Below are 227526 nucleotides of genomic sequence, written 5' to 3'. Positions count from 1 at the left end.
TCGGGCCCCTTCTGTAATAAAATACCTTCTCGCTGCCCGACACGTGAGCAGCAATTGTGTCGACAGCCTGTCGTGCCCGCTTTTTGATCAGGCGTGACCACGTTTTGAGCGCGACGTAATAGCGCACTGCAGCGCAGCACGCGTCAAACGCGAAAACACCCGTTTTCATAGTCCGTTAGGCAACGCGCCCGATCTGGCACGGCATTTGATTCTAAGGGTGCTGGCTGTGCCCGCGTAGTGAACTTCTCCCTCGTGGCGAACCAGTCGAGAAACGCCCGGCCACGTCCGGACCGGGCCAAGCGGGGATAGGACCCATGAAAATTGTTATGGCGATTATCAAGCCATTCAAGCTGGAAGAAGTCCGTGACGCCCTGACCGCCATCGGCGTTCACGGTCTCACGGTGACGGAAGTCAAGGGATATGGCCGCCAGAAAGGCCATACGGAAATCTATCGCGGCGCCGAATACGCCGTGAGCTTCCTGCCCAAGATCAAGATCGAGGTCGCTGTCGCCTCCGACCAGGTCGACAAGACCATCGACGCCATCACGTCCGCCGCGAAAACCGGGCAGATCGGCGACGGCAAGATCTTCGTCATCAACCTCGACCATGCGGTTCGCATCCGCACCGGCGAGGCCGATGCCGCGGCCCTTTGATTTCGCGCTCAACCTTTACCAATCAGGAGTGAATAAAATGACGTTTAAGCGTCCCTATGGCGCGGGATTGGCGGCTCTCGCAGTCGGCATGTTCGCTGCGACCGCGGCCTATGCCGAGCCAACGGTCAACAAGGGAGACAACGCCTGGATGCTGACATCGACAGTTCTCGTGCTGTTGATGACGATCCCCGGCCTCGCGCTGTTCTACGGCGGTCTCGTCCGTTCCAAGAACATGCTCTCCGTGCTGATGCAGGTGTTCTACACCGTCTGCGTCGTCACCGTAATCTGGGCCGTGTACGGCTACAGCCTCACCTTCACCGGCGGTTCCGACTTCATCGGCGGCTTCTCCAAGGCCTTCATGATGGGCGTCACCACCGACTCGAAGGCCGCGACCTTCTCGGTCGACGCCAACATCTCGGAGCTCATCTATATGTGCTTCCAGATGACCTTCGCGGCGATCACGCCGGCCCTCATCGTCGGCGCCTTCGCCGAGCGCATGAAGTTCGCGGCAATCGCGCTCTTCATCCCGCTCTGGGTCACGCTGATCTACTTCCCGATCGCGCACATGGTCTGGTACTGGCCCGGCCCGGACATGATCCAGGACGCTGCCAAGGCACTCGCTGCTGCCACTGATGCGGCTGCGAAGACCGCGGCGCAGGCCAAGCTCGACGAGATCAACGCCGACGCCGGCTGGATCTTCAAGAAGGGCGCGATCGACTTCGCTGGCGGCACCGTGGTGCACATCAACGCCGGCATCGCAGGTCTCGTCGGCGCTCTGCTGATCGGCAAGCGCGTCGGCTACGGCAAGGAGCTGATGGCTCCGCACTCGCTGACCATGTCGATGATCGGCGCCTCGCTGCTCTGGGTCGGCTGGTTCGGCTTCAACGCCGGCTCCAACCTCGAAGCCAACGGCGGCGCAGCCCTCGCCATGACCAACTCCTTCGTCGCCACAGCGGCCGCCGCGCTGTCGTGGATGTTCGCGGAGTGGATCGTGAAGGGTCACCCGTCGGTGCTCGGCGTCATCTCCGGCGCTGTCGCGGGCCTCGTGGCCGTCACGCCTGCCGCCGGCTTCGCCGGCGTGATGGGTGCGATCGTCCTCGGTCTCGTGGTCGGCGTGGTCTGCCTGTTCTTCTGCACCGTCGTGAAGAACGCGCTCGGCTACGATGACAGCCTCGATGTGTTCGGCGTGCACTGCGTCGGCGGCATCGTCGGCGCCCTCGGCACCGGCATCCTCGTCAATCCGGCGCTGGGTGGTGCGGGCATCATCGACTACACCGCGATCCCGCCGAAGGTTGCCGATTACGACTTCGCGGCGCAGATGATCTCCCAGCTCTGGGGCGTCTGCACCACGCTGGTGTGGTCGGGCATCGGTTCGGCGATCCTCTACAAGGTCGTCGATGTGATCGTTGGCCTCCGCGCCAATGTCGAGACCGAGCGTGAAGGCCTCGACATCACCGAGCACACCGAGCGCGCCTACAACATGTAACTCTTCTCCCGGGCGCGGCCTCCGCGGGGGCCGTGCCCACAACTACGGTTTGGGGCACATACCCGGCAATGTCCCGACCGTTGAGGGGCTCCAGCGCAAGCTGGAGCCCCTTTCTTTTTGGCGCGCCGCATCGTCGCAGCGGCCACGCCTGCACCAAGCCCAAATTGCATTGTCCCGAAACTGGTGAATATCATGCTCCCGTCCGGAGCACGGTCTCATGAGCCTGTTGCGTTTCGTGGCTTTGTGTTTGCTGTCGCTTGCCCTGTCTGCCCTCGACGCCAAGGCCGACAAGCGCGTTGCGCTGGTGATTGGCAACGGCGCCTACCGGAACGTTCCCACGCTCGCCAATCCGACCAATGATGCGGCCGACATCGGCGCGGCGCTGAAGCGATCGGGAGTCGAGCCCCTGGTCGCGACTGATCTCGATCAGGCCGCCATGCAGGACACCGTTCTTCGCTTTGCGCGCGAGGCCCGCGGCGCCGACGTCGCCCTGTTCTATTACAGCGGACACGCGCTGCAATTCGCAGGCGTCAACTATCTGGTGCCCGTCGATGCCGTCGTGCGCGACGAGGTCGATCTGCGGCGCCTGGTGCGCGCCGACGAGATCCTGGCGGATTTGCAGCAGGCCAAGAACCTGCGCATCCTCGTGCTCGACGCCTGCCGCGACAATCCCTTCGCGGACGAGCTCCGGCGAAACATCGGGCAGGGGCGCGGCGTAACCGTCAGCCGCGGGCTGGCCAAGATGGAGAGCCCGGAGGGCACCATCATCTCCTATGCGACCCAGGCCGGTCGCACGGCCGACGACGGCAACGGCCGCAACAGTCCCTATACCAGCTCGTTCCTGGAGCACATCAGCGACAGGGACAACATCAATACAGTGTTCCAGACCATCGGCGCCGGCGTCTACAAGCGCACCAAGGGATCACAGGTCCCGGAGCTGTCGTTGTCGTTCTTCGGCGAGTTTTACCTCAATGGCAAAGCCGAATCCGCGGCGCTGACACCATCTTCACCTCGGACTGACCCTTGCGCAGAGGCCGCCGACCATTGGCGCGGTGCGGACGCGCTCGGGACCATCACGGCCTTCAAGGATCATCTGCTTCGCTTCCCGTCCTGCGCCTTTGCAGACCTGGCGAAATACCGCATCGAGCTGCTGTCGAAATCCATCGACAGCGCAAAGCGCCCGACGACTTTCGACGGAACCTGGATCGCCAACGAAAGCTGCGAGAGCAAACCGCCTTTTCCGGAAGCCCATCGCCAATATGTCTTTCGCATCAAGGAAGGAGTGCTGCACACGGTGCTCGGGGACGAGGGCAAGCCCGGCTCTGTGAGCTATGACGGCAAGATCGAAGCGGACGGCAACAGCACTATCTCCGTCAACGGTATCATTGGCGACAAGGATCCGCTGAATCGCGCCGCGGGCTCGTCCTATCGATACAAGATCGTGCTCGAACTGAAGGCTTCCAAAGGGGCTGGGGTCCGCACGGAAACCTATTGGCCGTGTCGCTACGACTTTTCAAAGGTATCAGCGCCAAGCGGAGAATCCGAGCGGAGGCAGCCCGACCCGAAGCGCGCCGCAAAGCGCAATGACAATGCGGCTGCTGCGCCTTCCGATCGGCGCGACGGCGGACAGGCCGCGCCGGGCGGCAACGGGATGAGCTGCTCCACGATGCGCAGAAATTGCGCGGTGGCTTGCGTCAGTTTTGGCGGCCAGCCCAATTGTGGCTCAACCTTCTGCGTGCGGCAGGAAGCGGAATGCATGAGCAGCGGATGCTGGAGAAGTCGAGCTTTCAACGGCTGCGGCATCGCCAAGCGATAGGCGCAAGGCATTCTCCGCAGCCTTCCCATCGAGAACGCCATGTTCTTTTTGACCGTTGCGCAAAAGAAATAGATTGCCATTTCAGATTGCCGGCGCAGAAATATCGACCACAACGAAAAACAAATCGGGAGGTCGTCATGCGTTTGGAAGGCGGATGCTATTGCGGCGAAGTGCGCTACGTGGCCGAAGGCGATCCGATGATGCAGGCCCAGTGTCATTGCCGCGAGTGCCAGTACATCTCGGGCGGCGCGCCCAACACCTTCATCGCAATGCCGGTGGCCGGCTTCAGCTACATCACCGGGCAGCCCAAGCAGTTCACGCGCAAGGATCTCGAACGCGCCGTCACGCGCGAATTCTGCGCCGAATGCGGCACCCATCTGGTGACCAAGGTTCCGGGACTGCCAGCGGCGATCCTGAAGGTCGGCACCCTGGACGAGCCAAAGCAGTTCCATCCGCAGATGGCGATCTACACCTGCGACAAGCAGGAGTTCCATGCGATCCCCGCGGGGATGGCGACGTTCGAGAAATTGCCGGGGCACTAGGCGCGCCCATATCCGGAAACTCGTCATGCCCGGGCTTGTCCCGCCTGCGCGGCCGAAGCCCGCTTCGGCGAGGCGAAGGCCCGGGCATGAACGTTCTTGGGTACGGTAGAATGCGCCGGGGATGGCCGGGACAGGCCCGGCCATGACGGGACCCAGGCCCGCCATGCGTCCGCTGTATCCGGCCTCATTATTCCCGCTCCGGACGGGCCGGACCTCAAATCCAGGTCACGGAAATGACTCTTGATGGCGCGGAAAGCCGATGGTTAATCGCGTCTTAACCTCGCCCTATCTATGGTGAAGTGAACCGCTTCCCGCCGGCGCCTTGGTGCGACCGGCTGTTCCAAGAGTGCTGGCGTCCAGAATGGCTATAACCGCTTCATCCCGTGCGCCGCAGGACAGTGGAAGCTCCGATAGCGAACGCTCGCCCTTCGTCCGGCTGAACGAGCTGCTGGCACCCCATCAGCCGGGTAAGCCCTTGATTACGCTTGCCGTCGGCGAGCCCCAGCATCCCGTGCCTGACTTCGTCGGCCCGGTGCTGGCCAAGCACATCGCCGATTTCGGCCGTTACCCCGCGAACAAGGGCACCGACCCGTTTCGCACAGCAGCGGGTGCCTGGCTGTCGTCGCGCTTCAAGCTGCCGCGGCCGCTCGACCCCGAGAACGAGATTCTCGTCCTCAATGGCAGCCGCGAGGGGCTGTTCCTCGCCGCGATCGCGGCCGCGCGCTATGTCGGCCCGCGCCCCGGGAAGCCCGCCATCCTGATGCCGAACCCGTTCTATCCGGTCTATGGCGCCGGCGCCCGCGCCGCGGCCTGCGAGCCGGTCTACCTGCCGACCACCGTGGAAAACGGCTTCCTGCCCGATCTCGATGCCATCGACGAAGCGACGCTGGCGCGCACGGTGGCGTTCTATCTGGCCTCGCCCGCCAATCCGCAGGGCTCGGTCGCCAAGCCCGACTATTTCAGACGGTTGAAGCAGCTCGCCGACCGCTACGGCTTCGTGATCCTCAGCGACGAGTGCTATTCCGAGATCTACACCCGCGAGGCCCCAGGGAGCGCGCTCGAATGCGCCGGCCCTGATTTCACCCGCGTGGTTGCGTTCCAGTCGCTGTCGAAACGCTCCAACCTGCCGGGCCTACGCGTCGGTTTCGCTGCCGGCGACAAGCGATTCATCGGTATGTTCCTCGAGCTGCGCAACATCGCGGCGCCGCAGGTGCCGGTGCCGCTCCAGCATGTCGCGACCGTTGCTTACGGCGACGAGGCGCATGTCGAGGAGAACCGCAGGCTCTACCGGATCAAGTTCGATCTCGCCGACCAGATCATCGGCGATCGTTACGGCTATCGCCGGCCTGACGCGGGCTTCTGCGTCTGGCTCAACACGTCCGCGCTCGGCGACGACGTGTCGATCACACTCAGGCTCTTCAAGGAAGCAGGCGTACGCGTGGTGCCCGGCAGCTATCTGGCGCGGCTCCAGCCCGACGGCTTCAATCCGGGCGCAGGTTTCATTCGCCTCGCGCTGGTGCAGGATGGCGAGACCACGGCGCAGGCGCTGCACCGCCTGGTCGAGACTCTGGGTTAGGCGGGGCCCATGAGCATGTCGGCAATCGAACGTGTCATTCCACTGGTCGGCCATCTGCCACCTTCGATCCGCGAGGGGCTGGCGCGGCGTATGCGCGAGCTCACCGGTTTCGGCCTGATTGCATTGTCCGGCGTCGCCTCGGCCGCGCTGATGACCTGGTCGGTCCAGGATCCAAGCCTCAGCCACGCGACCTCACGGCCGATCCGCAACATTCTCGGCTATGCCGGCGCGATTGGCGCCGACCTTGCGATGCAGATCCTAGGGCTCGGCGCGATCATGCTGGTCCTGACGGTCGCGGTCTGGGGCTGGCGCATGATGACCCATCGCCCGTTCGACCGCGAGGCGCTGCGGCTCGGTTCCTGGATTCTCTGCACCGTGATCGCTGCGGGCTTTGCCAGCTGCTGGCCGCATGGCGGCGCCTGGCCGCTGCCGACCGGCCTCGGCGGCGTGGTCGGCGATGCGCTCGTACGCGCGCCCGCGGTGATTTTCGGACCGGCGGGCACGATCTATCGCATGGTGCTGGGCACGATCCTGTTCGCCGCGATGGGCGCGACCTTCCTGATCGCCTGCGGCCTCGGCGCGCGCGCGCACGACGACGAGTTCGCGGAGATCGAGGACGACGACAAGCCGCTCGACGAAGACGAGGAGAGCGATCGCGGCTCGGTGTCGCTGGGGTGGCTGTTCCACGCATTGATGAGCACGAAGGCGCGGCTGATCTGGCTGCTCGGCACCGCTTACCGCTCGCTGGTCTCGAGCGGACCGAAGACCAAAGCCGTTGCGTTCAGCCGCCAGGAGCCGAATCTCGGCGCCGGCCGCGCCGCGCCGTCGATCTCGCCGCAGTCCGAAGACGAGATTGACGAGGACGAGCACGAAGAAGAGGAAGACGAGGAGGAGGAGGAAGAGCAGGAGCCCGCCGCGCGCGCCCCGCGCAAGAAGGCTGCACCGAAGGCCGCTTCCAAGAAATCCTCCGACAAGTTCGAGCTTCCGTCCGTGTCCGTGCTGGCCGCGCCCAAGGCGGGCGATCGCCAGCCGCTCAGCAAGGCTGAGCTGGAAGCCAATTCGCGTTCGCTCGAAGGCGTGCTGCAGGATTTCGGCGTGCGCGGCGAGATCGTGAAAGCCAATCCGGGTCCCGTGGTCACACTGTACGAGCTGGAGCCGGCGCCCGGCATCAAGTCATCGCGCGTGATCGGTCTCGCCGACGATATCGCCCGTTCGATGAGCGCGCTGTCGGCACGCGTCGCCGTCGTACCCGGCCGTAACGCCATCGGCATCGAGCTACCGAATGCGCATCGCGAAAAGGTCTATCTGCGCGAGCTGCTGGTCGCCAAGGAGACTGTCGATTCGGTTGCGAAGCTGCCGCTCTGCCTCGGCAAGACCATCGGTGGCGACCCCGTGATCATCGACCTCGCGCGCACGCCGCACATGCTGATCGCCGGCACCACCGGGTCCGGCAAGTCGGTCGCCATCAACACCATGATCCTCAGCCTGGTCTACCGGCTGCGCCCGGACCAGTGCCGCCTGATCATGGTCGATCCGAAGATGCTCGAACTCTCCGTCTATGACGGCATTCCCCATCTGCTCACGCCTGTTGTGACCGACCCGAAGAAGGCGGTGGTCGCGCTGAAATGGGCCGTGCGCGAGATGGAAGAGCGCTACAAGAACATGGCCAAGCTCGGTGTGCGCAACATCGACGGCTACAATACGCGCCTGCTCGAATTGAAAGCCAAGGGCGAGGAACCGACGCGCACGGTGCACACCGGCTTCGACAAGGAAACCGGCAAGGCGATCTACGAGGAAGAGAAGCTCTCGCTCGACCCGCTGCCCTACATCGTCATCATCGTCGACGAAATGGCCGACCTGATGATGGTCGCCGGCAAGGACATCGAAGGCGCGGTGCAGCGTCTCGCGCAGATGGCGCGCGCCGCCGGCCTGCATGTGATCCTCGCGACGCAACGCCCGTCGGTCGACGTCATCACCGGCACCATCAAGGCGAACTTCCCGACCCGCATCGCCTTCCAGGTGACGTCCAAGATCGACAGCCGCACCATCCTGGGCGAGATGGGCGCCGAGCAGCTGCTCGGGCAGGGTGACATGCTCTACATGGCGGGCGGCGGCCGCATCAGCCGCGTGCACGGACCTTTCGCATCGGACGAGGAAGTCGAGAAGGTGGTGCGGCACCTCAAGACGCAGGGCCAGCCCGAATACCTCGAGGCCGTCACGGCCGAAGAGCCGACCGAGGACGAGGACGGTGGCGCCGTGTTCGACGCCAGCGGCATGGGCGCGGATGGCGGCGGCGATCTCTTCCAACAGGCCGTGGCCATCGTCAAACGCGACCGCAAGGCCTCGACCAGCTACATCCAGCGCCGGCTCCAGATCGGCTATAACCGTGCCGCGTCCTTGATGGAGCGCATGGAACTCGAGGGCATCGTCGGACCCGCCAACCACGCCGGAAAGCGCGAGATTCTGGTCGAGGAAGAAGACAGCCATATGTGAGGCGAGCCGCCTCTGAACATAATTTCACGCAAAATCGATATCTGCAGTAGCGAAATCACGCTAAAAGGGCGCCCAGCCACACAGGACGACGCGTTGATCAGACATCCGGACATTCGATTCGCTGCCACCATCGCTGCGCGAAGCGCGCGCATGGCCGGTGTGCTTCTCGTCACCGCCGCGATGGTGACCGCGGCGTCGTTCGCGCAGACCGTGCCTGTGCCGAAGCCCGCGCCGAAGGGCCGCGATGGCGGTTCGGCCGGTGGGCCCGCCGTCACCGGCGCGACCCAGACGCCGCCGAACCCGGTCATCCCGGATCCGCGCCGCAACGTGCCGACCAGCATCTTCCAGACCTTCGACGCCAACCAGAAGGCGCAGGCGGCCAAGGTCAGCGCCTATCTGTCCTCGCTGTCGACGCTGGTAGGAAATTTCGTCCAGGTCGGCCCCGACGGCAGCAAGACGCAGGGCGATTTCTACATCCAGAAGCCCGGCAAGGTGCGCTTCGAATATGACGCGCCAAGCCCGATCGACATCGTCGCCGACGGATCGTCGCTGGTGGTGCGCGACCGCAAGCTGGCGACCCAGGACGTCTATCCGCTGTCGCAGACGCCGCTGCGCTTCCTGCTGTCCGATCGCATCGACCTGATGAAGGACACCAACGTCGTCAACGTCTCGGCTGATGACGTCTTCGTCAGCGTCACCATCGAGGAGAAGCAGGCGCTGGTCGGCACCAGCCGCCTCCTGCTGATGTTCGGCGCCAAGGACGGCCAGTTGAAGCAGTGGACCGTCACCGACCCGCAGGGCTACGACACCACGATCGCGGTCTACAATCTCGATGCGGGCAAGAAGCTCGATCCTGCCATGTTCAAGATCGATTTCACCAATTACGGCCCATCGCCGGGTTGAAAGCTCTACTGCCGTAGGGTGGGCAAAGGCGCATTAGCGCCGTGCCCACCATCTCTCCTTGCGGCAGGCATGGTGGCACGCTTCGCTTTGCCCACCCTACGAGGGCTTGCTACGAACCTTGCACCCACCCGCTAAAAGACGTGGGCACGGCGCTTTGCGCCTTTGCCCACCCTACGAGAGCTTGCTAAGACGCGTTCCTCATGCGTCTTTCCCTGACAACCTGGAACATCAACTCGGTGCGGCTTCGCATCGACCTGGTCGCGAAGTTTCTCAAGAGCGCGCGGCCGGACGTGCTGTGCCTCCAGGAGACCAAGTGCATCGACGATGCCTTTCCGCTGAAGCGTTTCAAGCGGCTCGGCTATGAGCATGTCGCGCTGAACGGGCAGAAGGGCTATCACGGCGTCGCCATCGTCTCGAAGATCCCGTTCGAATCGAAAGACATCCGCACCTTCTGCGACAAGGTGGATTCGCGCCACATCTCGGTCTCGTTCGGCGAGAAGGCCAGCATCGCAAAGCCGCTGGTGCTGCATAATTTCTACGTGCCCGCCGGCGGCGACATTCCCGATCCCGCGCTGAACGAGAAATTCGACCACAAGCTTCGCTTCCTCGACGAGATGAAGGCCTGCGAGCCGCTGCATCCGCGCGGGGAGGATCGCCACATCCTGGTCGGCGATCTCAACGTCGCGCCGCACGAGAACGACGTCTGGTCGCACAAGCAGCTTCTGAAAGTGGTTTCGCATACACCTGTGGAGACCGAGAAGCTGCAAGCCGCGCTGGCAGCCGGTGAGTGGGTCGACGTCGCGCGCGAGCGTTTTCCGATGTCGGAGAAGGTCTATACGTGGTGGAGTTATCGCTCCGCCGACTGGACCGTCGGTGATCGCGGCCGCAGGCTCGACCACATCTGGGTCTCGCGCGCATTGAAGGACGCGGTCAGCGATTTCAAGATCCTGCGCGACGCGCGGAGCTGGGAGCGCCCGTCGGACCACGTGCCGGTGACGGTGACACTGGAGGTTTGACGGCGCCGCCCGGGCTACGACGACGTCAGCTTCGCGCCCGCCATCAGGATATCGCTCGCGATCTGGCTGGAGCGCACCGCGAATTCGTCACGCAGGCGCACCGCAGCCGCGGGGTCACTCTCGAGCACGCGTTGAAACAGACTGCGGGCGACGCGGATGACGGAGGCGTGCTCCAGCGCGACCGCGCTCGACGGCCGCTTCATCGGCACCACCAGCGCGAGCTCGCCGATCAGCGCGCCGGGACCTGCGATCATCTCCGCGCCGGCGCCGTCGTCGACCCGAAAGGCGCCGCGTTGAACCACGTATCCGGCATCGGCTTCGTCGCCGAGATTGAACAGGACGTCGCCGCGGACGAAATTACGCTGCTCGGAGCCGATCGCCAGCATGCGCAACGACGCGTCTCCCAACAAGCGCAGTGTCGGGACACGCTCGAGAAGCGCTACGTCGTCGTCGATTGACATTTAGGTCCGGGGCTCAAAGGGCATGCGATCTAAAACGATTCGCACGCCCCTAAAGCGTATCACGGCACCAGCTTGTAGCCACCGGCTTCCGTGACCAGGATCTCCGGATTGGCGGCGTCCTTCTCGATCTTCTGGCGGAGGCGGTAGATGTGGGTTTCCAGCGTGTGGGTGGTGACGCCGGAATTATAGCCCCAGACCTCCTGGAGCAGGGTCTCGCGCGAGACCGGCATCTGGCCGGCCCGGTAGAGGAAGCGGAGGATGGCGGTTTCCTTCTCGGTGAGCCGGACCTTGCGGGCATTGGCCGCGGTCAGCATCTTCGAGCCCGGGCGGAAGGAGTAGGGGCCGACCGAGAACACCGCGTCCTCGCTCGCCTCGTGCTGGCGGAGCTGGGCGCGGATGCGGGCCAGCAGTACGGCGAAACGGAAGGGTTTTGCGACGTAGTCGTTGGCGCCGGATTCCAGCCCCAAAATCGTGTCGGAATCGGTGTCATGCCCGGTGAGCATGATGATCGGCGCCTTGAAGCCGCCCTTGCGCAAGGAACGAACCACCTCGCGGCCATCTGTGTCGGGCAGGCCGACATCCATCAGGACGAGATCGGGGGCATTGGCCTTCGCGGCGCTCGCGCCCTTGGCCCCGGTATCGACGGCGGAGGCCTCAAATTCTTCGTGCAGCGATAATTGCTCCACCAACGTATCGCGCAGATCGGTATCGTCATCCACGATGAGGATCTTGCGGGCATTGGCCATAGGGGGTCATCCTTTTGGAGTCCGGCTCGGCGCGCATGCATGCTGCACCCAGCCGCGAGGGAAAGTTAGGGGGGTCGCCGTTATTATTGTTGTTCGTGTTGAAGTAGTGGGCTGTTACCGATTCACAAGCCAGAAGCACTCTAACTCAAAATCTCAGGCCGTTTTGATGAATGTCCTGTAATGAATTCGACATCGCACGTTCACATGAAAAACAAAGCGAATTCAGCTAGTTACCCAAGGAATCGAAGCTCCGGACCGCTTCGAGCGATCCGCGTTAAACCTGCTGCCGGGAATCCGCGCCGGGGCTGGCTGACGGCCGGCGCGCTGACGATCCCGGTGGCGCTGGGGCGGGGCGGAATCCTGGCAAACAAGCGCGAGGGCGATGGCGGCACCCCGCGGGGCAGCTTCCGTCCCAGGCAATTGTGGTGGCGGGGCGACCGCCACAGCCGTCCGCGGACCTTTCTTCCGGCCCGGACCATCGGCAACACGGACGCTTGGTGCGAGGACGCCGGAGATCGCCACTACAATCAGGCGATCCGGCTCGGACCGGAGCAGGGCGGTGACCGTCTCAAGCGGACCGACCATCTCTATGACTTCATCATCGAAATCGACCACAACACCAGACCGCGCATCGCCGGCCGCGGCAGTGCGGTGTTTTTGCATCTGGCGCGCGACAATTTCGGGCCGACCGCAGGCTGCGTCTCGATGACCAAAGCGGCGATGCTGCAATTGCTGCGGCGACTGGGACCAAGAACAAGAATCATCATCGGGTGAGGGCACATGCTCGACAAGGATCAGATCGCCGCCGCATCGCAGGTCCTGGTCAAACATTGGCGCGACGGCACCAAGTTTGACGCGCTGGAGCCGCGGTTGCGGCCGCAGAGCCGCGCTGATGGCTATGCCATCCAGGCCGTCCTCGAAAACCAATCGCTTGGAAAGCTGTTCGGTTGGAAGATCGCGGCGACAAGCGAGGCCGGACAGAAGCACATCAACGTCGCGGGACCGCTGGCCGGCCGCATCATGAGCGACACCGTGATCGCCGACGGCGGCACGGCGTCGATGAAGGGCAACGAGATGCGCGTCGGCGAACCGGAATTCGCCTTCGTCATGGGCCGCGATCTGTCGCCGCGCGCGACGCCGTACAGTGTCGACGACGTGCTCGCCACCGTCGACACCTTGCATCCCGCGATCGAGATTCCCGACTCGCGCTTTGGCGATTTCGCCAGCGCCGGCGAGGCGCAGCTCATCGCCGACAATGCCTGCGCACATCTGTTCGTGCTGGGCGCAGCGACGACTGCGAACTGGCGCGCCATGGATCTCGTCGAGGAGCGGCCGCAGATCACGCTGCGCGGCCAGCGCTATCTCGGCCACGGCAAGAACGTGCTCGGCGATCCCCGTGTTGCCTTGGCCTGGCTTGCCAACGAGCTGCGCGGGCTCGGCATCACCTTGCGGGCAGGGGAGGTGGTGACGACAGGCACGTGCCATCCGCCGCTGCCGATCCAGGCCGGCGATCATTTCACGGTGGATTTCGGCGTACTGGGGCAGGTGTCGGTGGGGTTTGCGTAACCACCGCCGTCGTTGCGAGTGCTGCCGGCTTCACCGGTGCCCGAAGATCGCGCTCCCGACGCGCACATGGGTGGCGCCGAGCATGATCGCGGTGGCGAAATCCGCGCTCATGCCCATCGAGAGATTCTTCAATCCATTGCGCGCCGCGATCTTGGCGGTCAGCGCGAAATGCGCCGCCGGCGGCTCGTCGACCGGCGGGATGCACATCAGCCCGGAGATCGTCAGCCCATAGCTGTCGCGGCAGCTCGCTATGAAGGCATCGGCCTCGCCGGGAGCGATGCCGGCCTTCTGCGGCTCCTCGCCGATGTTGATCTGGACGAACAGTTCGGGGTGCCTGTTCTGGGATTCGATTTCCTTGGCTAACGCCTGGCAAATGCTCGGGCGGTCGACCGAATGGATGGCATCGAACAGCGCCACCGCCTCCTTCGCCTTGTTGGACTGCAGCGGCCCGATCAGATGCAGCGCGATGCCGGAATAGGCGGACGTTAACGCCGGCCACTTGCCTTTGGCCTCCTGCACCCGATTTTCGCCGAATACGCGCTGTCCGGCGTCGATGACCGGGATAATTGCATCCGCGGCGAACGTCTTGGACACCGCGATCAGCGTCACGGAGGCGCGATCGCGCCGCGCTTCCTTGCAGGCGCGGACAATTTCGGCTTCGACCGCAGCGAGCGCGTTTGGTGAATGGCCGGTTACCGGCGTGGCGTTGGTTTCGGTCATGACGTCGGTTCGGACTGGATTGTTGCGGAGCTAGTTCTAATTTTACCGAGTTCAAGAAAGAGTTTTTGAACCCTTCGCTTTACCTTGGCCGATGGGGTGGGCAGCGAAGATGGCAAACGTCAGTTTCAACCGCAAACGAGTGAAACTCAAGCAGGTTCTCGGAATCCGGGCACGGCTTGCGTTGCTCGCGGTGATTCTGGTGACGCCCTTGATGTTCGAGCGCATCCGTTCGCTCGAGGACACGCGCGCGCGGCAGATCGCGCAGGCCGCGACCGAATTCACCACCATTGCAAGACACAGCGCCGATGCGCAGCGCGAAGTGATCTCGTCGGTCGAAACCATCCTGAAATCTGAAGCCTTCATCCGCGCCTCCGCCGGCGGCATCAGCAAGAGCTGCGACGTGCTGCGCGCGAGCCTGCCGTCGAACCTTCCCTGGATCCGCACGCTGTTGATCGCCGGCCAGGACGGACGCATCCAGTGCGCCACCAACAACATGTATGTCGGCCTCGACCTCAGCGACCGGCCTTACTTCCAGCAGGCGCAGGAAACCGGCCGCTTCGTGCTGAGCGACTTCATCCTGTCGCGGCCCGTGCCGTCGCCGACCGTCATGGCGGTTTATCCGGTGTCGGCCTTCAGCGGTGTGGCGGATGCCGTCGTGCTCGCCACCGTGAACCTCGACTGGATGTCGAAGGTCATGAGCAATCTCGGCGGCCGTGCCGGCATCACTGCCGTGCTGGTCGACAGCGCCGGCACCGTGCTCGCCGCGCCGGCTGACCAGCACAGCGCAATCGGCCGTCCGCTCGACAACATGCCGCTGATGTCGGCGATCGCCGACAGGGCGCTGCGTTCGGACCAGGACGAGGGCTCACTCTCCTTCCTCGCCGCCGACGGCTCCCGCCGCGCGGTGAGCTATATCCGCATCGCCGGCACTAACGCCCGCCTGATTGCCAGCATCGACGAGGACAAGGTGTCCGCGGCGGTCAGCCGCGACATCCGCACCGCCTATCTCCAGCTCGCGTTCGTCGTCCTGTTCGTCCTGCTCGGCGCGCTGATCGCCGCCGAGAAGCTCGTGATCAAGCCGATCGAGATGCTGGCCGACATGGCCAAACGCCTCGGCGAGGGCGACCTCTCGGCCCGCGCCGCACGCAACCGTCTGCCGGCCGAGTTCGTGCCGCTGGCCCGCGCCTTCAACGCGATGGCCGCGCAGCTCAGCCAGCGCGAGCGCGAGCTGATCGCGAGCAACGACCGCCTCACCGTGATGGCCTCGATCGACATGCTGTCGGGGCTGGCCAATCGCCGCGGCTTCCAGAGCCGGCTCGACTTCGAATGGATGCGCGCGCAGCAATATGACAGCGAGCTTGCGCTGCTGATGATCGACGTCGACCACTTCAAGCTGTTCAACGACACCTATGGCCATCTCGAAGGCGATTCCTGCCTGACCCGGCTCGGCGAATCGTTGTCCGGCATCGCCGCCGACACGATGGGCTTTGCGGCCCGCTATGGCGGCGAGGAGTTCTGCCTGCTGCTGCCGAACACCGACGTGAACCGCGCCGTCGAGATCGGCGAACAGGTGCGCGCGGCGGTGCTGAAGCTGTGCCTGCCGCACATCACCTCCGCCCACATGATCGTCACCGTCTCGATCGGCGTTGCCGCAACGAAGCCGAACGAGACGCTGCACCCCGGCGATCTCATCGAAGCTGCCGACGCCGCGCTCTACGCCGCAAAACACCGCGGCCGCAACAATGTCATGGAGCACGGCATCCAGGTGATCGAGAACGGCGCGGCCGCCATGATGCTGGCGGCGAGCGCCTAGCCTGCAGCCGCGGCGCGATCGAGCTCGACCTCCGTCACCACGCGATTGCGGCCGCCGCCCTTGGCGAGATAGAGCGCGCGGTCGCAGCGCTCGATGAGATCGGTGATCGTCTCGCCCGCACGATACTGCGCTACGCCGATCGACACGCTGATGCCGGGCAGCGTCTCCCCGGTCGAGCGGCGCGTGATCGTGCATTCGGCGATCGCGCGCCTGATGCTCTCGGCGATCTCGGCGCAAGTGGCGAGATCGGCATCCGGCAGCACGGCGATCAGCTCCTCGCCGCCATAGCGGGCCGACAGATCCTGCTCGCGAACTTTTTCGCGCAGCACTTTCGCAATCAGGCGCAGCACCTGGTCGCCGACACCATGGCCGAAATTGTCGTTGAAGGTCTTGAAGTGGTCGATGTCGAGCATCAGCACGCCGAGCGGCTCGCCCCAATCCGCGGTCGTCTGTGCCTTGCGCAGGAATTCATCGAGCGCCCGCCGGTTCGCCAGCCCCGTCAGCGTATCGGTCCGGGCGCGCTCCTCGGACTTGGAGAGCGAGTCGCGGATCACGTCGAGCTCGCGGGTCTTTTCCGCAAAGCCGGCCTCCAGCCGGGTCGCCCTCGTGGCGGCCCGCGCCAGCTCATTCATGAGCTGGGCGACCAGCGCCTTCGGATCGACACCAGCCCTGCCCTGATCGGCGACCTCGCTGATCGCCTGCATCTGGGAACGATTGTCGGCCATGGCCGTCGCCAGAAACTCCTTCGCCGCCCCCATGAGGGCATGCAGCCGATCGGACGTCTCGGAGGCGACGGCGCCCGCCCGGGGCGCGACATAGGTCTCGAACAGATCCTGGTTGGTCCTGGCGTCGAAGGGACGGTTGTGGTCGATCAGGAGATCGATGGCATTGCGCAGGTCGTCATGGCTGCCTGCGAAATAGTGGAACCAGACGGCAAAATTGGTCGGCGTCGGCGGAATCCGCTGCTCGGCCATGCTCCGCACCGCCCGTCCGGCGAGGGACGCGGCATAGTCGTAATCGAGATCGTCGAAGCCTGATTCCATCGCCTGGCGGGGTGCTGTTGGCGGCCAACCTCGCACCGACCCCTTAATCCGATCCCAATGGGCCGTCCGTACTTTAGCGGAGCAGCCTTGCGGGGGGCCGCCGCCAGCGGCAACCCATTGACCCCCTAAGGACTTCTATGGCCTAGTCCGCCGTCTTTAGACGGCCGAATCCACGAAAACCCAACGATTCCATGACCTCCGAACGCTACAACGCCCGCGACGCCGAACCGCGCTGGCAAGCCGCCTGGGACCAGCAGGCGATCTTCGTCTCCAAGAACGACGACTCGCGGCCGAAATACTACGTGCTGGAGATGTTCCCCTACCCGTCCGGGCGCATCCATATCGGCCATGTCCGCAACTACACGCTCGGCGACGTGCTGGCCCGCTTCATGCGCGCCAAGGGGTTCAACGTGCTGCACCCGATGGGCTGGGACGCCTTCGGCCTGCCGGCCGAGAACGCCGCCATCGAGCGCAAGGTCGCGCCGAAGGCCTGGACCTACGACAACATCGCCGCGATGAAGAAACAGCTCCGCTCGATCGGGCTGTCGCTGGACTGGTCGCGCGAATTCGCGACCTGCGACCCCAGCTACTACAAGCATCAGCAGAAGATGTTTTTGGACATGCTCGCCGCCGGCCTCGCCGAGCGCGAGAAGCGCAAGCTCAACTGGGATCCGGTCGACATGACCGTGCTCGCCAACGAGCAGGTGATCGATGGCCGCGGCTGGCGCTCGGGTGCCGTTGTCGAACAACGGGAAATGAGCCAGTGGGTCTTCAAGATCACGAAGTACTCGCAGGAACTGCTGTCCGCGCTGGATGGGCTCGACCGCTGGCCCGACAAGGTGCGGCTGATGCAGCGCAACTGGATCGGCCGCTCCGAGGGCCTGCTGGTCCGCTTCGCACTGGATCAGGCGACGACGCCCGCCGGCGAGAGCGAGCTGAAGATCTTTACGACACGCCCGGACACCCTGTTCGGCGCCAAATTCATGGCGATCTCGTCGGATCATCCGCTGGCGCAGGCAGCCGCCGCGAAGAACCCGAAGCTTGCCCAGTTCATCGCCGACATCAAGAAGATCGGCACCGCGCAAGAGATCATCGACACCGCGGAAAAGCAGGGTTTTGACACCGGGATCCGCGCGGTGCACCCGTTCGATCCGAGCTGGAAGCTGCCGGTCTATGTCGCGAACTTCGTGCTGATGGAATACGGCACCGGCGCGATCTTCGGCTGCCCCGCGCACGACCAGCGCGACCTCGACTTCGTCAACAAGTACAATCTCGGCAACATTCCGGTGGTGTGCCCCGAGGGCCAGGATCCGAAGACGTTCGTCATCACCGATACCGCCTATGACGGTGACGGCCGCATGATCAATTCTCGCTTCCTCGACGGCATGACCATCGAGCAGGCCAAGGACGAGGTCGCAAAGCGGCTGGAAGGCGAACTGCGCGGCAACGCGCCGGTTGGCGAGCGTCAGATCAATTTCCGCCTGCGCGACTGGGGTATTTCACGGCAGCGTTATTGGGGCTGCCCGATTCCGGTCATCCATTGTCCAAAGTGCGATGTGGTGCCGGTGCCGGACGCCGACCTGCCGGTGACGCTGCCTGATGACGCGACCTTTGACAGACCGGGCAACGCGCTCGATCATCACCCGACCTGGAAGCACGTCACCTGCCCCAAATGCGGCGGCAAGGCCCAGCGCGAAACCGACACCATGGACACCTTCGTGGATTCGTCCTGGTATTTTGCGCGCTTCACCGATCCCTGGAACGAGAACGCACCGACGACGCCAGCCGTCGCCAACCGGATGCTGCCGGTCGACCAGTATATCGGCGGCGTCGAGCACGCGATCCTGCATCTGCTCTACAGCCGCTTCTTCACCCGCGCGATGAAGGCGACCGGGCACATTGCGCTGGACGAGCCGTTCGCCGGCATGTTCACGCAGGGCATGGTGGTGCACGAGACCTACCAGAAGGCCGACGGCACCTATGTGCAGCCGGCCGAGGTGAAGATCGAGGTCGGCGGCAACGGCCGGCGCGCGACGCTGCTGACGTCAGGCGAAGACATCCAGATCGGTCCGATCGAGAAGATGTCGAAGTCGAAGAAGAACACGGTCGACCCCGACGACATCATCGAGACCTACGGTGCCGACGTCGCCCGCTGGTTCATGCTGTCGGACTCCCCGCCCGACCGCGACGTGATCTGGAGCGACGAGCGCGTCCAGGGTGCCTCGCGCTTCGTGCAGCGGCTGTGGCGGCTGGTGAACGATGCAGTGGAGCTCGGCCAGGCCGCGCCGGCAGATCGTCCGGGCTCGTTCGGCCCGGATGCGACCGCCTTGCGCAAGGCCGCCCATGGTGCGCTGGACAAGGTCACCACCGGCATCGAGCGGCTGCACTTCAATGTCTGCCTCGCCCATATCCGCGAATTCGCCAATGCGTTTTCGGAGGTGCTCCAGCGCCCCGGCCAGCCCACAGCTGACCTCGCCTGGGCGGTCCGGGAGGCCAGCCAGATCCTGGTTCAGCTGTTCTCCCCGATGATGCCGCATCTGGCCGAGGAGTGTTGGCAGGTTCTGGGCCATAGCGGGCTGGTTTCCGAGGCCGATTGGCCCCAAATCGAACGCGATTTGCTGGTTGAAGACGCCGTGACCCTGGTGGTCCAGGTCAATGGCAAGAAGCGGGGTGAGGTCACAGTTGCAACAGTGGCCCAGAATCCGGAAATCGAGGCTGCCGTTTTGGCCCTCGATGCGGTAAAACTGGCCCTGGACGGCAAGCCCGTCCGCAAGGTGATCATCGTCCCCAAGAGGATCGTGAATGTTGTCGGCTAGGATCCGGATCGCTGCCCGCTTGCTGGCGGTCGCCGCATTGGCGGCGCTGACGGCTGGCTGCTTCCAGCCGATGTATGCCGAGCGTGGTGACGGCACCCCCGGCCTGCGCGAGAAGCTGATGGGGGTCGACCTTCCGCCGATCAACAAGGCCAATGCCTCCCGCGAGGCCCGTGTCGGCGTCGAGGTCCGCAACGCCCTGGCCTTCAAGCTCTACGGCACGGCCACGGGCATGCCGCCGACCCATCGCCTGGAGATTCGCTTCGCGAGCAGCAAAACGTCGCTGATCGTCGATCCCAATACCGGCCTGCCGAACAGTGAAAACTACGGCATCGACGCCCAGTACAATTTGATCGAGGTCGTCAGCGGCAAGTCGGTCATGACCGGCACGACGTTCGCGCGCGTGTCCTATGACATGCCCGGCTCCTACCAGCGCTTTGCCCGCAACCGGGCCCTTCGCGATGCCGAGGATCGTGCCGCCAACGAGATCGCCGAGAACATCAACACTCGCCTCGCCTCGTTCTTCATCGCCGGCACTTAAGTCATCCCCGTCATTCCGGAGCGCCCGCAGGGCGGATCCGGAATCCAGAGATTATTGATCGAGATTCTCAGGTGCGCAATTGCGCGCCGTAGTTCGCGCTTCGTGCGCCCTGGAATGACAGTTGGGCCCAATGGTCGCGCTGCGCGGAAAAGAGATCGACGCCTTCCTCGCCCGTCCTGACGGGGGCCGACCGATCATCCTGCTCTACGGTCCCGATGCGGGCCTCGTGCGCGAGCGCGCCGATGCGCTGATTGCCTCGGCCGTCGACGACCCCAACGATCCCTTCTCGCTCGTCAAGCTCGACGGCGACGAACTCTCCGCCGAGCCGTCGCGGCTCGTCGATGAAGCCATGACGGTGCCGTTGTTCGGCGGCCGCCGCGCCATCCGCGTCCGCGCCGGCTCGCGCAGCTTTGCCAGCGGTATCGATACGCTGGCGGAGATGGGCGTGAAGGATTGCCGTATCGTGATCGAAGCCGGCGAGCTGCGCCCGGAATCGCCACTGCGCAAAGCCTGCGAGCGCGCCAAGACGGCCGTGGCGATCGGCTGCTATCCCGACACCGAGCGCGACCTTGCCAAGCTGATGGACGACGAGCTCCGCATCGCCAATCTGCGCATCGCGCAGGATGCCCGCGCGGCGCTGATGTCATTCCTCGGCGGCGACCGCCAGGCCTCGCGCAATGAGCTGCGCAAGCTGACGCTCTATGCGCATGGCAAAGGCGAGATCACGCTGGACGACGTGATGTCCGTCGTTGCCGATGCGTCCGAGCTGAAACTCGACCCCATCGTCGACGGTGCCTTCGCCGGCCGGCCCGACATCGTCGAGACGGAATTTGCAAAGGCCATGATCGCCGGCACCTATCCCGGCGTGATCATCTCCGCCGCGCAGCGCCAGGCCGCGTGGCTGCACAAATCTGCGCTCGCGATCGCCGACGGCCAGCCTGCCTCCGCGGTGCTCGAGGGCGGCTATCCGCGCCTGCATTTTTCGCGAAAGCCCGCGGTGGAAACGGCGCTGCGCAATTTCAGCGTGGCGCGGCTCGCCGCAATCATCGAGCAGCTCGCGACCGCCGCGCTCGACACCCGCAAGCAATCCACTCTCGCCGCCGCCATCGCCCAGCGCACGCTGATGGCCATCGCCGCAAACGCGAAGCGCCGGGGCTGAGGCACCGCTCTCTCGACGTCATTGCGAGGAGCGCAAGCGACGAAGCAATCCAGAGTCCCTCCGCGGAAAGATTCTGGATTGCTTCGCTTCGCTCGCAATGACGATGTGGAAACAGATGCGCCCGCAATGACGGAACGAAGCGCCGACTCCTCGTCCTGAGAAGGCCCGCGCCCGCGCCCTTCGAGACGCCGCTTCGCGGCTCCTCAGGGTGAGGGAGACAGACTGTGAATGACGTCTACAGCGCGCCCTTCGCGAGCCGCCTCATCACCTCGTCGAGCTGATCGAGGTTACGATAGTTGATCTGGACGGAGCCGCCGGGGTCGCGGTGATTGACCGTGACCTTGAGGCCAAGCGCATCGCTGACGCGCTTTTCGAGATCGATCGTGTCGGGGTCTTTTTCCTTGCCCCCGGTGCTGCGCGCCTTCTGCGGCTTGCGCTCCGGCACACCCTCTTCGTGCGCGAGGGCTTCGGCCTGGCGGACGTTGAGGCCTTCCGCGACGATGCGCCTGGCTGATGCGAGCGGATCGGGCACGCCGATCAGCGCGCGGGCGTGGCCGGCGGTCAGCTCGCCGCTCGTGATCAAGGCCTGCACTTCGGCCGGCAGTTTCGTCAGCCGCATCATGTTGGCGATGTGGCTGCGGCTCTTGCCGACGACCTTTGCGATGTCGTCCTGGCTGCGTTTGAACTCGTTTGCGAGCGCGTGATAGCCGAGCGCCTCTTCCATCGGGTTGAGGTCTTCGCGCTGCACGTTCTCGACGATCGCGAACTCCAGCGCATCGCTGTCGCTGATGTCGACCGGCACGATCGGCACTTCGTGCAGGCCGGCCATCTGCGATGCGCGCCAGCGCCGTTCGCCGGCGATGATCTCGAAGCGATCCTGCGCGCCCTTCACCGGACGCACGACGATCGGTTGGATCACGCCGTGCTGCTTGATCGAATCAGAGAGCTCCTTGAGCTCCGTTTCCGAAAAGGCGCGGCGCGGGTTGCGCGGATTGGGCTTGATGAATTCGATCGGCACCTTGCGCTGCGCGCGCGGACGATCGACATGCTGAGCCTCGCCGCCGACATCACCGATCAGACTCGCGAGACCCCGGCCCAGTCGCGAACGCGCTTCGTCGGCCATCGCCAGCTCCCTTGGATTCACGGTGCAACACTCCAGAACTGAATTATCGTAGGGTGGGCAAAGCGAAGCGTGCCCACCAGTTGTGTGCAGAAGATGGTGGGCACGGCGAAGACGCCTTTGCCCACCCTACGGCAGCGTCAATGCGTGGTGCGCAGCTCGCGCTCGCGCTGGATCACTTCGGTGGCGAGCCGCAGATACGCTTCGCTGCCGACGCATTTGAGATCGTAGACCAGGACCGGCTTGCCGTAGGACGGCGCTTCCGAGATGCGCACGTTGCGCGGGATCATGGTCTTGTAGACCTTCTCGCCCATGAACTGACGGACGTCGGCGACGACCTGGTTCGAGAGGTTGTTGCGCGAGTCGAACATGGTCAGCACGATGCCGTGGATCGACAGGTTCGGATTGAGCGTCGAGCGCACCTGCTCCACCGTCTGGAGCAATTGCGACAGACCTTCGAGCGCGAAGAACTCGCACTGGAGCGGCACCAGGATCGCATCGGAGGCCGCCATCGCATTCACCGTGAGCAGGTTAAGCGAGGGCGGGCAGTCGATCAGCACATAGGTGTAATCGGCGTCCGGCGAGACGTTGTTGTTGAGCGCGCCGATGGCGTCACGCAGCTTGAACGCGCGGCCGGGCGTGGTGCCGAGCTCGAGCTCGAGGCCGGAGAGATCCATGGTCGAGGGCGCGATGTGCAGCCGCGGCACCGCGGTCGAGACCACCGCCTCGCGCAGAGCGGCTTCGCCGATCAGCACGTCATAGGTCGAGCAGGAGCGGTTGCGGCGATCGATGCCGAGGCCGGTCGAGGCGTTGCCCTGCGGATCGAGATCGACGATCAGGACGCGCTCGCCGATCGCAGCGAGTGCCGTGCCAAGATTGATCGCCGTGGTTGTTTTTCCCACGCCGCCCTTCTGATTCGCCAGCGCCAGGATGCGCGGGTGGCCTTGCGGCACTTCGCCGGTCTGTTGCTGCTGCGGTTCGTCAATCACGCTCATCGCAAATTCCCCACTCGACCCCTGAACGCGTCAGCCGCGCTGCTCGACGGACGTCAGCTCGACGATCCAACCGTCGCCGGTACGGCTTTGGTGAAGCTGCGGCTGAATATTCCAATATTTAGCGGCTTCGGTCAATTCAGCCTCTACATCTTGACCCTTCGGAAACAGCGCTTTTGCACCTTGGCGCATCAGCGGCTCCGCAAAGCCGATGAGTTGATGTAGCGGAGCCAGCGCACGCGCGGTGACGCAATCCACGGGGCCGGTGATTCTATCCACATTATCCCCGATCTCCGCGAGATGTACGAGCCCCGGCGATGCGGTGACGCGAACTGCTTCGCGCAGAAAGGCCGCCTTCTTGGCGATTCGCTCGACGAGATGGACGCTGGCGCCAGGCGTCCCGGCCATGGCACAGGCGAGGACGATTCCGGGAAAGCCGCCGCCGCTGCCGAGGTCGGCCCAGCGTTTCGCGGAAGGGGCGAGATCGACGAGCTGGAGCGAGTCGGCGATGTGCCGGGTCCAGAGCTGCGGCAGGGTCGAGGGCGCGACCAGATTGGTCTTGGCCTGCCACTCCCGGAGCAGCGCGATGTAGCGGTCGAGTCGCTCCTCGGTTTCACGTGAAACGGGGGCGAGCCTGAGGGCCGCGAGCTTGTCCGCGGCGATGATGGAGTCCAGCGACCGATCGTTGGCGCTGGCCTTGTCGATCTTCGGTTTGATCGGCGTCGGCTCGGATCGACGGCTCGCGCCCTCACCTGCCGCTGGTCTCCCTGATGACGATCTGCCGCCCGGCCCGCGCTGTTTCACGTGAAACGCCTATGCGATCGCCTTTGAGGTCTTCCGTGCCTCGCGCCGGAGGTAGGCCGCGAGGATGCCGAGCGCCGCCGGCGTCATTCCATCGATCCGGCCAGCCTGGCCGACGGTGAACGGCCGCGCCTTCTCAAGCTTGGCCCGCACTTCATTGGAAAGACCGGGGACCTGCTGGTAATCGACGTCCGACAGCACCATCCCCTCGTCTCGCCTGAAAGCTTCGACGTCGGCGCTCTGGCGCTCGAGATAGACGTCGTACTTCGCGTCGATCTCCAGATGGGTGGCAATGACCGGGTCGATCGCCGACAGCTCCGGCCAGATGGTCCGGACCTGGCTCCAGCCGATGTCCGGATAGGCCATCAACTCGAACGCCGAACGACGCTGGCCGTCCCGGTTCAGGGACAGGCCGTGCTTGATCGCCTCGTTCGGGGTGATGGTCAGGGACTTCGACAGCGCCCTGGCCGCATTCAGGGCGTCCATCTTGGCGCGGTGATGCTGCGTCCGGGCGCTCCCGACGCATCCGAGCGCAATCCCCTTCTCGGTGAGGCGCTGATCGGCATTGTCGGCGCGCAGGGTCAGCCGGTACTCGGCGCGCGAGGTGAACATCCGATAGGGTTCGCTGATCCCGCGGGTGACGAGGTCGTCGATCATCACGCCAAGATAGCCATCCGCACGGTCGAACACGGTTAGCGCGGCGCCGCTCGCGGCCAAAGCCGCGTTCAGGCCGGCCACGATACCCTGCCCGGCAGCTTCTTCGTATCCGGTGGTGCCGTTGATTTGCCCAGCCAGGAAGAGACCACGCAGACGCTTAGTCTGGAGGGTCGGATCGAGCTCGCGGGGATCGATGTGGTCGTATTCGATGGCGTAGCCCGGACGGACCATCTTCACTTGCTCCAGGCCAGGAATGCTGGCGAGGATCGCGAGCTGGACCTCCTCGGGCAGCGAGGTCGAGATGCCGTTGGGATAGACGGTGCTATCGTCGAGCCCCTCGGGCTCCAGGAAGACCTGATGGCCGTCGCGGTCGCCAAAGCGGACGATCTTGTCCTCGATCGAGGGACAGTAGCGCGGTCCGGAGCTCTTGATCTGGCCGGAGTACATCGGCGAGCGATGGACGTTCGCGCGGATCACCTCATGGGTCGCGGAGGTCGTCCGGGTGATCCCGCACTGGATCTGCGGGGTCGTGATCCGCTCCGTCATCACCGAGAACGGCTCAGGAGGCTCGTCACCGGGCTGCATCTCGACCCCTGACCAGTCGATCGTGGTGCCATCCAGACGCGGCGGAGTGCCGGTCTTGAGCCGTCCAAGGGTGAAGCCTGCCCGCTCAAAGGAGCTCGAAAGACCCATCGCCGGGGCTTCGCCGACCCGTCCGGCGGGCCAGTTCTTCTCGCCGAGATGGATCAGACCGCGGAGGAAGGTGCCGGTGGTGACGACGACGGCCCCTGCCCGAAGCTCGCGGCCGTCCGCCAGGCGTAGTCCGGTGACCCGGCCCTCGACCACGATCAACTCGTCCGCCTCGCCCTCGATGACGGAAAGACCTTCGGTGTCCCGGATCGCGGCCTGCATGGCTGCAGCATAGAGCTTCCGGTCGGCCTGAGCCCGGGGGCCCCGGACAGCCGGTCCCTTGCGGCGATTGAGGACGCGGAACTGGATGCCGCCGGCATCGCCGACCCGGCCCATCAGGCCATCGAGCGCATCGACCTCGCGGACCAGATGGCCCTTGCCGAGACCACCAATGGCGGGATTGCAGGACATCGCGCCGACCGTGGAGAAACGGTGCGTCACCAGAGCGGTCGTCGCACCCATCCTGGCGGAAGCAGCCGCGGCTTCACAGCCGGCGTGGCCGCCGCCAATGACGATGACGTCGAAACTCTCTCGCTCTGTTCGCATGGGCCGACTTCTATCTCAGAGGTGGAGAAGCCGGAAGTAGAAACTGGGTGAGGCGGTTGTTTCACGTGAAACGGGGCGGCAGGAGGCGATGCGCATTTTCGCGAAAACAACCCCATGCACAGTAGAACCGGAACTGAGCGGACTGCTGTTTCACGTGAAACAGGATGGGTCTAACCGGGCGAGAACTCCTGGCGAGATCTCGCACGGCTCTGGACGGGGGAAGAGAGGGCACAAGCGATCGGCCTACTCCGTCATTGCGAGCGGAGCGAAGCAATCCAGAATCCCTCCGTGGAGGCCGTCTGGATTGCTTCGCCGCAAGGGCTCCTCGCAATGACGAGCTTGGGGGACGGCCACCGGCCACGACCTTCACTGCCCTTCAGGCGATCAGACCGTGCGCACGAAGACTGAGACCGAGGCGGGCCACTCGCCCCGCTGTTTCACGTGAAACAGGCCGGAGCCTGCAAGCACGCGCTCCGCGTGAAACGGACCGGAACCCATCCCGCTGCTGCTTCACGTGAAACGCTAGGAGCGGGACAGGCTTGTAGCCCGGATGGAGCGCAGCGAAATCCGGGAAAGGTGTTCCGGCTGCGGAGCCGTCCCGGATTGCGCTTCGCTTCATCCGGGCTACGAAACTGCAAGCACCTCCATGTGAAACGGCCCGGAACCCATCCCATTGCCGCTTCACGTGAAACGCAAGGACTGGAACAAGCGCTAGTTCTACAATGAAGAACTAGTCCTACTTTCCGATGCAGAATTTCTGGAAGATGGCCCCGAGGACGTCCTCGACGTCGACCCGGCCCAACAGGCGACCCAAGGCATAGGCCGCTGCACGCAGCTCTTCGGCGGCAAGCTCTTCGCCGTCTTCTACAAGCTCCAGGCTCCGGCGCAAGCTGTCTGATGCCCGGCGCAACAGATCTCGCTGGCGGGCGCGGGTCACCAATGCGCCCTCGGTGGTCCCGAAAAACTCGGCGGCGAATTTCACGAGCGCGTCGATCAGGTCGGGAACGCCGTCCCCCCGGCTCGCCGAGATCCCGAACTCGCCGCGCGGCCCGACCTCCCCCGCCTCGCCCAGATCGATCTTGTTGCGGACGATCCAGACCGAGCCGCTCGATTGATCACGCCCGGGGCCGGACTTCACCAGCGATTGCATCCCGCCCGGATCGACGGCGCGGCCATCCTCCACCAGCCACAGCACGAGGTCGGCGGCGTCGGCTCGCGCTCGCGCTCGGCGCACGCCTTCCTGCTCCACGGGATCGTCGGTCTCCCGGATGCCAGCCGTGTCGATCACCGTGACCGGATAGCCGTCGAGATCGAGCTGCACCTCGATTACGTCGCGGGTGGTGCCGGCATAGGGCGAGACAATCGCGACCTCGCGGCGCGCGAGCTGATTGATCAGCGTCGACTTTCCGACATTCGGCTCGCCGGCGATCGCGACCACCAGGCCGTCGCGCAGGCGTTCAGAATGTCCCTGTGCTGCAATCACTTTTGTGATTTCGTCATGCAGCGCTTTGATCGCTTTCATCGCCGGCGCCCTCAGCTCGGCCGGCACATCGCCCTCGTCGGAAAAATCGATGCCCGCCTCGATCAGCGCCGACGCCTCGATGATGCGCTCGCGCCAGTCGCGCGCGCGATCGCCGAGCAGGCCCTGCAACTGGCGCAGTGCCTGGCGGCGCTGACGATCGGTATCGGCATGGATGAGATCGTCGAGACCTTCGGCTTCGGTGAGATCGAGCTTGCCGTTCTCGAAGGCGCGCCGCGTGAATTCGCCGGGCTCGGCCGCGCGCGTATTCGGAATAAAAGAAATCGCGGAGAGGAGTGCCGCGAGCACCGCGCGGCCGCCATGGACGTGAAATTCGGCGACGTCCTCGCCGGTCGCGCTGGCCGGCCCGGGAAACCAGAGCACGACCGCGTCGTCGATCGCCTGGCCCGCGCCATCGCGGAGCAGCCGGCGGCTGGCCTGTCTCGGCGCCGGCTGCCTCCCCGCCAGCGTCGTGAGCGCGAGCCCCGCTTGCGATCCGGAGACCCGCACCACGGCGATCGCGCTCGGCGCACGGCCGGACGACAGCGCAAAGATGGTCTGGTCTCGCGGATGCATGGCCTATTTGTCCGGCTGGCGGGGAAAAGGCAAACGGCCCGTTCTCGCGATGCTGACGCCCCCTTTTGCTGCGCTCTGGCCCGCAGCAACGGTTCTATTGCGATGCAACATAAGGCGCAGCATTTTGCTGCAGAGGCAGCCTCGCCCAAGCACCAAATGGTCAGCCAGCGTCAAGCATTACGTAAAGATATCAACAACTTCCGGAACAGCCGGATTTTCCTTTCGTCCCATCGCCATGCTGCATTTCTTCCGCAGCAAAGCCGCACAAAAGAAAAAGGGCGCCCGAAGGCGCCCTCTGATCTCATGCTGCATCGCACTCAGGTGTTCATCGAGTCGAAGAACTCTGAATTGCTCTTGGTCGAGCGCAGCTTGTCGAGCAGGAAGTCGATCCCATCCATGGTGCCCATCGGGTTCAGGATGCGGCGGAGCACGTACATTTTCTTGAGCACCTGCGGATCGGTGATGAGCTCCTCCTTGCGGGTGCCGGAGCGCGAGATGTCGATCGCCGGGAAGGTGCGCTTGTCCGAGACCTTGCGGTCCAGGATCAGTTCGGAGTTACCGGTGCCCTTGAACTCTTCGAAGATGACTTCGTCCATGCGGCTGCCAGTATCGACCAGCGCGGTTGCAATGATCGTCAGCGAGCCGCCCTCCTCGATATTGCGGGCGGCACCAAAGAAGCGCTTCGGGCGCTGGAGCGCGTTGGCGTCGACACCACCGGTCAAGACCTTGCCGGATGACGGCACCACGGTGTTGTAGGCGCGGCCCAGGCGCGTGATCGAATCGAGCAGGATGACGACGTCGCGGCCATGCTCGACCAGACGTTTTGCTTTTTCGATCACCATCTCGGCGACCTGGACGTGACGAACCGCCGGCTCGTCGAAGGTCGACGAAACGACCTCGCCCTTCACCGAGCGCTGCATGTCCGTGACTTCTTCCGGACGTTCGTCGATCAGCAGCACGATCAGATAGCATTCGGGGTGATTGTGCGCGATCGAATGCGCGATGTTCTGCATCAGCACGGTTTTACCCGTGCGCGGCGGCGCGACGATCAGCGCGCGCTGGCCCTTGCCGATCGGCGCGACGATGTCGATCACCCTTGCAGAAAGGTCTTTCCGCGTCGGATCGTCGATTTCCATGCGGAAGCGCTGATTCGGAAACAGCGGCGTGAGGTTGTCGAAATTGACCTTGTGCTTGGCCTTTTCCGGGTCCTCGAAATTGAGTGTGTTGACCTTCAGAAGCGCGAAATAGCGCTCGCCCTCTTTCGGGCTGCGAATGTGGCCTTCGATGGTGTCGCCGGTGCGCAGACCGAAGCGGCGGATCTGCGAGGGCGAAACGTAGATGTCGTCCGGTCCCGGCAGATAATTGGCGTCCGGCGAGCGGAGGAATCCGAAGCCGTCGGAGAGCACCTCGACGACGCCCTCGCCAACGATGTCGGTTTCAGCAATCGCGAGCTGCTTGAGGATGGCGAACAGCAGCTCCTGCTTGCGCATGGTGCTGGCATTCTCGACCCCATTCTCTTCCGCGAACGAGACAAGCTCGGCCGGCGTCTTCGACTTGAGGTCCTGGAGTTTAATTTCCCGCATTGGGGTGGTCCTGTGGGGTAACCTTGGGAGGGGGTGCGAGGAGGCTCTGAAATGCGGACGCGAGAAGGTAAGGTCCGCAGGTCTGGCAAGGAGAGCGCCGGTGAGGCTTCAAACCTGATGCGGTGTCCGGCCTCTGGAAAGCTCAGACAAAACCACATCCGCCTGCGTTGGGTGGGATATCGCCAATATAGAAAATCGCTTTCCACTCCGCAAGCCGAAGCGCTGAGCGATTCATCGCAAGCCTTGCCTAGAACGGCTTCACGATCACCATGATGACGATCAAAATCATCAGAGCAGTCGGCACCTCATTGATAATTCGATAGAATTTCTGGCTACGCGGACGCCGATCGGCGGCGAAATCCTTGCACCAGCGTGAAAAAAAGCCGTGGACCCCAGACATCGCCAGGACCAGTGCCAGTTTTACGTGCAGCCAGCCGAAAGAGAACCAGTGGCCGGACCAGGCGAGATAGAGCCCGGCAAGCCATGTGACGATCATGGCGGGGTTGATGATCGCCTTGAGCAGCCGGCGTTCCATCACTTTGAAGGTTTCCGACTGCTTCGATCCGATCTCGGCCTCGGAGTGATAAACGAACAGCCGCGGCAGGTAGAGCATGCCCGCCATCCAGGAGATGACGGCGATCACGTGCAGCGCCTTGATCCAGAGATAGACGTCTTCGAACATTTTCTGCGCCCGGCTTTCTGTCCAGCGCAGGGAACGCTGGGGATAGTAAGAACTCGTTAAGGTCTCACCCTACACACTTATCCGTCCGTAGCGCCTTCCTCTAATCTAGAATCTTAGATTCTTAAGGTTTGAGTCTATGTGACCGTGAATAGGACTCACACAATTCCGTCCGCACGTTCACGTGCGCTTGTTCACATCCATCAACATATCCCTGATGCTTCCGGCGGCCTTCGATAAGTCGGCCAGCTTCAAAGGCTTGCGCGTTTCTGTCGGCAGCTTATCAAGGGGGTTGTCCGCGCAATCCCGTTTTCCTCTCAACAGGTCGCCGGACTTATTCCGATGGGCAGTGGTGTGAAGAAAATTGGCACTTGTCCCGCCCCTGGTGTCGCGCAACCCTTTCCGAGGGGTTAAGGTCCACAGAAATCCACAAACCACACCGCCTCCATACAAAGGGCTTTTGTGCCGACCTCGAACAATTATTTCCATCTCCACCTGGTCTCCGACTCCACCGGAGAGACGCTGATCACCGTCGCGCGCGCCGTCGCGGCGCAGTACGCCAACGTCACCCCGGTCGAGCATGTCTATCCCCTGGTGCGCAGCCAGAAGCAGCTCGATCGCGTGCTCGACGAGATCGAGGAGGCGCCGGGGATCGTGCTGTTCACGCTGCTGGAGAAGGATCTGGTCTCCCGGCTCGAGGACAAGTGCAAGCAGATCAACGTTCCGAGCCTGTCGATCATCGGGCCGGTGATGCAGTTGTTCGAAGCCTATCTCGGCGCCGCGACCACGGGCCGCGTCGGCGCCCAGCACGTCCTCAATGCGGAATATTTCAAGCGCATCGACGCGCTGAACTACACGATGATCCACGACGACGGCCAGCATGTCGAAGGCCTCGACGATGCCGACGTGGTGCTCGTCGGCGTCTCACGCACCTCCAAGACACCGACGTCGATCTATCTGGCCAATCGCGGCATCCGCACCGCCAACGTGCCATTGGTTCCGGGCATTCCGGTGCCGGCACAATTGGAGACCCTGACGCGGCCGCTGGTGGTGAGCCTGCATGCGACGCCGGAACGCCTGATCCAGGTGCGCCAGAACCGCCTGCTCTCGATGGGTGCCGATACCAGCGGCGACACCTATACCGACAGGCAGGCGGTCGCCGACGAGGTCGCGTTCGCGCGCAAGCTGAGCGCTAAACACGACTGGCCGCTGCTCGACGTCACGCGGCGATCGATCGAGGAAACCGCCGCGGCGATCATGAAGCTTTACAGTGATCGCCAGCGCAACCGGCCCACGGGATAGTTTCGGCGATGTCTCTCTGGCGCGGCGAAACTCCGTTGATACTGGCCTCGCAGAGCAGCGCGCGAAAGATGCTGCTGGCCAGTGCCGGACTGGAGTTCAAGGCGATTACGGCCGATATCGACGAGCGCGGCATTCAGGCCGCCTCGAAGCTTTCAGGCCCGCATGACATCGCCCTGCTGCTGGCGCGTGAGAAGGCCAAGGCGGTCTCGGCCGGTCATCCGGGGAGCTATGTGATCGGTGCCGACCAGACCCTGGCTCTCGGCGAGCGTCTCTTCAACAAGCCCGCAGGCCGCGCACAGGCGATGACGCAACTGCTCGACCTCGCCGGCAAAAGCCACGCGCTGAATTCCGCAGTGGCCGTGGCGCGAGATGGCAAGATCGTTTTCGAGGATGTTTCGGTGGCCCGCATGACCATGCGGCCGATGACCGAGACGGAGCTTTCCGCCTATCTCGACGCCGCCGGCGATGCGGTGACGACCAGCGTCGGCGCCTATCAGCTCGAAGGTCTCGGCTGCCATCTGTTCGAGCGCATCGAAGGTGACCATTTCACCATTCTCGGCCTGCCGCTGCTGCCGTTGCTTGCGTTCCTGCGGCGCGAACGGCTAGTTGCGGTGTGAACGACAGAAACGGCTGCCTGCTGATGCGGATCCTTGGACTGACCGGCTCGATCGGGATGGGAAAATCCACCACCGCGAAATTGTTCGCGGAGGCCGGCGTTCCCGTCTACGACGCCGATGCCGCTGTCCATCAGCTCTATGAGGGCGAGGCCGCGCCGGCGATCGAGGCCGCCTTTCCCGGCACCACCGCGAACGGCAAGGTCGACCGTCCAAAATTGTCCGCGCGCGTCGTGCATGATCCGGCCGCGATCAAGCAGCTCGAGCAGATCGTTCATCCGATGCTCGGCGCCTCCCGGCAAAAATTCTTCGCCGATGCGGAAGCAGCCAAGGCGCCCGTCGTGGTCCTGGATATCCCGTTGCTGTTCGAAACCGGCGGCGAGAAGCGGGTCGATGCCGTCGTCGTGGTATCGACCTCGCCGGAACTCCAGCGCAAGCGTGTGCTGGAGCGCGGCACGATGGACGAGGCCAAGCTCGACGCGATCATCGCCAAGCAGACGCCGGATGCCGAGAAGCGCAAGCGGGCCGATTTCGTAGTGGATACGTCACACGGACTTGAACCCGTGCGCGCCCAAATCACGCACATTCTGGCCGAGGTCGTTAAGATGCCGCAGCGGCGAGCCTGATTCGCTGCCTCACACGGCCTCCTAGATCATGCGTGAAATCGTTCTCGACACCGAAACCACCGGCCTCGATCCGCTCCGCGGCGATCGTCTGGTCGAAATCGGCTGCGTCGAGATTTTCAACCGCATGCCGACGGGCCAGACGTATCACGTCTACATCAATCCCGAACGGGACATGCCGGCGGAAGCCTTTGCGGTGCACGGGCTGTCGGCCGAGTTCCTGTCGACCAAGCCGCTGTTCCACGAGGTCGTCGACCCGTTTCTGGAGTTCATCGGCGATGCGCCGCTGGTGATCCACAACGCTTCGTTCGACATCGGCTTCATCAACGCCGAGCTCGACAAGGTCAAACGTGTCGCGATCCCGCGCGAGCGGCTTGTCGATACGCTGCTGTTGGCGCGGCGCAAGCATCCGGGCGTGTCGAACCGGCTCGACGATCTCTGCTCGCGCTATTCGATCGACAATTCACACCGCACCAAGCACGGCGCGCTGCTCGACGCCGAACTCTTGGCCGAAGTTTATGTCGATCTGGTCGGGGCGCGGCAATCGCAATTGCTCCTCGCTTCGGAAGGCGAGGACATTCGCGCCAATGCGGCTGGCGATGTGCCGCGGCGGCAGCGGACCGTGCCGCTCGCGCCGCGGATTTCCGATGCCGAGCGCGAGGCCCATCGGGCCTTCATCGCAACGCTCGGCGACAAGGCGATCTGGAACGAGTTCCTGCCCGCTCCAGCCGCCCCTCCGGCTGTTTAGGCCTGCCCGCTCGTCTGCTGAGCGGCCATTTGCCGCTCCATGTTCTGACGATAGAGACCGACGAAGTCGACCGGATCCAGCATCAGGGGCGGGAACCCGCCGTCGCGCACGGCGGTCGCGATGATCTCGCGGGCGAACGGGAACAGCAGGCGCGGGCACTCGATCATGACCAGCGGATGCAAATTCTCCTTCGGCACGTTGGTGATGCGGAACACGCCGGCATAGGCGAGCTCGAACGAGAACATGATCTTACCGGCGGTCTCGGCCTTGCCCTCGACCGACAGCGTCACCTCGAACTCGGTTTCGCTGAGATTGATGGCGCTGACATTGATCTGGATGTTGATCTGGGGCGGCTGGCCCTGCTGCTGGAGCGAGGTCGGTGCGTTCGGATTCTCGAACGAAAGGTCCTTGATATACTGCGCCAGAACGTTGAGCTGGGCAGCCTGGGCCGCCTCGGGAGGGGTGCCGTTGCCGTTGGTCATGAGAGTCTCTCCTTACCCGATTTGGGCTGAATTTCGCGGCGGTTGGCTAACATAGGGCCGCCTCACTCCACAAGGACGAACGGCCCCGGATCGGGTATCCGCGCCGCCCCCGCAATTGTGACGTTCACCCGGCCCTCCTGACGAAATCGCGCGTTAAACGATTGAAGATGCGCGATTTCCGGGCAGGATCGGGTTTCCCCTTAAGCATAAAACGCGCTACACTCGGCGCTGTGCCAAAAGGCGCCATTGGCCGGGCAAGATTTCGTGCCTACATCCCGAGGACCAGACGCGCGGACCTAAAATGGTGATGTAGACTTGCCGTTCCCGTATGGAACGGTCTACTGGCCGGATTGATTTTCCCGGCGACGACCCGAGACGGCCCCTTTCAGCGAAGACCAGAAAGCGAATACGACGTGGACATCTACACCATCATCTTCCTGGCGCTGGCGGTCTTCATCTTTCTGAGGCTGCGCAGCGTGCTGGGACAGCGGACGGGTAACGAGCGGCCGCCGTTCGACCGCACCGCCGCCCGCAATGCGCTGGGGGGTGCCCAGGACAAGAACGTCGTGACCATGCCGGGCAAGGTGATCGACCAGGCCCCGCTGGCGCCGACCGCCGAGCCGGCCCCGCCCTCCGATCGCTGGAAGGGCCTGACCGAGCCGGGCACCGTGCTCGCCCAGGGTCTCGACGCCATCGTCGACAAGGATTCCACCTTCGATCCGCGCCATTTCATCTCGGGCGCCCGCGGCGCTTATGAGATGATCGTGCTGGCCTTTGCCAATGGCGACCGCCGCGCGTTGCGCGACCTGCTGTCGTCGGAGGTCTATGACAGCTTCGACGCCGCCATCAAGGAACGCGAGAAGTATGAGCAGAAGACCGAGACGCGTTTCGTCTCGATCGACAAGGCCGAGCTCGTCGGCGCCGAGCTGCGCGACCGCACGGCTCAGCTCACCATACGATTCGTCTCGCAGATGATCTCGGCCACCCGCGACAAGAGTGGCAATATCGTCGACGGTAGTGCGGACACGGTCGCCGACATCACCGACATCTGGACCTTCGCCCGCGATATCACCTCTCGCGATCCAAACTGGAAGCTGGTTGGCACCGGAAGCGCGAATTAAGAATTTCCTGAAGAACAGCGCGACGGCGCTTTGCGCAGGTGCCGTCGTGCTGTCGTCGTTTTCGCTCGGCGCCGAGGCGGCGCGGCGTCACTATCGCAGCCATCACCATCATCTCCCGGCACTTGCCGCCGCCCCGCCGCGGGCCTTGCCCTATCCGCAGCTCCCTTTGCCGTTCGAAATCCCCGGTGCGCAATATCTGCCGCTGACCTGGACGGACGTGAAAGGCTGGAGCGACGACGACCATCTGGCCGCCTACAAGACGTTCCGCGCGAGCTGCCGGACGATCAACGCGCAGACCGGTGCGGCCGAACCGAAGGCGCTTGGCGGCTCGCTGAGCGAGCCCTGCCGGGCCGCCAAGTCGCTCGAGCTCACCGACGACGGCAAAGCCAGGACCTTCTTCGAGGAGAATTTCGCGCCGCTGCGGATCTCGCGCCTCGGCGAGCCCGACGGTTTCGTCACCGGCTATTACGAACCGGTGCTGGAGGGATCGCGGACGCAGACCGACGCCTTCAACGTGCCGGTCTATCGTCGCCCGTCGAACCTGTTCGTGCGCGGCTACAAGCAGGACTCGGTCAGCTTGCCCAACAAGGGCCCGGTCTATCGCAAGATCGGCCGCCGCAAGCTGGTGCCCTATTACGATCGTGGCGAGATCGAGGACGGCAAGATCGCCGGCCGCGGGCTGGAGATCGCCTGGCTGAAGGACCCGACCGATCTGCTGTTCGCCCAGATCCAGGGCTCGGCGCGGATCAAGTTCGACGACGGCGGCACGGTCCGGCTGAATTACGACGCCTATAACGGCTATCCCTACACGGCCGTCGGCCGTGTCCTGATCGAGCGCGGCATCATTCCGAAGGAGGAGATGTCGATGCAGAAGATCAGGGAGTGGATGGCGCAGAACCCCGATGGCGCCAAGGAACTGCGCCGCCAGAACCGCTCCTACATCTTCTTCCGCGAGGTCAATCTCTCCGACAAGGAAGAAGCAGTGGGTGCGCAGGGCATTCCGCTGACTGCCGGCCGCTCGATCGCGGTCGACAAGGCGCTGCACGTCTACGGCACGCCGTTCTTCATCGAGGGCGAGCTGCCGATCGATTCCGAACGCTCCAAGACGCCGTTCCACCGGCTGATGATCGCGCAGGACACCGGCTCGGCCATCATCGGCCCCGCGCGCGCCGATCTCTATTTCGGCGCCGGCGCGGACGCCGGCCGTGTCTCGGGACGGCTGCGCCATCCCATGCACTTCGTCATGTTGGTACCGAAGGGCCTCGATCCCACGGTGCGCGCCGCGAAATTGCCGGTGCCGGACCCGCGTCCCTCGGAGAAGATCGCAAGGCTGTTTCCGCAGACCGATTCGCCCAAGGATCAGACCAAGCCGGCGGCTCCGGCCGCAGCCGTGGCACAAGGTAAAGGTGAGAACGTCGCCGTTGCCAATCCGGTCCCGTTGCCGGTGCCGCGTCCCGTGATAGAGCCCGTTCAGGAGCCGCGGCGGCCGGTCAAGAATCGTCCCCATCGACAGCAATGAAGCGATCGTCCCGTCCGCCCGTGCTGGAGCCTCGTCCCTCGCCGCGCCGCCGTGCGCTGAGCGAGGAGGAGCGCGCGCTGTGGGATGCGGTCGCAAAACAGGTCAAGCCGCTGCGGAAGCATCGCGCGGCAAAGACACACGCCCCGCCGCGCACCGAGCCTTCACTGGCAGCGCCGGCTACGCGATCTGCGCCATCACCACGGCCGATCGCTGCCGCGCCGGCTGTGCGCGTGGCAAAGCCGGCCATGCCGCCGCTGGCACCGCTGGGCAAGCGCGAGCGCATAAAATTGTCGCGCGGCCGCAGCGAGATCGAGGCGCGGCTCGATCTGCACGGCATGACCCAGATACGCGCCCACCGGGCCCTGACCGGCTTCCTGCACCGCGCCCATCACGACGGCCTGACCTTCGTGCTCGTCATCACCGGCAAGGGACGGAGCGGCGGCGAAAGCGGCGTGCTCCGCCGCCAGGTGCCGGAATGGCTGAGCCTGCCGGAATTCCGCGGCTTCGTCGTCGGCTTCGAGGAGGCGCATATCGGCCATGGCGGCGAGGGCGCGCTCTATGTGCGGATACGCCGGGCGAGGTATTAGAACGGCCGGACGATTCCGACGCGCGGGATCAGCGTGAGGATCAGGCCGAAGATATTTGTCCTCTGATCCTCCGACGCGATCAGCGGTGCATTGTATTTGGCCGGCAGCATCTTCACCGCGTGCAGGATCAGGAACATGCAGACCGCCCAGTTCGAGATCCAGCGCGAATAGTCGAACACCATCGCGAACATCACGAGATAGGCGAGGCTGATGCCGATCAGCGCCGCGATGACGAGGTGCCGGTGCAGGTCGTTCGCGAGCGCGCCGATCAGGCCGGCAAAACAGCGCCAGAGTGGCGTGTGCAGCCAGATCAGCAGGGCAAACACCGGCACGCCGAGGATGTTGTGCGGCAGGCGGCCCCAGGTATCCGAAACCTCCTTCGCCAGCGGCTGGTACCAGATGTAGGCGAATTGCAGCAGGTCGGTCCGCGCCGGATCAGCCATCCGGGTCTTCAGGTAGGCAACGAAATCCGCTTCCGGGATCGGCATCGTTCCCAGGAATTGCGCCGCGAAGAACAGCGCGCTCACGCCAAGCAATGCGACCAAACCGAACGCGACATTCGCTCTGGTGACGCCATGCGCGAGGTAGTGCCTGATCACGACGATGGTGATGATCGTCGGTACATACATCAGCAGATGAATGTGGTGGATCAGCACGAGGACGATCGCGAACAGCGCGGCTGTTGCGACGAACAGCAAGGAGCCTGCCGGCATCAGCAGCAGGATGATCGCCAGTGCGCAGCCATAGATGTCGAAATGGCCGAGCGTGTGCATGAAGTTCTTGAGAAAGAATGGCGAGCCCGCGATGAAGACGAACAGCGGCAGCGTCTTCGCGGTGAAGCCGATCGTTTTCTGAAATAATCTGGCGTACAGCCCCAGCGTCACCAGCCACATCGCTCCGCCGAGCGCGAACACCAGCCAAACCGGCACCTTGTCCGTGAACAGCGCGACGATGGCGCCGATCAGTGCGCGCTTGATGAAGCCGAAATGATAGTCGACGAGGAGGTGTATGTAGGGGACGTAAGGCGGCAGCTGGATCTTGTGGACGAACACGCCGACGATGACCGCCGCGTTGATCGCGAGCAGGAGACGCCAGGGATTTTGCAGGATGCGTGCGGTCACGCCGCACCTGAAGTGGTGCGAGCAGCCCCCGCTGTCGTCCCGGGCAAGCCACCGGGTCCGCGCAAAGCGCGGCCCGATGACAGGCTCCGCGCGACCCGGGACCCATAACCACAGGATGTCGTTTGAGCCAAGGCTGGAGCCGCTATCTTTTCCAACAAGAACCGCCGGGGAGTATGGGTCCCCGCTTTCGCGGGGACGACGGCGGGATAGATAGCTGACCGCAGCCGAATTACAAAATGAACCGGCTCAGATCGGCGTTCTTGGCGAGGTCGCCGACGTGCTTCTGCACGAAATCCGCATCGACCTTGACGGTCTCGCCGCTGCGGTCGGGGGCGGTGAAGGAGATTTCGTCCAGCACCCGTTCCATCACGGTCTGGAGCCGCCGCGCGCCGATGTTCTCGACGGTGGAATTGACGGCGACCGCGACGTCGGCCAGCGCGTCGATGGCGTCGGCGGTGATGTCGAGCGTCACGCCCTCGGTCTGCAGCAACGCGACATATTGCTTGATCAGCGAGGCCTCGGGCTCGGTCAGGATGCGCCGCATGTCGTCGCGGGTCAGTGCCTGCAGTTCGACGCGGATCGGCAGGCGGCCCTGCAATTCGGGCAACAGGTCGGACGGCTTCGCGACGTGGAAGGCGCCGGACGCGATGAACAGGATGTGATCGGTCTTCACCGCGCCGTGCTTGGTCGAGACCGTGGTGCCTTCGATCAGCGGCAACAGGTCACGCTGCACGCCCTCGCGCGAGACGTCGCCGCCGACCCGGCCGTCGCGTGCGCAGATCTTGTCGATCTCGTCCAGGAACACGATGCCGTTGTTCTCGACCGCGCTGATCGCCTCCAGCGTGAGCTGGTCGGTATCCAGCAGCTTGTCGGATTCCTCATTGACGAGGATCTCGTGCGAGTTCTCCACCGTCAGTCGCCGCGTCTTGCTGCGCCCGCCCAGCTTGCCGAAGATGTCGCCGAGCGACACCGCGCCCATCTGCGCGCCAGGCATGCCCGGGATTTCGAACATCGGCATGCCGCCGCCCGAGGACTGCGTCTCGATCTCGATTTCCTTGTCGTTGAGCTCGCCGGCGCGCAGCTTCTTGCGGAACGATTCGCGCGTTGCCTGGCTGGAACTGGCGCCGACCAGCGCGTCGAGCACGCGCTCCTCGGCGGCGAGCTGCGCGCGTGCCTGCACGTCCTTGCGCTTGCGCTCACGCACCTGGGCGATCGCGACCTCGACGAGATCGCGCACGATCTGCTCGACGTCGCGGCCGACATAGCCGACCTCGGTGAATTTCGTCGCTTCCACCTTCAGGAACGGCGCATTCGCGAGCTTGGCGAGCCGTCGCGCGATCTCCGTCTTGCCGACGCCGGTGGGGCCGATCATCAAGATATTCTTCGGGAGTACCTCTTCGCGCAAGGAGCCGGAGAGCTGCTGCCGCCGCCAGCGGTTGCGCAGCGCGATCGAGACCGCGCGCTTGGCATCGGCCTGGCCGACGATGAAACGGTCGAGTTCGGAGACGATTTCGCGGGGAGAGAAGTCTGTCATGGGACCTTAGCTAGGATCAGATGCGGGTCGGGACAAGCCGCATTTTACGTCAGATGATGGGCGGACCCGATTGCCATTGCTTCACGGCGTCGATCGGATGGATCAGCATCAGGATATTGAGCGTCAGATTGTCGCGAATGTGAAGCGCCAGCATGATTTCGAAGGCGAGCCCGAGCAGGACGGTCACGGGTACAGGCAGCACGCGCGCGGCGAGGAACCCCAGCATCATGGCCAGATTGTCAGAAACCGAATTGACGATGCTGTCGCCGTAATAATCCAGCGAGATCGTGCCGGCACGGTAGCGTTCGATGATGAAGGGTGAGTTCTCGACGATCTCCCAGGCGCCTTCGATCAGCATGGCGACGATCAGCCGTGCCGGCCAGGACAGTTGTAGGAAGGGCAGGCGCGCGAACAGCAGCCAGGTCAAGCCGTAGAACAGGAAGCCATGCAGGATGTGAGAGAAGGTGTACCAGTCGGTGATGTGCTGCGAATTTTCGGAGCTGTTCACCACGCCATGCCAGAGCTTTACATAGCCGCAGGTGCAAATCGGCACCCGCCCCATCGCGAACAGGATCGAAGCCTGCAGCGCCAGCAGCAGCAGTGCGATGCCGACCCAGGCCAATGGCGGTACGGCGACCTTGCTCTCGTGCGTGCTCGTCAGCGTCACGGCTCGCGCACCATCAGCAGCGCCGTCCCGTCCAGCGTCTCGACCATGCGGTCGCGGACGAAGCCGGCCTTCTCATAAGCGCGCACGGCGCGTGCGTTGAGCGGATCGGGATCGGTGACAATGCGTGGCAGGCCCTGCCGCAACTGGCCGTCGACGAACTGGCGGATGAACGCGGAGCCGTGGCCGCGCGCGATCATGTCGCTTTCGCCGATGAACTGGTCGATCCCACGGGTGCCCTCCGGTTGCGGCCCAAAGCCGGTATTCCAGGCTGTCAGGCGATAGCATTGAAGATAGCCGAACGGGTGGGTGCCGGCCAACACGATGAACTGGTCCATCGCCGGCTCATCGAGATCGCCGCCCACGAGCGCAAACTGCTCGTCCGGATCGCCCCACCATTCCCGCACATGCGCCTCACCCAGCCACCGCCGGATCAGCGGCAAATCGGCCGTGCTCATCGGGCGGAAGGTGTAGGCGGGCGCCATGTCCTGTTCGGTCTTGCCTAGCCGGTCGCCAGGCTTTCGATGGTCAGATTGCGGTTGGTGTAGACGCAGATGTCGGCGGCGATATCGAGGGAGCGGCGGACGATGGTCTCGGCATCCTTGTCGGTGTCGATCAAGGCCCGCGCGGCGGCCAGGGCGTAATTGCCGCCGGAGCCGATCGCCATGACCCCGGCCTCGGGCTCCAGCACGTCGCCGGTGCCGGTCAGGACCAGGGAGACGTCCTTGTCGGCCACGATCATCATGGCCTCCAGGCGGCGCAGATAGCGGTCGGTCCGCCAGTCCTTGGCGAGCTCCACCGCGGCCCGGGTCAGCTGCCCCGGATACTGCTCGAGCTTGGATTCGAGCCGCTCAAAGAGCGTGAAGGCGTCAGCCGTGGCGCCGGCAAAGCCGCCGATGACGTCGCCCTTGCCGAGTTTTCGCACCTTCTTGGCGTTGGACTTGATCACGGTCTGGCCGATCGAGACCTGGCCGTCGCCGCCGATCACCACCTTGCCGCCCTTGCGGACCGTCAAAATCGTGGTGCCGTGCCAGCCCGGCGCGCTGTTCTGGGAGTCCTGCATCAAATACCTCGTTGTCGGACCTGATTTAGGCGGTCGGGACCGACCGTACAACGGGCCGCTCCGGGCCCATTTCGCTCACCATAGGCAGAAGTAGAGGCCCGGCCAGCCGTTCCCGCAGTAGCGAAGGCGTCATTTGGCTGTTAAAAGACCGCCGTTTTCGGTCCAAAACCAGAATGGAAACCGCTTTTCAATGCGCACCGCGACGATCAAGCGCAAGACCAAGGAAACCGACATCGAGGTCACCGTGAACCTCGATGGCACCGGCGTGTCCAATATCGCGACCGGCATCGGCTTTTTCGACCATATGCTCGATCTCCTCGCCCGCCATTCCCGCATCGACCTCACGGTCAAGGCGGTTGGCGATTTGCACATTGATCATCACCATACCACCGAAGACACCGGCATCGCGCTCGGCCAGGCGGTCAAGCAGGCGCTCGGCAACATGGCGGGCATCACCCGCTATGCCGGCGTGCACATGCCCATGGACGAGACGCTGTCGCGCGTGGTCATCGACATCTCGGGCCGTCCGTTCCTGGTGTTCAAGGCCGACTTCCCCCGCGACAAGATCGGCGAGTTCGATACCGAGCTGGTGCGCGAGTGGTTCCAGGCCTTCGCCATGAACGCCGGCGTGACTCTCCACGTCGAGACCCTATATGGCGATAACAGCCACCATATCGCCGAGTCCTGCTTCAAGGGCCTGGCGCGGGCGCTGCGCACTGCCGTCGCGATCGATCCGAAGGCCGTGGGCGAAATCCCGTCCACCAAGGGTTCGCTCGGCGGCTGACGTCTTTCGGCCCGCGGCACGCGCCGCTTGCGGTATCACTGAATTCCTAGGAACGGGGCATCACCATGCCTGTCTACACAGTTCATGCTCCCTCCCCTGCCGGAGCCGATCTGCGCGCGACCGACAAGTTCGTCTTCGTGCGCGACGGTTTTCATTTCTGGGCGATGGTTTTGGGTCCGTTCTGGCTGCTCTGGAACAGGCTCTGGCTGGCGCTGATCGGCTGGGTGATTTTCCTGGCTGCATTCGATGCAGGGCTGCATAGCCTCGGCGTTGGCCGCAGCTCGATCTTCCTGGCCAATATGATCATCGCGGTGCTGATGGGTTTCGAGGCCTCGAGCCTGCGCCGCTGGACACTGTCGCGCGGCAAGTGGCGCCAGCTTGACGTCGTCATCTCCGACGACGAGGACACCGCCGAGCGGCGTTTCTTCGAGCGCTGGAGCCTGAAGCAGCGCGGCATAGTCAACGATCAATGGGCCGTCGATCGCGGCGGCCCGCCGCCAACCCGCAACGTGCCGGGTCAGCAATTCTCAAATCCGCCACCGCTGCCGTCGGGCGGCATCATTGGATTGTTTCCGGAACCGGGAGGGTCAAGATGAGCGTCGCGATCATCGATTACGGTTCAGGTAATCTGCATTCCGCCGCCAAGGCGTTCGAGCGCGCCGCGCGCAGCCTGGAGATTCCGCAAAAGGTCTTCGTCACCAGCGATCCGGATCAGGCCTACGGCGCCGACCGTCTGGTGCTGCCGGGCGTCGGCGCCTTCGCCGATTGCCGGCGCGGGCTCGATGCCGTCAACGGCATGGTCGAGGCGATCACCGAAGCGGTCCGCGTCAAGGCGCGGCCCTTCTTTGGTATTTGCGTCGGCATGCAGCTGATGGCGAGCCGCGGCAAGGAACACGTCATCACCGAGGGCCTGAACTGGGTCGGCGGCGACGTCGAGAAGATCACGCCGCGCGACGAGAGCCTGAAGATCCCGCACATGGGATGGAACACGCTCGACATGCTGCGCGAGCATCCGGTGCTGGACAGGCTGCCGCTTGGCCCCAAGGGCCAGCACGCCTATTTCGTGCACTCCTACCACCTCAACGCCGCCAACGAGGCGGACGTGCTCGCGCGCGCCGATTACGGTGGACCCGTCACCGCGATCGTCGCGAAGGACACCGCCATCGGCACCCAATTCCACCCCGAGAAGAGCCAGCGTTTCGGCTTGGCCCTGATCTCGAACTTTTTGCGATGGAAACCGTGATTCTCTTTCCCGCGATCGACCTCAAGAACGGTCAGTGCGTGCGCCTCGAGCAAGGCGACATGGCGCGCGCGACCGTGTTCAACCTCAATCCCGCAGCGCAGGCGCAGAGCTTTGTCGAACAGGGCTTCGAGTATCTCCACGTCGTCGATCTCGACGGCGCCTTCGCCGGCAAGCCGGTGAATGCGCAGGCGGTCGAGGCGATGCTCAAGACGATCAAGATCCCGGTGCAGCTCGGCGGCGGCATTCGTGATCTCGCGACCGTCGAAGCCTGGCTCGACAAGGGCATCACCCGTGTCATCATCGGCACCGCCGCGGTACGCGACCCCGAACTGGTGAAGGCGGCTGCAAGGAAATACCCCGGCCGCGTCGCGGTCGGGCTCGATGCCCGCGACGGCAAGGTCGCCGTCGAAGGCTGGGCCGAGACCTCGCAGGTGACGGTTCTGGAAATCGCGCAGCGTTTCGAGGATGCAGGCGTCGCTGCCATCATCTTCACCGACATCGCGCGCGATGGCCTGCTCAAGGGCCTGAATCTCGATGCGACCATCGCGCTGGCGGATGCGATCTCCATCCCCGTGATCGCCTCCGGCGGCCTCGCCTCGATCGAGGACGTCAAGGCGATGCTGACGCCGCGCGCCAGGAAGCTCGCAGGCGCGATCGCCGGCCGCGCGCTTTACGACGGCCGGCTCGATCCCGCCGCCGCCCTCACCCTGATCCGCAACGCGCGCACCGCCTAGGAGCTGACACATGTTCAAGGTGCGCGTGATCCCCTGCCTCGACGTCAAGGACGGCCGGGTCGTCAAGGGCGTCAACTTCGTCGACCTGCGCGATGCCGGCGATCCGGTCGAAGCCGCGATCGCCTATGACGCCGCCGGTGCCGACGAGCTCACCTTTCTCGACATCACCGCGACCCACGAGAACCGCGGCATCATGCTGGACGTGGTCCGGCGTACGGCGGAGGCCTGCTTCATGCCCGTGACCGTCGGTGGCGGCGTGCGCAAGGTTGACGACATCAAGACGCTGCTGCGCGCCGGCGCCGACAAGGTCTCGATCAACAGCGCCGCGGTGTCGCGGCGCGAGTTCGTCAAGGAAGCTGCCGAGAAATTCGGCGAACAGTGCGTGGTGGTCGCGATCGACGCCAAGCGGGTCAAGCGTCCGGGCGGCGACCGCTGGGAGATCTTCACCCATGGTGGGCGCAACTCGACCGGCATCGATGCCATCGAATATGCCCAGGAAGTGGTCTCGCTCGGTGCTGGTGAAATCCTGCTCACCTCCATGGACCGCGACGGCACCCGGCAGGGCTTCGACATCCCGCTGACCCGGGCGATCGCCGACAGCGTTCCCGTTCCCGTGATCGCCTCGGGCGGCGTCGGTAATCTCGATCATCTCGTCGACGGGATCCGCGACGGCCACGCCACGGCTGTGCTGGCCGCCTCGATCTTCCATTTCGGGGAATTCACCATTCGCGAAGCCAAGGAGCACATGGCCCGGCGCGGACTGGCCATGCGCCTCGATGCCTGACGACTCCCGATCATAAAAATGCTACATAGGCCTGCGGGGAATGGCCTCCGTGGCCTTGTGTGTTGTTCGAGTAATTCCGATGTCGCGATTCACGATCCACGATCTGGCCGACACCATCGACGCCCGCGCGGCGGCCGGCGGCGAGGCGTCCTATACCCGCAAGCTCCTGGACAAGGGCGCCGAGCATTGCGCCAAGAAGTTCGGCGAGGAGGCAGTCGAAACCGTAATCGCAGCAGTCGAAAACGATCGCGCGCATCTGATCGCTGAAAGTGCCGACCTGCTCTATCACTTCCTTGTGCTGCTCAAGGCCCGCGGCGTAAAGCTGGAGGAGGTCGAGGCCGCGCTGGACAAGCGGACGAATATGTCCGGATTGGAAGAAAAGGCGTCCCGCAAGGGTTAGTAGATCCCAACGGAAAGGTCGCGTCATGGATATCCGCGCACCCGAGCAGCAGTATAATCCGTACCGCGTCTATACGCGCGAGCAGTGGTCGCGATTGCGCGACGACACGCCGATGACGCTGGAGCCCGGCGAGTTCGACCGGCTGCGCTCGCTGCACGATCGCCTGGACTTGCAGGAGGTCGAGGACATCTACCTGCCGCTGTCGCGCCTCCTGTCGATCTATGTCGATGCGATGCAGCGCCTGTATTACGCGGAGCGCCAGTTCCTCAACATCCGCGACCGCAAGATGCCCTACATCATCGGCGTCGCCGGTTCGGTCGCGGTCGGAAAATCCACCACGGCCCGCGTGCTTCAGGCACTGCTGGCGCGCTGGTCGCCGCGTCCGAAGGTCGAACTGATCACCACCGACGGATTTCTGTATCCCAACGCCGTGCTGGAGCGGCAGGGCATCATGCAGAAGAAGGGCTTTCCGGAGAGCTACGACCTGCCGCTGCTGCTCAGCTTCCTCTCCGACATCAAGGCCGGCCGCCGCCACGTGCGCGCGCCGGTCTATTCGCATCTGACCTACGACATCGTGCCGAACCAGTGGGCCGAGATCGACCAGCCCGACATCCTGATCGTCGAGGGCGTCAACGTGCTGCAAACCGGCAAGCTGCCGCGCGACGGCAAGGCGGTGCCCGTCGTCTCCGACTTCTTCGACTTCTCGGTCTATATCGACGCCGACGAGGCGGCGCTGCGGCAATGGTACATCAAGCGCTTCCTGGCGCTGCGTGACACCGCGTTCACCAATCCGAAATCCTACTTCAACCGCTACGCGCTGCTGTCGGACGAGGAAGCCACCGCCACCGCGATCGCGATCTGGGAACGCACCAACCTCGCCAATCTCGAGGACAACATCCTGCCGACCCGCCCCCGCGCGACGCTGATCCTGAAGAAGGGCGCCGACCACACGGTTGCGAGCGTGGCGCTGCGACGGCTATAGGCCGCGGTGCCGTAGGGTGGGCAAAGGCGCGAAGCGCCGTGCCCACCGTCTATCTCCATTTTGAACGTGAATGGTGGGCACGCGGAGCCTGTCATCGGGCGCGCATTCGCGCGACCCGTTGGCTTTGCCCACCCTACGGCATCGGTGCTTGGCGCACGCCTGCAGCCACATCGTCATTGCGAGCGCAGCGAAGCAATCCAGAATCTTTCCGCGGAGGGATTCTGGATTGCTTCGTCGCAAGGGCTCCTCGCAATGACGGAGGAGAGGCCTTCCTACACCGCCAGATGCCGCGCCGCCGCCAGCCCGGCCAGCGCCTCGTCCAGCTTGTCGCGGTCGAGCGGCTTGATCAGAAATCCGTTCATGCCCGCCTCGAAACAGGCATAGCGATCCTCCACCAGCGTATTGGCGGTGAGCGCGAGGATCGGCGTGTGGTGGCCGCCTTTGGCTGCCTCATGCGTGCGGATGCGTTTTGTCGCCTCGATGCCGTCGAGCTGCGGCATCTGGATGTCCATCAGCACGAGATCGTAGGGCGTGCCGGCGGATGACGCCGCGAGCCAGGATTCCAGCGCCGCCTCGCCATGAACGGCGATGACGACGCGGTGGCCGAGCTTGGTCAGTAGCGAGCGCATCAGCAGCGCGTTGATCTCGTTGTCTTCGGCGACGAGGATCGACAGGCCCTTTGCCGTTACGACGCCGGCGGGGGAGGCAGCCGGCGGCTCCGGTGCCAGTTCGGGCGAGGCGACCTCCGGCGTCAGCGCGAGACGTGCCGCAAGCGAAGCCGCGCGCAGCGGCTTGATCAGAAAGCCGGTGAAGGAAGCTGAAAATTTCTCGTGGCGCGAGCTCGACGTCAGCAGCACCAGCCGCTGCGTCGCATGCTTGCGCGCGACCTCGCCGAGATGGTCGGCGATGGCGGCGCCGATCGCACGATCGACCAGCACCGCATGCCATGAGCGCTCCGGCAGCAGCGCCTCTGCGACGGCTCCATCGGAGACGAGGCAGATCTGTCCGCCCCAGCGCTCCAGCCGCCGCGCGATCAGCGAGGCCTCGATGCCGTCGGCGATCAGGAGGATCGACTTGCCGGCGAGATCAGGGCTCGGGAACGCCGTCTGTCCCGCGCCGGATTGCGATGGCGGAAGCGGGATCGTGACCTCGAAGGTCGAACCCTTGCCCGGCTCGCTCTCCAGGGTGATGCGGCCGCCCATGCGCTTGACGATGCGTTCGCTGATGGCAAGGCCGAGCCCGGTGCCGCCATAGGTGCGGGCGACGCGCTCGTCGGCCTGCTCGAACTCGCGGAAGATGCGCGTTCGCGCCTCGGGGGCGATGCCGATGCCGGTGTCGCGCACCAGAAAACTGATCTCGTTCGGCCAGATGCCGGGTTCGACAATCAGCGCGACGCCGCCGGTCGCGGTGAACTTGATGGCGTTGCCGGCGAGGTTGAGCAGCACCTGGCGCAACCGCGCGGCATCGCCGACGACCTCGAGCGGCAGGCGCTCGTCGACATAGGCGGCGATCTCGAGCGTCTTTGCCTGCGCGCGCGGCGCGAGCAGCTCGGTGATCTCCTCGATCATGGTCGAGAGCGCGAACGGGCGCTGGTCGAGATCGAGCTTGCCGGCCTCGATCTTGGAATAGTCGAGCAGTTCCTCGATCAGCGCCATCAGCGCTTCGCCGGAGGTTTTCACCGCCTTCGCATAGGTCGTCTGCTCCGGCGTCAGCGTGGTGTCGAGCAACAGGCCGCCCATGCCGATGATGCCGTTGAGCGGCGTGCGGATCTCATGCGAGGCCATCGCCAGGAACCGCGACTTGGCGCGGTTGGCGGCATCGGCCTGGTCGCGCGCGTCCGACAGCGCGCGCTCGGTCTCGGTGCGGTCGGTGACGTCGCGTCCGACGCTCTGCAGTTCGGCGGGCTGGCCGGCATCGAGACGGACATAGCCCTCGCGCCAGGCGATCCAGCGCGCGCCATGCGGGGTGGTGATCCTCTGGTCGTGAATGCGTGTGCCGTTGCTTTCGCGGGCGCTGTCGCCCTGCTCGAGGACGTCGAAATCGAAACGCGTGCCGACCAGCACGTTGCGCGCCTGTCCTGCGAGCGCGCAATAGGCGTCATTGGCGAAGGTGATGCGGCCCTGGTGGTCGCGCAGCACGATCAGGTCACCCTGCTGTTCGAACAGGCTGCGCGCGCGTTCTTCCGCTTCCTTCAGTTCCCAATTGCGGTCGATCAGCGTCTCGTTGTGGGCGGCCAGCTTCCGCATCCGCTTGTTGACGAAGCGCAGCCGCATGCTGAGCGTGGCAAGGCCGAGGCAGGCGAGCGCGAACAGGAAGCTCGCGCCGACCGCAAACGTATTGGGATCGTAGCCGGAGTTCTCGGAGCGGCTGCCGGAGACGAAGCCATAGGCGCCGCCGAACGTTGCCGAGAAGATCATGAAGGAGCGGATCGCGAACGCGATGCGGGGATGCTGCCGCCTGAAGCGGCGCATGCGCACCTTGATCCGGAACGTCCGATCCATCGCCATCGACCCCGACTCTTGCTCCGAAACCCCGCGTCGCCAATTGCGACGATGTCTCGCCGACCTTGCGAACAGCTTGAGGCTTTGGTTCGGCCTCCAAACAGGGTTGACGAGGTGTTAACGCTTCAGAGCGAGGCGGCCTGGAGCGGGAGCGGGCGGTGGCCGCCATTGGCACCGACGATCAGCGCCGCGGCCTCGCGCTGCGAAAACGTCTTCGAGCGCACATAGATGCGGTAATCGGCTGGCCCGTCGGTGGACAGGTAAATCACCGGGCCGCCGTCGACCGGCTCCGTGGCAATCGTGACGAGGCGCGTCGCCGGATTGGCCTGACAGGAATCCGTTTCGGAGCCGAGACCGTCGTCCACGACCGCGAAGTCCGCCGCGTCCGGATCGTCGGTGATCTGAACCCGCACCGTGGCCCGCGACAGATCGTCGGTGAAGGCGACATGGACGCCGGCCGTCCAGAACAGGGATGTCAGCTCGACTGAAGTCTCGCCCAGCGCGATGCAGGGGTGCGAGACCGATCCGATCTCGCCGCGGGCGAACACCGCGGCCGCCAGCAGGGGAACAACCGAGGCCAGGATCTTGAAACGCAACATTACACTCTACTCGCCCGGGCCCTGTGTGGAACTCATAGGGGAACGCTTGGGCCTTATGGTTTGCAGAGCGTAAAGGAAACTCGTTACCGCCGGGTTGATGCGCGGAAGGATCAGGCCATCTGCCGCACATCCTCCGCGAGTGCGCGGTAGGACAGCGCCTCGGCGAGATGCAGCCGACCGATCTTGTCGGCGCCGTCGAGATCGGCGAGCGTGCGCGCCACGCGCAGCACGCGGTGATAGCCGCGCGCCGACAGCCGCATGGTCTCGGCGGCGTCGCGCAGCAATTTGGCGCCTTGCGCATCCGGCTTGGCGACGTCTTCCAACACCGAGGCCGGCGCCTCGGCATTGGTGCGAACATGCGGCAGGCCCGCATCCGCGTAACGCGCGAGCTGGATGTCGCGCGCGGCTGCCACGCGCACGGCGACTTCCGCCGAGCCCTCTGCCGGCGGCGGCAGGATCAGATCGGCTGCGGTCACCGCGGGAACCTCGATGCGCAAATCGATCCGGTCCATCAGCGGACCGGAGATGCGCGCCTGGTAGTCGCCGGTGCAGCGATCGATGCGGCCGCGCTTGCAGGCATAGCCGGGCTCGAACGCATGGCCGCAGCGGCACGGATTCATCGCCGCGACCAGCATGAAGCGCGCCGGATAAGTCACGCGATGATTGGCGCGGGAGACGGAGACCTCGCCGTTCTCCAGCGGCTGGCGCAGCGAATCCAGCACGCGCGGATCGAATTCGGGCAACTCGTCGAGGAACAGCACGCCCTGATGCGCAAGCGAGATCTCGCCGGGCTTTGCGCGCATGCCGCCGCCGGTGAGCGCGGCCATGCTCGCGGAATGATGCGGCGAGCGGAACGGCCGCCGCGCGGTGAGCGCGCCGCCCTCGATCTCGCCGGCAACGGAGGCGATCATGGAGACTTCGAGCAGTTCGCCCGGCGACAGCGGCGGCAGGATCGAAGGCAGCCGCGCCGCCAGCATCGACTTGCCGGCACCGGGTGCGCCGATCATGAGCAGGTGATGTCCGCCGGCGGCCGCGATCTCCAGCGCGCGCTTGGCGCTCTCCTGGCCCTTGATGTCGCGCAGGTCGAGCGGGGAGGCGGCGACCTCGCGCACGCGCGGCGTGGGCCGCGACAGCACCTGCGTGCCCTTGAAATGGTTGGCGATCTGGATGAGCGATTGGGCCGCGATGATCTGGATGTCCGGGCTTGCCCACGCCGCTTCCGAGCCGCAGGCCGCCGGACAGATCAAGCCCTCCTCGCGCACATTGGCGCCGATCGCGGCGGGAAGCACGCCGGCTACCGGCGCGATCGAGCCGTCAAGACCGAGCTCGCCGAGAACGGTAAAACCGGTCAGGGCATCCGGCGGTATCGCGCCGATCGCCGCCATCAGCCCGAGCTCGATCGGCAGGTCGTAATGGCTGCCCTCCTTGGGCAGGTCGGCGGGCGCGAGATTGACGATGATCCGCCGCGCCGGCAGCGCCAGCCCCGAGGCGATCAGCGCCGAGCGGACGCGTTCCCGTGCCTCCGACACCGCCTTGTCCGGCAGGCCGACGATGGCAAAGGCGGGCAGGCCGGGCGCGACCTGCACCTGCACGTCGACCGCGCGGGCCTCGATCCCCTCAAAGGCGACGGTAGAAACCCGCTGAACCATGCCTGCCCTCTTGCACAATTAAGGGTAGCAGAGTTCCTTCCTATTCGCAAGAACAAGGCGTGAACAAGGGGGCCGGAGTGCTATACGTGGATAGCTGTGATGGCCACCCGTTTGGTCCGATCGCATTTTCGGTGGTTAGCCGCAGCCAATACTTTCTCATACCTTTCTCACCATCAATCAGTATGGCAACCTCGGGTTGGGGGAACGTATTTTTGCTTGAGTATTTGACACCGGCGCTTGCATGGCTGAAGGCACGTGACCTCGCTGGTACGTGGGCCGACGTCAGCGGCTTCCTGATTGCGATTTTTGGCTTTGGGGCAACTCTCGTTGGCGTTCGGAAGTCGAAGAACGCGGCTATAGCGGCGCAGGAGGCGGCGCAAGCCACGCGCGAAAGCATTCGGCTTCTGGAAACAATGGTCGATTTTTCGACGGCGATAGCAGTCCTTGAGGACATCAAGCGCGCTCACCGCGAGACGGGCATTTCCAGCACGCTCCCGGAGCGCTATGCGACCATTCGCAAGCAATTGATCGTTCTAAAGGCGTCCCAAGTCAAACTCACCGACGAGCAGCTTGCCGTAATCCAGAATGCGGTAGCAAACCTAAGCACCATGGAAGATCACATCGAAAAGGCTCTCGCGAATAAGAGCGCCTTTCCCGTCGCAAAATTCAATTCCATCCTTTCGCGGGACATAGACAAGCTGGTCGATGTCCTGACCGCATTGAAGACAGTTCAGGAGGTTCGCAATGGCGCTGAGCAAACCTAAGCGGCTCGTTAAGGCGCTTTTTGAGAAGACGCAGAGAAGTGGCATTGACTGGCAGGAGAGCGTGTCGAAAAACACGTTCCAAGTGTCGTTCAAAGACTATTCAGTGCAGATTGTGCTGAAGGAAGCGGCCATGGAAGGATCGGATGTCATTACCGTCTCCGTGCTCGACGAAGAAGGGGTTGTGGTTGATCGCTTCGATGACGAAGAGCTTGATAACGAGGACGGGCATCCGGTGGGGGGACCGTGGTTTAGAATGATGTCGGAACTGCACAACCTGGCGCTTCGCCATGCACGAGGCGCAGACAAGGCTCTGAACGCTATCCTCGGCGAAATCGAAGAGGATGATATCCCGTTCTGACGGGTCAATTGTCATTGACGACCCACATTTGCAAAGGCGGGCAGGCCGGGCGCGACCTGCACCTGCACGTCGACCGCGCGGGCCTCTATCCCCTCAAAGGCGACGGTAGAAACCCGCTGAACCATGCTCGAACCAGCCTGCCCTCTCGCACAATTAGGGGTAGCAGAGCCCGATCTTTCTTGCAAGAACAGTACGAGAACAACCCGAGGGCCCGGAAAACCCTAACCGGTCGTAAACATCACGCAGACACTACGCCTCGAATGCGAGCGGCTCTCATCAGCACATCCCAACGAATGTTCGCTACTCCTAGAGCTGCGGGATGGGCCGTGATCTAACGGGTGAACAATTCAAATGCTTGCAAATCGCCGCAGAAGCGAACGACGGGTGTGCACTCGGCTCGCCAAGATTCACTTTGGCGCGGGCTCGCTGCCGAGGGATTGCACGATCACGGATATCTCCGATGGCGGCGTGAAAGTGGTGGCGGAGTTTCTGGAAGTGCCGCCGCAATTCACCATCATCTTCGCGCCCGATTATTCCCGCCAATGCCGCCTGCGCTGGCGCATCGGCTGCGAATTCGGCGCCGAGTTCACCGATTGAGCCGGACGGACCGGGTTCCTTAACTGGACTTTAGCGTTAATCGGTAAGCATCGCTGATCAGTCGCCGAGTGATCAGAGTATGCCCAAGCGTTCGTCCCTTGCCTCTCCGCCGGCGAGATTCCTGCTTTCCGCGCTCGTGATGCTTGCCCTCGGCGGCTGCCAGACCACGAGTCTGGAGGACATCACCGGCGCGCTCGGTGGCAAGTCGGAAACGGCTGGCAGGGCCGATCCGAAGCCGGACATGGACGCGCTTCGCGAGCGCTATCGCGCCAAGCCTTCCGATCCCAACGTCGCGCTCGAATACGGCATGGCGCTGCGCGAGACCGGCCAGCGCGCCCAGGCCGTGGCGGTGATGGAGCAGGCCGTGCTCGCCCATCCGAGCAACAAGGCGCTGCTCGCCGGCTACGGCCGCGCGCTCGCCGACAGCGGCAATTTCCAGCAGGCTTTCGATGTGCTCAGCCGCGCGCATACGCCTGAGGATCCGGACTGGCGCATCCTGTCGGCGCAAGGCGCAGCGCTCGATCAGCTCGGTCGCAACGAAGAGGCGCAGCAATATTATTCGGCAGCGCTGAAGATCGTGCCCGAGGAGCCGCAGGTTCTGTCCAATCTCGGCCTGTCCTACATGCTCCAGAACAATCTGCCGCGGGCCGAGGAAACACTGCGCCGCGCCTATGAGCGCAATCGCGCCGATTCCCGCGTGCGCGCCAATCTGGCGCTCGTCGTGGGACTGCAGGGAAAGCAGGCCGAGGCCGAGACCATCGTGAAGGCCGACCTGCCGCCGGATCAGGCCGCGGCAAAGGTCACGGCGCTGCGGCAGTTGCTCGCGAAGAAGCAGCAGCGGGCGGACAAATAGCCCGCCCTCGTTTCTCGTTCTCGTTGGTGCTTACGACACCTTGCGATGCGGGGCTGACCCGCGACCCGCCCTGCCCTTGAGCCTCTTCAGGAGCGGCCCGAGCAGCGAGCGCTTCGGCTTCTTCACCTCGCCACGCCCGGCGAGGCGGTTCGCCATGTTCTGGAACAGAAGGGTGGTGCGGTGGTTCTTGGAGACCTCCGCGATCATCTGGCCGTTATTGGCCGCGGTCGAGAACAATTTCGAGTCGAACGGGATCGCCGCGATCGGCTGGCTCTCCATGGTCTTGGCGAACGCCTTGACGTCGATCTCCGCGCGCTTGTGCATGCCGACCTGGTTGATGCAGTACAGCGGCGGACGGTCGTTCGGTCGTGCCGCCTTGAGCACGCTCAGCATGTTCCTGGTGTTGCGCAGATTGGCCAGATCGGGCTCGGCCACGATGACGATGTCGTCGGCATTGACGAGCGCGCGGCGCGTCCAGCCCGACCATTGGTGGGGAACGTCGAGCACGATGCAGGGCGTGGTCATGCGCAGCGTGTCGAAGATCGCATCAAAAGCTTCGGCGCCGAAATCGTAGACGCGGTCGAGCGTTGCGGGCGCCGCGAGGAGGCTGAGGCGCTCGGTGCATTTGGCGAGCAGGCGCTCCATCAGCGCCGTGTCCGGCCGGTCCTGCGAGAGCACCGCGTTGGCGATGCCCTGCGCCGGGTCCTGGTTGTAGTCGAGGCCGGCGGTGCCGAAGGCGAGGTCGAGATCGATCACGACGGAATCGAGCGCGAGGTCGCGCGCGATGGTCCAGGCCACGTTGTGCGCGACCGTGGACGCACCGACGCCGCCCTTGGCGCCGACCACCGCGATGACGCGGCCGGTGATGATGGCTTCCGACGCCGAGAACAGGCTGCAGATGGAGCGGACGACGTCGAGGGTTTCGACCGGTCCCACCACGTAGTCGTTGACGCCGCGGCGGACCAGCTCGCGATAGGGCGCGGTGTCGTTGGGGTTGCCGATCACGACCACGCGGGTGCCGGGATCGCAGACGCCGGCGAGATCGTCGAGGCCCTCGAGGATATCGCGTGTGCCGTCGGATTCGATCACGATGACGTTCGGCGTCGGCATCGTGTCATAGACTTCGATGGCCGCGGCAAGGCCGCCGCCCTTGGCGGTGAGATGCGCCTTGGCGAGACGGCGATCCTGCCCGGCCGCGGTGATCGCGGCGAGCGTCTGCTCGGTCTCGCAAAAGGCCTGCACCGAGATGCGAGGAACCGGCGCAATATGGTCCTCGGGGTGCCGCGGGTCGTCCGCTTCTTCGTCGTCGTGAAGACTTGTCATTTGCCTGTGTCGCTGAGTTTGGCCTTTTCGGCCTCGGGATACATGGTCGTGGTCGCCATGCCCTTGCGGTAGCGCTCGAAGGCGATCTCGCGCCGTGCGGTGTAGGCAGGCGTCTCCGCCCTCGGCTGCTCGAGGTCGGCGGGGTTGTCGATCATGGCCGCGAGGTTGCGCTGGCTGGCGCAGCCCAGATTGAAGTATGGCCGGTTCTCGTTGTAGCCGGGGTCGAGGATGTTCGGACCGACGTCTTCCGGCCACAGCCCGCAGGGGCCGGCGACCGCGGCGATCTTCGAATAGCTCAGGCGGATGGTCGGCAGCAGGCCGGGATCCTCGGGGCGATAGGGATGCTGGACGATGGCGCGCGACGGCACGCCGCCGGATGCGAGCACCGACCGGATTTCGTGATAGGTCGCCGCCGCGGCGCGCGAATTCGCAGCGTCGCTCGGCACGTCGACGATCACCGAACCGGTGCCTTCGCGCACCCAGTCCCTGGCAATGCCCGCGACGTCCGCGTGCTGCGCGGTGGAGAGGCCCCCGCGCGCCTTGCCGACGAAGATCACGATCGACTTCTTGGCTTCCTGCACCGCGATCGGGTGGCGCTGGCGATAGTCGGTCGGCACCGTCTGGGTGACGATGTCACCGGTGGTGTTGCAGGCGCCGAGCATGACGGAAAGCCCCGTCAGCGCGAGCGCGATCCGCAGGTTGCGACGTCGATCGGCGATCGTCTTCGTCATCGCTTTGTCCCCTCTTGCCCCGTTTCCTGTCCCGGTCCCCAAACCGTCCGTCTCAGTCGATGATGAAGCCGAAATCGCCGCGGCTGCCTTCGATCGGATCGACGCTGCGCGCGATGCCGTAGAGCCGGTTCATGCGGCCGAGCAGCGCCGTCTGCGCGTCCGAGGCCGGCGCAAAGCCGTCGTCGGGCCGCGACAATTCCTTCTGGGCAACCGCGCGCACCACGTAGGGCGTCACGATCACCATCAGCTCGGTCTCGTTGTTGACGAAGTCCTGGCTGCGGAACAGCGCGCCGATGATCGGCACCTGGTCGACGCCGGGCAGGCCGTTGATCGCCTGCTTGGTCTTCTGCTGGATCAGGCCGGCCATCGCCATCGAGCCCCCGGAGGGAATTTCCAGCGTGGTCTCGGCGCGGCGGGTCTGGACCGAGGGGATCGTGATCGAGTTGCTCGAGGTCGAGGACACCGCCTGCGTCAGCGTGATCGCGTTGGTGTTCGACAGCTCCGAGACCTCGGTCATCACGCGCAGGCTGATACGGCCTTCGCTGAGCACGAGCGGGGTGAAGTTCAGCGAGATGCCGAACTTCTTGTAGGTGACCTGGGTGGTACAGACGTGGGTGACCGGATCGCAGGAATAGCCTGCAGGGATCGGGAATTCGCCGCCGGCGATGAAGGTGGCGGATTCGCCCGAGATCGCGGTCAGGCTCGGTTCGGCCAGCGTGCGCATGACGCCGGCGCTTTCCATTGCGCGCATCGTGGCGCTGACGGTGGCGACACCCTTGGCGAGGCCGGCCACGCCGAGCCCGTTGCTGCCGACGATCGGTCCGCCGCTGACCGAGAACGGGTTGGAATTGTTGAAGTTCACGACCGCGGTGCCGGCATTCAGGCTGGCGCTGAGGTCGACGCCCAGCTGCTTGACGATGTCGCGGCGGACTTCGCCGACGACGACCTTGAGCATCACCTGGTCGCGGCCGCGCACGACGATGTTGTTGACGACCTTGTCCGCGCCGCCAACGAGTTTTGCGGCGACGTCGCCGGCCTGCTGGGCCTCGATCGGGCTCGACACCGAGCCGGTCAGCATCACGCTGTCGCCGACGCCTTCGATCTGCACGCCCGGCAGAGATTGGCGCAGCGCCGTGCGCATGCCGTTGAGATCGCGCTTCACGGCGATGTCGTAGGCGGCAACCTGCTGGCCGTCGGCGCTGAAGAACACGACGTTGGTCTGGCCGACCTGGCCGCCGATGATATAGGCGCGCTGCGACGAGCGGATCACTGCATTGGCGATCTTGGGATCGGCCACCAGCACGTCCTTGACCTCGCGCGGCAGATCGATGACGACGGACTTGCCGACGCCGAGCGACAGCGAGCGCGTGCGCGCAGGCGCGATGGTCGAAACCGGCGACACGCCGAGATCCGGCGCCTGCATCGGCGCCTGGTCGCCGACCGGCGCATCCGCCGCGTTGACGACGTCGGGGGCTGCGATCAGCCCCAGCATCAGCACCGCCCCCGTCCAGAACGAGCGCGCGCGCTTCCCCCGAATGCGCAGGCCCGTCCGATCATCCCCGTAGTTCATGGTGTCCCCATCATCACTTCTGTGACGTCAGTTGCCGTGCCTGCACCCCGTAGCGGATCACGTTCACGCCGCCGGGCCGCTTGGCCGCCAGGTCTTCGATCGAAATCTCCGACGCGTTGGCATCGGCGATGCTTCGCAACGCGAGCGTCAGCGTGCCGCCCTGGCGCGAGGCCGACAGCGTCGCAACCTGGTCCGGCTTGAGCTCGAGCGTGACGGTCTTGCCGAGCACGGCGTTCTGGCCGTCTTTTTCTTTCGGCGCCTGGTCGATCGCGAGCACGCGGATGTTGCTCAGGATGACCTCGGACAGGATCAGGTCGTTGCCGCCGGTCGCGCCGTTGGCGCCATCGGGATTCTTCAGGCGCCGCGTCAGAACGATGTCTACGCGGTCGTTCGGCAGGATGAAGCCGCCGGCGCCGGTCTCGGCTGAAATCTCGGTGGAGACGGCCCGCATGCCGGAGGGCAGGATCGCGGCCATGAAGCCCGAGCCCTCGGCCCGCACCAGCTTCTGCTCGCGGATCGGCTCGCCCTGCATCAACGGCACGCGCGCGATCGAGCCTGCGATCTGGGTCTGGGCGTCGGGCCTGCTGTCGCGGCGGATGAAGGCGCTGCTCGCGGTCGCCGCCGGCCAGGACTGCCATTGCAGATCCTCGGGCTTGACGGCCTGGCCGAGCTGGATGTCGTTCTTCGCGATCAGCACCTCGACCGTCGGCAGCTTCTCGGCGACGGGAAGGGCAGGCGCGGGCTTGTTGTCAAAGCCGCTCGCCAGATACGCAGCGACGCCGCCGGCGCCCAGCGCGATGACGAGAACGACAATGCGTGCGGTGTTCATACGCTTCTACTCTTACGCGGGGCACTCGAACCGCACGTGGCGGGTTCCCCTGCGTCGATGAGTAGGGAGTAAAAGTATAAGGGGTGTTGCGAGGCCGAGTGTGATGGCCCGTGACGATGCGCGTTCTGGGCAGATGGTGAACGTCGCGTTATCCGCTCGGCCAATGGCCCCGTAGATTCACGCAGGGCGGGACGTTCGTTCGAACGATGCGCGCGACGTCATGGTGAATGGGTGGTTAGTCATCGGCGCTTCGCGCAGCGTGCGCGGTAGTCGCTCCTCAGGGTGAGGAGCGTACTTCCTCGTGTTTCAATTGATGTCCGTAGCCCGGATGGAGCGAAGCGCAATCCGGGCTCGTGCAGCGCGTTGTGAGATCCCGGATTTCGCTGCGCTCCATCCGGGCTACGAGTGAGCGCCCTACTTCGCCCGCTTCTGCTCGATCACGTCCCAGACCTTCGCCGCGACATCCGGACCGCCGAGCCGCGCGATGGCGCGGATGCCCGTCGGCGACGTCACGTTGATCTCGGTGAGGTTGCCGTTGATGACGTCGATGCCGACGAACAGCAGGCCGTGCTCGCGCAGCGCCGGGCCGACGGTCGCGCAGATCTCGCGCTCGCGTGGCGTGAGCTCGGTTTCCTGCGCGGCGCCGCCACGCACCATGTTGGAGCGGAGGTCGTCGGCGGCCGGCACGCGGTTGACCGCGCCGGCGAACTCGCCGTTGACCAGGATGATGCGCTTGTCGCCGTGCTTCACCTCGGGGATGAACTGCTGGATCACCCACGGCTCCTTGAAGGTTACCGAGAACATGTCGAATAGCGAGCCGAAATTCATGTCCTGCGGCATCACGCGGAACACCGCCGCGCCGCCATGGCCGTGCAGCGGCTTCATGACGACGGCGCCGTGCTTATCCCGGAACGCGTTGATCTCGTCGAGGTCGCGCGAGATCAGCGTCGGCGGCATCAGCTGCGGAAAGTTCATCACGAACAGTTTTTCCGGCGCGTTGCGCACCGAGGCGGGGTTGTTGACGACCAGCGTCTTCGGATGGATGCGCTCCAGGAAATGCGTCGAGGTGATGTAGGCGAGATCGAACGGCGGATCCTGGCGCAGCAGCACGACGTCGAAGCCGTTGAGCGCTTCGCGCCTGGGCTCGCCCAGCGTGAAGTGATTGCCGGGCTCGTCGCGCACGGTCAGGAGCTGAATGGGCGCGACGATCTCCTCGCCGACCATCGAGAGCTTGTCGGGCGTGTAATAGGACAGGCCGTGGCCGCGCTTCTGCGCCTCCAGGAGCAGTGCAAAGGTGGAATCGCCCTTGATGTTGATACGGGCGATGGGGTCCATCTGGACGGCGACGTTCAGTTTCATGGTCTGCCTTTCAGGTCGAGGCGTCGAATGCCGCCAACACATGGCGCGGAAGTGAGCGCGGCGCAATCAGCATGGCGTCGAATCGCAGTTCGAATTCGGCATGCTCGGGATGCGCCACGAGCCAGCCTTGCGCGGCGTCGATGATGCGCTGCTGCTGGCGCGGGGTCACGGCGAAGGCGGCGTCATCCAGCGTCGCGCGGGCCTTGACCTCGACGAAGGCGATCAGGTTGCGGCGGCGCGCCACGATGTCGATCTCGCCATGGGGGGTGCGGTAGCGCCTGGCGAGGATGCGGTAGCCCTTGGCCATGAGATAGGCGGCGGCGCGGCTCTCCGCGGAGATGCCGGTGCGGAACGCGGCGACGCGCTCGGGCGAGGCGACTTTCGGTTCCGCGCCCTCAGTCTTCGCCATCGCCGTCCCTCAGGCCCTTTGCGAGCTCGAGCGCGCGGGCATAGACCTCGCGGCGCGGCCGGCCCGAGAGCGCGACCGCATGCGCGACGGCGTCCTTGACGCTGTGCGCGGCGAGCTGCTCGCGCAGGAGACCGTCGAGCGCATCCGGCGTCAGCAGCTCCGCGTCCGCCGCAGGCGGCGCGATCACCAGCACGAATTCGCCGCGCGTCTCCAGCGTGTCCGCCCCGCGTGCCAGCTCCTGCAGCGGCGCGCGCGAAATCTCCTCGTGCAGTTTCGTCAATTCGCGGCAGATCGCGGCTTCGCGCGTCCCCATGATCTCGGCAAGCTCGGCGAGCGTGTCCTGCACGCGGTTGCCGGAGTCGAACATCACCAGCGTCGCATCGATGCGGGCGAGCTCTGCAAGGCGCGACTTTCGCGCGGCGGATTTCGCCGGCAGAAAGCCCTCGAAGAAGAAGCGGTCGGTCGGCAATGCGGCGACCGACAGCGCGGCCAGCACCGAGGACGGGCCGGGCAGCGCGTAGACCGCATGGCCGGCTGCGCAGACCTCGCGCACCAGCTTGAAACCGGGGTCGGAGATCAGCGGCGTGCCGGCATCCGACACCAGTGCGATCGAGCCGCCCTGCCCCAGCGCCTCCAGGATCCTCGGACGCGCCGCTTCGGCGTTGTGCTCGTGATATTGCTTGAGCTGCGCCGTGATGGCGTAGCGCTCGGTCAGGCGCCGCGTGATGCGGGTGTCCTCGCAGGCGATGACGTCGACGCCGGCGAGCGTCTGAAGCGCGCGCAGCGTGATGTCGCCGAGATTGCCGATGGGGGTGGCGACCAGATGGAGGCCCGGCGCCGCCTTCGGCGCCGTCAGCCGATGGGCGTCGATGGAGAAACCGCGCGAGGCGGGATCCGTCGTCTCAGGTGTATTTATCGGGCTCGGCTTTACGCGCATAATGAATCGAACTTAGGCATGATCCCGGGGGCTGGGAACCGGTCCTCGGAAAAAGATCGCGCCAGGTCAGGGGTGAGGAAGGACTGGAATGTGATCCATCCGGCATCACATTGCAGAGGGAATGAAGCGTCGGCGCCACATTCGCGGCGGAAACGCCGCCTTGATGCGGGTGACGGATGGTGGACAGCTAGCCAGGGCTTGAGGTGCGGCCGCGTTAAGTGGTCATTATCCTTTTGTTTTAGTTAACTATTTGCCGACAATATGCCTAAATCCGCGGCTTGTGTCGTGGAAAGAATGTTGTGACCGGCCGGCCGACGGCCGGTCAGAAGAGAAGTTGTGATGCTGGGCCCGCGCGATCCAAAATCTCCCGTTCAGGGCTCTCGATTATCAGGGGCGACCCGGCGGAGCGCGCTCGGCCTGTTGCTCGGCGCCCCCTTGCTGTCGGCCTGCGCCGGCGTGCAGCAGAGTCTCAGCCAGTTTTCCAACCCGTTCAGCAGCTCCTCCCCGGCCCCGGCCCCGGCTCAGCCGGCCGGCCCGCCGCAACAGGCCACCACCGCCGGCAGCGGCGGGGTGAAGGTTGCCGTGATCCTGCCGCTCTCGGCCGCCGGCAATGCCGGCCTCGCCGCGCAGTCGATGCGCAACGCCGCCGAGATGGCGCTGGCCGAGTTCCAGAATCCCAATATCCAGCTCCTGATCAAGGACGACAACGGCAGCCCGCAAGGCGCGCAGGCGGGGGCGCAGCAGGCGGTCGACGAGGGCGCCGAGATCATTTTGGGCCCGCTGTTCGCGCAGTCGGTGCCGGCGGTGGCGCAGGTCGCGCGTACGCGCGGCATCTCGGTGATCGCGTTCTCGACCGATTCCAGCATCGCCGGCCGCGGCGTCTTTCTGCTGAGCTTCCTGCCGGAGTCCGACGTCAACCGCATCGTCGAATATTCCGCGAGCATCGGAAAGCGCTCGGTCGCCGTGCTCGTGCCCGACAACGCCTATGGCAATGTCGTCGAGGCCGCGGTGAAGGCGGCGGTGCCGCGGCGCGGCGGCCGCATTGTCGCCTTCGAGAAATACGGCGCCGATCGCGCGACGCCGGCACGTACCGTGGCGCAGCAGCTCGGCAGCGCGGATGCGCTGTTCATCGCCGATGACGGCGATGCCGTCGTCGCGGTGGCCGATGCGATGACGGCCGCGGGCGCGAATTTGCGCAACATCCAGCTGCTCGGCACCGGCCTGTGGGACAGTCCGCGCGTCTATGCCAATGCAAACTTGCAAGGCGGTCTCTACGCCGCGCCGGACCCGGCCGGCTTCCGCGCCTTCTCCGGCCGCTACCGCACCAAATACGGCGCCGAGCCGATCCGCACCGCGACGCTCGCCTATGACGCGGTCGCCCTCGTCGCCGCGCTCGCGCGCACGCAAGGCCCGACGCGCTTCTCGCCGGACGTGCTCACCAACCCTTCAGGCTTCGCCGGCATCGACGGCCTGTTCCGCTTCCGCGCCGATGGCACGAATGAGCGTGGGTTAGCGGTGATGAAGGTGACGACAGGTGGTGGCGTGGCGGTCGCGGGCTCGCCGAAGAGTTTTGGGGCTTGATGGCTTCGTAGCCCGGATGGAGCGCAGCGCAATCCGGGTTCTATCCGAGTGGCGAAAGCGTCCCGGATTACGCTGCGCTCCATCCGGGCTACGGCAGCTCGCTATGCCGCCAGATCCGCGACCACTGCATCAAGCACCGGAAATCCGCTGCTCGTGACCCGCAAGCGCCCTGTCGCATCGACGATGATCGCACCTTCTTCGCGCAACAGCGCGATGCGCTTGGGATCGAGCGGTCGGCCCGACAGCGCGCTGTAGCGCTCGGGGTCGATGCCCTCGGCGAGACGCAATCCCATCAGCAAAAATTCGTCGGCGCGCTCCTCGCTGTTGAGGAGATCGTCGGTGACGTTGCCGTGGCCGTTGGTCTCGACCCGCATCAGCCAGGCCTCGGGACGCTTCTCGGTGGCGGTGGCGTGCCTGATACCGTCGATGTCGAGGCGGCCATGGGCACCGGGGCCGATGCCGGCATATTCATCGCCGCGCCAGTACACCAGATTGTGCCGGCATTCGGCGCCGCGCCGCGCGTGATTTGAAATCTCGTAGGCGGGCAGGCCGAGCTTGTCGCAGGTCTCCTGCGTCACGTCGTAGAGCGCGCGCGCGACCGCTTCGTCCGGCGTCTTCAATTTGCCGGCCTGGTGCAGGCCGAAGAACGGCGTGCCTTCCTCGATCGTCAATTGATAGAGCGACAGATGCTCCGCCGCTTCGTCGATCGCCAGACGCAGCTCGTCGGCCCACATCGCCGGCGTCTGGTCGGGGCGGGCGTAGATCAGGTCGAACGAATAACGGTCGAACGAGCGGCGCGCGATGGCGACGGCATCGAGCGCCTCGCGGGCGCTGTGCATGCGGCCCAGCGCTTTCAGCGAGGCATCGTCGAGGGCCTGCACGCCGAGCGAGACGCGGTTGACACCGGCGGCGCGATAGCCGGCAAAACGCGTGGCCTCGACACTGGTCGGGTTTGCCTCGAGCGTCACTTCGACATCGCTGGCGACAGTCCAGTGCTTGCCGATCGCATCGAGCACCGCGCCGACGGTTGCGGGCTGCATCAGCGACGGCGTGCCGCCGCCGAGGAAGATCGAGGTGACTTCACGCCCGGGCGCACGCTGTGCGGTCGTTTCGATTTCACGCGCGAAAGCTGAAGCGAAGCGCGTCTCGTCGATCGCGGCGTGGCGGACGTGGCTGTTGAAGTCGCAATAGGGGCACTTCGACAGGCAGAACGGCCAGTGCACATAGACGCCGAAAGCTTGCTTAGCGCGGCTCAAGGCAGATCTCCGCCAGTTTCACGAAGGCGCGGGCGCGATGCGACAGGCCGAGGCCAAGCGGCGGCAGGCCGTGCTTCTCGATGCTGGTCATCTCGCCGAACGTGCGATCGTGGCCATTGGGCAGGAACATCGGATCATAACCGAAGCCGGCCGTGCCGCGCGGCGGCCAGACCAAGCTGCCGTCGACGCGCGCCTCGACCTCTTCGAGATGATCGTCGGGCCAGGCGACGCAGAGCGCGGATACGAAATGCGCGGTGCGCTTGTCGGGCGTGGTGGCGCCGCGCTCCTGCAACAGGCGCTCGATCTGCGCCATCGCGGCGGCAAAATCCTTTGCTGGACCAGCCCAGCGCGCGCTGTAGATGCCGGGCGCGCCATCGAGCGCGTCGACCACGATGCCGGAATCGTCGGCGAAGGAGGGAAGCTTGGTCGCCCGCGCCGCCGCGATCGCCTTGATCGCGGCATTGCTGCGGAAATCGTTGCCGGTCTCGTCGGGCTCGGGCAGGCCGAGCTCACCGGCCGACACCGCCTCGATGCCGCAAGGCGCGAGCAACTCCTTCATCTCGGCGAGCTTGCCGGGATTGTGGGTCGCGATGACGAGCTTTCCGGTGATTCGGCGGTGCATGGGCCTATTGACTACGCCACGGCCAGTTTCTGCAAGTCCACGAGCCGCGCGATACCCTTCTGGGCCAGCGCCATCAGCGCGAGGAATTCGTCCTGCGTGAACGGTTCGCGTTCCGCGGTGCCCTGCACCTCGATGATGCGGCCATCGCCGGTCAGGACGAAATTGGCGTCGGTCTGGGCCTCCGAATCCTCAGCATAGTCGAGGTCGAGCACGGGCGTGCCGTTGTAGATGCCGCAGGAGATCGCGGCGACGTTGTCGCGCAGCACCTTGGCCTTGATCATGTTGCGCGCCTTCATCCAGTTGATGCAATCGGCGAGCGCGACCCAGGCACCGGTGATCGAGGCCGTGCGCGTGCCACCGTCGGCCTGGAGCACGTCGCAATCGACCGTGATCTGGCGCTCACCGAGCGCTTCGAGATCGACGATGGTGCGAAGCGAGCGGCCGATCAGGCGCTGAATCTCGACGGTGCGGCCGCTTTGCTTGCCGGCGGAGGCCTCGCGGCGGGTGCGTTCGGAGGTCGCGCGGGGCAGCATGCCGTATTCGGCGGTGACCCAGCCGCGGCCCTGGCCCTTCAGCCACGGCGGCAGGCGGTCTTCCAGCGTGGCGGTGACCAGCACATGGGTGTCGCCGAATTTCACCAGGCAGGAGCCTTCCGCATATTTGACCACGCCGCGCTCCAGCGTCACGGGGCGCAATTCGTCGGGCGCACGGCGGCTTGGCCGCATGGGAAATCCTCCAAAACTCTCGGAAAAGGGCTATTCGCGGTGCTTGTAGGTGGGGTGAGGGTGGGCGGCAAGGCTTTTTCACCCCGGGTTTTCCACCCCGCAAACGCCACGCTTGTCAGAACCCTCCGGGATGGACAAATTATAAGCGTCTGAGAGGAGTTACCGTCCGTGGCCCATCACGATCCGATCCATCTGATCGCGCCGCGCGCAGGCCTCGCCCAGCTCAACGAGCGCTCCCGCGACATCTTTCGTCAAATTGTCGAAAGCTATCTCGCGACCGGCGAGCCGGTCGGCTCGCGCAATATCTCGCGGCTGATCGCGATGCCGCTGTCGCCGGCCTCGGTCCGCAACGTCATGGCCGACCTGGAACAGCTCGGCCTGATCTATGCGCCCCACACCTCCGCCGGCCGTTTGCCGACGGAACTGGGCTTACGCTTCTTCGTCGACGCCCTGATGCAGGTCGGCGACCTCAATGACGCCGAGCGGCAGTCGATCCAGAGCCAGTTGACGTCGGTGGGTCACGCCCAATCGGTCGAGGCGGCGCTGTCGGAGGCGCTGACGCGGCTGTCCGGTCTCACCCGCGCCGCAGCGGTCGTGTTGACCCCGAAATCCAATGCGCGGCTGAAACACATCGAATTCGTCCGGCTGGAACCCGAAAAGGCGCTGGTGATCCTGGTCGGCGAGGACGGTCAGGTCGAAAACCGCGTGCTGTCGCTGCCGCCGGGAGTTCCCTCCTCGGCGCTCACGGAAGCCGGTAATTTCCTCAACGCGCGGATCCGCGGCCGCACGCTGGCCGAGGCGCGGCTCGAGCTCGAAACCGCGCTCGGCGAAGCCCGTGCCGAGCTCGACCAACTGACGCAGAAGGTGATTTCGGCCGGCATTGCGAGCTGGTCCGGCGGCGAGAACGAGGACCGCCAGCTGATCGTTCGCGGCCACGCCAATCTGCTCGAGGATCTGCACGCGCTGGAGGATCTCGAGCGCGTTCGCCTGCTGTTCGACGATCTCGAGACCAAGCGCGGCGTGATCGACCTTCTGGGGCGCGCCGAGACCGCTGAGGGCGTGCGGATCTTCATCGGTTCGGAGAACAAACTGTTTTCCTTGTCGGGCTCCTCCACCATCATCTCGCCCTATCGGGATGCCGCCGGCCACATCGTCGGTGTTTTGGGCGTGATCGGGCCGACGCGGCTGAATTATGCCCGCGTAATCCCGACCGTGGACTACGCCGCGCGCATCGTCAGCCGCCTCCTGGGGGGCTGATCGGCGTTTCCTCCGATCACGGGCGCTTGATTTTCGTGAGCTTAGGCACGATATCCGGGCCAACAATCCCTTGAGACGAGTTCGAGAAGAGAGCCGATGACCGATCGAGACCGGCAGCCCGACGACACGACCCCACCGACCGACGAGCCGGTGGTGTCAAAACCCTACATCATGCCCGACGATCCGGAGCCCGGCTCGGTCGAGCTGTTGCAGAAGGAAGCCGCCGAGGCGCGCGACCGCATGCTGCGGACGCTGGCCGAGATGGAAAATCTGCGCAAGCGCACCACCAAGGAAGTCGCCGATGCCCGCCTCTACGGCATCACCGGCTTCGCCCGCGACGTGCTCGACATCGCCGACAATCTCCAGCGTGCGCTCGATGCCGTTCCGGCCGAGGCCCGTGCCGCGGCCGATCCGGGCCTGACCTCGCTGATCGAGGGCGTCGAGCTCACCGAGCGCTCGCTGCTCAACGCGCTGGAAAAGCACGGCGTCAAGAAGTTCGATCCGCAGGGCCAGAAGTTCGACCCGAACTTCCAGCAGGCGATGTACGAGGTGCCGGATGCGTCGGTGCCTGCGGGCACCGTCGTGCAGGTCATGCAGGACGGCTACACCATCGGCGAGCGCGTGCTGCGCCCGGCGCTGGTCGGTGTCGCCAAGGGCGGCACGAAGGCTGCGCCGGCTGCGAACAGCAACGAAGTGAACTGAGCGGCGAACTAAGCCTTGGCGTCATTCCGGGTTCGATGCCTTGCATCGCCCCGGAACGACCGATTGCTATCTTACGCGCTCACCGCGATATCCGCGGACTGGATCCGCTTCACGCCGGCCTTGGCCATGTCGGCCCAGGCTTTTGCGAGCGAACCCTGCGTGTCGATGCCGCGGCAGGCGTCCTCCACCACATAGACCTCGAAGCCCGCCTTGCGCGCGTCGAGCGCGGTCCAGGCGACGCAGAAGTCTGTCGCGAGGCCGGCGACGAAGACGCGCTTGATCTTGCGGCCCTTCAGGTAACCGGCGAGGCCTGTCGAGGTCTTGCCGTCGGCTTCCAGGAAGGCCGAATAGCTGTCGACGTCCTTGTGAAAACCCTTGCGGATGATGAGCTCGGCATGCGGGATCGCAAGATCCTTCGACAGCGCGGCGCCGTCGGTGCCCTGCACGCAATGGTCGGGCCACAGCACCTGCTTGCCGTAAGGGAGGTCGACGGTCTCGAACGGCTTCTTGCCGGAGTGCACCGACGCAAACGAAATGTGGCCCGGCGTGTGCCAGTCCTGAGTCATCACCACGTTCGCAAACGCTTTCGCCATCTTGTTGATGACGGGAACGACCTGCTCGCCTTCCTTCACGGCGAGGCTGCCGCCGGGCAGGAAGCAGTTTTGCACGTCGATCACGAGCAGCGCGGAGGCATCGTCCGGCTTGATCGATGCGGCCGCAAGGAGCGCGGTTGGAGCAAGGGCTACGAGAGCGCTTGTCCCAAGCGCCGCGAGGATTTGTCGTCGATCAAGCATCGTTCGCCTCCCTCCAGGATGATCCAATGGAAGGAAGCCTAGTTCCGTTCGTATACGAACAGAAGCCCGAAAATGCAGCCGGTTCTGTCCAGCGCTTGGGCTAACCCTTGAGACTAACCCTTGGGCTGGATGCCGTCGCGCACGGCGCGGAAGCGGATGAAGGCGGCCGACCACTGGTCGCGCGGGGCGCTGGCGATGATGCGCAGCGAGGCACCGCCGCTCGAGAAGCGGATCCACTGCACCACGGTCACGGGCGTCTTGTCCTTGCCGCTGACGCCGTCGATCCGGGTCTCAAAACCCTGCTGGCCGTTGATGCGGATCGGCTCCGACATGGTGACGCGGGATTCGCGCACGCCGGGAATCTGCAACGCGGCCTCCTGGGCAAAGCGGGCGCGATCGTCGGCCTGCTGCGGGGTGGCGCCGATCAGGCCGAGGATCATGAACGGCTTGGATTCATAGCCCGAGCTCTCATTGCCGTCGGCCAGGATGATGCTGGAGCCCGGCGCCAGGGTGCGGATGTCCTTGAAATCGGCGAGATCGGTGATCTTGAACGGCATCAGCCCGATCTGCTCTTCGGCCGAGACCTGCTTGCGGGTGACGGCGCTCGCAAACATCTGCCGCACCGCCTCGTCGGTGTAGATCTTGGTCGCGTTCTCCGGGATCTGCACCGCGACATAGCCGGAGAAACCGGCGCCCGGCACGATCATCGAGTAGCGCTTCACCGGCGTCTCGCCGGCCTTGCCGCTTTCCATGGTGAAATAAGCAAGACCCGCGGGGGTCTCGAGCTTGTCCTGCTTGACGCCGGCGGTGCCGCCGGGATTGGAATTGAAGGCGCTCACGACCTCGCCATAGGCCGCCGGCGGCAGCTCGGTGATCAGCACCTTGACGCTGCCGTCCTCGCTCTCGAAGCCCGGAAACGTCTTGGCCGTGCTCAGGCCGACCAGCGGCACCATGCCGAGGCGCAAGCCGGGCGGGAAAACGGCATCGGCCGCAAGGGCGGGAAGCGCCGTGGCGACGAGAACGGCGAGCGCGGCGAGGGGGCGAATGAGCTTCATGGGCACTCTGATTGGTTCACATTGAGGCCGTTCGATGGTCGGCCATTGGGCCGCTTTGTCGCGCAAAGCCGCCTTGATGGCGGCGGTCCGGCCGCCCGCCTTTTAACGGGTTTGGCCCGCCGGTAACAGGGCGGGGCAGATCACGGTGGCGGGGGCCGGCTGACGCCTGAACCTGTTAATAATTCCTCACCCGCAAGGGCCGTTGAGCCCGGATATGATCTTCCAAAACCCAATGTTTTCATGGCCGAAACTTGCGTTCGGTCCTTGCGGGCCCCTCCCCCCCTCCTATATGAGCGTCAACCATCGCAATATCGCGGATGTTTGATCTTAGGGGGTTTGGAGCGGGTGCCTCTTGGGCCCAGCCAACCTGCCGCAAAAACAAGGATATCAGGACCATGGGAAAGGTCATTGGGATCGACCTCGGCACCACGAATTCGTGCGTCGCCGTGATGGATGGCAAGAACGCCAAAGTCATCGAGAATTCCGAAGGCATGCGCACGACGCCTTCGATCGTCGCCGTGACGGACGACGGTGAGCGCCTCGTCGGCCAGCCTGCCAAGCGCCAGGCCGTTACCAATCCCGAGCGTACGTTCTTCGCAGTGAAGCGCCTCATCGGCCGCCGCTACGACGACCCGATGGTCGAGAAGGACAAGAAGCTCGTTCCGTACAAGATCGTGAAGGCTTCCAACGGCGACGCCTGGGTCGAGGCCGACGGCCAGACCTACTCGCCCTCGCAGGTGTCTGCGTTCATCCTGCAGAAGATGAAGGAGACCGCGGAGGCCCATCTCGGCCAGAAGGTCGACCAGGCCGTCATCACCGTTCCCGCTTACTTCAACGACGCCCAGCGCCAGGCGACCAAGGACGCCGGCAAGATCGCGGGCCTTGAAGTGCTGCGCATCATCAACGAGCCGACCGCGGCCGCGCTCGCCTATGGTCTGGACAAGACCAAGACCGGCACGATCGCCGTGTACGATCTCGGCGGCGGCACGTTCGATATCTCCATTCTCGAAATCGGCGACGGCGTGTTCGAGGTGAAGTCGACCAACGGCGACACCTTCCTCGGCGGCGAAGACTTCGACATGCGCCTCGTGGGTTATCTGGCCGACGAGTTCCAGAAGGAGCAGGGCATCAACCTGCGCAACGACAAGCTCGCGTTGCAGCGCCTGAAGGAAGCCGCTGAAAAGGCCAAGATCGAGCTGTCGTCGACGACGCAGACCGAGATCAACCTGCCCTTCATCACCGCGGACCAGACCGGCCCCAAGCATCTGACGATGAAGCTCACCCGCGCCAAGTTCGAGGCGCTGGTCGACGACCTCGTCCAGAAGACGGTCGAGCCCTGCCGCAAGGCGCTGAAGGACGCCGGCGTCACCGCCGGTGAGATCGGCGAAGTCGTTCTGGTCGGCGGCATGTCGCGCATGCCGAAGGTCCAGGAAGTCGTGAAGCAGCTGTTCGGCAAGGAGCCGCACAAGGGCGTCAACCCGGACGAAGTCGTGGCGATCGGTGCCGCGATCCAGGCCGGCGTGCTCCAGGGCGACGTCAAGGACGTGCTGCTGCTCGACGTGACCCCGCTGTCGCTGGGCATCGAGACGCTGGGCGGCGTGTTCACCCGCATCATCGACCGCAACACCACGATCCCGACCAAGAAGAGCCAGGTGTTCTCGACTGCCGAGGACAACCAGAACGCGGTCACCATCCGCGTCTTCCAGGGCGAGCGTGAAATGGCGGCCGACAACAAGATGCTCGGCCAGTTCGACCTGATGGGCATTCCGCCGGCTCCGCGCGGCATGCCGCAGATCGAGGTGACCTTCGACATCGACGCCAACGGCATCGTCAACGTCTCGGCCAAGGACAAGGCCACGGCCAAGGAGCAGCAGATCCGCATCCAGGCCTCCGGCGGCCTGTCGGAAGCCGACATCGAGAAGATGGTCAAGGACGCCGAGGCCAACGCCGAGGCGGACAAGAAGCGCCGCGAGGCCGTCACCGCCAAGAACGAGGCGGATGGCTTGGTGCATTCGACCGAGAAGGCCCTGGCCGAGCACGGTTCGAAGGTCGCTGAGCCCGAGCGCCGCGCCATCGAGGATGCCGTCAGCGACCTCAAGGAAGCGCTGAAGGGCGACGATGCCGAGGCGATCAAGGCCAAGACCCAGACGCTGGCCCAGGCTTCGATGAAGCTCGGCGAGGCCATGTACAAGCAGCAGGCCGAGGCCGACGCCAAGAAGGATGCGGCCAAGGACGACGTCGTCGACGCGGAATTCACCGAAGTCGACGACGACAAGAACAACAAGAAGTCCGCCTGATCCCCAAGAGGGTGATGATGCGGACGGCTTGGACCCCACACGCGCAACCGGCCTCCTCCCCCACGGGGGAGGCCGTCGTGTCGGGCTCGGCGGGGCGTGTCCCCGTTACGATCGATCAATTCCCAGCCGTTATGATGAACGTCGCCGTGCCGCCCTCTGCCGCGAAGCAAAGGGCTGCCTATATCGTCTCCTGGCGACGTTGTTCCGCTCCGACTTGAATCGCGATTGGATAGACCGAGTTCAACATGTCCACGTCCACCAAGCGCTGCTATTACGAAACGCTCGAAGTCGAACGCACTGCCGACGATTCCGTCCTGAAATCGTCCTTCCGCAAGCTTGCGATGAAATTCCACCCGGACCGCAACCCCGGGGACGACACCAGCGAAGTCAAGTTCAAGGAAATCAACGAGGCCTACGAGGTCCTCAAGGACAAGGACAAGCGCGCGGCCTATGACCGCTTCGGCCATGCGGCCTTCGAGCAGGGCGGCGGCGGCGCCGGTTTCGGTGCGGGCTTCGCCTCCTCCTTCTCCGACATCTTCGAAGACCTGTTCGGCATGGCCGGGCAGCGCGGCCGCGGTGGCCGCGAGCGTGGCGCCGACCTGCGCTACAACATGGAAATCACGCTCGAGGAAGCCTTTGGCGGCAAGACCGCGCAGATCGAGATTCCGGTCTCGGTCACCTGCGAGGCCTGCTCGGGCATCGGCGCCAAGGCCGGCACCAAGCCGAAGACCTGCTCGAGCTGCGGCGGCGCTGGCCGCGTGCGACAGTCGCAGGGCTTCTTCACGCTGGAGCGCACCTGTCCGAGCTGCCAGGGCCGCGGCCAGATGATCGAGGATGCCTGCCCGTCCTGCTCCGGCCAGGGCCGGGTCACCCGCGAGCGAACACTGTCGGTCAACATTCCCCCGGGGGTCGAGGACGGCACCCGGATCAGGCTCGCCGGCGAAGGCGAGGCCGGGGTTCGCGGCGGCCCGCCCGGCGACCTCTACATCTTCCTGTCGCTGGCCCAGCACCAGCTCTTCCAGCGCGACGGCGCCGATTTGCACTGCCGGGTGCCGATCTCGATGGTGACGGCCGCCCTCGGCGGCGAATTCGAGGTGCCGACCATCGACAGCGGCAAAACCAAGGTGAAGGTGCCGGCCGGAACCCAGTCGGGCCGCCGATTCCGCATTGCATCAAAAGGCATGCCGGTGCTGCGCTCGCGCCAGATGGGCGACATGTACGTTCAGGTTGCCGTCGAGACCCCGCAGAATCTCACCAAGAAGCAGCAGGAATTGCTGGCGGAATTCGAAAAGCTCTCCTCCGGCAATACCCAGCCGGAATCGGTCGGCTTCTTCGCCAAGGTCAAGGATCTATTCAGTAATCGGGCGACCTGACTCGTCTTGACCGTATCGCCTTCGGCCTATACCTGTTTATGACCATTTTCTGACACGCCGCGGTCCCGCGGTCCCGTCCGGTCCCGACATGCCATTGCCATCGTCCGCGCGTGCGTTGAAGAAGCCCCGTCTCGACGACGAGGTGCGCTTTCTAAGGTCGTGGATCGAAAAGCCGCTGCACATGGGTGCAGTGATGCCTTCGGGCAAGCTGCTCGCCCGGACCATGGCGCATTACGTCGACGTCAATTCAGACGCACCCGTGGTCGAGCTCGGGCCCGGCACCGGCGCTATCACCTCGGCCCTGGTCGAGCGGGGCGTCGACCAGAAGCGCCTCGTCCTCGTCGAATACAATCCCGGCTTCTGCGCCTTGCTGCGCGACCGCTATCCGCAAGCCAAGGTGGTGCAGGGCGATGCTTATCGCCTGCGCGACACGCTCTGGAACGTGCTCAGCGCGCCGGCCTCCGCCGTCGTCTCCGGCCTTCCGCTCGTGACAAAACCGATGCTGACGCGGCTCCGGCTGGTCCGCGACGCCTTCGCGGCGCTGACCCCGGGCGCGCCCTTCGTGCAGTTCACCTATGCGGTGGTGCCGCCGATCCCGAAATCGCTGCCCGGCGTGTCCACAGAGGCCTCGGAACGGATCTGGATGAACCTTCCGCCGGCCCGCGTCTGGGTGTATCGCAAGGACTAATTCCGTCGGCATTCCCTTTTGCGCGGCGGACTCGTTTCGCCGAACGCATGGAAGTGGATGTCCGCACCCAAAATCCTGGTCATTCCCGGCTCGCTGCGCACCGGCTCGCACAATGCGAAGCTGGCGGCGGTCGCCGCCTATGAATTCGCCCAGGCCGGCGTCGACGTCACCCGCATCTCGCTCGCCGATTTTCCGCTGCCGATCTATGACGGCGATCTCCAGGCCAAGTCGGGCGCGCCCAAGCACGCGATCAATCTCAAGCGCATGATCGGCGCGCATCATGGCGTGCTGATCGTTTCGCCCGAATATAACGCCTCGGTGCCGCCGCTGCTCAAGAACGCGATCGACTGGATCAGCCGCGTACATGAGCTGCACGAGACGCGCGGCGACGTGTTTCGCAACCGCGCCTTCGCGCTCGCCGGCGCCTCGCAGAGCCGGCTCGGTGCGGCCCGTGCGCTCCAGGCGCTGCGGCTGATCCTGACCTCCTGCCACGCCAATGTGATTGCCAGCCAGCTCACGCTCGCCTTTGCCGACCAGGCCTATGACGATATGGACAGGCTGAAGAACGAGGGCGACATCGCCGCGTTGAAGGAGCTGGTGCGGCAATTGATCGACATTTCCCAACGCATGATGTGAGGTGACATGACGCCAGCCGAGATCGCCCCGAAGGACCGCCTGATCGTAGCGCTCGACCTGCCCAGCGTTGACGCCGCGGAGGCGATGATCGCAAGGCTCGGCGACAGCGTCACCTTCTACAAGATCGGTTATCAGCTCGCTTATGCCGGCGGCCTGCCGCTGATCGGCAAGCTCGCCGACAAGGGCAAGAAGGTGTTCGCCGATCTCAAGATGCACGACATCGGCAACACCGTCACGCGTGGTGTGGAGAGCGTGGCCAGGCTGGGCGCGACTTTCCTCACCGTGCACGCCTATCCGCAGACCATGAAGGGCGCGGTCGAAGGCCGCGGCAGCGCGAGCCTGAAGATTCTCGCCGTCACGGTGCTGACGTCCTACAACGACGACGATCTGCACGCGGCCGGCTATCGGCTCAGCGTCGCCGAGCTGGTCGAAGCGCGCGCGCAGCAGGCGCAGGTGCTCGGCGTCGACGGGCTGGTGTCATCGCCCGAGGAGGTCGGCGCCTTGCGCAAGATCGTCGGCCACCAGATGCATCTCGTCACCCCAGGCATCCGGCCGGCGGGTTCTGCGAGCGGCGACCAGAAACGCATCATGACGCCGGGCCGCGCAATTGCCGCGGGCGCCGATTATCTCGTCGTCGGACGGCCGGTGGTGGAAGCCGCCGACCCCAAGGCGATCGCTGAAGCCATCCAGGCCGAGATCGCGCAGGCGCTCGGCGCATGATTCGGAAAAACCGCGCAGCGGTTTCATGCTTAGATAGAGACCGACAAACAGGGAGAAGAACAATGGCAAAGGGCTACTGGATCGGGCGCGTGGATGTGAGCAGTGACGAGGGCTACAAGCCTTATGCCGTCGCCAACGGTCCGATCTTCAAGAAATGGGGTGGCCGCTTCGTCGTCCGCGCCGGCAAATTCACCACCGTCGAAGGCGCCAGCCGCTCGCGCAACGTCGTGATTGAATTTCCGGACTACGAGACCGCGATCGCCTGCTACAACTCGCCGGAATACCAAGCCAACATCAAGGTGCGCCAGCCGCACTCCATCGCCGACCTCATCATCATCGAGGGCTATGACGGCCCGCAGCCATGAAGACGGATCGTCGCGAGAGCCTATCCTGGATTGACGCGAGCATCATCCGGCTCTAGCGGACAGCACGCGCGTGCGATCATCGCACGCGATCAGGAGAGCGTCGCGGACATCTCCGCTCGCACTCACGTCGACATCATCTTGCATCACCTTGACGGACTCATTCGCTTGAACGCCTGAGGGTCGTTCGCGCCTGAGACGAAGACCGTGGCCGTCATTGGGTCCACCAGCTTGCCGTATTCTTTTGTCCCCAAATGGGGATTGCTGGATCGCTCTCGTTTCATCCAAGGTTGCTTGATCGGAGCCCACATCGATCGGTGATGGGCATCAAGCCAACCCGAAATCTGCGACGTCCGTGACGGGCCGCAAGGCGACCCGCATCGCGCATTTCCATGCAAAGGGAGTGAAGATCATGGCACTGATCATCGGAACAGCAGGCGACGATGTGTTGCCTGGCACGAATGTAGACGATCAGATCTTTGGCCTTCAAGGCAACGACACCATTACTGGCCTGGACGGCAATGATGACGTAAGCGGCGGCGCGGGCAATGATTCCATCGATGGCGGTGCCGGCAACGACATCCTTGATGGAAATGCCGGTATCGATACGATCACCGGTGGCGCCGGCGACGACACGATCAACGGCGGCGCGGGCGACGACACGCTGAACGGAAATGCCGGCGCCGACATCGTCCATGGCGACCAAGGCAACGACACCATCGATGGCGGAAACGGCGCTGACCAGCTCTTTGGTGACGCCGGCGACGACAGCATCCACGGCGGCGACGGCAATGATGACATTCATGGCGGTGCGGGTGCCGACACCCTGTGGGGCGACGCCGGCGACGATACGTTGAGCGGCGACGCCGGCAATGACGTCTTGAATGGCGGCGACGGTAACGACCTACTCAACGGTGGATTCGGAGATGACACTCTGAATGGCGATGCCGGCAACGACACGCTGAACGGCGGACTTGGCAATGACGTGCTGAACGGCGGTACCGGTGACGACATCCTGAACGGCGGTTTGGGCGCCGATACGCTCGACGGTGGCGATGGCAACGACACCATGCACGGCGACGCGGGCGACGACATCATGGACGGCGGCGCCGGTAACGATACGATGTTCGGCGATGCCGGAGACGACGAGATGGCCGGCGGCGCGGGCAACGATGCCATGAGCGGCGGCGCCGGTGATGACGAAATGAGCGGCGGAACCGGCAACGACACGCTCGACGGCGACGCCGGAGATGACACGCTCGATGGCGGCGACGGCACCGATGTCCTGAACGGCGGGGCTGGGGCTGACATCCTGTCGGGCGGCGCCGGCAATGACACCCTGAACGGCGGTAACGGCGATGACGAGTTGTCCGGCGGCAATGGCGCCGACGTCCTCAACGGTGGACTCGGCGATGATGTGCTGACGGGCGGTGCTGGTACCGATACGCACAATTTCGGCGACAACACAGCTACGAACTTCGGCAACGATGAAGTCACCGATCTCAGCTTTGCCGATGGCGATGCCGTTGTTGTCGACGCTCCGCCAGGCTTTGACCCGGCTACAGTGGTAGTGGACGACGACGGCACCAACACCGTGCTGGATTTCGGCTTCGGCGCCATCCAGCTCGATGGCATCACGGGCGGCGCGACACCGTTCGAGTCGATCGCCGAAATCAACACTGCCGCCGGTTATACGGCCGTTGACGTTGTCTAGTCCCGACTAGTAGCGGGGCGGCTGTCAGGCCGCCCCGCCCTCATTTCAGTCAGTGATAGTGCCGGCAAGTTATGTATTCGCGTAACCGTGGTGTGATCCCAGCATCTGGTCAGAGATTGCTGGTGGCCTTGATTCCGGGACGATTCGCATTGGTGTGGATCGTCTGTTTCAGCGTGTCCGTAAACCTGCTGCTGCTGGTCGTACCTTTCTTTTCCATCGAAGTGTTCGACCGCGTGCTCAGCAGCGGAAGCGTCGAGACGCTTGTCGGCCTCACCGTCATCGCCGTCGGCGCTCTCGCCTTCAGCGCCGCCTTCGACACGTTTCGTAACCGCCTGTTGAGCCGGTTCGCGGTCGGGTTCGAGCACTGCCTCGCTCCGATCATCCTTGAAGGCAGCATCACCGGCGCGGCGCCGGGCGACGGCCGGCAGCACGATCTGGTCAAGCTTCGCGAGTTGAGAACTTTCCTGTCGAGCGGAACGGTCACATCGCTGATAGATGCTCCATTCCTCCCGGTGTTCATTCTCATCCTGTTCTTCCTGCACCCCTGGTATGGCGTCATAGCCCTGATCGGGGTGGGGGTCCTGCTGGCGATGGGTGTCGCAAGCCACTGGATCGCGCGCGGGGAAATTGCGCAGGCTTCGCAGGCCGCGTTGAAGACGCAGGCCTTGCTCGATGGAATCGTCCGGCACTCCAGCGTGGTGCGGGCGATGGGCTGGACCCGGGGCGCCATCCGCGCGTTCATGAGCCTCAATGACGAAGCCCTGGCTCCGGTGGTGCGGGCCAGCGAACGCATCTACACGATCAGCGCCGCCGCGCGAATGGTCAGGACCATTCTGCAGATTGCCGCGATCGGATGCGGTGCCTGGCTCGTGCTCCAGAACGAGGTGCTGTCCGGCAGTCTGATCGCGAGCTCGATCCTGATAGCGCGCACATTGCAGCCCATGGAAGGATTGGTCTCGGCCTGGCGCGCGCTGGCATCTGCGCAGGACGCCTGGACGCAGGTCTGCAACGCCGCGATGCCGGTGCTTGCGCGTCCGCGGAAGACGTTGCTTCCGCCGCCAGCCGGCATGCTCAAGGTCGAACGGGTGACATTCCGGATTGGCGGGACGCAGCGTCCCATCCTCGCGGGCATATCATTTCAATGCCGGCCGTCCGAGCTTGTCGTCGTGATCGGGCCGACCGGCGCCGGAAAATCCACATTGCTGCGCTTGATGGCAGGCCTCGATCGGCCGACCAGCGGTACGATCCGGTTGGACCACGCAGCACTCCATACCTGGGATCCCGACCAGCTTGGGCAATTCGTCGGCTATCTCCCCCAGGACGTGCAGCTCCTGGATGGAACGGTGGCCGAAGCCATTGCCGGGTTCGACGAATACGCACGGGACGAGGCCATCGTCGCCGCGGCCATGCTCGCGCAGGCGCATGAGATGATCCTGTCCCTTCCGGCCGGCTACCAGACCGAGATCGGCCGCGACGGCTGCAGGCTATCCGGTGGCCAGCGTCAGCGCATTGGTCTTGCACGCGCCTTCTTCGGCGATCGCAAATTGATCCTGCTGGATGAGCCCAATGCCAATCTCGACCCGGACGGCGAAGAAGCGTTGTGCTCCGCCATTCAATCGGCCAAAGCGCGCGGCGCGGCGTCGGTGATCGTCACCCACCGGCCGCGGCTGTTGACCATCGCCGATGCCGTGCTGCTGTTGAGGGACGGCAACCAGGTCGCCTTCGGACCGCCATATGATGTTCTTCGCGCCCAGCGGCCGGCACCGGTACCGGGTTCGCCAGGGCTCCCGCGCAATGTCGAACCTCAGAGGTTGCCAGGCAGGAGGGTCATTCCATGACGCAGACCGGTCATGCCTCCGCGATGTCCGCGCCTGTTGCAGGTCCGTCGAAGACCTGGCCGACGGAGCAACCGCGATCCGACATGCGACGGATCATCGCATGGGGCTGTGTATTGCTCGTCCTGCAGTTTTGCGGCTTCGGCTTGTGGGCAACCACGGTTCCGCTCCGCGGCGCTGTCGTGGCACCAGGATTCATCAAGGTCCATTCGAAGCGCAAGGCTGTGCAACATCTGGAAGGCGGAATCATCAAATCGATCTATGTCCGGGAGAACGATCACGTCGAAGCCGGTCAACTCATTGCACGGCTCGACACCGCGCAGATCGAAGGGAGCCTTGGTTCCCTCGAAACGAAGTTCTTTGCTGATCTGGCGATGGAGGCCCGGCTGGCGGCGGAGCAGGACGCCGCGAAGTCAATCCGGTTTCCGGACGAATTGCGGGAAAGTGCGACGCGTCTCTCCGCACGTATCGCCATTCAAACCCAGGAGGCCGAATTTGCCGCGCGACTGGCCGCGATTGAGAACGAGCGCAAGGTGATCGATCAGCAGATGCTGCAAAACGCGGACACCATCCGCGGCCTGCAGAGCAACACCCAAGGGCTTGAACAGCAACTCAAGCTGTTGCGGGAAGAAATCGCCGACACGAGTTATCTCCTCGCAAAGGGCCTCGCCCGGAAACCACGTTTGCTGGCCTTGCAACGCGCCGAAGCCGAGGCCACCGGACAGGTCGATCGTAATGCCGCGTCAATCTCGGAGATGCAGGGCAAGATCGCGGAGTTGCAGGACAGACGCCGGCAGCTGGGGTTCAACCAAAATCAGGATATCGCCAAGCAGCGGCATGCGACCAGCGAGGAGATCGGCGACCTCAGACATCGAATTGCCGCGTTGCGTGCCCAGCTTGTCCGGTCTGAATTGCGTGCCCCGGAAAGTGGAAGGATCGTCGGCCTCAACAGCAGGGACCTCAATGCCGTGCTTGGACCTCGGGAAACCCTTTTGGAAATCGTTCCGATGCAAGATCGGCTTGTCATCGAGGCGACATTGAAGCCTGCCGATCGGGAAGAGGTCTATGTCGGACAGATGGCGCGTGTGCGAGTTCACGCGCTGAACATTCGCCGCCGGCCGATGCTTGAGGGAAGGGTGGTCGGCGTTGCGGCAGACGCACTGACCGACACCCATTCCGGTGACAGCTCCTATTTGGCCGAGGTTGAGCTGGACCCCAACGCGCCGACGGCCTCCTACATCTCCACATTGATGCCTGGAATGCCTGTCGAGATATTTGTCGAGACGGGGGAACGAACCTTTGCGGAATATCTTTTGCAGCCGATGACGTTACGGATCAACCGTGCGTTCAGGGAGAATTAAGCGCTGGTAAGGGGTGGGCCGGCCTATGAGGGAGGCGACCGTGCATGAGTGCAGTAAGGCACTACCTTCCGCACAGGATGATTTTCGTTCCGATTGCGTCGAGCGCGCCTCGAAGCAAGGCAATGACGGATGCGGTCCGTCTGGGTCTTGTCCGGAGCCACGCCCGCAACAGGCCGCAATGGAATATTTCGCGAAGGCCATGGCGGAATTGCTCGGCTGCCGGAGCTGCTACGTAGCCATGCTATCCGCCTCCGGGCTGGAAGAAGCCAGGATCGGAGATGCTCCTGCCGATCCGTCATGCGCGGCGATGGTTGAGCGATTTGCGCGCAAGGGTACGGCCGAGGACGTCGCCTCGCTCGAGCCGATCAATTCCCGGACCTCCTTCGTCCGCAAGTTGATCGGCGCGGAACCCCCGGTAAAGAGTCATTCGGTCATCGGCAGGTTTGCTTCCGATGAGCGAACCACGGTCGTATTCGTGGCCGGATGGCGACCGGCCGCACTTGCGGCATCGGAGATTCCCGGCTTGGCGCATACCGTGCGCCCGTTATGGAAGGCTGCTCATTCACTTGCCCGGCAAGCGCCGGGGCAGGTCGATGCGCAACTCTGGCTCGAAGAGCTGACCTTTCCCGCCATCGTCGTGGACCAGGGCCTGCACATTTACGCAGTCAATCGTGGTGGACGCGTGCTGCTTGCCAAGCGCGAGCTGCTCAGGATGGAAGGAGGCAGGCTCGCTGGCTCATGCGCTTCCGTGACCGAGAGCTTGCGGGGGGCAATCGGGAAAGTGCTCATCGAGAGCGGGACTCATGGATGGTTCAACACTACGGTACCGCTTTCGACGGATCGTCAGCAATTCGCCTTCGCCAAGATCGGCGCTGTTCCAACGCATGACAAGCTGGGACAGGCCCTCATCGTCGTGCCGCAATTCGATGACGTGCAGGGCGCGCACTGCATCGCATCTGCCTTCGGCTTGAACTGGGCTGAGGAAAGAATCGTCGCCCGGATTCTTCAATTCCAGTGCCCTCGCGATATTGGAGCCGAGCTTGGGCTGACCGAGGCAACGGTGCGAACCTACACCAAGAGGATCATGCTCAAACTGGGGATCAACCGACAGTCGGAGTTCTTTCTTCTGTATCATCTCACCCAATCGCCTTTTGGCGCTGGCAGGCGCGAGAACTGGGTGAGCCGGCCGGCCTCCGACGGTCGATTGGACGAAGAGGGTCCGATGAGATTGCGGACGGCTGGCAAGCATTCGCCTGACTGAGTACGGGGTTCTCCGCGATGTCGAGGCGCATGAGCTGCGCAGGTTTTCTCTACCGGGCGTTCGCTGCCCTGGCATTGGCCGGGGCCGGCTTCTCTGCCGATGCCCAGAGCATTCAATTGGCGCTTCCGATTGCCTGCGAGCCTGGCCGCACCTGCTACATCCAGAATTACACGGATCTCGATCCGTCGCGGTCGGCGCGAGATTACAAGTGCGGCACGCTGACTTATGACGACCACAACGGCACTGACTTTCGTCTGCCCTCACTGGCAGTGCAAAAGGCCGGCGTGGACGTGCGCGCAGCGGCGGGCGGCCGCATTCTTCGTACACGCAATGACGCGCCGGACGGCGCTTTCACAAGGTCGGGACGCGAAGCGGTGCGCGAGGCCGAATGTGGCAATGGCGTCGTCATCGAACATCCGGAGCAGTGGGAAACCCAGTACTGCCACCTCGCCGCCGGCAGTGTGTTGGTCAAGCCTGGAGACAAGGTCGACCTAGGACAGCCGCTCGGCCGTGTCGGACTCTCCGGCCTCACGGAGTATCCTCACCTGCATTTCACCGTGAGGCACAATGGCGCGGTGGTCGATCCCTTTGCGTACGGCGTTCGTCCCGAGTCTTGCGAGGGCGGTCAATCGCTCTGGCTTGCTGCCCTCCGCCCGAAACTCGAGTACCAGGAACGAGCCATCCTCAATGCGGGCTTTACGACGGGGCCGGTCACGATGGAACTCATCGAGGACGGCAGTGCCGAGAGCCAAAAGCCGTCCGCCGGTTCGATGGCGATCGTCGCGTTCGTGCGGGCCATCGGGCTGAAGGCAGGCGATGCGCAATGGCTGGTCATCAAGGATCCCCTCGACAACGTCATCGCGGAAAATCGGTCTGCACCACTTCAGGCCAACAAGGCGCAATTCATGCTCTTCGCGGGGAAGAAGCGGCCTCCCGGGGGGTGGGAACGCGGCTCCTACAAGGCGACCTATGTTGTCGAGCGCGATGGTCAGATCGTGCTCAGGAAAGACCTGGAGCTCATGCTCTAGCGTTGCACCTGTGCGCGGGGAGACCCGCGCCACGGGCCTTTTGAAGGCCTGATCGGTTGCCGGAACGGCCCGCTCCCGCTATAGGGCGTGGAGAGGGTGAACCATGTCCGATATGCGTTTGATTGTTGCTGGGGCAGGCGGCCGGATGGGCCGGGCGCTGGCACGAGCGATTGCCGACACCGAAGGCGCGGTGCTGGCGGGAGCCCTGGAGGCGCCCGGCTCGGAGCTGCTCGGCAAGGATGCCGGCGTACTCGCGGGCCTGCCGGCCAACGGCGTCAAACTCTCGGCCGACCTCTGGGCGATGTCGAAGGACGCCGACGGCATCCTGGATTTCACCGTGCCGGCCGCGACCATCGCCAATGTCGCGATCGCGGCCGAGCGCGGCATCGTGCACGTCATCGGCACCACCGGACTGTCGGCCTCCGACAACGCCGTGATCAAGAGCGTCACCAACCGTGCGGTCGTGGTGCAGTCGGGCAATATGAGCCTGGGCGTCAATCTGCTCGCCGCGGTGGTCAAGCGCGTCGCCAAGGCACTCGACGAGAGCTTCGACATCGAGGTCGTGGAAACCCACCACCGCATGAAGATCGATGCGCCCTCGGGCACTGCGCTGATGCTGGGCCAGGCCGCTGCCGCCGGCCGCGGCATCTCGCTCGATGAGCATTCGGATCGCGGCCGCGACGGCATCACCGGCGCGCGCAAGCCGGGCGACATCGGCTTTGCCTCCTTGCGCGGCGGCACCGTCGCCGGCGAGCACAGCGTGACCTTCCTCGGTCCGTTCGAACGCCTGACGCTGTCGCATCTCGCCGAAGACCGCATGCTGTTCGCACATGGCGCGCTCAAGGCGGCGCTGTGGGCGCATGGCAAGAAGCCGGGGCACTACTCCATGGCCGACGTGCTCGGTCTCGCAGACATCTGAGCGAGCCGGAGCATGAACCGGACCCGAAGGGCCGCGTCAGCGCAAGATGTGAAGCGGCTTTCCGCCAAGATCATTCCTCAACAATAACCTGAATGGAAAGCAGTCAATGAGCGAACGTCTCCTCGTGCTCGTGCGCCACGGTCAGAGCGAGTGGAATCTGAAGAACCTGTTCACGGGCTGGAAGGATCCTGATCTCACCGAGCTCGGCGTGAAGGAAGCCACGGAAGCCGGCCGCAAGCTGAAGGCGCAGGGCCTCGTGTTCGACGTCGCCTACACCTCGGTCTTGACGCGCGCGCAGCACACGCTCGATCTCATTCTCGGCGAGCTCGACCAGAAGGGCCTGCCGACCTCCAAAGACATCGCGCTGAACGAGCGCGACTATGGCGATCTCTCCGGCCTCAACAAGGACGACGCCCGCAAGAAATGGGGCGAGGACCAGGTGCTGATCTGGCGCCGCTCCTACGATGTGCCGCCGCCCGGCGGCGAAAGCCTGAAGGACACGCTGGCGCGCGCGCTGCCCTACTACGTGCAGGAGATCCTGCCCGGCGTGCTCAACGGCAAGCGCACGCTGGTCGCCGCCCACGGCAACTCGCTGCGCGCGCTGATCATGGTGCTGGAAAAGCTCTCGCCCGAAGGCATTTTGAAGCGCGAGCTCGCGACCGGTGTGCCGATCATCTACCGGCTCAACGCGGATTCGACGGTGGCCTCGAAGCTGGATCTGGCGGGCTGAGCTTCGCCACAAGCGCGGAGTCGTAGGGTCGGCAAAGCGTAGCGTGCCCACCATGTGTCAGCGATCGCGGAAGAATGGTGGGTACGGCGCTATGCGCCTTTGCCCACCCTACGGAAGCGGGGCCTACTGCATCCCCAGCTGCCCGGCCTCCCAGCCCAGCATCGCCTGCTTGCGGGTGATGCCCCAGTGATAGCCGGTGAGCGTGCCGCTCTTGCCGAGCGCGCGGTGGCAGGGCACGACGAACGAGACCGGGTTCTTGCCGACCGCAGCGCCGACGGCGCGTGAGGCCTTCGGGCTGTTGATGTTGCAGGCGATGTCGGAATAGGACACCGCGCGACCCATCGGGATCTTCAGCAGCGTCTCCCACACCCGTACCTCGAAATCGGTGCCGATCATCACCACGCGCAACGGCTGATCCGGCCGCCACAGCTTCGTGTCGAAGATGCGCTGTGCGAGCGGCGCGGTGCCTTCGTGATCCTCGACGTAAGTTGCGTTGCGCCATCGCCGCGTCATGTCGGCGAGCGCGACCTTCTCCTCACCGGGATCGGCGAACGCAAGGCCTGACAGGCCGCGGTCGGTGGCGATCACGATCGCCGTGCCGAAGGGCGAGGGATGGAAGCCGTAGCGCAGCGTCAGGCCCGCGCCGCCGTTCTTCCATTCGCCGGGCGACATCGCTTCATGGGTGACGAAGAGATCGTGCAGCCGGCCCGGTCCTGAAAGACCTGAGTCGAGCGCGGCATCGAGAATGCTCGCGGAATCTCGCAACAGTCCCTTGGCGTGATCGAGCGTCAGCGCCTGCATGAACGCCTTCGGCGTGATCGAGGCCCAGCGGCGGAACAGATGGTGCAGCTCATCCGGCGTGACGCCCGCCGCATCCGCCATCGCTTCGATGGCCGGCTGGGTGCGCCAGTTCTCCGAGATGAACGCGATCGCCCGGCGCACGGAATCATAATCGCGCAACGCGGCGTTCTGGGAGCCTGGCTTGGCCAGGCGCTGGTCATTTATGGCGAGTGTCATCATGACTGGAAATGTAGGCGTGGCGCCGGGCCGAAACCACCCGATTTCCGATCCGGACTCAGGAGACCGGGTTGTAGGTCGGGCCGCGCTTGGCGGCGTTCAGGGCCTCAACCAAGCCTTTGTAAAAACTTGCCTTTTCGTCCGGGCCCAGGAAGCGGGCGATCTGGATCTGGTGGCCGCGCGAGATCAGATAGAGATGCTCGATGCCAAAATCCTCGTCGACCTCCATGTCGAGGCGGACCCAGAGCGGATTGAACGTCCATTCGGCGACCTGGCCGCGATGACTGACGCGCCGCACCCGCAGCTCGGACGTCGTGACCGAAATCTCCTCGCGCGCCCGCGCGCTGCGGAAATTGGCCTTGAAGGCCCACCAGATCACCAGCACGTCGAGGCCGAAGAAGCCGAACACCGGCCACGCACCCATCATCAGGAAGGCGAGGCCGGTGGCAAAGCTCACCACGCTCAGGAACAGCATCACGGCGAGGAAGCCGGTGCGGTTCAGCGAGCGGTGCGGCGTCAAGAGCGCGGAGAAGATCTGAGGGTCCGTCTCGCTTTCAGATCGCCCGCGCTCAATTTCGTTGCCTGTGCTCATCGTCCCTCAGTATATCCGGATCATGGCGAAAATCACCCGCAAGCCGGCCCCGCGCAAAGCGTCCGTGCCGAAGAAAAAGGCAAAGGCGATAGTTGCGAAGCCGAAGGCTCCCGCCAGGAAATCGCTCAAGGCCGCAAGACCCAATTCTACCAAACCTTGGACGCCGGCCGAGATCCACGAGGTCTTCAGCCGTCTCCGCAAGGCCAATCCGGAGCCGAAAGGCGAGCTCGAGCACGTCAATCCCTTCACGCTGCTGGTCGCCGTGGTGCTGTCGGCGCAGGCCACCGATGCCGGGGTCAACAAGGCGACACGCGCATTGTTCGAGATCGCCGACACGCCGCAGAAGATGCTCGACCTCGGCGAAGAACGCTTGCGCGAATACATCAAGACCATCGGCCTTTATCGCACCAAGGCGAAGAACGTCATTGCGCTCTCGGCAAAAGTGCTCAGCGATTTCGGCGGCGAGGTGCCGCGCACGCGAGCCGAGATCGAGTCGCTGCCCGGCGCCGGGCGCAAGACCGCCAACGTCGTGCTCAACATGGCCTTCGGCGAGCACACCATGGCGGTGGACACGCATGTGTTTCGCGTCGGCAACCGCACCGGGATGGCGCCCGGCAAGACGCCGCTCGAAGTCGAGCTTGGTCTCGAAAAGGTGATCCCGGCCGAGTTCATGTTGCACGCCCATCATTGGCTGATTCTGCATGGCCGCTATACTTGCCTCGCGCGCAAGCCGCGCTGCGAGGTTTGCCTGATCAACGATCTCTGCCGATGGCCGGAGAAGACGGTCTGAGGTGGCGCCGTCGTTTCGGGGGCGATGTGAAGCAAGCCGGTTTTGGGGACATGTTGTGAGTCAGCAAGAACAAATCTCATCGCCATCGCCGGCGCCACCGCCGGCCGCGGCACCGGCTCCGCCGCCGAAGCCGACGCAGCGGCCGGCGAGCTCGCTCTGGAGCCGGCTCGCGATCCCCCTGTTCGCCGTGATCGTCGCGCTCGCCTTCGTGGCACTGGCGACGCTCCGCTTCGACGAATGGGTCGGCAACGCCGTGGTCCAGACCACCAACGACGCCTATGTGCGCGCCGACCTGACGCGGCTTGCAAGCCGCGTCTCCGGCGAAGTGCTGACCGTCGGGGTCTCCGACTTCCAGCGCGTCAAGGCCGGCGATCTCCTGATCCAGATCGATCCCGCCGACTACCAGGCCCAGGTCGCGCAGTCCGAGGCCGCTGTCGCCGCCGCGCAGGCCGTGCTCGACAATCTGAGCAACCAGGTCGAGCTGCAATATGCGACCATCGCGCAGGCGCAGGCCGCGCAGCTGTCAGCGGAAGCGTTGGAGGTCGAGGCCCGGCAGGAGCAGGATCGCCAGAAATCCCTGACGCAGACGGAAGCCGGCACGCGGCAGCGGCTGGAACAGGCCGTCGCGGGCTACGCGAAGGCGCAGGCCGACGTGCGCGCCAGTCGCGCCGTCATCGCCGCGCAGCAGCATCAACTCGAAGTTCTGCAGGGCACCAAGAAGCAGCGCGCCGCCGATGTCGCGGCGGCCAAGGCGACGCTGGCGAGCGCGAAGCTGAAGCTCGGCTATACCAGGATCACCGCGCCGTTCGACGGCGTCGTCGGCGAACGCCAGGTGCAGCCCGGCGACTACGTCAACATCGGCACCAACCTCATCAATGTGGTGCCGCTGCCGAAGGTCTACGTGATCGCGAATTACAAGGAGACCCAGCTCACGCATGTCGCGCCGGGCCAGCCGGTCGAGATCACCGTCGATGGCTTCCCGCGCGAGAAGCTGCGCGGCAAGGTCGAGCGCATTGCCCCCGCGACCGGCGCGCAGGTGGCCCTGCTGCCGCCGGACAATGCGACCGGCAATTTCACCAAAGTCGTGCAGCGCATTCCCGTGCGCATCCAGTTCGACGACAACCAGCCGCTGCTGGCGCGGCTGGTGCCGGGCATGTCGGTCGTCACCAGCATCGACACGAAGGCCGCGAATGGCGGAAAATGACGATGCCGGTCGCGGGCCTCTCTCGCGCGGCGGCATCGCGCCACAGCCCTTGTTTGCCGTGGCGGCGGTGCTGCTCGGCTCGTTCCTCGCCAATTTCGACAGCCGGCTGACCACGGTCGGCCTGCCGGACCTGCGCGGTGCGTTCTCGCTCTCGTTCGACGAGGGCGCCTGGCTTTCGACCGCCGGCATCGGCTCGCAGATCCTGATTGCGCCAGCGGTGGCGTGGCTCGCGACGGTGTTCGGCCTGCGCCGCGTGCTCGGCATTCCGAGCCTCATCTACGCCGCGGTGTCGCTGATCATTCCCTTCGTGCACGATTATCCGACGCTGCTCACGCTCAGCGTCGTGCACGGCCTGCTGCTCGGCACCTTCGTGCCTGCGACGCTCATGATCGTGCTACGAAACCTGCCGATCCGATGGTGGGTGCCGGCGATCTCGCTCTATTCGATCCGGGTCGGCTTTGCGCTGGATACGTCGAGCTCCCTGGTCGGCTTCTATGTCGACCATCTCGGCTGGCAATGGATGTATTGGCAGGGCGTCGTGGTCGCGCCGCTGATGGGTCTGATGGTTTATCTGGGCACGCCGAGCGAGCCGGTGAACCGCACGCTGCTGCGCGAGGCCGATTGGGGCGGCATGCTGCTGCTCGGCGCTTCGGTCTCGATGATCTATGCTGGCCTCGACCAGGGCAATCGGCTGGACTGGCTGGGCTCGGGGACGGTGATGGCGCTGCTCGTCAGCGGTGTGGTGCTGTTCGCAGGCTTCCTCGTCAACGAGTCGCTGGTGCGACAGCCCTGGGCACATGTGAACGTGCTGTTCTCGCGCAATGTCGGGTTGGGGCTGGTCTTGATCCTGCTCTACACGCTGACCAGCCTCTCCAACTCGTCGCTGGTGCCGAACTTCCTCGGCAATGTCGTTCTGCTCCGGCCGGAGCAGAGCGGGATGCTGCTGCTCACCTATGGCGCGCTGCCGATGTTCGTGCTGGTGCCGATCTCGATCTGGCTGCTGCGGCATTTCGATACGCGGCTCGTCGTGGTGCTGGGTTTTGCCTGCTTTGCCGCGGCCAATCTCTGGGGCACGCAGCTCAGCCATGTCTGGGCGCGCGAGGATTTTGTCGGCATCGTGCTGCTCCAGGCGATCGGGCAGTCGCTGCTCCTGCTGCCGATCATCATCACGCTGCTGTCGAACGCCGATCCGAGCCGCGCCACCTCCTTTGCCGCCTACATCCAGATCATGCGGCTCGGCGGCGCGGAGATCGGCATCGCGCTGATGGGAACGTGGCTGCGCGTGCGCGAGCAGGTCCATTCCTTCTATCTCGGCCAGGACCTTGTGGTCGGCAATGCCGACGTGGTGGGTAGGCTCAAGCAGCTCGCCGATTACTTCGCGGCCCATGGCACCGGCATGGCGCAGGCTCGCGCGGTCGGCACGCTCGCGGGCCTGGTGCAGCGCGAGGCCAATGTGCTCGCCTATATCGACGGCTTCTGGCTGTGCTTCTGGCTAGCGATGGTCGCGCTCGGCGTCGTCGCGCTGATCACCCGGGCGCCACCGGGCCCGTTCACGCCGGCGCCGTTCGGTTTCGCCAAGATGCTGCTGCGCAAATGCGGGGTGCAAGTGAACTGAGAGGCCTCACCGCATCTGCCGCGCCGGCTCGATCAGCTCGGGCCGCGGCCCCGACAGGCGCTTGTGCATGTGGACCATGAACGCCATGCCGAAGATCGGCGTCGCCAGATTGACGATCGGGATCGAGACGAAGGCCGCAATGAAAAGGCCGGCGGTGAAGATGGTCGCGGCGTTGTCGCGCCGCATCGCCCTGGCCTCCTCCGGCGAACGGAAGCGCATCGCGGCGAGCTCGAAATATTCGCGCCCGAGCAGCCAGGCGGCGGCGACGAAGAAGATCAGGAATCCGGCACCGGCGAACAGGACCAGCGGCAACGCCACCAGATAGACCACGATCGTCAGCAGCGCGGTCTTGACGCCCTCGTAGATCGCCTGGCTGAACGGCAGCGCAGCGCCCGGCCGCTCGGCGGGATAGTGCTCGCGCTCGACGATGTCGGCGACGTCGTCGACGAACAGGCTCGCCACCAGCGAGGTGATCGCAGGCATCAGGAACACGCCGCCGAACACGACGCCGAGGCCCGCCGTGATCGAGACGATCCAGGCGAGGACCTCGAGCGAGGAATGCCAGCTCGGCCCGAGCAGGCCTTCCAGCCAGACCTCGCCATAGGTCGCAAACCAGCTCAGCAGCCGCTGCAAGCCGATCGCCAGCACGATGATCAGGACCAGTGCAAGCCCGATCGATCGCCACAGGATCGAGCGCATCGGCGGCGAGATCAATTGCGACAGCGCCTTTACGGCGGCATCGAGCATCGGAGTACCTCTCAGCAAAACTACCCGCGAGAGGTAGACATGCGCGGAAGGTTCGACAAGAGGCCGAGCTTTCCGGGACAGATTGCCGCGCCTGGAGCTTGGGTTCTGAGTGAATCAGAACGGAAGCTCAAGGCGCTTGTTTTGACGCGTTTTCTTCGCGCGAGCCGGCAGCCACTTCGCTTGAAGACGCTCTAGCTCACCCTGATGACGAGGGCATAGTTCTGCGGCGCGACGGCGATGGAATGAGCGATGACCGATATCACCGCTTCGCCGGCCGGCAGATTCGCGAAGATGACCTGCTCGACATTGTTCCTGCGGTCGAAGTCCTTCGAGCCGGCCGGCATGTTGCCATGGCGTTCCTGCTTGTTGGCCACCACGACGAGATCGAGGTCGCTTTGCAGGCCTTCGCCGGGCGGATCGGTCCAGACCAGCGTGACCTTCAGGCGGCTGCTTCCCGCCGGTATCGTGACCGTGCGGTCTTCGCGTTCGCCTGCGTCGAGCTTCTTCTTCTCGTCGAAGAACTGCAAGGCTTCCTTCGCAGCAAGGGGGCCGACCACGGCCTGGACGTCGACTCGGCCGAAACCCTGACTGTTGTTTGCGACAGAGCCCGCCTCCGAGGGAATGTATTGGCCAGCAATGCTACGAGCTCCGTTGATGATGAGTGCCTTCAGCAGTGCGGCGCTCGGCGACTTCAGCCCGTGGCTCTTCCTCAGGAACGACCGGACCACCGCGACGCATCCGGCCACCAGCGGCGTGGCCATGCTGGTACCGCCTTCGAACATGTAGAGCGGGTCCTTCGAGAGCTTCCATCCCTTCGATTTCGTGACGCGGGAGCGCGTTGACAGGATGAAAGATCCTGGCGCCACGACGTCGGGCTTGATGCGATCGTCGTTGGTGGGTCCCCGGCTGCTGAACGCCACCATCCCTTCGGGATCGTTGGCGACGGGATCGGGGTTGATGGGAATGGCCGGAAAATCGCGTGGCCAGGCCTCTCCGTAGGTCATGGGCTCGTTGGGGCGATTGTTCTCGCATGCGCCGATGGTGAGGCAGTTCTTGGCCGTACCAGGCGGCGTCACGGAGTTGGGGTCGACCTGGCCATTGCCATCCTTGTCGCTGCCTTCATTTCCCGCGGCAAAGCAGATCAGCATGTCGCGATGCGCGTAGACGAACGTGTCGAGCTCGTTGGCCTGGGAGTCATACACGCCGAAATTTCCGACGCTGCCCCAGGAGTTGGAATGAATTCGTGCCTTGTCCGTCTTATAGGGCGGGCCGAACAGCGCATCGAGGCTGTCGGGCAGGCCGCCGAGATTGCCGCCGCTGTCGAGCACGGATTGCAGAACCAGCTTGGCGCCGGGAGCCGTGCCGCGGATCGGGCCGTCGCTTTTCGATACGCCGTCGCCGAGGGCAGAACCCGCGACATGAGTGCCGTGACCATCAGGATCGTCTTTGCGCCCGGGCCGCCCGAGCGCGTAGAGCTTCTTGACGCGCCCCTTGAAGGCCGGGTGCGTGTTCGTGGTCGATCCCTTGTCGAAGCCGGTATCGGCGATCGCGATGATCTCGCCCGCGCCTTCGCCGCCGTTGCTCGGCGTCGCCGCGGGAACGCGAAGAATGCCCCGCGCGATGTTGTTGAGCAGCTTGCGCGGAAAGACCTTCTCGACGCTGCGTACCTCGTCGAGCGCCGCGACGTCGGCAAGACGGCGCATCTTCAGCGTCACACGCACCTTGGCCGTGCCCGGAACGACGTCGTCGAGCTGCACATGCGCCGCTTCCGCGATCTTCTTTGCAGCGGCCTTCACGCCGACATTGCGGTGGAGCATGACGTCGACGGTCACGCTGGTGCGGTCGAGCGCCGCCGGCTTTGCCGCAAGCGCGCGCGCCGCAGCGACGCCTCCGGGTTGGGTGTCGAGGTTGCGCAGTGCCGGCGCGATCTTCACGATGCCCGGGTAGAGGTCTGCCCATGTCACGAACGGCAGTTTCCGCACCTTGTCGAGCCCGGCCGCCGGAAAGTGACAGATGACGGCGCTGCCCGGGACGGCTTCCAGGATCTCGGCGCCGGCCTTGGCGAGCTGCCCTCTGCGCTCGGCGTTGAGCGGCTGGTTGGTCTGCACAATGATGTAGTCGGATTCCTTCGCATTCGCATGATCCAGCGACAGCGCGGCGCGTTCCGCGTGCGGAGCCGAAGGATCGATCGTGATGCCGTTGATCGTGATCTGCGCCATGGCCGTTCCACTCTCCCTGATTGATCGTCCGTCCTTTGTCGTCTGCGCTGGCCGGATCGCTCGCTAGGGCTCCGCCGCGATGCTGGCCCAGCAGGTGATGGCGCTACAGACCGTGCTCCAGCGGCCGAACCCCTTGTAGATCTGGGCGGCGATCTGCTCCTGCTGCTGCAAGGTGCCTTCGGCCTTGATCTGCGGATCGGAGACGTTGCGGATCGCGAGCCAGCGCGGTGCCTTGTCGCCCATCTCCTGCGCGACCAGGCCAAGGATGGCATCGCCCATTTCGGAGACGTCGCCGAGCCCCTGGAGATGGAAGTGGTCGTCCGAGGTGTCGAAGCCGAAGAAGTCGGTGGTGACCACGGAGGAGGACAGGCCGCTCGGCTTCACGACGAAGATCTTCGGCGCCCTTGTATTGTCCTTCGGCAATTGCCCGGCATTGGCCTTGAACAGCGTCTTGGCCTGCGCGAATTTCTTCGTCACCGCGGATCTGCTGGAAAAATGCTCCTGCGCGAACGGCTGCTTCTTGAACTTCGACAGGCAGTCGAAGCGAACGATCGGGCTGACGACGACGTCGCCGACCTCGAATTCCTTGCCGATGCCGCCGGCCGTGCCCGTGGTGATGACGAGCGTCGGCTGCACCTCGGTGATGATCTGGCGCCAGACGTCGATGTTCGGCAGTTGCGGGCCGTCCTGCGACATGTGCGAATCGGATTTGAAGATCACGACCTTCTTCTTGCCGATCGTGGTGGTCCAGTAGGTGCCGAGCCGTTTCAGCTGCTTGGCCGGACACCCGTTGCGCATCTTCTTGGAGATGGCCGCGTAATTGTGCGTGTAGGGTAGGTAATCATTGCGGGAGTCCTTGCCCGGCGTCAGCACGCGGCTGAGGGCGTGCCCTTCGTCGACGGTCCAGGTCACGACCAGCACGTCGGCGCGCGGCAGCGGTCCCTTGCCGTTGCCTTTCGGCTTCGGCCCGGTTTGCGGCGCCAGCCCTTTCGGCCAGGCAATGTCGGTGAAGCGCGACAGCCCGGTCGAGGTCGAGAAGGCCATGAACTCGCGGCCCTCGCTCGATTCGGAATCGAAATCGATGATCTCGCGCCGAAAGTCCTCGGTCGTGACCTTCGCGGATTTCTTCACCGCGCCCTTGGCCACGCGTTTCACCGCGAAGGTGTCGGGCGGGGGTGGCGTCGTGATCGGATCGAAACCGAGATTTCTCTCAACCCATTTGCGGTCAGCACGCATCGCATTGTCTCCGCCAAATTGATTTCCAGACGTCTGATTTCGACAAACGCCTTCCGTTGGTCGGCCAGACAAGCCAACGGTTGCAATTTTAAATCGAAATCCTTGTCGTCGAATGGTCGTGAATATTGACCGATTCCGTGCCGATCTGAGCCAGTCGGATGTTGCCCCTGCCAAACAAGAGGTTTTCTGAAAAAATATCGCTCAAATGCCTGAACCAATTTGGGTTTGAGATTACACCTATAGTTGAGGTGCGACAATCTGCCTTCCAATCACAAACGGAGGAAGTCATGGCAAGCTCGACCACGCGCGTGACGCTGGCGAACAGCGCACGGAAATTGCCGAAGGGGGCCAAGCTCGTCGGCGCGGCCGATCCCAAGCAGGAAATCGAGATCAGCGTCCGCCTGCGCGCGAAGCGTGCCGACGATGAGCAGGTGATGACGCTCGGCGCGCAACCGCCGCGCGAGCGGCAGTATCTCTCGCGTGCCGAGTTCGGCGCAGAGATGGGCGCGGATACCGCCGACGTCGCCAAGATCGACGATTTCGCTCATCACCACGATCTCAACGTCAAGAGCGTGCATCTGGCGTCCCGCACCGTGAAGCTGACCGGGACGGTGAAGGCCATGAGCGCAGCCTTCGGCGTCAAGCTCAACAAGGTCAGATACGAGGGCGCGACCCATCGCATGCGTAAAGGTAGCGTGCAGATCCCGGCCGAGCTCGCAGGTATCGTGGTCGGCGTGCACGGCCTGGACAACCGGCCGGTGGCGCAACCCCACTTCCGCCGCAAGCTGCCGCAGAAGGGCGCAGCCGCACGCGCCGCGCAGGGCGGCAGCTTCTCGGTCGATCAGATCGCCCAGCTCTACAATTTCCCGGGCGGCGAGACCGGCGCCGGCCAGTGCATCGCCATCATCGAGCTCAACGACATCGACCAGAAGGGCCATCCCACGGGCGCCGGCTACAAAACGTCAGACCTGCGCACCTTCTTCAAGAAGGCGGGCATCGCGATGCCGAAGATCGCACCCGCGAGCGTCGACGGCGGCGCCAACAAGCCCGGCCATTCGGACGCCGACGGCGAGGTCGTGCTCGACATCGAGGTGGCCGGTGCGATCGCGCCCGGCGCCAGGATCGTGGTCTATTTCGCGCCCAACACCACCAACGGCTTCATCGATGCGGTCAAGGCCGCCGTCCACGACACCGCGCGAAAACCTTCGGTGATCTCGATCAGCTGGGGCGGGCCGGAAGACCAGGAAGGCTCGCAGCAATTCGTCGACGGCCTGAACGAGGCGATCCGCGACGCCGCCGCGATGGGCGTCACCGTCTGCGTTGCCTCCGGCGACAATGGTTCGGCTGACATGGGTGCGGACTGGGACGGCAAGCCACATGCAGATTTCCCGGCCTCGAGCCCGTTTGCACTCGCCTGCGGCGGCACCAATCTGAAGGCGCCGAACGGCCAGATCAACGAGGTGGTCTGGAACGGCGGGCCGCAGGGCGGCGCAGGCGGCGGCGGTGTCAGCGTCGTGTTCCCGCGGCCGCAATACCAGGCCCAGGCCCATGTGCCGAAATCACCGACGCATCACAACGGCCGCGGGGTGCCCGATGTTGCCGGCGATGCCGATCCTGCGACCGGTTACCAGATCTTCCTCAACGGCGTCGGCACCACCATCGGCGGCACAAGTGCCGTGGCGCCGCTGATGGCGGGGTTGATCGCCCGCATCAACGAGGCGACGACGAAGAAATTCGGCAAGACCGTCGGCTTCATCAACCCGCTGATCTATGCCTCGCACACGCAAGGCGTGTTCCGCGACATCACGGTCGGCAATAACGACATCACCGGCGATCTGCACGGCATGTACAAGGCCGGCCCCGGCTGGGACGCCTGCTCCGGCCTCGGCGTCCCCAACGGCGAAGCGCTGCAGAATTTACTCTCGGCGTGAGGTTTGTCTCTTCCTTCTCCCCTTGTGGGAGAAGGTGGCGCGAAGCGCCGGATGAGGGGTGTGCTTCCGCGAGTTCAGAATTCGCGGAGAAATACCCCTCACCCGTCTCACCGCTGCGCGGTGAGCCACCCTCTCCCACAAGGGGAGAGGGTTAAGCGCGTGTGCGGCTCGCTCCTACTCGTGCCGGTGCCCGTGCTTGCTCGCCTTCGCCTGCTTCCCTTCACCGGTCGGGATCATCACTACGCGGCCGTAGCGGACGCCGCGTTCGGCGATGATGTGGTCGGCGAAATGCCTGACCTCGCCGGCGTCGCCGCGCAGCGCCGTCATCTCCATGCAATTGTTGTCGTCGAGATGGACATGCAGGGTGGCCAGCGCGAGCTCGTGGTGGCCGTGGAATTCCTGTACCAGGCGTTTCGAGAGATCGCGCGCGGCGTGGTCGTAGACGTAGACGAGGCCGGCGACGCAGGGGCCGGTCTGCGCGGTGTCCTCGGTGCTCTGTTGCAGGCCGGCGCGCGCGAGGTCGCGGATGATCTCGGAGCGGTTCTGGTAGCCGCGCGCTTCCGCCGCCGCGTCGATCTCCGCCAAAAGATCGTCCTCGATGGTGATCGTAATCCGCTGCATCAGGTCCTCTCCGCGCGTACCGCCCTTGTTACCTCGCCCCGCTTGCGGGGAGAGGTCGGAGTTCAAGCGTAGCTTGAATTCCGGGTGAGGGGGACTCTCCACGAGTCCAATTGTCACCGCGGTCGCGGAAGCAGCCCCTCACCCCGACCCTCTCAGTGCGAGCGAAGCTCGTCGCGGCCCCGTAAGAACGGCGCGAGGGAGCGCGCCGTCATCATCACAGCCGCGTCCCGCGCAGCCGCAGCGCATTCCCGACCACGCTCACCGAGGACAGCGCCATCGCCGCCGCGGCGATGATCGGGGACAGCAGGATGCCGAACGCCGGGTAGAGGATGCCGGCCGCGATCGGAATGCCGGCGGCGTTGTAGATGAAGGCGAAGAACAGGTTTTGGCGGATATTGCTCATGGTCGCCTGCGACAGTCTTCGCGCACGCACGATGCCGGTGAGATCACCGCTCAACAGGGTGACGCCGGCGCTCTCCATCGCCACGTCCGTGCCGGTGCCCATGGCGATGCCGACCTCGGCGGCCGCCAGTGCGGGCGCGTCGTTGACGCCGTCGCCCGCCATCGCGACGCTGCGCCCGGCCTTTTGCAGCTTCGTCACCACCGCGCTCTTCTGGTCGGGCAGAACCTCGGCCTCGACCTCGGCGATACCGAGCCGGCGCGCCACCGCTTCCGCCGTCGTGCGATTGTCGCCGGTCAGCATGATGACCTTGATGCCTTCATCGGCCAGCGCCCTCAGCGCTTCCGGGGTCGAGGCCTTGACCGGATCGGCGATCGCGAACAGGCCGGCCAGCTTGCCGTCGACGGCCATGTTGATCACGGTGGCGCCGTCCTGGCGCATCCGTTCGGCCTCGGCATCGAGCGCCGTGGTGTCGATGCCGATCGACCCCAGGTATCTTGCGTTGCCGAGCACGATGCTCCTGCCGTCGATTTTTCCGGTCGCGCCCTTGCCCGTCGGCGAGTCGAACTGTTCGACCTGAGCGAGGGTGAGTTGCTTCTCCTTCGCGGCGCGCACGATGGCGTCGGCGAGGGGATGCTCGCTGGCGCGCTCGACGCTGGCCGCAATGCGGAGGATGTCGTTCTCCGCAAAGCCGGCAGCCGGAACGATCGCGACCACCTTCGGCTTGCCCTCGGTCAGCGTGCCGGTCTTGTCGACCACCAGCGTGTCGATCTTCTCCATCCGCTCCAACGCCTCGGCGTTCTTGATCAGCACGCCGGCCTGCGCGCCGCGGCCGACGCCGACCATGATCGACATCGGGGTCGCCAGGCCGAGCGCGCAGGGGCAGGCGATGATCAGCACGCTGACGGCGGCAACGAGGCCGAAGGCAAGCCGCGGCTCCGGTCCGAACCAGGCCCAGGCGGCAAAGGCGGCGATGGCAACGGCGATCACGGTCGGCACGAACCAGCCCGCGACCTGATCGGCCAGACGCTGGATCGGCGCACGCGAGCGCTGCGCGTCCGCGACCATCTGCACGATCTGCGACAGCAGCGTCTCGCGCCCGACCTTGTCGGCGCGCATGATGAAGCCGCCCGACTGGTTGAGCGTGCCGGCAATGACCTTTGCGCCGGTCTCCTTGGTCACCGGCATGGATTCGCCGGTGACGAGGGATTCGTCGAGCGCGGAGCGTCCCTCGAGGATAATTCCGTCGACTGGCACCTTCTCGCCGGGGCGGACGCGCAAATGGTCGCCGGCGTGGAGCGCATCGATCTCGACCTCGTGCTCGCCGCCATCGGCATCGACGCGGCGCGCGGTCTTCGGCGCAAGCTGCAATAGCGCCTTGATCGCACCCGACGTCGCGTCGCGGGCGCGCAGCTCCAGCACCTGGCCGAGCAGCACCAGCACGGTGATCACAGCGGCGGGCTCGAAATAGACGGCAACGGCACCATCATGACTGCGGAAGGTCGCCGGGAAAATCTGCGGCGCGACAGTCGCGACGACGCTGTAGACATAGGCGACGCCTGTGCCCATCGCGATCAGCGTGAACATGTTGAGGTTGCGGGTGACCAGCGACTGCCAACCTCGGACGAAGAACGGCCAGCCGGCCCACAGCACGGCGGGCGTGGTGACGACGAGCTGGATCCAGTTCGACAGCGCCGGATCGATCCAGTCGTGAGGGCCGGCGAGATGGCCGCCCATCTCCAGCACCACCGCCGGTAGCGCCAGCGCGCCACCGATCCAGAACCGCCGCGTCATGTCGGCAAGCTCGGGATTGGGGCCGGTGTCCAGGCTCGCGACCTCCGGCTCCAGCGCCATGCCGCAGATCGGGCAGCTGCCGGGTCCGACCTGGCGGATCTCCGGATGCATCGGGCAGGTGTAGATCGTGCCCGCGGGCATCTCGGGTTCGGGCGCCTTCTCTCTGGCGAGATACTTTGCGGGATCGGCGGCGAATTTGGTGCGGCAGCCGGCCGAGCAGAAATGGAAGGTCTCGCCGTGATGTGTGTGGTGATGCTTCGAGGTCGCGGGATCGACCGTCATGCCGCAGACGGGATCGAGGACTGTGGTCGCGGCGGCGCCATGGTCATGCGCGTGGTGCTGGGCATGATCGCCGCGCCCGCCGCAGCAGGAGGACGCCGCGGGCTTGTCGGCTGGCGGGGCGGCCTCGGGAGCAGCCTTGGGGGTGGCCTTGGCGGAACAGCCGCATCCGGACGGTGTTTCCGACGTGTGATGGTGCCCGTTTTCGGCGTCGTTCATTGCCATGCTCCGGCCTTGCAACATATACCCTAGGGGGGTATATAGAACGCATGCGCAAGGACATCAAGGCATCCGTCGGAAAACGTCTTGGCCGGATCGAGGGTCAGGTTCGCGGCCTCTCGAAAATGGTCGAGGAGGACCGCTACTGCATCGACATCGTGACGCAGATCTCGGCCGTGCGTGCCGCGCTGCGCCGGGTCGAGGAAGAGGTTCTGAAGGATCACGTCGCCCATTGCGTCGAGCACGCGATCGCGAGCGGCGACAAGGCCGATCAGCGCGAGAAGATCGCGGAGCTGATGGCGGTGATCGGGCGGGCGGAACGGTAGGCTCTCACCATCGTCATTGCGAGGAGCGCAGCGACGAAGCAATCCAGATTGCCTCCGCCGAGGGACTCTGCATTGCTTCGCTACGCTCGCAATGACGGTGGAAAGAGCGGTGCAACGTCTCTCCCGGCCTTTGCCGGAACGACGGCAGGCGCGATGCTTACGCCGCCATCTCCTGCGCGCGCCCCCGCGCGCGGTACATCGCCAGTTCGTTCAGCAGCACAAAATGCTCGGAGCAGGTGGCGCCCATCTCCGCGGGCTGCGCGCTCACTTCTTCAGCCGGAACTTCAGTCGGCGCTTCTTCGTCAACCGTCTCAGGAACGAGCGGCGGCGCACTGAGCGTTTCTGGAAACACACTGAATGTGCCCGCTACCTCCTCGAGCGGCTTCTGCTTGTCGGCCCAGTGCAGCGCGGTGTAGTCGAAGCCGTGCACGATGGTGGGTTTGACGACTTCGAAATAGGGCGAGATGTCGAAGTCGCGGGGCATGTAGAGCGAGGAATCGCGGATGTGCAGGATCTCGCGGCGGGCGGCGCGGCTGCCGGCCTTGGTGATCTTCGGCAGGATCGGATAGCGCACGGCGTCGAAGGCCTGCGCGATCAGCGCCGAGCAGATGATTTTTGTCGGATCGCCCGAGCCGATCGAGATCATGCGCCGCCGCCAGCGTTGCGGGATCGGCAACGGGAACAGGAAGCGCATCAGGTCGACGATGTTCTTGGTGTCATAGCCGAAGCCGATGCGATTGATCGCATAGCGGCAGACCGTGGTGCGGTCCTCATAGGACAGCCCGACCGGGCGGCAGACACGGGTGTGATACGGGAAATATTTCGACAGCGGCGCCGAGGTGACGCCCTCGCCGATATTGGCCTCGATCAGCACGTGCGGCTCGCCGTTGGGCTCCGTGGCGCCCTCGACCGGACCGACATAGAGCGCGGCATGGGACCAGGTCGACTGCGTCAGATATTTGATGATGCCGGAGATGCGGTTGTTGCCCTCGACCAGCAGCACGTCGCCGGGCTCGATGACGCCGCGCAGGTGCTCCGGGTCGCTCGGCGTGAACGGCTCGTAGCCCGGCACCTCCTTCGAGAGGTACGCGGCAATCAGCTTGCCGACCGAGTCCAGAACCGTCCCCATTTCAAACTCCCCCCACGGCCTTTTCCGGCCGTCTTTTTCCCTTCTCTATCATGGTCGAAACGTGTTGCAATTCGGTTCATCACTCTGTGAGATCAAGCACGATTGATTCACCATGATGGTTGCCGTGCAACACCAGATGCAGCAAGGTTCGCGGGCTGTTCCCGTTCGCCGCAAGTTCCCGGAAACCATGACATGACAATCACGCGCCGCAGCTTCCTATCGGCGTCGGCGGCTCTTGCCGCGATGCCGGTCCTGCGCGCGACTGCCGCACCCCTGCCGCGCGAGGCCGACATCGTCGTGATCGGCGCGGGAGCGGCCGGAATTGCCGCGGCGCGGCGCATCATGGCCGCCAACCGCAAGGTCGTGGTGGTGGAAGCGGCATCCCAGATCGGCGGCCGCTGTATCACGGACAGTACGACCTTCGACGTGCCGTTCGATCGCGGCGCGCGCTGGATGCACAATCCCGAGACCAATCCGATGATCCGGCTGGCGCGCAGTGCCGGGCTCGACGTGCTGCCGGCACCGACCGGCCAGAAGATGCGTATCGGCCGCCGCAATGCGCGCGCGGGCGAGACCGAACAGTTCCTGGCGGCGCTGGTGCGGGCCAACCGCGCCATCGACGAGGCCGGGCGCGGCAAGCTCGATACGGCCTGCGCCTCGGTGTTGCCGAAGGATCTCGGCGACTGGGCCGGTGCGGCCGAATTCGTGCTTGGTGCGAGCTTTGCGGGCAAAGACCTCAAGGAGCTGTCGGCGATCGACAAGGCGCGTGCGCAGGACCGCAACACCGCGATCGCCTGCCGCCAGGGCCTGGGGACCCTGATCACCAGGCTCGGCGAACAGGCGCCGGTGGCGCTGTCGACGCCGGTGAGCAGGATTGTCTGGAGCAATCGCGACGTCAGCGTGGAGACGCCATCCGGCAGGATCGCCGCACGCGCCGCCATCGTCACGGTCTCGACCAATGTGCTGACGTCGGGCGCGATCAAGTTCGGGCCTGATATTCCCAAGCGCACGCTCGATGCGGCGTCAAAGCTCACGCTCGGCAGCTACGATCGCATCGTGCTGCAACTGCCGGGTAATCCGCTGGGGCTCTCGCGCGACGACATCCTCATCGAGCAGAGCAATTCGACACGCACGGCGCTGATGCTCGCCAATATCGGCGGCTCCTCACTGTGTTCGATCGATGTCGGCGGCTCGTTCGGCCGCGATCTCTCCGAGCAGGGCGAGAAGGCGATGGTCGCCTTCGCCAGGGAATGGATCACGAAGCTGTTCGGCAGCGAGGCGGCGGCCGCCGTGCAGAAGACCACCGCGACGCGCTGGAACGCCTCGCCTTTCGTGATGGGCGCGATGTCGGCGTCCTCGCCCGGCGGCCAGCTCTCGCGAAAAATCCTGACCGAGCCGATCGGCAACCTGTTCCTCGCCGGCGAAGCCACGCACGAGACGCTGTGGGGCACCGTCGACGGCGCCTGGGAAAGCGGCGAGCGCGCGGCGGATGCGGCCTTGCGCAAGATCGGCGCGCTCAAGGACGAGTCGGCCGACGTGCCGACGCAGTCGACGAAGAAGCGCCGCGCGCCGCGGCAGCAGGGCAATTAGCGCAAAATCCCGTCCAACACCGGCAGCCCCGCGATCACCGCCATCGCGATCAGACCGTAGCAAATCGCGCGAAACAATTTTTCGCTGGCGCGGCCGAACAGCGATGCACCGAACGCGACGCCGATGGCATAGACCGGGCCGACGATCAGCGACAGCACCAGCGATTCGCGTGAGATCAGGCCGGTCGTCGCGTAGCTGACCATCGAGAAGAAATCCGACGCGCTGAAGAACAGCACGATATTGGCGCGCGCGACAATCGGCGCGATGGGGCGGCCGAGCCAGTAGCCGACGATCGGCGGGCCGCCGGTCTGCGCCAGACCGCTGCAGAAGCCCGAGAGGCCGCCGATGCCGACCGAGAGCCAGGCGTGGTCCTCGCCGCGATAGCGCCAGCCCGACAGCAGCAGCAGCAACAGCGCAGCGACGAAGCAGGAGATGATCCAGCGCGTGGTGACGGGCTCGAGCACGCTGAGGAAATAGGTGCCCACCGGCACGCCGACCAGCGCGCCCAGCACGATCACCGCGGTGGCCTTGCGGTCGGCCTTGCGCCAGGCGTCGGGCAGCAGCGGCAGGGCCGCGACGAAATCGATCACGAGGAGCAGCGCGGCCACGAGACGCGGCGCCGCGATGCTGCTCGCCAGCGGCATGAAGATCAGCGCCGAGCCGAAGCCGGAGAAGCCGCGCGCGGTCCCTGAAACGAAAGCGACGGCGCAGAGCGCCATCGCAATGGTGAGGCCGACGTCCTTCGGAAGAACATCCGCAAGGGTCATCCGCGCAAGACGCCGCCAGTCTTCTTCGTGACTTCCGCCACGATCTTCCCGGCGACGGCCTCGATCTCCTGATCGGTCAGCGTCTTCTCGCGCGGCTGGATCGTCACGGCGATCGCGATCGACTTCTTGCCGTCATCGATGCCCTTGCCCTCGTAGACGTCGAAGACATTCACGCCGGTGATCAGCTTCTTGTCGACGCCTTGGGCGGCGCGAACGATGTCGCCGGCCTTTACGGTGCGGTCGACAATGAAGGCGAAGTCGCGCGTAACAGGCTGGAAGGCCGACAGCTCGATCACGGGCTTGGCGCGGGTCGGCTTCTTCTTCGCCTCGGGGATGCGATCCAGGATCACCTCGAACACCATCAGCGGGCCATCGGCACCGAGCGCCTCGAGCGCGCGCGGATGCATCTCGCCGAAATAGCCGAGCACGTTCTGCGGGCCGATCTGGATCGTGCCCGAGCGACCCGGATGCAGCCAGGCTGGCCCGCCCGCGACGATCTGCAGCGCCTGCATCGGTGCACCGGCAACGGCAAGCACCGCGAGCGCGTCGGCCTTGGCGTCGAACAGTTCGGCCTGCGCCGAACCCGACCAGTGCCGTCCCAGACCTTCTGACGAAGCAAAGCCGCGGCGCACGCCGCTGGCCGCCATGAACTGATCCTGCGGGCGGTCGCCTTTGAACAGCTGGCCGACCTCGAACAGCGCGACATCGCCAAAGCCGCGATCGGCGTTGGCCTGCGCCGCCGCGATCAGGCCCGCCAACAGGGTCGGACGCATGTCGGACAGATCCGAGGCGATCGGATTGGCGACTTCGAGTTCGCGCTGGCCGCCGCCGAACAGGGTTGCTGCAGACTTGGTGATGAAGGACCAGGTCACCGCTTCGATGATGCCGCGGCTCGCGAGTGCGCGCTTGGCGCGACGGGTGCGGAGCTGGAGCGGCGTCAGCACCGGCTTGCGCGCGTCCTCGCCGCGCTCGAACGGCGTCATCGGCACCTTGTCGACGCCGTAGATGCGCACGATCTCCTCGACGAGGTCGGCCTTGCCATGCACATCGGTGCGCCACGAGGGCACTGCGACCTTCACCACCGGACCCGGGCCGGCCATCATGAAGCCGAGATGGGTCAGGATGCGCTTCATCTCCGGCTGCGGCACCTCGATGCCGGAGAGCCGCTTGACCTCGGTAACAGGAAAATCGATCACGCGATCGTCGCCGAAGGCCTTTCCGACCACGACGTTCTCCGATGGCGCGCCGCCGCACATCTCCATCACGAGCTTGGTCGCGAGCTCCAGCCCCGGCACCATGAAGGCCGGATCGACGCCGCGCTCGAAGCGGTAGCGCGCGTCCGAATTGATGCCGAGCTTGCGGCCGGTCTGGGCGATGTTGATCTCGTTCCACAGCGCCGATTCGATCAGCACGTCGGTGGTGTTTTCGTCGCAGCCCGAGGCCTCGCCGCCCATGATGCCGGCGAGCGATTCGACGCCGTGCTCGTCCGCGATCACGCAGATGGCGGGATCGAGATTGTAGGTGCGGCCGTCGAGCGCCAGCAGCGTCTCGCCGTCGCGGGCGCGGCGCACCACGAGATTGCCCTTCACCTTCTTGGCGTCGAACACGTGCAGCGGGCGGGCGCGGTCGTAGGTCATGAAGTTGGTGATGTCGACCAGCGCATTGATCGGACGCAGCCCGATCGCGGTCAGCCGCTTCTGCAGCCATTCCGGCGACGGCCCGTTCTTCACCCCGCGCACCAGGCGCAGCGCGAAGCCCGGACACAGCGTGGCGTCCTCGACCGCGACCTTCACGGTGCACGGGAATTCACCCTTGATCGGCTTGATCGTGGGGTCCTTGAACTTGCCCATGTCGGCCGCGGCAAGATCGCGGGCGATGCCGTGCACGCCGGTGCAGTCCTGTCGGTTCGGCGTCAGATTGATCTCGACCACGGGATCGCCGAGACCTGCCCATGCGGCATAAGCAGCGCCGATCGGCGCATCCGCCGGCAGCTCCATGATGCCGTCATGGTCGTTGGAGATCTGGAGCTCGGCCGCCGAGCACAGCATGCCGCGGCTCTCGACGCCGCGGATGGTGCCGACACCGAGCGTGATGTCCTTGCCGGGAATGTAGGTCCCCGGCGGCGAGAACACGCTGACCAGGCCGGTGCGCGCATTCGGCGCGCCGCACACGACCTGCACCGGTGCGCCACCATCGCCGGTATCGACCATGCAGACGCGCAGGCGATCCGCATTCGGATGCTGCTCGGCCGAGATCACCTTCGCGATGGTGAACGGCTTCAGCGCCTTCGCCTTGTCCTCGATGTTCTCGACCTCGAGCCCGATCATGGTGAGCTTGTCGGCGAGCTTTTCCAGGGGCTCGTCGGTGTCGAGATGATCCTTCAGCCAGGAGAGGGTGAATTTCACGAGCTCAGTCCTCCCGCAAGCGTCGGCACTTCGAGCGGCTTGAAGCCGTAATGGGACAGCCAGCGGACGTCGCTGTCGAACAGCTGGCGCAAATCGGCGATGCCGTATTTCAGCATCGCGATACGGTCGATGCCCATGCCCCAGGCAAAGCCCTGGTACTCGTCAGGATCGATGCCGCAGGCGCGCAGCACGTTCGGATGCACCATGCCGCAGCCGAGAATCTCGAGCCAGTCCTCGCCCTCGCCGAACCGGATCTCGCCCTTGTCGCGGCGGCACTGGATGTCGACTTCCAGCGACGGCTCGGTGAACGGGAAGAACGACGGCCGGAAGCGCATGTTGATGTGGTCGACCTCGAAGAACGCCTTGCAGAACTCGTGCAGGATCCATTTGAGGTGGCCGAGATGCGAGTGCTTGTCGATGACGAGGCCTTCGACCTGGTGGAATTGCGGTGTGTGGGTCGCGTCGGAATCGATGCGGTAGGTGCGGCCCGGGCAGATCACGCGGATCGGCGGCTTCTGGCTCAGCATGGTGCGCACCTGCACCGGCGAGGTGTGGGTCCGCAGCAGCATGCGCGAGCCATCCTCCTTCGGATGGAAGAAGAAGGTGTCGTGCATCTCGCGGGCGGGATGGCCTTCCGGAAAATTCAGCTTGGTGAAGTTGTAGTCGTCGGTCTCGATGTCGGGGCCTTCCGCGACCGAGAATCCCATGTCGGCGAAGATCGTCGTCAACTCGTCCCAGACCTGGCTCAGCGGATGGATGCGGCCGGCTTCAGTCGGCGCATCGCGCAGCGGCAAGGTGACGTCGATGGTTTCGGATGCGAGCCGCGCGTCGAGCGCCGCCGACTTCAGCACGTCGCGCCGCGCGGCGAGGGCCTGGGTGACCTCGTCCTTGGCCTGGTTGATCGCCGCGCCTTGCGTCTTGCGCTCGTCCGGCGACATCTTGCCGAGCGTCGCAAGCAAGGCGGAGATCGAGCCCTTCTTGCCGAGGGACGCGACGCGGACGGCTTCGAGGGCGGCTTCGTCCCCGGCAGCACTGATCTGCGCGAGGATGGATTGGACGAGACTGGCGAGGTCGGACACGGTCGGATCCTTTCAAAACGCTGCCGGTTGTGGCCGCAGCCGGGCCGGAACGTCAAGCCGTATAGCCGTCGTAAATGCAGGGCATTCGAACCCTATAGGCATGGCTGGCACCAACCTGAAGTCGAGGGAGAAGACGATGCGTTTACGATCCTGGGTGGTCGGCTTGAGCTTGGTTCTTTTGGGGAGCGCGGCTCACGCCGCGGAGGAATGCCCGGCCAAATCGACGTCGATGGATGACATCATCGCGGTCCTGAACGCGGCGCCGAGCTGCGACCGTGCCATGACGCTGTTCGATGCTTGCGCGTACGGCGCCAGCGGCGACGTGCAATTCGGCGAAGCGGTCGAGAAGAAGTGCGAGGCCGATTTTGTCGGCCGGCTGAGAACGCCGCAGAAGCTCAGCTATCAGCGCGAGTTGCGGGTCTGCGACCGGAAGTACCGGAACAAGTCCGGCACCATGTATATCTCGGCCACGGCCTTCTGCCGGGCGGAGGTCGCCCAGCGTTACTCGCGACGTGCGCTGAAGGCCGGCGGAGCCGGCCGTTAGTGCTGGGCTTGCTCTGAAGCAGCCGCTTAGGCGGCCAGCGCAGCCTTGGCCTTCTCGGCGATCGCCTGGAACGACGCAGGCTCGTGGATCGCGAGATCCGACAGCACCTTGCGGTCCACGGTGATGCCCGACTTGGCGAGACCGTCGATAAATCGGCTGTAGGTCAGGCCGAACGGACGCACGGCGGCGTTGAGACGCTGGATCCAGAGCGCGCGGAAAGTCCGCTTCTTGCGCTTGCGATCACGGAACGCGTACTGCTGGGCCTTTTCCACGGCCGGCTTGGCGGCGCGGATGGTGTTCTTGCGGCGGCCATAGAAACCCTTGGCGGCCTTGTAGACTTTCTTGTGCTTGGCGTGGGCGGTCACACCGCGTTTGACGCGAGACATGACAAAATCCTTCAGAGATGACTTGGTTTTCGGATCGCCGCGCGAGCGCGGCGGAGGTGGCAATGATCTTCGACGATCTTGGACGCGATCAGGCGTTCGGCAAGAAGTACTTCTTGACGTTGTCGCCGTCGGTCTTGAACAGCACGCGAGTGCCGCGCAGCTGACGGATCTGCTTCTTCGTCCGCTTGATCATGCCGTGACGCTTGCCGCGCTGGGCGTGCATCACTTTGCCGGTGGCAGTCACCTTGAAGCGCTTTTTAGCGCCCGATTTGGTCTTCAGCTTGGGCATTTGGCTCTCCTAATGGCCACAGAAATCCGCCCGCGAAGGCGGCTGGCCGTCAAAAATGCTCGTTAGAGCGTTGATTGTGCTCAGGTTTTACGAACAAGCGCGAAACCCGCACGGACACCGCCACGGCAGCCCTTAATCAGCCGGGCGATGAAGGCTGGGCTTATGACAGAGGACAAGCCAAATGGCAACGCTGAACCGCCGAAACCTGCCCGGCGACTATTCGGAGTTACCACCCATATGTCCAAGCCATGTCGCCTGGAGCAAGACCAAAATGGCCCATTTTCCCCGATCGCTTTCGTCCTTGACGGACCTCGCCCGCCCGCGCCGCCTGGCGCTGCTTGCCGTGCTGGCCACGGCCATGCTGCCCTCGACCGCCGACGCCCGTATCGGCAGCTATGACGGCATCTGGAATGTCACTTTCGCCACCACGCGGGGCAATTGCAGTTCCGGTTACAGCGTCCCCTTCACCGTCACCGGCGGCCGGGTGTCATCCGCCGGCGGCGGCCGGGTCTCCGGCACGGTCCGTCGCGGCGGCGCCGTCGCGGTCCAGGTCTCGGTCGGCGCGTCCCACGCCAGTGGAGGCGGCCGGCTCGGCGGGGTGGCCGGTGCAGGCTCCTGGAACGGCATCATTTCCGGCGACCGCTGCAGCGGCATCTGGCATGCGACCCGGTCCTGATACACAAACGGCCCGCCGGAAATCCGGACGGGCCGTTGAACTCTCAGTCCTGAAAAACGGACGTCAGCGCGGCGCCAGCACCATGACGACCTGACGGCCCTCGAACCTGGCGTCCTGCTCGACCTTGGCGAGCTCGGCGACGTCGTTCTTGATCTTGTCCAGAAGCTTGGTGCCGATCTCCTGGTGCGCCATTTCGCGGCCGCGATAGCGCAGCGTGATCTTGACCTTGTCGCCCTCTTCGAAGAACCGCTGCATCGCGCGCATCTTCACGTCGTAATCGTGGTCGTCGATCATCGGGCGGAGCTTGATCTCCTTGATCTCGACGATCTTCTGCCGCTTGCGGGCTTCGGCGGCCTTTTTCTGGGCGGAATACTTGTACTTCCCGTAGTCCATGATCTTGCAGACGGGAGGGCTGACATTCGGCGAAATCTCGACCAGATCCATGCCAGCTTCCTGGGCCATACGGATGGCCATGACGGTTTCGACCGTGCCCTTGTTGTCACCGGTCTGATCGATCAGCTGGATTTGCGCATTGCGAATATCATCATTGATGCGCGGCCCGTCTTTGCTGGCAACGGGCGGGGCTTTATTGGGACGGCGAATGGGTGGTTCTCCAAAATTGTGAAAGAGGCGGCTAGTCTGAAGGAAGATGCGTTTGCGGGCAAGCAAGTCGCGTGCGGGAGGCGAAAAAGCCTCAAATGCGAGGCATTTTGGTCACGCCCATGGGCACGCTGCAGGACATAGACACCTTGCTTCTGTTCCGCAAGCGTCCCAAAGGGCAATAGCGATGCTGGGCTGGGCCCCGGAACGCATCCAGACAGTTCAAACCGAACAACCAGAGTAAACGTTCCATGAGCAATGCAATTCCTGAAGCCGTGCTCGGCTTCATCGATGTGGGCGAGGGCCCGTCCGCACGCAGGATCGCGGTGCGCAGCCGCGCGGGTCGAGGACCCGGACTGGTCTGGCTCGGCGGGTTCAAGTCGGACATGCAGGGCAGCAAGGCCGTGGCGCTGGATGCCTGGGCCGCGGACCATGGCCGCGCCGCGGTCCGGTTCGATTATTCCGGCCATGGCGAATCCGGCGGCGAGTTCGCCGATGGAACCATCGGAAGCTGGCTCGAGGACAGCGTGGCGGTGTTCGAGCGGTTCTGCGACGGCCCGCAGGTCCTGATCGGTTCCTCCATGGGCGGCTGGATGGCGCTGCTGCTCGCGCGCGAGATCAGGAAGCGGGCCAGTCAAGCGTCGCTTGCGGGCCTGGTGCTGATCGCGCCGGCGCCCGACTTCACCGAGGAGCTGATGTGGAAGAATTTTTCGGCCGGGGTGAAGAAAGAAATCGAGACCAAGGGCTTCTGGCTGCGGCCGTCGGACTATGGCGATGGCTCGCCCTATCCGATCACGCGGAATCTGATTGAGGAGGGCCGCAATCACCTCGTGCTCGGCAGCGCCATCGATCTCGGCTGTCCCGTCCGCATCCTCCAGGGCGCGCAGGATCCGGATGTGCCCTGGCAGCACGCCTTCGCGCTGACGCATCGCCTGCCGGCCGACGACGTCGTGCTCACCATGATCCAGGACGGCGATCACCGCCTCTCCCGTCCGCAGGACATCGCCCGCATTCTTGCCGCGGTGGCCGAGATCGGGTGAGACTGCCGCGCAACATTCGGTGTCATCGCCCGACTTGCCGCCTTCGCTAAGGCTTCGGCGGCCGAGTGAGTTCTTGGCCCGGCGAAGCCTTGGCGGAGACGGGATCGGGCGATCCAGTATTCCAGAGGCCATCGTGCTTTAGCCGAGAAGCCGCGGCGTACTGGATGCCCCGGTCAAGCCGGGGCATGACGGAGAGCGAGAATGGGAGAAATGCCAATGACCGCCACCACGATGCTGCGCACCTTTTGCGACGCCGTCGAACAGCGTAACGGAAAAGCCTTCGCGGATCTCTTCACCGAGGACGGCGTCTATCACGATGTCTTCTACGGCGCCTTCGAAGGCCGCGAAAAGATCGCAGCGATGGTCGACGACTGGTTCTATCGCACGGCGACCGATTTCCGCTGGGACATGCATGATCCCGTCACCGACGGCACCACGCTCTATGCGCGCTACACTTTCAGCTATCGCTCGACCTTGGCCGAAGCGAACGGCGCGCGGGCGATGTTCGAGGGCGTCGCGATCATGACGCTGCGCGACGGCAGGATCGTGAGCTATCACGAGGTCGCCAACACCGCGCCGGCGTTCGTCGATCTGAAGTTTGCGCCGGAACGGATTGCGAAGATCGTCGGCAAGCAGGGCGCCGAGCTGAAAGCGCGGCCTGAGATGCAGCGGCATCTGGCGTAGCCGCGCGGCCCTCTCCTCTTGTCATTCCGGGCTCGCGCTACGCGCGCCCCGGAATGACAGCAGCGACTACCGCTTCGACGGATTCGCCATCGGCTTGCGCTGTGCCAGTGCTGCGACCGTGGCGGTGCCGATCGGGCCTTGCTCGTCGTAGAGCCAGCATTCGCCGATCGCGACACCATCGGTCGCCTGGTGATTGACCACGTCGAAGCCGATCCAGTTCGTCACCGGCAGCCGGTGCAGATAGATCGTCACGTCGCTGTTGATGTAGCCGAGCCCGTTGTCGCCGGCGTTCGCAAAGGGGCTTGCGAAATCGGCGCCGACAGCGACATGCACGAACGGCGTCATCGGCACGCCGGCCACCAGCTCGCGCACCTCGCTCATCCAGAGCCGGCGCGGACCGAGCGAGCCCATATGGCCGACGATCGGCCGCGTCGTCCATTTGCCGTTCATGCCGAGCCTGGGATCGGTCGGCTTGGGAATGTCATCCGGCTTCGGCACGTCCCAGTTCGGCGGCGACCAGACGTTGCCGTCCGGATTCTGCGTTTTGCGCAGCAGCTGGCACGAGGCACGCGCCACGCTGACGCCGCCGGAGACAAATTCGGCCTCGACCACGCGAATGCGTAGTCCGTCGCGCACCAGCCGCGTCGTCACCTCGATCGGCTTGTCGATGGTCGGCAGCCGAAACATGTCGACCGTGAGCCGCGCCGGGACGAATTCAGGGCCGGAATGGCGCTCCTCGATGGCGAAGCCGAGCAGTCCGACGATGACGCGTCCGTGCAGCGATTTCGGATCCCAGGGACCGTTGGCCACTTCCGTCGGATGGAATGTATCGCCGTCGCGGGTGAAGAAAGGCATGTTTGTCATGACGCGCGACTTTGAGGAAAGCTGCGGGGAAATCAAGGTCCCCCAATCCTCAGTATGAGGAGGCGCGAAGCGCTCTCACCACAACAACGGTGTCATCGCCCGGCTTGACCGGGCGATCCAGTACTCCGAGACGATTGTGGTTCAATCGAGAGGCCGCGGCGTACTGGATGCCCCGCCTTCGCGGGGTATGACAGTGGAGAGTTGGGAAGCGGCTTGCCACTCCTCACGCACGCTTTCGTCACGCTCTATGCTCGCCGCCGCGGACTTCATCGCATCGAACTCTTCCCGCGACACCAGCTGTTCCAGCGCCCACACCGCAGCGCCACGCACCAACGCGCTCTCATCGCCAAGCAATCGCCGGGCCTCCGTCGCCAGCGCCGTATCGCCGGAGTTACCAATCGCGATCAGCACATTCCGCAAAAAGCGGTCGCGGCCGATGCGCTTGACCGGCGACTTCGTGAACAGCGCGCGAAACGATGCATCGTCGAGGCGTGCGAGTTCGGCAAGCGACGGCGCGCGCAATTCGTCGCGCGCGGCGAGCTTTGCCTCGCGTCCTTCCTGCGCGAACTTGTTCCAGGGACAGGCCGCAAGGCAATCGTCGCAGCCATAGATGCGGTTGCCGATGGCTTTGCGAAACTCGCGCGGGATCGGTCCCTTGTTCTCGATGGTGAGATACGAGATGCAACGGCGCGCATCGAGCTTGTAGGGCGCCGGAAACGCCGACGTCGGGCAGATGTCGAGGCACGCCCGGCATGAGCCGCAATGATCGATCTCGGCGTCGTCGCGCGGCAGCTCGAGCGTCGTGTAGATCGCACCGAGGAATAGCCAGGAGCCGAACTCGCGCGAGACGAGATTGGTGTGCTTGCCCTGCCAGCCGAGATGCGCGGCTTGCGCCAACGGCTTCTCCATCACCGCCGCGGTGTCGACGAACACCTTGACGTCCGACGGCGCGGTCGCCACCAGCCAACGCGCCAATGCCTTCAGGCGCTTCTTGATGAGATCGTGGTAGTCGTCGCCCTGCGCATAGACCGAGATCGCGGCGCGCGTGCGCTGCTGCAGGATCGCGAGCGGATCCTGGTCGGGCCCGTAATTGACGCCGAGCATGATGACGCTGCGCACGTCCTGCCATAGGCCGCGCGGATCGACGCGGCGCTCGGGGTGTGCTGCAAGCCAGTCCATGTCGCCATGGCCGCCCGAGGCGATGAATTCGAGAAAATGCTTCCCGGCGTTCTCGATCGTGCCGGAAGCGGTGATGCCGATGCAATCGAAGCCGAGCGCGCGTGCCTCGTTTGCAAGCGCCGCCTTCAGTTCGGTCGGATCGAAGTTCAGAAGTCGAGGTCCACGTAGGTCCGCGATGCCGGCACGCCCGCCAGCCATTCGCTCAGCAGCGGACGGAACGACGGGCGGGATTTCACCCGCGCGTACCACGCCTTTGCTGCGTCGTCCTCGCTCCATGGCACGTCGCCCAGATAGTCGATCGCCGAGAGATGCGCCGCGGCGGCGAGATCCGCGTAGGTGAGCCGGTCGCCGGCGAGGAAGTTCCGCGTCTGCGCCAGCCAGCCGATATAGGCCAGATGATAGCGCACGTTGGCCTTGGCGGCTCGCATCACGTCGGCCGAGGGCGCGCCGCCGCCGTTCTCCTCGCTCATGAAGCGCTTGTAGATGCGCTCGGTGACCAGAGGATGCGAGACCTCCTCGAAGAATTTTTCGTTGAACCAGGCCATCAGCCGGCGCACCTCGATGCGCTCGGCGACCGTTTCCGGCATCAGGCGCTTCGGTCCCATGTCGGCGCCATAGGCCTCGTCGACATATTCAGCGATGATCGCCGCGCCCGGTATGGGCGATTGTTCCTTGTCCACCAGGACGGGCGTGGTGCCGGCCGCATTGAGCAGCAGAAACGCCTCGCGCCGCTCCCAGCTGCGCTCTTCGACCAGCCGCAGTTCGAGCCCGTATTCTCCCGCGATCAGGCGGATGAAACGCGAATGCGGGCAGAACGGATGATGAAACAGCGTAAACATGAAGCCTTTGACTATTTGATGGTGATTAAGAATCCATCAATGTTTGTGCGGCGCCACACTAGTTCTTCAAAACCGCGAAGCAAGGGTGCGATGCCGCATTTTGCGATTGCGGCAAAGAGGCGAATAGGCGAGAAGAGCCCCGCTTTTCCAGCGGAAATGGACCGTAAATATGTCAGACGCAATACGGGCAGTGATCCTCGGCATCATCGAGGGTGTGACCGAGTTCCTTCCCGTGTCCTCGACCGGCCACCTTCTGCTCGCGGAGCGCTTCTTCCATCTCGGCGAAGGCGCCTTCTGGGATTCGTTTACCGTTCTGATCCAGCTCGGCGCGATCCTCGCGATCGTCGTGCTGTACTTCAAGAAATTGTGGGACGTCGCGATCGGTATGTTCACCGGCGACGCCTATGCGCGCCGCTTCGTGATCGGCGTGCTGGTGGCGTTCCTGCCCGCGGTCATCGTCGGCCTCGTTGCCGGCAAATACATCAAGAGCCTGCTGTTCAATCCGTGGGTCGTGTGCTTCTCGCTGATCGTCGGCGGGGCCATCCTGCTGTGGGTCGATCGGCTGGATCTCAAGGCGCGCGAGCATGACGCCACCCGCTTTCCGCTGCTGATGTATCTCTATATCGGCATTGCGCAGTGCATCGCGATGATCCCGGGCGTGTCGCGCTCCGGCGCCAGCATCGTCGCCGCGATGTTTCTGGGCGCCGACAAGCGCGCGGCGGCGGAGTTCTCGTTCTTCCTCGCCATTCCCACCATGATCGGCGCGTTCGCCTACGATTTCTACAAGAACCGCTCCGAGATGACGATGGACCACATGGGCATCGTCGCGATCGGCTTCGTGGTGTCGTTCATCACTGCGATCATCGTGGTGAAGACGTTTTTGAGCTACGTCACCCGCCACGGCTTCGCGGTGTTTGCCTGGTGGCGCGTGATCGTCGGCACGCTCGGCCTGATCGCACTGGCGCTCGGCCGTTAACCTCTCGAAAACTCACTGACGCGCCTCAACGCAATATAAGCTTTTGATCGGTAGGCAGTTTCCAGAGCAGGGCGGCGCGCGCCCGGCACAGGAGCTGAACTATGACCCTCGTCAGCGGCTGGGGGCGTTTCCCGGTCGTCGATAGCGAGCTGCTGCGGCCGCGGTCGTTCGAGGCCGTGGGCGAAGCCGTGGTGACGGGCTCCGTGGCTCGGGGCAATGGCCGCGCCTATGGCGATGCCGCGATCGGCGCCGCAAGGACCATCGCGATGACGGGGTTCGACCGGGTCCGGTCGTTCGATCCCGTGACCGGACGCATCCGGCTCGAAGTCGGCGTGCTGCTGTCAGACCTAATCGACACCTTTGGTCCGCGCGGTTTCCTGCCCTTCGTGGTTCCCGGAACGCGCTTCGTCTCGGTCGGCGGTGCCATTGCCGCCGATGTCCACGGCAAGAACCATCATTGCGAGGGCGGTTTCGGCCGCTATGTCGACAGCATCCTGCTGCGCACCGGGCAGGGCGAGACCATCGAGGCCTCGCGCGAACAGAATTCCGATGCCTTCTTCGCGACCGTCGGCGGCATGGGCCTCACCGGGGTGATCCTCGAGGCGACGATGCGGCTACGACCGGTCGAAACGGGGTGGATCCGCGAGCGGGTGATCTCCGCATCCGATCTCGATGCCGCGATGCGCGCGCTCGATGCGGGCGATTCCGCGACCTATTCGGTGGCCTGGATCGATTGTGCCGCACGCGGCAGCGATCTCGGCCGCTCGCTGATCTATCTCGGCGAGCACGCAAGGACGGGCGAGATTGCCGACGGCGCCGGTGCATTTCCCGCCGGCAAAAATCCCGGCCTCGCGGTGCCCGTCGACCTGCCGTCGATGACGCTGAACCGCTACAGCATCCGCGCCTTCAACGAGCTCTACTACCGCATGGGCGCGCGGCGCGCCGGCGCCAGCCATGTGGTCTCGCTCTATCCGTATTTCTTCCCGCTCGACAGCATCAGTGACTGGAACCGCATCTACGGCCGGCGCGGTTTTCTCCAGCATCAATGCGTGATCCCGGAGCTGGGCGCCCGCGCCGTGCTCGGCGAGATCCTCGATCGCGTCGCCCGGCGCGGCGATGCCTCCTTCCTCGCGGTGCTCAAGAAACTCGGCCAGGGCGACGGCATCCTGTCGTTCCCGCTGCCCGGCTACACGCTGGCGCTGGATTTCCCGGTGAAGGGCGACATCCTGAATTTCCTCGACGAGATCGATCGCCTGGTCGTCGCCGCCGGTGGCCGGCTTTATCTGGCCAAGGATGCCCGCCAGTCGCGCGCCACGTTCGAAGCCGGCTATCCGGCCTTGCGGCGCTTCAACGCGATCCGCAAATTGCTCGATCCCGCCGGGACCATCCGCTCAAAACTTTCACAACGCCTGTTCGATGAGGTTTAAGCCGTGACGTCACGCAAGTCCGCAATTGTGCTCGGTGGCTCCTCCGATATCGGCCGCGCCGCCGCGCGCGCCTTTGCCAAGGCCGGATACGATGTCGCCCTCGCGGGCCGTGACGTCGCCGCACTCGAGCCTGACGCCGCCGATCTGCGCGCGCGCTACAATGTCGAGGTTGGCCTCCACAAATTCGATGTGCTCGATACCGCTTCGTTCGAGGGCTTTGTGAGCGGCCTTGCTGCGTTGCCTGATGTCGTCATCTCGATCGTCGGCCTGCTGGGCGTGCAGCAAAATGCCGAGAGCGATCTCGCGCATGCCACCACGATCATGCGCTCGAACTACGAGGGCCCCTCGCTGATTCTCGGCCTGTTCGCGGAAAAGTTTTTGGCGCGCGGCAATGGCACGATTGTCGGCGTGTCCTCGGTCGCCGGCGATCGCGGCCGTGCCTCCAATTATGTCTACGGATCGGCGAAAGCAGGCTTCTCCGCCTTCCTGTCGGGCCTGCGCGCCCGCGCCAGCCGCGGTGGCGTTCACGTCGTCACGGTGAAGCCCGGCTTCGTCCGCACAAAAATGACGGAGGGCATGAAGCTGATCGGCCCGCTCACCGTCGAGGCGCCGGTCGTCGGCGATGCGATCCTCAACGCCGTCGAGAAGAAGACCGACGTCGTCTATGTCAGCGGCAAATGGCGTCTCGTGATGCTGATCATCAAGACGCTGCCGGAAGCGGTGTTCAAGAAGCTGAAGTTTTGACGCGGTTGCGACCCGCACCACAGTCTCGTCATGCCCGGCCTTGTGCCGGGCATCCACGTTCTTGGTGGCCGCGGTGAGAAGACGTGGATGGCCGGGTCAAGCCCGGCCATGACGCTGCGGAAACCTCAAACGCTCATTCGCTGGAACTGCCCGGCCGCGCGAAAACGCCAGAGATATTGCGGGGCGATGGCCTCCAGCGAATCCCCGGCAATGCCGAGGCCTTCCAGCGTCAGCCCCGCCGCCTTGGCCGCCTCCGACACGACATTGTCGTGCTCGAGCAGCGTGACCTGGTCCGGCGTAAGCTTCAGCGCACCCGGCGCGAATTGCAGGAAGTTGGCCTGGAAGCGAGCAACGCCGAACGACAGCGGGACCAGCGCCCGCTTGCGGTCGGTGATGGCCAAAATGGCCTCGATGATCTCGCGCATGGTCAGCACTTCCGGCCCGCCGAGCTCGTAGGTCGCGCCCGCCTTGGCCTTGCCGTCGACCGCATCCGCGATCGCGGTGGCGACGTCGCCGACATAGACCGGCTGCATCCTGGTCTCGCCGCCGATCAGCGGCAGCACCGGCGACATCCGCGCCAGCGCGGCAAAGCGGTTGGTGAACTGGTCCTCGGGGCCGAACATCACGGAGGGACGGAAGATGGTGGCCGAGGGCACCGCGGCCAGCACCGCCGCTTCGCCGGCCGCCTTGGCCTTGGCATAGCGCGAGGGCGATTCCGCATCGGCGCCGATCGCCGAGACATGCACCAGGCGCGCCCCGGCAGCGGCCGCCGCCTTGGCGACGGTCTCGGCGCCCCTCGCCTGGACGGCGTCAAAGCTCTGCGCGCCGCCCTCGGTGAGGATGCCGACCAGATTGATCACGACATGCGAATCACGCATCGCCGCCTCGACCGAGGCCGGATAGCGCAGATTCGCCTGCACGGTGTGGACCTGCCCGACCTTGCCGGAGGGCTGGAGGTATCCGGCCAGTTCCGGCCGCCGCACCGCGACGCGGACCCGGTAGTCCCGCCGGCACAGCGCGCGGACGACATTCCGGCCCAAAAACCCCGATCCGCCGAAAACCGTGACGAGAGTTTCCAGATTCGATGCCATGGGATCCATTCCTGGGGTCCATTCCTGCGGAAAGAGTGCGTGTTATCAGGCTTGTATCGGGCCGGTTTGCGATGCGCAATCCGCATCCCCGCGCAGGTGCCAAGCAGCATTTGACAACCGCGTCACCGAACCGTAGTAACCGCCTCCGTGCCCCAAACGGCATGCCCAGGTGGTGGAATTGGTAGACGCGCTGGCTTCAGGTGCCAGTGGCTTAACGGCCGTGAAGGTTCGAGTCCTTTCCTGGGCACCATCATCTCCCGATGATGTTGATTTTGTTGAAGTTCCTGTTATTCAAGGGTGATCGACCGTCTCAACTGGTACACAGAGACGGTGCACATTCTCCTGAGAATGCCATCGCCAGTTCGCCCAAAAGGTTCTTCGGTCCATTACCTTCGTGAGCGCGTTCCTACGGAGGTCTTCGACAAGGCCAAGGGCCGGATGCTGCAAGTCCCGGTCGGGGATGAGACTTTCCCGTACGCGTTGGCGACAATGGCATCGTGAAGGTTTCGCTTCGTACGCACGATCCCCGTTGTGCGAAATGACGCCAAGCAAAAGGGTCCTTGCCTACCTCGAAGACGTCTGGCGCGGCCTCCGCGAGTGCCCGATACGGCTCAATCACCGGCAGGTCATACCCTCTCTGGCAAATGGTATCGGGAGATGATTTCGGCCCGGTCGCGCTTGTCCGCACAGGCATACCCATCCATCGGCTACGCGCTCAAGCACGAGAAGCCGATGGAGACGCCCTAATCGCGGTTCGATAATGATGTTCGAGCGCGGAGTAGGAACTGGGCGTTCATACCTAAGGTTGGGAATAGGTCAGATTGCTTATTGCCGATAACCAACTCAAAATTGCAACATTGGACTTCATTACAAGGGGGCAGCCATGAATGCTTCAAAGAACATTTGGAGCGCCTAGTGAAGAATCGTTTTGCCGGCCATTACCGACCAACCGACGAAGAGTTCAAGAAACTCTGGAGCGAATGTCTGTTTCTTCCCGATGCAAACATTCTCCTGCACCTTTTTAGGTACGGGGCGAAAACCCGAGCGCAGGTCTTGGAGACTCTCGAACAGCTAAAGCCGCGTGTTTGGATCCCTTACAGAGTCGGATTTGAGTTTCATCGGCGATGGAGGGACGTTGATCAAAACAATAGAGATGCGTACGAAAAATTGAAGAAAGAGATTGAAAGTTACGGCCGGAAGATGGGCGGCTTGTTTGATGAATACACGCGGCATCAAACCATAGATGCGAAGAGCGAGCAGAAAGCTATCGACGAATTCATAAAGGAATTTCTCCGTCGACTATCAACAAGTCAATCCAAGCATCCGAGTCGCAAAGAAGCAGAGCAAGTGTTTATCCAGGTCTCGGAATTGGTGGGGGATGCCATTGGAGAACGCCCTTCCGATACTGAACTGGACGAGATGGTGAAGGATGGAGAGGCGCGATTTGCCGCCGCAATCCCGCCCGGCTATCGCGACGCTAAGACGAAAGAAGGGCAAGACAAATACGGCGATTACTTCATCTGGAAAGAAGCGTTAGACCGAGCCAAAGAGACCGGAAAGCCAATCGTTATCATCACCGACGATGTGAAAGAAGACTGGTGGCAGGAATTTCGAGGCGAGAAGATCGGGCCTCGGCCGGAACTCGTCGAAGAAATGAAGCAATACGCCAATCAGCAATTCTATTTGTACACGTTGAGCCAATTCTTGGACTACGCCGAAACGTTCCTGAATAGGAAGATCGACGCCGCAGCAATTGACGAGATCAAGTCTGACGAAAAGCAACTGAGGGAAGTTGCGCGCCGTAGAGTTGTTTCGAAGCGGAGTGCCGAAAACGAGGTGCTGAGAAGAGTTTTATGGCCAGCCAAGACAGAAAATGGGCGGGAGCTATTGAACAAGAGGCACGCGATTCAAGCCCATGTCTCAATCCTTGAAGGGGATATTGATACCATTCTATCTAGGGATGGCTGGGATGGAGAAGACGCAGAGGCTCTGCGCCAACTGCTCAAGCGGAAGCGCAATGCCTTGATTGGTCTCGCGGAAATCAACGAGGCGATCCAATCGGAAAGAGATGGCGAGGCAAGGGAGGTCATTGTCGTGCAGCCTGATGAGAAGCGCAGGAGATTTTACTTTCGAACGCGGGAGGCCATGAAGACTGACCCGCTTAGTGAGGAGAAAGACGAAGAGGATAACTCTAAAGACGACGAATAAGACTTCGCCCTTTCGCGAGAAACTGCTGCGATGCTGTTGACTCGATTCGATCTCTATTCACGCGAGGTTGCCCGAGCCATCCAGCAGGCCCGCCACGGAGGCTCTCGAGCAGCTGTTGGTTTCAGCTCTCAGCAAATGGCTGTACTTTGGGGAGACTGCGGTCGTCAGTCTTTTTATCACGGCCGAAGCGCAGAATCGATCGATGTCCACCGGGTGTTAGCTCCTCTTTGGCGAAAGCGACGATGGCGCCTCGATTCGCGAACCAGTTGGCGGCCATCGAGGGCGCCAACGCCGGTCTAGGATAGCGAGGCCCACGAGATGGGGGCTCGAGGGCTGACTGAATTCGGTTTTTGGCGACGGCGATGAGCTCCGAGGCGAGTCGCTCTTGGCATCCGGCATGGCCAGCAATTTAGAGGAAAACTGTATTCGATCAGTCGCTCCTTGTGTGGCGTGACAAAGATGGTGCAACGAAGGGGTGCGACCTTGCCGATGCGCCGGGACGGGTCTTGCGTCGGTCATTCAAGCAGCGCATTCCGGCCGAATTGTCGGCGCCTGGCAACCGACCTGACGCGACTGCGGATAGCTCTTGGCGGGTCGCATCGAGATGCGCCCCGAGGCGGCACGCGCAATCGTACTGGTGTTGTGGTGGCCATCTGGCTTGTACCCTCGGTGCGGATGGTTCCCAATCGCGGCCAGTGACAGGCGGGTCGCTTTGAACTCCCATCGCGAGGGGGAAGCGCCCATTCGCCTGCGACGACGTCTCGCCCCGAATTGACTCTCGACTCGACGCGGATTTCGGTGATCGCTCACGATGCCGACGCGTCATTCGGTTGCATCGCGAGCCCGTCACTCCATGCCGCGTGTGACGTCACCCAAACGGCAATCATCTGCTCGATGTTTCGCCGTTTCCAATTCGCACGACAATCTGCGGAGCCGAACGGCTGATAACAATGATGTTGACGGCGATTGACCGCTTGTTGCGGTAACACAAGCGCAAAGCTGCGTGCATGGCCGCCCCTGCAGATTATGCAACGCAGGTCTGTGATTGATGTCCGGCGCAAAACTCGGATAGCCTTCGGGAAGGCCTGACCCCGACAGGGAGTGTGCTTCGTTGAAGAATGATCAAGCGCCAAAGCTTCTTCGACGTGACTTGCTTCGGCTGACGATTGTCGGTGCCGGTGCGTTGGGTGCCGGCCAATTGTTGCCGGCGGCGGCTTCCGCAAAGCCCGTTGATCTCGATCAGAAGCGGAAGGCTCGCTATCGACCTGACTCCCAGGAAGTCAGGAATTTCTACCGCGTCAACAGCTATCCCGCTCGATAGGAGACTTCCGTGCTGATCAGGAAGTCCGAGCGTCGTCCGGAGCGTGCCAGGCTTTTCGATGCGGCGGCCGACGAAGCATCGGCGAAGCTGGACCGGCGGACGTTCCTGAAGCGCTCTGGAGTCACGGCCGGCGCATTGGCCGCGGTGGGTGAACTCGCGCTGCACAGCGTGCGCAAGGCCGAAGCCGGTCCGCCGCCACCCGTCGGCGCAACGGTCACGACCCGCAAGAACGTCTGCACGCACTGCTCGGTCGGTTGCTCGGTGATCGCCAAGGTCGCCAACGGCGTATGGATCGGGCAGGAGCCCGACTACGACAGTCCGATCAATCGCGGCTCGCATTGCTGCAAGGGCGCGGCAGTTCGCGACGACGTGTTGAACGAACGACGCCTGCGTTACCCCGTCAAGCTCGTCAACGGACAGTGGACGCGCATCTCCTGGGAGACGGCGATCGACGAGATCGGCGACAAGCTGCTGGATATCCGCCAGAAGGCGGGGCCCGACTCGGTCTATTGGCTTGGCTCCGCCAAGTTCACCAACGAGGCCGCTTATCTCAATCGCAAGCTTGCGGCGTTCTGGGGCACCAATAATTCCGATCACCAGGCGCGGATCTGCCACTCCACGACGGTCACCGGTGTAGCCAATACCTGGGGCTACGGCGCGATGACCAACAGCTACAACGATATCCGCAACGCCAAGACCATCCTGTTGATGGGTGGCAATCCCGCCGAGGCCCATCCGGTTTCCCTGCAGCACATTCTTGAAGGCAAGGAGCTCAACCGCGCCAACATGATCGTGGTCGATCCCCGGATGACGCGGACCGCTGCGCACGCGACCGAATATGTCCGGGTTCGCCCCGGCACGCATATCGCCACGATCTACGGCATGCTGTGGCACATTTTCGAGAATGGCTGGGAGGACAAGGAATTCCTCGCTCAGCGCGTCTATGGCCTGGATGAGGTCCGGAAGCAGGTTGCGAAGTGGCCGCCCAAGGAGGTCGAGCGCGTGACCGGCCTGCCGGAGGCGCAGGTCAAGCACGTCGCCGAACTGTTCGCCAAACAGAAGCCGTCCACCCTGATCTGGGCGATGGGGCAGACCCAGTTCACCACCGGCACCGCCAATGTCCGCGCCAGCTGCCTGTTGCTGCTCGCCACCGGCAACATGGGGCTGCCCGGCGCAGGCGCCAACATTTTCCGCGGCCACACCAACGTGCAGGGTGCAACCGATCTCGGTCTCGATGTCACGTCGCTGCCGCTGTACTACGGTCTTGCCGAGGAGGCCTGGCGGCATTGGTGCCGGGTATGGGAGGTCGACTACGACTGGATGAAGTCGCGCTTCCCCGACAAGAAGCTGATGGAAACGCCGGGCATTCCCAGCACGCGCTGGTTCGACGCAACCTTGTTGCCAAAGAATCAGATCAGCCAGCCCAATCCGGTGCAGGCCATGTTCATCATGGGCCATGGCGTCAACACCATCACGCGGATGCCTGAAGCGGTGAAGGGCATCGAGAAGCTGGAGTTGCTGGTGGTCTGCGATCCCTATCCGACCGCCTGGTCGGTGCTGTCGGAGCGCAAGAACGGCACCTACCTCCTGCCGGCCTGCACGAGTTTCGAGATGGAAGGTTCGCGCACCAACTCGAACCGCTCCCTGCAATGGGGCGAAAAGATCGTCGATCCGGTCTTCGAATCGAAGAACGACTACGACACCATGTACCTGTTCGCCCGCAAGTTCGGATTTGCCGACCTGATGTTCAAGAACATCAAGGTCGAGAACGGCGCGGTCTCGGCGGAGGACATCCTGCGCGAGATCAACCGCGGCGGCTGGTCGACGGGCTATTGCGGCCAGTCGCCGGAGCGGCTCAAGGCCCACATGAGAAACCAGCACAAGTTCGACCTGGTGACGCTGCGGGCGCCGAAGGATGATCCGGAGGTTGGTGGAGATTATTACGGCCTGCCATGGCCGTGCTGGGGCACGCCCGAGTACAGGCATCCGGGCACGCCGATCCTCTACAATACCAACCTTCCGGTGAAGGAGGGCGGCGGCACCTTCCGCGCGCGGTTCGGAGTCGAGCGCGTCGTGAAGCGCAAGGTGATGGAGAACGGGCAGGAGGTGGAGCGGGAAGATCACGATAATCTTCTTGCCGAAGGCTCTTACTCCGTCGGTTCGGAGATCAAGGACGGTTATCCCGAGTTCACCCTTGGCGTGCTGAAGAAACTCGGCTGGGACAAGGACCTCACGACGCAAGAACGCGAGGTGATCGAGCGCATCAATCCGGCCGATCCCGACAAGGTGTCATGGTCGACCGATCTGTCCGGCGGCATCCAGCGGGTCGCGATCGAACACGGGTGTTCGCCTTACGGAAACGCCAAGGCCCGCATGATTGCGTGGAATCTTCCCGATCCGGTTCCGGTGCATCGCGAGCCGATCTACACGCCGCGTCCCGACCTCGTCGCCGACTATCCGACCTTGCCGGACGCGAAGCAATTCCGCGTGCCCAATATCGGCTTCTCCGTGCAGAAGGCCGCCGTCGATCGCGCAATCTCGAAGCAGTTCCCGCTGATCCTGAGCTCGGGCCGTCTGGTTGAATACGAAGGCGGTGGCGAGGAAACGCGGTCCAACAGATGGCTCGCCGAACTGAAGCAGCACATGTACGTCGAGATCAACCCGGCGGACGCAGCCGAGCGCGGCATCGTCGATGGCGGCTGGGTTTGGGTGACCGGTGCAGAGAACAGCTCGCGGGCCCGGATGAAGGCGCAGGTGACTGAACGCGTCGGCAAGGGCGTTGCCTGGATGCCGTTCCATTTCGCCGGCTGGTACGAGGGAGCCGACCTTCGGGCGAAATATCCAACGGGGGCCGATCCCATCGTGCTCGGCGAGAGCAACAACACGCTGACGACCTATGGCTATGATCCTGCCACCGGCATGCAGGAGCCGAAAGCCACGCTGTGTCAGATCAGGGCCGCATGAGAGGTTAGACCAATGGCACGCATGAAATTCCTGTGCGATGCGGACCGTTGCATCGACTGCAATGCCTGTGTGACCGCCTGCAAGAACGAGAACGAGGTGCCTTGGGGCATCAACCGGCGTCGCGTCGTCACCATCAATGACGGCAAGCCCGGCGAGCGGTCGGTGTCGATGGCCTGCATGCACTGTACCGATGCGCCTTGCGCGTCGGTGTGTCCGGTCAAGTGCATCTACCCGACCGAAGACGGCATCGTCCTGCACGACAAGGATCTGTGCATCGGCTGCGGCTATTGCTTCTACGCCTGTCCGTTCGGAGCGCCGCAATATCCCCAGGTCGGGAATTTTGGCTCGCGCGGCAAGATGGACAAGTGCACCTATTGCGCGGGCGGCGGCGGACCGGAGGCGCCGGGCAGCGCCGAAGAATATGCGAAATACGGATCGAACCGCTTCGGCGAAGGCAAGCTGCCGATGTGCGCCGAGATGTGCTCGACCAAGTCGCTGCTCGCAGGCGATGGCGACATCATCGCCCAGATCTACGAGGAGCGCGTCGAGAAGCGCGGCTACGGCTCCGGAGCCTGGGGCTGGACAACCGCCTATCACGAGGACGTCAAGTCGTAAGGGGACCTGCGCTTACCGCGACGATTAGGGACGAAGATTGGGTATCCGTCATGACGGCTTTCGCACGCATTCGGTTCGTAGCGCTGTTGTTGATGCTGTTCGGTCTCACGACAGCCCCGGTGCTCGCCCAGAAGCTCGGTCCCGACGGGGCGCCCAATCCGACCGCCAGTGTGGCCAATCAGAAGACGCTTCTCGAGCAGGCGCCGCGCATCCAGGGCCGGATCGACATTCCAGATGTCAAAGCCAGCGTGCTGATGCAGCCGGCGGGACGGACCTGGGATTATTTCCACGAGGTCCTGCTGCACTGGGGTGGGGCGGTGGTGATCGTCGGCATGCTTGCAGTGCTCGCGCTCGCCTATCTGATCATGGGCCGGCTTCGCATCGAAGCGGGGCGCTCCGGCCGGACGATTGTCCGCTTCAAGGCCTTCGAGCGGTTCGCGCATTGGCTGACGGCGGTCTCTTTCGTGCTGCTCGGGTTGACCGGCCTGAACATCACCTTCGGCAAGGTCCTGCTGCTGCCGCTGGTCGGCCCGGATCTATTCTCGGACATCTCCCAGGTCGCCAAGTACGTGCACAATTTCACGAGCTTCGCCTTCGTGGCGGGCCTCGTTCTGATCACGGTGCTTTTCTTCCGGGACAATCTGTTCAAGCGAGTCGATGTTGACTGGGTCAAGCAGGGGGGCGGCTTCATCAAGTCGAAACATGCGCCTGCAGGCCGCTTCAATCTCGGTGAGAAATTCGTCTATTGGCTGTCGGTCGCAGCCGGCCTCCTGGTCTCCGCATCGGGATTCGTGCTGCTGTTTCCCTTCTACGGGACCAACATTGCGGACATGCAGATCGCCCAGGTCGCCCACGCCGTCATCGCGATCCTTTTCATCGCGCTGATCCTGGGACACATCTATATCGGCACGCTCGGCATGGAAGGCGCGTTCGAAGCCATGGGTACGGGCGAGGTCGATATCAATTGGGCGAGAGAGCATCACGACCGCTGGCTCGCCGAAAAGCTCGAAGCGGAAGGCCGGCAAGCCCCGGCCACGCCGGCTGAATAGCGCGATCGCGCGCGGACCAACCTGAACCGGGCAATTCAGTTGGAGCGGCCGTCCGGGTCTTGCTTCGCGTCCCGGTCACGCAGGTAATCGTCGGTGGTGCGGACGGTCGGGCCAGGTGCGCCATAAGATTCAAAACCTTGTTCGGCGACGAAGCCGACGCGGCAGTCGCCACACATCTTGATGGCGTCGAGCCGCTGCGCCGAGCCCGAATACATCCAGTGCTGGCCTTCGAGCTTCGCGACCACACGCTCGATGCTGCTCTTGACGCCGAACGGCTTGCCGCAGCGGATGCAGCAAAACGGCTCCTCTTCCTTGAGAACCCGGGTCGGCGCCCGACTGGCACGGAAATCGATCTGCGGAACCAGCGTGATGACGTTTTCCGGGCACGTCGTCCGGCACAGGCCGCACTGAACGCAGGAGTCTTCGACGAACCGCAACGCCGGGCGCTCGGGGTCGTCGCGCAGGGCACTCGTCGGACAGACCGACACGCAGGACAGGCAAAGTGTGCAGCCCGCAGCATCGATCTCTACGGCCCCGAACGGCGCCCCCTCGGGCAACGGAATGACATCGACGGGTGCAGGTGCCGCGCGGTGCAGTTCGGCCAGCGCAAAGCGCAGCACGTCGCGCTTGCCGCCCACGGCGCGGAAGCTCGCAGGGCGCGGAGTGGGCGCGTCGACCGGCGCGGTGCGGAGCGCTTCGATCAGACGGTCCGGATCGTCGGTCGCTATGACGGAAAGCCGGGCTGGGCCGAAGCCGAGTCCGACAAGGATCGGATCGGCGAGCGCGACCGTCCGCGTCAATCCGGAGACGTCATGGCGCGGCTTGGCCCGCAGCAGGAAACGTACCGCCGACACGCCATAGGCAAAAGCCGCGATGATGCTCTCCAACCCGACTTGCGTGACCTCGTTGACCGCGAACGGCAGCACGTTCGCGGGCAAGCCGTCGCCGAACCGCGACAGCGCGTCGATCAGCGGCGCGCCGTGGCTTTCGTCATGGACGAGGACAACGGCCCGCTCGCCGCCCGCCTGACGGTATGCGAGCAGCATGGCACGCAGCTTTCTGACCACCGCGTCCTCCGCCGGCAGCGCATAGGACGCGGCGCCGGTGGGACAGGCCGTCGCACATTGGCCGCAGCCCGCGCAGATGTTGGCGTCGATCGCCACATGGTTGCCGGCAGGCGTGATCGCGCCGGCCGGACAGGAATCGAGACAGCGGGTGCAGCCGGTCCGCTTCGAGCGCGAATGTGCGCAAAGCCCGGCGTCGAAGGTGACGTAGCGCGGCTTCTCGAAGGTCCCGACGAGGTCGCGCGCCTTCAGCACGGCCTGGAGGATAGCTGCGGGACTGCCGGGATCCGCGCGCAGATAGCCGTCGCGCAAGTCGGCCGGAACCAGCGCTGGCCCGCCGGTCAAGTCGAGGACGATGTCGCAGGTCGAACGGGCGTTGTTGCGTGAGGCGCCAAACGTCAGGGCTCGACGCGAGGACGGTGCGGCTTCGGCGAAATCGTCGACCACGACATCGAACGCGCCCAGGTGTCCCTTGACACTCGTTATCCGGCCCTTGGCAATCGGATAGTCGGCGTTACGTGGCGGTGCGATCGCGGCTGGCGGCGCGATCAGCACGGTGACGTCGAGATGCTCCTTCAGCAAGTCGCCAGCCTCGATCGCGGCCTCGTCGCGGCCGTAGATCAGGATGACCCCGCTGCTTTCCAGCTGGACCATCGGCGCGGGTGCGGCGACTTCGGCCGCGGCGGCCAGCAGCGCGGCCATCTTCGGTCCCGCGCGGTCGGCATCGCCGGACCATCCGGCGGTCTCGCGGATGTTGGCAAACTGTATCGAATTCGCACGATTATTTTCGGAAGCAACCTGCGAAAACAACGCCGCCTGTTGCGTGCAGGCCACCGTGAGCGGACCATCTTCGGCGGCGACAGCCTTGAATCGGCCGAGTTCGGCGCCGCAGAGCTGCGTCGCTGCCGTCACTTCACCGCGGCAGCCGCGGCGAATTGCGTCTGCATCGAGCGGCATCGTCCCTTCGCACGAGCAGATCAGGAGGCGCCTGCCGGTGTCAGATATGACGGTCACAATATCTCGCGGCTCCCAAAATAGAGCGGCCACCTACTGGCCCGTTCACCCCCGAAGTATATACTCCGCGTATCGGAAAAGACGACGCCCGTATCATGGGCGCACGATTATCGCTCTCGCCGGGGGCGAGCGCGCAGCGTCGCTGGATTGGCTTCGGAAGCAGGAACCACGTCTCGATCGCGAGAGGGCACATTGATATCGACGAGTCTTGCACGCATTGCTGTCGGTGTCGCAATCGAACGGCGCAAGGCGAAGAGTGCGTGGGCCGATTTTCTGTGGCGGCCCGTCTCGGTGTTCGCGGGAGAGCCGACTGCGAAGCCGTGGACTCCGATTGGAGGCGAAGGCGACGTCACGTTGTTCTACGCCGGTGATGCCGTGATCGAGCTGCACCGGACCGAAACCACCAACTATCGCGAAAATCTCACGTCAGGATCGCCGACGCTGTGGGTCAATTTGCGCCCGACCGGTTCCGAGCCGCCCTACGAGTTGCTCGCGGTCACGGCCGATCCGGCGGAGGGCGAGGCGCTTACCGATGCAGGCAGCAATCTGGTCGAAGCCGTGCCGATGCCACCAGGCATCTCCGAGATCGTCGGCCGGTTCGTCGCCGAGCATCATGTCGAACGACCATTCGTCAAACGGCAGCGCAATCGTTAGCAGCGGCATGAAAGAGATCGATGTCAGAGACTAACGTCTTCGTTCGCTGGGCGCGGCTCAAGCAAGCCTCGAGAAGCCAAAACGCTGAACTTGCTCCGGCCGACCAAGAGCGAGCTGCCGAGCCGTCCGTAGCGAATGACGGGAACGACCAGCCTTTCGATCTCGCCAGTTTACCGTCGATCGAATCGATCACCGCTCACACCGACATTGCGGCGTTCCTGCAGACGGGCGTTCCGGCCGAACTGACGCGCCTGGCATTGCGCCGTGCCTGGGCAACCGACCCTGCGATCCGCGACTTCATCGGAATCGCAGAGAATCAGTGGGATTTCAACGATCCCAACGCAATTCCCGGATTTGGCCCGCTCGATCCGGCGGACAACGTCGCCGATCTTGTCGCGCGGATGTCAAAGGGGCTCGAGCAGGTGGGTGACGCGCTTGCGGACGTGCAGCCGCCAACCGAGCTCATTCCGCAAGGGCGGCCCGATGCCGAACAGCCCATTCTCGAACCGACGATATTGGCAGCTCAATCGCTGCCCGATGATGCGACGGCACGACCGGACCAGGACCGGAATGAGAGCATGCAGTCCGTCAGTCCTGCTGCCGGAGAGCCGCCCTCCCGGCGAGCACGACGTCATGGCAGCGCATTGCCCCGCTAGCAACCGGCAGGATCATATGTCTTGCGCGATCGAACAATGATGGATCCAACTTCAACAATCGCTTCAGTGCGTATCGTCGATGAATTCGACCTCGCCCGGGCGCAGGAATATGCGCTGTTGGCGACGTTGCTGACGCGCAGCCCCGACACGCAGCTGCTGCACCGGATCTCTGCATTGCACGGCGATGCAAGTGCGATGGGCGCGGCACACATGGCGCTGGCGGATGCAGCGCGCCGGACCAACGAGCAGGCCGCATCGCGCGAGTTCTTCGCCCTCTTTGCAGGGTTGGGCAAGGGGGCGCTGCTGCCTTATGCGTCACACTACCTGTCCGACACCCTGTATGGCCGTCCACTCGCGCGGTTGCGGGAAACTCTCGGGGGTCTCGGCCTCGAAAAGGCTCCGGAGCGTACGGAGCCCGAAGATCACGCGGGATTTCTCTGTGAGATCATGGCAGGCCTCGCCGGCGGGAGCCTTGCAGCGCCAGCGGGCGCCGAGCGCCTCTTCTTTGATCAGCATGTCTCACGCTGGATGAGGCGCTTTTTCGCCGATCTCGAGCGCGCGCGGTCGGCTCACTTCTATGCCGCCGTTGGCGGGCTCGGACGGACGTTCATCGATATCGAGGCGGAGGCCTTCGCACTTCCAGGTTGAACACGGCGTTTTGTACGGCCGCTGCACAAATCCGTTTGGGAGCGTGCTAGATTATAGATGTAGGGATCAACAGAATGCGCGTTTTCATAATTGCCTGTCTGTTCGCCGTCGTCGTCGCACTCGGTGCCGCCGGCATCCTTGATCATTTCGTGCAGGAGTCCGCCACAACGGCGTTCGCTGAGTCGAGCGCCCGCGTTTAGCGGTCATTATTGTTTGTTAAGCTTTCTGTTCTCCACATAGACGTGGGAGACGCCATATGCGCCGGTTGCTGATCGCCTGTTTCGTCGTTGCAGCTCTGATCGCCGCTTCTGCTCTGATCTTCAGGACGCAACCTCGCTCGATAGAGCTGTCCGCCGCGGCCATGCCGTCCTTGGTCGAGCTGCACGCCATGGCGGGCGTCCATCAGCTCGCGGATCAGGAGATCGACGATCAGTCGCTCATTTTCCCGGCCAGCGTAAAGCAATAACCTGGCTCCAGACGATCCTGCTCCCGGCCCGCCTAGATCGGCATCTCGAAAGAGAAGGTCGTTTCGCGTCCGGTCGATATCGCACTCAATTTGCCGCCATGGGCCTGGGCGATTTGCGAAGCAATGTAGAGACCAAGTCCCAGACCCTGCTGACTGGGCCGGTCGCCTCGCGTGTATGGCTTGAAGAGGTTTGCCAGCGCCTTTTCGGAGATTGGCGGGCCTTCGTTGGACACCGTCAGATCGAACGTTCCGTCCAAGGTTCTGGCTACGACGTGGATCGGCCTACTCTGGTCACCGTACGTAATTGCATTCCCGAGCAGGTTCGAGAAAAGTTGGCCCATCTTGCTCCGATCGCAGCTGATGGGCACTTCGATCTGGACCGATGAGCTGATCGTCACGGTCGGCCAGGCCGTCCTGAACTCCGCGATGATTTGCTCCAGCACCGGCGCCAAAGGCAGCGTCGCATCTCGCTTGATCGTAAGGCCTCCGCCAAGTCGGCCTCGCGCGAAGTCCATGACGTTTTCGACGATGCCGGCCATGCGATAGACGGCTTTTTGAACGCCGAGCGCGATTTCGGGCGCCCGCCCGGTGTCGAGGTTCTTCAGCAGCACGCGCATTCCCGCATCGACGGCTGCGAGGGGATTGCGAAGATCGTGCCCCAATACGCCGATGAACTGCTCGCGAAGCTCTGCCGTTTTTCGCTCGTCGATGAGATCGGCCTGGCTCCGCTCCAGACGTTGATTGAGTTCGAGCTGCGCAGCGATCAGTTCCGCCAACAGCTGAAACGTGTCGAGGATTTCAGGCGTACGAAGTTGTCGAGGCGTGGGGTCGATGGCGCACAATGTTCCCCAGACGGCTCCGTCGATCAGGACGATGGGAGCTGAGATGTAGCTGCGAAATCCATACATGGCCGGTGTCGGATGATTGCAGAAGACGTCGTCCGTCTGCACATCGTTGATGACGACCGTGTTGCCGTGCTGCCGGATCTCGTTGCAGATGGTCGTCTCGACACGCAGTTCTCCGCCCGGCTCAAGGCCAAAGGCGATGCTGTCCCGAACGGCGCAGCAAATCCATTGATCTGAAGTCACGCGCGCTATCGCGACGAAGCCCATGCCCGTTATGCGTGCGGCCAAATCCAAAACTTTGGGAACTGCCCCAATCTGCTGGACGGCATCCACGTCCGCCTTGATGTCAATTGCCATGGTGAACCCTAACGCCCTACTCTAACAAACGCGATCCTTTGCAAGACGTTCGGTGGAACAAAGAAGCCGTTCAAACCTTATGCTCGGTTATGCCGGAGCATAAGTGTCCAATCTCAGCCAGCATAGGGACGTGATCCTCATCGTGGAAGATGACTTCCTCATCCGCGTGAACGCGGCTGACATGGTGCGGGATATGGGCTTCGATGTCTTCGAGGCGGCCGACGCAGACGAGGCTGTCAATCTGCTGGAGACGGAACCGGCGATCACCGTCGTCTTCACAGACATTCAGATGCCCGGCTCGATGGATGGCCTTCGGCTGGCGGCGGTGATCAGAGATCGATGGCCGCCCGTGCGGCTCCTCATTACGTCCGGCCAAGTCAGCCCGGCAGCGGATGACATCCCGCTCGGGGCGAGGTTCATCCCCAAGCCGTATCTTCCTGCGCAGCTGCACGACCAGCTTGAAATGCTGGCCGGCGGGCGGGCATAGCGGGCTTTTCAAGTCGAGCCCTCAGACCATCCGTCTCCCGGTCCGCTCCGCCACTGCCTTCTGCACAAAGTACATCGCCACCAGCGAGACGATTGCCGACGCGACGACGACGTAGCCGATCCGGTCGAAATGGAGCAGCGAACCATCCGGTTGTTGCGCGATGATGGCGGCGGCGAGGACCGAACCGAGCCCCCCGGAGAGCTGCTGAAGCGACGCGCTGACCGCACTGAACGAGCCGCGCTGGCTGGGGTCGGGGATCGCCGACATCAGCGCCTGCGACGGGATCATGCGCGAGAAGATGCCGACGAACATCAGCACGTTGACGAGGATCGCGGTCGCGAGCGAGACGTGGCCGAGATGGGTGTAGATCAGCACCATGATGACAGACACCACACTGCCGAAGACGAAGGTCGGGTACTTGCCGAACGCGTCGCTCGCCCTGCCGACCAGCGGCCCCGTGACGATGCTGAACAGGCCGGAGACGAGATAGATCGTCGGCAGATGCGTGATGTCGATGCCGAGATTATGCACGGTGAAGGCGCTGGAGAACGGCATCAGCATGTACCCGCCCGTCGCCAGCAGCGTCGTGACGGCGAAGGCCAGCGTATAGCGGGGTTGTCCGACGGTCGCGATCAGATGGCGGAACGGATTTCTGTCCTGCTTAAGCTTCAGATGCGCGTCGACCGGCTCCATGGCGAAGGCGATGACTGCGATCGCGACGATCGACAGGCCGACGATCGCAATGAAGCAGACATGCCAGTTCCAGTGATTGGCGAGAAACAGCCCGGCGGGTATGCCGAGCACCTGGCTCGCGGCGAACGCCGTCTGGACGAAGCCCATCACGCGGCCGCGCAGGTGCAGCGCGAACAAATCGGTGATGATGGCCAGCACGACCGAGCCGATCACGCCGCCGAACAATCCGGTCACGATCCTGCCGAGCAGCAGCACGTGGTAGGTCTGCGCGGCGGCACAGAGCAGGGTCCCGAGCGTGAAGCCGACATAGAAGAACAACAGCAGGCGCTTGCGGTCGAAGCGATCGGCAAAGCCGGCGGCCAGGATTCCCGATAGTCCCGCGCTGAACGCGTAGGCCGAGACCGCGACGCCGAATTGTCCGGCCGTGATGTCGAGCGCCGGCATCAGGATGGCGCCGAGCGGCGACATGATGATGAAATCGAGAATGATCGTGAACTGCGTGAACGCAAGCAGCGCGATCAGGAGCGCCTGGTAGCGCGTAAAGCCGCGCTGGCGTTCCTGTTGGTCGTCGATAGGCGCAGCGAGCGTCTGTTCGGTCATGACACCTGATTTCATTGTGGGCGGGGCGGGCGAGCGCGCGAAAACTGGCAGATGGGGTCGGCCGGGAGGATTTTCACGGGGCGCGCGGCAAAAGCCCTGCCGGAACGCGAAGCTGGCGCCGGGTTGTGGGATCCATGCAACAGCAGGGTGCATGGTTTGGACCCGGCATCCCCCAGGGGCCGCCGGCCCTCAGCCGGATTAAGCCGCCCTTAGCGAATGCCGCCTAGGCTCTCGGCCGTCCATTTCCCTGCTCCCCGGCTTCAGGGCCGGTCATGTTGCGGCCAATAGAGCGTTTTCGGATGGAGCAGCCTGCCTGGCACTACGATTCGGGCGTCCCCACACCGTCGGCGACCCCCGCCGCGGCGCGGACGCTTGTCATCGATCTCGAAGGCGCCCTGCTCCGTTCCGAGCTGCTGCTGGAAGCGCTGTTTTCCAGCCCCGGCCGGATGCTGGCCCGCTTCGGCGCGGGCGGACGCCCGGGCATGGCGGCGCTCACCGATATCCTGGCGCAGGCCGAGCTCGACTACGCCCATCTTCCCTATGACGCCGACGTGCTGAACCAGGCGCTGGCGGCGCGGGCGCGGGGCGAGACAATCTATCTGGTTGCCGGCCGGTTTGCGCACCATGCGGCGGGCATTGCCGCGCATCTCGGGTTCGATGGCGTCGTTGCGCCGGCCGATCTCGCGGCGGGCGACCGGCTGCCGTTCGACCGCGCCTCCATGGAGCGCATCGAGACGCGCGGCAGCAGCCGTGCCAGCCTCAAAACCTGGGCGCAGGCGCTGCGCATCTATCAATACGCAAAGAACACGCTGGTGTTCGTGCCGGCGATCACGGCGCATCAGATTAATCTTGCGACGCTCGGCTATGCGTTGCTGGCGTTCCTGGCGTTCTCGGCCTGTGCGTCGGGCGCTTATCTGATGAACGATCTGCTCGACCTCGCCGCCGACCGGCAGCATCCGACCAAGCGGCATCGCGCGCTGGCGGCAGGTCGACTGCCGATGTCCTCGGCGCTGCTTGCGATCCCCGCGCTGTGGCTGCTCGCGGTCGCCGCCAGCCTCTGCATCTCGCCTTTGTTCCTCGGCGTGCTCGGTGGCTATCTCGCCACCACGATCGCCTATTCGCTCGTGCTCAAGCGCAAGATGCTGGTCGACGTCGTGACACTCGCCGGCCTCTACACGCTACGCATCATCGCCGGCGCGGTCGGCGTCGGCGTGGTGCTGTCGGAATGGCTCTTGATCTTCTCGCTGTTCGTGTTCACCTCGCTGGCGCTGATCAAGCGCTTCAGCGAGCTCAGCATGCGCGAGAACGCCGGCCTCGCCGATCCCTCCAACCGCGATTACAGGATCACCGACCTGCACATCATCGGCGCGATGGCGGCGGCGAGCGCCATGAACGCGGTGACCGTGTTCTCGCTCTACGTCTCCTCCTCCGCCGTGACGCCGCTCTACAGCCGTCCCTGGATGCTGTGGCTGCTCAACCCGCTGCTGCTCTACTGGTTCGGCCGCGCCCTGATGATGGCCCATCGCCGCGAGATGCCCGACGACCCGATTCTCTACACTTTTCGCGATGGCGCCAGCCGCGCGACGGTGGCGGCGATGATCTGCATCATGCTGGCGGCGATCTGACCGCGCCCCGGCGGGACCAGCTGCCGCTTGCGCGGCCCGCCGCCAGTGGCTACATCGCGGGCAATCCGATTAGCTTATGATGCCGACCGACCAATTCGATTGAGGTTTTGAAACGCCATGACCGTACGCCTGCATCGCGGCGACCTGCCCGACCTGTCCCGCTACACCGGAGCGGTGGCGATCGACACCGAGACCATGGGGCTGAACCCGCACCGCGACCGGCTCTGCGTGGTGCAGCTCTCGCCCGGCGACGGCAGCGCCGACGTGGTGCAGATCCCCAAGGGTCACACCGACGCGCCGAACCTGAAGGCCCTGCTGGCCAATCCCGGGATCACGAAGATCTTCCACTTCGCGCGGTTCGACGTCGCGGTACTGTACCAGACCTTCGGCGTCATGACCGGCCCGATTTATTGCACCAAGATTGCCTCCCGCCTGACCCGCACCTACACCGACCGGCATGGCCTCAAGGACCTCGTGCGCGAGGTGCTCAATGTCGACCTCTCCAAGCAGCAGCAATCCAGCGACTGGGGTTCCGACAGCCTGACCGAGCCGCAGCTCGCCTACGCCGCCTCCGACGTGCTGCACCTTCATGCCCTGCGCGAGCGGCTCGACGCCATGCTGGTGCGGGAAGGCCGCACCGCGCTGGCAAAAGCCTGTTTCGACTTCCTGCCGACCCGCGCCCTGCTCGATCTCCAGGGCTGGGCGGAAGAGGACATTTTCGCGCATTCCTGAGGCCTCGGGCCGCTGTTAGCTTAGGGCTGCCGCCCCGTTTCGGACACTTTCGTGCGGCCTGTCGCAGGCTGCATATTCAGGCGGCGCCGGATACAATGGCGTGCGCCCGTCAACCGGACGAGACGAGCGACACCTCGGGAGCTCAGGTGAATTCGGCCCAGAATCCAACCTACGACGCCGCGCTTGCGGCGAAGTTTGCCAGCGCGGCGCGCCACAGCCGCCTGGTGCGGATTCTGCGCATCGCGGTGCCGGTGACGGTGGCTGCGTCCATGGCCGCGATCGTCGCCGTCTCGACCTTCCTCAATCCCTTCCAGATCCCCGTGAAGCTCGACTCCGGAAATCTCGTGGTGACGGGCACCAAGATCACGATGGAAACGCCGCATATGTCCGGCTTCACCCCGGACCAGCGGCCCTACGAACTCTGGGCCAAGACCGCGACGCAGGACATCACCGACCCCGATCATGTCGATCTCAACGATTTGCGCGCAAAGGTGCTGATGGAAGACAAATCCACTTTGCTGCTCGATGCGCGCACCGGCCGCTTCGACAACAAGCAGCAGCAGCTCGACCTGCACAAGGACATCTTCCTGCGCACCTCGTCCGGCTATGAGGCGCGGCTGAACTCGGCCTTCGTCGACATGGGCAAGGGAACGGTCTCCTCGGATGAGCATGTCGACGTCAAGCTGACCAACGGAACGCTAACCGCCGACCGGCTGCGGATCACGGAAGGCGGCGACGTCATCCGCTTCGAGGGCAATGTGGTGATGCATCTGGACAAGCTGGATGACCCCGCCGCTGCCCAGCCTGCGCCGGCCGAGCAGCCCGCGCCGCCGGTGAAGACACGCACGCCTCAGAACAAGTCTGCCAATTCAAAGTGATTTTCATGGTGAGATTCTTTTCGCGCAACGAGGACAAGCGGTGCGCCATTCTCGGTGCGGCTGCGCTCGCCGCCACTGTTGCGCTGGTCGCAACCGGTGCGGCCGTCGCACAGAGCACGATGCAGGGCGTGCCCAACGCAATGCAGGGCTTTTCGCAAAACCGCGACCAGCCGATCCAGATCGAAGCTGCCTCGCTCGAGATGCGCGACAAGAAGAAGGAGGCGACCTTCTCCGGCAATGTGAAGGTCATCCAGGGCGACACCACCATGACCTCGAAGACGCTCGTGGTGTTTTACGACTCCGGCGGCGGCGACAAGCCGGCCGCGCCGCAGCCCGCGGCGAAGGGGACCAAGGGTGCGCCGATGCAGTCGGCGCAGCCGGGGCCGGGCGGCAGTTCCTCGATCAAGCGGCTGGAAGCGCGCGGCAATGTCGTCGTCACCCAGAAGGACCAGGTGGTGACCGGCGAGACAGCCGTGTTCGACACCAAGACCAATCTCATCACCATGCTCGGCGGCGTCGTCCTCACGCAGTGCAGGAACGTGCTGCGCGGCGACCGTCTGGCGGTCGACATGACCACGGGCGTCTCGCGGGTGGAATCCGACAGCGGCAGGGTGCAGGCATTGCTGCCGCAGGGCGGCAGCAATGATTGCGGATCGGGGAGCCCGGGCAAGCCCGCTCCGGCGCCGCCTCTGCAATTGCCCGGCGCAGGCAAACAAAAGTAAATTCCTGAAGTAACTTCAAGCGCTTGGGCCAGATTCTCCCGATCCGAGGTTGAAGCTTGCCCGGCGAGGCTGTATCTAGCGCGAAGGGCTTTCCAAGCGGGGTTCGCCGCTTTTCGGGCGTGTTTCACTGGGCATGAGACATCCCTTCACTCATGCTGTGCTGGCGAATCGCAAGGCCGGTGCGGCAGATCGCGGGATCACGCGCGGATCATCGCGCAGGATTGTCGTGAAAGGCTAGAAGGCGGGATGGTCGATCTCTTCAGCATGTTCCGTCGGCGCCCCGCCAAGCGCGGCCGGCCAGGATTTGCGCGCCAGGACATCACCACCCTCGGTGACAGCGTCGGCGGTCTCGTGCCCAGCCCGGTGCGGGATGCATCGCCGATCGCCCGTGACCAGCCGATGCGCGCGCCCGACCATTTCCAGGCCGACTACCAAGCCGACTACCAGACCGAGCCGCCGCGTGCCCAGGCGGTGCATCCCGTGAGGGCCGCCAGCAGGCCTAACGGCGCCGGCGGACCGCAGCTTCTGAAGCGGCCGGGTTTCCTGGCTGTGCATAGCGTGGAAAAGAGTTTCGGCAGCCGCCAGGTGGTGCGCGGCGTCAGCATCTATGTGCGCCGCGGCGAAGCGGTCGGCCTGCTCGGCCCGAACGGCGCCGGCAAGACCACCGTGTTTTACATGATCACCGGCCTGATCAAGCCCGATCGCGGCGCGATCGAGCTCGACGGCCACGACGTCACCAAGCTGCCGATGTATCAGCGCGCGCGGCTCGGCATCGGCTATCTGCCGCAGGAAGCCTCGATCTTTCGCGGCCTCACCGTCGAGCAGAACATCCGCGCCGTGCTCGAAGTGGTCGAGCCCTCGCGCAAGAAGCGCGAGCAGCAGCTCGACTCGCTGCTCGACGAATTCAACATCACGCGCTTGCGGAAATCGCCGTCGATCGCGCTGTCGGGCGGCGAGCGCCGCCGCGTCGAGATCGCGCGCGCGCTGGCGACGCGTCCGAACTACATGCTGCTCGACGAGCCTTTCGCGGGAATCGATCCGATCGCGGTCGGCGACATTCAGGACCTCGTCCGCCATCTCACCAACCGCGGCATCGGCGTGTTGATCACCGACCACAATGTCCGCGAGACGCTCGGCCTGACCGATCGCGCCTATATCGTCTATGCCGGTGAAATCTTGACCGAGGGTAGCCCGGATGAGATCGTCGCCGATCCCGACGTTCGCCGGCTCTACCTTGGCGAGGAATTCCGCCTCTAGCCCTTTTTTCCCGTTCGTCAAGCCGTGTACATCGTGCCAAGACTAGGATAAGCAAAAATCGGACCAACTTTTGGGATCGGTTCTTGCTTCATGGCGCTCACGCAGAGATTAGAGTTCCGGCAATCGCAGTCGCTGGTCATGACGCCGCAGCTGATGCAGGCGATCAAGCTGCTGCAATTGTCCAATCTCGATCTCACGACCTTCGTGGAAGAGGAACTCGAGCGGAACCCCCTGCTGGAGCGGGCCAACGACGAGCCGCCCGCGGGTGAAGCCCCGGCCGAGACCGGCCAGTTCAGCGATTCCGACGGGGGCCACAACGACGAGCCGGGCGGCGGTCCGGGCGAGGCGTTCGAGCCGGGCCAGGAAGAATGGATGAGCAAGGATCTCGGCACCCGCGCCGAGATCGAGCAGACCCTGGATACGGGCCTGGACAACGTCTTCTCCGAGGAACCGGCCGAGGCCGCCGCGCGCAACGCCCAGGATGCGGCGCCGACCACCTATACCGAATGGGGCGGCGGTGCCTCCGGCGACGAGGACTACAATCTCGAAGCCTTCGTCGCCGCGGAGATCACGCTCGGCGACCATCTTGCCGAGCAGCTTTCGGTCGCCTTCACCGGCCCGGCGCAGCGCATGATCGGCCAGTACCTGATCGACCTCGTCGACGAGGCCGGCTACCTGCCGCCGGATCTCGGCCAGGCCGCCGAGCGCCTTGGCGCATCGCAAGCCGACGTCGAGGACGTCCTTGCCGTGCTGCAAAAATTCGATCCGCCCGGCGTCTGTGCGCGCAATTTGAGCGAATGCCTGGCGATCCAGCTCCGCGAGCTCGATCGCTACGATCCGGCGATGCAGGCCCTCGTCGAGCACCTCGATCTGCTGGCGAAGCGCGACATCGCTTCGCTGCGCAAGCTCTGCGGCGTCGACGACGAGGACATCGCCGACATGATCGGCGAGATCCGCCGCCTCAATCCCAAGCCCGGCATGAAGTTCGGCTCGGCGCGGCTCCAGACCATGGTGCCCGACGTCTATGTCCGCCCGGGTCCCGACGGCGGCTGGCATGTCGAGCTCAACAGCGACACCTTGCCGCGCGTGCTGGTCAACCAGACCTACTATTCGCAACTCTCGAAGAAAGTCGGCAAGGACGGCGACAAGTCCTATTTCACCGACGCGCTCCAGAACGCGACCTGGCTGGTGCGCGCGCTTGATCAGCGGGCCCGCACTATCCTGAAAGTTGCGACGGAAATCGTGCGCCAGCAGGACGGCTTCTTCACCCATGGCGTGGCGCATCTGCGGCCGCTGAATCTGAAGGCCGTTGCCGACGCCATCCAGATGCATGAATCGACGGTGTCGCGCGTCACCGCCAACAAGTACATGGCGACAAATCGCGGCACATTCGAATTGAAATATTTCTTCACGGCTTCGATCGCCTCCGCCGACGGCGGCGAGGCGCATTCCGCCGAGGCCGTGCGCCACCACATCAAGCAGCTGATCGATTCGGAAGCGCCGTCGGCGATCCTGTCGGACGACACGATCGTGGAACGCTTACGCGCCTCGGGAATTGATATTGCCCGCCGCACGGTCGCGAAGTACCGCGAAGCCATGCGCATTCCCTCTTCGGTGCAACGCCGCCGTGACAAGCAGAGCGCTCTTGGTAACGTCCTCTCCACCGCAATGCCCGATCGCTCCCGCAACACCGAGCCGGCCTGATTGCGCTGGCGCGAAATCGCGCTACTCTCGATCCCCCATCGAGACCGATCCAAGCTGGGCACTTAAAACCAAGCGAGGCATCACATGACCCTCAGAATCTCGGGAAAGAGCGTCAGCGTCGGCGACGCCCTGCGCGGCCGCGTGACCGATCGGACCGACGAGGTCCTGCGTAAATATTTCGACGGGAACTATTCCGGCCACATCACCCTGAGCAAGGATGGCTTCGGCTTCCGCACCGACTGTGCCCTGCATCTTGATACGGGAATTACGCTGGAGGCCGATTCGAACGCGCCGGATGCCTATGCCAGCGCCGACCAGGCGCTCCTGATGATCGAGAAGCGGCTCAAGCGCTACAAGAGCCGGCTCAAGGACCGCTCGGCCCGCAAGGCCCATGTCGCCTCCGCGGCGCTGGCCGCCATGGACGCCACGAGCTACGTGCTGGAGGCGCCGGGCGAGGGTGAGGACGAGGACGAGGTCACCGGCTACAGTCCCGTCATCATCGCCGAGGCCACCACCTCGCTGAAGCAGCTGTCGGTGAGCGAGGCCGTGATGGAGCTGGACCTCAGCGGAGCGCCCTGCCTGGTATTCCAGCACGGCTCCAGCGGCCGGGTGAACATCATTTACCGCCGGGCCGACGGCAATGTCGGCTGGATCGACCCGCCGGGGGCCAAACCGGACGGTTAAGGGCTGGAACCGGCCCCCGTACCAACCGCAGCCCTTAACAATGAGCGGGGCAAAGCCGCACGCAGCAGTTGGCACCGGGATTGCGTTGGAGTAGAAGCGCCCCACATCAGGATCGGGGCTAAGTCCCCCTCCTGCTTCACCTTCTTGATGCCGGCCAGGCATGGTTCGACCAAGCTGGCCAATTCGGAACCTGACGGTTTAATTCACCTCGGAAACCTTCCATGCCGATTACCGATCTGGTCGCACCCGAGGCGATTCTCCCGGCATTGAAGGTCAACAGCAAGAAGCAGGCGCTTCAGGAGCTCGCGGCCAAGGCCGCCGAGCTGACCGGGCAGAACGAACGCTCTGTGTTCGAGGTTCTGCTGCAGCGTGAGAAGCTCGGCACCACCGCGGTCGGCTACGGCGTCGCCATTCCCCACGGCAAGCTGCCCAAGCTCGAAAAGATCTTCGGCCTGTTCGCGCGCCTCGATCGCCCGATCGATTTCGAGGCGATGGACGGCCAGCCGGTCGATCTGGTCTTCCTGCTGCTCGCCCCCGAAGGCGCCGGCGCCGATCACCTCAAGGCGCTCGCCCGCATCGCCCGCCTCCTGCGCGACCAGGACATCGCCAAGAAGCTCCGCGCCTCGCGCGACGCCCAGGCGATCTATTCGGTGCTGGCGCTGCCGCCCGCGACCGCGGCGTAACGTCGCCGGTCCTCGTCGTCTGCTGAGAAGCGGAATCGATCTACGCAATTGCCAATGTACGCCGGCCATCTCCTTGGCATGCGCGCGGGATGTCGTGATCTCGTCATCGCCGACAAGATGACGCGAAAAATTTCCCCAGTTGAGACGTCCGGCACATCGCGCCTTGTCGGAGTCCGCTAAAGACGCCCACGAACGCAAGTGGCGCTTGGATCGACGCGCCGTCCTGCGCTTTCGCTGAGGTCGTTACCTATCGCCCGAAGGTCGGGCCCGTAGGATGAAAGTGGTTGGCGCGGTGCAGAGCAGGGCTGTTGTGGTGGGGCTAGTGATAGCAGGTACCGCAGTCCCGGCCGTCGCGCAGGATGCCGGATCGCTGCTCCGCGAGATGCAGCGGCAGCAGGAGTTGCAGCGGCAGGAAAGGCTGCCGGCCCCTGGCGAGATTCGACCGCAGCAGGCGCCCGCCGCCATCCCCGACCGGGGCGAGCGCATCATCGTGAAGGGCGTTCGCTTCACCGGCAAGGTGGAGCTGCTGCCACAGGCCGAGCGCGAGCAGCTCGTTGCCTCGGTGCGCGGCAAGCGCCTCGGCATCAAAGGGCTCTATGCGCTGGCCGATCAGGTGACGGCCGTGCTCCAGGGCCGCGGCCGGTTGCTGGCGCGCGCGCTGCTGCCGCCTCAGGACATCACCAACGGCATCGTCACGATCGAGATCGCCGAGGGCGCGCTCAAGACCATCACGCTCGATCGCGCCAAGGGCGTGCGCGTGCGTGAGGACCTGTTGCGCGCGATCATCGAGGGTCGTCTCAAGCCGGACGGCGTGACGCGGCAGGATCTGGAAGACGCGCTGTTGCGGATGAACGACCTGCCGGGCGTGTCGGTGCATGCCAAGCTCGCGCCGGGCGACGCGCCGAACACCAGCAAGCTCGTCGTCGGCGTCGCGCAGGCGCCCATTCTCGGGGGCGGTATTTGGGCCGATAATTACGGCAGCTCCAACGTGGGCAAGGCGCAGGGCAACGGGCTTATCTCGCTCACCGACGTGTCCGGCTACGGCGACCTGACGCGGCTCTCCGGCACGGTATCGCAAGGGCAGGAGTACGGCTCGCTGGTGACGAGCGTGCCGCTCGGCGCCAGCGGCTTCATTGCCAATGCGAGCTACGGCTATCTCGACTACCACAATATCGACGCCATCGGCAGCGCCCTCGGTCTCACCGGTTTTGCCCATTTCGCCAATGGCGGCGTCGACTACAGCCTGATCCGCTCGCGCGATTTCAACCTCCAGCTTGGCGGCACCGTGACCTGGAAGGCGCTGGTCGACGACAGCATCGTCGGAACGCTTCAGGACAAGCGGTCGACCTCCGGCACGCTCAGCCTCAACGGCGACCGGCGCGACGCGCTGCTCGGCGGCGGCATCACCAACTGGTCGGTGAGCTGGACTTTTGGCGACCTCGATCTCGCGCGCGTAGCGAGCGCGCTCGCGGTGGACCAGGCTGGGCTCCGGACGCAAGGGCCGTTCAATCGGATCAATGCCTCGGTTGCACGGCTTCAGGCCTTGCCCGACGACTTCGCACTGTTCGGTCGCCTCTACGGGCAATGGGCCGACAAGAATCTCGATTCCTCGGAAGATTTTGCGCTGGGCGGCCCGTTCGGCGTGCGCGGCTATCCCGTCGGCGAGGCGCGCGGCGACATGGGCGTGCTCGGCACGCTGGAGCTTCGCTACAACGCGCCGGTGCCTGTGCGCTTCGGCAGCCTGCAACTCGCGAGCTTCCTGGACGGCGGCTACGTCAAGATCAACGTGTCGCCGAACGGCATCGCGCCGGTCACTGTCTGCGGCTGCAACGATTACGGGCTCGCCAGCGCCGGCCTCGCCGCGCGCTGGACGCGCGAGTGGCTGAACGTCTCGGCGAGCTGGGCCCATACGCTGGGCGACAATCCCGGCCGTTCCATCATCACCGGCGCCAATGCCGATGGCGTCAAGGCCAACGATCAGTTCTGGCTGCAAGCTGGCATTCGCTTCTGATGTTTCGAGGGGGCACGCGATGACATCGACCCTGCCGCGGATGCGACTCGCAATCGCGCTGTCCGCGACCACGATGCTGACGCCGCCGGCGCTGGCGCAGACGCTGCCGACCGGCGGCCAGGTCGTGTCGGGACAGGCCACGATCAGTCAGTCCGGCAACGCCATGACGATCAACCAGTCGAGCGACCGGATGATCGCAAACTGGCAGAGTTTTTCGATCGGCGCCGGCAACTCCGTGACCTTCAACCAGCCCGGCGCATCCTCGGTCGCGCTGAACCGTGTCGTCGGCCAGGACCCGTCAAAAATCCTCGGCAGCCTCAGCGCCAATGGACAAGTGTTCCTGATCAATCCGAACGGCATCGCCATCGGCAAGACCGGCAGCGTGCAGACCGGCGGCTTCGTCGCCTCCACGCTCGGCATCAGCAACGCTGATTTTCTGGCCGGCCGCTACAATTTCACCGGCAGCGGCGGCGCGATCACCAATGAGGGCAGCATCTCCGGCAAGGTGGTGGCGCTGATCTCGCCGAGCGTCAGCAATTCCGGCACCATCACCGGCAGCACGGCGCTCGCCGCCGGCACCGACGTACTGCTCGACTTCAACGGCGACGGCCTGCTCTCGGTCGAGGTCAAGGCCTCTACCGTCAAGACCCTGGTCGAGAACAAGGGATTGATCCGCGCCGATGGTGGGCTCGCCATCCTCACCGCCAAGGGCGCGAGCGATGCCATGAAGGGCGTCGTCAACAACACCGGCGTGGTGCAGGCCGCGAGCATCGGCAGCAGGAACGGCCGCATCCTGCTGCTCGGCGATGCCAAGCACGGCGAGGTCAATGCCGGCGGCACGCTGCGGGCGCGCTCGGTCGAAACCTCCGCCGCCAAGGTCAATCTCGCTGCCGATCTGAAGGTCGATACGCTCGGCGGGCATTGGCTGATCGATCCCGTCAACATCACCATCGACGCGAACTACGCTGGCGTCTTGCAGACGGCGCTTGCGAGCGGCGACGTGACGGTGACGACCTCGGGCAGCGGCACCGATGAAGGCAACGTCACGGTCAACTCCGCCGTCACCTGGGGCTCGCATATCCTGACGCTGCGGGCCGACAACAACATCGTCATCAATGCGCCGCTGACGTCGACCGGCACGACGAGCAGTGACGGCCTGGTCCTGCAATACGCACAGACCACGGCCACCGGTGGCTACACCATCAACGCGCCGGTCAACCTGGCGGCGGGTAGCCTGTTCCAGACCCGGAAAGGAACTGATGCCGCCATCACCTATGCGGTGATCACCGACGTGAATGCCCTGCAGGACATCAACACCAACCGGTCCGGCAACTATGTGCTCGGCGCGAACATCGATGCCAGCGCGACGGCGGGTTGGAATGGTGGCGCCGGCTTCACACCGATCGGCGGCATCGGCGATATCAGCAAATATTTTTCCGGCATTTTCGACGGGCTCGGTCACCGCATCAGCAACCTGACCATCAACCGGCCGTCCAGCGATAACATCGGCCTGTTCGGCTACATCGATGGCGGGACCATCCGCAATGTCGGAATGGAAGGCGGCAGCGTGACGGGCAACAATTCCGTCGGCGGGCTGGTGGGGTCGAGCGGCCTCTGGGTCTACGGCGGCACGAGCAGCGTCGCTTACAACACCATCAGCAACGTTTACAACACCGGCAATGTGACCGGCAGCGGCGCCATGGTCGGCGGGCTGGTCGGCGACGCCTATATCACGACGATCAGCAACTCATATGCCACCGGCACGGTCGCGGGCTATGGCGCCGCCGGCGGGCTGGGAGGGCGCGTCGTCGCCTCGTTCGTCTCCAACTCGTATGCGACCGGCAACGTGTCCGCTAGCTGGGAAGGTGCTGGCGGGCTGATAGGGTACAATATCGGCACGTGGATGGGACCGGGCCCCGCGGATTATGCTATCGGGACGGTGAGCCACTCTTATGCCACGGGTACCGTATCTGGCGGCATCAATGTCGGTGGCTTGTTGGGGTACAGCAACCTCGGTCTCGTCACCGACAGTTACGCCAGCGGCAATGTATCAGGCACCGGCGCAGTTGGCGGCACAGGCACAGCTGCCGGCGGACTGGTGGGGTTCCAACAGTACAGCCGGGTGGAGCGATCTTACGCCACCGGCAACGTGTCCGGTGTCGATGCGGTCGGCGGGCTGGTGGGAGGCAGCTGGTACGGCGCCGTGGTAAGCCAGTCTTACGCAACCGGCAATGTGTCGGGAACGCGTTCGATTGGCGGGCTGGTCGGGCACAGCAATGAAGCCGTTTCAGTGCTCGATTCCTACGCCACGGGAACGGTTTCAGGAAATTCCGAGGTCGGCGGGCTGGTGGGGGTGAATCAGGAAAGCCATGTGAGCCGAAGCTACTTCGCGGGCACCGTGTCGGGAACCAGCAATGTCGGCGCGATCGTGGGGATGAACTGGGATGGCGGCGACGTCACCCAAAGCTATGCGAACAGGGAGACATCGGGGCAGAGCGCCGCCTGTGGCGCATCCTTCGGCGGCGGCATCTGCGATGGCGGCATGCTCACCACGGCGCAGCTGCGCGATCCCTTCATCTTCATCAACAACGGTTATGACTTCGCCGCTGTCTGGGGCAAGTCCGTCAGCGGCGCCAATAACGGCATGCCGGTGCTGCGCGCGTTCGGCGAAATCGTCTACGATGCCTATGTCAACGTCGCGGGCTCGGCCAGCACCACCTATGGCACGCTGGCCTCGCTCGGCGGCTTGACGATGACCGGCGTGAACGCCAATCGTGTCACGCTCGGCTGGGGCAGCGCAGTCACCACCGCATTGGGCGCGGGCAGCTACAATCTCAGCGGCCCCGACGTTCTCAGCGCGACCGGCTCGGGGGGCGCGGTCTATGTCGGCTCGGTCGCGGTCGGCCTCACCATCGACAGGGCGCCGCTCACCATCAGCGCCAACACGTCCAAGACCTATGACGGCCTCGCCTTCTCCGGCGGCAGCGCCGCTTATTCCGGCTTCATGAATGGCGAGACTGCATCCGTGCTGTCGGGCACGCTTCTTTATGGCGGCACGGCGCAGGGCGCGGTGAATGCCGGCCGCTACAGCCTGACGGCGTCGGGCCTCTCCTCGGCCAATTATGTGATCACCTATGTCGACGGTTCGCTGACCGTCAACAAGGCGCCGCTCACCATTGCAGTCAACGGCGTCACGAAGAATTACGACGGCGTCCCGTTCTCCGGCGGCAGCGCGATCTATTCCGGCTTCGTGAACGGGGAGGGGCTGTCCGCGCTATCAGGCACGCTCGTCTACGGCGGCTCGGCCCAGGGCACGCGTAATCCCGGGGTCTACAGCATCGCTGCCTCGGGGCTGACATCCGCGAACTACGACATCACCTATGTCGACGGCCGGCTCGCGATCATTCCGCGCGACGCGGGCGTCTGCTCGCTTGGGGCCGGCGGCAACCCGTTCTGCGGCGCCACTCCGCCCGATCCCGCCGCGCCCCTCGGGTTGAACGACCAGGCGCCGATCGAGGTCGTGCTGCGTTAGAGCACCCGGTCGCGGCACAATCGCAGCTACGCCGGCAAGGGCGTCCTGCGCTACGCCTGGTGAGACCGCAGGGGCGGCCCTCACTCTTCGAACCGAAGCCCCGCCGTCTGCGACTTATTTTCGCAGCCGGGCGCTGTGATGTTTCTCCGCCGGATACGACCGTCGCCCGGTGGCGCGTCCCGGCGCGGCTTCGGGTGCGGGGTTTTTGAGCCATGAATTGCGGTTCGATCGGCCGGATTTTCGGTCTGCTTTGCTCTGTCACCATTGCCGTGACGGTTGCCGTTCATGCTGACGATACGTCCAACGACCGCGTCATCGCCGAAAAGACCGAGATCATTGCGGCTGATCCGACCAACGCGGTTGCTTACGAGCTGCGTGGCGAAGCCTGGTACATCAAGCGGGACAAGGATCGCGCCTTCGAGGATTGCAGCGCCGCGATACGGATCGATCCGAATTTCGGGCGGGCTTATAACTGCCGCGGCCGCGCCTATTCGGCGAGGGGTGAACGGGATCACGCTTTGGCCGATTACAACGAGGCCATTCGCCTCGATCCCGGCTACGGTCCGTCCTACACCTCCCGTGCCCTCGAATATTTCAACCAGCGCGACTTCGATCTGGCGATCGGCGCGTTTACCGAGGCCATCGAACGCAATCCCAAGCAAGCCTACTTTGCTCTTATCAAGAGAGGGGAAGCGTATGCGGCGAAGCGCGACTCCGATCATGCCGTCGCCGATTACAACGAGGCGATGCGGCGCAATCCCGCCGCCGCATGGCCCTACGAGCTGCGAAGCACCGTCCATTTCAATAAGGGCGAGATCGACGAGGCTCTCGACGACTGCAACACCGCCGTTCGTCTGGAGCCCGGGAGTGCTGGCGGCCATTATTGCCGGGCCATCGTTCTCCTGAAAAAGGACGACACCGACAACGCCATCCGCGAGCTTGATGACGTCACCAGGATCATGCCTTCCTTCGAGAAGGCCTACTTCGTTCGCGCAACCGCCTGGCGCAAGAAGGGCGATGATCGTCGCGCCATTGCCGATTTCGACGAGGGCATCCGGCTGCAGCCGGGAAATTCGATGGCCTACAGCAATCGCGCCAGCACGCTGCGCGACATCGGAGAGCACGCCCGCGCGCTCGCCGACTACAATGAGGCGATCCGGCTCGATCCCAACAATCAGGTCGCTCTGGTCAATCGCGGCATCCTCTATATGAAGCTGTCCGACGCCAAACATGCGCGCGCCGATTTCAATAGCGTGCTCGCACTGCCGCCGGGCGACCAATGGGCCGCGGACACGGCGCGCGAAGGACTTGGCTTTTTGAAGTGATGCGTCTCGAAGGAGCGCGCGTCTCCGCTCTCGTGCCCCGGACGCAGCGCAGCGCTTCCCTCGCGATGCGAAGCATCGTCGAGAGTGGTGCGCCGCAGAGCCTTCGCCGGCGCCGCTCGTGCGCTTCAGCAGACCGTCGGCAGCAGGCGCCGGACTTCGTCGAGCAGTTCGGGAATCGCCGTCTTGTCACCCGCGAGGTGCTTAAGCAGCGCACTTTGGAATAGACCGTCGAACAGCGCATAGAGCGCGGCGGGCGACGACGCCGGCCGCTTGCCGCCGAGCTCGGCATAGCGGGAGGCGATGCGCCAGATCATCGCTTCCAGGCTCTTGTCGATCTCGAGTACGTCCTTGCGAAACGCCGCCTCGAACATCGCCTGCGAGCGCAGGTCGTACCAAAGGCGGTGCATACGGGCTTCGTTCTGCAGCGTTGCTGCGAGCTTGGCGAGGAAACCCTCCGTCAATTCGTCGCGGCTCGTTGCTGTCGCGACGACATCGTCATATCGCGTCACGCACTTCGCCTTGTAGTGGCGGACGCAGCAGCAGATCAGGTCGAGCTTGTCGCTGAAATAATAGTGGAACACGCCGTGCGTGAACGCCGAGTTCTGCGCGATTTCGCGCAGGCTGGTGCGTGCGAAGCCGAGCTCTCCAAGCGTTTCGAGCGCGGCCTCGGCAAGCTCGACGCGCCGCGCGTTGAACTTCTCGTCGCGCAGCACCTCGGCCGCATCAGCCACACGCCGGGCCGCTCCCGTCACCTGCCGCGCCATCTTGTCCTTATCCTCAGTCCCGTTCTTTCAAGGACTTATACCGCGTCGACCGCGGAATGCTCCATCCCCTCACAACCACTTCCTTTGACAACTGTCAAATTCGTTCTTGACAAGTGTCAAGATTTTGGCGGAGGTTCGCATCAAGAATTTGGACAGTCGTCAAGACGTCCGACCATGGAGGAACGCTTCGCTGGGTGCCGCCGAAAGGCCTGCGCCCATCGACCTGGTGCGCGCCGATTGGCGCAGCACGAATCGATCACCAGCAACGGAGGAGTGCGTCATGAGTGGGAAGAGCCTTGCAGGCAGGAAAGCCCTGGTCACCGGCGGTGCTAGAGGAATCGGCGCGGCCATCGCGCAAGCGTTGGCGCGAGCCGGCGCCTCGATCATGATCGCCGACATCCTGGAAGAGACCGGCCGTGCCAGCGCAGCCGCTATCGCGAAGGAAGACGTCGCCACGGGCTTCGTCCAGCTCGACGTCACCGACGACGCTCAATGGGAGCGGGCGGTTGCCACGACCGTCGCAACCCTCGGCGGCTACGACATTCTGATCAACAATGCCGGCATCGAGATCACGTCGCTGATCTCCGAGGTCAAGGCCGAGGACGCGCGGCGGATGTGCGACGTCAATATCGTTGGCACCGTGCTTGGCATGAAGCACGCCTTCCGTGCCATGCGCCCGGGCGGGCCGGCCGGCAAGGGCGGCGCCGTCGTCAACATCGCCTCGGTTGCGGCAACGATCGCCTTTCCCAGCATCGCGGTCTATTCGGGCACCAAATCCGCGGTTGACCGCATGACGCGGGTCGGAGCGATGGAAGCCGGCAAGCTCGGCTTCGGCGTGCGCGTAAACTGCATCTATCCGGGCCTGATCCCGACCGACATGGGCATGCAGCTCGCCAACGACATCGTCAAGGTCGGGCTCGCGGCTGACGTCAACGCCGCAGTCGGCTCGGTGGTGGAGCAAACCCCGCTCGGCCGTCTCGCCGAGGTCACGGACATCGGCGATGCCGCGGTGTTCCTGTGCTCGAACGAGGCGCGCTTCATCACCGGCATCGGACTGCCGGTCGATGGCGGCATGGGCATGTAGCAACAAAGCCGACAACAAGCATTTCGGAGGAACGCAATGAGCGAGAAGAAGCCCGTCATCGTCTATGGCGCTTCCGGCTATACTGGCCGGCTGGTCTGTGAATACTTACGCGAATACAACATCCCCTTCATCGCCGCCGGCCGCAGCAATGAGAAGCTCAACGCCGCGATGAAGTCGAATGTAGCGGGCATCGAGACCGCCGACTACGAGGTGGTCAAGGTGCCGCACACCGTGGCTGCGCTGACTGAATTGTTCAAGGGCGCCTCGGTGGTGCTCAACACCGTGGGTCCCTTCGCCAAGTTCGGCGGCGAAGTGGTGCAGGCTTGCCTCGCTTCCAAGTGTCATTACACCGACACCACCGGTGAGCAGGACTGGCTGATCACGCTCGAGCAGGAGTGGGGCGCGAAGTTCGCCAATGCCGGGCTGCTGTTGGCGCCAGGCATCGCACAGATGTACACCACCGGCGAGATCGCCGCGCAGCTGTGCCTGGAGACGCCCGGCCTCGACACACTTGATATCGCCGTGTTCTGGGGCGGCAGCCCGACCATCGCATCGACGCAGACCATCCTGGTCAACGCCGCGATGGCCAAGGCCTACTATCTGGAGCAGAACAAATACGTCGAGCATCAGCCCGATGCCGGCCTCTACAACCTCGCCATCCCCGGCCAGCACGAGCTGGCGCTGGCGCTGCCCTGGGGCGGCACCTCGCATCCGGTGTGGTTCAAGCGCGATCCGCGCGTCGCCAACGTGAAGGTGCTGGGCGGCGTGTTCAACCGCGGGCTGATGTTGGCTGTGCCGCAGATCGTCGCGGCCGCGCTGGAGGCGACCAAGGATATGAATCCCGACGACCGCTACGCCGCATTGGCGCAGACCGCTGCCGGTGTGATGAACACCATGCCGCCGCGCGAGAACCCGCGCGTCAACAAGTCGATGGATTCGGTGCATGCCTCCGGCCCGTTGGGGCGCGCGCACTGCGTCATCAACGGCAACAGCAACTACAAGCAGACCGGCATGTTGCAGGCCTATGCTGCGGCCCATCTGTTGCAGCAGCCGCCCAAGCGCGTAGGCTTCGCCTCCGGCTGCCAGGCGTTCGGCCATCACGAGCTGCTCGGGCAGTTGCGCAGCTTCGGGCTCGTCAGCAAGCCTGTTCTGACCGTGCACGATTAAGTCAATCGCGGGTGGCGCGGTCCTCCGCGTCACCCGCTGCTGCTTCGGGTGTTGATCATGCGCTTCATCGATTACCTGGACAAAGGTGCCTCGCTCGGCGCCGACGCGCCGTGCCTCACCATGGATGGACGCGACCTCAGCTATGGCGAAGTGCAGCGGCTGAGCTACCGCGTCGCGCGCGGGCTCGCGCGATCGGGCATTGCTGCCGGCGAGAAGGTCGCAATCCTTTCCGGCAACGATCCGGTCGCGTTTGCCTGCGTGTTCGGCCTTTCCCGCGCGGGCTCGGTCTGGTGCCCGATCAATCCGCGTAACGAGGCGGCCGAAAATCGGCTCATCCTCGAGCAATTCGACTGCAGCCTGCTGTTGTTTCATTCAAGCTTCGCAGCGATGGTCGAGGCGGTGCGTGCAGAGCTGCCAAGGCTGCGCGCCGTCGTCTGCCTCGATGCTGAGTTGTCCTTCGCGCCCTCGTTCGACAGCTGGCTCGCCGGCCTTGCAGACGACCACTATCAACGCGAGACGATCGACGATCTCGCGATGATCCCGGGCACCGGCGGCACCACCGGCAAGCCGAAGGGGGTCATGCTGTCGGGCCGCAACATCGAGGCTATGACGGCACTGACGCTGATGGGCTATCCCTTCAAGGGTCGCCCGATCTACCTCGCGCTTGCGCCGCTGACCCACGCGGCCGGCGTGCTGTGTTTCCCGATCATGGCGCTCGGCGGCCGCATCGTGATCATGCATCACCCCGACATCGCGGAATTTCTCGATCTGATCGAGCGCTACCGTGTCACGCACACCTTCCTGCCGCCGACCGTGATCTACATGCTGCTCGATCATCCGAAGCTCGACTCCGCGAGGCTCGGGTCTCTGCAATGTTTCTGGTACGGCGCGGCGCCGATCTCGGCCGCGCGGCTTGCGGAAGCGCTCCAGCGTATCGGGCCGATGGCGCAGTTGTTCGGTCAGACCGAAGCGCCGATGATGATCTCGATGATGGCACCTAGCGAGCATTACAATGCCGACGGCACGATCGCGATGGAGCGTCTCGCCTCGGCCGGGCGGATCAGCCCGCTGGTGCAGGCCGGTATCATGGATGGCGACGGCAATTTGCTGCCGACCGGCGCCCGCGGCGAGATCGTGGTCCGCGGTTCGCTGGTGATGGAGGGCTATTACAAAAATCCCGAGGCTACGGCGGAAGCCTCCGCGCATGGTTGGCACCACACCGGCGACATCGGCTATATCGACGACGACGGCTACCTCTATATCGTCGATCGCGCCAAGGACATGATCATCACCGGCGGGTTCAACGTCTACTCGATCGAGGTCGAGAACGCGCTGCGGGCGCATGAGGCGGTGCAGGATTGCGCCGTGATTGGCCTTTCGGACGAGAAATGGGGTGAGCGGATCGTCGCCGTGGTGCAGCCCCGCGCCGGCCAAAGCGTCGATGCGACGGCGCTGGCGGCCTTCGTCAAGGCGCGGATCGGCAGCGTCAAGACACCGAAGCAGATCGAAGTCTGGGACGACCTGCCGCGTTCCAAGGTCGGCAAGGTCTTGAAGCCGGACATCCGCGCGCGGCTGGCGGAGCGTTCAGGCGGCTGAGGCGCATCTTATTGCAGCGCCCATCGCTTCGAAGATATCCGCGAGACGCGCTGACGCGGACATTCGCGCGGGCCTGGAACTCTCATCCGTGTCCGGGCAGGCAAAGGCATGTTTCCGCTTTTCGATGCGCGTTTTGGGTGTCACCATGCTTTTGAACGGACGGGAGGGCCGCCATGCGCTGGTGTGTCTCGGTCGGGGCGGTGCTTGTTGCGGGGGCGATCGTCGGCGGTGACGTTGCCAGCATTGCCGCGCCGAGCCCGAAATCAGGGATAGCCGACGCCAGGCACAGCGCACTGTCCGTCAATGTCGAGCTCGTTATCGCCGTCGACGTCTCCTATTCGATGGATCTGGACGAACTCGCCATTCAGCGCGAGGGCTATGCACAGGCCATCGTCTCGAAAGACTTTCTTCAGGCGCTAAGGGCCCGTCCGGCCAGCAAGGTCGCTCTGACCTATTTCGAGTGGTCGATGTCGGGCGACGACAGGATCATCATTCCGTGGCGCGTGATCGACGGCCCGGAATCGGCGGACGCTGTGGCCGCCGAGATCATGAAAACGCCGATTCGCCGAGGTTCGAGCACCTCGATTTCCGGCGCGATCAATTTCGCAGTGCAGCTGTTCGAAGAGAATCCCTATCGCGGGTCGCGGCGCGTCATCGACATTTCCGGCGATGGGCCGAACAACGACGGAGCCCCCGTCACCGGCGCGCGCGACGCTGCCGTTGAGAAAGGCATCATCATCAACGGCCTGCCGATCATGGTGAAGGAGCCGTCCTATTTGACGACCGATATCGAGAATCTCGATCTCTATTACGAGGACTGCGTGATCGGAGGGCCGGGTGCCTTCATCATGACAATCAAGGATCGCGAAAAATTCCAGGAAGCGATCCGGACCAAGCTTGTTCTCGAAGTTGCGGGCCTCACGCCGGAGGGGAGGATCGTCCGAACCGCCGAGAAAGAGCCCCGGGTGTCCTGTCTGGTCGGCGAAGAAAAATGGCGGGAGCGCGGGCGACGGATCATGCGCTAGTTGCCCGTCAGCAAAGCGAACCGACGTCGGTCGATCGCCTCACGCGCCACCAGCCCTGCCGCCTTGCAAAGATCTGGCGCATAGAGTTGGCAGCGCCGTCCCTGCTTCTCGATAGCCTTGTCGATCAACCCCAGCAGTCGTGCGGGGGCCATTCCCGCGGGAGCGGCAATTCGCCCCGTGACGACGTGCTTTTCTATTCCCTCGTGACGGTCGTGATCGAGATCGGGGTCGCGCCAGCAATTCGCGCATATCATCTCGAAGCTCTGGGAATGCGAATAGACGACGGCGTCCTCATCCAGCTCTGCGGTCAAGTCCGCCAGTTGCCGTGCCGAATCCTGTGTGCCGGCGAAGTCGAATAGCTGATAGTTCCGCCGCTCCAGCGTCGCCAAATGCGGAAAAACCGGGACCTGCACCTCACCATACGTGTGATGTGTAATCGGCGCGCCGTCGATCAGGATGACGTCGCCATAGTCCACGCCGAGCTTCTGGTAGAGCACACTGCGGACGATGCCGTGGCACGGGCTCAACCGTTCGATCCAGATGGTTTCCTCCGCGCCCGGATCGTCCTGATCGGCCGTGCGCTCCGCCAGGGGCCGCTCCGCCAGCTTGACCTTGCATTGAGACAATGAGCATTCCGGCAAGCCAAAGCGCCCGATCTCGATCGCAAGCCCCATGCGCCTCCAGACATCCAGTGCCAGAGAGGCATTCTTTGCGCCGGTGGCGCAGATACCAAGATTCCACTCGTAACTCTCGGTGACTTCGTCCGCGAGGCTGGCTGCGATCTGGTTTGCGGTCGCGCCATCTGCGAATCTGCCGCGTGTCTTGTAGAAAAGACCCAGATTGTAATGGTGGGTGCTGTTTTGCGGATTGAGTTCGGTGAGTTTCCGATAGCTGCTCTCGGCAATCGCATCTTGCTGGCGCGACAGCATTCGCGCCGCAGTGGCCAGACCTTCGAGAATCGGTTCCTGTTCGGGTTGCCCCTCGTGGACCTTGGCCAACCCGCTCAGTTTTTCGACGACCAAACGGAACAATGCAATATCGGGCGGCGGTGCATTGAGATCGTCAATGTCGCGCGCTGCTTCAAGGCAGAGCCCTACAGTCGAGAGAATCCAGAAGTCCTGATCGTGAGATTGTGCGACCTCTGACAGAACGTCTATCGCGGCTTCTCTTTGCAAGCATCGATCATGGACAACCCGCAGCAATGCCATGGCGGCTTCGGGCTGCCGGGGCTGCGCTTTTCGCAGCGGCATCAGCTTGTGCAACGCGGCCTGTGTTCTTCCCGCCTGAGCTTCCGCAATGGCATCGCGCGCAATCGCCTCGATCTCATCGGATGAGAGCACCGCACTTGGACCGTCCGACGTCATTCTCGATTCTCTTCTCAGAGCACCCGCTTCGGCGTTGAGCCCGATGCTAGGCCGGAACGTCGACGCTTCGCCAGATGGCCCATAAAAAATGCGCGGGCCGCCTTGAGGCATGCCCGCGCATTTGAATTCGCAGATGTCGCGCTAAGCGTGCGTCAGTGCACGCTCACGGCTTGCAGCTCGTTGCTCCAGGCGTTGGCGACCGCGGCTTCGCGGCTGTCGGTCAGCATGATCGGCGTGCCGTCGGCGGCGTGGAGCGCGAAGAGCTTGAGGCCCGGCGCGATCTTTGGCGCTTCGGGAAACAGGCCCGGCACATCCTCGGAGCGGATCTGCTTCACATAGGCGATATGACCTTCGCCGAGAGTTGCCAGCGTCTCGGGCGAGACGTTCTTGGCTTCGTATTCGAACGCAACGTGACCTTCACTCATGGTCTCGACTCCTTCACAGAAACTAAGCGGTCGAGTCCGCTACTCGTTCCATTATTCGTGCTCATTGATAGCGATTGTCTTAACGATCCTCTCCGGTTCAGGCCGGGCAAGATCGACCGACAGCAGCCCGTTCTTCAGATCCGCTCCCAGCACGAGCATCCCCTCCGCCAGCACGAAGGTGCGCTGGAAGTGGCGCGCGGCGATGCCGCGATGGATGTATTGCCGGGACTTGTCGTCCTGCTGCCGCCCGCGAATCACGAGCTGGTTTTCCTCAATGGTTACATCGAGTTGGTCGCGGGTGAATCCGGCGACCGCCAGCGTGATCCGCAATCGCTCGGGCTGGCCGTCCGACCGGTCGCACCTCTCGATATTGTAGGGAGGATAGCCGTCGGCACCTTTGACGACGCGATCAAGCACGCGCTCGATCTCGTCGAAGCCCAGAAGGAACGGACTGGAAAGCGTGGGAACACGAGACATAGTTTACAAAGTCCTCTCGAAGCGACTTTGGCATTTCAGGGCCCGGAAGCGGCGCCCCTTGGTCAGCAATATGGTCATAACCCCTTGGGGGTTCAAGGACGTAGCGGGGGCCTGTGGATTGCCCATTTTCGCGCCTGACCCCGACCGCGGTCGCGCGGAAGCGCCCAATTCGTCACCGGGAACGCAAATGCTCAGGCAAGCCCGGGCATGACGAATCGGCCGACGATTTATCTCAATGAAATCAAACCCCCGGCTACTGTGCATGGGGTTGTTTTTCGCGTTTTTGATCGGCCGGCCCTCGGAAGCGGTCAGGCCTCGATCCGCGTCCGCCCGTCGCCGCTGAAAAGGTGCAGCTTCGGCCGTACCGCGGCGACGCGGATCCTCTCACCGATGGCTGGGGCCTCGGTTCCGGGAATGCGGACGATGACCTCGCCGGGCGGCAGCTCGCCGGGGGTGGCGGCGACGCGCTGCTCGTCCTGGGCCCGCGTGCCGTAGACGAAAGTCTCGGCGCCGACGCGCTCGATCGCTTCCACGGTCAGCGGCAGTGCGACACCGCCGGCCGGGGTCTGGTCGGTGATGACGAAATCTTCCGGGCGGATGCCGAGGATGCCGGCCTCGCCCGCGCCGCCGTCGAGCTGCGATTTGATCTCATCGGCGCGCGTCGACATCAGGTTCATCGGCGGTGCCCCGATGAACGAGGCGACGAAGGTCGTCGCCGGCTTCTCGTAGATCGCCAGCGGATTGCCGACCTGCTCGACCTGGCCGCCATTCATGACCACGAGAATATCGGCGAGCGTCATCGCCTCGAGCTGGTCGTGGGTGACGTAGATCGAGGTCGTGTTGAGCCGGCGCTGTAATTTGCGGATCTCGACCCGCATAGCGATGCGCAGCTTTGCGTCCAGGTTCGACAGCGGCTCGTCGAACAGAAACACTTTCGGCTGGCGCACGATGGCGCGGCCCATGGCGACGCGCTGGCGCTGGCCGCCGGAGAGCTGACGCGGCTTGCGCTCCAGCATCGGCGTGAGCTCGAGCACGCGTGCGGCCTCGTCGACGCGGGTCTTGACCTCGGCCTCCTTCATGCCGCGGTTGCGCAGGCCGTAGGCCATGTTGTTGAAGACGCTCATATGCGGATAGAGCGCGTAGTTCTGGAACACCATCGCGATGTCGCGATCGGCGGGCTCGATCTGGTTGACGATTCGGCCGCCGATGTCGATCTCGCCGCCGGTGACAGTCTCGAGACCTGCGACCATGCGCAGCAGCGTGGACTTGCCGCAGCCGGAGGGACCGACCAGCACGCAGAACTGACCGTCGCCGACATCGACGTTGACGCCCTTGATGGCCTCGAAGCCGCCGGGATAGGTCTTGCGGACGTTGCGCAGGGTAACGTTAGCCATGAAAACTCGCTTCTACTTTTCCGTCTCGACCAGGCCGCGCACGAACAATTTCTGCATGGCGACGACGACGAACACCGGCGGCAGCATGGCGAGCACGGCGGTGGCCATCACGATCGGCCATTCGGTCAGCGCATCGGTGGTGGTGATCATCTTGCGGATGCCGACCTGGATGGTCTGCATGTCGTCGCGCGTGGTGATCAGCAGCGGCCAGAGATATTGATTCCAGCCGAGGATGAAGAGGATCACGAACAGCGCCGCCATGTTGGTGCGCGACAGCGGCAGCAGCGTATCCCAGAAGAAACGCAAGGGGCCGGCACCGTCGATGCGCGAGGCCTCCAGCAGCTCGTCCGGCACGGTCATGAAGAACTGGCGGAACAGCAGCGTCGCGGTGGCCGACGCGATCAGCGGCAGCGCGAGGCCGGCATAGCTGTCGAGCATGTGCAGATCGGCGACGATCTTGTAGGTCGGGTAGATGCGCACCTCGACCGGCAGCATCAACGTGATGAAGATGATCCAGAAGATCGCCATCCGGAACGGAAAGCGGAAATACACGATCGCATAGGCCGAGATGATCGAGATCGCGATCTTGCCGATCGCGATCGCCAGCGCCATTACCAGCGAGTTCAGCATCATGTTGCCGACGGGCTCGCGGGTCGATCCGCTCGTGCCGACGAAGATGGTCTTGTAGTAGACCTCGAAGAAATGGCCGCCCGGCAGCAGCGACATCTGCCCGTTCGCGATCAGGGCGTTGTCCTGGGTCGAGGCGACGATCGCGATGTAGACCGGGAATGCGACGATCGCGATCCCGATCCAGAGAATCGCGTGGGCGACGTAGCGCCGAAAGCCCTCTTCTTCGACCATCAGTAGGTCACCTTGCGTTCGACGAAGCGGAACTGGATTCCCGTCAGCACGATCACCATGACCATCAGGATCACCGATTGCGCTGCCGAGCTGCCGAGATTGCCGCCGAGCAGGCCGTCGGAATAGACCTTGTAGACCAGCGTGACCGTCGATGTGCCGGGACCGCCGCGGGTCATGGTGTCGATGATGCCGAAGGTGTCGAAGAAGGCGTAGACGATGTTGACGACCAGCAGGAAGAAGATCGTGGGCGACAGCAGCGGGAAGGTCACTGTCCAGAACCGCCGCATCGGACGGGCGCCGTCGATCGCGGCGGCCTCGAACACGCTTCGGGGGATGGCTTGCAGGCCGGCGAGGAAGAACAGGAAATTATAGGAGATCTGCTTCCACGCCGCGGCGAGGATGATCAGCCCAGCCGCCTGGTTGCCGTCAAGCAGCGGATTCCAGTCGACGCCCAGGTTGCGCAGATAGCGCGACAGCACGCCGAGCGAAGGATGCAGCATGAAGATCCAGAGCACGCCGACCACGGGCGGCGCCACTGCATAGGGCCAGATCAGCAGCGTGCGGTAGAGCATTGAGCCGCGCAGCGGCTTGTCCGCCATCACGGCGAGCAAGAGCGCGAAGGACAGCGACGAGACGGCGATGGCGAACGAAAAGACGAACGTACGGACAACCGCCTCGAAATAGGCCGGGTCCTTGAACAGGTCCTGATAATTCTCGAACCAGACGAAGCTTGTCGACAGACCGAAGGCATCCTGGAGCAGGAAGGATTGGATCACCGCCTGCGCGGCCGGCCAGTAGAAAAAAATCAGGACGATCGCGAGCTGGGGCGCAACCAGCGCGTAGGGCAATAGTTTTGCTTGGAAAATGGCTTGCTTTTGCATGATGTCAGGTGAGCGGCAGGCCGGCTTGCGGCCTGCCGCTCATCGCCTCACTTGACGGCGGTTTTTTCGAACTGCCGCAGCATCGTGTTGCCGCGCTCGACGGCAGCATCCAGCGCCTGCTTGGCGGTCTTCTTGCCGGCCAGCGCCTGCTCGATCTCTTCCGACCAGACGTCACGCAGCTGAACCATGTTGCCGAGACGCAATCCGCGCGAATTCTCGGTCGGCTCCTTGTTGGTCAGCTCGAGCAGCGGGGTCTCGAGATAGGGCTGATCCTTGTAGAAACCTTCTTCCTTCGCCTTGGCGTAGGCCGCCTTGGTGATCGGCAGATAGCCCGAGGCCTTGTGGATGTAGACTTGGCGATCGGTGTCGGAGAGGAAGGTCAGGAACTTCGCGACACCCTTGTATTCGTCGGCCGACTTGCCGCCCATCACCCAGAGCGAAGCGCCGCCGATGATCGAGTTCTGCGGCGCGCCCTTGACGTCCGGATAGTATGGCATCGGCACGGCGGTGAAGTTGAACTTGGCCTGCGCCTTGACGTTGCCGAAGAATGCCGACGAGGTCAGGTAGATCGGGCATTCGCCGGAGGTGAAGCGGCCTTCGCCGGTGTTGGTGCGGCCGGCATAGTCGTAGGTCTTGGTCTTCTGGAGCTCGACCAGGGTTTCGAGATGCTTGACCTGAAGCGGGCCGTTGAACTCCAGCACGGTGTCGAAGCCGTCGAGGCCGTTGGCCTTGCTGGCGAGCGGCACGTTGTGCCAGGCGGAGAGCTGCTCGAGATTGACCCAGGTGACCCAGGAGCCGGAGAAGCCGCAGGTGTCATGACCCGCAGCCTTCAGCTTCTTGGCGGCCTCGAACGTTTCGGGCCAGGTCTTGGGGATCTCGACGTTCGCCTTCTTGAGCTCGTCGAGGTTGACCCACATGACGGTCGACGACGAGTTGAACGGGAACGACAGCATCTCGCCCTTCGAGGTCGAGTAGTAGCCGGTGATGGCGGGCAGATAGATCTTGGGGTCGAACTTCTCGCCGGCCTCGGCCATCAGCTTGTAGACGGGTTTTACGGCGCCGGTCGCGGCCATCATGGTCGCGGTGCCGACTTCGAACACCTGCATGATGTGCGGGGCGTTGCCGGCGCGGAACGCCGCGATGCCGGCGTTCATCGTATCGGGATAGTTGCCCTTGTAGGTCGGGATCACCTTGTAGTCGGTCTGCGAGGCGTTGAAGTCGGTGGCGAGCTTGACGATGACGTCGTTGTTGGCGCCGGTCATCGCGTGCCACCACTGGATTTCGGTCACGGCCAAGGCCGGCGATGCGCCCATGCCGAACGTGATTGCAACTGCGGCAGCCGCCCCAAAGTGTCGAAGAGCCATCAAGTAAACCTCCCTTGGCCGTCAAAAAGAAGCGCTTGCGCTAGCAGCGCCATATGACGTTCACATGACTGTGTAAGCGGGAGAAACGAAAGCAGCAAGCGCGGCCAAAAGGGAAGCCGTCAAATAGGCGAATGCCGAGCGCGCAGCCTCCTCCGTTCGCGGTGCACATGCGTGCCCGCGCCGCAGTGCGGCATTTGCTCGGGTGAGGCGGCGAGGGCGTTTAGCGCTTGCGCTCGGGGCCGCAGACGGTGCCCTGCTCGACCATCGCGTCGATCTCCGATTTGGAGTAGCCGAACTCGCCCAGCACCTCCTGGGAGTGCTGGCTGAATTTCGGCGGCAGGCGCCGCAGGCTCGGCTTGCTGCGATCGAGCCGGATCGGCGAGGCCACGCCCTTGTACCAGTCCTTCTCGATGACATCGCCGCGGGCGATCGTGTGCGCGTTGGTCAAGGCCTGGTCGATCTTCTGCACGGGACCTGCGGGCAGGCCGGCGGCGAGCAGACGATTGCACAGCGGCTCGGCCTCGTGCTGGCTGAACACGGCGGCAAGCTCGGCCCGCAGCGCCTCGCGATTGGCGATGCGATCCTTGTTGCGGGCAAAGCGCGGATCGGTGCCGAGCTCGGGCTTGCCGATCTCCTTGGCGAGCTTGCGGAAGGTGCCGTCATTGCCGACACCGATGAAGATGTCGTCGGTCTTGGTCGGGAAGATCGCGTAAGGCACGAGGTTGGGATGCTCGTTGCCGGTGAGCGACGGCGGCTTGCCGTGCATGAAATAATTCGCGGTGTGCGGATGCATGATGGCAAGGCCGGTCTCATACAGCGTCGTCTCCAGGAACTGGCCCTGGCCCGAGCGCTGCCGCTCCGACAGCGCCATCAGGATGCCGATCGCCGCATAGAGGCCGGTGGTGATGTCGACCAGCGGCACGCCGATCCGCATCGGTCCGCTCTCGGGCGAACCGGTCGCCGCGATCATGCCGGTCATCGCCTGGATGATGGCGTCATAGCCGGGATTGCCGCCGCGCGGACCGTCGGCGCCGAAGCCGCAGATCCGGCAATGCACGAGGCGCGGGAATTTCTTGCTGAGCACATCGTTGCCGATGCCCCATTTCTCCAGCGTGCCCGGCTTGAAATTCTCGATCAGGACGTCGGCGGTCTCCAGCATCTTGAGCAGCACGAGGCGGCCGCCCTCGGAGGCGAGGTCGAGGCCGATCGAGCGCTTGTTACGGTTGATGCCGATGAAATAGGCCGCGTCTTCGTCGTGGAACGGAGGGCCCCAGTCGCGCACCTCGTCGCCGGCGGGCGGCTCGACCTTGATCACGTCGGCGCCGTGGTCGGCGAGGATCTGGGTGCAGTAGGGACCGCCGAGCACGCGCGTGAGATCGATGACGCGCAGTCCGCTCATTGCGCCCAAAACGGCTTCAGTCATGCCTTCGCTTCCCCTGTGTCGATGATTGATCACAGGCCTAGCGAGGTTTTTTTGCGCCAGCAATGGCTTGGTGCGTAGGGGCGTATGCGGTGCCGCCGTGCAATCCCGCAACGTGGCAAAACAACTAGACTAAAGGGAAGCGGCCGGCCCGAGGGGGATCTCGGGCCAGCCAATCCGCCGTTTGATCAGACGACCGTCAGGCGAACGTCGACATTGCCGCGCGTGGCATTGGAGTAGGGGCACACCTGGTGGGCCTTCTCGACCAGCGCCTCAGCTTCCGCCCGGGCAAGGCCCGGCAGCGAGACGGCAAGATCGATGTCGAGACCGAAGCCGCCGGCCGAGCGCTGGCCGATGCCGACGGTGGAGGTGACCGAGGCGTCAGCCGGAACCTTCGGCCCGCCCTGCGAGGCCACGAACTTCATCGCGCCGATGAAGCAGGCGGCATAGCCGGCCGCAAACAGCTGCTCGGGATTGTTGCCGGCGCCGCCTCCGCCGCCGAGCTCCTTCGGGGTGGTGAGCTTGACGTCGAGCGCGCCGTCGAGGGTCGCCGCATGGCCGTCGCGGCCGCCGGTGGCTTTGGCGCTGGTCTTGTACAGGACGTTTACCGACATTTTCGTCTCCTCAGGTCTTCGGGTTGGGGTGGAACCTACATCGCAAACAATTAGATTGCGCGCAATTGAAATCTGCATGCCTCACATTTAATTGTTCGCAATTGAATGTACGGCCGCCCGGTCCCAGAATGGAGGAAACCGCGTGAGATTCTCGATGCCCCGGAAATTATCGGCGCTGGACCCGCAGCGCCTCGACAATCAGATCTGCTTCGCGGTCTATTCGGCCGCGCATGCCTTCAACCGCGTCTACAAGCCGCTGCTCGACCGGCTCGGCCTGACCTATCCGCAATATCTGGTGATGCTGGTGCTGTGGGAGCGTGACGACGTGCCGGTCAAGGACATCGGCGAAAAGCTGTTCCTGGATTCGGGCACGCTGACACCGCTGCTCAAGCGCCTCGAGGCCGCCCACCTCGTTAAGCGCACGCGCTCGCGCGAGGACGAACGTCAGGTGCTGATCGCGCTGACCCCGCAGGGCCATGCCTTGAAGGAAAAAGCGCGCGCCGTGCCGCAATCGATCCTGGCGGCGTCGGATTGCTCGGTGTCGGAGCTGGTCGCGATGAAGGACGAGATCGTCGCGCTGCGGGATCGGTTGAATGCGGTGATCGGGGAGTAGGGGGGCGATCAGAAGTGCTTCTTCGCGAAGGCGCGCCCCGAGCCCGATTTCAGGTATCGCTCGAACGCGACAGCGCGTGCCGCGTCATCAAAGGCGAAATAGGTCCGAATTCTCCAAGGCCCATATTTCGACGTGTGTGGCACCTCGCCGGCGTTATGCTTGGCTAAACGGGCCCGTAGGTCGTCGGTGATGCCGACGTAGAAATGCTCGGAATTGAGACTTTCGAGGATATAGACGTATTTCATTCTGCTTCCTCCCCGGAGGGCAGGATAGCAGCTTGGAACCATCACGGGGCTTCGCTGGTGATCCTCGATGAAGTCCGCCGCCGCCCTTCGGGCTATGGCGGGACAGCCTTCGCTCACTTCGCTACGAGGGACTTCCCGGGCTTGCCCAGCCGAAGCTCGCGAAGCGAGCGAAGGCTGGTGGAGCCAGGCGGGATCGAACCGCCGACCTCTTGCATGCCATGCAAGCGCTCTCCCAGCTGAGCTATGGCCCCTTAGTCTTCCAGTTGGCAGGATCCTGGTGGATCACTCCCGACCGCCGAGCCTGGTGACTCGCGCGGTGCACCCTTTTTCACAGATCAGGGCTGATCTCAAGTCTCTTCATCACCTCCGACATCACCAATGATGTCCGTGACGTCCTCATCGCCCTCTTCGTCGTCGGCGATAAAGGTCGAATCATCGTCGTCATCGTCCTCGATGGTCTCGTCGACCTCGATGTCGTCCTCGGATTCGGGCACCGCGGCCTTGACCTTGCCGGTGTTTTCCTCGGCGTCGGCCTCCTCGAGCGAGACCTCTTCGACTTCTGCCGGCTCCGGCGTGGTGTCGGCAGCCGGCGTGTGGCGAGGTTCGGCGCCGCGAGTCGCGCGGGCCGGCGCCACAGGCGCGATCGGGACGACTTCGCCGGTATAGGGCGAGATCACCGGATTCTTGTTGAGGTCATAGAACTTCTTGCCCGTGGTCGGGCAAATACGTTTGGTTCCGAGTTCGGACTTGGCCACGGCAGGAATCCTGGGAATGTCTGAAAAGCGGTGTTTCACTTGGCTAGTTGGCGGCCCGCTGTCAATAGCGCATTACGGGAGAAAGACATGCCCGTGACGGCGGGCAGACCTTGTGGTACCTGCCCCGCGAGCCCCGCAGGGACGTTTCGGGCCTATCCAAGGACACAAACTTGACTGATTCCGACAAGCCGACGCCGCTTCAGTCGCGCGCAAGCGGTCCCCTGACCGGGAAAGTACGGGTCCCCGGGGACAAGTCGATCTCCCACCGCGCCCTCATCCTGGGCGCGCTCGCGGTCGGCGAGACCCGGATTTCGGGCTTGCTCGAGGGCGAGGACGTCCTCAACACCGCCAAATCCATGCAGGCGCTGGGCGCCAGGGTCGAGCGCACCGGCGATTTCGCCTGGAAGGTGAACGGCGTCGGCGTCGCCGGCTTTGCCGAGCCCAGGGCGCCGCTTGATTTCGGCAACTCCGGCACCGGCTGCCGGCTCGTCATGGGCGCCGTCGCCGGCTGCCCGATTTCGGCGGTTTTCGACGGCGATGCCTCTCTGCGCAGCCGCCCCATGCGCCGGATCCTCGATCCGCTCGAGAAGATGGGCGCCAAAGTGGTGTCCGGCGGCGAGGGCGGACGTCTGCCGCTGACCGTCCAGGGCGCGCGCGATCCGCTGCCGATCACCTACAAGACCCCGATCGCCTCGGCCCAGATCAAATCGGCCGTGCTGCTGGCGGGCCTGGCCGCGCCCGGCACCACGACGGTGATCGAGACCGAGGCCAGCCGCGACCATACCGAGCTGATGCTGAAGCACTTTGGCGCCGACATTACCTCCGCGCAGGAGGGTCAGCACGGCCGCCGCATCACGCTCATTGGCCAGCCCGAGCTGCATGGCGCCACCGTCGTGGTGCCCGCCGATCCCTCCTCTGCGGCCTTCCCAATCGTCGCGGCGCTGATCGTCGAAGGCTCCGATGTCGTCCTGTCCGACGTGATGACCAATCCGCTGCGTACCGGCCTGTTCACCACGCTGCGCGAAATGGGCGCCTCGATCGAGGAAAGCCAAGTCCGCGGCGATGCCGGCGAGCCGATGGCGCAGCTGCGCGTGCGCGCGTCGAAACTGCGCGGCGTCGAGGTGCCGCCGGAGCGCGCACCCTCGATGATCGACGAATATCTCGTGCTGGCGGTGGCGGCTTCCTTCGCCGAGGGCACGACGATCATGCGCGGCCTCCAGGAGCTGCGCGTCAAGGAATCCGATCGGCTTGAGGCCACCGCCGACATGCTCCGCGTCAACGGCGTGAAGGTGGAGGTTTCCGGCGACGATCTGATCGTCGAGGGCCGCGGCCACGTTCCGGGCGGCGGCACTGTCGCCACGCACATGGATCATCGCATCGCGATGTCCGCGCTGGTGATGGGCTGCGCCTCCGACCAGCCCGTGACCGTCGACGACACCGCCTTCATCGCCACCAGTTTCCCGGACTTCATCCCGATGATGCGTTCGCTTGGGGCCGAGTTTTCATGATCATCGCCATCGACGGGCCCGCGGCCTCGGGCAAGGGGACGCTCGGCAAGCGCCTCGCCCACCATTACGGCTATCGTCATCTCGATACCGGCGTCATTTATCGCGCGGTGGCCTACGCCGTGGTGGAATCCGGTCATGATCTCCGGGACGAGGCGGCTGCGGTGCAGGCTGCGCTGGAGCTTGATCCCGAAAAGTTCGGCAATCCCGCCCTGAAGACCCAGGAGGCCGGCGAGGGCGCCTCGATCGTCTCGGCGATCCCCAGGGTTCGCGAGGTCCTGCTCAATTTCCAGCGGCAATTCGCCGCCGATCCGCCCGGCGCCGTGCTCGACGGCCGGGACATTGGAACCGTGATCTGCCCCCATGCCGACGTGAAGATCTTCGTCGTGGCCGACCCCAGGGTCCGCGCCCACCGCAGGACCATGGAGGCCAAGGCGAGGGGCGAGGAGGCGGACGAGGCGGCGGTGCTCGCTGACATCATCCGGCGCGACGAGCGCGACAAGAACCGGCCGATTGCGCCCTTGAAACCGGCCCCGGATGCTTACTTGCTAGATAACTCCCAACTGGATATAGAAGGCGGCGTCCGGGCCGCCATCGACATTATCGAGGCCGTCCGAGCGGGCCGGTCGCGGGGTTAAGCCGCCGCCGTCATTGGAGGAAGCGCCCGCTCCCGCTCTTTGAGGTCGATAACCCCGGTCCCCTGTTTGGGCCCGGCGCGATCCAGGCTCCGGACCAAGATTTCCACGTATCGAACGCGCGGGCCTCAGCCGGCCCGCCTCCGCTGTTCCGCCTCCATGCCGGAGCAACGAGCGGTCGCTCGAAGGTCTTGCGGACCTTCCGACACTGCGTGTGCGATGCGCCCATGAACCCAACGGCCGGCACGACATCCGCAACTGGAGAACAAATGGCTTCGATTTCTGCTGATACCTATAGCCCGTCGCGCGACGATTTCGCCGCGATGCTCGACGAGTCCTTCGCAGGTGGCAACCTGCAGGAGAGCTCCGTCGTCAAGGGCAAGGTGGTTGCAATTGAAAAAGACATGGCCGTCATCGACGTCGGCCTGAAGACCGAGGGCCGCGTTGCCCTGCGCGAATTTTCCGGCCCCGGCCGTGAGAGCGAGATCAAGGTCGGCGACGAGGTCGAAGTGTTCCTCGATCGCATCGAGAACGCCCTCGGCGAAGCCGTGTTGTCGCGCGACAAGGCGCGCCGCGAAGAGAGCTGGGGCAAGCTCGAGAAGGCCTTCCAGAACAACGAGAAGGTCAACGGCGTCATCTTCAACCAGGTCAAGGGCGGCTTCACCGTCGACCTCGACGGTGCCGTGGCCTTCCTGCCGCGCTCGCAGGTCGACATCCGTCCGATCCGCGACGTTGCGCCGCTGATGAACAACTCGCAGCCGTTCCAGATCCTCAAGATGGATCGCCGCCGCGGCAACATCGTCGTCTCCCGCCGCACGGTGCTGGAAGAGACCCGCGCCGAGCAGCGTCAGGAGCTGGTGCAGAACCTCGAAGAGGGTCAGGTCATCGACGGCGTGGTCAAGAACATCACCGATTACGGTGCGTTCGTTGATCTCGGCGGTATCGACGGTCTGCTGCACGTCACCGACATCGCGTGGCGCCGCGTCAACCACCCGACCGAGGTGCTCTCGATCGGCCAGACCGTGAAGGTCAAGATCATCAAGATCAACCACGAGACGCACCGCATCTCGCTGGGCATGAAGCAGCTGCTGGACGATCCGTGGCAGGGCATCGAAGCCAAGTACCCGCTGGGTGCCCGCTTCACCGGCCGCGTCACCAACATCACCGACTACGGTGCGTTCGTCGAGCTCGAGCCGGGCATCGAAGGCCTGATCCACGTCTCCGAGATGTCGTGGACCAAGAAGAACATGCACCCCGGCAAGATCGTTTCGACCTCGCAGGAAGTCGAAGTGCAGGTGCTGGAAGTCGATTCCGTCAAGCGCCGCATCTCGCTCGGCCTCAAGCAGACCATGCGCAACCCGTGGGAGGTCTTCGTCGAAGGTCACCCGACCGGTTCGGTGGTCGAGGGCGAAGTCAAGAACAAGACCGAGTTCGGTCTGTTCCTGGGCCTCGAGGGCGACGTCGACGGCATGGTCCATCTCTCCGACCTCGACTGGAAGCTTCCGGGCGAGCAGGTGATCGACAACTACAAGAAGGGCGACGTGGTGAAAGCCGTGGTGCTCGATGTGGACGTCGAGAAGGAGCGTATCTCGCTCGGCATCAAGCAGCTCGAAGGCGACCCCTTCGCCGAGCCGGGCGATGTCAAGAAGGGCGCGGTCGTGACCTGCGAAGTGCTCGAAGTGAAGGAAAGCGGCATCGAGGTGAAGATCACCGGTACCGACTTCTCGACCTTCATCAAGCGTTCGGAGCTCGCCCGTGACCGCAACGACCAGCGCGCCGAGCGCTTCGCCGTCGGCGAGAAGGTCGATGCCCGCGTGATCCAGTTCGACAAGAAGGCCCGCAAGGTCCAGGTGTCGATCAAGGCGCTCGAAGTCGCCGAAGAGAAGGAAGCCATCGCGCAGTACGGCTCCTCCGATTCGGGGGCGACGCTCGGTGACATTCTCGGCACCGCGCTCAAGAACCGCGACAAGTAAGCGAAACACCCGTTTCGCAACCATCAAAGCCCCGGCGCGAGCCGGGGCTTTTTTGTTGCGGCGGCATACCCAATTGTCATCCCGCGGCGCGCGACTTGTCCGCCGTAGCTCGAAGAGCGAAGGCGGAAGCGCGAGCCCGGGACCCATAACCACAGGATCGAGTTTGGCGAAGACTCGTGGTTGCCAACTCGCGCGACAACTTCTCCCTGGGGTTATGGATCCCCGCGCCCGTGCGCAATTGCGCACTAGGCGGGGATGACATCTGAGTGCTTGGCTACCATCCGGCCTCACGCAGCCTTGTTTTCTTCAAATTACGCCGCAATTGATGTATCCAGATAAGCCAATGGTCACGCTGTGACGGCACAACGCGCCCAGCCTTTCATTTGGAGATATTCCGATGTCGCTCGATTCGGACATCATCGTCGATCGCCGCAGGATTCGTCGCAAGCTGACGTTCTGGCGCGTGATGGCTGCGCTGATCGCGATCGCGGCGATCGCGGGCGTCGCGCTGATCGCAACACCCGGTGCGCGCGGCACGTTCGCATCCGCCGGCTCGATCGCGCGGGTCCAGATCGATGGCCTGATCCGCAGCGACTCCGATCGCACCCAGGCGCTGGAGCGACTGGAGAACTCGCAGGCCGCCGCCGTCATCATTCACATCAACTCGCCGGGTGGCACCACCGCCGGCTCCGAGCAGCTTTATGACTCGCTTGTGAGGCTGAAGGCGAAGAAGCCGCTGGTCGTCGTGGTCGAAGGCCTCGCCGCGTCCGGCGGTTACATCACGGCGATTGCGAGCGACCACATCATTGCCCAGCAGAGCTCGCTGGTCGGTTCGATCGGCGTGCTGTTCCAGTTTCCCAACGTCACGGAGCTGCTGAAGACCGTCGGTGTGAAGGTCGAGGAGGTCAAATCCTCGCCGCTGAAGGCCGCGCCGAACGGTTTTGAGCCGACCAGCCCCGAGGCACGCGCCGCGCTCGATGCGCTGGTGAAGGATTCCTATGCCTGGTTCAAGGGATTGGTGAAGGAGCGGCGTGGCATGGATGACACGCAGCTCGAAAAAGTCGCCGATGGCCGCGTCTTCACCGGACGCCAGGCGATCGATCTCAAGCTGATCGATCAGCTCGGCGACGAGAAGACCGCCGTGACCTGGCTGGTCGAGCAGAAGGGCGTCAAGAAGGGCCTCACCGTCCGCGATTACAAGCTCCAGCCCCGCTTTGGCGATCTGCCGTTCCTTAAAACGGCTGCTGTCGTCACGCTGGAAGCGCTTGGTTTAGGCTCGATTGCGCATCAGATCGGGCAAACCGGCGTCGCGCAGGCCGTCGATCGGCTCGGAATGGATGGAATGCTGGCCCTGTGGCAGCCGGCTGCGTCAAATTGATGGAACCGGGCGAGCTTCAGAGGCTTTTCCCGTCTGGCGGGTGGCGGGGCAGCCCGCTTTTTCGGCATTTGTCACGCATTTTCCCGACGCTCAACCTTCATTTAGCGTCTTGACAGATCACAGTATTTTCACGGAAATGGTCATCCGCACGCTTCCGGGTCCTATCTCTCGATGATCAAATCCGAACTTGTTCAGCGTATCGCCGAGCACAACCCGCATCTGTACCAGCGGGATGTCGAGAACATTGTGAATGCGATTCTCGAAGAGATCGTAGCGGCTCTCGCGCGCGGTGATCGCGTCGAGTTGCGCGGCTTCGGTGCCTTCTCGGTCAAGCATCGCCCTGCGCGCGCAGGGCGCAATCCGCGCACCGGCGCCCATGTACCCGTCGATCAGAAGAGCGTTCCGTTCTTCAAGACCGGCAAGGAAATGCGCGAACGGCTGAACCGCGACCATCCGGATCCAGGCGCGCCAGACTGAGACCGGCGTCAGGGTTTTCCGCGGTCGCGAGCGATGCGGCCGGAAGCTTGATTCAAGGCGAGCGAAGCGAGATGCGAAAGTTCCTGACCGCGCTGATCGTGATTCCGTTGGGCCTGATCCTGGTGACCTTTGCCGTCGCCAACCGGCATTTCGTCACGGTCTCATTCGATCCCTTCATTACGAACGACCCGTCATTCTCGGTGACGTTGCCGCTGTTCCTGCTCCTCATCCTGGTGGCGGCCCTCGGGGTCCTCGCGGGCGGCTGCGCTGTCTGGTTCGGCCAGCGGCGCTGGCGCCGCGCGGCGCGCCGGAATGATGCGGAGGCACGGGCTGCCAGGACCCAATTGGCCGATCTGCGGGCCCAGGCAGCCGCAGCGAAGCCCCAGCCCCAGCGCCTCCCCGTTCCCTCCGGGGTTGGCCTTTACGGGCCCATCGGGCGAGACAAGCAGCGCGCGACGTTGTAGAAGCGGCCGCAACCGAAAACTCGGTTTTCCGGCCGCAGACCCTCGGCCTTCACCTGCTTTGAGACCATGTCCCTGCTCGTCAAAATCTGCGGCCTGTCCACGGGCGAGACGCTCGAAACAGCGCTCAACGCCGGCGCCGACATGGTGGGGTTCGTGTTCTTTCCGCCGTCGCCGCGGCACGTCTCTCTGGAGCTTGGCCGCGACCTCGGCCGCCAGGTGAAGCGGCGCGCGCTCAAGGTCGCGCTCACGGTCGATGCCGATGACGCCACGCTCGACAACATCATGGACGCGCTGTCGCCGGATATCCTTCAGCTCCACGGCAAGGAGAGCGTCGCGCGCCTGCGCGACATCAAGCAGCGGTTCGGCCGTCCGGTGATGAAAGCGGTGCCGGTCGCAACCGCCGCCGATCTCGCCGTGCTGCCTGGCTACGCAGAGGTTGCCGATCGCATCCTGTTCGACGCGCGGGCGCCAAAGGACGCGACACGTCCCGGCGGCCTCGGCGCCGCCTTCGATTGGCATCTGCTCGAAAACCTGGAACTCAAGCTGCCGTATATGGTCTCGGGCGGACTTGATGCCCACAACGTCGCCGAGGCTCTTCGGGTCACGCGCGCCGGCGGCGTCGACGTCTCCTCCGGTGTCGAGAGCGCCTCCGGCGTCAAGGATCCCGAGCTGATCAAGGCCTTCATTCGCGCCGCGCGCGCCACCCAAGATGCAAGTCAAGAGTTGAGCGTTCGATGAACATCGCCAAACCAAATTCCTACCGCAGCGGTCCCGACGAGCGCGGGCACTTCGGCATTTTCGGCGGCCGCTTCGTCGCCGAAACCCTGATGCCGCTGATCCTCGATCTGGAAAAGGCCTACACCGCGGCCAAGGCCGATCCGGCCTTCCAGGCCGAGATGAACGGCTATCTCAAGAACTATGTCGGCCGGCCTTCGCCGCTCTATTTCGCCGAGCGCCTCACCGAGCATCTCGGCGGCGCCAAGATCTACCTCAAGCGCGAGGAGCTCAACCACACCGGTTCGCACAAGGTGAACAACGTGCTCGGCCAGATCATGCTGGCACGGCGCATGGGCAAGAAGCGCATCATCGCCGAGACCGGCGCCGGCCAGCACGGCGTTGCCACCGCGACGCTGTGCGCGCGCTTCGGCCTCGAATGCGTGGTCTATATGGGCGCCGTCGACGTCGAACGGCAGCAGCCCAACGTCATCCGCATGGAGATGCTGGGCGCAACGGTGGTCCCGGTGCAGTCGGGCACGCGCACGCTGAAGGACGCCATGAACGAGGCGCTGCGCGACTGGGTCACCAACGTGCACAACACGTTCTATTGCATCGGCACGGTGGCGGGCCCGCATCCCTATCCGACGCTGGTGCGCGACTTCCAGTCGATCATCGGCAACGAGACCAAGACGCAGATGCAGGAGGTCGAGGGACGCCTGCCGGATTCGCTGGTCGCCTGCATCGGCGGCGGCTCGAACGCGATGGGCCTGTTTCATCCGTTCCTCGACGATCCCTCCGTCGAAATCTTTGGCGTCGAAGCCGCCGGCCATGGGCTCACGCAACTGCATGCGGCCTCGATCGCAGGCGGCCGTCCCGGCGTGCTGCACGGCAACCGCACCTATCTCTTGATGGATGCGGACGGCCAGATCCAGGACGCGCATTCGATCTCCGCCGGCCTCGACTATCCCGGCATCGGCCCCGAGCATTCCTGGCTGCATGAGATCGGCCGCGTCAACTATCTCTCCGCGACTGATGACGAGGCACTCGCAGCGTTCCAGCTGCTGTCGCGGCTCGAAGGCATCATCCCCGCGCTCGAACCGGCGCATGCCATCGCCAAGGTGATGGAGCTCGCGCCGAAGCGGCCGAGAGATCACCTGATGGTCGTCAATCTCTCCGGCCGCGGCGACAAGGACGTCCCGCAGGTCGGCGACATCCTGAGGGGCAAGAGCAAGTGACCACGCGTATCGACACCCGTTTCGCCGAGCTGAAGAAAGCGGGCCGCTCGGCCTTCGTCACCTATGTGATGGCCGGCGATCCCGATCTCTCGACGTCGCTCAATATCGTCAAGGCGCTGCCCAAGGCAGGCGCCGACGTCATCGAACTCGGCATTCCCTTCACCGATCCGATGGCCGATGGTCCCTCGATTCAGGCGGCAGGTCTGCGCGCGCTCAAGAACGGCATGACCTTGAAGAAGACGCTGGAACTGGTGCGCGACTTCCGCAAGGACGACAACGTCACGCCGCTGGTGCTGATGGGCTATTACAATCCGATCTACATTTACGGTGTCGACAAGTTTTTGGCCGATGCCAAGACGGCCGGCGTTGACGGCCTGATCATCGTCGATTTGCCGCCGGAGGAAGACGACGAGCTCTGCATTCCCGCGCTGAAGGCGGGCCTGAACTTCATTCGCCTCGCGACCCCGACCACCGACGACAAGCGCCTGCCCGCGGTGCTCGCGAACACATCAGGCTTTGTCTACTACGTCTCTATCGCCGGCATCACCGGTGCCGCGGCGGCGGATGCGAATGCCGTCGGTGAAGCTGTCGCGCGCATCAAGCGGCATACCAAGCTGCCGATCTGCGTTGGTTTTGGCATCCGCACGCCAGAGGCGGCGCGCGCCATTGCCGAGAAGGCCGATGGTTCGGTGGTCGGCACGGCACTGGTCGATGCACTCAAGAACAGCCTCGATGCCGAGGGTCGCGCGACCGCCAAAACCGTTAACGCCGTGGCCGAGCTGACGGCGGCCCTGGCCCAGGGTGTCAAGGGCGCGAAAGCTGCGGCCGAATAGGCCATAATTCCGCTTTGGGGGCGGGCGAACACGGCGGCTTGCCGGGCAGAGGCCCGGCCGCCATATATCCTTCAGGCGGCCCTTCCGCGGGGCGCGCACATCGGAGCAAACCATGAACTGGCTTACCAATGTGGTTCGGCCGAAGATCCGCAACATGCTGCGGCGGGAGACGCCGGAGAATCTGTGGATCAAGTGCCCGGATTCCGGACAGCTCGTGTTCTACAAGGACGTCGAGGCCAACCAGTTCGTCATCCCCGGCTCGAACTACCACATGCGCATGGGTGCGGTGGCGCGTCTGAAGTCGATCTTCGACAACGAGACCTGGTACGACGTCGCGCTGCCCGACGTCACGCCCGATCCGCTCAAGTTCCGTGACGAGAAAAAGTATGTCGACCGCATCAAGGATGCGCGCGCTCGCACCAATCTGAACGATGCGATCAAGGTCGGCTACGGCAAGCTCGAAGGCGCCGCCGTCGTCGTCGCCGTGCAGGATTTCGATTTCATGGGCGGCTCGCTCGGCATGGCCGCAGGCGAAGCCATCGTGCGCGGGCTGGAGCTCGCGGTCGAGAAGAAGTCGCCCTTCATCGTGTTCGCCGCGTCCGGCGGCGCGCGCATGCAGGAAGGCATCCTGTCGCTGATGCAGATGCCGCGCACCACGGTCGCGGTGCAGATGCTGCGCGAGGCGAAACAGCCCTACATCGTCGTGCTGACCAACCCGACCACTGGCGGCGTCACCGCGTCCTACGCGATGTTGGGTGACGTCCAGATCGCCGAGCCCGGCGCGCTGATCGGTTTCGCCGGCGCGCGCGTGATCGAGCAGACCATCCGCGAGAAATTGCCGGAAGGCTTCCAGCGCGCCGAATATCTGAAGGATCACGGCATGGTCGACATGGTCGTGCATCGTCACGAACTGCGCCCGACCCTGGCGCGGCTGTGCCGCCTGCTGACCAGGGCGCCGGCGCAGGAAGGCGCATCGAAATCAGTGCAGCCGGTCGTCAGTCCGGCGCAGATCGTCTCGGCCGCCGAGACGGCGCCGGCCGCGCCGCACGCGTGAACGCGTACTCTGACAGCGCAAAGCCGCCGCTCGGTGAATTGATCGGGCGGCTGTCGGCCCTGCATCAGAAGCGCATCGATCTCGGGCTGGAGCGGATGCACCGCCTGCTCGAGCGGCTCGGCCATCCCGAAAACAAGCTGCCGCCGGTGATCCACATCGCCGGCACCAACGGCAAGGGCTCGACGCTCGCTTATCTGCGCGCGACGCTGGAGGCCGCCGGCCTGCGTGTCCACGCCTACACCTCGCCCTATCTCGTCCGCATCAACGAATGCTTCCGGCTCGGCCGCGTCGGCGGCGGGGTGCTCGTCGGCGACGATGAATTGCGCGCGGCTCTGGAAGAGGTCGAGCGGGTCAATGCCGGCGAAGCCGCGACCGTGTTCGAGCTGAAGACCGCGGCTGCCTTCCATCTGTTCGCGCAGAACCCTGCCGATGTCGTGCTGCTCGAGGTCGGCCTCGGCGGCCGGCTTGATTCGACCAATGTGATCGACACGCCGGCGGCCTGCGTGATCACGCCGATCAGCATGGATCATATGGATTTCCTCGGCGATACGCTGACCTCCATCGCCGGCGAGAAGGCCGCGATCATCAAGCGCGGCGTGCCCGTGATTTGCGCCGAGCAGACGGGCGAGGCGATGGCCGTGATCGAGGCGCAGGCCAGGCGCATGCGCGCGCCGCTGCTTGCCGCGGGCGAGAGCTGGCACGTCAATGTCGAGCACGGGCGCCTGGTCTATTCCGACGATCGCGGCCTGATGGATCTGGCGGCGCCGCGCCTGTTCGGCCGTCACCAGTTCGACAATGCCGGCCTTGCGATCGCGACGCTGCGCGCGATTCCGGCTTTCAAGGTCAACCAGGCGGCCTTCGAGGCGGGCATCGTCGGCGCTGAATGGCCGGCGCGGATGCAGCGCATCACCTCGGGCGAGCTGCTCGCGCTCGGACCGCAGGGCTCGGAGATCTGGCTCGACGGCGGCCACAATGCCGAAGGCGGGCGCGTTGCAGCAGCCGCGCTCGGCGATCTCGAAGAGCGGGTGTCGCGGCCGCTGGTCGTGATCGCGGGCATGATGGCCAACAAGGACGCGCAAGGTTTTCTCGCCAATTTCGCCGGCCTGACCCGTCACATCATCGCGGTGCCGATCCCCGACACCGAAAATGCAATGCCGGTCGACCGCCTCGCGGATGCCGCGCGCAGCCTCGGCATGCGCGTCGAGACCGCGCCCGGGATCGAAGCCGCGCTGCGCGGCTTGGCGAAGCTCGCCTACGAAGTGCCGCCGCGCATCCTGATCACCGGCTCGCTTTATCTTGCCGGCCACGTGCTGGGCATCAACGGCACGCCTCCTGCATAGTCTCTTGTCCCGGACGCGCTGCAACGCGTAAGCGTTGCTGCGCAGAGCCGGGACCCAGAGGCCACATGGGCCCCGGCTCTGCAGCGCACCGCACTCGACGATGCTTCGCATCGCGAGGGAAGCGCTGCGCTGCGTCCGGGGCACGAGAGTGACGAGAATGCCAATGCGTTTCGCCGCGATTGCCGACGTCCACGGAAACCATCTCGCGCTGGAGGCGGTGCTCGCCGACATCCACGCCCAGGGCATCGCCGACATCGTCAATCTCGGCGACATGCTGAGCGGCCCGCTCGATGCGCGACGGACCATCGAGATCCTGATGCAGCTCGACGCCGTGCACGTGCTCGGCAATCACGACCGCTACCTCCTCGACCGCCCGCCGGAAAAGATGGGCTCGTGGGACCGTCCCGCCTACGAAGCGCTCAACACCGCCCACCTCGACTGGCTGCGCGCGCAGCCGATGACGCGGGTGTTTGGCGAGCAGGTCTTCCTCTGTCACGCGACACCTGATGACGATGAAGTCTATTGGCTCGATACCGTGCACCCCGACGGCACCGTCGCACTCTCGCCGCTCGACCGCATCGAGCAGTTCGCGCAAGGCGTCACGCAGTCGCTGATCCTCTGCGCCCACACCCATCTTGCCCGCGCGGTGCGGTTGCGCGACGGCCGGCTGATCGTCAATCCCGGCAGCGTCGGTAGCCCCGGCTATCGCGACGTGCATCCATTCCCGCATGTCGTCGAAGCCGGTACGCCGCACGCGCGCTATGCGATCCTCGAGCTTGTCGGGAGTGCATGGCAGGTGACGTTCCGGCACGTCGCATATGACCACGAGGCGATGGCCGCGCTCGCGCGCCGCAATGGCCAGCCGGAGCTGGCCAATGCATTGGCGACGGGGTGGATCGGATAGGGGCACTTCGTCCCGGTTGCCTCGACTCCTGAATAAGCGCGCTTATGATGAGCGTACTTATCAAAGAGGGCAGCGTGCGATGAACGACGACAATGTCTGGCGGGGCGAATACGCGGTCGAGACATCGGCAGCCCCGGAGACGATCTGGAGCATCTTCCGCGATGTGCCCGGTTGGAAAACCTGGAACGCAGGTATCGAGCAGATCGACATTGGCGGGCCATTTGCGGCCGGGACGTGGTTCACGATGAAGCCTCCCGGCGAGGAGGCGCTGCGCTCGCAGCTGATCGAGATCCGCGAGAACGCGTGCTTCATCGACGAAACGCGGGTCGGCGATCTCGTCATCAAGGTCGCCCATCGCATCGAATCCCTTGGGGCAGGACGCACGCGCATCGTTTACGCCGTTGACGCGCGAGGGCCGCAAGCGTCCGAGATCGGTCCGGCTGTCGCGTCGGACTTTCCCGATGTTCTCGCCAGTCTCGCCAAACTCGCCGAAACGAGATCGGCGTGATTGCCGTCGAGCAAAAATAAAACGGCCGGCGTGTTGCCGGCCGTTGAAGAATTCTCAGTTATGCGCGAAGCGGATCAGACCGCCGACGTGATCCACTGCTGAAGCTTCGCCTTCGGCGCGGCGCCGACCTGGCGGGAGGCCATCTCGCCGCCCTTGAAGATCATCAGCGTCGGGATCGACATCACGCCATACTTGGACGCGGTCTTCGGGCTCTCGTCGACGTTGAGCTTGACGATCTTGACCTTGTCGCCCATCGCGCCGGCGATCTCGTCGAGGGCGGGTGCGATCATGCGGCAGGGGCCGCACCATTCGGCCCAGAAATCGACGACCACAGGGCCGTTCGCCTTGAGCACTTCGGCTTCGAAATCGGTATCGGAAACCTTGCCAACGGCCATTGGAGCACCTCGTACGGTTGAAAGAGAATCGGCGCGACGTGGAATCGCGCCCCGGATCATGGCGTCAACCTATGAACGGCTCCTTGCCGGGTCAAGGACGCTCACGCCGACATGAAGGGATGCCAGCGCCGCGTCCAGCGCGGGGGCTGAAATCTCCATATATTCAAGGGCCTCGGTCCAGAGCAGGACGGCCCGGATCGGCTTTTGGGGATAAAGCCGCGCCAGCACCGCCCGGTACAGCGCGAGCTGCCGGACATAGGCGGCGGGCGCCTCAGCGGCGCTTTTGGGCGCCGCCTGGTTGGTCTTGAAATCGACGATCAGAACCTCGTCCGGACCAACGACCAGCCGGTCGATCTGCCCCGACACCAGCGCTGGCGGCCGCCCGGGCCGGTCCAATCGGCCGACGATCGAGACCTCGGCACGGCTGCCGGCGGCAAACACCGGGGCAAAGCGTGGTTCGGCGATCAGGGCGAGAACCTTGTCGGCCAGCGCGGTCCGGTCGGCCTCCGTCCAGTCGGGCGCGTTGCGCGCCATGAAGCCAAGCGCGGCGTCGCGCCGGCGCTCGAGGGCGATGTCGGGGAGGGATTGCAGCAGCCGGTGCACCAGCGTGCCGCGCTGCAGCGCAATCGCGCGCGACTGCACCGATTCGCCTGATCGCACGCTACGGCCTTCCTCGGCCGACTGGCCGGAGGGGCGCACTGGATCGTCATCGACGCTCTCGTGCGGTAACGGCGTCCGCAGCCAGTCCGGCAATGCGATCGATTGATCCACCGACATCGCAGGCGTGCCGAGCGCCCCGACATCCTCCGGCCGGGCGAATCGGGTCACCTTGCCGAGCGGCGTCTCGATCGTCTGCTTGTCCAGGCCCGAGCCGGTGAGCCCGGTGTCGATGAGGTCATACCAGCTCAGCTTGCGGACCGTCTTCATGTTACCGGGCATGCAGCCGCCGACGATCAGCCGATCGGCCGCGCGCGTCATCGCGACATAGAGCAGGCGGCGATACTCGTCCTCGGTCTCCTCGATCATGGCCTTGCGTGCGTCGGCGACGGGCTTGGGATCATCGGCCTTGCGCCCGGCCCAGACCACGACCTCGCCGCCATTGCCGCGCGGCACGTGGATCAGCCGGACCCGCTGCGAATCCGCGGGCGATGATGTCGTGTCGACCATGAACACGACCGAGGCTTCGAGGCCCTTGGCGCCGTGCACCGTCATCACCCGCACCTCGTCGCGCGAGATCTCCATGTCGCGCTTCACCTCGGTGTCGGCCGAGCGCAGCCAGGCCATGAAACCCTGCAGGGAGGCCGGTGCCTTGCGCTCGTAATTCAGCGCCAGCTCCAGGAACTCGTCGAGCGCGTCGTTGGCCTCATGGCCGAGCCGGCGCAGGATGCGCGCACGTCCGCCGTCGCCGCCGAGCAGCCAGGCGTAGAAGGCGAACGGAGTCTCGTCGCGCGACAGCGCCTCGCAGGCTTCAAGCCGCCGCAGTGCCGTGGCGAACGTCTCGCTTGTGGCGGCATGTTCTGCAAGCGCGCGGCGCAGCGAGCCCTTGCGGCCCCAGGCGAGCTGAAACAGGTCGTCGTCATCGAGCCCGAACAGAGGGCTCTTCAGCGCAACCGCGAGCGCGAGATCGTCCTGCGGCAGCAGCAGCGCGTCCGCAAGATTCATCAGGTCGATGATCGCGATGTGCTCGGTCAGCTTAAGCCGGTCGGCGCCGGCGACCGGAACATTGGCGTGCTTCAGCGCCTGGATCACGGCGTCGAACGCATTGCCGCGCCGGCGCACCAGGATCAGCATGTCGCCATAGCGCAGGGGGCGGCGCTCGCCTTCATGCCCGGTCAGGGTGCCGCTCTCGACCAGTTGCTTGATCTCGGTCTGGATGCGGCGGGCGAGCTTCACCTCGGGGCTGGTGGCGGCGACGCCATCGAACGGCGCGCGCCAGCCCTCGATCTCCTGCCTGTCGTCGGGCTCGGCGAGATCCCACAGCTCGATCACGCTCGGGCCCGCATCGGCGAGCGCATTGTGCAGGGGATGGCCGATCTCGACCGAATGGATGCTCTTGTAGATCTGGGGCTCGCGGAAGACGTGGTCGACCGAGTGCAGGATCGCCGCGCCCGAGCGGAACGAATAGGTGAAGGCGACCGGATCGAATTTCAGCCCGGCGGCGGTGAACTTGCGGTGCAGCTCGCGCCGGCGTGCGTCGAACTCTCGGGGCTGGGCGCCCTGAAAGGAGAAGATCGACTGCTTCTCGTCGCCGACGGCGAAGACCGTGCGGCTCAATCCTTCACGCGCGCCTTCGCCGGCGGTGAACTCCGAAATGATATGCGCGACGATGTCCCACTGCCGCGGGCTGGTGTCCTGGGCCTCGTCGATCAACACATGATCGACGCCGCGATCGAGCTTGTAATGCACCCAGCCCGAAGAGACGCGGTTCAGCATCGCCAGCGTCTTGTCGATCAGATCGTCGTAGTCGAGCAGCCCGCGCTCCTGCTTCTCGCGGCGGTAGTTTGCGGCGGCCGCGGTCGCGATGTGCAGCAGGGCCGCCGTGCGGTCGCGCATGGTCACCGCACGGCGCTTCTCGATCAATCCGCTGAGGCGCTGCACCTCGTTCTCGAACAGGCGGGCGACGGATGGGTTGTGATCGCCAAACTTCTTGGTCAGCACCGCCTTGCGCGGCAGCTTTTCGTCCGTGAGGAAGACGCCGAGATAGGCATCGACCTGTGCAGCGCCGGAAAACACCTTGGCCTCGCGGAAACGAGCGGCCTGGCTCTTGTCGGAAGAGGTGCCGTCTTCCAGCGCGAAGGCGATGTCGTCCCAGCGCGACCGCGGCAGGAACGGGCCGTCGAGAATCTCCGTTTCGACGTCCTCGATGCGATCGCTCGCATCAACGCCCAGCACCGCCGCCATCTGCTCAGCAGCTGCCCCGGCGTTGCCGGCCTCGTCGGTCCAGGCCATGAAATGATCGCGGCTGAGACAGGCCTCGCGCACGACCTCCTTGAAAGTGACGTCGGCCGCACTCGCCATCGCGGTGAGCAGCGCGCGGCCGGTGACCGTCTCCGGATCGCGCGCGGCCTCGAGCTGCACCTTCAGATTGGCGCGCTCCATCATGTCGGTCTGGTCGCGCTCGTCGATCACGGCAAAGCGCGCCGGCACGTTGGCCTCGAACGGAAACTGCTGAAGCAGCCGGGTACAGAGCGCGTGGATGGTCTGCACCTTCAGCCCACCCGGCGTCTCCAGCGCGCAGGCGAACAGCTTTCGCGCTTCGCGGCGTATTTTTCGATCGGGATGTGGGATGCCGACCGCTTTAATCGCCGCGTCGAGTGCGTTGTCGTCCAGCGTGACCCAATGGCCAAGCGTCGTGAACACGCGCTCGGCCATGTTGGCGGCGGCGGCCTTGGTGAAGGTGATGCAGAGGATCTTTTCCGGCGGCACGCCCGACAGCAGCAGTCGGATCACGCGCTGCACCAGCACATGGGTCTTGCCCGAGCCGGCATTGGCCGACACGAAGGCCGACGCAGTCGGATCGGACGCGCGCGCCTGCCGCGCACGCACTTCGTCGGGAATGGGACGCGGCAGCTTCACCATTCCTCGATCCCCAAGCCGCCGGCCGCGGACCATTCCTTGATCCGGGCGAGGTCGTCATAGGTGCCGTAGCGGTTGGTCCACATCGGCAGGTTCAGCGAGGTGTACGCCTGATTCTCGTCCTCGAAGGCGCGGATCAGCGCCTCGAGCTTGGCCCGTGCTTCGGCGGCGGCCGTGTCCGGCGGCTGCGGCTCGTCGCCTTGCCTATACTTGAGCTCGAGGATGCGCTCTTCACCGGGGGGATTGTTGCCGCTCAGGCGCACATAGACGAGCTGGCTGACGGACGAACCCGCGTCGATGTCAGGGAAACCGCCCTCGCGCAGGATCGCCGCTTCGAGAGTGAGCTGCGGCGACAGGCCCATGCGGACCTGCTTGCCGGTCGGCGGCTGCCCGGTCTTGTAGTCGAGGATGGCATAGCTGCCGCCCTGGCGCCGCTCGATGCGGTCGGCGCGGGCGGAGAGCTGGAAGCTGCGTTCGTGGTCGAGCCGGATCGAGATCTCGCCACGCGTCTCCGCAGTGATGACCTCGATCACGTCGCGGCGTGCCGTCTCCCATTCGCCAAACCAGCGCGCGATGCGCTGGAAGCGCGGCCACCACAGCGCGCGCGCTTCGGGGCGCTCCATCAGCGGCGCAAAATACTTTTCGCCGATCGCGCGCAGCACGCGCGCGGGATCGTCGGGCAGGCGCGTGGCGTAGCTTTCCGTGAACTCGCCGAGCGCATCGTGAATCGCCGAGCCGCGGTCGGCGGCCGACAGCGGCATGTCGACGGGATCGAGCGCATCGAGCCGCAAAATGTGCTTTGCGTAGATCGTGTAGGGATCGCGCAGCCAGTCCTCGATCGCGGTGACCGACATCTTCAGCGGCCGCGTCGCGCGCGGTGGCCGCGGCTCGGGCTGCTTGACCGGCTTGACCTCGTCGGGCTGGTCCAGCGCGCCGGCAAACTGCACGTATTTTTCGCCCGCGCGGATGGCCGTCTTCCAGAGCTCGGCGCCCGCGACCGCCTCTAACCGGTGCAGGAAGCGCGAGGCGACCGCCGGTGCGCCGCCGGCCTTGGCGGAATGGGTCAGGATCACCTCGTCGCCGCCGAGCAGTTGCGCGAAGTCGTGTGCGGAGAGGCCGATGCGGCGCTCCGGCAAATCGAGGCCAAGCTCGTGCCGCATCGGCCGGCTGAGCCAGGGATCGATGCGCGGCGCCGGCGGCCAGACGCCCTCGATCAGGCCGCCGACGATGATCCGGTCGGCCTGCATCAGGCGCGATTCCAGCGGGCCGTAGATCTGCAGCCGCGCGCCGGGTTTGTCCCGCCGCCGCACGGCGCGATCGCCGAATGCGGTCTGGAAAACGTCGGCGTAGTCAGGCAGCGTCACCATCAATCCGCTGGTGGTCCCGCCGCGCAGGAGGTCGTCGAAGGCGGCTGCGAGCGCCAGGCCCTCGCGCTCCTCGAAGGCGAGCGGGATGCCCTGCTCGTCGCGTGACAGCTCGATCATGATCTCGCGGTGCCGGTGCGCGAGCTCGGCGAAGTCGTACGGCTTCGATGACGCGAGATTCTCGATCGGCGCCAACGCTTGTCGCAGGGCATCGATCAGCGCCTGGATGCGATCGAGGTCCTCCGCCTTCAGACGCGCACGCGGCTCCGCACGGTGCAGCGCGGAGACCTCGCTGCGCCACAGCTTTGCCAGCTCCTCGCGGAAACGATTGAATTCGCGCAGCAGGCCCGCGGTGCCCGCAGGCGGCCGCGTGCCGCGCAGGACTGCAAGCTCGAGGCCCTCGATTGCCGCCTTCCATGCGCCAGGCAGCCGGCCAAGCCGGCACAGCGGATGCTTCAGCATCGCCAGCAGCGTCGGCGGCTCCAATCCCTTGGTCGCCGCTTCCGATGCCAGGCGCGCAAAAACGCCGGCGGACGTTTCCATCGGCACGTCGCCGCCGGAATCGTCGAAGGCGAGATCCCATCGCGTGAGCGCGGCCATCACCCGCCGCGCCAGCGCGCGGTCCGGCGTCACCAGCGCCGCTGATTTGTCGAGATGGCGCGCCTCGCGCATCGCAATGGCGATCGCGAGGGCCTCCATTTCGGGATTGGGCGCCTCGACCACCGCGAGGTTTGACATGCCGCCGGCGATCTTCGCTGCGACATCCGGTTGCTTCAGCCGGTCGTGCCAGACTTCCGTCTTGGCAGATGGCCGCATCGATTCGGAGGCGAGCAGATCGCGGCCGCCGTCCGCTGCCGGTTGAAGCAGCTCGACATCGCAGCGCTTGATGCCGAAGCGATCCAGCAGCGCGTGCATGGCATATTGCGGATGGTTCGACGCCGGATGCTCCGCGAACTTGCCGAGCGAATCGCGCACGCCGCCGATGCTGCGCCAGGCGTCGTCGTCGAGGTCGGTGTCGAGGCCGGGCAGCACCACGGCACCATGCGGCAGCGATGCGACCGCATGCAGGAATTTTGCGGTGGCCGGCATCGAGCCGGTCGAGCCCGCCGCGATCACGGGGCCATGGGGATGCGCGGTCAATCGCCTGGCTTCCGCCGCGATCAGGAGGTCGCGCCGCGCCGCGGGCTCGATCCGGTTGATCTCGGCGAGATGGCCGGGCCACGCGATGCGCGCGATCCGCAAAAATTCGAGCGAGTGCTGCCAGTAGCGGTCGAGCATGTCGGGCACGAGGCCGTCGAGCGCGCTCCAGTCGACGCCGCGCGTCACCATGTCGTCGATCAGGCGTGCGAGGTCGCCGGCCAGCGCGAGTGTCGAGGCGGGGCCGCCGACCACCAGCGGGGACAGCACCGGGCCCTTGGCCCAGGCGGCGACGAGCTGCGCCAGCGTCAGCCGCCGTTCGAGCTCGCCAAGCCGTGGCGGAATGTCGAGCGGCGCTCCGCCGGAGAACTGCTCGCCCTCGTCGGCGAAAGCGAGCTCGTCCTCGTCGATGTCGCCGAGCGCGACGATGCGCGGCAGGACCACCGCATCGGCGGCCATCTCGTCGAGAAAGATCTCGCGCACGACGCGCATGGCGCGCCTTGTCGGCAGGTACAGCGTGGCATCCGCAAGCCGCGCCGGTTCCTTGCGCGCCTCGAATCCGTCGACCAGCCGGCCGTCGAGCAGGCTCGAGACGACCGTGCGCAGGAACGGAACTGAGATGGGAACGCTGAAAACGCGCATGGGCTGCCTGATTCGGGAATCAGGCGCCAATATAGGGAGGCGGATTCAAATGGATATGGGTGGAGGGGAGATAGTCCCCGCTGTTCGCTTTACACCGCTCTCGTCCCCCGGACGCAACGCGGCATGAAATGACGCGTTGCTGAGCCGGAGCCTATGCTGCTTGGTCGAATTTGTGAGCTTGCCGGGTCCCGGCTCTGCGGAGCGGCACTTCGCGCCGCACCGCGTCCGGGACACGAGAGCGGCTTACGCCACGCTCTCCAGAAATGCCTCTTCCGCCGCATGCACGGCATCGGGCGTGCCGACATGCATCCAGACGCCGTCGAGGCGGAGGCCGAACAGCCGCTCCTGCTCGTTGGCGCGGTCGAACATCTTGGTCAGCGAGAACTCGCCCTGCGGTGCGTTGGCGAAGATCGAGGGCGACAGGATCGCAGCGCCGGCATAGACGAACGGAACGACCTCTTTTTCCTTGCGCTTGCGCAGGGCGCCGTCGGGCAGCATGCCGTAATCGCCACGGCCGCTATAGCCGATGCTGGTCGCGGTCGGCGCCATCAAGAGCAGGATGTCCATGCGCTCAGGGTCGAAGTTTTCCGCAAGCCGCGCCAGGTTCGAGCGCACGCCGTCGATCCACAGCGTGTCGGAATTGACATGGAAGAACGGCGCGTCACCGAGCAGCGGCAGCGCCTTGACCACACCACCGCCGGTGCCGAGCACCTGGTCGCGCTCGTCCGAGATGGTCACGCGCGGATGCTGGCGGGATGCGGTGTGGTTGATGATCTGGTCCGGCAGATAGTGCACATTGACGATCGCCTCGGTCACGCCGGCGTCGCCGAGCTTGTCGAGCACATGATCCAGCAGCGGCTGGCCCGCCACCGGCACGAGCGGCTTCGGCATCTTCTCCGTCAACGGACGCATGCGCAGCCCGAACCCCGCAGCGAGCACCATGGCTTTGGTCGGTTTGACGGACATCGTTCGCTTTCTCAGACTCGTCTTTCCCGGAATCCTGGACTTGAGAACTTTTGAAGTTCGCGTACGCAGCAATCCTAACACGGACCGCAATTGGCCGCACCGCGTCTTAACCGCCTTAACCACCTGCCGTGACGGTTGTACGACGGGTGTGGCCGTCACGCCCCAACGGATGTGGAACGCGCCTTCTTCTTCTTGTCGCCGAGCTTGAGAAAATTGACGCCGATCTGGTCGCCGTTGACCCACGCCAGCTCACAGCGACGGTACGCAAGTCCGGTGGACGACAGCAGGAGAAAAAATTCCTTCAGATGCAGGCCCTCGACCGAGCCGTCGATGGTCAGCTTGGCGCCGCTCTCGGAGACGTCCTCCATGGTGCACTCGCGCCGCCAGGTGCCGTCGATCCCCATCATCTGGGCCGGTATCCCGCGCTCGAAAACAACCCGGCTGTTGCCACGATGGTCCGTCTTGACCGCCATCTGCCCTTGCTCCAGCCCCGTCCTTGTCCGGCTGCCTGCGGGCGATCATACCGATGCGATGGCTAACAGGCGGTAAATCGGGCTGCGAATCAGGCTTGGGGCTGATTTTGGGGCTGCTCTTGAGGCTGCTCTTCGGACGGCTCTTGGGACGCCCCCCGGGGCGGCGGGACGTTGGCGAGATACCAGTCGCGCAGGTGAGCCAGCGCGGGATGTGCCAGCGAGCGCTGGAGGTAGGTCCAGATCCGCGGCTGGTGGCGCAGATAATGCGGCTTACCGTCGCGGCGGTTGAGGCGGGCGAAGGTGCCGAGCAGGCGCGTGTTCCGCTGCGCCGACATGATGGCGTAGAGCTCGGCGAAGCCGGCCGGATCGAAGCTCGCATCGGCCGTGCGCCGCGCCTTGATGTAGCGCGACAGCAGTGTCAGCTCGAGGGTCTCAGGGACGTCGATACGCGCGTCCTGCAGCAGCGACACTACGTCATAGGAGCGCGGCCCGAGCACGGTGTCCTGGAAGTCGATCACGCCGACGCGCGCCATGCCAGTACGATCGGCGAGCCAGATCAGATTGGGCGAGTGGTAGTCGCGGATGATCCAGGTTTTTGGCGCGGCCAGCGGCGTCTTCAGCAGCTCGCGCCACATCGCGAAGAATTCCGCGCGCTTCTCGTCGCTCAGCGGCGCGTTGCGATCGGGCAGATACCATTCCGGCATCAACCCGATCTCGATCAGCAGCGCCTCGGTGTCGAAGGCAGGAATGGTGTAGGTCTGATCCGCCAGCCGCAGCGTCTCCGGCAATGTCTTGCTGTGCAGCACGGCCAGCACGTCGGTCGCAGCTTCGTAACGTTCGGCGATCGGGCGCGGCGGATCGCCTTCGATCACGCCGTCGCTGCCGAAATCCTCGGAGATCAGGAAGCCGTGGTCGAGATCGTAATGGTGGATCGCGGGCGCTGAGACTCCCGCCACGCGCAGGCCTTCGTCGACGGCAACGAACGGCTTGATGTTCTCGGCAAGATGCACCGCCGCGCTGTAGGATTTTCCGTTGTACATCGCAGCGCCGTCAGGCCGCTGCGGAAAGTTCATGAGGATGACGATCTCGTCGTTACGCAGCAGCCGCGCATAGGAGCGGGTCGAGGCATCGCCGGCCATGTGCTTGCGCGTTGCATCCATGTAGCCGGATGCCTCGAGGAATTCCCGCAGCGCCTTCAGCCGCGCGACTTGCGCGGCGGCCTTGCCGTAACCTGTGATGTCGGCGGCGCGTGCATTCGAGCCCAGCGCCGGCCGGTGCGTCAGTGCGATGTCGATGCGGTCTTCCGGCATCGCCGACGGCGCGCGTTCCGGCCATTCGATCAGGACGAGCGTGGCATCGGGAAGCGGCGACAGGCCGATCTCCTCGAGCTCGCTCTCGTCTTCGACGCGGTAGAGATCGGCATGCACCACCGGAAACGGCGGCAGCTCGTAACCCTGCACCAGCGTGAAGGTCGGGCTCGGGACTTCCAGCGTCTCGTCGCCGGCGAGATAGCGGATCATGGCGCGCGCAGCCGCAGTCTTGCCGGCACCGAGATCGCCGGTGAGGGTGATGACATCGCCGGGGCCGACCAGCAGCGCGAGGTCGGCCATCAATTGCGCAGTGGCCGTCTCGTTGACAAGCGCGACGGAGAATGTGGTCGGTTCAGTCATTCGGCGGCGTCGCGATGCGCCGCCTGGTCGGTCGGGAAGTCACAGATCACGACCGTGCCCCTGCCCACGATCGAATCCACCCGCACCTTGCCGCCATGCAGCTCGACGAAGGAGCGCACCAGCGACAGGCCGAGTCCGGCGCCGCGGTGACGCGACCCCTGCGAGCGGCTTTCGAACCAGTTGAACACCTTGTCCTTCATGTCGGCAGGTATTCCAGGCCCGGAATCTGTCACAGTGAAGACCACGCTGCGTTCGGTGCGGCGTGCGCTGATGCCGACGGTGGAATCCTGTGGAGAAAACCCGACGGCGTTGGCGAGGAGGTTATAGAGCACCTGCACCACGCGCTTCTCGTCGCCGACGAAGCTGCCGATATCGGGCGCGATCTCGACCTTGAGGCGGATGCGGTCGGTGGCGAGGCGGTCCTGGATACCCTCGGCGGCGAGCTCGATGGCCTTGCTGACGTCGACCGGGCCGAGTTCCAGCTTCATGGCGCCGGCGTCGATCGTGGCGAGATCCAGGATGTTGTTGGTCAGCGCCAGCAGGGCGTTGGTCGATTTGGTGACGTAGTCGAGATATTCGGCCTGTTTCGGCGTCAGCGGCCCGGTCGAGGGATCGCTGAGGAAATGCGCGAAGCCGATGATGGTGGTGAGCGGCGAGCGCAGCTCGTAGGAGACGTGGTGGACGAAATCCACCTTCATCTGGTCGGCAGCCTCAAGCGCCTCGTTGCGCTCGCGCAGCGCACGCTCGACATTCTCGGTGTCGGTGATGTCCTGGAACGTCAGCATGGTCGCGCCGTCATGCAGCGGACGGATCATGCCGTCGAGCACGCTGCCGTCCTTGCGCTCCAGCTTCAGCGGCACGTCGGCGCGGCTCTCGATCGAGGTGACGGCCTCGCGGATCTGCCGCCAGACTTGCGGGTCGTCGAACAGCTGATGGCACCAGCCTTCGACCGTCTGGATGTGCGGCTCGTCGCGCATGGCGTCGCTCGACAGCTTCCACATCCGGACGAAGGCCGGGTTGAACAGCTGCGCCCTGCCGTTGCTGCCGAACACCGCGACGCCCTCGGCGAGGCTGTCCAGCGTCTCGCGCTGGACGCGGATCATGCCGTCGAAGCGGCGGGCGAGCTCGAGGCTTTCGGTGACGTCGTCGAACAGATAGGTGACGCCGCCTTCCGGATTCGGCGTGGTGACGACGGAGAGCGCGCGGCCGTCGGGCAGGTACCAGGTGTCCTTGGCGGCCTCGACCGCGCGATAGGCCTCGTGCAGCTTGGCCTTCCAGGCGCGGAAGTCCGGCTGCTCCGGCAGCTTGCGCGCTGCGCGGAGTTGGTCGAGCACGCTGGAATCGTCGGGATTGGCGTCGAGGAAGATGCGGTCGAGGTCCCACAGCCGGCGGTAGGAATCGTTGTAGAAGGCGAGCCGTCGCTGGCCGTCGAACACGGCAACGCCTGAGGAGAGCTGGTCGAGCGTGCGCCGATGCGCCTCCGCCATCCGCACCAGCGCCGAGCTCAGCGCATCCGCCTCGCTGGCATCGATGGCGACGCCGACATTGCCGCTGCCGACATTGACCGCGCGGACGTCGTAGATGCGCCGCTCGCCGCCGATCACGATCGGCAGTCGCGAGGTGAAGCTGGCCGCGTCCTTCAGGCCCCGCTCCATCGCGGTCCGGTCGGCACTGTCGAGCAGCTCGAGCTTGCGCTGCTGGGCGTCGGTGACGCTGCTTGCCTCGGTCGCGCGCACATAGGCCGGATTGGCGTAGGACAGCGCGCCGTTCTCGGCCTTGGCCCAGATCGGCCAGGGTGCGGCGGCGGCAAAGCCGCGCAGCATCTCGGTCTCGTCGGCGAGGGCCTTGTAACGCAGATTGGTCTCGGCCAGATCGCGCCGGAGCCCGGAGAGTTCGCGAATCCTGACGATGGCCTGGCCGCCGATGGCGCGGCCGATGGCCTCCAGCGTGTGGCCGTGCGCGGTGGTCAGCGTCAGCTGGAACCCGTCGCCACGGTCACGCAGCGCATCGACCGCGTGATCCATTTGAAGCGCGGGTTCCGGCGGCAGCCATGTTCCGAACGCGAGGACGCGCTGGGGCGAGGAATCGCGCGGCAGCACCATGGAGATGTCGCCGGAAATCTGCGCGCGGTTGTCGCCGGCCGGCCAGGAGATCAGGATCTGCGGCTCGGCGAACAGCAACGCGCCGAAGCGGTCGGACTGGAGTTGCAGTTCCCCGATGCGTGCGCGCAGCCGCGCCTCGTTGTTCGCCGTGCGCACGCGCGTGCGCATCAACAGGATCGCGGCCACGACCGAGAAGCCGAGCAGCGCGAGCGCGGTGGCCAGCACCGCGAGTTCCTGCCGGTTGAAGTCCAGCATTATGGAAAGTGTGTCGACGAGGTCGGCAGCCTCAGCCGGCGCAGCCGGCAGCAGCGCCGCGAGAGCGCCTCCCAACAAGCCGTTGCGCGCCAACGATGTGCACGACAGCAGCGTCCGACGCATCGACACGATCACGCCTGACATAGTTGCCCCAGATCGCACGAATTTGCGCGCGGCGACCCCCGTCGCGCGCGAATCAAACGACAATACCCCCACCGTGACTCCAGCGGTAAGAGTCCAGATCGTGAACGCAAAGGCGGTCCCACAAAAATGCCGGGCGCGCTGTTCCAATCCACCTAGTTCTTCGGGATGATTCGGCTGGAGTTGCCGTGTGTTAGCGGCCGGTCGAGCCGAAGCCGCCGGCGCCGCGATCGGTCGCGGACAATGTCGCCACGGGAACCAGCGCGGCCTGCACCACCGGCGCGATCACCATCTGCGCGATACGCTCGCCGCGCTTGACCACGAAGGGCGCCGCGCCGTGGTTGATCAGGATCACCTTGATCTCGCCGCGATAGTCCGCATCGATCGTGCCGGGCGAGTTCAGCACGGTGACGCCGTGCTTGGCGGCAAGGCCCGAGCGTGGCCGCACCTGCGCCTCGTGGCCGGGCGGCAGCGCGATCGCGAGGCCCGTCGGCACCAGCGCATATTGGCCGGCGGCGAGCGTCATCGGCTCGCTGTCGGGAACTGCGGCCATCAGGTCGAGGCCGGCGGCTTCGGAGGTCTGGTAGGCCGGCAGAGGAAGGCCTTCGGCGTGGGCCAGTTGCTGCAGTTCGACCGTGACTTTCGTGCTCAAGATGCCGGCTCCCGGGATTTGTCGGTCACGCTCTTGACGACATGCGCGACCAGCTCGATAGCGACCTGTTCCTTGGTCATCACCGGCCAGGAATCAACTGCGATCTCGCCGTCCTCCTCACCATTCTTGCGACTGATCAGATGCACGGTGTTGCGGTCGCCGCCCATCACGCCGGTTGCCGGCGAGACGTCATTGGCGACAATCCAGTCGCAGCCCTTTCGGGCCAGCTTGGACTTGGCGTTGTCGATGAGGTGCTCGGTCTCGGCGGCAAAGCCGATCACCAGCGGCGGGCGCCGGTCGGTCAGCTTCGAGATCGTGGCGAGGATGTCGGGATTCTCGACCAGCTGAAGCGGCCGCATGCCGGCCGAGGTCTTCTTCAGCTTCTGCTCGCCCTCACTGGCGACCCGCCAGTCGGCGACCGCGGCCGCGAAGATCGCGATGTCGGCCGGAAGCGCCGCCTGCACCTGCTCCAGCATCTGCCGGGCCGATTCCACGCGCTTCACCGTCACGCCCGGGGGATCGCCGAGATCGACCGGGCCGCTGACCAAAATCACCTCGGCGCCGGCAGCCTGCGCGGCGGCGGCGATGGCAAAGCCCTGCTTGCCGGAGGAGCGGTTGGCGATATAGCGCACCGGGTCGATCGGCTCGTGGGTGGGACCTGCGGTGATCAGCACGCGCTTGCCGGCGAGCGGGCGCGGCACCGGCGGCCGCAGCAGGCGCTCGGCGGCGGTGGCGATCTCGATCGCCTCGGACATACGGCCGATTCCGGCTTCGCCGGCCTCGGCCATTTCGCCGGAATTCGGGCCGATCAGCACTACGCCATCACGCTGAAGCTGCGTGACGTTGCGGCGGGTCGCCGCATTGTTCCACATCAGTGGGTTCATCGCCGGCGCCAGCAGGACCTTGCGGTTGGTCGCAAGCAGGATGGCGCTGGCGAGATCGTCGGCATGGCCATTGGCCATCTTCGCCAGGAGGTCGGCGGTCGCGGGCGCGACGACGATCAGGTCGCAGTCGCGCGCCAGGCGAATGTGCCCGGCGTCGAACTCGCTCTGGGGGTCGAACAGGTCAGTGTAGACACGCTCATGCGACAGCGCGCTGACGGCCAGCGGCGTGACGAATTGCTGCGCCGCCTTGGTCAATACGCAGCGGACCTCGATCCGGCGTTCCTTGAGCCGGCGGATCAGGTCGAGCGACTTATAGGCCGCGATGCCGCCGCCGATGATCAGGGTGACGCTGGCCTCGGGAAGGGCGCCGGTCCGTTGCGGCGTGGGGGCGGTGGACTGGGCCGGCGGCAACGCAAACGGCGTCAGCGGCTCCTCGCGGCCCTCGATCAGCTCCCCGAGGATGACCCGGACCTCTTCCTCGACCGACCTGCGGTTCCTGGCCGAGCGCAGGCGCAAATAGGTTTTGACGCCCTCGTCGAGCTTGCGGATGGTCAGGCTTGCCATGACGCCCCTCCAGCACGGAATGATAGCGATGCTATCGTTTCCGTGATTGCAGTGCAATCACAGATTCCGGACGGCGATCAGGATTCCGATGAAGGTGGCGGCAATGATCCAGAGCGCCACGGTGCGCCAGCGGTTCTTGCGGCCTTCGCTGCGCCCCATCGCGGCGATGCTCTCCGGCGACAGCCGGATGCCTTCCCGCGTCATGGTCTCGAGCTGCTCGAGCACCGCGACCGAGCGCTGCGCGATGTCGGGCAGGCGCATCAGCACGCGGGCGAGGTCGCTGCCGCCGGAGAGCGCGCCCTGCACCCGGCCGAGCGGGCCCAGATTGCGCTCGATCCATTCGCGCACCACGGGGTCGGCGACCTTCCAGATGTCGAGCTTGGGATCGAAGGCGCGCGCGACGCCCTCGACCACCACCATGGTCTTCTGCAGCAGGATCAGCTCGGGCCGCGTCGTCATGTCGAACAGACCGGTGACCTCGAGCAGCAGCGTCAGCAGCCGCGCCATCGAGATCTCTTCCGCCGTGCGGTTGTGAATGGGTTCACCGATGGCGCGGATCGCTTGCGCAAAGTTCTCGACCGAGTGGTGCGCCGGCACATAGCCCGCCTCGAAATGCACCTCGGCGACGCGGCGATAGTCGCGGGTGATGAAGCCGAGCAGGATCTCGGCGAGGAAGCGCCGCTCCTTCATCCCGAGCCGGCCCATGATGCCGAAATCGACCGCGACCAGACGGCCGGCGTCATCCAGGAACAGGTTGCCGGGATGCATGTCGGCGTGGAAGAAGCCGTCGCGCAGCGCGTGGCGCAGAAAACTCTGGATCACCTTGCGGCCGAGATCGGGCAGGTCGACCTGCGCCTCTGCCAGGCGCTTGTGATCGTTCAGCGCGATGCCGTCGATCCACTCCATCGTCAGCACGTTGTGCGTGGTGCGATCCCAGTCGACGGTCGGCACGCGAAAATCAGGATCGTCGCCCGTGTTCTCCGCCATCTCCGACATTGCAGCCGCTTCCAGCCGCAGGTCCATCTCCATCGCGACCGAGCGCGACATGGTGTTGATGACTTCGATCAGGCGCAAACGCCGCGCCTCGCTCGAATAGGTCTCGGCCTTGTGCGCGACGTAGAAGAAATCGGAGAGATCGCGGCGGAATCGCGAGGCCACGTTGGGCCGCAGCACTTTTACGGCGACCGGCTTGCGGATGCCGTCGCGCAAGACTTCGCCGCGATGCACCTGCGCGATCGAGGCTGCCGCGACCGGCGGGCCGAGGCTCGCGAACACGTCCTTGAGCGGACGCTCCAGCGAGCTCGCGATCGCGGCTTCCGCTTCGGCTTGCGAAAACGGCGGCAAGCGATCCTGGAGGCTTTCCAGATCACGCGCCATGACGACGCCGACGACGTCGGGACGCGTGGCCAGAAACTGCCCGAGCTTGAGATAGGCTGGGCCCATCCGGGTCAGCGCGCGCGTCAGCCGTGGTCCGTGCTTTGGACCGCGCCGTTCGACGAGGCGCGCGAGCTTCAGCGCGAGTTGCCCTGGCGGCGGCACCAGGGTCGGATCGACGGAACCGAACACGCCCTCGCGCGCAAACACGAACGCGGCGCGGATCAGGCGCGAAATGTGGGTAATGGAAGAAATCACAAACGCCAGCCCGAATGCAGTGCGACGATGCCGCCGGACAATGTCTGCCAGCTGACGCGGGCGAAGCCGGCGTCGCGGATCATGTCGGCGAAGGCGTTGGGTTTCGGAAACTTGCGGATCGATTCGACGAGATACTGGTAGGACTCGGCGTCGCCCGTGACCATGCGGCCGAGCGGCGGGATCACCTTGAACGAGAACAGGTCATAGATCCGGTCGAGCCCAGGCATCTCGACGGTGGAGAATTCCAGGCACAGGAAGCGGCTGCCGGGCTTCAGCACGCGATAGGCCTCGCGCAGCGCCAGGTCGATCCGCGGCACATTGCGAATGCCGAAAGCGATCGTATATGCGTCAAAGCTGCGGTCGGCGAAGGCGAGCGCTTCGGCATTGCCCTCGACGAAATCGACCTGGGTCTCGAGATGCCGCTTCGCGGCACGCTCGCGGCCCACGGCCAGCATCTCGGCGTTGATGTCGCACACCGTGGCATGGAAGCCGGGACCTGCCGCCTTGGCAGCGCGGAACGAGATGTCGCCGGTGCCGCCGGCAACGTCGAGCAGCGCGAACGGCCGGTCACCCCGCGGCGGGTTGAGCGCGGTGATCATGATGTCCTTCCAGACCCGGTGCAGGCCACCGGACATCAGGTCGTTCATCAAGTCATAGCGCGACGCCACGCTGTGAAACACATCGTTCACCAGCGTCTGCTTGTCCCCCAGGGGAACGTCCCTGAAGCCAAAATGCGTGGTTTCGCCCGGCCGATCCATTACTCTACTCCACTGGGCGGACCATAGCGCGGCCGCCGCAATGGCGCTATCACACCGCCCTCATAAGGTGAATGCCTGACCATGCCTGAATTGCCCGAAGTCGAGACCGTCCGCCGCGGCCTTCAGCCCGTCATGGAGGGTGCGAAAATCCTCGTCGCAGAGGCCCGCAGGCCGGATCTGCGCTTTCCCTTCCAGCCCGATTTCGTGGCCCGGCTCCAGGGGCAGGTCGTCACGGGGCTTGGCCGCCGTGCAAAATATCTCATGGCCGATCTCGCCTCCGGCGACGTGCTGCTGATGCATCTGGGCATGTCGGGCTCGTTCCGCGTCATCAAGCCGGACAACGAGGCCGCGCCGGGCGAGTTTCACTACCCGCGTGGCAAGGACTCCACGCACGACCACGTGCTGTTTCGGATGTCCTCCGGCGCCGACATCGTGTTCAACGACCCGCGCCGCTTCGGTTACATGAAAGTGATCGCGCGCAACGCGCTTGAGGACGAGCCACTGCTGCGCGACCTCGGTCCCGAGCCGCTCGGCAACGAATTCGATGCTGCGATGCTGGCGCGGTCGTGCGAGGGCAAGACGACGAGCCTGAAGGCCGCGCTGCTCGACCAGCGCGTGGTCGCCGGGCTCGGCAACATCTATGTCTGCGAAGCGCTGCATCGCTCGCATCTGTCACCGCGCCGCATTGCCGCGACACTCGCGACCAAGGGTCGCAAGGGCGTCGGCGGCGGCGAGCCGACCGATCATGCGAAGCGGTTGGTGAGTGCCATTCACACCGTGCTGAACGACGCGATCAAGGCCGGCGGCTCCAGCTTGCGCGACCATCGCCAGACCTCGGGCGAACTCGGCTATTTCCAGCACTCCTTCAAGGTCTATGACCGCGAGGGCGAGACCTGCAAGACGCCAGGGTGCGGCGGCACCGTGAAGCGATTCACCCAGAACGGGCGCTCCACCTTCTGGTGTCAGAAATGTCAGAAGTGAAGATCGGGCCTGCCGCCGATAGGCCGTGAGTCTCGGCGAAGGCGACGACCCCACCACGCCGTCATTGCGAGCGCAGCGAAGCAATCCAGAATCCCTCCGCGGAAAGACTCTGGATTGCTTCGCTGCGCTCGCAATGACGAAGAGGATGGTTGCTCGCCTGAAAAAACGCGAAGCGAAGCAATCCGGCCGGGCTGGTGGCCGGATTGATTCGTCGCTTGGGCTCTTCAACCGGATAAGTGAAGAGGCCGCCTGTCGTCCGAGCGATCGCCCCGCTCAGGACGCCAGTGTCGTGGTCTCGTCCGCCGCGTGTTCGGCGGCGACGTGCAGCATCCCGTCCGCGACCGAGATGACCTGGTCGATCAGGACGTTGGTCGTGGCTTCGAGCTCGAGACGGGTCTCGATCCAGCGCCAGAGGCCGCGGATCTCGTCCGCCGACTTGCCGTTCGGCGCGAATTCGCTGACGGCGAGGCCGCTCGCGAGCGAGTCCTGGTGGTCGTTGCGCATCACGATCAGCGGGCGCGCGAGCACCTCGGCGAGATCGAGCGCGGCTTCCTCGGCGAGCGTGTTGGCGGCGTTGTCGATGCGCTGGCCGCGGATCGGCGCCTGGTTCAGCACGAAGCCGTAGGGCCGCTTCCAGGCGCGCGCGACGCTCAGCGTCGAGACGGTCGCCTCGATGTCGGCAACGCTCGGGCGAGCCGGAATCAGGCAGAGGTCGGAATGGCGGATCGCGGCGGTGGTCGCGGCGCTGAGGCCGGCCGCGGTGTCGACGATCGCGAGCTGCAAGCCGCTGTCGGCCAGCATCTTCAGGCGCGGCGCGATGTCGGCCGCGTGATAGATCGGCTCGACGACGAGATCGTCAGCGTGGCGGCGACGCAGCCAGTTGGACAGGGTACCCTGGGGGTCGGTTTCGATCAGGCGGACGGTGAAGCCGGCCTGCTTGGCCGCCAGCGCGAGGCCGATGGCAAGCGTGCTCTTGCCACTGCCACCCTTTTGGGTGGCCAGTACGATCGTGTGCATGGAAAGTTGAATCCTTTGGAATGCTTGGGTCTGTGGGGTAACGCCACGCGAACGTGCATCGCTTCTCGATGCTGAGCTCTACTCGCTCAGGACGTGCCCTGCCCGATCCAAAGGGGACCGCGGATGTCCGAATCAACGCCAACGATGATGGCAGAATCGGGAATGCCAGCTAATCCGTACCAATACTGGACCCGTCATCGCCCGTATGATGTGCTTGCCGCCGTGAATAAAAGGGGCAGGCGGCATGGGCGGAAACTGGCGCGACCGGACGGCAACGACCTTTGAATGCCAGAAGATGCCGGCGGTCTCGAGCCGCGGCATGGTGGTCAGCAACCATCCACTGGCCTCCAGCGCCGGCGCCGAGATGCTGGCCGCGGGCGGCAACGCCATCGACGCCGCGATCGCGACCCTGTTCACGCTGACCGTGGTCGAGCCGATGATGGTCGGCATCATCGGCGGCGGTATGGCGCATATACGTCTGGCTGACGGCAGCCACCGCTTCATCGACGGCCAGAGCACCGTGCCTGCGGCGGTGCGTGACACCAGCTTTACCTCCGCGCCGGGCGCGGCGCATGACGTGTTCGACACCGTCGGCAACGAGAATCTCAACGGCCCGAAGGCGGTCGCCACGCCGGGCTCGCTGAAAGCCTGGTGCGAGACGCTGCGCCGCTTCGGCACCATGAGCCTCGCCGACGTCATGCAGCCCGCGATCAAGCATGCCGCGCGCGGCTATGCGGCGACGCCGTATTTGCACGAATGCATCAGCGAGAGCGCCGCCGAGATGCGCAAGGACAAGCCGATTGCGGCGATCTATTTGCCTGATGGCGAGCCGCTCAAGGTCGGCGAACGCGTGGTGCAGGCCGAATATGCCGCGACGCTCCGCACCATCGCCGACCACGGCGAGACCGCGTTCTACGAGGGGCCGCTTGGTGACATCCTCGTCGACTACATGGAGAAGGCTGGCGGCTTCATCCGCCGCAACGATCTCACCGGCTACAAGACCGTCGAACGGCAACCGATCCGCGCCGACTATCGCGGTTGGACCATCCTTGGCCCGCCGCCGCCCGCGGCCTCCGGCGTCCACATCGCGCAGATGCTGAACATTCTGGAGGGCTATGACATCGGAGATCTCGGCTTCGGCACGCCGGAGACGATCCACTATCTCGCCGAAGTTCTGAAGATCGCCTTCGCCGATCGCGCCGCGGCCAGCGGCGGTCCGGATTATGTCGGCGTCCCCGTGGAGCGGCTGACGTCGAAGGCCTATGCCGAGGAACGCCGCCGTGCCATCGATCCGGCGCGGGCGCAGGCCTGGGGCGCCGGCGTCTCGCAACTCGAAGGCGCGCACACCACGCACATGACCGCGGCGGACGCGTTTGGTAACGTCGTCGCGACCACGCAGACCATCAACAATCTCTTTGGCGCCAAGATCATGATCCCGGGCCTGGGCGCCATCGCCAACAACTACATGAACCTGTTCGATCCGCGCCCCGGCCACGCGCTGTCACTGGCGCCGGGCAAGCGCGTCACCACCTCGATGTCGCCGATGATGGCGCTGCGCGACGGCAAGCTGCGCTATGCGCTCGGCCTGCCCGGGGGAAAACGCATCTTCCCCAGCGCGATGCAGGCGCTGGTCAATCTGATCGACCACGGCATGAGCCTGCAGGAAGCGGTCGAGGCGCCGCGCATCTGGACCGAAGGCAACGCGCTCGAAGTCGAGCAGAAGGTGCCGGAGGCCGTGCGCGCGAAGCTTGCGGTCCTCGGCCACAAGGTGCAGCCCGTCGCGACGGTGGCGGGCGGCATGAACGGCATTGCCTTCCACGACGACGGCACCATGACCGGCGCCGCCTGCTGGCGCGCGGACGGCACGCCGGTCGGGATCTCTGGAGGGCTTGCGCGCAGTGGTGTCAGATTCAGGTTGGGTTGACCGCGCATTCACAAGGACGGTGCGCTCGTACCTCTTGTCCAACTGACGTCGTCCAATCGCTGCAGGTGTCGCGACCGCAAATCCAGCGGTTCGCGGTTTTCGAACCTCCGCGGTATTTTTCGGTGCGAGGCAGATGTCGCCTATGCGGCCCGATCCGCGCAGATGACGGCAAAAGCTCGGCAATGTAGGGTGCGGAACACTGGCGGCAGGCTCGTCGATCAGCGTCTGAGTAAGGCTGTGCGTATGGGCGGCGATATAAGCGGCGACTTCCTGGCTGGCGGCGGCGAGATGGGCGCTTTGACGCGAGCGTTTGACTGGTCGAGTACATCCGTGGGCTCTCCGGAAACTTGGCCCCAAAGTCTTCGAGTTACAGTGCGGCTCGTTCTCACCTCGCGGCACCCGATGTTCATTTGGTGGGGACCAGAACTCATCCAGTTCTACAACGATGCATACCGGGAGACGATGGGGCCGGAAAGGCACCCAAGCGCTTTGGGGGCGCGCGGCCGTGAGTGTTGGGCTGAGATCTGGGACATCATTGGTCCCCAGATCGAGTACGTCATGTCGGGCAAGGGGGCGACCTGGAATGAGGACCAGCTGGTGCCGGTGACTCGTCACGGCCGCCGCGAGGACGTTTGGTGGACGTACAGCTTTGGTCCAATTGATCTTGAAGGCAAGGTGGGCGGCGTGCTTGTCGTCTGCAGGGATGTCACGTCCGAGCATATGGCAAGGGAAGCGCTGAACCTCATCAATGAGGAGCTGAAGCATCGCGTCAAGAACACGCTTGCAGTGTTGAGCGCGGTAGCTGCCCAGACATTTCGCGACCCGACGAGCAAAGCCGATCTCGAAAAGTACCAGGCACGGCTCGGCGCGTTTGGACGAGCGCAGGACCTGCTGACCGCATCAAATTGGGCGGCCGCGCCACTCCACGATGTGATCGGCACTGCTCTTGCACCTTATCGGACAGGCGAAGGCCGCTTCATCGTCTCGGGTCCTCCACTCGTCGTGAAATCTCGACAAGCGCTGGCTCTGTCATTGGCGCTCCACGAGCTCGCGACCAACGCTTCGAAGTACGGCGCTCTGACCGTAGCGGGAGGCTGCGTATCGATTACATGGTCAGCCGAGGCTCAGGATGGCGAGTCAAAATTTGTCTTTGTCTGGCAGGAGATTGGCGGTCCATCCGTATCGAAACCCGTCGGCACAGGCTTTGGCTCCAGGCTGATTTCCCGGGTGCTGAAGGACGATTTCAGCGGTTCCGTTGACGTTTCGTATGGCGCAGCCGGGCTTACATGCAGGCTGACCGCGCCCCTCGAAAATCTGGGACCTTCGCCAAAGAGCACGTGAGACCGTGCAGGAGCTGCGTGGCTCAACGGAGAGGCATTGCGTTCCGCACCGCGTCCGGGACACGAGAGAAGTGTTATTCTCTCTCGCCTACTTCCGCACGCAGATCACGCGGACGACGGCCGCCTTCGCATCCGTCGACGTGCCGTTCGCCGTGACATCGTTCGCCTTCAGGAAATTACGCACCGCTTCTGCAGACACCATCACCGCCTGCGACGCCGGCACCGATGTCGCGGGCCCCGCGACCATCGCCGGCTTCAACAGCGCGACGCCGGCGAACTTGCCGTCGCCGTCGATGGCCGGGCTGCCGGAGAAGCCGACCGCCGGAGGAGGGGAAAGCGCGGAATCGCTTGCTGTGACCGGCGCCAGCGCGCCCTTGAGGCTCGACACGCCCGCGGCTCCGCCCTGGCTCTGCGGATCGGCAATGCCGATGACGTCGACACTCGTCTTCGCTGTGCCGCCGGTGAGGCTGAGCGGCTTCAGGCCGCGCGCGCCGTAAATGTGCAGGAGTGCGAGATCGTGCTCCTTATCCTCGGCGAGACGGTCGGCGTTGCCATGGCCGGCAATGGTGATCGCGAGACAGCTATCGGTGACGAGGCGGTCCGTGACAATCGCGCCGTCGTCGCTAACGACGATGCCGGTGCCGTATTCGACGGTCTTGCGCGGCGGCGGCCCGGCCTGCGGTCCCGTCGGAAACGCATTGAACGCGCTCGACATCGCGATCACCACCGGCTCGACGGTATTCTCGGTCGCCTGGTCGTAGAGGATCGTCATGGTGCGGACTTCGTCGCCCTTAAAGGTGCCTCGCACGTAGAATTTCTTGAGGCCCTGCAATCCCGACAGTACGAAGAAGTCGGGCTTCACCACGGTGTAGTCGACCTTGCGCCCCGACGGCTCCTTCTCCAGCTCGGCGAGTTTCGCCGTGGTCGGGTTGGCTTCCTTGCGGCGGCTCAGCAGCACCTGCACCGTGCCGGTCGGCGAAGTCCATTTCGAGCCGTTGGCATCGGTCGCCTGCTGCGGCACCAATTTGCCGGGGATACCGAGCCGGGCGCCGCTGGTCGGCTCCATCACGATCTTCCAGCCGACGCTCTCCTGCTTCCGCCGCGCGATCTCGGCGAGCGCGGCGCGCTCCTGCGGATTGAGCACGCCGGTCGGCTTGCCGCCCTTGGCCTTCTGATACTCCTTGATCGCCTCGACCATGCGCGCGCTGACGTCGCCGGTGATGGCGCCGTTATATTGGCCGACCCAGGCGAGGTCGGACTGGAGCGACAGCCGTTCCGCCTGCGCCATCGCATCGGCCGTCGCTGACGGCGTCTGCAGTGCGGGAGGTCGGATCGGCACGGTCTGGACCGGCTTCGGCTTGGTGCCGGGGATCTCTGGCGCCGTCATCTGGGCGCTCGCGCCTGTGGCAGCCGCAAACATCAGTGTTGCCGCAAGCATCGATCTCATGACAAATCCAGCCAGCCCATTGAACGTGCTACCATTGAAGCACATCTCGTTGGTCGCGAACAATGTCGGGGTGGTTCAGGTGTTGCGCCGCCTCACCACGAGGGGCGAGAGGTACGAAGGACGACGATGCTGAGCCCGGACGAACTTGAACGCTATGCCCGGCATATCGTGCTGCGCGACGTCGGCGGGCCGGGCCAGGCTGCGCTGAAGCGGGCCTCCGTGCTGGTGATCGGCGCCGGCGGGCTCGGCGCGCCCGCGCTGATGTATCTGGCGGCCGCCGGCGTCGGCACGCTCGGCGTGGTCGATGACGACGTGGTCTCGCTGTCAAACCTCCAGCGCCAGGTGATCCATACGACGCCCGATATCGGCCGGCACAAGGTCGAGAGCGCGGCCGAGCGGATCTCCGCGCTCAATCCGCATGTCCGCTTCGTCGGCCATGCCACCTGGCTCAATGCCGATAATGCGCTGAGCATGATCGGAGACTACGATCTCGTGCTCGACGGCTCCGACAATTTCTCGACGCGTTATCTGGTCTCAGATGCCTGCTTCTTCGCGAAGCGGCCGCTGATCACGGCGGCGCTCGGTACGTTCGACGGCTCGCTCACCACCATCCGCGCGCATGAGAAGAACGAGCAGGGCGTGTTCAATCCGACCTATCGCTGCCTGTTTCCGGAAGCGCCGCCGCCCGGCACGGTGCCGGCCTGCGCGGAGGCCGGCGTCATGGGCGCGCTTGCGGGCGTGATGGGCTCGATGATGGCGCTGGAGGCGATCCGCGAGATCGTCGGCTTCGGCGACGGCCTCGTCGGCCGCCTTCTGATGATCGATGCGCGCGCGATGCGCTTCGAGACGCTGCGCTACGCGCGCGATCCGGCCAATCCGCTCAACGGCGATGGGCCTGTGATCACCGATCTCAGCGCCCATCGCACCTGATCGCCGCCGCTACCGCGTGGCTGGCTTCTCGCTGTCGAGATGCGCCATCTGCTCGGCCGCGTAGCGTGTGCCGGAAGCGATGTCGGGCGGAAATGCTTTTGCAAGCGCCGCAAGATGCGCCGGCGTCAGCGTTACCTTCGCCGCGCCGAGCGCTTCGGTGAGACGGTTGCGGGTGCGTGCGCCGACCAGCGGCACGATCTCCTTGCCTTGAGCCGCCACCCAGGCGATTGCGACCTGCGCCGGCGTTGCGCCGATCTCTGTGGCGATCGCCCGCAGGGATTCCACCAGCGCGAGATTGGCGTCGAGATTTGCGCCCTGGAAGCGCGGCGTCATCAGCCGGTAATCCCTGCCGGTCTTGCCGGAGTCCTTCGACCAATGGCCGCTGATCAGGCCGCGCGCCAGCACGCCGTAGGCCGTGATGCCGATGCCGAGCTCACGGCAGGTGTTGAGGATGTCGCGTTCGATGCCGCGCTCGATCAACGAATATTCGATCTGGAGATCGGCGATCGGATGCACGGCGTGCGCGCGGCGGATGGTGTCGGAGCCCACCTCGGACAGGCCGATATGCCTGATGTAGCCGGCCTTCACGAGATCGGCGAGGCCGCCGATCGTCTCCTCGATGGGAACGTTGGGATCGAGACGCGCCGGACGGTAGATGTCGATGTAATCGGTGCCGAGGCGCTGCAGCGAATAAGCCAGGAAGTTTTTGGTCGCGGCTGGCCTTGTGTCCATGCCGGAGAATTCGCCGGCGGGACCGCGCAGCGCGCCGAACTTCACGCTGATCTGCACCTTGTCGCGCGACACATCCTTCAGGGCCTCGCGCACCAGCATTTCATTGTGGCCCATGGCGTAGAAATCGCCGGTGTCCAGCAGTGTGATGCCGGCATCGAGCGCCGAACGGACCGTGGCGATGCTTTCGCCGCGGTCGGCGGGGCCATAGACCTCCGACATGCCCATGCAGCCGAGACCAAGGGCGGAGACGGTCGGGCCGGTTGAACCGAGTTTGCGCTGTTCCATGATGGTTCTCCTCGAAAAGGCGGCAGGCTGATTGTGCCGCGTGACGAGGCCAGATATGCGCCTGACCGATTAGGCCGATAAGCTGGACAATCCAGAATGGCTTGTTCATCATAACGAACAATGGCCGAGCCCGATCTGCGTGATCTCGACGTCTTCGTGGCGGTTGCCCGCACCCGCAATTTCCGGCGTGCGGCGATTGAAATTCGCGTGTCGGTGTCGAGCCTTAGCCAGCGGCTGCGGGACCTGGAGGAGCGCCTTGGCGTCCGCCTGATGAACCGCACCACCCGCAGCGTCGCACTGACCGAGGCGGGCGAGCTGCTGCTGTCCCGCATCGCTCCGGCGCTGCGACGTCGGCGATGCCCTGGATCAGGTCCGCGGCCTGCGCGAGGTGGCTTCGGGCCGCCTGCGCATCAACGCGCCGCCGCCGGCGGTGGACCTCGTGCTGGCGCCGATGGTCGGGCCGTTCCTTGCGACCTACCCGCAGGTCGATCTCGACATCGTTTCCGAAAGCGGCTTCGTCGACATCGTCAGCGCCGGCTACGATGCCGGCGTGCGTTATGGCGAGCACCTCGCGCAGGACATGGTGGCGATCCCGCTGAGCGGTCAGCAGAGCTATGTCGTCGTCGCATCGCCTGCGTACATCGCGCGCCGCGGCACGCCGAAGCATCCGAAAGATCTGCTCGACCATGATTGCATCCGCGCCCGCTACTCGAGCGGTGTCATGCATGATCTGGAGTTCGAGAAGGCTGGCCAGATCGTGAAAGTCGATCCGCCGGCAAAGCTGATCTCGACCAACATGGGCCTTGCCATGCGGGCTGCGCTCGACGGCGCCGGCATCTGGGCGACGCTCGATGGCTACGTCCATGACGCAGTGACGTCCGGCGCGCTGGTCAGCTTGATGGAAGATTGGTGCGAGCCGTTTCCGGGCCCGTTCCTGTACTATCCGAGCCGGCGCCAGACGCCGCCCGCGCTACGCGCGTTCATCGATTTCGTCGCGGATTGGCGGAAGCGTAGGACGAGCGGAGACAGTTGATCCTCATGGTGAGGAGCGCGGAACGCGCGTCTCGAACCATGCAGGCCCGGCTCTCGCCCGCGGCCATCCTTCGAGACGCCGCTTCGCGGCTCCTCAGGATGAGGACGGAAGGCTTGTCACGCAGTCGGTTGGAAACTCAGAGCATGCTCGGCAGCACGCGATCCGGCGGCTTGTGCGCGTCGAGGAAGGTGCGGATGTTGATGATCACCTTCTCGCCCATCTCGACGCGGCCCTCGATCGTGGCCGAGCCCATATGCGGCAGCAGCGTCACCTTGCCGGCCTTGGCGAGCCGCACCAGCTTTGGATTGACCGCAGGCTCGTGCTCGTAGACGTCGAGGCCGGCGCCGCCGATCTCGCCGCCCTCGATCAGCTTGATCAGCGTGTCCTCGTCGGTCACCTCGCCGCGCGCGGTGTTGACGATGTAGGCGTCCTTGCGGATCAGCTTCAGCCGCCGCGCCGACAGCAGATGATAGGTCGCCGGCGTGTGCGGACAGTTCACCGAGATGATGTCCATCCGCGCCAGCATCTGGTCGAGGCTTTCCCAATAGGTCGCGCCAAGCTCTTCGGCGATCTTCGGCGCCACCGGGCGGCGGTTGTGGTAGTGGATCTGGAGCCCGAAGGCGCGGGCGCGGCGCGCGACCGCCTGGCCGATGCGGCCCATGCCGATGATGCCGAGACGCTTGCCGCCGATGCGGTGGCCGAGCATCCAGGTCGGCGACCAACCGGGCCAGGGCTTTCCTTCGGTCAGGATCGAGGCGCCTTCGATCATCCGCCGAGGTACGGCCAGGATCAGCGCCATGGTCATGTCGGCGGTGTCTTCGGTCAGAACCTTTGGCGTGTTGGTGACGGTGATGCCGCGGGCATGCGCGGCCTCGACGTCGATGTTGTCGACGCCGTTGCCGAAATTGGCGATCAGGCGGAGCTTGCAGTCGGGCTGGTTGACGATGTCGGCGGTGATGTGGTCGGTGACGGTCGGAACCAGCACGTCGGCGGTGCGCGCGGCCTCAGCGATCTGCTCGGCCGACATCGGTGTGTCCTCGAGATTGATCCGCGCGTCGAACAGCTCGCGCATCCGGGTCTCGATCGAGTCCGGCAGCTTGCGCGTTACCACCACGAGGGGCTTTTTCTTCACCGACATGTCATGCCCTCATGAGGCGCCGCAAGCCGCCTCTGTTACCAAAGGCCGGCCGTTGAGGCCTCATTAACCCGGTTGTTCGACACTGCCTTGGCCGTGTCGTCCCCGGCGCTTCCTTCAAGCTCTCCCGACATTTCCGACCGGAAAATCGGGGCAAACTGGTTGTTCAAGTGTCCGTCCTCTCTAGCAGAAGGCCGGGCCAAGACAAGAACCACGGGTTAAGGCTTCGGGAACACGGGAGATAGGCTTGCGCGGCAGGTTCGGAATTTGGGGTGAGGGCCCGGCGTGGCGGGGCCCTCGACAGGAGACGGGTTGATGGCGTTGGGGCGTTTTTGTTCGGTGATGGCGCTCGTTTGCACCTGGTTGAGCGCCTTGGTCAGCCCCGGGCATTCGGCGAAGGACAGCACCCCCCAGACCGCGAGCGGCCTGCCGGTGCCGCGTTATGTCAGCCTCAAATCGGATCACGTGAACGTCCGCGCCGGCCCGACCAAGGACAATGACGTGGCCTGGGTCTACACCCGCGCCGGCCTGCCGGTCGAAATCACCGCCGAGTTCGAGAACTGGCGCCGGGTGCGCGATTCCGAAGGCGCCGAGGGCTGGGTCTATCATTCGCTGTTGTCGGGCCGCCGTACCGCGGTCGTCACCATGAAGCACAAGGACGAGCTCGCGCCGATCTACGACCGGGCCGATCCTGACAGCGCGGTTGCGGCCAAGCTCCAGGCCGGCGTCGTCACGCAGGTCAAGAAGTGCACTGCAAACTGGTGTCGCGTCACCGGCAACGGCTTTGACGGCTGGATCCAGCAGGAGCGCCTCTGGGGCGTCTATTCGGACGAGCAGGTGAACTGACGGTCGGGCAGAAGAGCAAACTGTCGCCCCGACGTCATGCCCGGGCATAGCCGTCCGAAGGACGGCGTCGCTTCCGCTCGCCTATGTCCCGGGCATCCACGGACTTCTGCACCTAGCCCAAAAACGGGGATGGCCGGGACAAGCCCGGCCATGACGACAAATTCAGCAGCTTTGGATCGATCTCAGCGCTTCTTGCGCAGGCGCACGACCATGTCGATGCGCGCGATCTCGTAACCCTCGGGCACCTCCGGCATCTTGGACAGCGCCAGATGCGGATCCTCGATATCGACTAGCTCGTGGCTGTTCTCGAGGTAATAATGGTGGTGGGTGGTGACGTTGGTGTCGAAATAGGTCTTGGTACCGTCGACGCTGACCTGGCGCAGCAAGCCGGCATCGGTCAGCTGGTTCAGCGTGTTATAGACGGTCGCGAGCGACACCGGCACCTTGGCCAGCGTCGCCTCCTCGTAGAGCATTTCAGCCGTGAGGTGGCGAGCACCCTTGCCGAACAGGAGCCAGCCGAGCGCCATGCGCTGGCGCGTCGGACGAAGCCCCGCGGACTGGAGCATTTCGTTGACGTCGTGCCACGGGCAGCCGGTCAAGGCCGGCTGGCGGCCGGACAGGAGGGCGGCGGAATGGACGTCGTCGTCGTGATGGGGCGCGGGATTCTCGCTCATTTCCAGATTTCGGGCACGCGTGGACACTGCATCTATATGCAATATATGGACAGATAGATGCAGATGCAAGTTTCTCGCAACTAGAGAGGTTCTAATGAGAAGTGGAACCGGGCGAGCAGGTGGTCACTTTACCTTCATGAGATCGCTTTGCCACCCGAAATGCCTGTGTTAGAGAGCCCGCGGTTCCGCTTGGCCGATTATGGCGCAGCCGGGCATTGAGGCCCGGCCCGCAGTCCATCCTGGCTCGTGGCAGCCGCGCCTGATGACGGGAATTGGCGCGGCTTTCCGAACGAAACGGGGCCCATTTTCGCCAGAAACGCCGCTCAATCGGGATTTGAACAGAGGCTTCCGCATGCTGAACAGGCGCAACGGCTACGAATACGAAGATCTGCTGGCATGTGGCCGCGGCGAAATGTTCGGCCCGGGCAATGCCCAGCTGCCGCTGCCGCCGATGCTCATGTTCGACCGCATCGCGGAAATCAACGACAATGGCGGGGAGTTCGGCAAGGGAATGGTGCGGGCCGAGCTCGACGTGAAGCCCGACCTCTGGTTCTTCGGCTGCCACTTCAAGAACGATCCCGTCATGCCCGGCTGCCTCGGCCTCGATGCGCTGTGGCAAATGGTCGGCTTCTATTTGGGCTGGAGCGGCGGTGAAGGGCGCGGCCGCGCGCTTGGCCTGAACGAGCTGAAGTTCAGCGGCCAGGTGCTGCCCGAGGCCCGTAAGGTTGTGTACAACATCGATATCAAGCGCGTGATGCGTTCAAAGCTGGTGCTCGGCATCGCCGACGGATGGCTTTCGGTCGATGACCAGATTATCTATCGCGCGAAGGATCTGAAGGTCGGCCTGTTCAAGCAGGGCGTGAGCCTGGGCTGAGCGCATCACATCAAGAAAGACAACGATTTAGGCGAGGCTGTCATGAGGCGGGTTGTGGTCACCGGGATGGGTATCGTCTCGTCCATCGGAAACAACACCCAGGAAGTGCTTGCGAGCCTTCACGAGGCGAAGTCAGGTATTTCGCGGGCTGAAAAATATGCCGAACTCGGTTTCCGTTCGCAGGTGCAAGGTGCGCCGACGATCGATCCTGCGACGGTCGTCGACCGGCGTGCGATGCGCTTCCTCGGCCAGGGCGCGGGGTGGAATCACATCGCGATGGAGCAGGCGATCCAGGATTCCGGTCTGTCGCCCGAAGAAATCTCCAACATCCGCACCGGCATCATCATGGGTTCCGGCGGCCCGTCGGCACGCACTATCGTCGAATCCGCCGACATCACCCGCACCAAGGGGCCGAAGCGCGTCGGACCGTTTGCCGTGCCGAAGGCGATGTCGTCCACGGCCTCCGCGACGCTCGCGACCTGGTTCAAGATCAAGGGCGTGAACTATTCGATCTCCTCGGCCTGCGCGACGTCGAACCATTGCGTCGGCAACGCCTACGAGACGATCCAGATCGGCAAGCAGGACATCATTTTCGCCGGCGGCTGCGAGGAGCTGGACTGGTCGCTCTCGGTGCTGTTCGACGCCATGGGCGCGATGTCGTCGAAGTACAACGATACGCCCGCCACCGCCTCGCGTCCCTATGACGTCAACCGCGACGGCTTCGTCATTGCCGGCGGCGCCGGCGTGCTGGTGCTGGAAGAGCTTGAACATGCCAAGGCGCGCGGCGCGCGCATTTACGGCGAGATCGTCGGCTACGGCGCGACGTCGGACGGCTACGACATGGTCGCGCCCTCCGGTGAAGGCGCCGAGCGCTGCATGCGCATGGCGATGTCGACGGTGAAGACCAAGGTCGATTACATCAATCCGCACGCGACCTCGACGCCGGCCGGCGATCCGCCGGAGATCGACGCGCTCCGTCGCGTGTTCGGTGCCGGCGAGAAGTGCCCGCCGATCTCGGCGACCAAGGCGCTGACCGGTCACTCGCTGGGCGCAACCGGTGTGCAGGAGGCGATCTACTCGCTGCTGATGATGAACAACGGCTTCATCTGCGAGAGCGCTCACATCCAGGAGCTCGATCCCGTGTTCGCCGACATGCCGATCGTGCGCAAGCGCATCGACAACGTCAAGATCGGCACCGTGCTGTCGAACTCCTTCGGCTTCGGCGGCACCAACGCCACGCTGGTGTTCAGCCGGCTGGATGTGTGACGTCATTGCGGACGCACTGATAGTTTTTTCGTCATGGCCGGGCTCGTCCCGGCCATCCACGTCTTTGCTACCGGTTGCGGAAGAACGTGGATGCCCGGGACAAGCCCGGCCATGACGGAGAGCGGAGAGTAATTGCGAGATGGAAGGACTGATGAAAGGCAAGCGCGGTCTGATCATGGGCATCGCCAATGATCATTCGATCGCCTGGGGCATGGCGAAGGCGCTGCATGCCCACGGTGCCGAGCTTGCCTTCACCTTCCAGGGCGAGGCGCTGGGCAAGCGCGTCAAGCCATTGGCGGAGCAGCTCGGCGTGGAATTGGTGCTGCCTTGCGACGTCGAGGACATTGCCAGCGTTGATACGACCTTCGCCGTGCTGCGCGAGAAATGGGGCAAGCTCGATTTCGTCATCCACGCCATCGGCTTTGCCGACAAGAACGAGCTGAAGGGCCGCTACGCCGACACCAGCCGCGAGAATTTTTCGCGCACCATGGTGATCTCCTGCTTCTCGTTCACTGAGGTCGCAAAACGCGCCGCCGAGCTGATGACGGAGGGCGGCAGCATGATCACGCTGACCTTCGGCGCCTCTGAGCGCGCGATGCCGAACTACAACGTGATGGGTGTCGCCAAGGCGGCGCTGGAAGCTTCCGTGCGCTACCTCGCCTCCGATTTCGGACCGCGCGGCATCCGCGTCAACGCCATCTCCGCAGGCCCCATCCGTACGCTCGCCGGCTCGGGCATCGGCGAGGCGCGTGCGATGTTCGGCTTCATGCAGAAACATTCGCCGCTCCGCCGCGGCGTCACGCTCGACGAGCTCGGCGGCTCGGCGCTGTATCTGTTGTCGGATCTCTCCGGCGGCGTGACCGGCGAGATCCACTATGTCGATTCCGGCTACAACGTCATCCTGATGCCGAGGCCGGACGACCTGAAATCGTCAGAGTAGTTCGTAGGGTGGGCAAAGGCGCACTTGCGCCGTGCCCACCATTTCTCCCCGATCGCGCAGAGGTGGTGGGCACGCTCCGCTTTGCCCACCCTACGAGAGTTGGTTTATCCCGCCGCGATCTTCTCCGCGCTCTGGAACGCCGGCCGCGCCATGCAGCGCGCGAGATAGGCATCGAAGGCCGGGCGGGACGGCACCATCTTGAACAGGCGGACGGCGAAGTTCAGGCCGGAGCCGACCGTGATGTCGGCTGCCGAAAATTCCTCGCCGAGGATCCACGGTCCCTTCGCGAGCGCAGCTTCCAGCACGTCGAACACCTGCGTGGCGCTGCCCCAGGCCGCGGTCGAGGTCGGGATCTCGATCTTGGTGAAGATCTGGATGATGGCAGGCTCGATGCAGCCTGGCGAAAAGAACAGCCATTGCAGATAGCGCGCACGACGCGGATCGGTTACCGCGGGCGCGAGCTTCGCTTCGGGATAGCGGTCGGCGATGTAGGCGCAGATCGCGGCGGCCTCGCCGAGCGCGGCATCGCCGTCGGCGAGCGCCGGCACCTTGCCCATCGGATTGACCTTGAGGAAATCCGGCGCCTTCTGCGCGCCGGTCGAGATGTCGGTCAGCACGCGCTCATAGGGCAGGCCGCTCTCTTCCATCAGCCAGAGCGTCGTGAACGAGCGCGAACGGGGCGACCAATAGAGCTTGATCATGGCGAGAACTTTCCATTGGCGTAACGGCGGGCGAGGGCAGATTCATTGCGTGTTTGCGCCCGATGCGCAACGCACTATGCCTAGATGGATGCGCCGTTCTGCGAGCGATATCTTGGTCAACGTGACGGCGACGGACGTTGCAGCAGGGCCGGCAGCGTCTTGTCGAGACTCTTCGTCAGCATCGTGCGTACCCCGTCGCGCAGCACCGGGTTGTTGACTGCGTCCGCCGGCTTCTCCGGAAACATCGCGTGATCCAGCTCGCTCGACGGACCGCCGAGCGGATTGTGCAGCAAGCGCTCCACGTACGTGTCCTCGGTCATCAAGGCGGGTGCCTCCTTGATCAACGCGAAGGTGGTACCGTCATAGACCCGGATGTACATCATCGCGAAGAGATGGACTGGCCCACCGTAAGGGTATTGTGAGATACCGATGCCGGATTCCCGATGCGTTCCGTGATTCCGGTGGACGACGATGTAGCGCTCACACCGCAGTTTGGGCGCGAGGAAGCGAACGAAGTTTCCGATGTCGGTCGCTGCGCTGTAAAAAAACGGATGCTGCTTTTCGCGACCACCGGACTTGAGCTCTTCGACGGTGTAGGGAATTCTCTTCACGGAACTGCCGGACGCAGCGGCGCGAACGCGCGAGACGACGAGGTCGTCGAGCGCCCACGCCGCAATCGAGACCCGCGCACGTTTGTCCATGAACGTGAAAGGCCCGAACTTCTCGACCACGAATAGGTCACCGCCGACCGGTATCACGCCGATTTGGCACGGGCCGCTTTCAACCGGTCCGCTTGGCTTGACGCCTGCCGGTTTCTTGATCGCGGGCTTGACCACTTCCGGCTTTGGCGCCGGTTGCACCTGCCCGCCTGTCGGCGACAGCAGCGCGTATGATACCAATGCGGCGGCAAGCAGATTCATCGTCGTACGCCAACGCGCCTTATTGCGCGAAATACGGCGGCAAGATCTTGTCCAGCCGTTTGGTCAGGAAGTCGCGGGTGGTATCGCGCAGGGCGGTGTTGCTGGCGGCGTCCGCGGCCGTCTCCGGAAACATGGACTTGTCCACCATCTGCAGAAGTTCGTTCGAAACGAAGTTGTCTGCCATATGCTTCATGACACCTTCGAACGTTACGGCGGGGCCCTTCATGATTTCGAAGGTGCGGCCATCGACCCATGTCACGCCGATATAGGCGAAGACATATGCATATGAGATGAGACCAACGCCCCGGCTGAAGATGCCGACGCCGCTGAGCGACTGATTGGTCCCGTCAAGCTGTCCTTCGCTGCGCATGACGACGAGATAGCGCTCGCAACCGGCATTGCCCGCGACCTGTCGGATCAGGTTCGACAGCTCTTCGCGCCGATTGCGGAACAGGCCGGATTTGGGGTGATAGTAGGAATCGAGCGCGCCCTTGGCGTAAGTGATCCGTCGCACCGGCGTGTTGCCTGCTGCGGCCCGCACCCGGGCAAAGACAAGATCGTCAAGGCCCCAGGATACCGGGACTTCTGCATAGTCGTTGCCGAACACGGTCAGACCGATCTTCTGGACGACAAAGATGTCCCCGGTCCCCGCAATCACGCCGACGCCGCAAGGACCGGCAGTCGCCGGCTCCGCAGGCTTGGCTGTCGCCTTCGGCTTCGTCGTCGCTTTCTTGGCTGTCGGCTTTGCCTGTGGTGTGGTCTGAGCGGCGGGAGCGGTGGTTGCGGGAGGGGTTTGCGCTGCTGCCGAAGTCAGGAAGGACAGCAGGATGAGCACCGGGGCAGCAAGTCGAAACATGGATTCCAAGGATCAGAGGCGGGAGGTCATCGGATACGCCACACTAGGGTGGGATCGTGACAACCGCAAGCTGCAGCCCGGGATCGCTGTCTATCCGGTGAGCCGCGGCCGCCTCCACCGATAATACTTCATCACGAACCCATTCGACGGCTCGATCTCTTCCTTCTCGAATACAAACCCTTCGCGCTCGTACCAGCGCCAGGCTTTCTCGTTCTCGCGCACGCAGCGCAGGTACATCTCGTCGGGCATTTGCGTGCGCGTGAAGGCCAGCAGCTTCCGCCCGAGCGATTGCCCCTGATAGGCAGGGCCGACGAACAGCATGTCGAGATAGAGTTTTGGCAGATGCAGCGCCAGCATGGCGGCGATCGTGCCGTTGTCGTCGGCGACGAACAGGCTCCAGCCGTTCTCGATCTCGCGCCTGATGCGCGCGCGCAGATTTGCCAACAGGAACTCACTCGCCTCGGCGAGGCCGGTCGAGACCCAGCTTTCCATCCAGACGCGACCGATCTCGTCATATTCGTCGGCGCGGGCGGGGCGGATGACGGGATCAGACATTGGCGCTCTCAGTTCGATCTGCCCGCCTTGCGCGGGGGCTCGCTTGAGTGATCCCGGCTATTCAGGAAAATTCCCGCCTACCCACGTTGGCCGCGCGTGGCTTGCCGCGGGCGCGCCTTGCCGGCCGACAGGCACACCACCTCGGAGATCTGCAGCAGCTGCCGCGCCAGCGGGCTGGTCTTGCGCCAGACCATGCCGATGGTGCGCGAGGGCTCGGGATCGCGGAAGCGCGACAGCGAGACCGAGGCCGATCGCGTCTCCACCGACACCGCCATTTCCGGGATCAAGGTGACGCCGATGCCGGCGCTGACCATCTGGACCAGCGTCGACAGCGAATTCGCATCCAGCATCTCGCGCGGCGGCGCCGATTGCATGTTGCAGAACGACAGCGCCTGATCGCGGAAGCAGTGCCCCTCTTCGAGCAGCAGCAGCCGCATCTCGCGCATCATCTCGCGCGATGGCACCGGCGTGCCTTCGTCGGAGCCCGGCCGCACCAGCAGGAATTTCTCGTCGAACAGCGCGACCTCGGTGAGCGAAGGCTCGGACACCGGCAGTGCGACGATGGCGGTGTCGAGCCGGCCTTCCACCAGTTCCTGGATCAGCCGCGGCGTCATCGTCTCGCGCACGCGGATGTCGAGCTCCGGATGCATGCGCGTGAGATTCTTGGTGATCTTCGGCAGCAGATAGGGCGCGATCGTCGGGATCATGCCGATCCGCAGCCGGCCCGCAAACCGGTCCTGTGACGCGCGCGCGAAATCGCCGAGCTCATCGACCGAGCGCAGGATGTCGCGGACGCGCGGTGCGAGCTCCTCGCCGAACCGGGTCAGCGCCACCTGCCGGGCGCTGCGCTCCAGCAGCAGGCCGCCGAGCGCCTCCTCCAGTTCCTTGATCTGCATCGACAGGGCCGGCTGGGAGATCGAGCTTGCCTCCGCCGCGCGGCCGAAATGGCCGTGACGCGCCAGCGCGTCGAAATATCTGAGCTGGCGCATCGTCACGTTGGCCATCAGAAAATCCTATCGCAGCGATCATTAAAGTCAACTTCCCCTGATCGAATGCGAAGCCTAGAGTAATTCTACCTGGTCAAAGGCGCGAGTTCGACGCCACCAGAGGAGGTATTCATGGATGACACTTCGAAGTGCCCGTTTTCGGGCGGAAAACCCACGCGCGTGAACCGCGACTGGTGGCCGACCCAGCTCAGCATCGAGATGCTGCACAAGAATTCGACCCTGTCCGACCCGATGGGCAAGGAGTTCGACTATGCCAAGGAGTTCAAGTCGCTCGACCTGAATGCCGTCATCAAGGACCTGACGGCTCTGATGACGGACTCGCAGGAATGGTGGCCTGCCGATTTCGGCCACTATGGCGGCCTCATGATCCGCATGGCCTGGCACAGCGCGGGCACCTATCGCACCACGGACGGCCGCGGTGGCGCCGGTGCCGGTCAGCAGCGTTTCGCACCGCTGAACAGCTGGCCCGACAACGCCAATCTCGACAAGGCGCGCCGTCTGCTCTGGCCGATCAAGCAGAAATACGGCCGCAAGATCTCCTGGGCCGATCTGATGGTGCTCGCCGGCAACGTCGCGCTGGAATCGATGGGCTTCAAGACCTTCGGCTTCGCCGGCGGCCGCGCCGACGTGTGGGAGCCGGAAGAGCTCTATTGGGGTCCTGAAGGCACGTGGCTGGGCGACGAGCGCTACAGCGGCGAACGCCAGCTCGCCGAGCCGCTCGGCGCGGTGCAGATGGGCCTGATCTACGTCAATCCGGAAGGCCCGAACGGCAAGCCTGACCCGGTCGCCGCGGCCAAGGACATCCGCGAGACGTTCGCCCGCATGGCGATGAACGACGAGGAAACCGTCGCGCTGATCGCCGGCGGCCACACCTTCGGCAAGACCCACGGCGCGGGCGATCCGTCGCTGGTCGGTCCGGAGCCGGAAGCGGGCGCGCTCGAGGATCAGGGCCTCGGCTGGAAGAGCAAGTACGCTTCCGGCCAGGCGGGCGATTCCATCACCAGCGGTATCGAGGTGACATGGACGACGACGCCGACGAAGTGGAGCAACAACTTCTTCGAGAACCTGTTCAAGTACGAATGGGAGCTGACGAAGAGCCCGGGCGGTGCGAATCAGTGGACGGCCAAGGGTGCCGACGCGATCATTCCTGATGCCTTCGACAAGTCGAAGAAGCACCGGCCGACGATGCTGACGACCGACCTCTCGCTGCGTCTCGATCCGGCCTACGAGAAGATCTCGCGTCGCTTCTTCGAAAACCCGGATCAGTTCGCGGACGCCTTTGCCCGCGCCTGGTTCAAGCTCACCCACCGCGATATGGGTCCGATTCAGCGCTATCTCGGCCCGCTGGTGCCGAAGGAAACGCTGATCTGGCAGGATCCGATTCCGAAGGTGAACCACGAGCTGGTCGGCGACCAGGACATCGCTGCGCTGAAGACCAAGATACTGGCTTCGGGCCTCTCGGTCTCCGAGCTGGTCTCGACCGCCTGGGCGTCGGCTTCGACGTTCCGCGGCTCCGACAAGCGCGGCGGCGCCAACGGCGCGCGCATCCGTCTGGCCCCGCAGAAGGATTGGGAGGTGAACCAGCCGGCTCAGCTCTCCAAGGTTCTCGGCAAGCTCGAAGCGATCCAGAAGGACTTCAACGCATCGGCAGGTGCGAAGAAGGTCTCGCTCGCCGACCTCATCGTCCTCGGCGGTTCTGCCGCGGTCGAGAAGGCCGCGAAGGATGCCGGCGTTGACGTGAAGCTTGGCTTCACGCCGGGCCGCATGGATGCTTCGCAGGAGCAGACCGACGCGGAATCCTTCGCCCCGCTGGAGCCGCGGGCCGATGGCTTCCGCAACTACGTCGGCAAGAAGCATCAGTTCCTGCAGCAGGAGGAAGCTCTTGTCGATCGCGCGCAGCTGCTGAAGCTGTCCGGTCCCGAGCTGACCGCGCTCGTCGGCGGTCTGCGTGTGCTCGGCGCCAATGCGGGCGGTTCGAAGCACGGCGTCTTGACCTCGAAGGTCGGAACGCTGAGCAACGACTTCTTCATCAACCTGCTCGACATGAGCGCGCAGTGGACGCCGGCGGCTGACGGCACCTACGAGGCCCGCGACCGCAAGACCAACGCGGTGAAGTGGACCGGCACGCGCGCCGACCTGATCTTCGGTGCGCACTCGCAGCTCCGCGCCTTCGCCGAGGTCTATGCCTCGTCGGACGCCAAGCAGCAGTTCGTGCAGGACTTCGCCAAGGCCTGGACCAAGGTGATGAACCTCGACCGGTACGACCTCGCGGCCTGATCCCCGGGCTTAAGCAAGCGACAAACAAAAAGGGCGGCCGCGAGGCCGCCCTTCGTGTTTCTGATGTGCGGATCGATTACTCGCCGGCGGCTTCGCGCGGGGTCTTCTCGCCGTCGCCGCCCTTGCCTTCGAGGTCTTCGCCGGTGGTCTGGTCGACCACCTTCATCGACAGCCGGGTCTTGCCGCGGTCGTCGAAGCCGAGCAGCTTGACCTTGACCTTGTCGCCTTCCTTGACGACGTCGGAGGTCTTCTGCACGCGCGCCGAAGCGAGCTGGCTGATGTGGACGAGGCCGTCCTTGGAACCGAAGAAGTTCACGAAGGCGCCGAACTCCATCACCTTGACGACGGTGCCGTCATAGATCTGGCCGACTTCCGGATCGGAGGCGATCGACTTGATCCACTTGATCGCGGCCTTCATCGCCTCGCCATCGGAGGAGGCGACCTTCACGGTGCCGTCGTCCTCGATGTTGACTTTGGCGCCGGTCTTCTCGACGATCTCGCGGATCACCTTGCCGCCGGTGCCGATCACTTCGCGGATCTTGTCGGTGGCGATCTTGAAGGTCTCGATGCGCGGCGCGTACTCGCCGAGCTCGGCGCGGGCGTTGGTGAGCGCCTTGGCCATTTCACCGAGGATGTGGATACGGCCATCCTTGGCCTGACCGAGCGCCACCTTCATGATCTCTTCGGTGATGCCCTCGATCTTGATGTCCATCTGGAGCGAGGTGATGCCTTGCTCGGTACCGGCGACCTTGAAGTCCATGTCGCCGAGATGGTCCTCGTCACCGAGGATGTCCGAGAGAACCGCGAAGCGCTTGTCTTCGAGGATCAGGCCCATCGCGATGCCCGCGGTCGGCCGCTTCAACGGCACGCCGGCATCCATCAGCGCCAGCGAAGCGCCGCAGACCGAAGCCATCGAGGACGAGCCGTTCGACTCGGTGATCTCCGACACCACGCGCGTGGTGTAGGGGAACTCGTGATGCGGCGGCAGCACCGGGTGGATCGCGCGCCAGGCGAGCTTGCCGTGGCCGATCTCGCGACGCTTGGTGCCGCCGAGGCGGCCGGTCTCACCGACCGAGTAGGGAGGGAAGTTGTAGTGCAGCAGGAACGTCTCTTTGTACGTTCCGGACAGCGCGTCGATGTACTGCTCGTCCTCGCCGGTGCCGAGCGTGGTCACGACCAGCGCCTGGGTCTCGCCGCGGGTGAACAGCGCCGAGCCGTGGGCACGGGGCAGCACGCCGACTTCGGCGATGATGTTGCGCACGGTCTTGGAATCGCGGCCGTCGATGCGCTTGCCGGTGTCGAGGATGTTCCAGCGAACGATCTTCGCTTCCAGCTCCTTGAACACGCCGCCGATGCGCAGCTTGTCGTATTTCGGCTCCTGGCCTTCGGGGAAGTAGTGAGCGATCACCTTTTCCTTGACCTTGCCGACCGCGGCGTAGCGATCCTGCTTGATCGGAATGGCATAGGCGGCGCGCAGCTCCTGCTCGACGAGGCCGAGCATTTCCTTCTCGAGCGCCGAATTGTCGATGACGGTGACTTCGCGCGGCTCCTTGGCAGCCTTCTCGGCCAGCTCGATGATCGCGTTGATCACCGGCTGGAAGTGGCGGTGACCGAACATCACGGCGCCGAGCATCACCTCTTCGTTGAGCTCCTTGGCTTCCGATTCCACCATCAGCACGGCGTCGGCGGTGCCGGCGACGACGAGGTCGAGCTGGGTGTCGACCATCTCGTCGAGCGTCGGGTTGAGGATGAACTCGTCATTGGCGAAGCCGACGCGCGCTGCGCCGATCGGGCCCTTGAAGGGCGCGCCGGACAGGGTCAGCGCAGCCGATGAGGCCACCAGCGCCACGATATCGGGATCGTTCTCCATGTCGTGCGACAGCACGGTGACGATCACCTGGGTCTCGTTGCGCCAGCCGTCGACGAACAGCGGACGGATCGGACGGTCGATCAGGCGGGAGACCAGCGTCTCCTTCTCGGTCGGACGACCCTCGCGCTTGAAATAGCCGCCGGGAATGCGGCCGGCTGCGTAGGTCTTCTCCTGGTAGTCGACCGTCAGCGGCAGGAAGTCGACGCCTTCGCGCGGCGCCTTCGCCGCGACGACGGTGGCGAGCACCACGGTCTCGCCATAGGTGGCGACGACGGCGCCGTCGGCCTGACGTGCGATCTTGCCGGTTTCGAGCTTGAGAGGGCGTCCACCCCAGTCGATCTCGACTGAATGCTTATTGAACATAGATGTCTTCTTTCATGGGTTCTCGAAAGAAGGACGGCCCGAAAAACAAAAACCATGCGCAAGATTGCGGGACGTTGATCGAAGCGGGCGATCAGCGTCCTGCGATCCTGCCATGGTTTTCGGATTTCGGATGGCGTCCATCCTTTCGGGTCATACGGGCGCCTTGCCCGTTGTGCCCAGCCGCCGGATTGCTGCTGGACTGTCAGTCGGCACGAACGCGAACACCGGATTGCGGTCCTCGCCCATCGTGCCCGGGTGCTAGCCGTCAACGGCTCGCACCCGACGCGCACGCAGCCTCGATCAAAAACCTTTAAACAAACGCTTTCGCTCGAAACCGCGCACGAAAACGCGCGCCAGTGGCGCGCGCAGGAACACTTAACGACGAATGTTGTGCTTCTCGAGCAGCGCCTTGTAACGCGCCTCGTCCCTCTTCTTGAGGTAGTCGAGCAGCGAGCGGCGGGTCGAAACCAGCTTCAAGAGGCCGCGACGCGAATGGTTGTCCTTCACGTGGGTCTTGAAATGGTTGGTGAGGTTGTTGATGCGTTCCGACAGGATCGCGACCTGAACCTCCGGCGAGCCGGTGTCGCCGGCCTTGTTGGCATTCGTCTTGATGACTTCCGCTTTGCGTTCTGCGGCAATCGACATCGTCAATTTCTCTCGTTGCGACCGGTGCTGGCAGTCAGACCGGTCAGGTTGAACACACGCTTGGGGATGATTTCGCCGTTGCCGACTTCAGCAAGCGCCAATAGACGGCCTGCCACCGTGACATAGACTGTGCCGCTACTAGTGGGCGCATCCCGTCCGCGCAATAAAACGGCCTGGCCCCGATGGAGCCTTGCCGCATCAGCCCGAGTGACGGCCAGTGCCGGGATGTCGTCCAGCGCGGTCTCAACGGGCATAAGCGCGTCGGCGAGGCTGCCCTCGCCGGACGCGGCTCTATCGCATAAAGCCTCCAACTGATCCAGCGGAATCATGTCGTTCTCGTCAAATGGGCCGACCAGGGTCCGCCGCAGCGCGCAGATGTGGCCGTAAGTGCCGAGAATCCGGCCCATATCGCGGGCCAGCGCCCGGACATAGGTGCCCTTGCCGCACTCCGCCTCGAACACTGCCCGGTCGCTATCCGGTTGATCCACAAGGGTTAAATGATGAATTTCGACGGGACGGGGGGCCAGTTCCACAACCTCGCCGTCGCGGGCGAGGTCGTAGGCGCGCTCGCCCTGGACCTTGATCGCGGAATAGCGCGGCGGGATCTGCTCGATCACCCCGGTGAAGCGGGGCAGCAGGGCCAGGATGGCCTCCTGGGTCGGGCGCTGGTCGGAGGTCGCGGTGACCCGGCCCTCGATATCATCGGTGTCGCGCTCCTCGCCCCAGCACACGGTGAACTGGTAGCGCTTGCGGCCGTCCATCACGAAGGGAACGGTCTTGGTGGCCTCGCCGAGCGCAATCGGCAGGCCGCCGGAGGCGAGCGGGTCGAGCGTGCCGGCGTGTCCCGCGCGCTTGGCGTTGAACAGGCGCTTGAGCACGGCGACGGCTTGCGTCGAGGTCATGCCAATCGGCTTGTCGAGCACGACCCAGCCATGGACGTCGCGGCGGTCGCGGCGCGGCTGGTTGCCCTTCTGCTTGTTGGCGCGGGGATCGTTGTTGACGCGGCGCGGCTCCTGATGCGGCTGGGAATCGCCGCCGAGATCCGCAAAATTATTTTTCTGCACGTCGCGCTGATCGGTCTCTTCGCCGCCGATCGTGCCGTGAGCCGGGTCCATCGTCATCGCTCTTCTTCCCGATCCGAATCCGGATCCTGTTCCAGGTCCTTCTGCACCGCAGGTGTTCGCAAAAGCTTCTCGATCCGTTCCGCTTCGTCGAATCGTTCGTCGACGCGGAAACGAAGGTCAGGTGCAAATTTCAGGTTAACGCGCCGCGCGACTTCGCCGCGCAGGAATTTCTTGTTGCGCTCGAGCGCAGCGATGATGACCTCGGTGTCGCGGCCACCGAGCGGCATCACGTAAACCGTTGCGAGCTTCAGGTCGGGCGACATCCGAACCTCCGGCACGGTGATGATGTGACCTTCGAGGTCCGCATCATGCACATTGCCTTGCGCCAGAATCTCGGCCATCGCGTGGCGAACCTGCTCGCCGACACGCAACTGGCGTTGCGAGCCGCCCGGCGCGGAACTTTTCTTCTGATGGTGGCGGGGCATGGTTGAAAATCACCTCGTCGTGCCCGCGTTTGGGACACGAGCATTGTCATTTGTCCTGTTGAAACGAATGCGGCGCGGATGGCCGGAATAAATCCGGCCATCGCACTCCCGCAATTTCAGCTCAAAAAGATCCGGGCGCTTCGGTAAGATTTGGACTTACAGGGAGCGCTGGATCGTCTCCACGCGATAACACTCGATCACGTCACCGGCACGCATGTCGTGGTAGTTCTCGAAGGCCATACCGCATTCCTGACCGGACTGCACTTCCTTCACTTCGTCCTTGAAGCGCTTCAGCGTCGACAGCTTGCCTTCATGTACGACGACATTGTCGCGGATCAGGCGCACATTGGCGCCGCGTTCCACGGTGCCGTCGGTGACGCGGCAGCCGGCGACCTTGCCGACCTTGGAGATGTTGAAGATCTCCAGGATCGCGGCATTGCCCAGCATGGTTTCGCGCAAGGTCGGCGCGAGCAGGCCGCTCATCGCCTTCTTCACGTCGTCCACGAGGTCGTAGATGATGTTGTAGTAGCGGATCTCGATGCCGTTGCGCTTGGCGGCCGCAGCCGCCTCCTTGTTGGCACGAACCGAGAAGCCGATGATCGCGGCGTTGAAGCCTTCCGCGAGCGTCACGTCCGATTCCGAGATGCCGCCGACGCCGGCATGCAGGATGCGGGCTGCGACTTCGTCGGTGCCGAGCTTCTCCAGCGAGCCGAGGATCGCTTCGAGCGAGCCCTGCACGTCGGCCTTGATGATCAGCGGGAATTCCTTGCGGCCCGCCGTCTTCAATTGCGACATCATCTGCTCGAGCGAGCCGCGCATGCCGGAGATCGAGGCAGCCGCGTTCTCGCGCTTCTGGTGCGCGCGATAGCTGGTGACCTGGCGGGCGCGGGCTTCGTTCTCGACCACCGCGAGACGATCGCCGGCCTCCGGCGGACCGTTGAAGCCGAGCACCTCGACCGGAACCGAAGGACCGGCCTCATGCACCGTCTCGCCCTGATCCGAGATCAGCGCGCGGACGCGGCCCATCTCGGCGCCGGCGACAATGATGTCACCGACACGAAGCGTGCCGCGCTGGACCAGCACGGTCGCGACCGGGCCACGGCCGCGATCGAGCTTGGCTTCGATCACGGTGCCTTCGGCCGGACGCTCCGAATTGGTCTTCAAGTCGAGGATGTCGGCCTGGAGCGCGATCATCTCGAGCAGCTTGTCGAGATTGGTCTTGTTCTTGGCTGACACTTCGACGTCGACGACTTCGCCGCCGAAGGATTCGACCTGCACCTCGTGCTGGAGCAGCTCGGTGCGCACGCGCTCGGGCTTCGCATCGGGCTTGTCGATCTTGTTGATGGCAACGATGATCGGCACCCGCGCCGCCTTGGCGTGGTTGATGGCTTCGATCGTCTGCGGCATGACGCCGTCATCGGCAGCAACCACCAGCACGACGATGTCGGTCACCTTGGCGCCGCGGGCGCGCATCGCGGTGAACGCGGCGTGGCCGGGCGTGTCGATGAAGGTGATCTTCTTGCCGCTTTCGGGCGACAGCACCTGATAGGCGCCGATATGCTGGGTGATGCCGCCGGCTTCGCCGGAGACAACGTTGGCATGGCGGAGCGCGTCGAGCAGCGAGGTCTTGCCGTGGTCGACGTGACCCATCACGGTCACGACGGGCGAACGCGTCTCGGTGTCGGTGGAATCGTCGGTGGCGTCGAACAGGCCTTCTTCAACGTCGGACGCGGCAACGCGCTTGACGGTGTGACCAAGCTCTTCGGCGATCAGCTGCGCAGTGTCGGCGTCGATCACGTCGGTGATCTTGTGAATCGCGCCCTGTTTCATCAGCATGCGGATGATTTCCACCGCGCGCTCGGCCATGCGGTTGGCGAGCTCCTGGATGGTGATCGCTTCCGGAATGACCACCTCGCGGATGAGCTTTTCCTTCGGCTCGTTCGCGGCATGGCCCTTCAGGCGCTGAGTGCGGCGGCGGAACGAGGCGATCGAGCGCTCGCGCACGTCGTCGGCATTGAATGCGGTCACGACCGTCAGGCGACCGCGCTCCTTCTGCGGGCCGGGTTTGTGGGTGGGCTTGGGGGCTACCACGGGACGCGCGGCGCCGCCGGGACCGCGACGGATCTGGCGCGGACCATCGTCCTCGTCCGGTCCGGCTGCGACCGCGGGAGCGCGACCCAACGGGCCGCCTCCCGGCCTTGCGGTGGTCGTTCCAGGGCGCGCGGTGGTTGTTCCCGGGCGCGCCGTGGTCGTGGTGGTGCCGGGGCGTGCTGCGGGCGCGCCAGGACGTGGCGCGGGAGCGGCCGGGGCGGCAGTTGCAGGGCGCGCGGCTGACGCCGGCTGTTCGCCTTCGCCAAAACGCTTCTTGGCCTCGGTTTCGGCCTTGCGCTTGGCTTCCTCTTCGTGGCGGTGGCGCTCATCCTCGGCCTTGCGGCGGGCCTCGGCGGCTTCGCGCTCGACGCGTTCGGCGGCTTCGCGGACAGCGCGGCGCTGGGCTTCGTCTTCGGCCTGGCGGCGCTCTTCGACTTCGCGCACCTTGGCGTCGGCCAGCGCGCTGGCGCGGGCGGAACGTTCGTCCTCGGTCAGCGTGCGCAGCACCACGCCGGAGCCGGCGTTGCGCGGCGGAGCCGGGCGTGCCGGAGCGGGAGCAGGCGCGGCCGGTGCCGGCTTTGCAACAACCGCGGGAGCTTGCGGTTCGGGGCTGCCGTCGACGCGGCGCTTGCCGCGCTTCTCGACCACGACCTGCTTGCTGCGGCCATGGCTGAAGCTCTGACGCACAGTGCCCGTTTCGACGCGCGGCTTGAGCGATAGCGTCTTGCTCGGAACGCTCAGCTTCTTGTCGTCAGGGGTCTTGGTATCAACCATTCAGCAGTCCTAATCCTGATCTTTGTTAACGTTGTGCGTTGCCGCACCGTCCTATCGGGTCGTCGTTGTCTCTCAGAAATCCTGGCCGGGCTTTTCGGCAGTCTTGTCATCGTCCGCCATCCGGTATCGGACCAGCATCTGGCTACGTGACAGGAATGACTTGCTCGCCGGGCCCGCGAGCAGGGCAGCATGTATCACATTTGACCGGGTAAGTGCCAAATCCAATTCTATCGATTTCAACGCAGTGACGACGGGAATCTGCGGCTTGGCGCCGCGATTCCCGTCATTTTGACGTGCCAGCATGTCCAATTTGCGGATTCCGTCCGCGGCCCCGTCGCTGGCATGGATCAGGACCTCGGCCGTGCCCTCCCGCAGGGCGCTTTCGACCTTGCCGAAGCCGGCCACAATCTGGCCCGCCTTGGCGGCAATCCCAAGGGCTTCCGTCACGCTCCGAACCAGGAGCGCCTCGATGTCGGCGGGAAGCGTCTGGGGAGTGCGCAGCTCGCGCTTGAAGGCTTTGCTAAATTGGTGACGCCGCACGGCTTCCGCAACCACCTCGCGCGAGGCGGTGACCCACATGCCGCGTCCGGGCAGCTTGCGCTTGAGATCGGGAACTATGTCGCCTTGCGGCGAAATGACGAAGCGGATCAGCTCGTCGATCGGCCGGACCTCGCGACTGACCGCGCACATCCGCATGGTCGCGGACCTTTCGGTCCGCGGTCCATGGTCGAGATCGTGGTCAGTATCTGCGAGCATCCGGGCGACATTCTCCTTCGTCCTTAAGCCGGCTGATCTTCGGTCGCCTCGGCCTCTTCGGCGGGCTTCGCGAGATCGGCTTCGGTGATCCAGCCGGCCTTGACGCGGGCCTGCATGATCATGGCTTCAGCATCGTCACGGGAGATCTCGATACCGTCGAGCGCACCCGGATATTTGGTCTGCTCGCCGCCTTCCTTGCGCTCGGTCCAGCCGACCAGGTCGTCGGTGGCGCAGCCGGCGAGGTCTTCGACGGTCTTGATGTCGTTCTCGCCGAATTTCACCAGCATCTTGGAGGTGACGCCCGGCACGTCCTTGACGGCGTCCTCGACACCGAGCTCCTTGCGCTTGGCCTCGATCTCGGCCTCCTGCTGCTCGAGATATTCGCGGGCACGGTTCTGGAGCTCTTGCGCGGTCTCCTCGTCGAAGCCTTCGATGCCGGCGAGTTCCTTGAGGTCCACCATCGCGAGTTCCTCGACCGAGGTGAAGCCTTCGGACGCCAGCAATTGGCCGACCACTTCGTCGACGTTGAGCGATTCCATGAAGACGCGGGTGGAGTTCTCGAAGTCGGCCTGGCGGCGCTCCGATTCCTCCTGCTCGGTCAGGATGTCGATGTCCCAGCCGGTGAGCTGCGAGGCCAGACGCACGTTCTGGCCGCGGCGGCCGATCGCCAGCGAGAGCTGGTTGTTGGTGTCGGGCACGACGACCTCGATGCGCTCGCGGTCTTCGTCGATGACGACCTTGGAGACTTCCGCCGGCGCCAGCGCGTTGACCACGAAGGTCGCGATGTCGGGCGACCACGGGATGATGTCGATCTTCTCGCCCTGCAGCTCGTTCACCACCGCCTGCACGCGCGAGCCGCGCATACCGACGCAGGCGCCGACCGGATCGACCGAGGAATCGCGGGAAATCACGCCGATTTTCGCGCGCGAGCCAGGATCGCGGGCCACCGCCTTGATCTCGACGATGCCGTCATAGATTTCAGGCACTTCCTGCGCGAACAGCTTCGCCATGAACTGCGGATGGGTGCGGGAGAGGAAGATCTGCGGGCCGCGGGTCTCGCGGCGGACGTCGAAGATGTAGGCGCGGACGCGGTCGCCGTTGCGGAACACTTCGCGCGGCAGCATCTCGTCGCGGCGGATGATGGCTTCACCGCGGCCGAGGTCGACGATCACGCTGCCATATTCGACGCGCTTGACGACGCCGTTGACGATGTCGCCGATGCGGTCCTTGAATTCCTGATATTGCCGGTCGCGCTCGGCCTCGCGCACCTTCTGCACGATCACCTGCTTGGCCGATTGCGCGGCGATGCGGCCATATTCCAGCGGCGGCAGCGTATCGGCGATGGTGTCACCGACCTGGGCGCCGGGATTGGCGCGCTGCGCATCCACCAGCGAGATCTGGTTGGAATGATTTTCGACCTTCTCGACCACCAGCATGTGGCGCGACAGCCGCAGCTCGCCCTTCTTCGGGTCGATCTCGGCATGAACGTCAGTCTCGCTGCCGTAACGTGCCCGTGCCGCCTTGGCGATGGCGTCTTCCATCGCCGCGATGACGATGCCGCGGTCGATCGATTTCTCGCGCGCGACGGCATCGGCGATCTGGAGCAATTCAAGTCGATTGGCGCTGACTGCCATGGCTAGTCTCCTTCGTCAGGCTCGATCTCGCCCCGCCGCGCGCGTTCGGCGGCCAGGCGGTGCTTCTTCGTATTGGTCGGTGCCGGCTTCTTTTTTTGCGGCTTGGTGTTCTTGGTGATCTTCGCACTGATTTCCGCGTGCGGTGCAGCCGGCGGCTCGATGCCGAGATCGCGGCGCATCTGGCGCTCCTCGGCCTTGCCGCGGCGCATGGATTCCGCGATCAGCTCGTCGGTCAGCACCAAGCGTGCCTCACCGATGTCTTCCATCGTCAGGAGAACGTCGGGATTATCGTTCGCCTTGACGTCGTCGCGATGCAGGTGCACGCGGTCGCCTTCGACGGCACCAAGCATGCCACGGAACCGCTTCCGCCCCTCATGGGCGACCGCCATGTCGATCTTCACCAGATAGCCGGAATAGCGCTCGAAATCCGAGCGGCGCACCAGCGGACGGTCGATCCCCGGCGAGGAGATTTCCAGCCGATAAGCGCGGTCGATGGGGTCCGCGACGTCGAGCACGGGCGACAGCGCCCGCGAGATCGCTTCGCAATCCTCGAGCTGCATCGAGCCGTCCGGCCGCTCGGCCATGATCTGCACGGTGCAGCCGGCCTCGCCGGAGATGCGGATCCGCACCAGGCGGTAGCCCATGCCCTCGAGCACCGGACCTGCGACCGCAGACACCCGTGCCGCCACGCCCGGCTCGACCACGAGCCTCGGCTCGGCCAGCAACTCGGCATCCGTGGAACCAGTGTTTGGTTCGGTCATATCAGGGGTCAAGGCGCTCGATGGTTAAGGCTTGGTTAAGACTTGAACAGATTAGGATTTGCAGAGCCTGTTTCGGAACTCTTTATCCCGGCAGCTCGCCGGGCCGCATATCTTCCACCAAGCCGCGCTCAGGTAATAAAAAAGAGCGGGTCCTTTCGGGCCCACTCTCACTACGCGGATCGTATGAGAAGATGAATTGGCGCTGATATAGCCCTTTCCGTCCTCCCGGACAAGGCCCATCGCGGGAAAGACGAGGCTTTTTGCGCCCGGCCTGTGGCCCCCCGCGCAACGCTTCCTTCATCTAGCAGGCCTAAATTCCCTGATTGTGGGGCGACTTGGACCAAGGGCGCACCCGCGGCGTGCCCTGTACGAGTTGCGTTTTCATGACCGCTGCCACGTCGCTCATTCCCGGACTGGACGAGATCGTCAAACGCGGCGACCCCCGGCGTCGCGGTGAGATCGCGCGCGCCATCGCCCAATTGTTCTTCCAGGACGCCGAGAAGCTCCGTCCCGATCTCGTCGATCTGTTCGACAATCTGCTGATCGATCTCGTTCCGCATGCCGAGCTTGCCTCGCGCGTCGACCTCGCCGAGCGCTTCTCGCGCCTGAACAATGCGCCGCCGCATCTGGTGAGCCAGCTCGCGCGCGAAAACGAGATCATGGTGGCGGGCCCCGTGCTGCGCCGCTCGCCGGTGCTCGACGACGCCGCTCTCGTCGAGATCGCGCGGCTGAAGGGCCAGGGCCATCTGCTGGCGAT

General features: G+C 64.5%; 204 protein-coding genes, 2 tRNA genes and 2 pseudogenes (1 of these 208 cut by a window edge). 112 read left to right on the top strand and 96 right to left on the bottom strand.

What is annotated here, in order from left to right; genetic code table 11:
- Positions 1-314: 314 nt before the first annotated feature.
- The 8 genes from AB7G19_RS01280 to xth all read left to right on the top strand — a co-directional run bounded on the left by AB7G19_RS01280 (position 315) and on the right by xth (position 10485).
- Positions 315-653 (top strand): P-II family nitrogen regulator, encoded by a 339-nt coding sequence (locus tag AB7G19_RS01280; protein WP_008142813.1) that lies wholly within the window; start codon positions 315-317, stop codon positions 651-653.
- Between the two features lie 37 nt (positions 654-690).
- Positions 691-2139, top strand: a complete 1449-nt coding sequence (locus tag AB7G19_RS01275) for an ammonium transporter (protein WP_085403070.1) — start codon at positions 691-693, stop codon at positions 2137-2139.
- A 217-nt stretch (positions 2140-2356) separates the two neighbouring features.
- On the top strand, positions 2357-3955 hold the full coding sequence (locus AB7G19_RS01270; protein WP_441267671.1) for a caspase family protein: 1599 nt from the start codon (positions 2357-2359) through the stop codon (positions 3953-3955).
- A gap of 137 nt (positions 3956-4092) precedes the next feature.
- Positions 4093-4497, top strand: a complete 405-nt coding sequence (locus tag AB7G19_RS01265) for a GFA family protein (protein WP_028158682.1) — start codon at positions 4093-4095, stop codon at positions 4495-4497.
- A gap of 361 nt (positions 4498-4858) precedes the next feature.
- Positions 4859-6073, top strand: coding sequence for an aminotransferase class I/II-fold pyridoxal phosphate-dependent enzyme (locus AB7G19_RS01260; protein ID WP_063980292.1), 1215 nt, complete (start codon positions 4859-4861; stop codon positions 6071-6073).
- Between the two features lie 9 nt (positions 6074-6082).
- The gene (locus tag AB7G19_RS01255) at positions 6083-8566 is read left to right on the top strand and encodes a DNA translocase FtsK (protein WP_085403073.1); all 2484 of its coding nucleotides are present in this window, start codon (positions 6083-6085) and stop codon (positions 8564-8566) included.
- 150 nt (positions 8567-8716) lie between these two features.
- Positions 8717-9469 (top strand): outer membrane lipoprotein carrier protein LolA, encoded by a 753-nt coding sequence (locus AB7G19_RS01250; RefSeq protein ID WP_063980290.1) that lies wholly within the window; start codon positions 8717-8719, stop codon positions 9467-9469.
- Positions 9470-9669: 200 nt separating this feature from the next.
- Positions 9670-10485, top strand: a complete 816-nt coding sequence (gene xth / locus AB7G19_RS01245; RefSeq protein ID WP_014490778.1) for an exodeoxyribonuclease III — start codon at positions 9670-9672, stop codon at positions 10483-10485.
- Positions 10486-10499: 14 nt separating this feature from the next.
- Here xth and AB7G19_RS01240 read toward each other — a convergent pair whose 3' ends face one another.
- Together AB7G19_RS01240 and AB7G19_RS01235 are read right to left on the bottom strand one after the other, a co-directional pair.
- Positions 10500-10946: a cyclic nucleotide-binding domain-containing protein gene (locus AB7G19_RS01240; RefSeq protein ID WP_071908749.1), complete on the bottom strand. Its 447-nt coding sequence runs from the start codon at positions 10944-10946 to the stop codon at positions 10500-10502.
- Positions 10947-11005: 59 nt separating this feature from the next.
- Positions 11006-11692 carry a response regulator transcription factor gene (locus AB7G19_RS01235; RefSeq protein WP_007598630.1) on the bottom strand — a complete coding sequence of 229 codons (687 nt, stop codon included), beginning with the start codon at positions 11690-11692 and terminating at the stop codon, positions 11006-11008.
- Positions 11693-11896: 204 nt separating this feature from the next.
- On the opposite strand from AB7G19_RS01235, the gene AB7G19_RS01230 reads away from it, so the two are divergent.
- The gene (locus AB7G19_RS01230; RefSeq protein WP_085403075.1) at positions 11897-12466 is read left to right on the top strand and encodes a L,D-transpeptidase family protein; all 570 of its coding nucleotides are present in this window, start codon (positions 11897-11899) and stop codon (positions 12464-12466) included.
- Between the two features lie 6 nt (positions 12467-12472).
- Positions 12473-13258 (top strand): 2-keto-4-pentenoate hydratase, encoded by a 786-nt coding sequence (locus AB7G19_RS01225; protein WP_085403077.1) that lies wholly within the window; start codon positions 12473-12475, stop codon positions 13256-13258.
- Between the two features lie 30 nt (positions 13259-13288).
- Here AB7G19_RS01225 and AB7G19_RS01220 read toward each other — a convergent pair whose 3' ends face one another.
- Entirely contained in the window at positions 13289-13978 is a 690-nt protein-coding gene (locus tag AB7G19_RS01220) for a YggS family pyridoxal phosphate-dependent enzyme (RefSeq protein WP_354077141.1), read from the bottom strand.
- Positions 13979-14087: 109 nt separating this feature from the next.
- Between AB7G19_RS01220 and AB7G19_RS01215 the strand changes: the two genes are divergently transcribed.
- Positions 14088-15791, top strand: a complete 1704-nt coding sequence (locus AB7G19_RS01215; RefSeq protein WP_441267670.1) for a diguanylate cyclase domain-containing protein — start codon at positions 14088-14090, stop codon at positions 15789-15791.
- Here the strand turns inward: AB7G19_RS01215 and AB7G19_RS01210 are convergent.
- Complete coding sequence (locus AB7G19_RS01210) at positions 15788-16834, bottom strand: GGDEF domain-containing protein (RefSeq protein ID WP_201266218.1); 1047 nt, start codon at positions 16832-16834, stop codon at positions 15788-15790. The genes AB7G19_RS01215 and AB7G19_RS01210 overlap by 4 nt on opposite strands.
- A 191-nt stretch (positions 16835-17025) precedes the next feature.
- On the opposite strand from AB7G19_RS01210, the gene leuS reads away from it, so the two are divergent.
- The 3 genes from leuS to holA all read left to right on the top strand — a co-directional run bounded on the left by leuS (position 17026) and on the right by holA (position 21347).
- Positions 17026-19650, top strand: coding sequence for a leucine--tRNA ligase (gene leuS / locus AB7G19_RS01205; protein ID WP_085403082.1), 2625 nt, complete (start codon positions 17026-17028; stop codon positions 19648-19650).
- Positions 19637-20188 (top strand): LPS assembly lipoprotein LptE, encoded by a 552-nt coding sequence (gene lptE / locus AB7G19_RS01200; RefSeq protein WP_028150179.1) that lies wholly within the window; start codon positions 19637-19639, stop codon positions 20186-20188. The genes leuS and lptE overlap by 14 nt, the downstream gene beginning before the upstream one ends.
- 130 nt (positions 20189-20318) lie before the next feature.
- Positions 20319-21347 (top strand): DNA polymerase III subunit delta, encoded by a 1029-nt coding sequence (gene holA, locus AB7G19_RS01195; protein WP_071908756.1) that lies wholly within the window; start codon positions 20319-20321, stop codon positions 21345-21347.
- Between the two features lie 235 nt (positions 21348-21582).
- Here holA and AB7G19_RS01190 read toward each other — a convergent pair whose 3' ends face one another.
- From AB7G19_RS01190 to hemJ, 7 genes are all read right to left on the bottom strand, one after another.
- A complete protein-coding gene (locus AB7G19_RS01190) occupies positions 21583-22470 on the bottom strand; it encodes a ParB/RepB/Spo0J family partition protein (RefSeq protein WP_085403084.1) in 888 nt (295 codons plus the stop codon).
- A 137-nt stretch (positions 22471-22607) separates the two neighbouring features.
- Positions 22608-23462, bottom strand: coding sequence for a ParA family protein (locus AB7G19_RS01185; RefSeq protein WP_071908759.1), 855 nt, complete (start codon positions 23460-23462; stop codon positions 22608-22610).
- 30 nt (positions 23463-23492) lie between these two features.
- Entirely contained in the window at positions 23493-24263 is a 771-nt protein-coding gene (gene rsmG / locus AB7G19_RS01180; protein WP_085403085.1) for a 16S rRNA (guanine(527)-N(7))-methyltransferase RsmG, read from the bottom strand.
- Positions 24264-24272: 9 nt separating this feature from the next.
- Entirely contained in the window at positions 24273-26153 is a 1881-nt protein-coding gene (gene mnmG, locus AB7G19_RS01175; protein ID WP_085403087.1) for a tRNA uridine-5-carboxymethylaminomethyl(34) synthesis enzyme MnmG, read from the bottom strand.
- A gap of 736 nt (positions 26154-26889) precedes the next feature.
- The gene (gene mnmE, locus AB7G19_RS01170) at positions 26890-28248 is read right to left on the bottom strand and encodes a tRNA uridine-5-carboxymethylaminomethyl(34) synthesis GTPase MnmE (protein ID WP_085403091.1); all 1359 of its coding nucleotides are present in this window, start codon (positions 28246-28248) and stop codon (positions 26890-26892) included.
- A gap of 317 nt (positions 28249-28565) precedes the next feature.
- Complete coding sequence (gene rho, locus AB7G19_RS01165) at positions 28566-29831, bottom strand: transcription termination factor Rho (protein ID WP_045004625.1); 1266 nt, start codon at positions 29829-29831, stop codon at positions 28566-28568.
- Between the two features lie 247 nt (positions 29832-30078).
- A complete protein-coding gene (gene hemJ, locus AB7G19_RS01160) occupies positions 30079-30513 on the bottom strand; it encodes a protoporphyrinogen oxidase HemJ (protein ID WP_028150172.1) in 435 nt (144 codons plus the stop codon).
- Positions 30514-30972: 459 nt separating this feature from the next.
- On the opposite strand from hemJ, the gene AB7G19_RS01155 reads away from it, so the two are divergent.
- From AB7G19_RS01155 to dnaQ, 4 genes are read left to right on the top strand one after another with little or no spacing between them, the layout of a single operon-like run.
- On the top strand, positions 30973-31812 hold the full coding sequence (locus AB7G19_RS01155) for a pyruvate, water dikinase regulatory protein (protein ID WP_028150170.1): 840 nt from the start codon (positions 30973-30975) through the stop codon (positions 31810-31812).
- A gap of 8 nt (positions 31813-31820) precedes the next feature.
- Positions 31821-32429 carry a Maf family protein gene (locus AB7G19_RS01150; protein ID WP_085404951.1) on the top strand — a complete coding sequence of 203 codons (609 nt, stop codon included), beginning with the start codon at positions 31821-31823 and terminating at the stop codon, positions 32427-32429.
- Between the two features lie 23 nt (positions 32430-32452).
- The gene (gene coaE / locus AB7G19_RS01145; RefSeq protein ID WP_028150168.1) at positions 32453-33052 is read left to right on the top strand and encodes a dephospho-CoA kinase; all 600 of its coding nucleotides are present in this window, start codon (positions 32453-32455) and stop codon (positions 33050-33052) included.
- Positions 33053-33080: 28 nt separating this feature from the next.
- Complete coding sequence (gene dnaQ / locus AB7G19_RS01140) at positions 33081-33797, top strand: DNA polymerase III subunit epsilon (protein ID WP_063985973.1); 717 nt, start codon at positions 33081-33083, stop codon at positions 33795-33797.
- On the opposite strand, the gene secB is transcribed toward dnaQ, so the two are convergent.
- On the bottom strand, positions 33794-34279 hold the full coding sequence (secB, locus tag AB7G19_RS01135) for a protein-export chaperone SecB (protein ID WP_028150166.1): 486 nt from the start codon (positions 34277-34279) through the stop codon (positions 33794-33796). The two genes, dnaQ and secB, sit on opposite strands and share 4 nt — an antisense overlap.
- Positions 34280-34692: 413 nt before the next feature.
- Between secB and AB7G19_RS01130 the strand changes: the two genes are divergently transcribed.
- The 3 genes from AB7G19_RS01130 to AB7G19_RS01120 are packed head-to-tail and all read left to right on the top strand — an operon-like array spanning position 34693 to position 37506.
- A complete protein-coding gene (locus tag AB7G19_RS01130; RefSeq protein WP_085404953.1) occupies positions 34693-35400 on the top strand; it encodes a Tim44/TimA family putative adaptor protein in 708 nt (235 codons plus the stop codon).
- Complete coding sequence (gene mltA, locus AB7G19_RS01125; protein ID WP_085404954.1) at positions 35378-36919, top strand: murein transglycosylase A; 1542 nt, start codon at positions 35378-35380, stop codon at positions 36917-36919. The genes AB7G19_RS01130 and mltA overlap by 23 nt, the downstream gene beginning before the upstream one ends.
- The gene (locus tag AB7G19_RS01120; RefSeq protein ID WP_085404955.1) at positions 36916-37506 is read left to right on the top strand and encodes a Smr/MutS family protein; all 591 of its coding nucleotides are present in this window, start codon (positions 36916-36918) and stop codon (positions 37504-37506) included. The genes mltA and AB7G19_RS01120 overlap by 4 nt, the downstream gene beginning before the upstream one ends.
- Here the strand turns inward: AB7G19_RS01120 and AB7G19_RS01115 are convergent.
- From AB7G19_RS01115 to hslV, 5 genes are all read right to left on the bottom strand, one after another.
- Complete coding sequence (locus AB7G19_RS01115; RefSeq protein ID WP_085404956.1) at positions 37503-38627, bottom strand: hypothetical protein; 1125 nt, start codon at positions 38625-38627, stop codon at positions 37503-37505. The genes AB7G19_RS01120 and AB7G19_RS01115 overlap by 4 nt on opposite strands.
- A 229-nt stretch (positions 38628-38856) precedes the next feature.
- The gene (hslU, locus tag AB7G19_RS01110) at positions 38857-40161 is read right to left on the bottom strand and encodes an ATP-dependent protease ATPase subunit HslU (protein WP_441267669.1); all 1305 of its coding nucleotides are present in this window, start codon (positions 40159-40161) and stop codon (positions 38857-38859) included.
- A 49-nt stretch (positions 40162-40210) separates the two neighbouring features.
- Entirely contained in the window at positions 40211-40828 is a 618-nt protein-coding gene (locus AB7G19_RS01105) for a DUF2585 domain-containing protein (RefSeq protein WP_085404958.1), read from the bottom strand.
- Positions 40825-41310 (bottom strand): GNAT family N-acetyltransferase, encoded by a 486-nt coding sequence (locus AB7G19_RS01100; RefSeq protein ID WP_085404959.1) that lies wholly within the window; start codon positions 41308-41310, stop codon positions 40825-40827. Before AB7G19_RS01100 ends, AB7G19_RS01105 begins: the two co-directional genes overlap by 4 nt.
- A 17-nt stretch (positions 41311-41327) precedes the next feature.
- On the bottom strand, positions 41328-41888 hold the full coding sequence (gene hslV, locus AB7G19_RS01095; protein WP_028150159.1) for an ATP-dependent protease subunit HslV: 561 nt from the start codon (positions 41886-41888) through the stop codon (positions 41328-41330).
- Between the two features lie 190 nt (positions 41889-42078).
- Between hslV and hisB the strand changes: the two genes are divergently transcribed.
- The 7 genes from hisB to coaA all read left to right on the top strand — a co-directional run bounded on the left by hisB (position 42079) and on the right by coaA (position 46815).
- Complete coding sequence (hisB, locus tag AB7G19_RS01090) at positions 42079-42672, top strand: imidazoleglycerol-phosphate dehydratase HisB (RefSeq protein ID WP_028150158.1); 594 nt, start codon at positions 42079-42081, stop codon at positions 42670-42672.
- Between the two features lie 65 nt (positions 42673-42737).
- Complete coding sequence (locus tag AB7G19_RS01085; protein WP_063980268.1) at positions 42738-43268, top strand: DUF2628 domain-containing protein; 531 nt, start codon at positions 42738-42740, stop codon at positions 43266-43268.
- A complete protein-coding gene (hisH, locus tag AB7G19_RS01080; protein WP_085404960.1) occupies positions 43265-43915 on the top strand; it encodes an imidazole glycerol phosphate synthase subunit HisH in 651 nt (216 codons plus the stop codon). The genes AB7G19_RS01085 and hisH overlap by 4 nt, the downstream gene beginning before the upstream one ends.
- Entirely contained in the window at positions 43912-44649 is a 738-nt protein-coding gene (gene hisA / locus AB7G19_RS01075; protein WP_085405102.1) for a 1-(5-phosphoribosyl)-5-[(5-phosphoribosylamino)methylideneamino]imidazole-4-carboxamide isomerase, read from the top strand. The genes hisH and hisA overlap by 4 nt, the downstream gene beginning before the upstream one ends.
- Positions 44650-44659: 10 nt before the next feature.
- Positions 44660-45433: an imidazole glycerol phosphate synthase subunit HisF gene (hisF, locus tag AB7G19_RS01070; RefSeq protein ID WP_028150154.1), complete on the top strand. Its 774-nt coding sequence runs from the start codon at positions 44660-44662 to the stop codon at positions 45431-45433.
- Positions 45434-45512: 79 nt separating this feature from the next.
- Positions 45513-45833 carry a phosphoribosyl-ATP diphosphatase gene (locus tag AB7G19_RS01065; protein WP_028150153.1) on the top strand — a complete coding sequence of 107 codons (321 nt, stop codon included), beginning with the start codon at positions 45513-45515 and terminating at the stop codon, positions 45831-45833.
- Between the two features lie 25 nt (positions 45834-45858).
- Positions 45859-46815, top strand: coding sequence for a type I pantothenate kinase (gene coaA, locus AB7G19_RS01060; protein ID WP_028150152.1), 957 nt, complete (start codon positions 45859-45861; stop codon positions 46813-46815).
- Positions 46816-47087: 272 nt separating this feature from the next.
- Here the strand turns inward: coaA and AB7G19_RS01055 are convergent, their stop codons facing one another.
- From AB7G19_RS01055 to AB7G19_RS01045, 3 genes are all read right to left on the bottom strand, one after another.
- Positions 47088-49322: a PAS domain-containing hybrid sensor histidine kinase/response regulator gene (locus AB7G19_RS01055; protein ID WP_085404961.1), complete on the bottom strand. Its 2235-nt coding sequence runs from the start codon at positions 49320-49322 to the stop codon at positions 47088-47090.
- Between the two features lie 119 nt (positions 49323-49441).
- Complete coding sequence (locus tag AB7G19_RS01050; protein ID WP_085404962.1) at positions 49442-49915, bottom strand: hypothetical protein; 474 nt, start codon at positions 49913-49915, stop codon at positions 49442-49444.
- Positions 49916-50025: 110 nt separating this feature from the next.
- Positions 50026-51564, bottom strand: a complete 1539-nt coding sequence (locus AB7G19_RS01045) for a YifB family Mg chelatase-like AAA ATPase (protein WP_354077156.1) — start codon at positions 51562-51564, stop codon at positions 50026-50028.
- A gap of 86 nt (positions 51565-51650) precedes the next feature.
- Between AB7G19_RS01045 and AB7G19_RS01040 the strand changes: the two genes are divergently transcribed.
- Together AB7G19_RS01040 and AB7G19_RS01035 are read left to right on the top strand one after the other, a co-directional pair.
- Positions 51651-52328 carry a hypothetical protein gene (locus AB7G19_RS01040; RefSeq protein WP_144030857.1) on the top strand — a complete coding sequence of 226 codons (678 nt, stop codon included), beginning with the start codon at positions 51651-51653 and terminating at the stop codon, positions 52326-52328.
- Entirely contained in the window at positions 52309-52686 is a 378-nt protein-coding gene (locus tag AB7G19_RS01035; protein ID WP_085404964.1) for a hypothetical protein, read from the top strand. Before AB7G19_RS01040 ends, AB7G19_RS01035 begins: the two co-directional genes overlap by 20 nt.
- 20 nt (positions 52687-52706) lie before the next feature.
- Here AB7G19_RS01035 and AB7G19_RS01030 read toward each other — a convergent pair.
- A pseudogene (locus tag AB7G19_RS01030) lies at positions 52707-52811 on the bottom strand (ATP-binding protein); the annotation flags it as partial.
- A 226-nt stretch (positions 52812-53037) separates the two neighbouring features.
- On the opposite strand from AB7G19_RS01030, the gene AB7G19_RS01025 reads away from it, so the two are divergent.
- The gene (locus tag AB7G19_RS01025) at positions 53038-53283 is read left to right on the top strand and encodes a PilZ domain-containing protein (RefSeq protein WP_027534981.1); all 246 of its coding nucleotides are present in this window, start codon (positions 53038-53040) and stop codon (positions 53281-53283) included.
- Between the two features lie 79 nt (positions 53284-53362).
- Positions 53363-54136, top strand: a complete 774-nt coding sequence (locus AB7G19_RS01020) for a tetratricopeptide repeat protein (protein ID WP_085404965.1) — start codon at positions 53363-53365, stop codon at positions 54134-54136.
- Positions 54137-54166: 30 nt separating this feature from the next.
- Here AB7G19_RS01020 and AB7G19_RS01015 read toward each other — a convergent pair whose 3' ends face one another.
- From AB7G19_RS01015 to rsmI, 7 genes are all read right to left on the bottom strand, one after another.
- A complete protein-coding gene (locus AB7G19_RS01015; RefSeq protein WP_354077161.1) occupies positions 54167-55459 on the bottom strand; it encodes an AAA family ATPase in 1293 nt (430 codons plus the stop codon).
- Positions 55456-56190 carry a CpaD family pilus assembly protein gene (locus AB7G19_RS01010; RefSeq protein ID WP_085404967.1) on the bottom strand — a complete coding sequence of 245 codons (735 nt, stop codon included), beginning with the start codon at positions 56188-56190 and terminating at the stop codon, positions 55456-55458. Before AB7G19_RS01010 ends, AB7G19_RS01015 begins: the two co-directional genes overlap by 4 nt.
- Before the next feature lie 52 nt (positions 56191-56242).
- A complete protein-coding gene (locus tag AB7G19_RS01005) occupies positions 56243-57760 on the bottom strand; it encodes a type II and III secretion system protein family protein (RefSeq protein WP_085404968.1) in 1518 nt (505 codons plus the stop codon).
- A gap of 13 nt (positions 57761-57773) precedes the next feature.
- Positions 57774-58589, bottom strand: coding sequence for a Flp pilus assembly protein CpaB (gene cpaB, locus AB7G19_RS01000; RefSeq protein WP_014490823.1), 816 nt, complete (start codon positions 58587-58589; stop codon positions 57774-57776).
- Between the two features lie 414 nt (positions 58590-59003).
- A complete protein-coding gene (gene gshB, locus AB7G19_RS00995) occupies positions 59004-59948 on the bottom strand; it encodes a glutathione synthase (protein WP_085404969.1) in 945 nt (314 codons plus the stop codon).
- Positions 59949-59958: 10 nt separating this feature from the next.
- Positions 59959-60357 carry a YraN family protein gene (locus AB7G19_RS00990; RefSeq protein WP_028155515.1) on the bottom strand — a complete coding sequence of 133 codons (399 nt, stop codon included), beginning with the start codon at positions 60355-60357 and terminating at the stop codon, positions 59959-59961.
- Positions 60344-61294, bottom strand: coding sequence for a 16S rRNA (cytidine(1402)-2'-O)-methyltransferase (gene rsmI, locus AB7G19_RS00985; protein ID WP_354077165.1), 951 nt, complete (start codon positions 61292-61294; stop codon positions 60344-60346). Before rsmI ends, AB7G19_RS00990 begins: the two co-directional genes overlap by 14 nt.
- A gap of 339 nt (positions 61295-61633) precedes the next feature.
- Between rsmI and AB7G19_RS00980 the strand changes: the two genes are divergently transcribed.
- Complete coding sequence (locus AB7G19_RS00980; RefSeq protein WP_085404971.1) at positions 61634-62875, top strand: penicillin-binding protein activator; 1242 nt, start codon at positions 61634-61636, stop codon at positions 62873-62875.
- Between the two features lie 101 nt (positions 62876-62976).
- On the opposite strand, the gene hemW is transcribed toward AB7G19_RS00980, so the two are convergent.
- Genes hemW through rph form a run of 3 tightly spaced genes read right to left on the bottom strand, consistent with a single transcriptional unit; the run spans position 62977 to position 65478 of the window.
- On the bottom strand, positions 62977-64131 hold the full coding sequence (gene hemW, locus AB7G19_RS00975; protein ID WP_085404972.1) for a radical SAM family heme chaperone HemW: 1155 nt from the start codon (positions 64129-64131) through the stop codon (positions 62977-62979).
- On the bottom strand, positions 64118-64753 hold the full coding sequence (gene rdgB, locus AB7G19_RS00970) for an RdgB/HAM1 family non-canonical purine NTP pyrophosphatase (protein ID WP_085404973.1): 636 nt from the start codon (positions 64751-64753) through the stop codon (positions 64118-64120). The genes hemW and rdgB overlap by 14 nt, the downstream gene beginning before the upstream one ends.
- 11 nt (positions 64754-64764) lie before the next feature.
- Positions 64765-65478: a ribonuclease PH gene (rph, locus tag AB7G19_RS00965; protein WP_014490830.1), complete on the bottom strand. Its 714-nt coding sequence runs from the start codon at positions 65476-65478 to the stop codon at positions 64765-64767.
- A gap of 168 nt (positions 65479-65646) precedes the next feature.
- Here rph and hrcA point away from each other — a divergent pair, with 168 nt between their 5' ends.
- On the top strand, positions 65647-66735 hold the full coding sequence (gene hrcA, locus AB7G19_RS00960; protein ID WP_063980248.1) for a heat-inducible transcriptional repressor HrcA: 1089 nt from the start codon (positions 65647-65649) through the stop codon (positions 66733-66735).
- Between the two features lie 96 nt (positions 66736-66831).
- Positions 66832-67437: a nucleotide exchange factor GrpE gene (gene grpE, locus AB7G19_RS00955; RefSeq protein ID WP_441267668.1), complete on the top strand. Its 606-nt coding sequence runs from the start codon at positions 66832-66834 to the stop codon at positions 67435-67437.
- Positions 67438-67508: 71 nt separating this feature from the next.
- Here the strand turns inward: grpE and pncA are convergent, their stop codons facing one another.
- Positions 67509-68231: a bifunctional nicotinamidase/pyrazinamidase gene (gene pncA, locus AB7G19_RS00950; RefSeq protein WP_028155509.1), complete on the bottom strand. Its 723-nt coding sequence runs from the start codon at positions 68229-68231 to the stop codon at positions 67509-67511.
- A 113-nt stretch (positions 68232-68344) separates the two neighbouring features.
- Positions 68345-69286: a hypothetical protein gene (locus tag AB7G19_RS00945; RefSeq protein WP_441267667.1), complete on the bottom strand. Its 942-nt coding sequence runs from the start codon at positions 69284-69286 to the stop codon at positions 68345-68347.
- A 395-nt stretch (positions 69287-69681) separates the two neighbouring features.
- Here AB7G19_RS00945 and dnaK point away from each other — a divergent pair, with 395 nt between their 5' ends.
- The 13 genes from dnaK to AB7G19_RS00880 all read left to right on the top strand — a co-directional run bounded on the left by dnaK (position 69682) and on the right by AB7G19_RS00880 (position 84210).
- Positions 69682-71583: a molecular chaperone DnaK gene (gene dnaK, locus AB7G19_RS00940; protein ID WP_028148797.1), complete on the top strand. Its 1902-nt coding sequence runs from the start codon at positions 69682-69684 to the stop codon at positions 71581-71583.
- Positions 71584-71828: 245 nt separating this feature from the next.
- Positions 71829-72956, top strand: coding sequence for a molecular chaperone DnaJ (gene dnaJ, locus AB7G19_RS00935; protein WP_063980245.1), 1128 nt, complete (start codon positions 71829-71831; stop codon positions 72954-72956).
- An 88-nt stretch (positions 72957-73044) separates the two neighbouring features.
- Positions 73045-73644, top strand: a complete 600-nt coding sequence (locus AB7G19_RS00930) for a class I SAM-dependent methyltransferase (RefSeq protein ID WP_028148799.1) — start codon at positions 73045-73047, stop codon at positions 73642-73644.
- A gap of 57 nt (positions 73645-73701) precedes the next feature.
- Positions 73702-74280 carry an NADPH-dependent FMN reductase gene (locus AB7G19_RS00925; RefSeq protein ID WP_085405104.1) on the top strand — a complete coding sequence of 193 codons (579 nt, stop codon included), beginning with the start codon at positions 73702-73704 and terminating at the stop codon, positions 74278-74280.
- A 6-nt stretch (positions 74281-74286) separates the two neighbouring features.
- A complete protein-coding gene (pyrF, locus tag AB7G19_RS00920) occupies positions 74287-75000 on the top strand; it encodes an orotidine-5'-phosphate decarboxylase (protein WP_085404975.1) in 714 nt (237 codons plus the stop codon).
- 62 nt (positions 75001-75062) lie between these two features.
- Positions 75063-75365 (top strand): DUF1330 domain-containing protein, encoded by a 303-nt coding sequence (locus AB7G19_RS00915; RefSeq protein WP_063980243.1) that lies wholly within the window; start codon positions 75063-75065, stop codon positions 75363-75365.
- Between the two features lie 409 nt (positions 75366-75774).
- Complete coding sequence (locus AB7G19_RS00910; protein WP_245344265.1) at positions 75775-77076, top strand: calcium-binding protein; 1302 nt, start codon at positions 75775-75777, stop codon at positions 77074-77076.
- A gap of 152 nt (positions 77077-77228) precedes the next feature.
- Complete coding sequence (locus AB7G19_RS00905; RefSeq protein WP_085405105.1) at positions 77229-78914, top strand: type I secretion system permease/ATPase; 1686 nt, start codon at positions 77229-77231, stop codon at positions 78912-78914.
- A complete protein-coding gene (locus tag AB7G19_RS00900) occupies positions 78911-80272 on the top strand; it encodes an HlyD family type I secretion periplasmic adaptor subunit (protein ID WP_085404977.1) in 1362 nt (453 codons plus the stop codon). Before AB7G19_RS00905 ends, AB7G19_RS00900 begins: the two co-directional genes overlap by 4 nt.
- Positions 80273-80450: 178 nt before the next feature.
- On the top strand, positions 80451-81533 hold the full coding sequence (locus AB7G19_RS00895; protein ID WP_085404978.1) for a helix-turn-helix transcriptional regulator: 1083 nt from the start codon (positions 80451-80453) through the stop codon (positions 81531-81533).
- Between the two features lie 29 nt (positions 81534-81562).
- Positions 81563-82561 carry a M23 family metallopeptidase gene (locus AB7G19_RS00890; RefSeq protein WP_085405106.1) on the top strand — a complete coding sequence of 333 codons (999 nt, stop codon included), beginning with the start codon at positions 81563-81565 and terminating at the stop codon, positions 82559-82561.
- Positions 82562-82664: 103 nt separating this feature from the next.
- Complete coding sequence (gene dapB / locus AB7G19_RS00885; RefSeq protein ID WP_028148808.1) at positions 82665-83480, top strand: 4-hydroxy-tetrahydrodipicolinate reductase; 816 nt, start codon at positions 82665-82667, stop codon at positions 83478-83480.
- A 106-nt stretch (positions 83481-83586) separates the two neighbouring features.
- Positions 83587-84210, top strand: a complete 624-nt coding sequence (locus AB7G19_RS00880; protein WP_085404979.1) for a 2,3-bisphosphoglycerate-dependent phosphoglycerate mutase — start codon at positions 83587-83589, stop codon at positions 84208-84210.
- Positions 84211-84333: 123 nt separating this feature from the next.
- Here the strand turns inward: AB7G19_RS00880 and AB7G19_RS00875 are convergent, their stop codons facing one another.
- Positions 84334-85230 (bottom strand): methylated-DNA--[protein]-cysteine S-methyltransferase, encoded by an 897-nt coding sequence (locus AB7G19_RS00875; protein WP_038932694.1) that lies wholly within the window; start codon positions 85228-85230, stop codon positions 84334-84336.
- A gap of 55 nt (positions 85231-85285) precedes the next feature.
- On the bottom strand, positions 85286-85819 hold the full coding sequence (locus AB7G19_RS00870) for a DUF2244 domain-containing protein (RefSeq protein WP_085404980.1): 534 nt from the start codon (positions 85817-85819) through the stop codon (positions 85286-85288).
- A gap of 22 nt (positions 85820-85841) precedes the next feature.
- Between AB7G19_RS00870 and nth the strand changes: the two genes are divergently transcribed.
- Genes nth through AB7G19_RS00855 form a run of 3 tightly spaced genes read left to right on the top strand, consistent with a single transcriptional unit; the run spans position 85842 to position 89428 of the window.
- Complete coding sequence (gene nth, locus AB7G19_RS00865) at positions 85842-86609, top strand: endonuclease III (protein ID WP_085405107.1); 768 nt, start codon at positions 85842-85844, stop codon at positions 86607-86609.
- 55 nt (positions 86610-86664) lie between these two features.
- Positions 86665-87813 carry an HlyD family secretion protein gene (locus tag AB7G19_RS00860; protein WP_085404981.1) on the top strand — a complete coding sequence of 383 codons (1149 nt, stop codon included), beginning with the start codon at positions 86665-86667 and terminating at the stop codon, positions 87811-87813.
- Positions 87800-89428, top strand: coding sequence for an MFS transporter (locus AB7G19_RS00855; protein WP_085404982.1), 1629 nt, complete (start codon positions 87800-87802; stop codon positions 89426-89428). The genes AB7G19_RS00860 and AB7G19_RS00855 overlap by 14 nt, the downstream gene beginning before the upstream one ends.
- A gap of 6 nt (positions 89429-89434) precedes the next feature.
- On the opposite strand, the gene AB7G19_RS00850 is transcribed toward AB7G19_RS00855, so the two are convergent.
- The 3 genes from AB7G19_RS00850 to AB7G19_RS00840 form a co-directional block, all read right to left on the bottom strand.
- On the bottom strand, positions 89435-90175 hold the full coding sequence (locus AB7G19_RS00850; RefSeq protein WP_063980234.1) for a sulfate transporter family protein: 741 nt from the start codon (positions 90173-90175) through the stop codon (positions 89435-89437).
- Between the two features lie 191 nt (positions 90176-90366).
- Positions 90367-92394 (bottom strand): S8 family serine peptidase, encoded by a 2028-nt coding sequence (locus AB7G19_RS00845; protein ID WP_354115253.1) that lies wholly within the window; start codon positions 92392-92394, stop codon positions 90367-90369.
- A gap of 63 nt (positions 92395-92457) precedes the next feature.
- Positions 92458-93630: a phosphorylase family protein gene (locus AB7G19_RS00840; RefSeq protein WP_085404984.1), complete on the bottom strand. Its 1173-nt coding sequence runs from the start codon at positions 93628-93630 to the stop codon at positions 92458-92460.
- 287 nt (positions 93631-93917) lie between these two features.
- On the opposite strand from AB7G19_RS00840, the gene AB7G19_RS00835 reads away from it, so the two are divergent.
- The gene (locus AB7G19_RS00835; RefSeq protein ID WP_354077186.1) at positions 93918-95561 is read left to right on the top strand and encodes a S53 family peptidase; all 1644 of its coding nucleotides are present in this window, start codon (positions 93918-93920) and stop codon (positions 95559-95561) included.
- A 174-nt stretch (positions 95562-95735) separates the two neighbouring features.
- Here the strand turns inward: AB7G19_RS00835 and nikR are convergent, their stop codons facing one another.
- Together nikR and AB7G19_RS00825 are read right to left on the bottom strand one after the other, a co-directional pair.
- Entirely contained in the window at positions 95736-96182 is a 447-nt protein-coding gene (gene nikR, locus AB7G19_RS00830; RefSeq protein WP_085404986.1) for a nickel-responsive transcriptional regulator NikR, read from the bottom strand.
- Positions 96183-96396: 214 nt separating this feature from the next.
- Positions 96397-98874, bottom strand: a complete 2478-nt coding sequence (locus tag AB7G19_RS00825; RefSeq protein WP_085405108.1) for a heavy metal translocating P-type ATPase — start codon at positions 98872-98874, stop codon at positions 96397-96399.
- A 50-nt stretch (positions 98875-98924) separates the two neighbouring features.
- Between AB7G19_RS00825 and AB7G19_RS00820 the strand changes: the two genes are divergently transcribed.
- Positions 98925-99200, top strand: coding sequence for a metal-sensitive transcriptional regulator (locus tag AB7G19_RS00820; protein ID WP_007598521.1), 276 nt, complete (start codon positions 98925-98927; stop codon positions 99198-99200).
- Positions 99201-99357: 157 nt separating this feature from the next.
- Here the strand turns inward: AB7G19_RS00820 and AB7G19_RS00815 are convergent, their stop codons facing one another.
- Positions 99358-100329 (bottom strand): YiiX/YebB-like N1pC/P60 family cysteine hydrolase, encoded by a 972-nt coding sequence (locus tag AB7G19_RS00815; protein ID WP_085404987.1) that lies wholly within the window; start codon positions 100327-100329, stop codon positions 99358-99360.
- 192 nt (positions 100330-100521) lie between these two features.
- On the opposite strand from AB7G19_RS00815, the gene AB7G19_RS00810 reads away from it, so the two are divergent.
- Positions 100522-101919, top strand: a complete 1398-nt coding sequence (locus AB7G19_RS00810) for a flavin monoamine oxidase family protein (protein WP_085404988.1) — start codon at positions 100522-100524, stop codon at positions 101917-101919.
- Here AB7G19_RS00810 and AB7G19_RS00805 read toward each other — a convergent pair.
- From AB7G19_RS00805 to pheS, 3 genes are read right to left on the bottom strand one after another with little or no spacing between them, the layout of a single operon-like run.
- Positions 101916-102686, bottom strand: a complete 771-nt coding sequence (locus AB7G19_RS00805) for a sulfite exporter TauE/SafE family protein (protein ID WP_085404989.1) — start codon at positions 102684-102686, stop codon at positions 101916-101918. The genes AB7G19_RS00810 and AB7G19_RS00805 overlap by 4 nt on opposite strands.
- The gene (gene pheT / locus AB7G19_RS00800) at positions 102683-105091 is read right to left on the bottom strand and encodes a phenylalanine--tRNA ligase subunit beta (protein WP_085404990.1); all 2409 of its coding nucleotides are present in this window, start codon (positions 105089-105091) and stop codon (positions 102683-102685) included. The genes AB7G19_RS00805 and pheT overlap by 4 nt, the downstream gene beginning before the upstream one ends.
- Complete coding sequence (pheS, locus tag AB7G19_RS00795) at positions 105088-106170, bottom strand: phenylalanine--tRNA ligase subunit alpha (protein ID WP_038932708.1); 1083 nt, start codon at positions 106168-106170, stop codon at positions 105088-105090. The genes pheT and pheS overlap by 4 nt, the downstream gene beginning before the upstream one ends.
- 136 nt (positions 106171-106306) lie before the next feature.
- On the opposite strand from pheS, the gene AB7G19_RS00790 reads away from it, so the two are divergent.
- Complete coding sequence (locus AB7G19_RS00790; protein ID WP_028148823.1) at positions 106307-106714, top strand: hypothetical protein; 408 nt, start codon at positions 106307-106309, stop codon at positions 106712-106714.
- A 26-nt stretch (positions 106715-106740) separates the two neighbouring features.
- Here the strand turns inward: AB7G19_RS00790 and rplT are convergent, their stop codons facing one another.
- Positions 106741-107100 (bottom strand): 50S ribosomal protein L20, encoded by a 360-nt coding sequence (gene rplT, locus AB7G19_RS00785; RefSeq protein ID WP_014490867.1) that lies wholly within the window; start codon positions 107098-107100, stop codon positions 106741-106743.
- 88 nt (positions 107101-107188) lie between these two features.
- On the bottom strand, positions 107189-107389 hold the full coding sequence (gene rpmI, locus AB7G19_RS00780) for a 50S ribosomal protein L35 (protein ID WP_008539890.1): 201 nt from the start codon (positions 107387-107389) through the stop codon (positions 107189-107191).
- A gap of 271 nt (positions 107390-107660) precedes the next feature.
- On the opposite strand from rpmI, the gene AB7G19_RS00775 reads away from it, so the two are divergent.
- Complete coding sequence (locus tag AB7G19_RS00775; RefSeq protein WP_085404991.1) at positions 107661-108065, top strand: hypothetical protein; 405 nt, start codon at positions 107661-107663, stop codon at positions 108063-108065.
- 63 nt (positions 108066-108128) lie between these two features.
- Here the strand turns inward: AB7G19_RS00775 and infC are convergent, their stop codons facing one another.
- Positions 108129-108668, bottom strand: coding sequence for a translation initiation factor IF-3 (gene infC / locus AB7G19_RS00770; protein ID WP_071917037.1), 540 nt, complete (start codon positions 108666-108668; stop codon positions 108129-108131).
- 248 nt (positions 108669-108916) lie between these two features.
- Here infC and AB7G19_RS00765 point away from each other — a divergent pair, with 248 nt between their 5' ends.
- Together AB7G19_RS00765 and AB7G19_RS00760 are read left to right on the top strand one after the other, a co-directional pair.
- Entirely contained in the window at positions 108917-109705 is a 789-nt protein-coding gene (locus AB7G19_RS00765; RefSeq protein ID WP_085404992.1) for an alpha/beta hydrolase, read from the top strand.
- A gap of 216 nt (positions 109706-109921) precedes the next feature.
- A complete protein-coding gene (locus AB7G19_RS00760; protein WP_085404993.1) occupies positions 109922-110389 on the top strand; it encodes a nuclear transport factor 2 family protein in 468 nt (155 codons plus the stop codon).
- A 66-nt stretch (positions 110390-110455) separates the two neighbouring features.
- On the opposite strand, the gene AB7G19_RS00755 is transcribed toward AB7G19_RS00760, so the two are convergent.
- The 3 genes from AB7G19_RS00755 to AB7G19_RS00745 form a co-directional block, all read right to left on the bottom strand.
- Complete coding sequence (locus AB7G19_RS00755; RefSeq protein ID WP_354115254.1) at positions 110456-111253, bottom strand: acyl-CoA thioesterase domain-containing protein; 798 nt, start codon at positions 111251-111253, stop codon at positions 110456-110458.
- Positions 111254-111394: 141 nt separating this feature from the next.
- Positions 111395-112630 (bottom strand): tRNA epoxyqueuosine(34) reductase QueG, encoded by a 1236-nt coding sequence (gene queG, locus AB7G19_RS00750; RefSeq protein WP_085404994.1) that lies wholly within the window; start codon positions 112628-112630, stop codon positions 111395-111397.
- Positions 112579-113271 carry a glutathione S-transferase family protein gene (locus tag AB7G19_RS00745; protein ID WP_014490874.1) on the bottom strand — a complete coding sequence of 231 codons (693 nt, stop codon included), beginning with the start codon at positions 113269-113271 and terminating at the stop codon, positions 112579-112581. Before AB7G19_RS00745 ends, queG begins: the two co-directional genes overlap by 52 nt.
- Before the next feature lie 169 nt (positions 113272-113440).
- Between AB7G19_RS00745 and AB7G19_RS00740 the strand changes: the two genes are divergently transcribed.
- The 3 genes from AB7G19_RS00740 to AB7G19_RS00730 all read left to right on the top strand — a co-directional run bounded on the left by AB7G19_RS00740 (position 113441) and on the right by AB7G19_RS00730 (position 116418).
- A complete protein-coding gene (locus AB7G19_RS00740; RefSeq protein ID WP_063980219.1) occupies positions 113441-114247 on the top strand; it encodes an undecaprenyl-diphosphate phosphatase in 807 nt (268 codons plus the stop codon).
- A gap of 101 nt (positions 114248-114348) precedes the next feature.
- A complete protein-coding gene (locus AB7G19_RS00735; RefSeq protein ID WP_085404995.1) occupies positions 114349-115674 on the top strand; it encodes an FAD-binding oxidoreductase in 1326 nt (441 codons plus the stop codon).
- 3 nt (positions 115675-115677) lie between these two features.
- Positions 115678-116418 (top strand): SDR family oxidoreductase, encoded by a 741-nt coding sequence (locus AB7G19_RS00730; protein ID WP_085404996.1) that lies wholly within the window; start codon positions 115678-115680, stop codon positions 116416-116418.
- A 125-nt stretch (positions 116419-116543) separates the two neighbouring features.
- Here the strand turns inward: AB7G19_RS00730 and AB7G19_RS00725 are convergent, their stop codons facing one another.
- The gene (locus AB7G19_RS00725; protein ID WP_085405109.1) at positions 116544-117509 is read right to left on the bottom strand and encodes a complex I NDUFA9 subunit family protein; all 966 of its coding nucleotides are present in this window, start codon (positions 117507-117509) and stop codon (positions 116544-116546) included.
- 163 nt (positions 117510-117672) lie between these two features.
- On the opposite strand from AB7G19_RS00725, the gene AB7G19_RS00720 reads away from it, so the two are divergent.
- The 5 genes from AB7G19_RS00720 to AB7G19_RS00700 all read left to right on the top strand — a co-directional run bounded on the left by AB7G19_RS00720 (position 117673) and on the right by AB7G19_RS00700 (position 125666).
- A tRNA-Leu gene (locus AB7G19_RS00720) sits at positions 117673-117759 on the top strand.
- A gap of 665 nt (positions 117760-118424) precedes the next feature.
- Positions 118425-119717, top strand: a complete 1293-nt coding sequence (locus AB7G19_RS00715; protein ID WP_354115255.1) for a PIN-like domain-containing protein — start codon at positions 118425-118427, stop codon at positions 119715-119717.
- Positions 119718-121047: 1330 nt separating this feature from the next.
- A complete protein-coding gene (locus tag AB7G19_RS00710) occupies positions 121048-124002 on the top strand; it encodes a formate dehydrogenase subunit alpha (RefSeq protein WP_354077200.1) in 2955 nt (984 codons plus the stop codon).
- A gap of 12 nt (positions 124003-124014) precedes the next feature.
- On the top strand, positions 124015-124617 hold the full coding sequence (gene fdh3B, locus AB7G19_RS00705; RefSeq protein ID WP_014490880.1) for a formate dehydrogenase FDH3 subunit beta: 603 nt from the start codon (positions 124015-124017) through the stop codon (positions 124615-124617).
- A 50-nt stretch (positions 124618-124667) separates the two neighbouring features.
- Positions 124668-125666 carry a formate dehydrogenase subunit gamma gene (locus AB7G19_RS00700; protein WP_085404999.1) on the top strand — a complete coding sequence of 333 codons (999 nt, stop codon included), beginning with the start codon at positions 124668-124670 and terminating at the stop codon, positions 125664-125666.
- Between the two features lie 35 nt (positions 125667-125701).
- On the opposite strand, the gene AB7G19_RS00695 is transcribed toward AB7G19_RS00700, so the two are convergent.
- Positions 125702-127687, bottom strand: a complete 1986-nt coding sequence (locus tag AB7G19_RS00695) for a 4Fe-4S binding protein (protein ID WP_354077203.1) — start codon at positions 127685-127687, stop codon at positions 125702-125704.
- 249 nt (positions 127688-127936) lie between these two features.
- Between AB7G19_RS00695 and AB7G19_RS00690 the strand changes: the two genes are divergently transcribed.
- The 5 genes from AB7G19_RS00690 (at position 127937) to AB7G19_RS00670 (ending at position 130168) form a co-directional block, all read left to right on the top strand.
- Positions 127937-128398 carry a DUF3305 domain-containing protein gene (locus AB7G19_RS00690; protein WP_441267666.1) on the top strand — a complete coding sequence of 154 codons (462 nt, stop codon included), beginning with the start codon at positions 127937-127939 and terminating at the stop codon, positions 128396-128398.
- A 20-nt stretch (positions 128399-128418) separates the two neighbouring features.
- Positions 128419-129054, top strand: a complete 636-nt coding sequence (locus tag AB7G19_RS00685; protein WP_085405002.1) for a DUF3306 domain-containing protein — start codon at positions 128419-128421, stop codon at positions 129052-129054.
- 36 nt (positions 129055-129090) lie between these two features.
- Positions 129091-129702 (top strand): TorD/DmsD family molecular chaperone, encoded by a 612-nt coding sequence (locus AB7G19_RS00680; protein WP_441267665.1) that lies wholly within the window; start codon positions 129091-129093, stop codon positions 129700-129702.
- A gap of 74 nt (positions 129703-129776) precedes the next feature.
- Entirely contained in the window at positions 129777-129902 is a 126-nt protein-coding gene (locus tag AB7G19_RS00675) for a hypothetical protein (protein WP_256468676.1), read from the top strand.
- A 56-nt stretch (positions 129903-129958) separates the two neighbouring features.
- Positions 129959-130168: a hypothetical protein gene (locus AB7G19_RS00670; protein WP_085405004.1), complete on the top strand. Its 210-nt coding sequence runs from the start codon at positions 129959-129961 to the stop codon at positions 130166-130168.
- A gap of 32 nt (positions 130169-130200) precedes the next feature.
- Here AB7G19_RS00670 and AB7G19_RS00665 read toward each other — a convergent pair whose 3' ends face one another.
- Positions 130201-131370: a GAF domain-containing sensor histidine kinase gene (locus AB7G19_RS00665; protein ID WP_085405005.1), complete on the bottom strand. Its 1170-nt coding sequence runs from the start codon at positions 131368-131370 to the stop codon at positions 130201-130203.
- A gap of 103 nt (positions 131371-131473) precedes the next feature.
- Here AB7G19_RS00665 and AB7G19_RS00660 point away from each other — a divergent pair, with 103 nt between their 5' ends.
- Positions 131474-131857 (top strand): response regulator, encoded by a 384-nt coding sequence (locus AB7G19_RS00660; RefSeq protein WP_071908878.1) that lies wholly within the window; start codon positions 131474-131476, stop codon positions 131855-131857.
- Between the two features lie 21 nt (positions 131858-131878).
- On the opposite strand, the gene AB7G19_RS00655 is transcribed toward AB7G19_RS00660, so the two are convergent.
- Complete coding sequence (locus AB7G19_RS00655; RefSeq protein ID WP_085405110.1) at positions 131879-133150, bottom strand: MFS transporter; 1272 nt, start codon at positions 133148-133150, stop codon at positions 131879-131881.
- Positions 133151-133449: 299 nt separating this feature from the next.
- Here AB7G19_RS00655 and AB7G19_RS00650 point away from each other — a divergent pair, with 299 nt between their 5' ends.
- The 11 genes from AB7G19_RS00650 to AB7G19_RS00600 all read left to right on the top strand — a co-directional run bounded on the left by AB7G19_RS00650 (position 133450) and on the right by AB7G19_RS00600 (position 148303).
- Entirely contained in the window at positions 133450-134775 is a 1326-nt protein-coding gene (locus AB7G19_RS00650) for a UbiA family prenyltransferase (RefSeq protein ID WP_085405006.1), read from the top strand.
- A 117-nt stretch (positions 134776-134892) separates the two neighbouring features.
- Entirely contained in the window at positions 134893-135507 is a 615-nt protein-coding gene (locus AB7G19_RS00645; protein ID WP_071908880.1) for a ribonuclease D, read from the top strand.
- Positions 135508-135653: 146 nt separating this feature from the next.
- Positions 135654-136385 (top strand): LPS export ABC transporter periplasmic protein LptC, encoded by a 732-nt coding sequence (gene lptC, locus AB7G19_RS00640; RefSeq protein ID WP_063985962.1) that lies wholly within the window; start codon positions 135654-135656, stop codon positions 136383-136385.
- A gap of 5 nt (positions 136386-136390) precedes the next feature.
- A complete protein-coding gene (locus AB7G19_RS00635; protein WP_071917040.1) occupies positions 136391-137107 on the top strand; it encodes an LptA/OstA family protein in 717 nt (238 codons plus the stop codon).
- A 246-nt stretch (positions 137108-137353) separates the two neighbouring features.
- On the top strand, positions 137354-138364 hold the full coding sequence (gene lptB / locus AB7G19_RS00630; RefSeq protein WP_085405007.1) for an LPS export ABC transporter ATP-binding protein: 1011 nt from the start codon (positions 137354-137356) through the stop codon (positions 138362-138364).
- A 90-nt stretch (positions 138365-138454) separates the two neighbouring features.
- Entirely contained in the window at positions 138455-140068 is a 1614-nt protein-coding gene (gene rpoN / locus AB7G19_RS00625) for an RNA polymerase factor sigma-54 (protein ID WP_063980190.1), read from the top strand.
- Between the two features lie 84 nt (positions 140069-140152).
- Entirely contained in the window at positions 140153-140752 is a 600-nt protein-coding gene (gene hpf, locus AB7G19_RS00620) for a ribosome hibernation-promoting factor, HPF/YfiA family (protein ID WP_028149778.1), read from the top strand.
- Between the two features lie 221 nt (positions 140753-140973).
- On the top strand, positions 140974-141435 hold the full coding sequence (gene ptsN, locus AB7G19_RS00615) for a PTS IIA-like nitrogen regulatory protein PtsN (protein WP_008141251.1): 462 nt from the start codon (positions 140974-140976) through the stop codon (positions 141433-141435).
- 322 nt (positions 141436-141757) lie between these two features.
- A complete protein-coding gene (locus tag AB7G19_RS00610; protein WP_354077213.1) occupies positions 141758-143446 on the top strand; it encodes a ShlB/FhaC/HecB family hemolysin secretion/activation protein in 1689 nt (562 codons plus the stop codon).
- A 19-nt stretch (positions 143447-143465) separates the two neighbouring features.
- Positions 143466-146978 carry a two-partner secretion domain-containing protein gene (locus AB7G19_RS00605; protein ID WP_354077215.1) on the top strand — a complete coding sequence of 1171 codons (3513 nt, stop codon included), beginning with the start codon at positions 143466-143468 and terminating at the stop codon, positions 146976-146978.
- 212 nt (positions 146979-147190) lie between these two features.
- Positions 147191-148303, top strand: coding sequence for a tetratricopeptide repeat protein (locus tag AB7G19_RS00600; protein ID WP_085405010.1), 1113 nt, complete (start codon positions 147191-147193; stop codon positions 148301-148303).
- A gap of 125 nt (positions 148304-148428) precedes the next feature.
- On the opposite strand, the gene AB7G19_RS00595 is transcribed toward AB7G19_RS00600, so the two are convergent.
- The gene (locus tag AB7G19_RS00595; RefSeq protein ID WP_085405011.1) at positions 148429-149067 is read right to left on the bottom strand and encodes a TetR/AcrR family transcriptional regulator; all 639 of its coding nucleotides are present in this window, start codon (positions 149065-149067) and stop codon (positions 148429-148431) included.
- Between the two features lie 280 nt (positions 149068-149347).
- Between AB7G19_RS00595 and AB7G19_RS00590 the strand changes: the two genes are divergently transcribed.
- The 4 genes from AB7G19_RS00590 (at position 149348) to AB7G19_RS00575 (ending at position 153939) form a co-directional block, all read left to right on the top strand.
- Positions 149348-150151 carry an SDR family NAD(P)-dependent oxidoreductase gene (locus tag AB7G19_RS00590; RefSeq protein ID WP_085405012.1) on the top strand — a complete coding sequence of 268 codons (804 nt, stop codon included), beginning with the start codon at positions 149348-149350 and terminating at the stop codon, positions 150149-150151.
- Positions 150152-150187: 36 nt separating this feature from the next.
- A complete protein-coding gene (locus AB7G19_RS00585) occupies positions 150188-151318 on the top strand; it encodes a DUF5938 domain-containing protein (protein ID WP_085405013.1) in 1131 nt (376 codons plus the stop codon).
- 57 nt (positions 151319-151375) lie between these two features.
- Positions 151376-152914, top strand: coding sequence for an AMP-binding protein (locus AB7G19_RS00580; protein ID WP_085405111.1), 1539 nt, complete (start codon positions 151376-151378; stop codon positions 152912-152914).
- 173 nt (positions 152915-153087) lie between these two features.
- Positions 153088-153939, top strand: coding sequence for a DUF1194 domain-containing protein (locus AB7G19_RS00575; RefSeq protein WP_071908888.1), 852 nt, complete (start codon positions 153088-153090; stop codon positions 153937-153939).
- On the opposite strand, the gene AB7G19_RS00570 is transcribed toward AB7G19_RS00575, so the two are convergent.
- The 9 genes from AB7G19_RS00570 to AB7G19_RS00530 all read right to left on the bottom strand — a co-directional run bounded on the left by AB7G19_RS00570 (position 153936) and on the right by AB7G19_RS00530 (position 162739).
- Positions 153936-155303 (bottom strand): prenyltransferase, encoded by a 1368-nt coding sequence (locus tag AB7G19_RS00570; RefSeq protein ID WP_085405014.1) that lies wholly within the window; start codon positions 155301-155303, stop codon positions 153936-153938. The genes AB7G19_RS00575 and AB7G19_RS00570 overlap by 4 nt on opposite strands.
- Positions 155304-155455: 152 nt before the next feature.
- Positions 155456-155728 (bottom strand): DUF1150 family protein, encoded by a 273-nt coding sequence (locus tag AB7G19_RS00565; RefSeq protein ID WP_011083553.1) that lies wholly within the window; start codon positions 155726-155728, stop codon positions 155456-155458.
- A gap of 51 nt (positions 155729-155779) precedes the next feature.
- Complete coding sequence (locus AB7G19_RS00560; protein ID WP_018645065.1) at positions 155780-156205, bottom strand: Hsp20 family protein; 426 nt, start codon at positions 156203-156205, stop codon at positions 155780-155782.
- A gap of 308 nt (positions 156206-156513) precedes the next feature.
- Complete coding sequence (locus tag AB7G19_RS00555; RefSeq protein ID WP_085405015.1) at positions 156514-157599, bottom strand: sn-glycerol-3-phosphate import ATP-binding protein UgpC; 1086 nt, start codon at positions 157597-157599, stop codon at positions 156514-156516.
- Positions 157600-157611: 12 nt separating this feature from the next.
- On the bottom strand, positions 157612-158460 hold the full coding sequence (gene ugpE / locus AB7G19_RS00550) for a sn-glycerol-3-phosphate ABC transporter permease UgpE (protein WP_063980180.1): 849 nt from the start codon (positions 158458-158460) through the stop codon (positions 157612-157614).
- Positions 158460-159341: a sn-glycerol-3-phosphate ABC transporter permease UgpA gene (gene ugpA / locus AB7G19_RS00545; RefSeq protein ID WP_063980179.1), complete on the bottom strand. Its 882-nt coding sequence runs from the start codon at positions 159339-159341 to the stop codon at positions 158460-158462. Before ugpA ends, ugpE begins: the two co-directional genes overlap by 1 nt.
- A gap of 47 nt (positions 159342-159388) precedes the next feature.
- Positions 159389-160705 (bottom strand): sn-glycerol-3-phosphate ABC transporter substrate-binding protein UgpB, encoded by a 1317-nt coding sequence (ugpB, locus tag AB7G19_RS00540; protein WP_085405016.1) that lies wholly within the window; start codon positions 160703-160705, stop codon positions 159389-159391.
- Positions 160706-160925: 220 nt separating this feature from the next.
- Positions 160926-162128 carry a CaiB/BaiF CoA transferase family protein gene (locus AB7G19_RS00535; RefSeq protein WP_085405017.1) on the bottom strand — a complete coding sequence of 401 codons (1203 nt, stop codon included), beginning with the start codon at positions 162126-162128 and terminating at the stop codon, positions 160926-160928.
- Between the two features lie 185 nt (positions 162129-162313).
- The gene (locus tag AB7G19_RS00530; protein WP_085405018.1) at positions 162314-162739 is read right to left on the bottom strand and encodes an organic hydroperoxide resistance protein; all 426 of its coding nucleotides are present in this window, start codon (positions 162737-162739) and stop codon (positions 162314-162316) included.
- Between the two features lie 154 nt (positions 162740-162893).
- Here AB7G19_RS00530 and AB7G19_RS00525 point away from each other — a divergent pair, with 154 nt between their 5' ends.
- On the top strand, positions 162894-163352 hold the full coding sequence (locus AB7G19_RS00525) for a MarR family winged helix-turn-helix transcriptional regulator (RefSeq protein WP_014490915.1): 459 nt from the start codon (positions 162894-162896) through the stop codon (positions 163350-163352).
- Positions 163353-163360: 8 nt separating this feature from the next.
- On the opposite strand, the gene AB7G19_RS00520 is transcribed toward AB7G19_RS00525, so the two are convergent.
- The 3 genes from AB7G19_RS00520 to AB7G19_RS00510 all read right to left on the bottom strand — a co-directional run bounded on the left by AB7G19_RS00520 (position 163361) and on the right by AB7G19_RS00510 (position 164352).
- Complete coding sequence (locus AB7G19_RS00520) at positions 163361-163597, bottom strand: GIY-YIG nuclease family protein (protein ID WP_161495934.1); 237 nt, start codon at positions 163595-163597, stop codon at positions 163361-163363.
- A 175-nt stretch (positions 163598-163772) separates the two neighbouring features.
- Positions 163773-163848, bottom strand: a tRNA-Ala gene (locus AB7G19_RS00515).
- A gap of 96 nt (positions 163849-163944) precedes the next feature.
- A complete protein-coding gene (locus AB7G19_RS00510; RefSeq protein ID WP_063980175.1) occupies positions 163945-164352 on the bottom strand; it encodes a TIGR02300 family protein in 408 nt (135 codons plus the stop codon).
- A 170-nt stretch (positions 164353-164522) separates the two neighbouring features.
- Between AB7G19_RS00510 and aroA the strand changes: the two genes are divergently transcribed.
- From aroA to AB7G19_RS00445, 13 genes are all read left to right on the top strand, one after another.
- Complete coding sequence (aroA, locus tag AB7G19_RS00505) at positions 164523-165860, top strand: 3-phosphoshikimate 1-carboxyvinyltransferase (protein ID WP_441267664.1); 1338 nt, start codon at positions 164523-164525, stop codon at positions 165858-165860.
- On the top strand, positions 165857-166495 hold the full coding sequence (gene cmk, locus AB7G19_RS00500) for a (d)CMP kinase (protein ID WP_063980173.1): 639 nt from the start codon (positions 165857-165859) through the stop codon (positions 166493-166495). The genes aroA and cmk overlap by 4 nt, the downstream gene beginning before the upstream one ends.
- 266 nt (positions 166496-166761) lie before the next feature.
- Positions 166762-168465: a 30S ribosomal protein S1 gene (rpsA, locus tag AB7G19_RS00495; RefSeq protein ID WP_063980172.1), complete on the top strand. Its 1704-nt coding sequence runs from the start codon at positions 166762-166764 to the stop codon at positions 168463-168465.
- A 397-nt stretch (positions 168466-168862) separates the two neighbouring features.
- On the top strand, positions 168863-169843 hold the full coding sequence (gene sppA / locus AB7G19_RS00490) for a signal peptide peptidase SppA (protein WP_085405021.1): 981 nt from the start codon (positions 168863-168865) through the stop codon (positions 169841-169843).
- Between the two features lie 171 nt (positions 169844-170014).
- A complete protein-coding gene (locus tag AB7G19_RS00485; protein WP_007598410.1) occupies positions 170015-170320 on the top strand; it encodes an integration host factor subunit beta in 306 nt (101 codons plus the stop codon).
- A gap of 71 nt (positions 170321-170391) precedes the next feature.
- Positions 170392-170784: a lipopolysaccharide assembly protein LapA domain-containing protein gene (locus AB7G19_RS00480; RefSeq protein WP_085405022.1), complete on the top strand. Its 393-nt coding sequence runs from the start codon at positions 170392-170394 to the stop codon at positions 170782-170784.
- Between the two features lie 66 nt (positions 170785-170850).
- Positions 170851-171522, top strand: a complete 672-nt coding sequence (locus AB7G19_RS00475) for a phosphoribosylanthranilate isomerase (RefSeq protein WP_085405023.1) — start codon at positions 170851-170853, stop codon at positions 171520-171522.
- Complete coding sequence (gene trpB / locus AB7G19_RS00470; RefSeq protein ID WP_028149800.1) at positions 171519-172736, top strand: tryptophan synthase subunit beta; 1218 nt, start codon at positions 171519-171521, stop codon at positions 172734-172736. Before AB7G19_RS00475 ends, trpB begins: the two co-directional genes overlap by 4 nt.
- Entirely contained in the window at positions 172733-173569 is an 837-nt protein-coding gene (gene trpA / locus AB7G19_RS00465; RefSeq protein ID WP_085405024.1) for a tryptophan synthase subunit alpha, read from the top strand. Before trpB ends, trpA begins: the two co-directional genes overlap by 4 nt.
- A 112-nt stretch (positions 173570-173681) precedes the next feature.
- Positions 173682-174623, top strand: a complete 942-nt coding sequence (gene accD / locus AB7G19_RS00460; protein WP_063980168.1) for an acetyl-CoA carboxylase, carboxyltransferase subunit beta — start codon at positions 173682-173684, stop codon at positions 174621-174623.
- Entirely contained in the window at positions 174620-175963 is a 1344-nt protein-coding gene (locus tag AB7G19_RS00455; RefSeq protein WP_085405025.1) for a bifunctional folylpolyglutamate synthase/dihydrofolate synthase, read from the top strand. Before accD ends, AB7G19_RS00455 begins: the two co-directional genes overlap by 4 nt.
- A 163-nt stretch (positions 175964-176126) precedes the next feature.
- Positions 176127-176867 (top strand): metallophosphoesterase family protein, encoded by a 741-nt coding sequence (locus AB7G19_RS00450; RefSeq protein ID WP_085405026.1) that lies wholly within the window; start codon positions 176127-176129, stop codon positions 176865-176867.
- Between the two features lie 79 nt (positions 176868-176946).
- The gene (locus tag AB7G19_RS00445) at positions 176947-177375 is read left to right on the top strand and encodes an SRPBCC family protein (protein WP_085405027.1); all 429 of its coding nucleotides are present in this window, start codon (positions 176947-176949) and stop codon (positions 177373-177375) included.
- A gap of 74 nt (positions 177376-177449) precedes the next feature.
- Here AB7G19_RS00445 and trxA read toward each other — a convergent pair whose 3' ends face one another.
- The 11 genes from trxA to ubiE form a co-directional block, all read right to left on the bottom strand.
- On the bottom strand, positions 177450-177770 hold the full coding sequence (trxA, locus tag AB7G19_RS00440) for a thioredoxin (protein ID WP_007598398.1): 321 nt from the start codon (positions 177768-177770) through the stop codon (positions 177450-177452).
- A 69-nt stretch (positions 177771-177839) separates the two neighbouring features.
- Positions 177840-181349, bottom strand: coding sequence for a double-strand break repair helicase AddA (gene addA / locus AB7G19_RS00435; protein WP_441267663.1), 3510 nt, complete (start codon positions 181347-181349; stop codon positions 177840-177842).
- Positions 181343-184489 carry a double-strand break repair protein AddB gene (gene addB, locus AB7G19_RS00430; protein ID WP_441267662.1) on the bottom strand — a complete coding sequence of 1049 codons (3147 nt, stop codon included), beginning with the start codon at positions 184487-184489 and terminating at the stop codon, positions 181343-181345. The genes addA and addB overlap by 7 nt, the downstream gene beginning before the upstream one ends.
- A 243-nt stretch (positions 184490-184732) precedes the next feature.
- On the bottom strand, positions 184733-185455 hold the full coding sequence (locus AB7G19_RS00425) for a nucleotidyltransferase family protein (protein WP_071908906.1): 723 nt from the start codon (positions 185453-185455) through the stop codon (positions 184733-184735).
- Positions 185456-185610: 155 nt separating this feature from the next.
- A complete protein-coding gene (locus tag AB7G19_RS00420; protein ID WP_014490931.1) occupies positions 185611-185928 on the bottom strand; it encodes a PilZ domain-containing protein in 318 nt (105 codons plus the stop codon).
- Between the two features lie 89 nt (positions 185929-186017).
- Positions 186018-187598 (bottom strand): tRNA (adenosine(37)-N6)-threonylcarbamoyltransferase complex ATPase subunit type 1 TsaE, encoded by a 1581-nt coding sequence (tsaE, locus tag AB7G19_RS00415; RefSeq protein WP_354077233.1) that lies wholly within the window; start codon positions 187596-187598, stop codon positions 186018-186020.
- A complete protein-coding gene (locus AB7G19_RS00410; RefSeq protein WP_063980160.1) occupies positions 187595-190099 on the bottom strand; it encodes a sensor histidine kinase in 2505 nt (834 codons plus the stop codon). Before AB7G19_RS00410 ends, tsaE begins: the two co-directional genes overlap by 4 nt.
- Positions 190100-190289: 190 nt before the next feature.
- Positions 190290-190748 (bottom strand): dUTP diphosphatase, encoded by a 459-nt coding sequence (dut, locus tag AB7G19_RS00405; RefSeq protein WP_085405031.1) that lies wholly within the window; start codon positions 190746-190748, stop codon positions 190290-190292.
- On the bottom strand, positions 190745-192196 hold the full coding sequence (gene coaBC / locus AB7G19_RS00400) for a bifunctional phosphopantothenoylcysteine decarboxylase/phosphopantothenate--cysteine ligase CoaBC (RefSeq protein WP_085405032.1): 1452 nt from the start codon (positions 192194-192196) through the stop codon (positions 190745-190747). Before coaBC ends, dut begins: the two co-directional genes overlap by 4 nt.
- 57 nt (positions 192197-192253) lie before the next feature.
- Positions 192254-193828, bottom strand: coding sequence for a 2-polyprenylphenol 6-hydroxylase (ubiB, locus tag AB7G19_RS00395; RefSeq protein WP_085405033.1), 1575 nt, complete (start codon positions 193826-193828; stop codon positions 192254-192256).
- A complete protein-coding gene (gene ubiE / locus AB7G19_RS00390) occupies positions 193825-194586 on the bottom strand; it encodes a bifunctional demethylmenaquinone methyltransferase/2-methoxy-6-polyprenyl-1,4-benzoquinol methylase UbiE (RefSeq protein ID WP_085405034.1) in 762 nt (253 codons plus the stop codon). Before ubiE ends, ubiB begins: the two co-directional genes overlap by 4 nt.
- 81 nt (positions 194587-194667) lie before the next feature.
- On the opposite strand from ubiE, the gene mutM reads away from it, so the two are divergent.
- The gene (mutM, locus tag AB7G19_RS00385; protein ID WP_028149815.1) at positions 194668-195567 is read left to right on the top strand and encodes a bifunctional DNA-formamidopyrimidine glycosylase/DNA-(apurinic or apyrimidinic site) lyase; all 900 of its coding nucleotides are present in this window, start codon (positions 194668-194670) and stop codon (positions 195565-195567) included.
- Positions 195568-195840: 273 nt separating this feature from the next.
- On the opposite strand, the gene AB7G19_RS00380 is transcribed toward mutM, so the two are convergent.
- Positions 195841-196584, bottom strand: a complete 744-nt coding sequence (locus AB7G19_RS00380) for a ParA family protein (protein ID WP_085405035.1) — start codon at positions 196582-196584, stop codon at positions 195841-195843.
- 244 nt (positions 196585-196828) lie between these two features.
- Here AB7G19_RS00380 and ggt point away from each other — a divergent pair, with 244 nt between their 5' ends.
- Positions 196829-198508 (top strand): gamma-glutamyltransferase, encoded by a 1680-nt coding sequence (gene ggt / locus AB7G19_RS00375; RefSeq protein WP_441267661.1) that lies wholly within the window; start codon positions 196829-196831, stop codon positions 198506-198508.
- A 372-nt stretch (positions 198509-198880) separates the two neighbouring features.
- A complete protein-coding gene (locus AB7G19_RS00370) occupies positions 198881-199849 on the top strand; it encodes a sensor histidine kinase (RefSeq protein WP_245344268.1) in 969 nt (322 codons plus the stop codon).
- Positions 199850-199936: 87 nt separating this feature from the next.
- Here the strand turns inward: AB7G19_RS00370 and AB7G19_RS00365 are convergent, their stop codons facing one another.
- Positions 199937-201295: a serine protease gene (locus AB7G19_RS00365; protein ID WP_085405038.1), complete on the bottom strand. Its 1359-nt coding sequence runs from the start codon at positions 201293-201295 to the stop codon at positions 199937-199939.
- Positions 201296-201421: 126 nt separating this feature from the next.
- On the opposite strand from AB7G19_RS00365, the gene AB7G19_RS00360 reads away from it, so the two are divergent.
- Positions 201422-202225, top strand: a complete 804-nt coding sequence (locus AB7G19_RS00360; protein WP_039155124.1) for a HesA/MoeB/ThiF family protein — start codon at positions 201422-201424, stop codon at positions 202223-202225.
- A gap of 9 nt (positions 202226-202234) precedes the next feature.
- Here AB7G19_RS00360 and AB7G19_RS00355 read toward each other — a convergent pair whose 3' ends face one another.
- Complete coding sequence (locus AB7G19_RS00355) at positions 202235-203242, bottom strand: aldo/keto reductase (RefSeq protein WP_085405039.1); 1008 nt, start codon at positions 203240-203242, stop codon at positions 202235-202237.
- Positions 203243-203362: 120 nt separating this feature from the next.
- Between AB7G19_RS00355 and AB7G19_RS00350 the strand changes: the two are divergent.
- Positions 203363-204275: pseudogene (locus AB7G19_RS00350) on the top strand (LysR family transcriptional regulator).
- A gap of 136 nt (positions 204276-204411) precedes the next feature.
- Here the strand turns inward: AB7G19_RS00350 and AB7G19_RS00345 are convergent.
- The gene (locus AB7G19_RS00345; RefSeq protein ID WP_028149823.1) at positions 204412-205413 is read right to left on the bottom strand and encodes a 2-hydroxyacid dehydrogenase; all 1002 of its coding nucleotides are present in this window, start codon (positions 205411-205413) and stop codon (positions 204412-204414) included.
- Positions 205414-205725: 312 nt separating this feature from the next.
- Between AB7G19_RS00345 and AB7G19_RS00340 the strand changes: the two genes are divergently transcribed.
- The gene (locus AB7G19_RS00340) at positions 205726-206256 is read left to right on the top strand and encodes an SH3 domain-containing protein (protein WP_085405040.1); all 531 of its coding nucleotides are present in this window, start codon (positions 205726-205728) and stop codon (positions 206254-206256) included.
- 182 nt (positions 206257-206438) lie between these two features.
- Here AB7G19_RS00340 and irrA read toward each other — a convergent pair whose 3' ends face one another.
- Positions 206439-206930 (bottom strand): iron response transcriptional regulator IrrA, encoded by a 492-nt coding sequence (gene irrA, locus AB7G19_RS00335; protein ID WP_063980150.1) that lies wholly within the window; start codon positions 206928-206930, stop codon positions 206439-206441.
- Positions 206931-207282: 352 nt separating this feature from the next.
- On the opposite strand from irrA, the gene fabA reads away from it, so the two are divergent.
- From fabA to fabI, 3 genes are all read left to right on the top strand, one after another.
- Complete coding sequence (gene fabA / locus AB7G19_RS00330) at positions 207283-207804, top strand: bifunctional 3-hydroxydecanoyl-ACP dehydratase/trans-2-decenoyl-ACP isomerase (protein WP_063980149.1); 522 nt, start codon at positions 207283-207285, stop codon at positions 207802-207804.
- A 42-nt stretch (positions 207805-207846) separates the two neighbouring features.
- The gene (fabB, locus tag AB7G19_RS00325; RefSeq protein WP_071908918.1) at positions 207847-209070 is read left to right on the top strand and encodes a beta-ketoacyl-ACP synthase I; all 1224 of its coding nucleotides are present in this window, start codon (positions 207847-207849) and stop codon (positions 209068-209070) included.
- A 139-nt stretch (positions 209071-209209) separates the two neighbouring features.
- Positions 209210-210010: an enoyl-ACP reductase FabI gene (fabI, locus tag AB7G19_RS00320; RefSeq protein ID WP_085405041.1), complete on the top strand. Its 801-nt coding sequence runs from the start codon at positions 209210-209212 to the stop codon at positions 210008-210010.
- 104 nt (positions 210011-210114) lie between these two features.
- Here the strand turns inward: fabI and AB7G19_RS00315 are convergent, their stop codons facing one another.
- The 5 genes from AB7G19_RS00315 to AB7G19_RS00295 all read right to left on the bottom strand — a co-directional run bounded on the left by AB7G19_RS00315 (position 210115) and on the right by AB7G19_RS00295 (position 214046).
- A complete protein-coding gene (locus AB7G19_RS00315; protein WP_085405042.1) occupies positions 210115-210711 on the bottom strand; it encodes a glutathione S-transferase family protein in 597 nt (198 codons plus the stop codon).
- Positions 210712-210827: 116 nt separating this feature from the next.
- On the bottom strand, positions 210828-211631 hold the full coding sequence (locus AB7G19_RS00310; protein WP_441267660.1) for a hypothetical protein: 804 nt from the start codon (positions 211629-211631) through the stop codon (positions 210828-210830).
- A gap of 19 nt (positions 211632-211650) precedes the next feature.
- Complete coding sequence (locus tag AB7G19_RS00305) at positions 211651-212466, bottom strand: hypothetical protein (RefSeq protein ID WP_441267659.1); 816 nt, start codon at positions 212464-212466, stop codon at positions 211651-211653.
- A gap of 111 nt (positions 212467-212577) precedes the next feature.
- Entirely contained in the window at positions 212578-213042 is a 465-nt protein-coding gene (locus AB7G19_RS00300) for a GNAT family N-acetyltransferase (RefSeq protein WP_085405045.1), read from the bottom strand.
- A 77-nt stretch (positions 213043-213119) separates the two neighbouring features.
- Positions 213120-214046, bottom strand: a complete 927-nt coding sequence (locus AB7G19_RS00295) for a hydrogen peroxide-inducible genes activator (RefSeq protein WP_028150571.1) — start codon at positions 214044-214046, stop codon at positions 213120-213122.
- 114 nt (positions 214047-214160) lie between these two features.
- Between AB7G19_RS00295 and katG the strand changes: the two genes are divergently transcribed.
- The gene (gene katG, locus AB7G19_RS00290) at positions 214161-216326 is read left to right on the top strand and encodes a catalase/peroxidase HPI (RefSeq protein ID WP_085405046.1); all 2166 of its coding nucleotides are present in this window, start codon (positions 214161-214163) and stop codon (positions 216324-216326) included.
- Between the two features lie 76 nt (positions 216327-216402).
- Here the strand turns inward: katG and pnp are convergent, their stop codons facing one another.
- The 8 genes from pnp to rimP form a co-directional block, all read right to left on the bottom strand.
- The gene (pnp, locus tag AB7G19_RS00285) at positions 216403-218559 is read right to left on the bottom strand and encodes a polyribonucleotide nucleotidyltransferase (RefSeq protein WP_085405047.1); all 2157 of its coding nucleotides are present in this window, start codon (positions 218557-218559) and stop codon (positions 216403-216405) included.
- Between the two features lie 375 nt (positions 218560-218934).
- Positions 218935-219204 carry a 30S ribosomal protein S15 gene (gene rpsO / locus AB7G19_RS00280; RefSeq protein WP_008131787.1) on the bottom strand — a complete coding sequence of 90 codons (270 nt, stop codon included), beginning with the start codon at positions 219202-219204 and terminating at the stop codon, positions 218935-218937.
- 2 nt (positions 219205-219206) lie between these two features.
- Positions 219207-220325 carry a tRNA pseudouridine(55) synthase TruB gene (truB, locus tag AB7G19_RS00275; protein ID WP_063980141.1) on the bottom strand — a complete coding sequence of 373 codons (1119 nt, stop codon included), beginning with the start codon at positions 220323-220325 and terminating at the stop codon, positions 219207-219209.
- Positions 220322-220753, bottom strand: a complete 432-nt coding sequence (gene rbfA, locus AB7G19_RS00270; RefSeq protein WP_028150575.1) for a 30S ribosome-binding factor RbfA — start codon at positions 220751-220753, stop codon at positions 220322-220324. Before rbfA ends, truB begins: the two co-directional genes overlap by 4 nt.
- A 156-nt stretch (positions 220754-220909) precedes the next feature.
- On the bottom strand, positions 220910-223618 hold the full coding sequence (infB, locus tag AB7G19_RS00265) for a translation initiation factor IF-2 (RefSeq protein WP_071908927.1): 2709 nt from the start codon (positions 223616-223618) through the stop codon (positions 220910-220912).
- Positions 223619-223690: 72 nt separating this feature from the next.
- A complete protein-coding gene (locus AB7G19_RS00260) occupies positions 223691-224374 on the bottom strand; it encodes an RNA-binding protein (protein WP_063980138.1) in 684 nt (227 codons plus the stop codon).
- A 23-nt stretch (positions 224375-224397) separates the two neighbouring features.
- The gene (gene nusA, locus AB7G19_RS00255; RefSeq protein ID WP_085405048.1) at positions 224398-226008 is read right to left on the bottom strand and encodes a transcription termination factor NusA; all 1611 of its coding nucleotides are present in this window, start codon (positions 226006-226008) and stop codon (positions 224398-224400) included.
- A gap of 2 nt (positions 226009-226010) precedes the next feature.
- Positions 226011-226769 (bottom strand): ribosome maturation factor RimP, encoded by a 759-nt coding sequence (gene rimP / locus AB7G19_RS00250; RefSeq protein ID WP_063980137.1) that lies wholly within the window; start codon positions 226767-226769, stop codon positions 226011-226013.
- A gap of 383 nt (positions 226770-227152) precedes the next feature.
- Between rimP and AB7G19_RS00245 the strand changes: the two genes are divergently transcribed.
- Positions 227153-227526, top strand: partial view of a DUF2336 domain-containing protein gene (locus AB7G19_RS00245; protein WP_071908931.1) — the beginning only. It continues 709 nt past the right edge of the window; the window shows 374 of its 1083 coding nt (coding positions 1-374); its start codon is at positions 227153-227155; its stop codon lies beyond the right edge, outside the window.

Origin of the sequence: Bradyrhizobium sp. 215_C5_N1_1, assembly GCF_052075935.1 — a bacterium.
GTDB classification, from domain to species: domain Bacteria; phylum Pseudomonadota; class Alphaproteobacteria; order Rhizobiales; family Xanthobacteraceae; genus Bradyrhizobium; species Bradyrhizobium barranii.
This window is presented reverse-complemented; position numbering and strand designations above follow the sequence as displayed.

Coding starts and splice junctions, on each gene's coding strand:
- AB7G19_RS01280 (WP_008142813.1), top strand. CDS start 315: ATGAAAATTGTTATGGCGATTATCAAGCCATTCAAGCTGGAAGAAGTC.
- AB7G19_RS01275 (WP_085403070.1), top strand. CDS start 691: ATGACGTTTAAGCGTCCCTATGGCGCGGGATTGGCGGCTCTCGCAGTC.
- AB7G19_RS01270 (WP_441267671.1), top strand. CDS start 2,357: ATGAGCCTGTTGCGTTTCGTGGCTTTGTGTTTGCTGTCGCTTGCCCTG.
- AB7G19_RS01265 (WP_028158682.1), top strand. CDS start 4,093: ATGCGTTTGGAAGGCGGATGCTATTGCGGCGAAGTGCGCTACGTGGCC.
- AB7G19_RS01260 (WP_063980292.1), top strand. CDS start 4,859: ATGGCTATAACCGCTTCATCCCGTGCGCCGCAGGACAGTGGAAGCTCC.
- AB7G19_RS01255 (WP_085403073.1), top strand. CDS start 6,083: ATGAGCATGTCGGCAATCGAACGTGTCATTCCACTGGTCGGCCATCTG.
- AB7G19_RS01250 (WP_063980290.1), top strand. CDS start 8,717: ATGGCCGGTGTGCTTCTCGTCACCGCCGCGATGGTGACCGCGGCGTCG.
- xth (WP_014490778.1), top strand. CDS start 9,670: ATGCGTCTTTCCCTGACAACCTGGAACATCAACTCGGTGCGGCTTCGC.
- AB7G19_RS01240 (WP_071908749.1), bottom strand. CDS start 10,946: ATGTCAATCGACGACGACGTAGCGCTTCTCGAGCGTGTCCCGACACTG.
- AB7G19_RS01235 (WP_007598630.1), bottom strand. CDS start 11,692: ATGGCCAATGCCCGCAAGATCCTCATCGTGGATGACGATACCGATCTG.
- AB7G19_RS01230 (WP_085403075.1), top strand. CDS start 11,897: ATGAAAAACAAAGCGAATTCAGCTAGTTACCCAAGGAATCGAAGCTCC.
- AB7G19_RS01225 (WP_085403077.1), top strand. CDS start 12,473: ATGCTCGACAAGGATCAGATCGCCGCCGCATCGCAGGTCCTGGTCAAA.
- AB7G19_RS01220 (WP_354077141.1), bottom strand. CDS start 13,978: ATGACCGAAACCAACGCCACGCCGGTAACCGGCCATTCACCAAACGCG.
- AB7G19_RS01215 (WP_441267670.1), top strand. CDS start 14,088: ATGGCAAACGTCAGTTTCAACCGCAAACGAGTGAAACTCAAGCAGGTT.
- AB7G19_RS01210 (WP_201266218.1), bottom strand. CDS start 16,834: ATGGAATCAGGCTTCGACGATCTCGATTACGACTATGCCGCGTCCCTC.
- leuS (WP_085403082.1), top strand. CDS start 17,026: ATGACCTCCGAACGCTACAACGCCCGCGACGCCGAACCGCGCTGGCAA.
- lptE (WP_028150179.1), top strand. CDS start 19,637: ATGTTGTCGGCTAGGATCCGGATCGCTGCCCGCTTGCTGGCGGTCGCC.
- holA (WP_071908756.1), top strand. CDS start 20,319: ATGGTCGCGCTGCGCGGAAAAGAGATCGACGCCTTCCTCGCCCGTCCT.
- AB7G19_RS01190 (WP_085403084.1), bottom strand. CDS start 22,470: ATGGCCGACGAAGCGCGTTCGCGACTGGGCCGGGGTCTCGCGAGTCTG.
- AB7G19_RS01185 (WP_071908759.1), bottom strand. CDS start 23,462: ATGAGCGTGATTGACGAACCGCAGCAGCAACAGACCGGCGAAGTGCCG.
- mnmG (WP_085403087.1), bottom strand. CDS start 26,153: ATGCGAACAGAGCGAGAGAGTTTCGACGTCATCGTCATTGGCGGCGGC.
- mnmE (WP_085403091.1), bottom strand. CDS start 28,248: ATGCATCCGCGAGACCAGACCATCTTTGCGCTGTCGTCCGGCCGTGCG.
- rho (WP_045004625.1), bottom strand. CDS start 29,831: ATGCGGGAAATTAAACTCCAGGACCTCAAGTCGAAGACGCCGGCCGAG.
- hemJ (WP_028150172.1), bottom strand. CDS start 30,513: ATGTTCGAAGACGTCTATCTCTGGATCAAGGCGCTGCACGTGATCGCC.
- AB7G19_RS01150 (WP_085404951.1), top strand. CDS start 31,821: ATGTCTCTCTGGCGCGGCGAAACTCCGTTGATACTGGCCTCGCAGAGC.
- coaE (WP_028150168.1), top strand. CDS start 32,453: ATGCGGATCCTTGGACTGACCGGCTCGATCGGGATGGGAAAATCCACC.
- dnaQ (WP_063985973.1), top strand. CDS start 33,081: ATGCGTGAAATCGTTCTCGACACCGAAACCACCGGCCTCGATCCGCTC.
- secB (WP_028150166.1), bottom strand. CDS start 34,279: ATGACCAACGGCAACGGCACCCCTCCCGAGGCGGCCCAGGCTGCCCAG.
- AB7G19_RS01120 (WP_085404955.1), top strand. CDS start 36,916: ATGAAGCGATCGTCCCGTCCGCCCGTGCTGGAGCCTCGTCCCTCGCCG.
- hslU (WP_441267669.1), bottom strand. CDS start 40,161: ATGACAGACTTCTCTCCCCGCGAAATCGTCTCCGAACTCGACCGTTTC.
- AB7G19_RS01100 (WP_085404959.1), bottom strand. CDS start 41,310: ATGGCGCCCGCCTACACCTTCCGCCCGATGAGCACGGCCGATTTGCCG.
- hslV (WP_028150159.1), bottom strand. CDS start 41,888: ATGCAGGACTCCCAGAACAGCGCGCCGGGCTGGCACGGCACCACGATT.
- hisB (WP_028150158.1), top strand. CDS start 42,079: ATGCGCACCGCGACGATCAAGCGCAAGACCAAGGAAACCGACATCGAG.
- AB7G19_RS01085 (WP_063980268.1), top strand. CDS start 42,738: ATGCCTGTCTACACAGTTCATGCTCCCTCCCCTGCCGGAGCCGATCTG.
- hisH (WP_085404960.1), top strand. CDS start 43,265: ATGAGCGTCGCGATCATCGATTACGGTTCAGGTAATCTGCATTCCGCC.
- hisF (WP_028150154.1), top strand. CDS start 44,660: ATGTTCAAGGTGCGCGTGATCCCCTGCCTCGACGTCAAGGACGGCCGG.
- AB7G19_RS01065 (WP_028150153.1), top strand. CDS start 45,513: ATGTCGCGATTCACGATCCACGATCTGGCCGACACCATCGACGCCCGC.
- coaA (WP_028150152.1), top strand. CDS start 45,859: ATGGATATCCGCGCACCCGAGCAGCAGTATAATCCGTACCGCGTCTAT.
- AB7G19_RS01055 (WP_085404961.1), bottom strand. CDS start 49,322: ATGGCGATGGATCGGACGTTCCGGATCAAGGTGCGCATGCGCCGCTTC.
- AB7G19_RS01050 (WP_085404962.1), bottom strand. CDS start 49,915: ATGTTGCGTTTCAAGATCCTGGCCTCGGTTGTTCCCCTGCTGGCGGCC.
- AB7G19_RS01045 (WP_354077156.1), bottom strand. CDS start 51,564: ATGGTTCAGCGGGTTTCTACCGTCGCCTTTGAGGGGATCGAGGCCCGC.
- AB7G19_RS01035 (WP_085404964.1), top strand. CDS start 52,309: ATGGCGCTGAGCAAACCTAAGCGGCTCGTTAAGGCGCTTTTTGAGAAG.
- AB7G19_RS01025 (WP_027534981.1), top strand. CDS start 53,038: ATGCTTGCAAATCGCCGCAGAAGCGAACGACGGGTGTGCACTCGGCTC.
- AB7G19_RS01020 (WP_085404965.1), top strand. CDS start 53,363: ATGCCCAAGCGTTCGTCCCTTGCCTCTCCGCCGGCGAGATTCCTGCTT.
- AB7G19_RS01015 (WP_354077161.1), bottom strand. CDS start 55,459: ATGACAAGTCTTCACGACGACGAAGAAGCGGACGACCCGCGGCACCCC.
- AB7G19_RS01010 (WP_085404967.1), bottom strand. CDS start 56,190: ATGACGAAGACGATCGCCGATCGACGTCGCAACCTGCGGATCGCGCTC.
- AB7G19_RS01005 (WP_085404968.1), bottom strand. CDS start 57,760: ATGAACTACGGGGATGATCGGACGGGCCTGCGCATTCGGGGGAAGCGC.
- cpaB (WP_014490823.1), bottom strand. CDS start 58,589: ATGAACACCGCACGCATTGTCGTTCTCGTCATCGCGCTGGGCGCCGGC.
- gshB (WP_085404969.1), bottom strand. CDS start 59,948: ATGAAACTGAACGTCGCCGTCCAGATGGACCCCATCGCCCGTATCAAC.
- AB7G19_RS00990 (WP_028155515.1), bottom strand. CDS start 60,357: ATGGCGAAGACTGAGGGCGCGGAACCGAAAGTCGCCTCGCCCGAGCGC.
- rsmI (WP_354077165.1), bottom strand. CDS start 61,294: ATGCGCGTAAAGCCGAGCCCGATAAATACACCTGAGACGACGGATCCC.
- AB7G19_RS00980 (WP_085404971.1), top strand. CDS start 61,634: ATGCTGGGCCCGCGCGATCCAAAATCTCCCGTTCAGGGCTCTCGATTA.
- rdgB (WP_085404973.1), bottom strand. CDS start 64,753: ATGCACCGCCGAATCACCGGAAAGCTCGTCATCGCGACCCACAATCCC.
- rph (WP_014490830.1), bottom strand. CDS start 65,478: ATGCGGCCAAGCCGCCGTGCGCCCGACGAATTGCGCCCCGTGACGCTG.
- grpE (WP_441267668.1), top strand. CDS start 66,832: ATGACCGATCGAGACCGGCAGCCCGACGACACGACCCCACCGACCGAC.
- pncA (WP_028155509.1), bottom strand. CDS start 68,231: ATGCTTGATCGACGACAAATCCTCGCGGCGCTTGGGACAAGCGCTCTC.
- AB7G19_RS00945 (WP_441267667.1), bottom strand. CDS start 69,286: ATGAAGCTCATTCGCCCCCTCGCCGCGCTCGCCGTTCTCGTCGCCACG.
- dnaK (WP_028148797.1), top strand. CDS start 69,682: ATGGGAAAGGTCATTGGGATCGACCTCGGCACCACGAATTCGTGCGTC.
- dnaJ (WP_063980245.1), top strand. CDS start 71,829: ATGTCCACGTCCACCAAGCGCTGCTATTACGAAACGCTCGAAGTCGAA.
- AB7G19_RS00930 (WP_028148799.1), top strand. CDS start 73,045: ATGCCATTGCCATCGTCCGCGCGTGCGTTGAAGAAGCCCCGTCTCGAC.
- AB7G19_RS00925 (WP_085405104.1), top strand. CDS start 73,702: ATGTCCGCACCCAAAATCCTGGTCATTCCCGGCTCGCTGCGCACCGGC.
- pyrF (WP_085404975.1), top strand. CDS start 74,287: ATGACGCCAGCCGAGATCGCCCCGAAGGACCGCCTGATCGTAGCGCTC.
- AB7G19_RS00915 (WP_063980243.1), top strand. CDS start 75,063: ATGGCAAAGGGCTACTGGATCGGGCGCGTGGATGTGAGCAGTGACGAG.
- AB7G19_RS00910 (WP_245344265.1), top strand. CDS start 75,775: ATGGCACTGATCATCGGAACAGCAGGCGACGATGTGTTGCCTGGCACG.
- AB7G19_RS00900 (WP_085404977.1), top strand. CDS start 78,911: ATGACGCAGACCGGTCATGCCTCCGCGATGTCCGCGCCTGTTGCAGGT.
- AB7G19_RS00895 (WP_085404978.1), top strand. CDS start 80,451: ATGGAATATTTCGCGAAGGCCATGGCGGAATTGCTCGGCTGCCGGAGC.
- AB7G19_RS00890 (WP_085405106.1), top strand. CDS start 81,563: ATGAGCTGCGCAGGTTTTCTCTACCGGGCGTTCGCTGCCCTGGCATTG.
- dapB (WP_028148808.1), top strand. CDS start 82,665: ATGTCCGATATGCGTTTGATTGTTGCTGGGGCAGGCGGCCGGATGGGC.
- AB7G19_RS00880 (WP_085404979.1), top strand. CDS start 83,587: ATGAGCGAACGTCTCCTCGTGCTCGTGCGCCACGGTCAGAGCGAGTGG.
- AB7G19_RS00875 (WP_038932694.1), bottom strand. CDS start 85,230: ATGATGACACTCGCCATAAATGACCAGCGCCTGGCCAAGCCAGGCTCC.
- AB7G19_RS00870 (WP_085404980.1), bottom strand. CDS start 85,819: ATGAGCACAGGCAACGAAATTGAGCGCGGGCGATCTGAAAGCGAGACG.
- nth (WP_085405107.1), top strand. CDS start 85,842: ATGGCGAAAATCACCCGCAAGCCGGCCCCGCGCAAAGCGTCCGTGCCG.
- AB7G19_RS00855 (WP_085404982.1), top strand. CDS start 87,800: ATGGCGGAAAATGACGATGCCGGTCGCGGGCCTCTCTCGCGCGGCGGC.
- AB7G19_RS00850 (WP_063980234.1), bottom strand. CDS start 90,175: ATGCTCGATGCCGCCGTAAAGGCGCTGTCGCAATTGATCTCGCCGCCG.
- AB7G19_RS00845 (WP_354115253.1), bottom strand. CDS start 92,394: ATGGCGCAGATCACGATCAACGGCATCACGATCGATCCTTCGGCTCCG.
- AB7G19_RS00840 (WP_085404984.1), bottom strand. CDS start 93,630: ATGCGTGCTGACCGCAAATGGGTTGAGAGAAATCTCGGTTTCGATCCG.
- AB7G19_RS00835 (WP_354077186.1), top strand. CDS start 93,918: ATGGCAAGCTCGACCACGCGCGTGACGCTGGCGAACAGCGCACGGAAA.
- nikR (WP_085404986.1), bottom strand. CDS start 96,182: ATGCAGCGGATTACGATCACCATCGAGGACGATCTTTTGGCGGAGATC.
- AB7G19_RS00825 (WP_085405108.1), bottom strand. CDS start 98,874: ATGAACGACGCCGAAAACGGGCACCATCACACGTCGGAAACACCGTCC.
- AB7G19_RS00820 (WP_007598521.1), top strand. CDS start 98,925: ATGCGCAAGGACATCAAGGCATCCGTCGGAAAACGTCTTGGCCGGATC.
- AB7G19_RS00815 (WP_085404987.1), bottom strand. CDS start 100,329: ATGGGGACGGTTCTGGACTCGGTCGGCAAGCTGATTGCCGCGTACCTC.
- AB7G19_RS00810 (WP_085404988.1), top strand. CDS start 100,522: ATGACAATCACGCGCCGCAGCTTCCTATCGGCGTCGGCGGCTCTTGCC.
- AB7G19_RS00805 (WP_085404989.1), bottom strand. CDS start 102,686: ATGACCCTTGCGGATGTTCTTCCGAAGGACGTCGGCCTCACCATTGCG.
- AB7G19_RS00790 (WP_028148823.1), top strand. CDS start 106,307: ATGCGTTTACGATCCTGGGTGGTCGGCTTGAGCTTGGTTCTTTTGGGG.
- rplT (WP_014490867.1), bottom strand. CDS start 107,100: ATGTCTCGCGTCAAACGCGGTGTGACCGCCCACGCCAAGCACAAGAAA.
- rpmI (WP_008539890.1), bottom strand. CDS start 107,389: ATGCCCAAGCTGAAGACCAAATCGGGCGCTAAAAAGCGCTTCAAGGTG.
- AB7G19_RS00775 (WP_085404991.1), top strand. CDS start 107,661: ATGGCCCATTTTCCCCGATCGCTTTCGTCCTTGACGGACCTCGCCCGC.
- AB7G19_RS00765 (WP_085404992.1), top strand. CDS start 108,917: ATGAGCAATGCAATTCCTGAAGCCGTGCTCGGCTTCATCGATGTGGGC.
- AB7G19_RS00760 (WP_085404993.1), top strand. CDS start 109,922: ATGACCGCCACCACGATGCTGCGCACCTTTTGCGACGCCGTCGAACAG.
- AB7G19_RS00755 (WP_354115254.1), bottom strand. CDS start 111,253: ATGACAAACATGCCTTTCTTCACCCGCGACGGCGATACATTCCATCCG.
- queG (WP_085404994.1), bottom strand. CDS start 112,630: ATGGCTGGCGGGCGTGCCGGCATCGCGGACCTACGTGGACCTCGACTT.
- AB7G19_RS00745 (WP_014490874.1), bottom strand. CDS start 113,271: ATGTTTACGCTGTTTCATCATCCGTTCTGCCCGCATTCGCGTTTCATC.
- AB7G19_RS00740 (WP_063980219.1), top strand. CDS start 113,441: ATGTCAGACGCAATACGGGCAGTGATCCTCGGCATCATCGAGGGTGTG.
- AB7G19_RS00735 (WP_085404995.1), top strand. CDS start 114,349: ATGACCCTCGTCAGCGGCTGGGGGCGTTTCCCGGTCGTCGATAGCGAG.
- AB7G19_RS00725 (WP_085405109.1), bottom strand. CDS start 117,509: ATGGCATCGAATCTGGAAACTCTCGTCACGGTTTTCGGCGGATCGGGG.
- fdh3B (WP_014490880.1), top strand. CDS start 124,015: ATGGCACGCATGAAATTCCTGTGCGATGCGGACCGTTGCATCGACTGC.
- AB7G19_RS00700 (WP_085404999.1), top strand. CDS start 124,668: ATGACGGCTTTCGCACGCATTCGGTTCGTAGCGCTGTTGTTGATGCTG.
- AB7G19_RS00695 (WP_354077203.1), bottom strand. CDS start 127,687: ATGCCGCTCGATGCAGACGCAATTCGCCGCGGCTGCCGCGGTGAAGTG.
- AB7G19_RS00685 (WP_085405002.1), top strand. CDS start 128,419: ATGTCAGAGACTAACGTCTTCGTTCGCTGGGCGCGGCTCAAGCAAGCC.
- AB7G19_RS00680 (WP_441267665.1), top strand. CDS start 129,091: ATGATGGATCCAACTTCAACAATCGCTTCAGTGCGTATCGTCGATGAA.
- AB7G19_RS00675 (WP_256468676.1), top strand. CDS start 129,777: ATGCGCGTTTTCATAATTGCCTGTCTGTTCGCCGTCGTCGTCGCACTC.
- AB7G19_RS00670 (WP_085405004.1), top strand. CDS start 129,959: ATGCGCCGGTTGCTGATCGCCTGTTTCGTCGTTGCAGCTCTGATCGCC.
- AB7G19_RS00665 (WP_085405005.1), bottom strand. CDS start 131,370: ATGGCAATTGACATCAAGGCGGACGTGGATGCCGTCCAGCAGATTGGG.
- AB7G19_RS00655 (WP_085405110.1), bottom strand. CDS start 133,150: ATGACCGAACAGACGCTCGCTGCGCCTATCGACGACCAACAGGAACGC.
- AB7G19_RS00650 (WP_085405006.1), top strand. CDS start 133,450: ATGGAGCAGCCTGCCTGGCACTACGATTCGGGCGTCCCCACACCGTCG.
- AB7G19_RS00645 (WP_071908880.1), top strand. CDS start 134,893: ATGACCGTACGCCTGCATCGCGGCGACCTGCCCGACCTGTCCCGCTAC.
- AB7G19_RS00635 (WP_071917040.1), top strand. CDS start 136,391: ATGGTGAGATTCTTTTCGCGCAACGAGGACAAGCGGTGCGCCATTCTC.
- lptB (WP_085405007.1), top strand. CDS start 137,354: ATGGTCGATCTCTTCAGCATGTTCCGTCGGCGCCCCGCCAAGCGCGGC.
- rpoN (WP_063980190.1), top strand. CDS start 138,455: ATGGCGCTCACGCAGAGATTAGAGTTCCGGCAATCGCAGTCGCTGGTC.
- hpf (WP_028149778.1), top strand. CDS start 140,153: ATGACCCTCAGAATCTCGGGAAAGAGCGTCAGCGTCGGCGACGCCCTG.
- ptsN (WP_008141251.1), top strand. CDS start 140,974: ATGCCGATTACCGATCTGGTCGCACCCGAGGCGATTCTCCCGGCATTG.
- AB7G19_RS00605 (WP_354077215.1), top strand. CDS start 143,466: ATGACATCGACCCTGCCGCGGATGCGACTCGCAATCGCGCTGTCCGCG.
- AB7G19_RS00600 (WP_085405010.1), top strand. CDS start 147,191: ATGAATTGCGGTTCGATCGGCCGGATTTTCGGTCTGCTTTGCTCTGTC.
- AB7G19_RS00595 (WP_085405011.1), bottom strand. CDS start 149,067: ATGGCGCGGCAGGTGACGGGAGCGGCCCGGCGTGTGGCTGATGCGGCC.
- AB7G19_RS00590 (WP_085405012.1), top strand. CDS start 149,348: ATGAGTGGGAAGAGCCTTGCAGGCAGGAAAGCCCTGGTCACCGGCGGT.
- AB7G19_RS00585 (WP_085405013.1), top strand. CDS start 150,188: ATGAGCGAGAAGAAGCCCGTCATCGTCTATGGCGCTTCCGGCTATACT.
- AB7G19_RS00580 (WP_085405111.1), top strand. CDS start 151,376: ATGCGCTTCATCGATTACCTGGACAAAGGTGCCTCGCTCGGCGCCGAC.
- AB7G19_RS00575 (WP_071908888.1), top strand. CDS start 153,088: ATGCGCTGGTGTGTCTCGGTCGGGGCGGTGCTTGTTGCGGGGGCGATC.
- AB7G19_RS00570 (WP_085405014.1), bottom strand. CDS start 155,303: ATGACGTCGGACGGTCCAAGTGCGGTGCTCTCATCCGATGAGATCGAG.
- AB7G19_RS00565 (WP_011083553.1), bottom strand. CDS start 155,728: ATGAGTGAAGGTCACGTTGCGTTCGAATACGAAGCCAAGAACGTCTCG.
- AB7G19_RS00560 (WP_018645065.1), bottom strand. CDS start 156,205: ATGTCTCGTGTTCCCACGCTTTCCAGTCCGTTCCTTCTGGGCTTCGAC.
- AB7G19_RS00555 (WP_085405015.1), bottom strand. CDS start 157,599: ATGGCTAACGTTACCCTGCGCAACGTCCGCAAGACCTATCCCGGCGGC.
- ugpE (WP_063980180.1), bottom strand. CDS start 158,460: ATGGTCGAAGAAGAGGGCTTTCGGCGCTACGTCGCCCACGCGATTCTC.
- ugpA (WP_063980179.1), bottom strand. CDS start 159,341: ATGCAAAAGCAAGCCATTTTCCAAGCAAAACTATTGCCCTACGCGCTG.
- ugpB (WP_085405016.1), bottom strand. CDS start 160,705: ATGGCTCTTCGACACTTTGGGGCGGCTGCCGCAGTTGCAATCACGTTC.
- AB7G19_RS00535 (WP_085405017.1), bottom strand. CDS start 162,128: ATGACTGAAGCCGTTTTGGGCGCAATGAGCGGACTGCGCGTCATCGAT.
- AB7G19_RS00530 (WP_085405018.1), bottom strand. CDS start 162,739: ATGTCGGTAAACGTCCTGTACAAGACCAGCGCCAAAGCCACCGGCGGC.
- AB7G19_RS00525 (WP_014490915.1), top strand. CDS start 162,894: ATGCCCCGGAAATTATCGGCGCTGGACCCGCAGCGCCTCGACAATCAG.
- AB7G19_RS00520 (WP_161495934.1), bottom strand. CDS start 163,597: ATGAAATACGTCTATATCCTCGAAAGTCTCAATTCCGAGCATTTCTAC.
- cmk (WP_063980173.1), top strand. CDS start 165,857: ATGATCATCGCCATCGACGGGCCCGCGGCCTCGGGCAAGGGGACGCTC.
- rpsA (WP_063980172.1), top strand. CDS start 166,762: ATGGCTTCGATTTCTGCTGATACCTATAGCCCGTCGCGCGACGATTTC.
- sppA (WP_085405021.1), top strand. CDS start 168,863: ATGTCGCTCGATTCGGACATCATCGTCGATCGCCGCAGGATTCGTCGC.
- AB7G19_RS00485 (WP_007598410.1), top strand. CDS start 170,015: ATGATCAAATCCGAACTTGTTCAGCGTATCGCCGAGCACAACCCGCAT.
- AB7G19_RS00480 (WP_085405022.1), top strand. CDS start 170,392: ATGCGAAAGTTCCTGACCGCGCTGATCGTGATTCCGTTGGGCCTGATC.
- AB7G19_RS00475 (WP_085405023.1), top strand. CDS start 170,851: ATGTCCCTGCTCGTCAAAATCTGCGGCCTGTCCACGGGCGAGACGCTC.
- trpB (WP_028149800.1), top strand. CDS start 171,519: ATGAACATCGCCAAACCAAATTCCTACCGCAGCGGTCCCGACGAGCGC.
- accD (WP_063980168.1), top strand. CDS start 173,682: ATGAACTGGCTTACCAATGTGGTTCGGCCGAAGATCCGCAACATGCTG.
- AB7G19_RS00450 (WP_085405026.1), top strand. CDS start 176,127: ATGCGTTTCGCCGCGATTGCCGACGTCCACGGAAACCATCTCGCGCTG.
- AB7G19_RS00445 (WP_085405027.1), top strand. CDS start 176,947: ATGAACGACGACAATGTCTGGCGGGGCGAATACGCGGTCGAGACATCG.
- trxA (WP_007598398.1), bottom strand. CDS start 177,770: ATGGCCGTTGGCAAGGTTTCCGATACCGATTTCGAAGCCGAAGTGCTC.
- addA (WP_441267663.1), bottom strand. CDS start 181,349: ATGGTGAAGCTGCCGCGTCCCATTCCCGACGAAGTGCGTGCGCGGCAG.
- addB (WP_441267662.1), bottom strand. CDS start 184,489: ATGCGCGTTTTCAGCGTTCCCATCTCAGTTCCGTTCCTGCGCACGGTC.
- AB7G19_RS00425 (WP_071908906.1), bottom strand. CDS start 185,455: ATGTCCGTCAAACCGACCAAAGCCATGGTGCTCGCTGCGGGGTTCGGG.
- AB7G19_RS00420 (WP_014490931.1), bottom strand. CDS start 185,928: ATGGCGGTCAAGACGGACCATCGTGGCAACAGCCGGGTTGTTTTCGAG.
- tsaE (WP_354077233.1), bottom strand. CDS start 187,598: ATGACTGAACCGACCACATTCTCCGTCGCGCTTGTCAACGAGACGGCC.
- AB7G19_RS00410 (WP_063980160.1), bottom strand. CDS start 190,099: ATGTCAGGCGTGATCGTGTCGATGCGTCGGACGCTGCTGTCGTGCACA.
- coaBC (WP_085405032.1), bottom strand. CDS start 192,196: ATGGCAAGCCTGACCATCCGCAAGCTCGACGAGGGCGTCAAAACCTAT.
- ubiE (WP_085405034.1), bottom strand. CDS start 194,586: ATGGATCGGCCGGGCGAAACCACGCATTTTGGCTTCAGGGACGTTCCC.
- mutM (WP_028149815.1), top strand. CDS start 194,668: ATGCCTGAATTGCCCGAAGTCGAGACCGTCCGCCGCGGCCTTCAGCCC.
- AB7G19_RS00380 (WP_085405035.1), bottom strand. CDS start 196,584: ATGCACACGATCGTACTGGCCACCCAAAAGGGTGGCAGTGGCAAGAGC.
- ggt (WP_441267661.1), top strand. CDS start 196,829: ATGGGCGGAAACTGGCGCGACCGGACGGCAACGACCTTTGAATGCCAG.
- AB7G19_RS00365 (WP_085405038.1), bottom strand. CDS start 201,295: ATGAGATCGATGCTTGCGGCAACACTGATGTTTGCGGCTGCCACAGGC.
- AB7G19_RS00360 (WP_039155124.1), top strand. CDS start 201,422: ATGCTGAGCCCGGACGAACTTGAACGCTATGCCCGGCATATCGTGCTG.
- AB7G19_RS00355 (WP_085405039.1), bottom strand. CDS start 203,242: ATGGAACAGCGCAAACTCGGTTCAACCGGCCCGACCGTCTCCGCCCTT.
- AB7G19_RS00345 (WP_028149823.1), bottom strand. CDS start 205,413: ATGTCGGTGAAGAAAAAGCCCCTCGTGGTGGTAACGCGCAAGCTGCCG.
- AB7G19_RS00340 (WP_085405040.1), top strand. CDS start 205,726: ATGGCGTTGGGGCGTTTTTGTTCGGTGATGGCGCTCGTTTGCACCTGG.
- irrA (WP_063980150.1), bottom strand. CDS start 206,930: ATGAGCGAGAATCCCGCGCCCCATCACGACGACGACGTCCATTCCGCC.
- fabA (WP_063980149.1), top strand. CDS start 207,283: ATGCTGAACAGGCGCAACGGCTACGAATACGAAGATCTGCTGGCATGT.
- fabB (WP_071908918.1), top strand. CDS start 207,847: ATGAGGCGGGTTGTGGTCACCGGGATGGGTATCGTCTCGTCCATCGGA.
- fabI (WP_085405041.1), top strand. CDS start 209,210: ATGGAAGGACTGATGAAAGGCAAGCGCGGTCTGATCATGGGCATCGCC.
- AB7G19_RS00315 (WP_085405042.1), bottom strand. CDS start 210,711: ATGATCAAGCTCTATTGGTCGCCCCGTTCGCGCTCGTTCACGACGCTC.
- AB7G19_RS00310 (WP_441267660.1), bottom strand. CDS start 211,631: ATGAATCTGCTTGCCGCCGCATTGGTATCATACGCGCTGCTGTCGCCG.
- AB7G19_RS00300 (WP_085405045.1), bottom strand. CDS start 213,042: ATGTCTGATCCCGTCATCCGCCCCGCCCGCGCCGACGAATATGACGAG.
- AB7G19_RS00295 (WP_028150571.1), bottom strand. CDS start 214,046: ATGGCCAACGTGACGATGCGCCAGCTCAGATATTTCGACGCGCTGGCG.
- katG (WP_085405046.1), top strand. CDS start 214,161: ATGGATGACACTTCGAAGTGCCCGTTTTCGGGCGGAAAACCCACGCGC.
- pnp (WP_085405047.1), bottom strand. CDS start 218,559: ATGTTCAATAAGCATTCAGTCGAGATCGACTGGGGTGGACGCCCTCTC.
- rpsO (WP_008131787.1), bottom strand. CDS start 219,204: ATGTCGATTGCCGCAGAACGCAAAGCGGAAGTCATCAAGACGAATGCC.
- truB (WP_063980141.1), bottom strand. CDS start 220,325: ATGACGATGGACCCGGCTCACGGCACGATCGGCGGCGAAGAGACCGAT.
- rbfA (WP_028150575.1), bottom strand. CDS start 220,753: ATGCCCCGCCACCATCAGAAGAAAAGTTCCGCGCCGGGCGGCTCGCAA.
- infB (WP_071908927.1), bottom strand. CDS start 223,618: ATGGTTGATACCAAGACCCCTGACGACAAGAAGCTGAGCGTTCCGAGC.
- AB7G19_RS00260 (WP_063980138.1), bottom strand. CDS start 224,374: ATGCTCGCAGATACTGACCACGATCTCGACCATGGACCGCGGACCGAA.
- nusA (WP_085405048.1), bottom strand. CDS start 226,008: ATGGCAGTCAGCGCCAATCGACTTGAATTGCTCCAGATCGCCGATGCC.
- rimP (WP_063980137.1), bottom strand. CDS start 226,769: ATGACCGAACCAAACACTGGTTCCACGGATGCCGAGTTGCTGGCCGAG.